Origin of the sequence: Aureitalea sp. L0-47 (genome assembly GCF_026126405.1) — a bacterium.
In the GTDB taxonomy this organism is placed as follows: Bacteria; Bacteroidota; Bacteroidia; order Flavobacteriales; family Flavobacteriaceae; genus Pukyongia.
In genome coordinates, this window is record NZ_JAFMTQ010000001.1 from 461,373 (window position 1) to 692,058 (window position 230,686).

Consider the following 230,686-nt stretch of genomic DNA (forward strand, 5'->3'; position numbering starts at 1 on the left):
GGATGAAGTATCTGGGCTGTTGAGACCCCATTGATGGTGGTTCCGGAGGTTTTTGAAATATTGCCTTGTTCCGATTCGATCTCGAAAGTAACCAAGGTGCCATCGCTGATCACATTTCCGTAGTTGTCCCTTAGCACCGAGGTAGATAAACGAACCAGCCGGTTGCCGTCGGCGTAGTCGTGTTCCCTTTTGGCAGAGATTGTGAAATCTACAGGCTTTGAAGGATGTACCTCACTCTCCATTTCCCGTGCGCCAAAACCATACAAAGAGGCGTTCACAAAATAGGTGCCTGTAGTCGTGGTAGAAGGAAAGACTTTCCACGCGTATCCGTTCTTCATTGGGATATTAAAAATAGACGTTTCCCTGCGGAAGGTGCTTCCAATATTTACCATGGTACTATCGCTTACCATATTGTCGTACATATCCGTTGGCAGAGTGACCAGCATAGCGAAATCAGCGGTGCCTGCCTGGATGCTTGGTGGGCCGAAATAGCTTTCCATGGTAATTGCTGAATCTTCTTTCGGCAAGATGCGAATCATTTTTCGATCTGTAATTTTATTATTTACTACAAGTAATACTTCGGTCTCACCTGCCGTCTCACATAAGAAGGATGGTAGCTGGAAATAGCTGTTATTACTATCGGTCTGAGGTTCCACGGGAACTGATCCATATGAACTTTTCACCCAAAGAAGGAAGGTATCTGTATTTTTACCTTTCGAAGGAATAGATTCGATGCCGGTCTCGTGAAATCCGATCCGGATGGAATCCCCTGCTAAGAATTCGACCTTGCCAGGAAGTAATTCGTATCTTCTTTCATCAGAGAACCCGCTAGGAACTTTAAGATCCTCCTCCGGAGCGAAAGATAAAATCGCCAGCGCCATACAGGTGCTAATGACGATAGAAGCTGCCGTATATGTTCCGATGCTCATCCTCATAAGGCATTTGCAACAAAATAATTCAACTTCAACATGTATTTACTCGCTCCCCGATCCTTTTTGGTATTGGAGTTCTGATCACTTGCAAATTCTCTATCTGAAAGCCATATGTCCCAAACCTGGGTGTTCGGGTGTCCATTTACAAAAACATTATTCATATCTGAGCTTACCAAGGTGGTCTGCACGGGATGGATATCCAGGCTGAAACGTTGTTTTCTGTGAGACCGTATACTTTCCGAAATATATCTTTGCTCTACCCAGCTGGTTTTGCCCTTCTCATCCAGGTGAGAGATGAGTAGCTGCGTAATAGTAGCATCTTTACTTCCTGTGTTGTACAATATCCCTTCAATGGAATCTTGAGAAATTACGAGATCGGATACCGCGATATAATCCCTCAGGTCTTTGGTGGCTACATTTGCTTCGATCTGGAGTTCAAAGGTGGCTGGAGCATCTGCAATTCTGGCATTTGTGAACTGACTGGGATCGAAGGTTACGGGAAGAGGGGAAGTGTCCTCATCCCATAAGTATTCTTCGAAATCAACCCTGAACGCCGTACGCTCCTTTGGCAGGAGTTTGTGTTTCATCAGGTCTCGTGCATTGAAGGAAGCGAGTATTTTATTGTTCCTTGAATAAAGTGTAGCCTTTATACTGATATCTGCCGGAATATTGTCCATGTTTTGAAGCTCTCCAACAATGTGATATGTATCATTTAAAGCAACAAGCTTAGCATTTAAAACACTAACAAGCGGTTGTTTCAATACATCTTCATGGTAGGTTTGCTCCGATGAGATCCTTCGTCTGCCATGGTTTGAGTAGGTTGTCTGTGATGTAGTAAACAGCTGATCGGCAGGGATATCAGTCTCATATTCGAGAGGGTCGAGGTACCACTTGCCTTCGATGCGCTGCAGTGAGTGATCTATATGTTGTTCGAACTTCTTTAAAGGAGTTACCCATGAGAGTTTTGTTGACACTACTGCACGGTCGCCTTGCTCTGATGCAAGATTTGTAGTTATTGCATCCAATTTTGAATAAGAACTAAGGAGTCCATCTGAAACAGATATTTCCAGCATGAACTGATCGAGGGATTTATCTGAATTCGGATTCAACAAGCTATACGACTTTTCGAATGCCTTAAAATCGAGTGCATCATAATAGGCTTCAACTGCGTTTTCGGGTGAGATTTGGTCTGAATTGGTAAGGTAGAACTGAATGCATCCAAAAATAATGAGCACGCTAAGTGCATAGGTCCAGAACCTTGAGAACGGTAGCAGTTTCTTTGGATACGATTCCAAAGCAAGTTTAAAAGACATATAGGACGGTGCAACAGCTTGTCTTGTTTTAAGTGTTCGTTGCCATAAGGAACGAAGGTTGAGTAAAAGCACAATGAATACAGTAAAAAGTGGGATGGTCCCCCACATCAAGGCCTGGTAAACGGGAATATCATCTCGCGCTACCCGGGAGGGCAGGGGTGAAACGCCTTCTTTTTCCCAAACTACGATCCCATTTTCTAGTCGTTGTAGCCTGTGCCAGCCCGAAAAATAAAGCAGAGGATCGTAAAACTTGTCATTAGAGAAGATATATTTCAAATGGTATTTTTCGGGAACAGCCAGGAATTGCTGAAGGGAGCCCAGTCCTTCAACACCTCGGAATTTGGAGTTTTCCAATCGTTCTACTGCTCGTGATGTAAGTTCCGGCAACCTGCGAGCAGAATGGTAGTTTCCGTCAATGGTAGATGCTTTGGTCTGTGCAGAAAGCCAAGCCATCTGGTCCCCAAAACCTAAAGGTAGATACCTCCATTTATAATGTTGATCCTGATTTAGAAAGTTCACCAGGGGTTGCATATTGATTTGCTCCGGTTGAGATGGCCTGAAATATCCAAGACTCATTGTAAATCCCGTCATAAACAGGAATACGGCTGCCAGAATGGCTCCACTTAATCTATGGTACACCGGGCTGTATTTTTTTTGAAGATATTGCTTCAAATCGCCTTCCGCGAATCTATATAAGAATTCTCCGAAAATGGGTAGTGCCATAATACTTGCCCAAAGCGTGAAGCGGTCTAAGGTGAGTATATTAAAAGCATTGTCACCAAGAATCATCTTGGGTAGTGGAGTAGTTCCACCGGTACCTAGCAACAATAGCAACGAGAAAGAGAGTCCAAAGAACAAATAGCGCTTGCTAAAATACCTGTAAAAGATATAAGGAAGTACGATTAGAAGTACACCCCAGGGGATGAGAAAGAAGACTAGACCTGATGAAGTTATCTCCAGGAAGTTATCTCTTGAACCATGGGGGATTGGCACCTGGGTAATAGGGTTGTTCTTTGTATTTATCCAATAAGGAAGTATACAAACCACGATAAGTACCAGTGCACCTATACCAAATACCAAGATGCGTTTAAAGTGATTCCTGAATCTACCAACAAAGATCTTTAGCGTTACTTGCTTCCATGTTCCGGCTTTCTCGAACGAATTATCCATCAATACCATTCCGATCAGAGGAAAGATGAAGAATACCATCCCGAAGATAGGAGTCACATGGTGGGATGTCACGGTAACGGCGAGTAGTGATAATGAAGTGATCAGATGCCAAATGCGCCCGGTTTTGAGCCATAGGTAGATTTCTGGTAAGGCATGCATAAGGACTGAGATTCCAATAATGCTTGGTAGCTGTCCAAATAGATGCAAAGTTTCCACAAAAGAAGAAGAGAATACCGAAATAAGTGCAGCGTAGCCAGCCACGGTTCTATTTGCAGTGATCAATAGAGCATATCGGTATACCCCTGTAACAAATAACAAGGTGCCAATGATAACTAAGGTGAACATCCCGAATTTCAACCCTCCGATAAACGACAGTAACGCAATGGCCTGATGCACAAGTGGGGGATAACCCAGGACAGTGAATCCAGTATACCAACTCTCGTTCCAAGTGTCGAACCAGTGTTCTGCATAATGACTTCCGAAGAAAACGTGGATCAAGGCATCATAGGTCTGTTCCATGGTAAAGAACATACTTGTACCATGAAATAACAAAGCCAGTATGATGGCAACTACGAGATATTTATTCGATCTGATCTTCACAAAGTTAGACTTTCTGTAAGCTGTAATTCTACGATACCAAAGATAGGTGATTCGATGAATGGTACATCTGTCGATAAGTGGCATTCATCTACAGTAACCCATCAGCCGTCGAAAACTTCCTTTTCTCGACGCAGGTCTGGATACGTTTGTATCGAAATTTATTGCAAACCCAAATATATATCTTATGAAAACAGGAATTATTATCCCTTGTTATAATGAAGAAAAACGACTTGACACAGAGGCTTTCGTTTCTTTTATCAAAGCTAATTACAATTATCATTTATGCTTTGTGAATGATGGAAGTAAAGACAACACATTAAAAGTACTACACAGTATGAAACAACAGCAACCACATAATATTAGTGTTGTGGATGTAAAACGGAATGTTGGAAAAGCAGCTGCCGTACGTGCAGGCGTAAGATACCTTTATCACCGATCGGATATAATAAGTATTGGATTTATGGATGCCGATCTATCCACCGATTTCAAGGATTTCAAGGATCTCGTGAAAACTCTACACTCGAATGAGCAATTATCCGTAGTTTTTGGATCGAGGAACACAGGTGGGAATGGTATAAAACGAGACGCCTTCAGAAATGTCATGTCTAAAATGATAAAAAAATTCATTCTGATGATTCTCGGTTTACCTATTCGTGATACCCAATGTGGAGCAAAGGTGTTTTCAAAGAATATCGTCCCCATAGTATACGGTGAAGCATTCGAGAGTAGATGGTTGTTCGACGTTGAGATCTTCCTTCGTTTAAAGAAATACCTCGGCAAGAAGGCAGTAATGAATCATATTTTCGAACAGCCTTTGATGCGCTGGGTACATGTCGAAGATTCTAAACTAGGTATGAAAGATTCACTCCTAATACCGATGCGGTTATTCAAGATTTGGACGGCCTATTCGCTTTTTCAAAAGCTGAATGTTGCCGCTCCCAGCGATGGGTTCGTACTGGAACAGGAAATGATTGGAAAAACACAACTATCAATTGCCGCTTAATATGAAAACAATTACGATGAAATCATATCCAATAAAATTCAATCCTATTCTTAAAGAAAAGATATGGGGAGGTACAAAACTTATCAACGAATATAATAAGGGCAATTCCCATAGCCCGATAGGTGAAAGTTGGGAAATATCCGGAGTGGAAGGAAATATATCGACAGTTATGAACGGTGCTTACAAAGGAATGACATTGAATGAGCTCCAGTCGAGATTTACTTCAGACTTTCTAGGAGATGAGAATTATTCTCGGTTCGGACAGGATTTTCCCTTACTCATAAAATTTCTTGATGCCAGCAAAGATCTATCCATACAGGTTCATCCGGACGACGAACTGGCCAGATCAAGACACGGGGGCTATGGTAAAACGGAAATGTGGTACGTAATGGACCACGAAAAGGATGCCTCGGTTATAATGGGATCGAGAGATGAGCATACAGCCTTACCAGTTTCAGGGTTTGATGCAACCTCAGTTGATTCATTCTTTAAGAGAGAAAAAGTACAAAACGGGGACATATACTCGATTCCTGCAGGTATGGTACACGCTTTGGGCGCCGGGGTTATGGTTGCCGAAATTCAGCAGACATCAGATATCACTTATCGAATCTTCGATTGGAATCGCAAGGATTCCGAAGGAAAAAAAAGAGATTTACATATTGATCTGGCTCAGGAGGCCATCAAGGACTTTTCTAGTACAAAAAGAATTTCATATAAAGCATCCCCTAACACTATGACCAAAACCGTATCGAACGAATTTTTCACTACGAATATGGTGGACGTTCACTCTAAATACAAAAGGGATCTTGCTGAAGTGAACTCATTCGTAATTTATATGTGCGTAGAAGGTAGAACATCAATTACGGTTGACAATCACACAGAGATCCTGCAGGCAGGTGAGACTGTTCTGTTGCCGGCTAATAGTTCAGAAGCTGCATTCTATGGACCAAAGGCACGACTCCTGGAGGTGTATGTGGATCCAGCTATGCATGCATACATGGAAGCAGCCGCTTAAGTAATGTTAACTTCCAATTCTATACTCCATTCAAATGTTACTCCAGGCCTTAGCGTTTTAAGTCCGATTTTATTGTTGAAAGCATCCGGAATGCACGACATAGGTTCTACAGCGAAGGATTTCTTATCTATCGGATTGTATAGTTGAATATAACCCTCTTCGGTTACAAACAATTTCAATTCGCGATTCGGTCCTTCTAGAATAACTTCTGAATTTGTAAGTCGGTAGGCATTGTCAACTTCTAAACCTGAAAGCTTAAACTTGGAATGGTTCACCGGTGCGGAGTGATCAGGGATCATAGTTTCATTTACCAGGTATTTTTTTTCAGCTTCAAAATGCAGACTGAATTTCTCCTGGTCTGGTGTTACAAAATAGGGATGCCATCCGAGTCCGAAAGGCATCAGATCTTTACCGGTATTCTTTACTGTAAACTTAAGATTCAGCCCTTGAGGACCAATTGTATATTCCAATTCAAGTACATATGGAAATGGGTAGCCCGGACTTTCAGAATGCGTAAATCGAAGGAAGAGCGAAGTATCGGTATGGGAGATTACTTCAGGGGTTTGGCAATAAGCGAAACCGTGTATGGAGTTCCCATACCTTGAATCATTCAGGTCTAGCTGATACTGTTTATCTCCAAAATAATACGCTCCATTCGCAATTCGGTTTGGGAAAGGAAATAAGATAGCTGAATTACAGAATTCCTTGTATTCTTCAAAGCCATCCTTGTCGATGGAAACCCCTTTTATTATCGGCTTTTCGTTTACCACCAATTCCTGTATGCTTCCCCCGAATGAAGGAACAATCTTGCATGAGAAACCATCATCTGTAAAATGATAGTAAGGGATTTCGGATTCAACAAAATTGCAGTTCACTAAAATATCTTCCGCAGTTTAGTTACGGAGGATTCTAAAGTACGCTTTTTTGCTTTTTATAGAAAGCGTCTGCCTGCATTTGCATAAGTTCCCTGGCGATCTTACGCTTGTAATCGTAGATCTCCTGTTCCTCGGCAATGTCTGCGTAAACACGGTTGTTCACATCCCTGTCTGTAGTCACCAGAACATCACGCTGTGATTTTTGCTGGGCCACCCAACTGGCAACCGCACCTTCCTGCTCAGCGAGTTTAAGGTCGTATGAACCTTTAGGCGAAAGTAGTTTGGCCAGGATGGGCGAGGTTTCAATAGCCAGGAACAACAAGAATATAAATAGTGATGGAATGATCGGAAGCTTGTTGAGGGCATTTACTCTTGCCATTAGTCCGTCGAAACCATCTATCACAGGCTGTGTTTCCGCTACTTTGGTTTCGTACTGCTCTGTCAATGCTGCTACCTGCGTTTCTGCTATTTCGATCTTAGCGGCATTGGCTGTACGCAATTCCTGAAGTGCAGCCAGTTCGGCATCGTGTTTATCACGTTTTTCCTTGTAGACAGGTCCTTTACCTACCAGTAGTGTTCCTTCCCTGCCTTCAGCTTCAGCAATAAAGGTTTCGTAATACTGGTTAACGGCCGTTTCCTTATCGACCACTTCTTGTTTTAGTGATTCGATCTCGGTGTTTAGTGCTTCGATAGAAGGCTGATACTGTAATGCCAATTGATCCTTGTTTTCAAGGGTCATCGTATTTTTTTCTTCCAGCAATACCTGGTCGATCTCCTTCTCGAATATCTTCAACTCTAAAGGTTTGGAAATGACAATGGCAATGATAATGGCCAAAACGATCCGAGGCGAAGCCTGAACGAGTTCGTCGAAAAAACTGTCGCGCTTTTTAATGGTTGAAACAATAAACCGATCCAGGTTGAAGATCAGCAATCCCCAAACGAGTCCGAAGAATATAGCCGTATAATAATTGTCGAATACAGTGTATAGTGCATAGGAAGAGGCGATCATGGCCATCACAGCTGTGAAGAAAACGGTAGCCCCAATTCCTGCATACTTCGTGCGTTCTCCCGGCGAGCATTGTTCCAGTATATCGGTATCGGCTCCGGAGCAGAAGATGAAAAAGCGTTGTAGCATAATGAGTTGCGTTATTGATTGATGTGCTAATTAGAACGCTGCATTTTCCGAATTGTTACAAAAAAGGCCCTTAAATCTTAAGGGCCTTTGTAGTAGGATATACTAATTTCTGAAATGTACTTTGAGTTTTCCATCCTTGCCTTTAACAACATTGATCATCTTGAGGGCGTCCAGATTCTTTTCAAGCTCTTTAGCTTTCGCATTCGATATCTTTTTGTCATTGAGATAAAATGTGGCTCCCTGAGAGATCAATTTCGATACGTCAAACGTTGGCGGAGGAGGTGGCGGCGGTGGCGGTGGTGGTGGCGGTATGCATTCCGGGAAAGGTTCGGCGTCTGCTTTTTGTTTCGGTGACATCTTATTATAGATGTACTCCAGACGTTTGAGATCCTTAAGTTTTACCACACGCTCTTCCTTTGGCATAGCGTTGTATTTCTTTGCTAGTTTGGTGTATTCCCTCATTTCGTCACGCGATGCGCTGGTTTGAAGTAGTTCCTCCTGGACCATGTCGTCCGTTTCAATTGGAATGTATTCCCTGTTTGTAAAACTGAACAATACAAGTGCTATTAAGGGTAGAATCAATATTGTTCGAATCCAAATAGCTCGTTTTGATGTGTTTGCTTTCATAACTGTAAATCGTTTTTTAATAGATGAATAATTGATTGAATTTGCCAATTGCGGCGAGCTGGCGGTTGATGAGTACGCCAGTAAGATCTTTTGATAGTCGATGGGGTCGGCACCATTGTTCAGAACGGAACGGTCTGCAAGAAATTCGTGGTTGAGTTTGATGGCACGTTTTAATAAATGAACCACCGGATTGAACCAAAATATTACGGTTGCAAGTTCAACAATGATGAGGTCTATGCTATGTAATTCTTGGGCATGTGTCTGCTCATGGGCGAGTACTTCCTTCGGAATTTCATCGTTTTTGTATCGTTCCCTATTCAGAAAAATAAAACTGAAAAAAGTGTGTGGTGCAATTCGTTCCCTGAGTAAAACCTTAATGATGTTGTGAGATCGCTCCTTGGGGTTACGAACGATCTTCCTGATCATTTCTCCCAGGTTTTTAAGGAATCGAATTCCAAAGAAGGCAACGCCAAGTCCGTAGAAAGACCATAGAATAACAGGGAGGTAATTTATTAATCCCTCTTCAGAAATTGTTACTCCCGGAAGCATTGTTATGGTTGAAGTTCCTATGGTATTTGCCTCTACATAGGTGGTAAAAGTGATCAACGGAATTCCGAATGATAAAAACAGCGCCAACAATAGATATACTCTTTTAAATCGGTGCAAACTAGTAGCTTCCAGGAGGCCCTTGTAAAAAACATAAAAGCATAGGATGCACAGCGCGGATTTCAGAACATACATCTCCATAATTACTTCTTTTTGATTTGCTGATCGATGATCTTTTTAAGCTCTTCCAACTCCTCTTTAGACAAATCCGAAGTTTCCGTAAAGAAGGATGCGAACTGGGAAGCACTATCGTTGAAGAAATTCTTGATCAGGCCATTTACGTGCTTAGAGAAATAGTCCTTTTTCTTCACTAGTGGAAAATACTTCCTGGAACGACCCTCCTGCTCATAATCCACGAACTTTTTGTCCTGCATTCGCTTCAATAATGTTGCCACAGTTGTTGGTGCGGGTTTCGGATCCGGGTACGCATCGATGAGGTCCTTCATAAAGGCTCGCTTCTGCTTCCAGAGTATCTGCATTAGTTGTTCTTCGGAATTGGATAACTGCATGAGTGATCTTTTATTTCTACAAATGTAGAATAAAATTTGAATTCTACAAGTGTAGAAGAAAAATTTTAACATTTAATCCTGTACCTTTGGCCAAATTTCGAAGAGATGAGTATTGAAAGAGCACTGAAGAAGAGGGCCAACGACCAATGTGAATTATGTGGAAACAGCGAGAATTTGTCTGTATATACTGTTTCCAACGCGCCCGCATCGGTAAGTGAAGAAGAGGCAGCCATCTATGTGTGCGCCACCTGTACTACTCAATTCGATAGTGATGACAGGGATGTACATCACTGGCGTTGTTTGAACGACTGTATGTGGAGTACGGTGCCCGCTGTTCAGGTGATGTCGTGGAGAATGCTTCACCGACTTAAATCCGAAGGCTGGCCCCAGGATCTGCTGGATATGCTCTACCTGGACGAAGCTACTCTTGAATGGGCAGCGGCGGCCGGTGATAATGTAACTTCAGAAAAAATATTGGTTCACAGGGATGTCAATGGCAACGAACTTCAGGCCGGGGATAGTGTTGTTCTAATCAAAGACCTTAAGGTAAAGGGTTCCAGCATGGTCGCTAAACAGGGAACTGCTGTTCGACGTATCTCCCTGGACCCGGATAATTCAGAATATATCGAGGGCAAGGTTGACGGACAAACCATTGTCATTATCACTCAATACGTAAAGAAGTTGTAGCCGAATTTACTTGCTCAACTCCGTAAAATAGTGATAGAACTGCGGAATGGTCTCGATACCTTTCAGGTAATTCCAGATCCCGAAATGCTCGTTGGGGGAGTGGATGGCATCGCTGTCGAGTCCGAAGCCCATCAGTATTGTCTTACTTTCCAATTCCTTTTCGAATAGAGCCACGATAGGGATACTTCCTCCACTTCGCTGAGGGATAGGCGTTTTTCCAAAGGTAGCTTCATAGGCTTTTGAGGCAGCCCGGTAGCCCAAACTGTCAATAGGGGTTACATAGGCTTGACCACCGTGATGGGGCTTGACTTTCACTTTCACCCCTTTTGGTGCGATACTTTCAAAATGGTTCTTGAACAATTCAGTGATCGCTTCCCAGTCCTGGTGAGGAACCAGTCGCATACTGATCTTGGCAAACGCCTGACTCGCAATCACAGTCTTAGCACCTTCACCGGTGTAACCACCCCAGATCCCGTTCACATCCAGCGTAGGACGAATGGAATTTCGTTCGTTGGTCGTATATCCTTTCTCACCATATACATCTTCGATGTCAAGCGCCTTTTTATACGCTTCCTTGTCGAAGGGAGCTTCGGCCATTTTTGCTCTTTCTTCGGAAGTCAGTACCTCTACAGTATCATAGAATCCGGGGATGGTGATATGGTTGTTCTCATCGTGAAGGGATGCGATCATCTTTGTTAGAATGTTGATCGGGTTTGCTACAGCACCCCCATACAATCCTGAGTGCAGGTCGCGGTTGGGTCCGGTAACTTCCACTTCTACGTAGCTCAGTCCGCGCAGTCCTGTAGTGATGGACGGAATATCTTTAGCGATCATCCCTGTATCACTGATCAGTATCACATCGTTGGCTAGTTTTTCGCGGTTTCGTTCTACGAACCACCCGAGGCTAACACTACCTACTTCTTCTTCTCCTTCTATCATGAACTTCACATTACAGGGAAGCTGATCGGTGGAAGTCATATACTCCATGGCTTTAACGTGCATGTACATTTGTCCCTTGTCGTCGCTACTTCCTCTGGCAAAGATGGCACCATCAGGATGGAGCTCGGTGTTCTTGATCACCGGTTCGAACGGCGGGCTGTCCCAAAGATCTAGTGGATCCGGTGGTTGCACATCGTAATGGCCATAGACAAGTACCGTAGGGAGGTTAGGGTCTACCATTTTCTCTCCGTAAACAATAGGGTATCCGGGTGTTTCACAAATCTCTACCTTATCGCATCCTGCTTTTTCAAGGGAAGCTTTCACTGCAGTGGCCATTGCATGAACGTCCTTTTCATAGGCCGAATCGGCGCTGATGGAAGGAATTTTGAGTAGTTCGAGCAGCTCGTTTATAAATCGGTCTTTATGTTCGTTTACGTAGGATCTTGCGCTATTCATTGATGTAAATTTTGAAGGTTATCCGCCTTCGCCAAGGGCTTGGGAGGACTGGATAGCGAAGGTACGAAAACCTGTAATTTTTTGTTGAAAAGATATTTGTAAATTGTAAATCTTATGTATATTTGCCACCCACAAAAGTGGTACCAGCGGCTGTGATGGAACTGGTAGACCTTCCTTCGCTTCGCTTCGGCGGGCAGGCATGCTAGAAGTCTAGCATTAATTGGCGGGAAAATTATGAATCACAGTTTATGGACACAGTAATGCGGCTGTGATGGAACTGGTAGACATGCTAGACTTAGGATCTAGTGCCGCAAGGCGTGGGGGTTCGACTCCCTTCAGCCGCACATCAAAAACCCTACTGCAAACCGCAGTAGGGTTTTTTCGTTTGCTTCAGGGTGTCGAATTGCAGTCGTATCGTCTGGTAGTTCCTAGCGAAAGGCCTGCTACCCGTCACTGCATTGACTTTTCCAGGATTTTTACAGTTAATGAGCTATGACATTGGTGAATGAACTCCAAAGAATGCCGCAGCATGTCCTTGTCAGTCGCCTTGATCTTTAAAATTTTTGTTTCTTCTGAAAGCCAACGCATGGAACCAGAACCATCAAAGAATTCGTCATATCTCCTTTTAACTGAGATTGGTTCTGACAACCACTCTTCGGTATTTTCCCAAAATCTATCACCTTTAGTAATACGCTCCCTGATCCTTTGAATCATTGTTTTGATGTCAACGTCCAAATATATGATCCCATCAGGTGGTGAAAATAGCCGGGCGGTGTTCTCAATCAATTTGATCATCTGCTCTTTCTCATCATCATTAATCAAAGTATCGATGTAGAACAAATTAGACAGCCAATAGTTATCAAGGATAACTACCTTTCCCTGATCCCTCAACCTTTCAGCCTCAATATATTGTTCTACCCATTTATTGTGAAAATATAGGAAAGCATGTATACGTTTATGGGGGTCTACAAAGGCAGTAGTGACAAATTTGGGGAATGATTCACCTTCATAGAACACTTTCCACAGTGGGTTCTTTTCCGCGATCTGTTCTACCAGGGTAGATTTACCGGAGGATTGCGCACCTACTACCGCGATAATCTTACCTTCTGAATCCATACTTCTTCATCCAAAATAATCCCTTACCCAGGCTTTCAGCTGGTTCGGGGTCATATTATCAGCTTTCTCAACACCGCGAATTTTCCGCGTAAGAGAAGTATATCGTTCGGAAATCTCCTTGGCCAATTTCTGACCTGCCTGTGCAGGTCCGAATATCACAACTTTGTCTGAACTCTCCACAAAGGGAATCAACTCTTTAAAATACTCTTTGAACTGTTTCTTTTCGTGGGCAAGGTACTTACTGTCGTGTACCACGTCCTGAGGGCCTCCTTTAAATCGAGTGCCACTGCCACCTTTCACATGAAAATCATCAATTTCCGAATAGACTTCATGTACTTTTTCTACATTCTCATCCATCGTAATAATGACCGCTTTCTTCTTGTCGATCCATATTCCTGTCTTCTTCATTGATCAATGTATTAAGTTGTTTATTTTATTTTTCCATTAAAAATTACCCATAACACCGAGTCCAACCGCGAAATAGTTCATATCTACTTCCGAAGGTATATTCATTATCATAAATTCTCTCGATAATGATCGGTAACGTACATCGGGTTTCAGACTCCAGTAATCCGTTAGGACGAATTCCACGCCGCCTCCCAGTTGCCATCCCAGGCCGTAATCGGAGCTGGCGTTGATGGTATTACTCATATCTTCAATTTTCAACTGTCCCAATAAACCACCACCATAAAGGAAGTAAGTCACCGGTGGATCTGTAACAGGCAACTGAAGTTCAAATCCGAAAGTAAAACTGTTCTCGGTGAGTTCCAATTCGTCGTTCATATCTTTAGCATCGGTCTTAAATGAATTCCATCCCCATCCTCCATAGGCCTTGAGATGTGGCATCATCTTGTAGGCTGCTTTCACTTCAAATCCGAAACCTAGTCCAAGGTTTTCCTCATTCAGGTCACTGGTTGGAATATTAAATCCCGGTCTGAATTCAGCAGAGAACCTGCTTTGTGCTACAGAAGTCGTTATCGCAAATACAACTAGCGCACAAATGAACGTATATTTCAGTCTTCTCCAGTTCATACTCCTAAATTTTAAACCCGGTCTTTTCTGATAAGATCTCTCTTATCTCGGGCATGGTGCTAGCTTCGATCATATTGATCGCGCGTACCTCGCACAACTTTTCAACCATGGTCTGGCCGGCAAGTGTGTTCGTCGATATACCCGTAACAATGTCAGGTACGATATCATAGGCTTTCATGAGTCCGTACACAGCGTAAGGGTCCGATGCACTCAAGACCACACATTTTATTTGCTCCCTGATGGCTTCAATCGCCAGGTCGCCGTTATAAGGTTCTAGTGGTGAAGCACCGATCTCCACTACGGCAATATCAGCATGTTCCGAAGCCATGCGGTTGATGAGCTGTTTTAACTTATGTTCGAATTCTTCCCGCGGACAAATGGACGTCGGCAAACCAACATCGACAAAATCGTAGACCGCATCCGCTCCAACATCCTTGATTGAAAGAATGTCCTTGTAACGTCCGGCACCAGTTAATTTGGCGCCCACCACTTTAAGTCCGGCCAGCTTGAGCAAATGAGTCACGATCCGCGCTGAGGTGGTTTTTCCTGCCGACATGGAAGTACCTACAAACAAGATGGTAGGGGTGGTATATTCGAGATCCGGATAGGTGATCACGTATTCCTCCATCGTCTTTTTATTACCTTCTCTCCAGGCGTGGCCCTTATATTCCACTTCCATCATCTGAGGCATAAAGACGGATTTGGAGGTCATTTTTCCGAGCAATCCCGCGGCGGTAAGTACATGCATCCGTAAATCTTCTCCCACTTCCCGGTAGGTACCAGTGGCTTCCAGGGTGGCAAATCGTTCACCGAAAGCACCAATAAGAAGGTCGCCGCCAATCACCCCGCGCATACGCCCCGAAGGGAGTTCTATTTTAAGGTCCATGCCGCCGGGATCTATGATCCGTGCAGCCACATAATCACCATTCTCCCAGGCTTCGCGAGGAAGTTTTCTGATCTCGAATTCCGAATCGGCGAGGTCGGAGATACGACACAAAGACGTGTATAAGAACCGGTGATCCATAACTCATTCTTTAATCGATTCAGATGTTAGTAATAAAACTAACAGGGCGGTCCGCTCCTTCAGTTTCTTATGGAAAATAAACTCGTGTTCGGCATGAGCTCCATCGCCAGGTGTTCCCAGGCCGTCCAGGGTGGCTGTGTGCTGGCTGGTAGTGTTCGCATCAGAACCTCCACCAACCATGGCGTCTTCAAGTTGTAATCCTAATTTCTCTCCCAGGTCACGAGCGTGTTCCCAGAGCTCGGTGTTGCGCTCATTCTTTTCCATCGGCGGACGACCAATTTTACCCTTTACCTTGAGGTCAACGTCGGATAATGTAGGTTTGAGACTCATTATTTTTTCTGAAATATATACACCATCGGCTTCACTGTTTACCCGCACATCTACCACAGCCTTGCTCCTTGGAGCGATTACATTGGCCGAAATTCCCCCTTCTATCATTCCTACATTCACAGTGATGCCCCTTTCCAGATCGTTCATAGCGTATAATTTCTGAACCTGTCTAGACAACTCAACGATCGCATTCACGCCTTTTGTAGGGTCTAGACCCGCATGGGCGGCCTTCCCCTTCACTGTAATGGTGAACTGTCCAATGCCTTTTCTGCTGGTTTTCAATTTGCCATCCAGGCCTAGCGGTGGTTCGAGCACAAAGGCCCGTTCCGAAATTTTAGCCAGGCGAGAAATAGCCCTTGTGGATTCGCGGCTTCCTGTTTCTTCGTCAGAATTAATCAGTATTACCGGGGTTACCTGAGTTTGAAATTCCAGCTCTTCTAATGCCTTAAGTGCAAAAAGTATCTGGGTGAGCCCTGCTTTCATATCGTATACCCCGGGACCTTTCAGTTTTTCTTTTTTTTCCTGAATTGGAAAGCTCTTAAGCGTCTTTAGTGGCCAGACAGTATCGCAATGACCCACGATGAGCTGAAGCGGAGCCCCTTTTGTTCGATTTTCGGGTCTCGCATATAGATACCCACCACTTTTTCTCCCCGGCATCCGAAGTGTAACATACCCCATCGAAAGCAAATGCTGTTCGAGAAATGAGAGAATCATCTTTTGTGCTTTCTTAGACCGGGAAGGTGACTCCAGGGACACTAATTGTTTACAGAATTCCACCATCTCCGACTCCCTGTTTTGTAGGTAATCTTTAATTTCCCGTGTTATGTTAGACATGGCAATCATCTGCAGAAGTTCTTAGGGTATGGGAAATTGAAAGTTTCACTAACACTGGCAAACCGTCCATCGGCTACGTATGCCAAAAGCGGATGGGCCGCGATCTGATCGCTTTCGTCCTTTTCTGAAACTCTCAGGTAATCAGGGTGCACCGAGGCCGAAATCACCTTCCCTGTGATCATACAATTCTCGTCGAAACCGTCTATGATCTTATGGAGTTTACATTCCAGGCGAACATAAGCATCTTCCATCAGCAAGGTATCCGTATGTGTGCCATTGATGGTTGGCAGGGCAGTTACTATCTCATCGGATTTTGAAATATTTTTACTTCGAGGAGAGGCACTAATAGCAGCCTGAATTACTTGCTTCGGAAGCAGGTAGCTCACCGAAAATTCCCCATTATTCACTACGTTGTGATAGGTGCTGTGATTTGGAGTGCAAACAAAACCAAAATAGTTGTTGAAACCCATCGGAGTAGCCATGTGTTTGGGTGCCATATCGTACCCTACGCCTTCCTTTGTTCCGATGATCACCAAAGGTGCAACCGTAAAGAAATGACTCCAAATAGGCTCAGTAATATCAAGGGATACGAAGGCAACAGGTAAATCCATAGTAACGATTTGACGGTGACCTAACAAATTACAAAAGCAACCACTTTTAAAAACTGACCAAAGTCATTCTTTGGACTAAAACAGACCGTCCACATTCGTACAAAAAAGAAATGCTACCCGAGGGGATCGGGCAGCATTTTTTAGAGGAATTATATTCTGGAATTTTAGGATTTGGTGGCAGCCATTTTACCGTAAATAAGGCCTACGATCAATCCCATCACAAGGTAAAAAACCAGGTAAATTCCAAAGTTGACCATCGTACCTGTAATATCTAGCATATTGGAAGTTGCATGGTTGATCAGGCCATCACCCAGGCCATGCATGATACTGAGCCAGAATCCAAAGGCCAGTCCACTGTTCACTCCATAATTTCCGGAACCGAATGAACGATAAATGGTACAGAATGCGAAAGCTGCCACAATACATCCTATGATAAGATATGGCATGTCCGGCATGTCCTTCATTAGACCATCCGTAAGCGCATTTTCACGGAAATACGGGTCGGCCAGAAGGCCCCATAGGAGATAGCCACCACCAAACCCCCAAATGGCGGTTACTAAAGTACTCACAAGATTTGATTTTGAAAACATAATTGAAAAGTTATTGGTTATGTATCAGCAAGTTACGAAATATAATAACCCAAAAAGAAGGAAAAAACTTACTCGATAATCCTCTGGGATTTGAATGGAGTCTTGTTGCTTACGGCTGATAATAATCATATTTTCTCTAGCATGTCTGGGATATATTTGGTCTGCAATTCAGAAATAAAAAAAACCAACATATTATGAGAAAAAGGATTCTAATAATGGGTGCCGCCGGAAGGGATTTTCACAATTTCAATACTGTGTATCGCGATAATGAAGATTATGAGGTGGTGGCATTTACGGCTACCCAGATCCCCAATATTCTGGATAGAAAATATCCGGCCGCTCTGGCAGGTAAGCTGTATCCGGAAGGAATTCCGATTTACGACGAGAAAGAGCTCGTTACACTTATTTCAGAATTGAAGGTAGATGATGTGGTCTTTGCCTATTCGGATGTGACATATGAGCACGTGATGCACAAAGCGGCCATCGTGAACGAAGCAGGTGCTAATTTCACACTACTGGGATATAAGGAAACGGCGGTTAAAAGCACGAAGCCTTTGATCAGTGTTGGTGCTACGCGTACAGGTTGTGGTAAGAGTCAGACTTCTCGTATGATCGTTGAATACCTCATGGAAAAAGGTTTGAAAGTTGTGGCTATTCGCCACCCAATGCCTTATGGTGATCTGGAAGCTCAGAAAGTACAGCGATATGCTATCCTGGACGACTTGAAAAAACACAAGTGCACCATTGAGGAAATGGAGGAATACGAACCTCATATCGTTCGAGGAAATGTGATTTACGCAGGAGTGGATTACGAAGCAATTCTAAGAGCTGCGGAGAATGATCCCGATGGTTGCGATGTGGTTGTATGGGATGGAGGGAACAACGACTTCCCATTCTATGTTTCAGATCTTCATATCACCGTAACCGATCCTCACAGGGCAGGTCATGGAATGAAGTATTATCCCGGAGAGACCACCCTTAGGATGTCCGACGTGGTGATCATTAATAAGATCGATACGGCCCATCCCGATGATGTGAATACCATTCGGAATTTACTTGCCGACATCATTCCGCATGCCATCGTAATAGATGCTGCTTCCCCGGTTAGAATCAATACTCCGGAAATCATTCGGAATAAAAAAGTATTGATCGTCGAAGACGGTCCTACCCTAACTCATGGTGGAATGAAACTCGGTGCGGGAACTGTAGCAGCCAGGAAATACGGGGTGGGTGAGATCGTGGATCCACGGCCATACCTCGTAGGAGAACTTAAAGATACGTTTGAAAAATACCCCGACATTGGTGTACTCTTACCAGCTATGGGTTATGGTAACCAACAATTGAAAGATCTGGAGGAAACCATCAATAATTGCGAATGCGATGCTGTTGTAATTGGTACGCCTATCGACCTAAACAGGGTGATTGAGATCAATAAACCTAGTGTTCGTGTATTTTACGATCTGCAATCAATTGGTACTCCTCGAATGGAGGATGTTTTAAACAATTTTATAACCGAGCAGAATCTGTTGATGACACTTGAAGCAGAGCTTAGTTAGTTTTAGTAAGTGTATTTATTTCATCCGGGCTGACTTCACAGTTCGCTCCGGATTTTGATGCCACAAGCGCTCCGAGGGCACAACCCATGGTGAGCGCTTGTTCTGTTGTGGAACCTGATAACAACTCATAGATCAATCCAGCGAAAAAACTGTCTCCGGCTCCTACTGTGTCTTTCACACTAACCTTGTATCCGGGGTGGCTGCTTATCAAGTCTTCGGAAAGCTGTACCATGAAGGCACCATTTTCACCCAGAGTCACACAAATGCTATCCGTTTCGGTTTTATAGGCGATCTCCGCTGTCCTGGAATCCAGGCTACGATGTGTTATCTTCAGAAGATTAGATACGTATTCCAGTTCCTCATCATTCAATTTAATGAGATGCGCCTTTTGCATCATTTCTGAAATCAGCTCGTCTGTAAAATGTGGAGGTCGAAGGTTGAGATCGAATATTCCGAAGGAATTTATCTCCAGTAGCGTGTTGAGTAGTTCCCGATTGTTTTTGTTTCTAAGGGCAAGGGAGCCAAATACAAGCGCATCTGCTTCGGCTACTTCTTTCATCAATTCATCGCTCACTTCGAGATGATCCCAGGCGACATCCTCGGTAATTGTGTAACTCGCTATTCCATCAACGAGTGATACTTCAACGGCACCCGTAGGTTTTGTTTCCGAAGTAATAATCCCTGAAGTTCTTAGTCCGGTATTTGCTATCTGTGTAAGCGCTTCAGAACCTAATGCATCCTTGCCCACTGCACTAATCATTAGCACTTCAGCACCTAAGGAATGCAATCGTAGCGCTACATTCAGTGGAGCACCTCCCAATAAGCGTTTGTCCGGAAACACATCCCAAAGCACTTCTCCGAAGCAAACTACCTTCGGCCGTTTATTCTCCATCTTCAATTAGTTTTTTCTCAAGCTCTTCCAGGCTTACGCCTTTGGTTTCAGGCATCTTGAAGATCGCCCATAGCAATTGCAATACCATCATACCAGCGAAGAAGTAATAGATCAGCTCCAGATTTTTTCTGAATAAGCCTTCGGCCGGATCGATAAAGAATGGGGTGACGAGTGTGATCAGCGCTGCAAAAATCCAGTGAGTACTCGTTCCCCAGGATTGCCCGTAGGCACGAACCCGGTTGGGGAATATTTCGGAAATAAATACCCAGATCACTGCTCCCTGTCCAACGGCGTGAGAGGCGATGAACATACAGATAAATATCAACAACAAGGTCGAGCTTAAGGAAGCCTGGAAGCAATAACCTACCATGAACAAGCTTACGATATATCCAATGGATCCAATAATAAGCAGTTGTTTTCTACCCAGGCGGTCAATGAGTCGGATACCGATAAGGGTAAAGATGAGATTCACTGCACCGATGGCAATCGAATTAAAGAGTGATTCCTCGCCGCCAAGGCCCGCTTGTTCGAGGATCTGTGGTGCGTAATAGAGTACAAAATTAATACCCGATAATTGGTTGAAGGCCGCGATAAGGAAGCCAAGCCAGAGAATTTTCTTGTATTTTTTCTGAAAGAGATTGTCACTGCTTTTGGGTTGGGCAGCATCTTCTTTGATTTCTTCAAGATGGCGCTGCGCATCGTTTTTATTGTACATTCGGTTCAATACCGAAAGCGCACCTTCAATGTCTTTTTTCTGAAGTAATAACCAGCGCGGACTGTTAGGTACGTTCATCACCATAAGGGTATATGCCAGTGCAGGAATAGCCTCTACACCCAGCATCCAGCGCCAATCAGCTTCACCGCCAACCCCTTTTAGTAACCAGTTGGAAACGAAGGCGATCAAAATCCCGAAAACAATATTGAACTGGTACAGGGCTCCCAGGCGCCCGCGGTTTTCCGAAGTTGTGATTTCAGAAATATATATGGGAGCTGCTACGGTTGAGATCCCAACTCCAACCCCTCCTATAAATCTGAATATTGAAAAACTGTACGGATCAGGTGCAAAAGCACTACCTATGGCAGATATGAAAAATAAGATCCCAATCCAAAAAAGAGTTTTTTTTCGTCCTAACTTCTTAGTTGGGATACCGCCCAAAAGAGAACCAAGAACCGTGCCCCACAAGGCCATACTCATAATGAAGGTTCCATGGAAAAGGGGTGAGGTGTTCCACAATTCCTGTATGGGTTGGTTGGCCCCACTTATCACGACGGTGTCAAAGCCAAAGAGGAATCCTGCCAGAGAAACCGTAATGCTCCATTTGGTGATGTCTTTCATAAATATTGGTTCGTTAGGAGCTGTAAGATACCAAATTTGGTTTATTGTAAGTGAAGCTAAAATGACTGAACTATTTATGAGTATTTTTGATGTATGCAATACGAATTCGACCTATTGATCATTGGCGGTGGAGCAGCCGGATATTTTACTGCCATAAATGCGGCCGATATGGATGGCGATCTTACAATAGCCATACTGGAAAGGGGAAAGGACGTATTGAACAAGGTAAAAGTTTCGGGAGGGGGAAGATGCAATGTTACTCATGCTGAATTCTTACCCGATGAGTTAACGCAGAATTATCCAAGAGGGGAAAAGGAACTATTAGGTCCCTTTCATCGCTTTATGACGGGTGATACAATTACCTGGTTCCAGGAAAGGGGAGTGGAACTGAAGATTGAAGCCGATGGAAGAATGTTTCCGGTCACGGATTCCTCTCAAACGATTATTGATTGCTTCAACAGGGAGGTGGAGCGATTGGGGATAATGGTATATCGCCAGTCGGCAGTAAAGAGCATTGCAAAGGAAAAATCCGGTTGGGAAGTAGCAACCAAGGATCATGCCTTCAGGGCGAAGAAAGTTGTAGTCGCAACAGGTAGTAATACAAAAGTGTGGTCGCTTCTGGAATCACTGGGACATACCATCGTGCCAGCGGTGCCATCATTATTTACTTTCAACATTAAAGATGACAGGATTGATGGTCTTGCGGGTATTGCAACACAGGCTGAGGTAGAGGTTGTGAATTCCGAAGGAAAAACACTTTTGAAAAGTGATGGGCCTCTACTCATAACGCATTGGGGAATGAGTGGGCCGGCCATATTGAAATTATCCGCCTGGGGAGCTCGAATTTTGGAGCCTTTGAGGTATAATTTTACTATTAGGATTAATTGGTTGGACGGACTCGGGCCAGAAGAAGTTGAACAACAGCTCAAGGAAATGAAGCTGACTCATGGAAAAAAGAAGATAAACAGTTTTCCTATGTTCGAACTTCCGAAGCGTTTGTGGAAACACTTGGTTTTGGCGTCGGGCATTTCGGAGAACACTACCTGGGCTGAATTGGATAAATTCGGTACACGTCGCCTGACCCATGAGCTTACGAAAGGAGAATTTAAGGTCAATGGGAAAAGTACGTTTAAGGAGGAATTTGTAACGGCTGGGGGAGTGGCTCTTGAGGAAGTAAATTTCAGGACCTTTGAGAGCAAGTTACTGCCCGGTATGTATTTTGCGGGAGAAGTTTTGAATATCGATGCAATTACCGGAGGATTCAATTTTCAGAATGCCTGGACGGGTGGGTACCTGGCGGCTAAAGCAATTACAGTGTAGTATGAAACTGTTAAAATATTATCTAATACTTTTTATTATGGTCTCAGGCAGCATCTGTGCGCAGGGAGAAGACAGACATCGATGGAAAGACAGGGTGGTAGTGATTCATGGTACTTCGGAAGAAGATGCTCAGGTAGCGGCACAAATAAAACTATTGGAAGAAGATACGGAGGCCATGGACGATCTCAAACTTGTGATCCATATAGCAACAATTAGTGAAATACGATACCATTGCAATGATGAAGTTGTTGTTGCAACCAGGGAGAAACCCATAGCTAGTCCGTTCAAGGTAGAGTTGTACGGGTTGGATGGCGGACTTAAATTCAGCTCTAACGAATTGGTGCTTATGTCGAAATTTTACGAGATCATCAATAGCATGCCTATGCGGAAGTCTGAACTAAGGGATAGAAACAGAGGATAGATGTATCGTTATATTGCATTATTACGTGGAATAAATGTGGGAGGGCATAAAAAGCTACCCATGGCCGAGTTGAGAGAATTACTTTCTTCCCTTGGTTTCAGAGATGTTCAGACATATATTCAAAGTGGTAATGTGACCTTCAGGTCAAGCTCCGAAGCTTCAGCGGAGGAGTTACAAGATACTTTCCAAAAGGCTATTCTTCAGAAGTATGGCTGGCAAGTCCCGGTTTTGGTAAAGAAACCTACCGAAATAGAAGAATTTTTAAATAATTGTCCCTTTCCGAAGGAAAAAAAAGAAAAGAGTTATTTCACACTTCTGTTTAAGCCCCCTTCCACAGAAAATATTGAAACAACCCTTTCTTATCAGTATCCTAATGAGGAGTATCACATTACACCTCAATGTGTCTACTTTTATTGTTCCACCGGCTATGGTCGGGCCAAACTGAGTGGTAACTTCTTCGAGAATAAACTCAAGGTAACTGTGACGGCCAGGAATTATCGAACGATGATGAAGTTATTGGAGTTATCTGGTTTCTGATACGTAGCTGGAACAACATATTTTTTACTTCTTACTTTCTATCTCATTTGAATTCAATGAAGAGTTGCTGAGTAATTTGTAGATATGGGTAATCTCTGATCTTAGCTGCGCATTTTCACTTTCAAGGTCCTCGATCTTCGAATTGAGCGCCTTAATGGATTGAACGAACACAGGATCGTAATCCCCGTAAGCCGTTTGATAGTAGCCTAATCCATCCTTAGTTACTTTAGATGGAAATACCTCCATGAGTTCCTGAGCGATAAATCCGTATTGAACTCCCTCTGGCCTTTCCATTCCGGTAGCATCGTCGTTCCATTGGAAGGTCACTCCTCTTAAGTCCAAGACCTTCTGAAGAGCTTCTGTTTCCGAAATTGTTTCAATGTTCGATTTTAAGCGTCGATCACTATTTCCCAACCAGGAACCAGCTGTAGTTTTAGAAGCATCACCTTCCACTTCAAGAATATTTGTGGTAGGGATTCTAGATAATCCCATTCGGCCGTTTTTAAGAACAGTGACGGCATTGTTCGTGGTATTATTGGCGACAACTAATAGTCGGTCGGTACCCACTGCAGTGCTTGTACTCGTGGGAGTGTATGCGCTGCTCTCATAGCCAATTACAGTTTCGGCGTATGAATATGCATTGATATTGGTACCAATAGCAACGGAACCATTGCCGGATGCGTTTCCGCCTATTGCCAGGGAATTACTTGCGGAAGCTACTCCGTTGATCGCAATCGAACTTTGGCCGGAGGCTACGCCGCCATTTCCTGCAAGCGAACCGTACCCTGAGGCACTTCCACCGGTAAGAGCCACCGAATCACTGCCCGATGCATTCCCCCCAGAACCAATAGCCAATGAATTTGAACCTGAAGCCGTACAAGTATCACCTATAGAGATTGCACCAGTGCCGGAGGATAGTGCGTTTTCACCGAAGGAGAATCCATAAGTTGCCGAGGCATTTACGGTTCCGCCCATTAGCGCCACAGAGTTTAGGGCACTGGCCGTACCAGCCAGTGCGATGGCATCCAACCCGGATGCAGTACCATTGAAGGCTATACTGTTCTGTCCGGACGCCGTACCATTAGGGCCTGCAAACGCAGATTCTCCCGAAGCATCACCTCCGGAAAATGCTATTGCATAGGTGCCGGAGGCATCACTGCCAAAACCAAATGCAAGAGAATTATCGCCTATCGCATTGCTCGATGCACCTAAGGATATGGCATCAGATCCCAAGGTTGAAGCATTTGTTCCTAAGGAGAATCCGTTCGGAGCAGCTGAATTCACATTGCCCCCCATCAGGGCAATCGAATCGTCGGCTTCTGCCGTACCGCCAAATGAGATGGAGTTCATTGCTGTTGCAGTACCATTAAAGGCTATGGAATTTTGTCCGGATGCAGTACCATTGGCTCCGGCGATGGAAGTACTTCCCGACGCGATACCCCATGTAAAAGCGACCGAATTTGTTCCCGAAGCATCTCCGTTAAATCCCAGAGCAATGGAATTGGTGCCTGAGGCTGAACATTGTTCTCCAAAGCTGATAGCATCTGTTCCTGAGGTTGTGGCATTCTCACCAAAGGAAAACCCCTGTAACGACGCTATTGATACATTTCCGCCCATCAATGCCATCGAACCAAATCCGTCTGCTGTGCCACCAATAGAGATGGCGTTATCCCCTGTGGCTGTTCCGTGGAAGGCCATACTATTGTCTCCTGATGCGGTACCGAAAGCCCCGGCGATTGCGGAACTTCCCGATGCTGTACCCCCGGTAAATGATACCGAATTCATACCTGAGGCCTCCGCGTTGAATCCCAATGCCATGGCATTGGTCTCCGAAGCCGTGCAAAGTTCACCAAAACTAATTGCAGCTATTCCGGTAGTGGATGCGTTCTCCCCAAAAGACAATCCATTATTCGCCCCGGAATCTACATTACCTCCCATTAAAGCTATTGAATCCGGACCGTCTGCGGTTCCAGCTAATGATATTGCATTGTTTGCCCTCGCAAACCCGTTAAAAGCTACTGAGTTGAATCCAGAAGCTGTTCCGTATACCCCGGCGAATGAAGTGTTACCCGAAGCCACACCTCCGGTAAACGCCACCGAGTTCGTACCGGAAGCCGTGTTAAAGTACCCCATGGCCAGGGAATTCGTTCCTGAAGCTGTGCATTCTTCACCTATACTGATAGCAGCCACTCCCAAACTGTAAGCATTTTCTCCGAAGGACAAGCCCCGTGTGGCTGAAGCATTAACTGTTCCTCCCATAAGTGCCATTGAACTCGATCCGTCGGCACTGCCAAAAAATGATGCCGAATTATATCCCGAAGCAGAACCGTTTACCGCGAAGGAATAGGGGCCGGATGCAACAGTTCCCTGTCCTATGGCTACTGAATAATCTCCAGAGGCCTGACTATCAGGGCCAATTCCTATGGATTGGTTCCCGACATTTACATCATCCCAGGCCGTGCCCGAAGTTGTCCCTGCCCTGAAAGCCGCTTTGCTTTTATCGAAAAAGATCCTGTTCTCCGTTCCGCTTAAAGTTGAACTTCCGAAGACAAAATCGTCACTTCCCGGATTGGACGTATTTTGTACAATTCCTCCAAGACTTTGAAACTCACCCCCGGTGGCTGGAGAAAGATGAGTCCAGGCAGTTCCGTCGTAGTACCAGAATCCGGCAGAATTGTCCGTCTGATAAATAAGAAGCCCTGTCGCCGGGCCAGTAATCCCCGTGCGTTGTGCTTCTGTCATTCGAGGTACCAAGATACCCGCCGAATTACTTGAAATTTCAAGTGCTGAAGATGAATCAGGGGTTGTTGTTCCAATACCCACCTGACCGAAAATTGGATTTGCAAACAGAACTAAAATGATTACAATTTTTTTCATAATGAACAGATTTAAAGCACATGAAGGCTAAGTCTTTTCGTAAATAAATAAGCACGGGGAGCACACCAGTTGAATAGTAGGTGAGAACAGTAAAAACGGTTCTCATCTCGATGATGATGACCTACAATTTACATAACTTTTCTATACATTGAAAAAGTTTTCAATGATCATAGCCTATGCTATAGGTTCACGCGATTTCTTTTTCTGAAGCGAATTGGTCTTTTTATATAAGAATATCGGGAAGAATCGATCAAATTGTACTTTATGAGTTGTTTGGTCTGTTTCTGCTATTTTACGAAGACTGTTAAGAGATATATTTTTTTCTGATCGTACCTGGAAGTACAATTTGCAGCTGTCTTTAATTTTAGATTGAAATTTTAGGCTGCCTGCCTTCTTCGGAAGATCAAGAGGATGGCGATCAGGAGAAGCAACCCGCCAATAAACCATGGCCAGAATGGAAATTCAGAATGGAGTACAATAGGCTGCGGATCGCCCATTAATACTAGTCCGGACCAGTACTGAGGTGCCAGGGTTCTCCCTTGGGCCGTAGACAAATAGGTTAATTTGGCCTGTCGCAACGCCTCGTCCTTCGGTACACCTTCCTTCAGATTCTCATAGAAATATCCAAGTATCTCATTGCTGGATTTTTCATCAATCTTCCATAAACTTGTAAGAATACTTTCGCTTCCGGCATAAGTAAAAGCGTGCGCGAGGGATATCATACCTTCACCGGCCTGGTAGGTGGGTTTGCCCGTTTCACAAGCCGTGAGAATTGCAAGATCCGAAGACAGGTCGTAGTTGTAAATTTCGTACGTATAAAGTGAATTATCGTCCAGTTTGTTCTTTTCTGAAATGTTCTTGGCGAAGATCAGTCGGGAGAGTTCAGGACTCACATTGTTGGACTCGGCGTGAGTCCCTATGTGAATTATCTTGTACTCTCCGGCATTAGAAGTAAATACCTGTTTCGAAGCCTGTTCATTCAGAAATGAAGTACCACTAAGCAGAGAACTGTATTGCTTTACGAGCTCTGCGCTAAATGGTTGTGGTAAAAGGGTGAGGTAGTTCTTATCCAGCTGAGTCGAATCACTCACAGCTAGTTTGTATTCCTCCTTCATCTGTTGCGAAAATTCAGGGGCAAAGGCTACGAAATTCTTCCCGTAGTCATCTCCGTCACCCTCCGAATCAGTAAGTAAAAGACTAAAGTTATAGTGTATGGAATGAAGAGCCAGTAAGCTGTTCTCAGAAAATTCGGAAAACGTAGTGATGAGTTCAGGAGTGAGCATTTCGAAACTGAGGTTGAATAACTCCCTGTCTGGAATGATCAAGACGCGATTCGTAGTTATATTTTCCGACAAAGGCTTCCATAATGCATTGTAAAGATCATGTAGCAGAGGACCACAATACCCTGGATCGAAATTGTCTCCAGACAGCTTCTGAATATGATCCTTCACCGGTTCAAAATCCAGTGAGAATAATTTCTTACTCTGTGGATTCATGAGGTAGGCATAGAGTTCGTCTTCTACAAAGAAATAGCGTATCAATGTAGTTTCCTGTGGAATATTTTGCAGGGCATTATCCACCGGTTCCTCAAGTGTGGCATAACGCATTTTAAAATAGTCCGGATGCGATTGTCTTAGTGAATCCTGAAATACCTTCCATTGTTCGGCTATGTTGAAATAATTATTTATCTCGCTGGTACCATCACCATCCAGGCTCTTGGACAGCGTTGATTTCAACTCACGTTCACGGGTAAGCACAGAATTCGAAACATCTTTAAAGGTGATATTATTCCGAAGATTCAATCGCGAACGAATCCGGTTATAAATAGCCGATTCGTGCAACCCTACCGCATCGTTCAAATAGGCTTCATCCTCGGTTTCGCTATAGAGGTGGAGCCTTAATTTCTTAGCAAAATTGAAAAGGTCATTGTTCTCGTTTATAAGCAGACTCAGGTCATCGTAAGAAGTGATGATGGTTTTTCGCTGCTCCAGTATCTCAAGACCCGTATCAATCGAATTGGCGAGCTCCAGAAGTAATTTCTCATCGTAGGTTTCGGCCATTTTATACCGTGCTTCTGCCTGAATGAGTAAGGCCATGGGTTTATTGAACTGCTGCGATATGGAATCTGAAATACTCTGTCCTTCCTCACTCGCATTAAGTTTGATGTTCAATGCTTCCGTAGCATAGTTCAGTGCATTTTCATAATCACCGGTCTTGTAATGGACATTGGCCAGGTTAAGGGCCTGTTTGAATTCGATCAATGTGTTTTTAAAATCGCTTTCGCGTGTATAGTTGTACGACTCTTCGGCAAGTGATAAGGCCTTTTGGGTATTGCCGTTTTCAGCATAGAACTGAGACATTACTATGAATTCCTCCAGGAAATCATTTGAGAATTCACCTCCCAACGAACTTCGATATAATGCTTCTCCTTCTTCGAAGTACCTACTCGCCATTTCTGAATCTCCAATTTTTTCATAGGCACTGGCGAGGTTGGTCAAGGCAGCGGCCTTCCAGTACAATTGGATAGAGGGATTGTCTTTGGTGAGATCGACGGCCTGCTGAAGATATTCTTTGGCTTCTTCAAATTCCTGAAGACTCATGTGAGCCTGTCCCAGGATAATCCTTGATATAATCAGGTTGCGGTCTTCGGGCTCGTAAATCTTCTCCTTTTCCCGAAACGAATAAGCAATTAACTGCTTTGCCTTGTTAAACTCCCCGACAGCATTGTGAAAGGCCCCAAGGTTGTCGGTAGCCATAGACATCGTTTTTTTTGCCTGAAGAACGCGCTGCTCGTCTTTGGATCTTTTAATGAATTCCTGGAAGTTCCTTATAGTACTTTCAGAATAAGAAATTGCCTCATCATTTTTTCCCAGAGCATTTGAGATCACCGCAATATTCAAATTGACCAATGCAGGCCTATAATAAGCATTCATCAGGTCGGTGCTGTCTAGTTGTTTCAGTACTCCCAGAGATTTTTTAAAGTAATACCCGGCGCTATCCATTTTGGAAGTATACCACATCACACCTCCAAGAGCATTGTAGGTCTGTTGCATAAGGGTTAAATCCTTCTTTTCACCATTTTGCAAATGATCAAGCGCATTCAGATAATGTCTTTTGGAGGCGGGGTAGTCGCCATAACCGGATGAATAATATCCTAATTCGTATTCAATGTCTGCCAGATGTGCACGTGCAGGATCGGAAATTTTAGACGCTTCTGAATACGCATCTTCTATTATTTCATAGGCCTTCCTCGGTTGTCCGGCATCGTTGTATATGTAGGCTAGTTCAAGATAAGCCTCCTTGTTTATGTAAGGGTCCTTCTGAAGTTCCAGCTCGGATATCAGGTCCTCCGCATTCTTGATGGCTTCTGCAGAATTATTCTCGGCCAATGTAAGGCTCCCCGCAAATTTTATATACCGAACCAGGGTGTCGTAATTCTTTTCACTGCGGAATCTGTCAAGTTGTGTTTTAAGCTCTGTACGCGCCTCAGTTAGTTTGTTCTCATCGATCAATACTTCCAGTTTCTCGTAGTCGCTTAAACTATCCTTTTGCCCGAAAGAGATCCCCGACAACATCAGGAAGGAGATAATTAATAAGCGCATGGATAGTGACATGAGGTTTAGTCGTTTAATTCTGAAAGGATGGCTTTGCTGGCTTCATTGTCACTTCGCCTGAAATATTTCACGGCTGTTTCCACCTCATCCTGCTTAAGATAAGCCAGTCCCAAATAGTAGGAACAATCTTGCTGAAAAACACTTTCTTCAGTTTTTAATACTTCTTCCAGGTGGGTGATAGCCCTGGATTCGTCCTCTTCCGCCAAATATGCGACTCCTATGAAATAATTAAGAGTGTCGTTAGCAACCGAAACTTCATTCACCAGCGATTCCCATTTCTGAATTGCTAGGTTATAGTCACCTTTTTTGTAATCCACCATGCCTTCGAAGAACTCATAATTTATCGAACTACTCATGGTGGTGGGTAATCCGGGATCGGGAGTGAAGTGTTTTGCAAAGAGCTTTTCGTTTTGGTTGCCCGTATTCAGCAAAGCAAAAATTCCTAATGCAATCACGAGCACCGCAGCTACAGACCAGGTCCAGGGCTTAAATTTCTTCTTGCCCGGAGGATTTAGAGGTCGCACCGGGCTAAGGTCTGAATGAAAATCATCCAACTTGGATTTTAATACTGCGCTTTCAATTCCGAGGATACTACTTTCGACTTCCTCAAACTTACTTTTAAATTCAGGGTCTGACTTGAGTTGAGCTTCAAATTCTGACTTTTCCGAGGTCTTCATAGCCTGGTTCAGATAACGTTCGCAGCGTTCCCAGAATTCTTGTGATATTTGTTCTGAATTGCTCATGATACTATTGTGGGGCGGTTACCAATTCTCTTAATTTATTGATACATCTGTACTTTTTGTTTCGCGCGGATGCTTCTCCAATTTTAAACACCGACGCGATTTCCCGAAGCGATCTCTTTTCAAAATAGAATTGGGAAAGAAGTTGACGGCATTCATCACCTAAGCGCCCAAAGGCAGCCATAGTATCCGATACCTTTCGGTCGTTACCTTCGTCGATTTCTTCTGAATTGTCTTCTAACTGAAAATCGGTATCAAGAGAAGAAGTCTTTTTATAGCGTGATGACCGTAGAAAATCCGTCCATTTGTTCCTTGCTACCCGGTAGAGATAACCTTGTAGCGCCGATTCGTTCTCGGGGACGAATTTGCCTTTTTTTACATTCTGCCATACCGCGATAAACGCTTCCTGGTAGGTGTCCTTGGCCTGGGGTTTAGATCCGTTGTTCTTCAAAATATACACTTCGATTTTTGCATACGATTCCTGGTATAGCTGTTTCAGAACTTTTTCATCATTGTTCTTTACAGCAGTTACCAGTCGTTCTTGTGCCGCTATTTGGTTGGTATCCCCCATCTTTTGTAGACAGGTAAAAAGATACAATTTTTTTCATTCAGAAAAAGTCTGAAAGCCAAACTGCAAGCACAATTCACCTATACATCGAAATGTGTAGGAAATGTCATCATCATAACGCCTTACTGAAAAACTATCGTAAAAGTATCATCGTGAAATTCACCGGTCTAATCGCAACCTTCAAGATCCACATTGAAATAACGCGTTCCATCCAGAGTGATAAAATCCTCTCTATCGGTACCCAATTCAAACTCCTTTACGGTATCATCCGCAAAATTGAGTTCAAGGTAACTAGTTCTCCCAGCTGAATAGATTTTGTAAGAGCCTGTATTTTCATTTGTTGACTCTAACACTCCGGATCCAATCTGGTTGCCGGTCGACATACCGTCCACTGGGTCACCAACCGCGTAGCTGCTGTCGGAATTGAAGTAATAGGTAAATTGGCCGTTGGTACACAGATTAATAATCCTGGTTGTAGATGTGCTGCTGAATCCCCCGCTTGAATCGGAATTAGAATCGGTATTCATATACTTCAATTGTCTGCCTGTTATTTTCGCTTTCCACTGGAGGGTCGCATCCGAATCTTTCGCCTGGTAGAATTTTACAGAGTTAGCCAGTTTTCGAGCCTCATTTTGATGTTGTTCCGAATAAACCGAAGTTTCCGTGATCACCATGATGTTCATGCCTTTTCCATAGCCGTTTATTAAACCGATAGCATAAGCAGTGGCCTGAGAGCCGTTGAAATTGCCTTCATAAATACCTTCCACACGGCTATCTGAAATAAGATTGAACTCTTCTTTAGGCTGAAAATCAATTCCTGAATCCCTGAGACCTTGCATCGCCAGTTGCTTTAGACTTTTGGCATCTGCTGAAGAATTTTCAGAAAGGACCATGAGTCCGGGTATTGACTGATGACCTAAAACAATATAATCGTCCTGTTCACCACCAGTCCATCCTTCCGGAATAGTAAAACTCAATCCAAAATCCGGTAAGTCAATTTTTTGTTGTGCTTCCATGGTGCTTAAATTCAGAATAAGAAATAATACAATTAGTCTTTTTAAGTTACTCATTGAGAGTGGTTTTTATAAGGTTTTTCAATTCTTCCAGTTCTTGCTTTAAAGTATCGATCTCTAGCTGCTGCTCCTTTACGGCATTGATCAGCATATAGGTCATCGCTGAATTATCAACCGACAGGAACTCGCCTTTATCACTTTGATAGTTTTGTACCATATAGGGTACGACTTTCTGAAGTTCTTGGGCGATGACACCTACATGCTCTTTCGAGGTATCAAAGCCACTTAGTGTATTATAGTTGAAAGTTACCGGTTCAATTTGAAGCAACAGCTGCAGTCCGTCCTGGTAGGTGTTGATATTTTGTTTCAACCTCCTATCCGAAGAGTTGATCCAGGAACCACCACCGGGCTTAGCGGCATTTCCGTTTACTTCGAGCTCCCAGCCGGGCGTGAGGGTGTTTACTCCCACAAAACCCGTTCCGGAGATGATGCTCAATTCGGTATTTCCACCGGCTCGAATATAGGTGTCTCCACCGTTGTTATCAATATCTCCCACATAGATGTCCTGGGTCCCGGTTTGTCGCATCAGGGTGCGGTCCGGATTTCCGGCATCGTCCATCATTCTGATCTCACGATCGGTTGCGGTGCCTTCAATAATGAGGTCACCATTTGTCAACGTCAAACTTCCGCCATTCCTAAATTCGAATAGTGGATTTCCCCCGACCCCGTTGATCACCATTCTGTTCGCGGAGCCTGATCCGGTTCCGTTGTATTCCAGGCTCATTCCTTCGTTGAGACCGATCGTTGCCGTTTCAGAAAATTGTAGCACTGGACGATTAGAGACATCTGAAACGATACCAGCGACTATAGTTTGTACATTTGAGGTGCCATCTTCCGTTACATGCAGGGGAGCACCGGGAGCCTGGGTCCCGATCCCGACGTTGGCATTAAGCCCGAGAATGTCGTTATCGAATTCGCCGTAGATCAAGGGAGTTGAACTGGAAGAGTTTTCAATATAGAGTCTGTTATTGTTCAATTCATTATAGCCAGCCTGATAGCCAATATGAATGCTGCCATTTTTAACAATTGCTGCGGCGCCCCGTCCCGCCTGATATCCCAAAAAGACGTTGTTATCTCCTGAAACAAAGCGTCCGGAAGATATTCCAACAGCCGTATTATTATTCCCATTTGTATCATACATTGAATAGGCACCGAAAGCAGCATTATTATCTCCCGTTAAATTTTGATGTAGCGAGTGACTGCCAGAAGCGGTATTAAGTTCACCATCTAGATTTGTGAACAAGGCTTCATTTCCAATTGCCGTATTTCCGTTTCCTTGGTCATTTGCCAAAAGCGAATCATTTCCGATGGCTGTATTTTCAATACCAAATGTGTTGGATGCCAGAGCATTATAGCCTGATGCGGTGTTGCGGTTACCAGTTGTATTATTATAAAGTGCTAATGCACCGGTAGCAACATTATATTCTCCAGATGTATTTGAAAACAATGCTCGATAACCAATCCCAACATTTAGATTATTTGTTTCATCGTCCGCTGTCCCGGCATCTATACCCAGAAAAATAGAAGAACCATCATCGGTTCCGTCATTGTCCGATCTTCCATCTACCAGATCGTTTATCCGGTGCGTTACAAGAGTTGAGGGGGCCACCCAGCTCGTACCACCGGAACCGTCGGTTTGCAATACCTCATTTGCAGTGCCAACGCCTGTAGGAAAGGCATAGCCTCCCGAGGTAGGATTCCCAATTTGTAGGGTCCCGTTGGTTCTGAGAATATCGTTGTCGAATTCACCGTAAATAAGAGGTGATGTGCTGTTGGAATTTTCGATATACAATCTATTACTATTTGATTCTGAATAGCCTGCTTGGTTTCCAATGAAGACACTTCCGTCCTTAGAGTGAGTACTTCCCACATAGCCCGCAGAACGGCCAATAAACACATTGTTGTCTCCCTGCACATAATGACCCGCATTCGCGCCCAACGCCACATTGAAATTACCGGTAGTATTCGATAACATCGTCTGGTGACCCACCCCAACGTTACGGTCGCCGGTGGTGTTATAAAGTGCGTCGGCACCAATAGCCAGGTTGTAATTGCCGGTCGCGTTGCTGAATAGCGATCTGTGTCCGAAGGCAATATTCGAAAACCCGTCAACATTGGTGTTCAATACATTGAAACCTATACCGGTATTTCGGTTGGCGGTTCCATCATCATTTGCTCCAGCGCCAATTCCGAGAAATATCGATGACCCCGTAGCATCAGTTAATCCATCACTCAGATCATCAATACGTTCGGCACCACTGGCACTCGAATCTACCCAGGTCATTGCCCCGGCTCCGTCTGTCTGCAACACTTGGTTCGCGGTACCATCTGAAATTGGAAAAGCGAATCCTCCGGAGGCAGGATTACCTATTTGTAAAGTTCCGTTGGTTCTAAGTATATCGTTATCGAATTCCCCATAGATCAAGGCATTATTGGCATCGGCACTGGAGTTTTCTATATATAATTTATCGCTGTTAGTTTCATTCGTCCCGGAATTATTACCAATAAAAATACTATTACTGATTGTCCTCAATACACTGGCATCTCCGGCATTGTTGCCTATTAAGATATTTGCATCACCCTCAACATTATTTCCTGAATAGCTTCCAAGTGCAATATTGCCGCTTCCATTGAGACTATTGGGCATTGAATTGTGTCCGATAGCAGTATTTGATCCTCCGTTCGTCATGATACGTAAAGAGCGCGCTCCAAGAGCCACATTATTAATTCCGCCTGAATTGCTTTGCAGAGCGGAATAACCCATACTTGTATTGTAGCTACCGGATGTATTTGAAATAAGTGCGGAATAACCAAAGGCTGAGTTGAAATCACCTGTTATATTCTCCCGCATGACCGAATTTCCTATCGCAGTATTACCACCGCCAGTAGTGTTGTCTCGAAGGCTTCTACGACCTATGCCAACATTACCATTTACAGTGCCATCGTCGTTTATTCCAGCATCTGTTCCAAGGAAGATAGAAGAACCACTCACATCAGTTATACCGTCACTAAGATCATTGATGTTTTTAGCACCGGTTGCCAGGACCCATGCCGTAGTCCCATTATCCCAATAATAAAAACCTTTACTCACACTGCCCGTCCCGGTGGCGTATACAAGCATTCCATCTTGTGAAGCTCCCGGATTGGTTACAGGGAATTCATCAACTTTCGGGATAAGGAGTCCGTCGGTACTGGCTGGTGTCGCCTGGTTGGTGGATTGAATTTCCAGGCTGGCATTGGGTGTGATAGTCCCTATCCCAACTTGTGAGAATAAAGGAGTGCTTATCATCAATAGAAAATAACATAGACGTTTCATCTTTCTTAGTTTTAAAGCATAAGCAGGGAAAGTTCGTGCCCCCACGGCTTAAAAGTGATTCAGGAAATCAAATCTAATTCGAGTAGAAAAAAGTAATGTCCTGTTTTTTCAGCTTACTGAAATAACCGCACAACAAAGCTTATTGCTGCCGGTATTGGGAAGGAGTAAGGCCAGTGATCTTCTTAAAGGAAGCGTTGAAAGCCGATTTACTGTTAAATCCAGCTTCCAGACCGATAGCAGCCAGAGTATAATCGTAGAATTCAGGATCTTTCAAATACAGTTTTGCTTCGTCAATACGGAGATTGTTCAAATAATCTTTAAACGAGATGCCCAATTCCGTATTGATCACTTTTGATAGGTGGCCCGAGCTTAAATTGAGCTCATTGGCGATGGTGTCCAGGGAGATTGTCGGATTTAAAAAATTCCGTTCAACCTTTAGGTATTTCTCCATGGCGGTGATATGTTCATTCTTCTGTGGAAGAACTTCCGTAATCGAATAGCGGTCGTGTACCGTCTTTCTGATCTTTTTTCGCTGTTCGTTAATGCCGTATTTGTAGATACCAATATGGCCCAGCCAATAGATAAGAAATGCTACCAGGATCCAAAGGGGGTAGAAATAAGAAACATCGTCTTCGTCGCCATAGGTATATTCGGAATAAGCCCAGATTAATGTTGCCAATAACAGCAGAAACAATGTGGTCTTAAACCAATTGAGCTGGGGTATGACTTGTTCGGAAGAAAACTTTATTTTCTTTTGATGCTTATGGACCTTTATAAGCATATAGAAAATAGCACCTATGCTAAATAAGATCGCCAACAATTCACCAGTAGGAATTAAAAGCTGGAAGAATTCCCCAAGGGCAGCATTCTTAAATTCTATAGCTCTCAGTAACTTATAGGTTGAACCTGATATGAAACCGACCAGAAAAGGAAGAAATAACACTTTCTCACCTATTGAAATCTTTCGTTCAGGATGAATGAGAGAATGGCAATAAAGAATGATTAGAGGAGGCATTACCAGACCCCATTGGATAAACACATAATCATAAAACTCTAAGTATCCCACTGCTCCACAATCCAGTAAATACCATTGAAGATTGTTAAAAGAATAGCTTACGATCCAAGCTACCAGGAAATAGGTGCTTCTGGCCCGGTATTTTTTATTGAATAATACTACGAGCGCGAAGATAAATCCCTGGATCACTCCGGCAAGAATAATGCTATTGAAGATGTTGAAATTCAATCGGCTGCAGTTAGTTCTTCAAATATAAGGAAATAGCTTTCTTTCCTTCTGAATGCCTTTTCGCTATCTTTGCAGCTGAAATTAGACTATATGTCCGAAGCTACTTTTCTTCCGGGAACCTATTCGAATCAGCCTCAAAGTGGCCGTATTTCCTGGCGGTCTCCGAGTAATATCGCACTGGTAAAGTATTGGGGAAAGCACGGGGTGCAACTTCCGAAGAATACTTCAGTAAGTTTCACCCTTTCAAATTGTTTTACGGAAACAACGCTTCATTACAAGAAAAAAGAAACTGCGGGTTACAACTTTGAAGTCTACCTGGACGGGAATAGGGAAGAGGGCTTCGAACCGAAGATCTCTCAATTCTTCGATCGTTTACAGAAGTACCTGCCGTTTTTGGAACAATATAGTTTCAGAATAGAAACCTCCAATTCGTTTCCACATAGCAGTGGAATTGCCTCTTCGGCTAGTGGGATGAGTGCCCTGGCCTTATGTTTAATGGATCTTGAAAGGTCATGGAGCGGAGCTGAAATGACCGATGATCACTTCGACAAAAAGGCTTCTTTTCTCGCACGATTGGGATCGGGAAGTGCCTGCCGAAGTATCGATGGGCCACTCATCGTTTGGGGTGAACATCCGGAAATTGACAATAGCTCGGATCTCTTCGGAACAAAATACCCTTTTGAAGTACACTCGAATTTCATGAATTACCGGGATACGATCTTGCTGGTAGACAAAGGCGAAAAGCAGGTGAGTAGTACTGTAGGGCATGGGCTCATGAAAGATCACCCCTATGCAGAACAGCGATTTGAACAGGCGAATGCAAATATTGTCAGACTCATCGATGTATTCAAAAGCGGAGACCTGGATGCTTTTATCGAAATTGTCGAATCAGAAGCGTTACAATTGCATGCCATGATGATGACCTCCCTGCCGTATTTCATTCTCATGAAACCAAACACCCTGGAGATCATTAACCGGATCTGGAAATACCGCAATGAAACCGGGAGCAAAGTTTGTTTTACTCTGGATGCCGGAGCCAATGTGCATGTATTATATCCAGCGAATGAAGCGGCTGAAGTATCTTCATTTATTGAATCGGAATTGGCTCAATTCTGCAAGAATGGTTCCTTTATTCACGACCTGGCAGGAATTGGCGCTCAATCTTTGTAGGATTCTGATTGTTAAAATTTTATGTTTATTTTCTGAATTAACAATTCCGTAAAATCTATCTTTGCGTCAAATTGTTATGAATTAAAGCTAAAAAATGTACCTTTAGCTCTGAAAACGTACTAAAATATGCGTGGTCCCCTTTTTTACTCGAAAATACTTCTCTTTGGTGAATACGGAATTATCAAAGATTCAAAAGGCCTCTCTATCCCTTATAACTTCTACAACGGAGCCTTAAAGATAGATGAGCACAAAACCCCTTCTACTCACAACAGCAATCAGAATCTTAAACGATTTACAAGCTACCTGGAAGAACTGGCCGAGCGCCAGCCGGACCTTGTGAATTTCGATCTCGACAAGTTAAATGCTGATGTGGAAAGAGGGTTGTATTTCGATTCGAGTATTCCTCAAGGTTACGGAGTAGGAAGCAGCGGGGCATTAGTTGCTGCTATTTACGATAAATACGCAACAGATAAGATCACGGTACTTGAAAACTTAACACGGGAAAAATTACTTCAGCTAAAAGCGATCTTTGCTGAAATGGAGTCATTCTTCCACGGAAAGTCTTCAGGACTTGATCCGTTGAACAGCTATTTGAGTTTGCCGATTCTTATCAATTCCAAAGATAATATTGAGCCTGCTGGGATTCCGTCTCAAACACAGGCGGGACACGGAGCAGTATTTCTTCTGGACAGTGGAAGTACAGGAGAAACAGCGCCAATGGTCCAAATTTTCATGGAGAGCATGAAAAAGGAAGGTTTCAGAGCGATGCTTAAGAACCAGTTTGTTAAACATACAGATGCCTGTGTGGAAGACTTCCTGAACGGAGATGTAAAGTCCCTTTTCAGCAATATCAAGCAATTGTCGAAAGTAGTGCTTGATAACTTCAAACCCATGATCCCTAAAGAGTTTCATTCTCTTTGGAAAAAGGGTATAGAAACCAATGCGTATTACCTGAAACTTTGTGGATCGGGTGGCGGAGGTTATATGCTGGGATTCACTGAAGACCTGGACAAAGCCCGTGCTGCTCTCAAGGATCACAAATTGGAAGTGGTTTACAGCTTCTGATCAACTAATCACCCACATACAGCATGTTAAGTAGAAGGCAGAAACATTTTCTATTGAAATTTTTCAGCCTGTTTTCCGTAGTGCGCGGATACAATATTCTCATACTTATCTTTGCACAGTATCTTACCTCCATTTATATCCTTGCACCAGACCGCCCCTTGCGGAATGTGCTATTTGATCCAAACCTCCTAATGTTGGTCCTGGCTTCTTCAGCGGCGATAGCCGGGGGATACATCATCAACAATTTTTACGACCGCGAGAAGGACCTGATAAACCGTCCGCACAAAACCATGCTGGATCGCCTGGTTAGTCAGCGAACAAAATTGAGTACCTACTTCATCCTGAACTTTCTTTCGGTGATCTTTGCGAGCTACGTATCCTTTAGAGCTGTTATGTTCTTCGGATTGTACATCTTTGGGATCTGGTTCTATTCACACAAACTGAAACGTTATCCCTTTATCGGGAACATCACTGCGGCCATACTCACAGTAATTCCTTTCTTCGCGGTATTCATCTACTACAGAAATTTTGACCTGGTCATCTTCGTACATGCCACCTTCCTTTTCCTGTTAATATCAATGCGTGAATTGGTAAAAGATCTCGAGAACATCAAAGGAGATCTCGTACAGAATTACAGGACTATTCCGGTTGTTTACGGGGAGCGGGTGTCGAAGTGGATGCTTACCATCGTGGCTGCACTTACCCTAGTTCCGATATACTTCCTGCTTACCAAATTTGATGTTGGGTATATGTATTTTTATTTCTTCGGAAGTATCCTGGGCCTGATATTCTTTGTGATAGTACTGTGGTTATCGGCCCGAAAATTACATTACATTATACTTCACACTATTCTCCGACTAGCAATTGTAATTGGTGTATTCAGTATAGTTCTATTAGATGTGGATGTTGTATTAAACCGAATTCTATAGATGGAAAATAGTAAAACATTAAAGGTTGCACTCTCGCAAATATCCCCGGTATGGCTCGATAAGACCGGAACACTAGCCAAAGTGGAGGCTCAGATCGTGGATGCTGGTAAGAACAGTGCAGAACTCATCATCTTCGGGGAAGCCCTCGTTCCGGGATATCCGTTTTGGCTGGCACTCACAGGTGGCGCTGAATGGAATACCGAATTGAACAAAGAATTACACGCTCACTATGTTTCCAATGCCGTTTGTATTGAGGAAGGTGACCTGGATGGTATATGTGATCTTGCAAAACAACATCAGATGTCGGTTTACCTTGGGATCATTGAGCGTCCGAAAGACCGTGGCGGACATAGTATCTACGCCTCGTTGGTATACATTAATTCCGAAGGAAAAATTAGTTCCGTGCATAGAAAGCTACAACCTACATACGATGAGCGACTCACATGGTCGCCGGGTGATGGTAACGGGCTGGTGGTTCATGAACTGAAGGATTTTACGGTCGGCGGACTCAATTGCTGGGAAAACTGGATGCCTTTGCCGAGAGCTTCACTCTATGCCCAGGGTGAAAACCTGCATGTGGCCGTTTGGCCCGGTAGCGACCACAACACACGGGACATTACACGATTCATTGCCCGAGAGTCCAGAAGTTATGTGATCTCTGTTTCTTGCCTGATGACAAGGGATAACTTTCCGAAGGAAACCCCTCATCTGGATGCAATTCTAAAAAATGCACCACAGGTCCTTGCAAACGGGGGAAGTTGCGTAGCCGGACCCGATGGAGAATGGATACTCGAACCTGTGCTCAACAAAGAAGGAAACTTATTTGTGGATCTCGATTTCCAGAGAGTACTTCAAGAACGCCAAAACTTCGATCCGGTTGGACATTATTCACGTCCTGATGTAACTAAACTTATCGTAGATCGGGAGCGACAGACCACTGTTCAATTCGGAAGTTTAAAAGAAAAGGACTAAAAGAAACAGCGTTAGTTTTTGTGCTGAAAACCAAAGCCTTTACCTATCTTTGCCGAAAATTTAAAGGCTGCTGAACAGCGGAAGATTATGAGTAAACAAGGGAAAAGAGGAGACAGGAGAGACCGAGGAAAAGCCGGGAGAGATACAGGATCGAAAAAACCACAGAATAAACCGGGAACTAAATCCGGTGAGGGTATTCGTTTGAATAAATACATCGCCAACAGTGGGGTATGTTCAAGACGTGAAGCTGATACATTCATAGCAACCGGACTTGTTTCTGTAAATGGTAAGATCATCAACGAGATGGGACACAAGGTGAATCTTGGAGATGATGTTCGTTTCGACGGAAGGCGTATCAGTCCTGAACCCAACACTTATATTCTGCTTAACAAACCTAAGGCAGTCGCTACTACTACGAGTCAGAGTAAAGGCATAACAGTGATGGATCTAATCGCCAATGCCACTACGGCTAAGGTAAAGCCTATTGGCCGATTGGGGAGAAATGCCACAGGATTACTGCTCTTTACCAACGATGATAAGCTAGTCAATAAGCTGCACAGTAAGGGTATGGAACGTTTGTTTCATGTTGAACTTGATAAGAATCTGAAAGCAGTAGACCTTCAGAAGGTGTCCGAGGGAATGACGGTGAAAGGCAAGGAGGTCTCAGTGGAAGAGATCAGCTATGTGGACAATGCGCCTAAAAAAGAAGTAGGATTGCGCATAAAGCATATGGGGAACAGCGTGATCCGTGATATTTTTTCCGAACTGGGTTACGACGTGATCCGGGTAGATTGTGTGACTATTGCACATCTTACCAAAAAAGACCTTCCCAGAGGTCGCTGGAAATTCTTGAGCCAGGCCGAGATTGAATTATTTGCGATGATGTAAAATTTATTCAAGTTTTAACATTTTATTCGTTTTTTTTTATTTCATTTGCCCACGTTTTAGCTGAACAATTGAACGCTGTTTCTACGTTCGGGTTTTTGAAAATCAGGAAGTCATATTCAAAAACAGGGGTCGGGAGATTCCACCGAAATTTAAAGCTAACTTCCGCTACATTCTTCAACCTCTTCGATCTGAAAGAGGGTCATAATATTTTACTACAACCAGTTTTAGTGTTAAGGGTCTAGTGTAGATGATGTCATTTAACAACGAAATCATTTTTACAACCACCTATATTATCCACTAATACTAATGAACACTAAATATATTGATCTGATAGATCAAACCTATGAATTTCCGCAAGAGGAATTCAGATTGCGTGATTCGAATCTATTGTTTCACGATATCGACCTCATGGAATTGGTCTACAACTATGGTGCACCTCTGAAATTTACTTATCTACCGAAAATATCTCATGATATTCAGCGGGCGAAATCATGGTTTCAGGATGCGATAGTAAAGCACAATTACCAGGCCACTTACAAATATTCCTACTGTACGAAGAGCTCGCATTTCAGGCATGTACTCCAGGAAGCACTAAAGAATGATATTCATATTGAGACATCTTCAGCTTTTGATATTGATATTGTTGAGAACCTAAAGCGTGAAGGAAAAATCACTGCGGAAACCTTTGTCCTGTGTAACGGTTTTAAGCGTGCTCAGTATATCACCAATATAGCTCGGCTTATCAATGAGGGGCATTTAAATTGTATTCCAATTGTAGACAATTTCGAAGAGGTGGATTTATTAGCTGAAGAGATTCACGGGGATTTCAACATTGGGATCAGGATTGCTTCTGAAGAAGAACCAAAATTCGAATTTTATACTTCCAGACTCGGGATCGGCTATAAAAACATTGTGCCATTCTATGAAGAGCAGGTAAAGAATAATGATCGCGTTAGCCTGAAAATGCTCCATTTTTTTATAAACACCGGGATTCGTGATAACGCCTACTACTGGAACGAATTACTGAAGTGTCTTAAAGTGTATGTGAAGCTTAAGAAGATTTGTCCCAGCCTCGACAGCCTGAATATCGGTGGTGGTTTTCCAATAAAGAATTCGCTTGCATTCGAATATGACTACGCATATATAGTTGATGAGATAGTGAACCAGATCAAACTGGCTTGTGATGAAGCGGAAGTGCCGGCACCACATATTTTTACTGAATTCGGAAGCTTTACGGTAGGTGAGAGCGGTGGTGTCATCTATGAAGTGCTATATCAGAAGCAGCAGAATGACCGTGAGAAATGGAACATGATCAATTCTTCTTTCATTACCACCTTACCTGACTCATGGGCGATTAACAAACGTTTTATCCAATTACCGGTGAACCGTTGGCATGATGAATATGAAAGGGTACTGCTGGGAGGGCTTACATGCGATAGTGATGATTATTACAACAGTGAACAGCACTTGAATGCAATTTATCTTCCGAAGTATAAAAAAGATAAGCCTTTGTATATCGGATTTTTTAACACGGGGGCCTACCAGGAGACCATTGGCGGTTATGGTGGGCTGCAGCACTGTCTAATACCAAGTCCGAAGCATATTTTGATCGATCGGGATGCGCAAGGAAACATAAGCACCCGATTATTCAGGCAACAACAACGAAGTGAAGATATGCTTGAGATCCTTGGGTATGCTGCAATAGACGAGAACGAAAAACAACATCACTCAGAACCATTATCAACTACTAAAAATTAAAATGAAAACGAATACGTACGCAGGTATCCCTGCCAAATACGCAAACCTGGAAACGGCCGAGATCGTCCTTATCCCGGTCCCTTATGATGGAACCAGTACCTGGAACAAAGGTGCAGATAAAGGCCCGGAGGCATTTCTGGAGGCTTCAGAGAATATGGAGCTCTTTGATATAGAAACCGGTACAGAAGTTTACAGACGAGGTATTCATCTTAGTGATCCCATTTTGGAAAATAGCAGCCCCGAAAAGATGGTAGATACTGTTCATAGTATCACCAAGGAATTTATTAAGAAGAACAAGTTCGTAACCGTTTTTGGAGGAGAGCACAGTGTTTCAATTGGCACAATCAGGGCATTTAACGACTGTTTTGATGATCTCAGTGTACTGCATATAGATGCCCATGCCGACCTGAGGAAATCCTACGAGGGAACTCAGTATAATCACGCTTGTGCGGTCTATGAAGCAAGCCAAATCACTAACCTGGTTCAAGTTGGAATTCGCAGTATGGATGTTAGTGAGATAGATGTAAACGAAGATGACAAAATGTTCTTTGCGCACGAAATGGTACAGGACGATTACTGGATGGATAGTGTAATTGAGGAACTCACCGATACGGTATTCATAACCTTTGATCTCGATGCGCTCGATCCGTCCATTATGCCTTCTACCGGAACACCGGAACCTGGCGGACTCCTTTGGTATGAAACTTTAGAGTTTTTGAAGAAGGTGTTTGAAGCGAAGAACGTGGTGGGATTCGATATAGTTGAACTTTGCCCTAATGAAGTAGATAGATCTTCCAATTTCCTTGCTGCTAAATTGTATTACAAGATGTTGAGTTACAAATTCAGCAATCTGGATGAGGAAGCAGAGTTCGAACTTGTGGAAACCGAACATAATTCACAAGTTAATCAACCAAAGAAATTTGATCTTGACAATGAAAACTAAAGGACAAATCTCTCAATTCATTGAGAAGTATTATTTACACTTCAATGCAGCCAGTCTGGTAGATGCGGCAAAAGGCTATGAGAAACAACTGAACGAGGGGTCGAAAATGCTCGTTTCACTTGCTGGGGCCATGAGTACTGCGGAATTGGGTAAGATCTTTGCTGAGATGATCCGGCAGGATAAAGTACATATCATATCATGTACAGGAGCCAACCTGGAAGAGGATGTGATGAACCTGGTTGCTCATAGTCATTACAAGCGCATTCCTAATTACAGGGATCTCACCCCACAACAAGAATGGGATCTACTGGAACAGGGTCTGAATCGGGTAACAGATACCTGTATCCCTGAGGAAGAAGCGTTTAGAAGGATACAACAACATATTTTCGAATTGTGGAAAGATGCTGAGGATAAAGGTGAACGTTATTTTCCTCACGAATTCCTGTACAAATTGATCTTGAGCGGTGTAATGGACCCCTATTTTGAGATTGATATCAAAGATTCCTGGATGTATGCGGCGGCCGAAAAGAACCTGCCAATGGTTGTTCCTGGCTGGGAAGACAGCACCCTGGGTAATATTTTTGCAAGTTACGTGCTCAAGAGCGAGCTCAAGTCTTCTACCATGAGATCGGGGATAGAGTATATGACCTATCTGGCGAAATGGTATTCCAGGAATTCGAAAACAGGTATCGGATTTTTTCAGATTGGCGGAGGCATAGCCGGAGATTTTCCAATATGTGTGGTCCCTATGCTTTACCAGGATATGGAACGAACCGACACCCCATTCTGGAGCTACTTTTGCCAGATATCAGATTCTACTACCAGCTATGGAAGCTATTCCGGCGCTGTGCCAAACGAAAAGATCACCTGGGGGAAACTAGGTGTAGACACCCCTAAGTATATCATTGAGAGCGACGCGACCATCGTGGCACCCCTGATTTTCGCTTATTTGCTAAATATGTAATTACTATGAAACGAATTATAGTAGATTATACCAAACTCGACGATAGTATACTGTCCAAATTAGTTGAAAAGTACCCTTATGGGTATGGTCCTGAAGACTTCATAGTCTTCAGGAATGCTAAAAATGAGGTAATTGAGTGTGTGGAAGTTCGAACCGAGGACACAATTTTTCTTGTTAAAGTGAGTAAACGCTTAGTGGCTGCAATGGAAGACTTCGAGGAGGATGAGTATTCGAAGGATGACGAACAAGATCCGCAAGAGGTGGAATACGATCAGGAGGAAGAAGAGTCTTCATATATTTAAAATGTACACTATTCAAACCATACAGGTTGCCCAGAGCATCAATATTCGTTCGGTGCGGGAAATAATTGATGGAACGCTGTTATTTCAGGATAGTGATGAATTATACTATAGCCTGGGGGCACGAAGCTATCTATATATCTTCCAGTTTGGAGTGGTGTGCTTCTTTAACCTGCCGGAAAAATCTGTACAGAAATACAAAAAAAAGATCCTTCAATTTTCGAAAGGTGAAGTTGAACCCAGATTGACCGATGATTTTTTAGTGAAGTTGGTTAGCGGAAAATCCATTGTGAGCACCACCGAAGTGATCCTGCCGGTTTTTGATGAAGAAATGATCCGTCTCGTAATGCTTCACACGGCTCAGAATGTTGCTTTGGAAAACTATACTTCAATGACGGAATCCTTACTGGAGGAAGCGGGAATTCATACTCATAATTTACAGAATAAAGGAGCCTTGAGGATTTCCAAGAAAAAACTCAAGATGCTGATCGGTAGAAACTTAACATTAAAAAATGCCATCTATGAGAACCTGTACATTTTCGATGTGCCTGAAATCGCAATTGAAAACCAACAACTAAATTCCTTAGACCAATCATTCAAACGTGAATTCGATCTCAAGAATCGCTATCGCCACGTAAATGATAGAATCAATATTATCAATGAAAATCTCCAATTGTTCAAGGATATTTGGGATCACAAGGAAAGTAGTACTTTAGAGTGGATCATTATTATCCTGATCTTCGTAGAGATCGTTGACTTATTTATTGGAAAATTGTTATAAACTTGAACAACTAAACTGTATGAATTATGGATCGTAGTTTCCACATATCTCTGCCCTGCAGGCACATTGCCGCAACGCGAGATTTCTATGTCAATATTTTAGAGGCAAAAGTTGGCAGGAGTACACGGAATTGGGTAGATATTGATCTTTTTGGGAATCAACTCACCTTTGCCAAAGCTGGAAATTTCAAGTTCGACTATCCAAATTACAGTTTTGAGAAGACGGTTTTACCTTCTTTTCATTTCGGGATAATCCTGGAGAAGCCCGTATGGCGAAAGATTCAAAAAAAGATTCAGAACGACGGAACATTCCATATACCCGAAACGACTTTCCTGAGTAATAAGGTTGGAGAACACACTTCTTTTTTTATCAAGGATCCTAATGGATATGTAATAGAATTTAAATGCTTCAGTGAAGAGGAAGACACCTTTCATACATCATAGTGCTGAACCTTGCTTTTAGGGAGTTGTAAAATTTCCCAAAGTGCAAATCCTATTACCACAATATATTCCAGTGCTACCATCCAAAGGTTTTCGGAGAAACCATTTTCTCCATAGGCAGAATAGCTAAGGAATATCATTCCACTCCATAGAATTGGGAACCGATATCTCGTGAACAAACACAGCAGTAGCGGCGTGGCAACATACCAGGGATGAACAGTGGTGGACAGCAGGAAGTACACTGATATTGCCATAAGCATGGCCGCTATGAGTTGATTCGTAGTTTTATTTTTTCTGAAAAAAGACAGGGCCAGTACTGCCAGCAGAACAACGATAGGTATGAAAGGTCCAACGATCTTAATGGGGTCCCAGCCGTATAATTCGAAACCGATCCATCGAACCAGGTAAAAGACACTCGCATTGAATTCAAAATCCCGAAACCACAGCGCGATGGTATTTGAAAAGTTTGAGATAAATTCCGAAGAAATAAAAGGCAGAAAACTTATTACTACGGTCCCGATCACCGTCCAAAAGAAGTATTTCAACTTCCAGAATCCCTTGCTGAAAATACCTTTGTCCACAAAATAATAGTAGAATAGAGGTAGGAAAAGTAGCGGTATCAACTTCGTTGAGATCGATATTCCAAAGAGCACTGCCGCCCAGAACCATCGGCCTTTGTGTAGCAAATAGAGCGACCAAAGCAGGAAGAACAGCATGACTCCCTCGAAGTGCAGGTTTCCTGTTAATTCGAGGATGATGAACGGATTGAGGAAGAACCAGAATATTTTGGAAATTGGCAGATGAAAAGCCTCCAGTAGTTTTTTTCCAAAGTATAGAATCCCAATATCCGCGAGGATGATCAGCAGTCGCAAAACAATAATCGACCCTAAAATACTCTTGCCTCCAAACAGGGCCGAGAGCGCAAAGAATAACTGATTCACGGGAGGGTAATTGCTGAAATTACTGGCGTTGAGGTCAGTCATCCCTGCTTTTAATTCTGCAGCATTTTGAACTATAACTTCGGAGCTGGCCAGGTACATATCGGGAGTAAATAGGTAGGGATTAACTCCCTGGCTCACTAACTGTCCGTCCCAGATAAACCTATAGAAATCTTGCGAAAGATTTGGAATGGCGGGCAGAAAGAGCAGCCTTAATGCAACCCCGATCCCGGCCAGGAGCCAGAAATTCCAACCGTGCATCCTGATGATGGCGTAGGTAAGGAAAAACAGGCCAACGTAGAGGGAAATCAGCTTCCCGAAATCATGTCGTTCCAGTTCATATCCGAAAGCCCAGTACAGCAGCCCACAAACTAATGCGAAGACTATGGGTGCGAAATTGGTTTTCAGATAGGTGAACATGGTTTAATCCTGCCATTCGGCTATAAACAAATTTGTGTCTCTCGTTCCACCGTTATTCCGGTTGGATGAGAACGCCAGGTATTTTCCGTCGTTAGAGAATACCGGGAAGGCATCGAAAGTCTCGCCATGTGTTACTCGTTCCAGGTTTTTCCCATCGACATCGATAAGGTATAAGTTGAAAGGGAATCCGCGTTCGGCCTCGAAATTACTTGAGAACAATATTTTTTCTCCACTTGGGTGGAAGAATGGACTCCAGTTGGCGTTGCCAAGGTTGGTAAGTTGTCGCAGATCACTACCATCGGCGTTGCAAATGTAGAGCTCCATTTCGGTAGGTTGCACCAGGCCCTGTGCTAAAAGCCCCTTGTATTCTTTGATCTCCTCAGGAGTTTTAGGTCTTGAGGAACGGAAAATGAGTTTACTTCCATCCGGAGAAAAGAATGCTCCACCATCGTAGCCCAATTCATCAGTGATCTGTTTTACATCGCTCCCGTCAATATTCATGGTATACAACTCCAGGTCTCCGGAACGCATGGAGGTAAAGACGATCTTATCTCCTTTTGGCGACACTGTAGCTTCAGCATCATATCCTGGCTCATCTGTAAGTTGAGCGGTGATGTTTCCTTCGAGGTCGGCCACAAAGATGTCGAAGGAATCGTACACCGGCCATACATATCTTCCATTCTTACGCAAGGGTACTTCAGGACATTCTTCATCTACCAAATGTGTGGAGGCATAAACGAAACTTTTGTTGTCGGGCAGGAAATAAGCGCAGGTGGTACGGCCCATTCCCGTGCTTATCATTGGAGGTTGCTGGTTTTCGAAGGTCTCACCTATATTCATAAGGAACATCTGGTCGCATCCCACTCCCCAATCTTTGTTGTTGGACTGGAAGACCATTTGTTTGTCGTCGAAACTCCAGTAGGCCTCAGCATTATCACCTCCAAAGGTGATCTGTCGTATCGATTTAAAGTGCTTTTCTTCGGGATAGATCAGGCTATCGACAGAGCCTTCCATGAATTCCTCAATGATGCTTTTGGGTTCCTCTGAAGTGGCAGGAGCAACCTCAGTTTCTTTTTCGGTGGAATTCTTACAGGAAATAAGCACAGAAAGTAACAAAAGTGACAGTATAAATCTCATTTTTCAGTTATTTTTGTGCAAAAATAATGATATGCGTTCAATTCTAGCTTTATTTCTAGTTCTTATTCTGTTTTCCTGTAAACAAGATACCAAAATGATGGTGACCATGGAGGAGGATGTGGCCTATTTAGCGGCCGACAGCCTCATGGGTAGAGCAACAGGAACATCTTACGAAATGCTTGCTGCTTCCTACCTTTCAGATCGTTTCAAGCACATGAAGCTGGAACCCAAAGGGGACAACGGCTACATACAGGAATTCAGTTTTAAACCAAGTACTAATCCTCATGAGCAGGCCAAGACCACAGATAAAGGGGATAGCACCTTAACGGGGAGAAATGTAATCGCTTACCAGGATAATAATGCTGCCACCACAGTTATCATAGGGGCACATTACGACCACCTGGGTATGGGTGGCCAGGGTTCGCTCTACCGCGAAGGAGAAGCAATCCACAATGGTGCCGATGATAATGCGAGCGGAGTGGCACTGATGATGCGCCTGGCAAGAGAACTCAAAGACAAGAATACCAACAACAATTACCTGTTCATTGCATTTTCAGGAGAAGAAATAGGATTGTTAGGGTCGAATTATTTCGTAAAAAATCCAACCATCGACCTATCGAAGGTTAACTATATGATCAATATGGATATGGTGGGAAGGTTGAATGAGGAGAAAACAGTAGCTGTTCACGGTGTTGGAACTTCACCTACCTGGAAACAAACTCTTTTTGCAAACAACAACGGGGAATTGAACATTGCCGAACACGAGAGTGGTATTGGCCCAAGTGATCATACTTCTTTTTACATCATGGACATTCCCGTACTTCACTTTTTTACGGGGCAGCACGAAGATTATCACAAGCCTAGTGATGACGCCGATAAGCTGAACTATGCCGGGATGGAGACTATCTTCAACTATATCACGAAGATAATCACTGACCTGGACGATAACGAGAAACTGGCTTTCAGAAAAACAAAGAACGAGAGTGAAAATGTACCTCGTTTCAAAGTGACCTTAGGTGTAGTTCCGGATTATCTATATACCGGTGAAGGAATGCGAATCGACGGGCTTAGCGAAGACAGGCCAGCCATCAAGGCGGGAATTGAGAAAGGTGATATCGTGAAAAAGATGGGTGAGTTCGAAGTGAAGGACATGATGAGTTATATGGAGTGCCTGTCAAAATTCGAAGAAGGTCAGACCGTGAAAGTAGTTGTTGAACGGAACGGTGAGATGGTAGAGGTGGATGTGACTTTCTAGAAATTCCTGGCAATTGATATGGTGATCCAACCGTGCAGGAAGGTTTCCGGGGCACGGGGTGAGGCGTAGTTGTAGCCAATATTGTATTCCATTCGTTTTTTTCTGAAGAAACCCTCCAGGCCATAAGTAAAAAAGTGTTCTACCGGGTCGACCGTGAAAATGGAGCTATCCTCGCGGAAAAATCCTTCCAGCAGACCATCGTAGATCACGTAGCGATAGGCGAACTTCACAACAAAGAAGAACTCGGGTTGGATCTTTCCAATTTGGTGATAGGCCATAGTTTGCCTGAGATTCCTTCGCTTTCCGAAGTAAAAGTTTGTACCATTCTCCAGGAATATATCCTTGGTTCCCAATGCTACCTTCGGGCTCCAGGCAAAATGCACTCCGAATTTATCGTCAATGAGTTGCCAGTCGCGAGTATAAGTGGCGTAAAGATTCATATGAACGGCATTCTCGATCTGCCCGATCCATTCCGGGTTGCCGGACTCATTACTTGAATGAAACCAACTTTGAAATCCTTCTGCACCTGAAATGGGCCCCGTAACTCCCATTTGAAAGTTAAAGTCCAGGATTCGCCGATCGTTGGTAAAGGTCAATGCATTGATAATTGAGCTGTAGCCTGCATAGGGCCTGTCGAATAAGCGAACGTTGGTTTCCGTGATGTTGGAGGGGGTGTAGTATTCCTGGGATATACCCAGCAAGAGTTGCTTACGGTCTCTGTCCTCTTCCAGTTCATTCAGAAGTAAACGATAATTGATAAAGGACCCCGTCGTATAGTACCAGTCCGTGAACAACAGGAAATCGTTGTCGTGGTGCAGTTCGATCTGATTTTTGTAAAAGGGAATTTCTTCTTCCGAATCAGGTGTTTCCTGAGTGAAGCCTTCAGAAGAGAAAAAAAGGAATACCAGCAATGCGATGATTGCCCCCTTTGGTTGGTTCATACGTCAAAAATAGAAAAAGAAATGAATTGTGTGCATACTCCTAAAAGCTACGTGCATATGATAGGATTAGATACTGGTGTGTTTGGGTCATTGAAGTCTCGTCTGAATGAAACCTGTAACTCACTATATAGTCGTTTTGTTTGAACCGGTGTTTAAAATCGAATCCCACCCGGTAATAGGATTCCAGTGGTTCCACAAGGTACACCGAATCATCATCAAAGGCATTTCCTTCCAGTAAGCCATTGTATCCTACCCAACGATACGCAAATCGAAAAGCGAAGAAGATTTCCCTTTCGGTGCTTCCTATCTGATCGTAAGCGATACTCGAATTCATGTCGCTACGCCTCCCAAAATAAGCCACAACTTCAGGCTGAAGATATTGATCTCTGCTCCCGTAAGCCACTTCAGGTTGAACGGCGAGTCGAACGCCAAATGGATTGGGTGCCAGTTGCCATTCCCGGGCGTACCTGGCGTATAAATTCATATGGAATGTATCTGAAAGCTCTGCCACCCAGCTCTGTGGATCTGAAACAACCACGGCGTTGTGATACCAGCGCTGAAAGGCCCCTGCACCGGATGATCTACCTGCCAGCCCCAGTTCGAGTTCAATTTTCAGGAAATTCTCGGGGGTAGTCAGAGACCATCCGCTGTTGAGACCTAGATAACCGGCATACGGCCGGTCCATTTCTTCTATGAGTTCAGTACTTGTGTCGTCCGGGGTAAATGCTTCCACACCCAATCTAAAACTGAGCTGTTCGTATTCACTTCCAAAAACACCTTTGGAAAGACGATGTTTGTAAGTTAGGAATAGCCCAAAAGAATAGTAACGATCCGTCAAAACGAAGAAGTCATTATCGTGGCGTATTCCAAGTTGATGTTTTACTGAATTGGTTGGTTCTTCCTGTGCAGTTAGCTTAGCAGGAAATAGAAGAACCAATAGTAAAGTCAGACCTATTAGTCCGAGAGTCGTTTTTTTTCTAGTGAAAGACGGATTGTTATCGGAGGTGTCGATGGCTATGCCTTGCTGATTAGACTCTTGAAAAATACAAAACCGAAACCGATGAAAAGCATCAGGTGGAATGGAAACAAACCGAAATCACCACCCTGATCTCCAACGATGAAGGCACTGTACATTCCGAAGGCAAAATAAAGCATAAGGAGTCCTTCGATGATCACATTCGGACTTACTTTTTTCTTGAGGTACTTGTTGCCTTTCCAACCATCCTTTAGTGAGTTGATATTGAATTTAGGAGTCCTGATGAATTCACTCTTCTTCCCAAAATGCCCTTCCAGTACGGCTATGCTGTTGTGTAATGAGAATCCCATCGCGATGGAGAAAAAGGTAAAAAACATACCGGTGTATTTCAGGAATTGTTTGATCCCTCCTCCGTAAATACTTCGGAACATAAACCAGTAACAGAGGAAAAATATAATAGTACTGATCACAAAGAAGCTCATGATAAAGAAATATACCTTGAGGTGTTCGTACTCATTCTTGATGTAGAGCATTGGAATACTAAGGATGGCAACAATAAGTATATTCAGGAACATGGTGCTGTTGAGCAGGTGCATGATGCTATGCACTTTGGTCTTAAAAGAGATGTTGTCTTTCCTGAGGACACGTTTTGCCATCTTCTGAAAATTTTCTGCTCCTCCTTTATTCCATCGGAATTGCTGCGAACGGGCGGCACTTATTACTACAGGAAGTTCGGCAGGTGTCTCTACCCCTTCCAGATATTTGAATTTCCAATCCTTTAATTGGGCCCGATAACTAAGGTCGAGATCTTCCGTTAGGGTATCTCCTTCCCAGTTTCCGGCATCGATAATACATTCCTTTCGCCAGACTCCGGCAGTGCCGTTGAAATTGATGAAGTGACCGTGGCTGTTTCTACCCACCTGTTCCAGTGTAAAATGAGCGTCAAGCGCAAATGCTTGTACGCGGGTAAGCAAGGAATAGTTCCTGTTGAGGTGTCCCCAACGGGTTTGTACAACCCCTATCTCGGGATCTTTGAAATAAGGAATAGTGTTCAGTAACCAGTTTTTCTTCGGAAGGAAATCGGCATCAAAAATGGCGATGAATTCTCCTTTAGCAGTTTTGAGCCCTTCTTTCAGCGCGCCGGCTTTAAAGCCTACACGGTTTTCACGTGTTACATGCTGAATATCAAGCCCCGTTTTTTGTAATTCTTCTATCTGGGCTGCCGTGCTTTGGAAGGATTCATCGGTAGAATCATCCAGCACCTGGATCTCAAGTTTATCCTTGGGATAATCGATCTGGGCGATATTATTCAGTAGGCGTTCCATAACATACATTTCGTTATAGACTGGTAGCTGAATGGTTACGTGTGGTACTTCTTCGGGATTGGAAAGATCGATTTTCTCACAGCTAACTTCTTTTCTGCTTCTTGCTCGCAGATAATTAAACAGCAGGTTCAACTGGGCGATCGCATACAGGAATATTAGTATGAGTGCCACAGAATAAACGATCATAACTGCTGTTTCCAGTATCATCTTTTGAAGCTGTATTTAAAGATCCAACCTAAGATTTTTATGCCAGCAAAGATAGCACCTTTTACGGTTCCCGAAACTTTTGAGACACCTATTCGGTTTCGATATTTTACGGGAACTTCTACGCAGGTGTATTTTCGTTTAAGTGCTTTTAATTGCATCTCAACGGTCCATCCGTAGGTCTTGTCCTCCATGTTAAGCGCAAGCAATTTTTCATATTTGATCGCACGGAAGGGTCCCAGGTCTGTAAACTTTGAGCCGAAGAACAATCGCATGAGAAATGTGGCAAGCCAATTACCAAAGATTTGTGGAAGAGTCATGGATCCTGCCTCTCGCATTTCTTTTACTCTCGCCCCTATTACCATATCAATGTCATCCTCTAGAATGGGTGCAACTACCTCGTCTAGTTGTTCGGGATAATCACTGTAGTCACCATCCAGGAAAACTATGATATCCGGATGAGGAGATTCCGAAGCAACATAATCCATCCCCTTAAGGCAGGCATATCCGTAACCTTTTCTACCCTCCTGCAGTACAGTTGCCCCGGCTTCAGAAGCCACCTCTTCAGTGGTATCGGTAGAGCCATTGCTCACCACGATGACCTCAGAAACTGAATCCGGGATGTCGTGAATCACCTTTCCAATGGAGTCTGCCTCATTGAATGCGGGTATAATAACTTTGATTACAGGTGACATTTACGGCTTGGGGTTTGAACAGACGACCAAATAAAGGTGAATTGACCGATTAGACAAGGTAATTGGTCATTTTTTATTCACTAAAGTCATCAGATCAACGTCATTACCCAAAAGTACCTGGTTGGCATCGATCCTGTCATCCATTGGTCCGTTTTCCAGTTTAAGTACTCCCCTTGGGCAAACTGCTGAACAAATTCCGCAACCCACGCAACTGGCCCGCACGATATTTTCACCTTTTTGGGCATAGGCACGTACATCGATCCCCATCTCGCAGTAGGTGGAACAATTTCCGCAGGAAATACATTGTCCGCCATTAGTTGTTATTCTGAAACGAGAGAAGAGGCGCTGCTGGATTCCCAGGATGGCAGCCATCGGACAACCGAACCTGCACCAAACCCTACTTCCGAAGATAGGGTAGAAGCCAGTACCGATCACCCCACTGAAAATAGCGCCGATAAGGAAACCATACCACTGTCGAAGTGTAGAAGCTTCAAAAAGAAATATGTTGTCGTTACCACTTCCGTAGTGAATTCCCAGCAAGGCGATGATGATCACGAAATAGGAAATAGCACCATAGCGGGCATCCTTTTTCAGGGCATCCCTTTTAAAGAACCAGATAGCTGCGAACAGCAAGGTGAGAAATACTCCAACTCCAATGAGGAATACATCTTTGGTAAGCCAATAGGCATTCGGATCGTTACCCAGGTAAGTGCTTACTAGTGCGGTTGTCATTACAAGGGCGAAGACCAAGACGCTGTGGATCACCCATCGCTCTACTTTCCATGCAAACGTGCTCTTGTCCGATAAATGACGGAAAGGATCTCCAGCAGTCTCTGCCAGGCCACCGCAACCACAAACCCAACTACAGTACCAGCGTTTACCGTATTTGAAGGTGAGAATTGGAGTGATAATAAAAATACTGGCCACTCCGAAGATGAGCATGTACAAACCGAGGTTGCCTGAAGAAAGCAGGCCGTCCAATGAGTAGCTATCGAATAGATAATAATTCAATGGCCATACACTTTTCAGATCGTAGTAGGGGAGATTATAAGCTTCGCTTGCGTTAAGTCTTGCCATGAATTCGGGGATGAGGAAGGCGAAAGCGGTTTGGAAGAACATCACACTCATGGTTCGAATTCGTTCGTAGCGATTGTGGCGGTACTTCCAGATAAATTTTATTCCGAAGGCAAAAATGGCGATAGTATACAGCGTGCCGTAAACAAACCACTGACTAGCAGGATTACCGCTGAGGATTCTGCTTAATGGATCGAATAGAGCTATCACCCCGGTATTCTCTCCATTCGCGTTCAAACCGAGGAATTCAGCATAAAAATAAAGGATCACATAGAAACCGGTGAGGGCGATTCCCGAAATCCAGCCCCAGAATCCCCGACTCGAAACCGATTTAAACCAAACCCCGTGATTCTTGATCCCTTCGAGTTCATTTCCGTAGGCACCTTTTGCAAAGAGTATGATCCCACCAGTTATTGATAGTAAGGAGACTACGAGCCAAATCCCTTTATTTGGAAAATCCAGGTTAAAGCCAGCCAGTAAAAGTATAGCCAGCCCTATCATTCCCCAAAGAGTAGCGATCTTCTGCGTGGTGTTTAGTGTCTTGGGCGGTTCACCTGTAAGGCTCATATTTCGTTGAATGCGATCCATGGGTTAAGCGTTTACGGTTTGGTTGGAATATGCCGATATGATATCTTTTTCGAAGGTCTTGTAGAATTCCGGATCGAAATTGGCCTTGCGTAGGTGTTCTATAACATAATCGGTGCTTCGCTCTTCGGTGAGCCATTTGTCGAAGACCTCGTGCCGCATCCTAATTCCGAAGGTGTTGATGCCGAGGAATGTTCCATTATCCCTATGAGTTGCCACGGTGATGCATTTTGTATCATCCGGATGCAGCCAGTGAAAGTGCTCCTCATAGTCTGGTTTTCGATTGTCGCTATTCACCCAACCATAAGTCTGGTATTCGATATCAAAGAATTTCGCGCTATTGAACCAATGCCCCGGATTGTATTCGATGCGGTTGCCACAAAGGGTTTGTGCTACGGTTTCACCCATCATTCGGCCGGTGTACCATACGGCCTCAATGGGGCGTCTGTTGCCGATGGCTTGGTGTTGTTCTGCGCAATCTCCAATAGCGTATACATCGGGCACATTCGTTTCCAGGAAACGATTTACTTTAATTCCGCGCCCTAGTTCAATTCCGCTATCCTTCAGGAAATCAATATTGGGAGTAACCCCGGCTGTTAGTCCAACCAGCTGACATGGAATTTCCTCACCGGTTTCAGCAACTACGACCGCACGTGCCTTTCCATTCTCATCGGCCAGAATTTCTTTGAGGTTAACACCTAACCTTAGGTCAATATGGTGATTTTTGATGTGTCGATTAATCATTTCACTTTCTCCGGAAGGCAGCACCCCGTTCCAAAAGCTGGATTCACGTACCAGGAAGGTTACAGGGATTCCACGAGTGTGGAGCATCTCTGCCAATTCAATACCTATAAGGCCACCACCCACGATCACTGCCCGACGACAAATTTTGTTGTTAGGAGCATTATGTTCGAGATTTTGAAGGTCCTGAAACGAATACAACCCCTGAACACCATCCAGGTCTTGTCCGGGCCATCCGAATTTGTTCGACTTTGAACCTACCGCCAGTATAAGCTTATCGTAAGACAAGATATCGCCATCACTGAAGAGTAATTTTTTTTCTGAATGCTTTACTTCTTTTACAAATCCACGTTTAAGTTCGATGCTATTCTTTTTCCAGAACCAGTCTTCATAGGGTTTGGTATGCTCGTACTTCATATGGCCCATGTAGATATACATGAGGGCGGTACGAGAAAAGAAATAGTCTGTTTCAGCGGAAATAATGGTAATTCTCTTATCAGAAAGTTTCCGAATGTGCCGGGCAGCAGTAACTCCGGATATACCATTTCCTATTATGACGATGTGTTCCATAAGGTTGTTGTAGTGGCTTTTGAGTCGTATATAAATTTACGGAATTACAATAGATGAAGTTTTATAAACTGAACAACCTATTTTTGAGTTAATTTTCGGGGTCTGTAAGTTTGTGGAGTTCAGTTCCGACCTACACTATAAATCCTTACTTCAAATGAAGAAAATCGTCCTTTTACTATTCACTGTTATAACATGTGCCCTGTCCGGTATCACTGCTCAGAATAACCAACAATTCTTTGATGAGGCCGATGCACTCTTTGACAAATATGTATCGAATGGGAAGGTAGATTACACCGCAATAAAGAACGACCCTACTGATTTGAATTCGGTGTTGAAGCTTGCAGAAGAGGTGGTTGTGTCTCCTTTCAGCTCGGAAGAATACCAGGCTTTCTGGATCAATGCGTACAATATATTTGTCATCAAAGGAGTGATCGACAATTACCCGATAAAATCCCCTCTGGATGTTGAAGGTTTCTTTAAGTCGGTGAAATACAAAGCCAGTGGTACCAATGTAACTTTGGACGAATTAGAAAATAAAAAATTGCGTGGTGTATTTGATGAACCACGGATTCACTTTGTGCTTGTTTGTGGTGCCAAGGGTTGTCCTCCAATCATTTCTATGGCCTACAGGCCAAAAAATCTCGATTCACTGCTCGAGCAGCAAACTCGAAAAGCACTGAACGATCCGAAATTCATTCGGGTAGATGGAACAAAAGTGGAACTTTCGGAGATCTTCAAGTGGTACGAGGAAGATTTTGTGAAGGGGGATAGCAAGGTGCTTGAATACATTAATTCTTTCAGAAAAGATAAAATCCCGAACGATTCAAAAGTCTCATATTATTCTTACGATTGGAGACTCAACTCAATTTAAAATGAATTCTTTCTCCTGAACCGGGCATTCAATAATTCTAGCATTTCTTTAAGAAGCTACTTCAGAAATAATTAGTACTTTTTCACTCAAAATCAAACAACTTGAGAGGACTGCTACTACTACTTACGCTGGCACTTTCACAGGCGTGTACTGCTCAATCCGAAAAGATAAACGGCGTTAGTTTCGTGGGTTCACGTAACCCTGCTGAACAGAAACATGTGACTCCCGTGGCGGATGTTCAGGCCAATCATGCGGCAATTATGCCGTTTGGCTTTATAAGAAGCCTTGAAAATCCGGAAATTATCTATAATACGAGTCGGCAATGGTTTGGAGAAACTACCGATGGCGCATCTCAATACGTGGAGTTGCTCCATTCGAACGATATTCGGGTTATGCTAAAACCGCAAATTTGGATATGGCGGGGAGAGTTCACAGGTTATCTGAAAATGAAGACGGAAGAAGACTGGAATAAACTTGAATCCTCCTATCGAAAATTCATCCTGGAATACGCAGATCTCGCTCAAAGCTTGAAGGTTGATGTTTTTTGTATAGGAACGGAACTTGAGCAATTCATTGTTAACCGCCCTGATTACTGGAACAAACTCATCCGGGAAATTAAGAAGAGATACAAGGGGAAGCTTACCTATGCCGCGAATTGGGACGAGTACAAGCGCGTACCTTTTTGGAGAGAATTGGATTATATAGGAGTAGATGCCTATTTTCCTATTTCTGAAAGTGCAACGCCCACCATTGAAGAAGCACGGAAAGGATGGAAACGCTGGAAGAAAGAGCTCGAGGGAGTCTCCCGGTCAAATGGAAGGGAGATTTTGTTTACAGAATACGGTTATCGAAGCGTCGATTTTGCAGGGAAAGAACCCTGGCATACGAGCAGGGAGAAAAAGGGTGTAAATCTCGAGGCACAGGCCAATTTACTTACGGCCTTGTACGAAGAAGTGTGGAACGAATCCTGGTTTGCCGGGGGCTATATCTGGAAATGGTTCATCGATCATGAGAATGTGGGCGGAGTTGAAAACAACCGGTTCACACCACAGAATAAACCGGCCGGGATGGTGATGCAATACTATTATTCCGAAGAATAAGCGCTACGACAATCAATTTTCATCTGCCTTAATTTCGGCTTCAATCGTTCCTTTCAGAATAAAATCATCCGCTATCACATTTTCCTTTAGTTTTTCGAACACCGTGGGGGAGTTGTAGGTGATTCCATACACCGTTCTATCCATGGTGTGATCGAATGAGATGCTGATATTGTCATCTTGCTTAATTACTTCGGCTTTGATCTTCTCTTCTGAACTTTTCCCCCGAATGGTCATTATTCCTTTTAGTAATATGTCCGAATCGTTCAACTGAACCGCTTCCGATAGCATGAAGGTAGCCACAGGGAATTTCTTCACATGAAAGAAATCTTTATCGCGTAAATGATTTTTTAACTGACTGTTCTCCTGGTCCAACGTGCGCATGTCAACAACCACACTTAGACTGGTAAGTCTATCACCTTGAATTTGTGCTGAAGCTTCCATGACTTCCAGGGTTCCTTCCGGCGCATAACCTCCTACCGCGGCTCTCCCTTGCCAGGTAAGTGTTTTATTTTCTTGTGCGTGAACAAATGATCCCATGATCAATAACAGAATTGCAAGTAACTTTTTCATAGCACTAGTTTAAAACATTAGAAGTAGTGTGAATAGTCTCGTAGCCGCATACAACCTCGCCTTCTTTTGTGGTACCGATGAAATACCAAAGCGCCCAACCCCCAAATAATCGGTTGTCTACTCGCCAGTTCTCAGCCCAGGTATACGGTTCTCCCTGCTCCATGAAGGCCTTTGCCGTACCGAAGGTCTTATCGAGGTCCTTCAGCGGGTATTTCTTACGAAGGTTCCAGGTATTGTTGTAATAAAGATAGGCGCCGTACTCCGTGATGGTGATCTCACTTTCTTTGCACAGAATAGCGGTAGCGTGTTTCCAGAAGTAACGGTCATCGATCTTCACAGGATCGTTGATCTTTGGAAAATGCATCACTTCTATTATGCGTCGTTTACCGTCAAGTATTTCCGGCAGGTCTTCATTGGTTGGTGTTCCGTAATCTGCCTGGCAGAAGGCAAGGTGTACGAACATAAATATGGTGATGTGGATGAGTCCTTTCATTTTAGTCGTTCTTTGTCGCTGTCCAAACAGCAAGAAAACCCCTGTCTACTGCGTGGGTAGTTCCGTATAGTATTCCGTCTTCACAGTAAAAAGTTGAATTATATTCTCCACTATTGTCTCCCGAAACCAATGCAACGTAGATGATTCCTCTCTGGGTATTTACTCGACCTTCTCTAATAGCAACTGAACTTCTGTAGAATTCACCTTCTACAGAATTTTCAGAAATACTTGTGATACTCATCATAGCAAAATTATCGTCAGTGGTATCCTGTGGACTCATATCCAGCTTCCATGTTCCTACGAGTTCCTGAAGGTCGTCTTCGGTTATTTGAGCTTGCAAATTGCTTGCTGTTGAAAAGAATGTGATTAATACTATAAAAGCTAAAGTCTGTCGTTTCATGATTTTGTTTTTTCGAATTAATAGCGCAAAGATGTATTTTGAATCTATACCAAACGTCCCGATTTTAAAAATGAGACGTTTTTTAGCACTAAGGAAAGTATCAATTTAGAATCTGAAACGTCTAAGTGTCAGATTTTAAGTGTTTTGGAGATTTTCCGGTAATTTTCTTCACGGTTCGGTTAAATGAAGCTTTCGAATTGAATCCTGCCTCAAATGCGAGACTTAAAAGGGTGTATTTGTCATTTTTCGGATTCTCGATCAATGATTTCAGCTCGATGAATCGGAGCTCGTTGATATAATCATTGAACTTCTTTCCGAATACAGTAGTTAGTGCTCGTGTTACTAAATATGATTTCACGCCGATTGCTTCAGAAAGTCCAGCAACTGATAAATCCTGGTTTTTAAACAACTTTCGTTCTGTCATTACTTCTGAAATTTTATCAGCAATATCCTGAAGTTGTAACCGATCCTTTTCTGAAAGAACGTCCACTTTTTTAAAGGCTATAGTATTTCTTCGCGCAAATCCTTCCAGTCCCAACCAATACGTAATCACCGCCATAATGATGAAGATGGGGTATCCGAAAAAGCTAAAAGCAGAGTCAAAAAATAGAAATTCGATCATTACTGTTAATGTAAAGGTCACCGAAAAAATAATGAGTGCAATCACCACACGCCTGATCCATTGGGTGTTCTCGGGTATTAACTTAAATCCTGGAATTTCAGGAGCTGATTTAAGTATTTTAAGAGATATGAAGGCGTAATAAATTATTAGTCCTCCAGAGATTATATGCATGGTTGGATAATGCATCCAAACCACGTAACCCCAGTAACCCAGCCAACTTAAACTTTCGCGTGTGCCATCCCAGTAAAAATTCTGTGATTTGATAAAGAAACTCCAAATCACCTCAATCATCACAGGAAGGAAATGTATCCAGTGCTTTAGTCTAAGTTTAAAGGTGGGATTTACATAGCTCAGCACAAAAAAATAGATTAGCGCACCGTAGATCCAGTTGTATTCTAATAAGAAATAATACCAGGTGTCATACCGACCTAAGCCAAAAAAATGCAGTATTTCGGCTATGAGTCGATAGGAAAAGAAAAACAGAATCGTTGCAAGAAAGCGATTGGCCGTTCGATGGATGGTTTGTGTGCGCCAAAGTATACCGCCATAGACTATTCCCTGGATGGCTCCTATAGCAAGTAAGATAACAAGAAGAATGATCTTTGTTTCCAACTGCTTAAAGATAAAAAAGATTAGGTAACGATGTACTTTTTATAATAACGAGTGAGATCTTCGGCTGAGGCCCCCATCCATTTTTTGATATGAATCATGGCAAAATGATATTGTAGTCTGAAAGTTCCATTCTTTCCGTATTTCCTTGCGGAAGTAACCACATAATCGTTAATGACCTTGAATTTATAATTGTCGTAGATCCTACCAATGAATTCACAATCCTCGTATACCTCAAAATCTTCATCAAATCCATTCAGCGAATCGAATAGATCCCTGGTAACGAACAGGGACTGATCACCACCTCGGCACGCCCTTACGTTAAAACGTGTAAACCACTGTGAAATGGTAAGTACCGGATGTTTATCGTCAAATTTCATTCGGAAGCATCCTGCTGGATTGCCCTTTTTAACTTCTTTCAGGATGGAAGTATCAAAACTAAGGGGAGGAAAGGAATCGGCGTGTAAAAAGTAAAGAATCTCACCCGAAGCATGCCCGGCACCCTTGTTCATTTGTTTAGCCCTGCCCTTATCAGAATGTAAAACATCGTATGAAAGAATGCTTCCATTGTTCTTATAATTGTTGGTAAGTTGGACAGTCTCATCGGTACTCCCTCCATCCACGATAATCACTTCCTGTATCATCCCTGACGTGCTTTTTTCATCGAGATGGCGTAAAATTACCTCGATATTGGCTGCTTCGTTTAAGACGGGAATGATAACGCTGATCATGAATTAAAGATAGGAAAGCTGTTACTGTTCATTTAAATTCCAGTTGTAATCTTTAAAGCCCAGATCTGCATCCGGAACCATTTTGTCATCTGTAAATTGGTTGATATAGCCTATCACGTCTACCTTTCCATCAACTTTAAAATCATTCTGATACCATTTGAAGATGGACGATAGTTTCGGTTGCCCGGAGTTGAGTTCATTTTTATTTCCGTTGATGAATTCCGAAGTAACTCTTTGCAGCTGCTCCTCCATTCGTGAAGGGACAAATGCTTCATTCAAGAGTTTCGGACAGGAAATCGACGCACAATTTATGGCGAAATGTATGCGTGGCTCGTTCATTTTCCGAAGAATACCATTTTCAATACCGCCCAGGGATAAATTCTTATTCCCAATAGGGACAATTCCTTTTGTCCAGGGTCCGTTAATATCCTTAATACTTTCAACAGGGTAGTTATCCAGGATCAACTGAACGGTATACGCGTTGTAAGTGTTAATATAGTAGGCAAGCAATTCTTCAACTGGCCATGATTCATTGGGAAGGGTTTCAGAAAGCATGATCAGGTATTGTCGCAAAGACGACTGATCCTTCTGAAAGCCCCGGTAGTTAACCAGACCATCCTCATCTACGTGTTTCTTAAGTAATTCATCCCAGACAGAGTGATCTACTATCTGCTGTTCCGGAGTAATACGAACAAGGTTGCCATCAACCAGCTTTGTCGGTTGCCCCTGACTGCTCAATCCGGCGGCCGAAAACAAGGCACATTGCTGACTGCTTAAGGCCAAAGTAAAGACAAGAAGGAGCTTTAGGATGTGTTTCATTGTTTTTACACGAATAACAGGCAATGTAATTTCGGAGGGCACATATTAACAGCAGCCTCCTCCATCGTAATGAAAGGTTGAATCGCTGATAAATATGTCATCCCTACCCAATGCTGCGAGGTTACCTGCTGTTTTGTCGCAAACGGCAATGGGCTGGTTCTTCAGTAAGATATGCCCGTTTTGGTCGTCCAGGTATTCCTCTTCGCCATAGTAGATCGCAGCCTTACCTGTAAAAATACAGGGGCCATCTTCTGGCATCGGATCCTTGATAGCGGCAACTTCAACCGATTCGATGTAAATAAGTTCGTCAGTAGGATAATTTTTCGGATCGAGAATGCGATAGGGTTTCCTGGCGCGAATCTCAATAGTTCCGAAGCCAACATCAGTGAGGGCTTTAACATACTCCTTGATGGGTAGACTTCCGCTCAGGCAGAGCGCCCTTAACCGGTCGTCGTTGCGGAGTGTGTCGTTCATGGGTTGCTCGCAGGTAGGATCGCTCATCACAAGTCTTCCATGAGGTTTCAGCACGCGATACATTTCTTCAATGGCTTTTTTAAGATCTTCTTCTTTGAAGATATTGAACAGGCAATTCTGAGCCGCCACATCGATGCTATTGTCTTCTACGGGCAGGTCCATGGCCGTTCCTTTTTTCAATTCAACAAATTCGCTCCTGAACCAAGGATTCAATTCTTCGGCTTCCTTGAAGTTCTTCCTGGAAGCTTCGAGCATTTCATCCACTACATCTACACCTACAACGCCGGCCTTCTGACGCGAGAAATAGGCGAACTGGAGAAGTTCCATTCCACCTCCAACTCCCACGTATAGCACTTTTGGGTCGTTAATAAGGTCACGCGCATGCACCGTACTTCCACATCCGTAATTCATCTCCTGCATTATCTTAGGAATCTTCAGGCCGGGTAATTCCCAGATCGGATTGGTAGTACAACACAAGCCAACATCAGGCGTTAGTGCGGCGTCTTTATATAAATCGTGGGTGGCTTCTAGGTAACTCATATTTTCAGTATTCAGTATTCAGTGTTCAGTGTTCAGTAAGCAGTATTCAGTATTCAGTGTTCAGTGTTCAGTGTTCAGTGTTCAGTGTTCAGTAAGCAGTATTCAGTAAGCAGTAAATATGTTGGATATATGTCTTAGTCTAATTACTAACTACTAATATCTAACATCTAATTTGTCATAGTTTTTCAATCAACTCGGTGAATATAGCGATCATGTCTGGTTCCGCTTTGGCTGCCATAGCCAGAATTTCCTGTATGTTCACCTTTTGCAAATGGTCCGGATCACATTCGTCGGTTAAAACCGATATAGCTGACACCCGAAGGCCTAAATGGTTGCAAACAATTACCTCGGGAATGGTACTCATCCCAATGGCATCAGCGCCAATAATTTTGAGGTAACGGTATTCTGCACGTGTTTCCAGCTGAGGTCCCACAACGGCTGCATAGACGCCTTTGTGCAGGGTAATATTTTTTTCTGAAGCGATCTTCTCTATCAGGTCGTTCATTTCCCTATCGTAGGGTTCGCTCATATCCACAAAACGCTCGCCCATTTTTTCAACTCCTTTGAAAGCCAGCGGAGAGCCCCCCTGCAAATTAATGTGGTCGTCGATAAGCATGATCTCACCCTTTCTAAAATCCGGGTCTAGAGCCCCTGAAGCATTGCTTACCAGCAGTCTTTTCACACCCAGTTTATGCATCACGCGAACGGGGAAGGTTACATCCTGAAGTGAATATCCTTCGTACACATGAAATCTTCCCTGCATTAGAACGACCTTCTTGCCACTCAGGGATCCATAGATCAGTTTCCCTGTATGAAATTCAACTGTGGCGGTAGGAAAGTAGGGGATGTGATTGTAGCTCATTTCAGCTTCAACTTCAACCGATTCCAGTATCTTTCCGAGTCCAGTACCCAGGATTATACCAACTTCCGGGGTGCCGAATCCACGGCCTCTAAGAAAATCTACAGCCTCTTCAATTTGATGTATCATTGGTTTTTAACTTCGTTTGCTTTTGTATATGGATTGAATATTTCGTGTTCCAGCAGATCTTCATACAGATCAATATCGTTTCTCATTGGTAAATAGAAAACCGACCGATCTTTGAAATCCGCAACCGTATCGTTAAAAACAGTATTTGTACCCCATTGCTTATTTTCGAATAGCTCCGGGTAAAGTTGATTCATTCCGAGGAGATAATATCCACCATCCTGGGCCTCACCGATAACTAGTTCCTTAGTATCCAGCGCCTCAAAAGCACTCTCAATGTCTTTACTGCTAATATCGTATATGTCACTACCGATGATCACGATCTTTTCATATCCATCCTTAAATCCCCTCTCAAAAGCATTTTTCATGCGATCACCCAAATCGTCACCCGACTGTAATTTTTTTTCATATACCGAGGGCTGCCATATGTCATCTTCCCATATGGTTTCAGAATAATAAACATGTTTATTTATAGTAAGGTCTCGAGTGATTTCAAAAGTATGGTTAAGGAGGAAATTGTAGATCTTGAGAGCTGCTTCGGCTCCTATAGTTGCCGCCAGCCTGGTTTTAACCTTTCCCAATTCGGGATTTCGGGTGAAAATTAGAAGGAGTGCTTTATTCATAGGCCTTTTCTCCTTTCAGTAGCCATTTCCCCCAGGCTCTTGAGAAAGGATGGACTTTTTCAGTTTCATTACCTGCAGAATCGACTACGGGATATTCCTTGTTTTTCCATTCGAAGATACCTCCGTAAAGGTTTTTCACATTGGTAAATCCGGCCTTTTTCAGTTTTCTCCCAATTTTCTCGGAACGAATTCCCAGGGAGCAATACACCACTACAAGGTCATCACCGGGTTTTATTTTTTTCAGGACTTCTTCAGAAGAAAACTTATTAAAACCAACATGGATGGCTCCTTCGATCTTGCTCACAGCAAATTCTTCAATTTCGCGGGAATCCAACAATATCACTTCATCATTCACCTGGAGCATTCGCAACTCTTCTACAGATATATAGGGGATCGAGCGGGTATTATATATACGCAACAGATCGCCTAATGATTCCTGTGCGAACCCCTGGAAGCCCATCAGAACAAGTAATATATTTAAGAATCGCAATTTCATAATCTATCAGGCTACAGTTCCCTGGCAACTGCTGCCGGCACCAGCCGTACACCCATAGCAGTGCTGGGAGATGATAATATTTCGGTCGTTCAGGATTGCCTCATTATAGTCTCTTATATGCTGAACTTTACTATCTACTTTGAGTTCCAGCATTTGGTTGAAATCGCAATCGTATAGCCAGCCATCCCAACTCACAGAAATGGTATTTGTGCACATAACATTTGCCACTGCAGAAGGATTGAATGCCTCTACCAGTTGGTACATGTAATCTTCGTAATTATCGGAAGCTATCAGGTAATCAAGGAATCGTGAAATAGGGAGGTTTGTAATGGCAAACAAATTATGGAACTGGATACCGAAGTCATCCATCAATGCTTTCTTGAAATCCTTTTCCATGCTCGCCTGGTCTCCTGGTAAGAATGCCCCACTTGGATTGTAAACAAGATCGAGCCTGAGATCACTTCCCGGCATTCCATACCCTACTTTATTAAGCATTTTTAGCGCCTCGATCGATGCATCGAAAACGCCATCCCCACGTTGTTTGTCGGTTTTTCCTCTAGTCCAGTGCGGCATTGAACTAACCACATGGACATTGTGTTTTTTGAAGAATTCCGGAAGATCGTGGTATTTTTTATTTGCCCTGATGATCGTTAGGTTACTGCGGACAATAAAATCCTGTATTCCCGCTTTACTCGCTTCTTCAACGAATCTTCTGAAGTTCGGATTCATTTCTGGAGCACCTCCGGTTAAATCCAGAGTGTGAGCACCTGTATTTCGAATTACCTCCAGGCATAATTCCATGGTTTCCCAGGTCATGATTTCCTTACGATCCGGGCCAGCATCCACATGGCAGTGTTCACATACCTGGTTACACATATAGCCTACATTGATCTGTAAGACTTCCAATGTCCCAGGTCGCAAAGGGAAATGTCCCGTCTCTTTAATTTTGTCGGCAAAAGTAGGTAGCTCCTCCACGAAAATTCCGTTCGAAAGGATCTGAAGCTGCCTGTTAGCCTGCGCAAGTTCACTGTGCCGCTTGTGCAGGGATTGGGTCTTTATCTTTGTCATAGCAATATTTGACTATCCGTCCAGTTTGTTCACTTTATTCATCATCATCACACCGTGCACCAGGGTCGCCCCACTTCGAATCGCTGCACCCACGTGGATCGCTTCCATCATTTCCTCTTTAGTCACCCCTCGTTGAAGCGAATCTTTGGTGTAGGCATCAATACAATATGGACATTGCTCCGTATGGGCTACTGCCAGGGCGATCAACGATTTTTCACGGGCTGTAAGAGCCCCCTCTTCGAACACTTTTCCGTAGTAGTCGAAGTATTTATTTCCCAGTTCTTCACTCCATTCGGTTATATCACCGAATTTCCGCAGGTCTTTAGGGTCGTAATAGGACATAAAAGAATTTTAAATAATACCAAAACCGAAATCATTTCGGCCTCTTCATGCTCGTAAATATAGGGAAGTAGTCTAAGAAATGTAAAAAAGCTTACGAAAGATTTTCGATCCTTCCATAACGACTATTTATAAGTCCAAATCTTGTCTCTAATCAAAGCTATAGGTAAGGCCAGTACTAAAATCGTATTGCGAATTAGGAATGCCCACGGCGGGGAAAACATCATAGGTGAAAGTGTATGATGTATTGAGCGCAAAATTTTTGAAAAGCATGACCAGGAGGGAGCTCTGACTCGATATTCGGTAATCACTGAATTTATCTATTCTTGGTTGATAGTAAGTTGTGCTAATGATTGTGATATTATCCGTTGGATATAAACTGAAGGACAGGTAGCTGCTTCCCCGGATGTCCTCTTGTATCGGAGTGATACCATCGGTTACCTTCTCGTGTTCATACATGGCTAAAATACCGAGGTAGAATTTATATTTTTCTGAAGTGGTTAGTTTGAACCTGGGACCTATACCCGCTAATCTTCTATAGTCGATAAGGTTGATCTTGTTATATTGCCCCTGAAGGAAAACCTCCCATGCGATGCGGTCATGAAAGCGGTAATTATAACGAAAGTGTATAATAAAGCTATTGTCGAAATCCTGTCCTTCAATTTTTTGAAATGCAATATCGTTCTTAAATAGTACCAGGTGTTTATTCATCTTATACTGAAGATGGATGTCACTGCTAATAGTTACAAAGTCGTTCACATTTCGCTTGAGAGCCAAAGAAGCACTTATCGACCCGGAAAAACCTGAAGTGTCCGTTACTTTCCGAAGAGATTCGGCATTCAGTATTTGCGCTTCAGCAGTACATATTGCACATAACAGAAACAGAAAAAGCAGTGATCTCATGGTTCATTTTGTTTATTAAAACTATAAATAAATATAAGATCCCGCAAAAGAGCTTTGGGGGATCTTAGAACAAAATATCGAATTATTACGTTTTTACTGGAAAAATATATAAGTGGATACTACGATTATAACAATAACAAAGCCAACAAGTTTTACGTACTTCCATTGGGTAATATCCACTTGTTTGGTATGTACCTGAACATAGTCGGTCGATCGAGGATAGAACTTTCCAATAACAAGCATCAGCAGCACATTAAAGACGAATAGAATCGCCATTACGTGCAGAAAATGAGGGTAATCCTGTCCATACATTGGAGCCAGAACAAACTGACTTATAGTATAGAGAATAACGCCAGACAAGATAGCGACCTTGGCGGCGATTGCGGGCACTCGCTTGGTAAGATAACCCACTACGATGATCGTAAGGATAGGGATGCTGTAACAGCCGTTAACTTCCTGAAGATAACCGAATAATCCTGCTGGGGCATTGGCGATGAAAGGAGCAATGATCATGGAGGCTAATGCTAAGAAAATCCCAAAGAGTTTTCCTTTCCATACAATAGTCTTTTCATCTGCTTCTTTATTGAAGTACTCCTTGTAGATATCTACACCAAAAAGGGTCACAGAGCTGTTTAGTGCGGAATTGAACGAACTCAAAATAGCTCCGAATAATACAGCTGCGAAGAAACCTACCAATGACGCCGGTAAGACTTCTCTAACTAATGTTGGATACGCCTGATCTGCATTGGTGATCTGACTTTCATATAGATAAAAAGCAATGATACCAGGCAGTACAACGATGAGTGGTCCCAATATTTTAATAAAGGCGGCAATCATGAGTCCTTTCTGTCCCTCTTTAAGATTTTTTGCTGCAAGCGCTCTTTGGATAATGGCCTGGTTTGTTCCCCAGTAGAATAATTGCACGAGCATCATACCGGTAAATATAGTTCCGAAAGGAATGGATGAATCTGAATCTCCGGCGGCAACAAACTTCTGCGGTAGTTTATCCATCAATTCGGTTATTCCGGCACTTACACTGCCATCGCCAATTTCCCAAAGTCCAAATACAGGGATCATCAGACCACCGATCAGCAATCCAACAGCATTTACTGTATCCGATACAGCGACCGCCTTTAGTCCACCAAAAATAGCATAGAGAGAACCAACAATTCCGATACCCCAAACACAAAGCCATAGTGAGGCGGTTTCAGAAATTCCAAAGGCCTCCGGAACATTAAACATGGTACTTATAGCTAAACCTCCGGAATAGAGTACGATCGGTAAGAGAACTACCATATATCCCGAAAGGAATAAGCCTGAAGTTATTGCTTTGGTGCCCTTGTCGTAGCGTCTTTCCAGGAACTGCGGCACTGTGGTAATACCACCTTTTAAGTAACGCGGCAACAGAAAAACGGCTGTAACCACTATCGCGATGGCCGCAAGTGTTTCCCATGCCATAACCAGAATACCTTCTGCGTACGACTGTCCGTTAAGTCCAACGATCTGTTCTGTAGATAGGTTGGTTAACAGCAGGGACCCTGCGATTACAAAAGCGGTTAAACTTCTTCCGCCCAGAAAATATCCATCCGAACTGGTTTCATCAGTTTTGCGGGTGGCCCACCAGGAAATAACTCCTACAAGGATCGTAAATGCTAAAAATGTAATAATGGTCATAATTACTATATGATAGTTAGAATTCTAAGAAATTCGATAATTCCGTTGCAAAATCAGGGATTCGTCCTACATTTTGTAATTTAATGGCGGCCATTTTAAGACCTGTTTTTAATTGTTCCTCTTTCGATTTACCCGCTAAGGTAGCAAAAAGAAAACCAGACCAAAAAGCATCTCCAGCACCTGTGGCGTCCATAATCTTTTCCACTTTCAGAGCCGAGAATTGGATCACTTCCTTTCCGCGTTCACTAAGCTTGGCGCCGTCTTTCCCCAATGTTAGACATACTACATCAACTCCGAGCCCATGTATATACTCGAAGATCTCTTCGTGATTCATACCTGGGCCAAATAGCCTGTCAACGTCGTCCTGACTCACCTTTACTATCGGGTTCAGACTGCAGTATTCAGTAATAGTATTTGTAGCGGCTTTCGTATCCGGCCAGATCTTTTCAGAATAGTTAATATCAATGCTTAATTGACAACCCAACTCGGCCGCACGTCTGGCGCTTTCGAGTATGGTTGACCTTGCTGGTTCTTTGCTCAGGGCAAAACAGGACGTATGAAAGATCTTGCATTTTTTCAGTTTCTCTTCTGATATCTGATCCCAGATTATTTCAGAATCAGCACCTCTTAGCGCAACGAACTCAGGCGTTCCCGTAGTTCGAGAAACAAATATCACCGTGGTAGGAACACTTTCAGAAACACGAATACTCTCGGTATTTACATTGTTCTCAGCAAATCGTTTCATGATATATTCACCAAAGCCGTCATCGCCAATGGTGGCTACCATTTCTACATTGACCCCGAGCCGTGACATATTCATAGCCACATTGGTTGGGGAGCCGCCAAGGTAACGGTGATAATCTTTGGTCTTGCTTATTGGGTGTTCCGGTTGAGTTCCAATGAAGTCGATCAATGTCTCGCCAACACTTAAGATGTCGATTGTACGTTCACTCATCAATTAGAAATTAAAAAAGTTTATCAGGTGATTCCAGGTCATTCAGTTTTTGAAGATATTCTTCGTGCAACAAAGATATACCGTATTGGTAGGAAGCGTTCATCCAACCAAAGCCTTCCCTGGTAATGTACTGAAACTCGGTTCCAACGTTACCATACTCAGCGAAGACCTTATGTGTGGCGATCACAACATCATACTTCTCGGGTATCGTGCCATTGTAATCAACGGCATTACGAGTTATCATATACAACCAGCGGTAAACAAGTTCCTGCATTTCATTATCGAATTTGTACATTTTCAGTCCTTTCCAGATCATCATCTGGTGAGGAGCCCATCCATACGGATAATCCCATTGTTTTTGAGGTCGGTGCTCAGAGATCTCACCCCTGCTTTCCTCGTCACAGGAAGCAATTCCCCCTTTTTCTTTGAGAAGTCTAATGCCGTTTCGGACCAACTGAGAGGCCTGTTTTGGACTGCATAAACCCGCCCACATAGGTGTAAAAATCGTTGCTGAAACAAATATATTCTGAGCTCCCTCTTCAATATTGAAATCGAAATACATGCCTTTTTCATCATTCCAGAGTAGGGAATTCATTCGTTCTTTTCGGTCGGCAGCCTTGTGTTTCCAGTAGGCAGAATTATATTTATTGTCATTGTATTCGAAGGAATCATTGAATTGGTCTTGGATCAGTTTTGAGAAGTCAATTTCATACTGATATAGGAAGGCGTTGAGTTCAACAGGAATAATATCTGCGCACATACCTTCAAGTCGGTAAGAAGTATCATGACCCGATTCACGAACACTGCGGTCGTGCACAAAGTAGTGGTCTAGTACTTCGTTATCTATTTTTCCTTCGGAATATAACTTCTCGTATTCCTCCAGGGTCATTCCTGCTTCGTCTGCGTATTTCCCAAACACATGATGAAAATGACCTGCTTCGGCTTCCGGTGGTTTACCGAGGCCTTCAGCCAGGTAGCGGTTTAGACCAAAGCCCGTGAGTCGCTCTCCCGGAACCATCCACACGGTTTCGTACTCTTTGATGGCGGTTTTTAAGTGGCTTTCCAACCACTTTTTATCGCCAGTTACTTCAAATACTTCGGAGATCATCCTCGTATAGAACGGAGGTTGGGTACGGGTGAGGTAGTAGGAACGGTTTGCATTAAGGATCTTGCCGTAATGCTCTATTTCGTATTGAAAATTATCGGCCATAGCTTTTGCAAGTTCGGCCTTCCCGTCGAGTATAAGTCCGATGGATTCAAAGTAGCTGTCCCAGCCGTACATTTCGTTGAACCTTCCGCCGGGAACTACAAAAGGCACACCTTTAATCACACCATCTTTTTCTTCCAGTTTCAAAGATAGAATACCGGGTTTGTCGTTCAGTGACCGAACGTATTCAGGAGTGATTTTCTCAGGGAGTCGAATCACCTCAAGCGGCATATTCTTTTTTAATTCTGAATAATAATCGAAAGCGAGGTCATCTTCAAAAGGAACATAGACATTCAGTACGGTAAGCTCATCGAGTGTCTCATTCTTGCTATCGTTCAGCAAGGTTTCAATGCCATTGGCATCCATAGATCGAGTTAGCCCCTGCCAGAAATAGTCACGAATCATTCGGGACACTCGTTGAACCGGCGGCTCTTCAAGATGTTCCAGGGGAATAGTAGCAGTGCTTTTACCTTCATTTTTAGCGATCACCAGTTCCTGTAATAAATTAGATAGATGGTAAGTACCTTTCAGGCTGTGCGAAGTTCCATCCTTAGCCTGGATAACAAACTCACCAGGGCCACTGTCTTCAATGGTGATCTTTTTATCGTTATCGGTGTCTTCCTGGGCGAGAAGTTGCTCCAGTGTAGTTGCTATGTCGAGTTCAAAGATCATGATTGGTTGGCCACTTCCTGTTTTTTAATGAGTCTTTTTATAAGCACTACGGAAATAATTAATAAAACAATTGGGATGATCAGGAAATAAAACGCTTTGGCCCCGCCTATGTTTTCAAATAGTTCACCTACTATCCTGGATCCTAATGTACCACCTAAAGCAGAAAAAATGATGATCAACCCTGACATGGGTGAATGAAGGCTCTTAGGTAAATGACTGAGAACAGTACTGTTCAGCAACGGATATATTGGGGCTATGAACAAACCGATAAGTGGCAGAACATATCCCAGAAAAGGAACTTTAGCCAATGTGTTAATTGTAAGGGTTTCACCTTCGGGTTTTAATTGTGGTAAGACCGCCAGTAAAATACCCACTGCAAGTATTGAACAAACTATTATAATTCGTTCCCATGCTATTTTCTTGGACATCCACCCGGCAATAAAACGGCCTAATGCCAGTGAAATGGCCAGGATAGCGGCCATGTTTACGCTTAATTTTGGAGAAAAGGAGAAGATCTTTTCATTAAATCTCGGCAGCCAGGTCATGATACCTTGTTCGATCATTACAAAGAAGAAGGCCGAAAATATAAAAACCAATACCAGTGGTAGTGCCAGAAGTCCAAAGGAGTTCTTAATGTCTTCTTTAAGGTTATTTCCCGAAGTCTCTACGGGAACATTGAGTTTAGAGAACAATAAGAGGATAAATGAAATACCGATTAGAATACAAAGTACCGGGTAGACTCGAATCCATGCATTCGGATCCGTATCGCTAAAAAATGCTGGGAAAATGAAGTACGCACTGGCAATACCCACCATAAAAAACCCTTCTATCGAACTCATCAAAGAGGAGTGTTGTTGGGGGGTTTCGGTAACTATTCCAATTAAGGTGTAGACTGAAAGTTTTATGAGCGCGAAACTAACACCAATGGTTAGAAACAACATCTTCGCAGTTGCGAATGTATTTCCGAAGTACATTCCAATACATCCGCCAAACACGATTAATAATGCCATGAGCATTGCCCGTTTATAACCAAATCTAGGAAGAAATGATGCTACCAGGAAAGAGACTACTGCAATTGGCAGATCTTTAAATGCCTCAAGAAGAGATGCCTGTGATTCAGTTACCTTGTACACCTCGATCGATCGGGCAATTACAATACCCACACTATTCAATAGAATAGCGAAGACAAAATAATTGACGAAAATGGAAACTTTTATTCCTAGATTTTTCATAGGTGATCTTCTTTTTCCTTCGGAAGTTTGAGTCGTATCGCGAGAATGGAAGCGATTATAAAGAACACACCTCCGAAAAGTATAGCATTCACCGCGTTGTCCCCAAGTAGATTCTTGATAATAGGCCCAAAGCTTACTGTCTGGATAAGCATTGGGATCACTATCATCATATTCACAATTCCCATATAAACCCCTCGTCTGTCTTCAGGGATGACCTTTGAAACCATGGCGTAGGGAATTCCCATCATCGCCGCCCAACCAATTCCGAAGAGTATCATCGGGGCCAAAAGAATGTATTCATCTTTGATAAAAGGCATACTCAACATTGCTATACCGGTGATTACAAGGCTGAGTACGTAAACCCATTTGGATCCAACTCTTCTGGCCAGTGGCACGAGCGCCAAAGCCACCAGCATGGTAACAAGGTTGTATGTTCCGTTCATGAGACCCGTTTGTGCAAGTGCCTGTTCAGAGAGCAGTTGAATATTTTGGGCAAACGACTGATCGGCAGTTGCAATGACTTCCCCGGCTTCACAGGCCTCCATAATGCCTTCGTATTTTTGATAATCGGTGTTCGCAATTCCATACAAACTGGTGCGTAACATTGGTGTTATGAACTGCCAGTAGCAGAAGAGTGCATACCACTGGAAGAAATAAACCCCGGCAAGCGTCCACATCATTTTTGGCATGTCGCCAACCGCTTCAGTTGTTTCTATGAAGGGTGCGAGTAGATCTCCCATCCTTTTGGCGAATGGATTGGCCTGGTGATTCTTTATCCAACGATATATGATGTACACCCATATCAACGCTAAGAGAAGTATCACGATCACCAGGACGTTGTAATCTTCTAAAAGCTCCGGCAAGAAGAATCTGGCTACAAATCCTAGTGCTATTGGTAGTGTTAATAGTACAACCAGTACAGAGATTATCTGGATGAGAGCATTAGGCTTATCTTTATTGAACTCCCGGATACCATTTAATTCTTCGTCGGAAGGCGGAATTTCCGGAGTTTTCCAAACGGACCAAAGTACGGTTCCTATGGATGCGATCGCACCCAGAAAGAAGGAATAATATACCCATGTTGGGATAGCGGTCACTGTTTCGACGGCAGTAGAACATAAAGCTGCGCCTTCTTCAGCAGGAACACTAAACCAATCCTGGAAGAGGAATAACGAGAAGTTAGCAATCGTAATCCCGGCTCCTACAAACAAACTCTGCATCTGGTAACCGAAAGTGAGCTGCTCATCAGGTAGTTTATCCCCTATAAACGCCCTGTATGGTTCCATTGCTGTATTATTTCCGGCATCCAGTAACCATAAGAGTCCTACGGCGAACCATAATTCCGGACTGAAAGGAAAGGCAAACAAACACAAACTGGCGATGATAGCCCCGATCATAAAGAACGGCTTTCGTCGTCCTCCCCATTTCGGTATCCATGTCTTGTCAGATATAGCCCCGATCAATGGTTGAATCAATAGCCCTGTTACCGGACCTGCCAAATTCAGCAAAGGAAGCTCGTCATGAGCGGCACCAAGGAATGAAAATATAGGATTGACAGCCGTCTGCTGGAGACCGAAACTAAACTGAATTCCGAAGAACCCAACATTCATATTCCAGATCTGCCAAAAGGTGAGTTTTGGTTTCTTGATCATCTAATTTGGTTTAGCCTTAGTTAGAGGTAGCCGAAAACTGAGTTTTCAACTATGTAATATCCGTATTTTTTGAGAAAAATGTAAATATGAAACCGATTTAATACCGAATTCTAAACGAAATCGTTATCGAAAGCCTTGAGAATCGGTAATTCCTATTTTCTTGCGTTTTGGATTTGAATTAAAGCTATGTACATGAACACTATTCCCGAAGCCGTATATCCCATTTGGGTCTTACCCTCGAAGGAGAAGTCTTGTGCGTTCAGATATTCGTGGAAGTCCCAGCTATCATCTCCCGAAACTCGTTGTGTGAATTCGGCGATAATCCTCTCCGCTTCATCAGGCATACCGGAATGAGTAAGTCCAAGACAAAATAGTCCCATCCAAACAGGCCAGATTCCACCATTGTGAAAATATCCCGGTTTGTTTTTGAAATCGTAGGAGTAATTTCCCTCCAGTAAATTCCAGTCGGGACTCTGCTTGTCTATAATTGGCCAGAAAGCAGGGATCAGATGGCTTCCAACTTCCGTTTTTAGATTGTTCAGATAGTTTTGCAAAGCTGTTTTTTGTTCTGAATTAGGCGGCATCAATTCCAGAGCAAAGGCCATCCCGGCGGCGTCAAAGCGCATATCGTAATATCCAGGCAAGATAAATGAGGCGTAGTGACCTGGATTGGAGGCTGCGGCCTTCTTATAAGCATTCTTATGATAAATATGTTTGGAATCTGAATTTTGTGACGGCCAGAAGTTGGTTCGGGTGCGTTCCTTGAAGGTCTCCCAATCTGCCCATTGTTCTCCATTGATCCCACTCCACAATTGTTCGCCCAGGATCCGCAGCATGTTGTCGTACAATGTATAGCCATGAATAGGATATTCGTCTGCCCAGTTCCCGCTAAGCGGTGTATAGATCCACCCCTTATCGTTGAATTCAACCGTATTTAGAAATCTTCGACATTTTTGAACAGCTGGCCTCAGAAGATTCCAGGTAGCTTCATCCCGCGTCTCACCGTAATACATACAGCAACCTATTATGAACCAGGTGTTGGCATCGATGCGCCCGGCAAGTGAGCCGTAGGAAACATCGTCTGAATTATCCGGGAGTACGTTGCTCGGAATCATGCCCAGTTCGTGTTGGGCCTTTGCCAGAGTGAGGAGTGAATTCTTTAGTCCTTCGATGATCTTTTCATCCTTGATCAATATACCGGCAAATCCGCATACAACAGAATCCCTGGCCCAGATACGTTTATAATTATCCGCAGCAATGGTGCTGGCAAGGATGCCGTTTGGGGTTGTGAGTCGGTAAATTAACTGAACCGCCTCGTACAATAAAGGATGCAATGCCTCCATTTATTTTTGCATTAGGCTTATAGCGAATCCGCCTCCGGCCGCCATGTTGATCTCAATTTCTGAAGTGTAAGTTATATCCATGTTTTCAATTTCGTATGCTTCCGGGTTGGTCTCGTAATGGGCGTCTGCAGCATCTTTATAAATGGTAGCAATATAGGTTTTTCCTTCTTCAAGGAAATCGAATTTCACACTAACTGTCCTACTGTTTTCATCCGAAATTCCACCAACAAACCAGTTTCCGGTTCCTTTTTCTTTTCTCGCGATCACTACATGATCTGCTACTTCGGCATCCAGTACTTCAGTCGCATCCCAATCAACACCTACATCGGCGATAAACTGAAATGCCGGATGGATCTCTCCTTCAAGCATATAGTGCTCTGGAAGGTCGCAAGCCATTTGGATCGGACTGTAAATCACTACATAAAGTGCTAACTGATGGGCAAGTGTAGTGTTTACCTGGTTGTCCGGTTTGAATTCATCAAATTTTATATTGAAAACTCCAGGTGTGAAATCGATCGGACCGGAAAGCATCCTGGTAAAAGCCACTATAGATAAATGCTCCGGAGGATTTCCACCGTCGGTGGCCCAGGCGTTGAATTCCTGTCCTCTCAATCCCTCTCTTGCAATGGCGTTCGGATAAGTTCTTCGTTTTCCCGTAGCCTTTATGGGTTCGTGGGCGTTGATGGCGATTTTTTTGGCTGCCGCTTTGGTGAGTACTTTTTCGTAGTGGTTCACCATCCATTGTCCGTGATGATATTCTCCTTCAGGAATGATCTTTCCAACATATCCGGTCTTCACTGAATTCATATTGTTGGCCTTCATGAAATTGTAGGCCTCTTCCATTTGTTTCTCGTAGGTTCTTGGTGCAGCCGAAGTCTCATGGTGCATGATCACTTCCACGCCCTTCTCCTTGGCGTAAGCCATCACTTCATCAAAATCGTAATCGGGGTAGGGGGTCATGAAATCGAAAACACCTTCCCGGTCATCGGTATTGATCCATTGATCCCAACCTGTATTCCATCCTTCAACCAGCAGTCCTTTTATACCATTGGCAGCGGCGAAGTCGATATATCGTTTGGCGTTTTCTGTAGTCGCTCCATGAGTCTTTGACCCTTGCTGTCCTTCGATATAGGTGCTCATATCCTGGCTACCTTCCATATCCCAGGTGGATTTACCTATATGCATTTCCCACCAGATTCCAACATACTTCATCGGTGTGAAATAACTTACGTCACCAATAGCGTTAGGCTCGTTGAGGTTCAGCAGCATCTTCGATTCGATTAGGTCGCCGGCATTTTCTTCGATCTGAATAGTTCGCCATGGTGTATTAAAAGGAAGTTCCACTTTGGCCTTTCCGCCTAATCTTTCGGAACCTACCAATTCACTCTCCATTTCGAATGTATCGTTGTTCACTTTTAAGGTCATACCAGAGTAGTTGGTAAGATCCGCTTCGTGGAAGCTGAGGTACAAGCCGTTGTCGGTTTTCATGGTTACGGGCGTATTCACAGCATTCTCGGGAATGTATGTAGCGATCAGGTTAGGGTGATCGCGTTTGGCGATGGCGTCTATCTCAGAAAAATTCGTCTCGTTGTACAGATGCTCATATATGTCCCAGTCTCCCGGTTGCCACCATACGCGATGATCTCCTGTTAAATTGAACTGGGTGTTCTCATCCATCACTAGTACTTCAGATACGCCTTCCATGGCCGGAATTTCATAACGGAACCCAAGTCCGTCATCGAATACGCGAAATACGATATTTAGGCTCCTTGCTGATTGGCCGGTTTCCTTCAATCGTAATGTGAGCTCGTTGTATTTATTCTGAACCGTTGCCTGCTCTCCCCATGGCATGTCCCAGCTGGTATCTATCGTTTTCATGTCCGAAGAAACAAGTTCGAAACCGTCTTTTAACGAAGGAACGTCCTTGAAATCGAAACTCATATAAGAGGTGTCAATGATCATTTCCTGTTTGTGCATCACCGTATAAGATGGTTGTCCGGTAGCTGAAAGATTGAAGCTGACTTCAATAGTACCATCAGGTGAGGAAACTGTTGTTTCAGCCTGTTTTGAACAGGATATTAAAACGGTTAGAAGGATAATAGTGCTGAGAAATAGTGAGATTTTACGATTCATATGGTTCTATTTTATTCGTCTAAAGGTAAGAAAATAAGAGCTTTCCAGAGGAGTGGATCACCTCCTGAATGGGGGTCGTTCAAATAAATCTCAAGTGGTAATTTCTGAACAACTCTTTCAAATTTTTCGGCATGTTCCAAGAGATAATACCAAGCCTTATTTGATATTCTGTAATTACCGTTGAATTCTGCCTTGATGCCATTTACAGGCTCTGTGGTCTTTAGCCGCACAGTAGGATGTGTTGGCATACTATCTCGCTTCTTTAGAGGGAAACAGAAATTAAAGTCGATTACCCCTGCGTTTTCATCCCAGTGTGTTACCTCAAGAAATGGATCACCATTAAGTGAAAGATCATTGCCTTTAACATAATCCATGATTTCATTAATCCCACTCAGCATAGTGGAAGCTTTTGCCTCAACCCTTGAACTTAAGGGAAGATAGGCACAATAAATAGCTGCTATTGTCGAGTCTTTAATGCTATGGACTTTATAAGTTTCAGAGTTAAGTTGCAATGCCTTTGCAACGGTTTCTGTATTTCTAAGACTTCGTTTCACAAAATCATTATTTCCAAAGGGAACCTTGATCTTCTGAATGAAATTATCATTTTCATCCGTGATATACGCAGTTACTTTGGTTCCTTTGGGATGTCTTTTTTCAATTCGCCATTGATAGGTAAAAAGCGAATCACCCACACCTACTTCTTGAATGATTTCCGAATAAGACTTTTTCGAAAGTGTTTTTAACTGAAGGTCATCCCTGTCATAATTTTCCCAATCAAGGATGTGGTTGAATACAAGTGAAGCAGGTTGGTCGCTTCGGAAAGAGACCTGGTAATGGTGGTCTTTAAGAAAAAAATACCACAAGCCGGTGGCCAGGATAGCAAAAACAAGTATCCATTTCAACCGACGCATCATCTTATTGTTTCATATCTAGGTTTTCAACCACCCATCGGCCAACATTCTGACCCTGAGAAAGTCCTTTATCGATAGCTGCACGATAGTGAATTCCTCCATAGAGTCTGCTCACAGCGGCTTCAGCGGCAGCAGCTTCAAATGAGTCGAAACCTCGAACCGGCAATCCGAATGGGAGTTCCGTATCGTCCATAAAACTGAAATTATCACCAAAAATATCCGTCAACACGGTCGATGCAGCACCTGAAACTACAGAATGACCACTACTGTATTCGGGAAATGGCGGTGTTTGCAGTATGGGTTTCCAGCTTTCGTCTATGTGTTGGTTGATCAGGGTTTCCGGACGAATAAGGTTAGACCTGTATTTTTCGTCCCAGCAACTGATAAATGCATCGAACATGGCAATAGAACTCTTTGCATAGGCGTACACGGTCTTGTTGAAGTCAGACTCAGAATCCTTACAGGCGATCTCGGTAATTCCCATCCAATGTGCTCCGGGGGTGATCTTCTTGGTGGCAAACATAAGGTGGCCACGTGTAACCGAAACATATGGATTGCAATCCCAGAACTGTGCAATCTCAATTTCTTCCGATTCGTCACCTTTCTCGGTGATCTCCTCACTTACGTCGTACACTTCCTGTAGTTCCTTGTAGAAATCACTGTTCTTATCCATCGAATATGGTGGTGGTGGCTCCGGTTTGAACTGTGCCGCCGAATCCAGCACCAGGGGTCTTATCTTGTTCCAATGCGGTTCGATCCCGTCCATATAGGCCGGCGGAGTTGGTTGCCAGCGAGACGGGTCGTCTATGTCTACAGTGAACTTGGACATAGTTCTTGTCTGGGCGTAGTTGTCTTTCGCGATCCACTGGTTCATGTGATCCACTACTTTCATTGCATAGGCCTTAGATGCATCGAAGACCGGTTTATTTTTGCCACTCCAGATATTCTCAAGACTATCGCTAAAGGTTTTCATCTTTTCTTCGGAAAACACCAGCGTCCTGCTAATATCCATGTGCGCTATCAAAGCGGCCATTGGATAATTTACCAGGCTGTCTGAAGTTTGGGGAATAGGTGTGAAATCGGCAATTTGCCCTGAGAGGGATTTATACCCGGGATCATTTTGGGCTACGATCTCGTAGGCCGCTATATTCGGGTAGACGTAGATTCTGCTTGCCTGTGGCGGTGAGAAAATATCGTGGATCATTATCCCAGTCACATGATCTACCGCATTCTGCAGATCCTTTGAGGTAACCTCAACAGGTTCTGAAGTTACTTTTTCCTGGCATGAATTCAGCAATAAAAACACAGCCAGAAAAGGTAAAATCTTGAGTAGATTATCTTTTAATTTCGTAAACAACAGCATCGTCATTATTATTAATTACTAAAAGGTAAGGTTGATTGTTCAGGTGTATCACTTTTAAATGTCGCACCGATCGCAACGATAGATCCAGTCCCAGCTTATTAGCCAACTGAAATTCAGTATCGCTATCGATGATCGCTCCCGGGAAACTATCGTAACGCCCGTGAAAAGGGATCACTCCAAAATAATTTCCACCTGCCAGCACACTTTCACTTCCATCGCCATCAAAATCAAACTTCTCAAAGGCCGTGATCGGTGCTGTTTGCAGCATTTCAGGGAATTGCACAAAGGTAAAGCTATCCCCGTTATTTCGCAAGAATCCGGATGCCAGTGTATGGACTTCAAATTTAGTTGCCTTGTCAAGTGCCTCTTCACCAAAAATTTCGGTTATGTTCTTCCCGGCAAAGGATTCGTAGGTGGTAAACTTTTTCCGAAGGAAATTCATCTGAGCTGACAACTCATTCAGCCCCATAAGCGGATAATACGCTCCGTTCTTTTCAGTCGCTACTATGGTTTCGGTGGTGCCGTTTTCATCAAAATCATCATAGTACATCATCATCGGAGCTTCCTGGCTAGCCTCGAACTTCGAATTCATGCCCCAGTTCCCCAGGAGATAATCCATATCACCATCCTTATCGATATCGAAAGGGATAATGGATTGCCAGAGGCCATTTAAAGGAGAGTCCAATAGATTTTCCTCTATGAGTTGACCATTGTTGTTTCTGAAAAACGTTGGTGGCATCCATTCGCCTACAACGATGAGGTCTTTATTACCGTCTCCGTCAAAATCATCCCAGGTTGCGTCTGTGACCATTCCGATTTTATCGTCAACTAACCGACCCGAGCGAGTGCTGTAGGTTGAGAGAGGGATTTCTCCAAAATCAAGCGGTTTCGTGTAGGAACCTTCGAAACTATAAGTTTCATTATTCTCTATTATAAATCTTTCTACAGAAGAATTGTTGGGATCACCTGATTCAAAGATTACTTCTCTAGTAGGATCTGTGAGATTGTACGTTCGATTCGACAATACCCTCAATGAAGGTGAAATTCTATTTCCTCCCGAAACAACGGTCAATTGATTTTTATCTGTAAAGTGAGGTTTAAATATGACCGCATCTATGTCCTCAAATACGGAATCATTATCAATTTTTGGATGATTTGTTCTAACATAACCGAATTCGTTCTGAAGGAAAAGCCCAGCTTTTTGATTTCTCCCACCTCCGATAAAAACATCATTCTTTCCATCATTGTTCAAATCACCAACAGCCAATGCCGGCCCACGATCTGAGACAGAATAGGGGATAAGCTTCTGGTAGTCGAAGTCGGAGTGGCGATCTTCCTTATGGGTGTAATTGATCCCCAGGTTACCTTCAACTTTTCTGAACAGGCTATCGATCATCGGTTTTTGATATCGATAGGGTTGTACATTCTCGGGTGAGATGGTAAGTGTTTGATTGGTTTTTACTTCGGAAAGGACCTGGTACGTTCCATTGGGCCAGATCACCTTCAGTGAATCGACAGAGGTAGCATTGCCCAGTCCGAAGTGGATCATAGGTTCGCTGGAGGCCTGCCAACCACGGAATGGATTTAGTTCTTTGTAGCGTAGCATACCATCGTTCCATGCTTCCACTTTTGTCCCTATTCCGAAGGAATTTTTAGCGTCCATAGCGAAACGGAGCTTCAGGTAATTGGCCTGGTCGTTTGTGCTATTCACGTAGATGGATGCCGGTTCGTTGATATTATTTGTTACGATATCCAGGTCGCCATCACCGTCGAGGTCACAAATTGCTGTAGCTCCCGAAACAGACGGTCTTTCGGGAATCCACACCCCGGTTTTGTTGCTGAATCCAATGGATTCGTTCCCCTCAAAAACATAGTTCGACACCGAGCCGGAAGGCATCATTTCCAGTGCTTTCTGATCCACCAGGCGAGTTTCGTTGATACTTTTCTTTATTTCGTCACTGGAAACAAAACGGATAAAATCCAGGTCGTTGGGTCGTTTAGGGATACCATTGGAGATGAACAGATCTTCTTCTCCATCCTGGTTGTAATCCCCGAAGAGAGCACTCCAGCTCCAGTCGGTGGCGGAGATACCGCTAAGTAATGCTAATTCGGTATAGGGATTGTCACCCTGGTTCAGGAAGAGCATGTTCCGCGTGTACTGGTAGTGATACCCATACTGTTGGGTACGCATTTCAAGGGTTTGGTAAGTGTCGTCCCCTTCGGAAGATTTCAGGACTTTTTCATCTTCGGGCGCCATATCGAGGGAGATAAGATCCGGCAGCCCGTCGTGGTTGATATCGGCTACGTCGTTTCCCATTGAAAAGCGTGAGGTATGCCCGAAGTATTTCCGAAGTGATTCAGTAAAGGTGCCGTCACCATTGTTCAGGTAGAAATAATCGTCTTCATGAAAATCGTTTCCTACGTATATATCTGGGAAACCATCTTTGTTGAAATCGGAAACGGCCAAGCCCAGTCCGTAGGCGTTGATCCCGCCATAGATCCCGGCTTCTTCACTAACATCGGTAAATACGTTACCGTCATTGCGCATGAGTCGGTCACCGGTCATTTCATTTCGGGTGTATCTCAACTGCACTCTTCCGAAGGATTCTTCGGTATGTACGGCGTGATTCAGAACATAACAATCCAGGTCACCGTCCAGATCGTAGTCGAAGAAAGAAGCTGTTGTCCCATAGGCTGAGATATCGAGCCCAAATTCCTCTGATCTTTCAGTAAAGGTATTGTCACCATTGTTTATAAAGAGTTCGTTGTGGCCTTCAAAACCGTTGATTCCTGCAACAGCAACCAAATAGATATCCAGTAAACCATCGCCGTTTACATCGGCCATGACAGCTCCGGTGTTCCAGCTACTATTTCCCTCAACACCGCCAGAAGTCGTGATATCTTCAAACTTTAGGTTGCCTTTATTGAGGTAGAGTTTGTTCTTCACCTGGTTGCCTGAAAAGTACAGGTCCGGTAATCCGTCGTTGTTCACATCCCCCATGGCAAGGCCACCGCCATTGTAGAAATACAGGTAATCGAGAATATTCAGGCTATCATTTTCGGTAATAGTGTTTTCAAAAGTAACACCGGTTTGGGAGCCTTCCGGAAGTTCAAAGAGGTATTTTTCCTCCTTGCAAGACCCAAGAAATGCTAGTAGGGATACTAGAAGCAGATATTTACTGATTGATCGCAAAAACTCTCGGTTTTTCGTCATTTATGGCAACTACGATAAAGGTATTGCCGGCTGCATCCTTAAAATTCTGGATGTGTTTGATCTCTTCTTTAATAGCGAATCCACTTTCCGCATAATTCTTCCATTCGAAGTTCATATTGCCATCGTTCAGCAATACGGATCCGTAATTGGCATCAAGCCTGGAGTATTGTGGCTTTAATTCGTAATCGTTTCCACCCATGATGATATCCAGGTTGCCATCGTTGTTTACATCTGCACAAGCGATTCCGCACACGCAGGAAAGCTGCGTTTGCACCGGAAGTTCAACGATCTTAAATTTTCCGTTTCCTTCGTTGACCGCAATGATGGTTGCGGATGTATTTACTTCCCGCACCAGTGAATTATTCAAGGTGCTTTCGGCAAATAATTCCTGAATGGAACGTTTGGCGTATTCGGATGCTTTTAAATTTTTCTTTTTTAGCGAAACCAGTTGGGCCATGATTTCACTTTTCATGTGTAGCGGAACATCTACACCTTCTGAATGTTGGGTAACAATCTGTTCAATTGTCCCATTGTTATCAAAATCATTTACCCACATTTTGATGACTTCCTCTTCTGATGGCCTGTAGTGAATATTCTTTCCTTCATTTCCAAGGATGAGATCCTGGTCGCCATCCGTATCGATATCGGTAGCGTAAATGCTATTCCACCATCCGTGTTTTTCGTCCAGATTCGTTGACCAGGGTTCCATCTTTCCATTAATGAATTTATAAACCAGGGGAGGTCCCCAATCAGAAACGGTGATTAGCTCGTTCTTCGAATCACCGTCTAAATCTACCCATTTTGCATCTGTGATCATCCCACTTCGGTTCAAGGCTGAAAATGTACTTTTCACTTTATTTTCAAAAGTCCCATCACCTTTGTTTTCCAAATAGGTATGATAAGGATTCATTCCGTAGATACCGATAATACTTCGGGCGCCAATGAATACATCAATGTCTCCGTCGTCGTCTACATCATTTGGGGCAATCACACTAATATTTGAGGTATTCGGTGTCGAGCTAACTATTTTCTTCAGAAACTTACCATTTCCGTTATTAATGTATAACCTAATTCCTTCGTTATTGATCTCATCTACTTGGTTTCCACCGGAGCCAACCATCAGGTCCAGGTCACCATCTCCATCTATATCTAGAAAAGCAGCCGCTGTATCTTCATTGAATCTGTCTTCTTCGAATACAGGGTTATCTGTTGGTGTTAATCGGCCATTACCGGAGTGCAGATATAGAGCTCCTGCTTGTTTCTTGGCCCCGCCAAGAAAAATGTCGTCATTGCCATCTCCATTTACATCCCCTACGGCCAATGCAGGACCTTCTTGTGAAAGTTTACGAGCTATTAGACCTTCATAGTCGAAATCATTGTAATTGTTCTCTTTGTGTTTTTGAAGACTGTTATTTTCCACTTCGCTTAAAATCGGTTGTATTCCCTCTGGTGAAGGTGGTGTATAAGCGCCAGTGGCTTCGGTTTGGTTGAAGGTGATTGTCTGATTGGCCGCCACATTAGTTTTAAAACTAGTTTTGTCGTCAGGCCAGATCACTCGGATAGAATCGATGGTTTTTTCTTTACCGAGGCCAATAGTCATAGGATATTCCATGGACGACTGGAAGCCACGAGAAGGAATAAGCTCCTGAACTACTTTATTGTCTTTATAGTACATCTTCACCATTGTTCCTACCGCAAATTTGTTCTTGCCCGATCCTTCAAATCTCAGTTTGATGTAGTTGTTGTCCGTTGTTTCCTGTGTATTATTTCGGTACACGAAACTTTCCATGTTTACATTGTTTACCACCAGGTCGAGGTCGCCATCGTTGTCCAGATCTCCGTATGCCGCACCATTGGACATGCTAGGCAAACCAAGGCCCCAGTTTTCGGCTTCATTAGTAAAAGTAAGGTCACCATTATTTCGATATGCGTAGTTAGGTATGGGAACTACGGGCATTTTAGCAATAATAGAATCCACAGCTTCTTTTTTTCCTGTCAAAGCCATTTTTTGAATGATCTCATTTGCGAGAAAATCCATAAAGTCCAGGTCTGTAAGGTCGTGATTGATACCATTGGTAACGAATATGTCCCGGTGCCCGTCGTTGTCCATGTCGAATAAGAGACCAGACCAACTCCAATCTGTCGCTGATACTCCGCTGTAGTATGCAATTTCAGAAAACGTTCCATTTCCGTTATTCAATTGCAAGGTATTCTGAATGTACTGCTGGTAGAAGTCCTTGCTTTGTTTTAGCTTGTAAACATTGTATTTCTCGAATTCCATGACAGACTTCACACGTTCCTCGGTTTCGGGTAGCATGTCTGTAATGAAGATGTCTACATTTCCATCGTTATTGATATCTGCGATGTCGGCACCCATTGCTGATAGCCCCATATGCGAGGTCCAGTTTTTGATATCTTCGGTGAAAGTACCGTCCGTGTTGTTGATATAAAGATAGTCCCTTTCGTAGAAGTCGTTGGAAACATAGATATCCGGGTACAGGTCGCCGTTCACGTCGCTGATTAATACTCCGAGTCCGAATCCGATCAAACTTCCATAGATTCCAGCTTCTTCACTCACATCGGTGAATATTCCGTCATCATTCCGAAGTAACATATCACCCTTACCCCGGAATATTTCAGGAACATCTTCCCAATCCTGGGCCCTTAAATCTCTCTGATGCGCATAGCCCAAGCTGCTCACAGGGATATTGCTATTGTTCAGAATATAGGCGTCCAGGTCACCGTCCTTGTCGTAATCGAAGAACGTTGAGTGAATGGTAAACCCACCAGCGGTGAGGTTGTGTTCTTTAGCTTTTTCGGTGAACGTGAGATCACCATTATTGATGTAAAGATCATTTTCGTGATTGTCGCCCTCCATATTTCCTGCATTACTCACATAAATATCGAGGAGGCCGTCCTCGTTCACGTCAACCATAACTACTCCGGTTGACCAGGGCTTGGCACCTTCCACACCTGCCGATTCGGAGATGTCTTTAAATTTAAAATCTCCCTGGTTCAGGAACAGTTTGTTCTTACCCATATTTGCTGTGAGGTAAATATCGGCTAATCCATCGTTGTTGATATCACCAATCGCTACTCCACCACCATTATAAAAATTTCGGTATTTGAAGATGTTGAAGTCTTTCTGATTTTCAACAATATTGGAGAACTTAACCTTTGTTTCTTCGGAAGATAACATGGTAAATAGTGAAGAGCCACTTGCGGTATCCGTATCATCCTTTTCAGAATTACAACTCAGAAAAAGAAGGCAGCTTATAAATGCAATAGTGTATTTTGAAAGATGCATAGGATCTATCTTTTATTTAGCGATTCTTAAAAAAAACAGGTTGGTCGTTGTTACGGGTCACTACCAGGTAATTATGACCTCTGTACTCCATTATTTCGATGTCCCTAGAGGCACCTGGAATGTCGAAATGCAGGTTATTTGCCTCCACAAATCCGCGGTCAGAATCATTTAGAATGAGTGTACCATGTGAGCCGTCTAATCTACTTAATTGGGTACTAATTTCAAAATTGTTACCCACTAAAAGCAAGTCATTTAAACCGTTGTTATCGAAGTCGAAAACCAGTATGTCATTCACACTAGAGATCTGAGCTTTCCTGGGTAAAGGCTTGTGTGTAAAACTCCCATTTCCATCATTTTCAAAGTATGCACTTTCGAGTGTAAACACTTTTTTGTGCATTGCTGAAGCGAGCTTCTCCTTCGAAAAAATATCCTCAACAGTTGCTTGTGAAAATTCTTTGTAAGACAAGTAGTTTTTATTGATACTGGGTATTTGTTTTACCAATTCGTCTTTTGAAGCTAGCGTGGTTTCTATTCCCTGGTAATAATATGTGATGATAGTTTCAATATCACCGTTGTTATCGGCATCCACTCGATACAATTGGACGGGTTCTTCGGCAGAGGCTTTCAATCTTGTGTTTAATCCCCAGTTTCCGGCGATCAGATCCGTATCACCATCGCCATCCATATCGGCAGCCTTAACTATATTCCAAAATCCATGCGTTTCGTCCAGTCCATTGTTGGCTTGTAATTTCAGAATACCCCCTTCATTCATAAATATCTGTAGAGGCATCCAGTCCCCGGCTACGATTAAATCTTTGATTCCATCATTATTTACATCTGCCCAGGTTTGAGAATTACAATTACCAATCTGAGAAAGCTCGGGAGCAACGGTGTCCGTAACATCAATAAAAGAGCCTTTCCCGTCATTCTGAAGAATGTATTGCGTTGGAGTTTCTCCAAATCCGCTGGCTACTGTCCCCGATGTTATAACAATATCTTCATCCGAGTCGCCATCGTAGTCCACGGATTCCACTGAGGATGCATTTACTTCAATATTGGCACTCATGTTTGTCTTTACTAAAGTTCCATTGTCGTTCCTGTATAACCTTGGAGCCAATGCAGGGCCTGATTTAAATTCATTGCCACCGCTCACAACGAAGAGATCCATGTCACTATCCCCGTCTGCATCGAAGAACACCTGGTCGATATCTTCACTCAGGGCATCTTCCTGGAATAATTCTTTCTGAACGGATTCGAAAGTACCATCATTCTTCTGTAGAAATAGCTCTGAAGCTTGAAATTTGGCTCCTCCAATGAATATATCTGTCATACCATCATTATTTACATCTGCAACCGAGATATTCGGACCTTCATTAGAAGAAGTATAGGGGATGAGAGGGTCTCTATTGAACTCAAGCGTGGTATTTTCGTCGTGTACAAATTCGAACAACGGAGATGCGTTTACTATAAGGGCTTTTTCCTTTGAGCTAAAATCACGATAGTAGTTGCGTGATGATTCGGTTTGCCCAATGGTGATCATCGTATTGATTTCTGGATTGTAAATCTTCTGATACGATCGATCCGGCCAGATCACTATTAAAGAATCTATCTTATTTCTGTTTCCCAGTCCGAAGTGTACTTTATCGGAAACGGCAGATAAATAGCCTCTGCTGGAATAATTTTCCCGAATTGCTTTAAGCGTATTGCTGTACAATAAGACTTTAGTTCCTATGCCCAAAAGGTTTCCTTTCTTTCCCTGCAGCTCTATTTGAAGGTAATTCGATTCTGGAAGGCCAGTGGTCTTATTTTCGAGTATGGTTGCTGGTTCATTTATATTATTGATCACCAGGTCCAGGTCTCCATCGTTGTCGAGGTCGGTGTAAACGGATCCATTACTAAAGGAGGGGCTCATAGAGGCCCATTCAGAAGAAACATCATCGAAATTGGCACCATTATTATTTCTGAAAAAATAATTGACGGAATGTTTTTGCGGAATTTTCTCTATAAACGCCATATCCTCCTCGGTCATCCCAGCCCCTAAAGATTTCTGTATAGCTTCATTAGCTATGAAGTTGATGAAATCCATATCATTGGTAGCTCCAGGGATACCATTCGAAATGAACAAGTCGTTATAGCCGTCATTGTCGAAATCGGCAAGAAGGGGAGACCAGGACCATTCGCTGGCTGCGATACCTGAAAGGAATGCAATTTCCGAGAAACTATTATTACCATTATTTAATTGCAGCGTGTTGTGCATGAATTGATGGGAGTATCCGTTCCGGATATAGTTCTGATAAATCTGGTAGTTGAACTCCGTCCCAGATGTTTTATAGGTTTCCAGGTCTTCAGGGAGCATGTCAACGGAGATGATATCTGTTAACCCATCGTTGTTCACATCTGCGATATCATTCCCCATAGAAAAATGGGTGGTATGTCCAATGGTGTGATCTTTTTTCTGAATGACCTCTTCAAAGGTTTTGTCGCCTTTGTTCAGGTACAGGTAATCGTTTTCGAAGAAATCGTTTCCTATGTAAATGTCCGGGTAGCCATCATTATTGAGGTCACTTACTGAAATTCCTAATCCGTAGCCGATCTTACTCTGGATTATACCGGCAGATTCGGTTACATCCACATAGATGCCTTCAATATTTTCAAACAGTTTATCCCCGGATCGTTCATCAGGTTCGTTCCGAATTTCACCTCGCCCATAGTTTTGATTAGGATTCACGGAGTGGTTCATCAAATAGACATCCAGGTCTCCGTCAAGGTCGTAATCGAAGAAACTGGCCTGTGTAGAAAATCCTTTGAAATCGAGGCCGTATTCGGCAGACTTTTCTTTAAAAGTAGGAATGCCCTCTTCATCAGGCCCCATATTTACGAAGAGTAAATTGTGTCCGCTTATGGAGTTGTACTCCCCGAGTTTGCACACGTAAATATCGAGGAATCCGTCCTGGTTTATATCGACAAGGGTTACACCCGTGGTCCAATTCGAAGCATTGTTGATGCCAGCTTGTTTCGTAATATCCTCAAAGGAAAGTTCACCTTTGTTCATATACAGTTTGTCGGATGTCTGGTTTGCCGTGAAATATAGATCTGTTAGTCCGTCGTTATTAAAATCACCTGCAGCAACACCTGCTCCGTTGTAGTAATAGATATAATTAAGGATGTTCAATTCAGGTTTTGAGGTAAGAGAATTCTCGAAATCAATGCCTGTTTGGGGAGCAGTTTTAACGGTGAATCGTTTAACGGATTCGTTTTGGGTACAGGAGAAACAACAGTAACAGAACAGCATAACCAGCAATGATCTGAACATCTGTGTTTGTATACAGAATTGAATACTGCTCAGCCTGTTTGTATGTGAGGAACTAAAGCTCATTTGTATCGTCTACAAATGTAATTCAACGAATTGAGTAATACGGTATTAATCAAAAAAGAAAGGCCGACGTTTGATGGTCGGCCTTTCTTATATTCATAAACTAAATTTTCGATCTAGTATCCTTCGTTCTGCTCCAGATTTGGGTTAGAAAGAAGGGCTGTTGTTGGAATAGGGTACAAGTTTCTGAAATCTGCACCTACAGATTCAGGTAATTTGTAATCCCAATCGCGAGTATACTGTCCAAAGCGAATTAAGTCATTTCTTCTCCAGAACTCGTACCACAGTTCGCGTCCTCTTTCAGCAAGAAGATCATTTTCAGAAACACTTCCTAGAGTAGAAGTATTACGTAGTCCTCTTAGTTCGTTTACCATGGCTGTTGGATCACCACCAAGACGCAACATTGCTTCAGCTTTCATTAGGTGAGCATCAGCATAACGCATAATGATTTGGTGACCAGCAAATGATCCGTTAACCGGGTGATACTTGATCAAACGGATACCTTTTTCTTCAGCGTTTCCAGAAATACCTGTAAGTTCCTTGGTGAAACTTAATGGTTGTCCAGAACGATTTGAAAGTGGTCTTCCATCCACATCATATTGCTGTCCAATCAGGAATCCATAACCAATACCTAGGTTATCCGGTCCAGCGTTAGACGCATCTGGTACCCAACCTCTACGGTCGTCACCAGCGTCACCAACGTAGTTGGAATTTGGGTCTCCTTCGAAAGAATCGTAGAATTCAGCCAAAGTAGAGAATCCATTCCATCCACCTCCTGTGTTATCAGGGGCAACCTGGTTATAGTGTAGACCGTTCCACATTCTGTTACCAACAGATGCAGGTACCCACCAGATAGTTTCTGAATCAGTATCGCTTTTGAAGATATCAAAGTAGTTGATCGACTCTAGCGCATATCCTTCAGCAGCGATTGCATCAACTGCATCGATAACTCCTTGGTAGTTTGCACTGCCCACATATCTATCTGCGTTCAAGTATAGCTTAGCTAACATGAAGTTAGCAGCAGCTTTTGAAGCCTTATCATTGGCACCACCAGGTCCGACACTAGGAAGGTTTTGACGTGCTTCGGTTAAATCATTAAGGATAAAGTCATATGTTTCCTGAGCGCTAAGTACTCGAGGATCAATTTCAGACCCTTCGTCTACTTCACGGAAAGGTGCTTTACCCCAGAAGTCCAGGATAAAGAACATACTATATGCTCTTAGGAATTGAGCCTGTGCTTTTTCTTCAGGAGAAGGTGCACTTCGTTGATCGATGATCTGAGTTGCACGGAACACATTTTGGTTCAGATTGTTCCAAACGGCTAGCAGGTATTGGTGTGAAGGACTCCAAGAGTGCGTGTGAAGCGTTCTCCAGATTCCATTATCACCCCAGTCCGTACCGCGTGTTGGTACAAGGGTCTCGTCAGTAGATACTTCATTTAAAGCAAAGAAGTCCGCCTGATTTTCCAATTGTCCTCGCAGGTCATTGTACAGCTGGTCCAAAGATGCTCCTACATCTGCTACACCCGCAAATCCTTCATCTGTGTCTTCAAGAATGATCGAGTCTGATTCTTCGAGTTCTAGATCCGTACAGGAAACCGCGATGGTTGATAGAAGAGCGATAGCAAAGATCGCCTTCAGATAGTTCAAAAAAGTTTTTTTCATAATCATTTTTTTAAAATTTTGCATTAAGTCCTAAAGTAATTGTTCTAGGCCTTGGGAAAGAGGTATAGTCTATACCAAAGATCGGAACTCCATTAAGAAGGTCTGGTCCTCCAGGTACTACACTCACCTCCGGATCAAGTCCAGAATAATCTGTAATCACAAACAGGTTCTGACCTGTTAGCGCTAGGTTTAGGTTGTCAAAGAAAGAGTCTTCATCAAGCGGCCAGTCATAACCGATTGTAAGGTTCTGCATTCTAACGAAATCACCTTTCTCAAGGAAACGAGTAGAAACATCAGGAGCTGCTAATAAATCTTCTCCAGAAGTCAAGGTCTCAGCTGTTACGTTTCTCGCACTGTTGAAAGAACCAGCAACAAAGAAGGCATTGGCTGTGTTGTTATACACATAGTGACCGAATTGACCTGCCAGGAAGGTAGATAACGACCAACGTTTGTAGCTTGCATTAAGAGAGAATCCACCAGTAAGGGTTGGTAAGGCACTCTTGTCAACAAACTTCTGGTTATCCACTCCACCTTCGTAGATAGGGTTACCCGTGCTATCGTAACCTTCGAATTCTCTTAGAAAATACGAGAATAAAGGTTGTCCGGCTTCAAGTCTCTGGGCAAAAGCTCCTGTAAGTCCTTGACCACGGATAGTTCCGGCATCGTACGAACCTTCAAGTTCTTCAACCAAGTTATCGTTGTAAGCAACATTAACACTGGCTCCTAAATAGAAATCATCTGTTTCAACAAAGTCGTAAGCAAGTGCTACTTCCACACCTTCGTTTACAACTTTCGAATTTGGTAAGTTCAGGAATTGGAAAGGTTGAACCGCCGGTTGAGCAGAAAGTACTCTAAACAATAGGTCGGTTGTTTCCTTACGATAAACATCAATACTACCGGAGAATTTGTCGTCATTGAAACCGAAGTCAAGACCCACAGCGTATTGAAGTGTTTCCTCCCACTTAAGACCTTCTTCCTGGAAGGCAACATCAGCAATACCAGGAATGTTAATGTCACCACCATCGGTAATAACATCACCGCCTGTGTAACGTTGTCTACGAACAAAGTTTCCGTATCCAACACCATCCTGGTTACCTGTGATACCAACACCTACACGTAACTTAAGAGTAGAAACATTGTCTCCAATGAAATCTTCGTTATTGATCTTCCACGCAATTGCACCGGAAGGGAAGATACCGTATTGGTTATCTTCACTAAATCTTGAAGATCCATCCGCTCTAACTGTAGCAGTGAAAAGGTATTTGTCATTCAGTGTAAGGTTTACACGGCCAAAGAAAGACTGTAGTTCGTCGGTAAAATCGAATGTATCTGCAAAAAACGAACGTGTCCTTAAACCATTGAAAATAGGTAGATTATCTGTAGCAACATCGGGCAGAAGACGGTTGATAAAAATTCCGTTTGTATTTCCTGCATAACCATACTGCTGGTAGCTACCGTCGATTCTTGATTCTAAAAGATTTGCCGTGGCCTCCATGTCGTCAACCATTCTGTTCATGTCGTCAGTAAAGAATCCAAAAGCCAGGATATCCCTTCCGTTTCTGCGAAAATCCTGGAATGAGTAACCTGCTACGATGTCGAGACTGGTATTTCCGAAGTCTTCTTCGTAACGAAGTGTAGCTTCAAGAAGTTTACTCTCAGTATCAAGATCGTTAAGAGAACCTGTTCCGTTTCCGAATGCTCCCTGATCTAAGTTTCTTGCATTTGCCGAAGCAACTGCCGATCGAGTGGATTCAGATTTGTCAATACCAACATTTACTTTAGCAGAGAATTCATCGGTGAAGCTGTACTCAGCAGAGAAATTACCAAGGATTCGATCAGTATTACTCAGGTTCTGAGTAAACTCAATAATAGCTGCCGGGCTAATTCCGGAACCAGTATTAAATAGAGGTCTGTCCGGCCATGTTGGATTCGCACTAAGTGCTGAACCGATCAAGTCACCTCTAAATCCGGCACTTCCACTAAGAGGAGCCGTCTCATCATTCACGCGGGAAATTGTTGCCTGGGCACTCAATTTCAGTTTGTCATTTAAAAGTCTTTGGTTGATATTCAGACGACCTGTGATTCTTTCGAGAGAAGAGTTCTGGAGGATTCCAAAATTCTTTCCGTAACCAAATGTCGCACGAATGTTACCGCCCTTATAACTTTGTGAATAAGACAGGTTGTTATTCGTAGACATTGCGGTTCTGAATATCTCATCCTGCCAGTCTGTGCTGCTACGAAAGTTTCTCTCTGCTACTGGAAATCCAAGCCTTTCGGTTTCAGAAAGGAATTCTTCAGCAGTTAACAAATCGTAAGTTTTTCGTACTTGAGACATACTTACGCTGGAACTCCAGTCCCAGCTTCCACCAGTTGAACCTCTTCCGGTTTTGGTAGTAATGATAACAACACCATTTGCTCCACGAGATCCGTAGATCGCTGTTGCAGAAGCATCCTTAAGAATACTGATGCTTTCAATATCGTTCGGGTTAAGGAAGGCAAGCGGGTTTTTCGTTCCTGAAGTACCAAAACCGACGTTTCCTCCTTCGGCGACTGTATTCTCACCTGAAAGTGGAACACCGTCAATCACGAAAAGTGGATTGTTATTCGATCTTACCGAGTTAGCACCACGAATACGGATATCAATTCCCGCACCAGGTTCACCACTGCTCTGGGAGATCTGAACACCCGCGGTCTTACCTTGGATTAATTGTTCCGGAGATGTGATAACACCCTGGTTAAATTCTTCAGCGGTTACAGCGGTTACAGCACCCGTCGCATCTTTAACTGTAGTAGTACCATATCCAATTACAACAACTTCACTTAATGCCTCAATATCTTCCTGCATGGTTACATTAACAGTGGATTGCCCGTTAACGGCAACTTCCTGAGTTGTGTAGCCAATATAGCTAAATACGAGTGTTGCGTTTGAGTCTACATCCTCAATGGTATAATTACCATCAAAGTCAGACTGTGCTCCATTGGAGGTACCTTTCACAATAATATTTACCCCAGGGACAGGACCATTTGCGTCGGATACTGTTCCACTAACGGTATTTTGTGCAAAGGCCGATCCTCCTAATAATAGGAGAACAGGGAGCAACAAGAGTTTAGTTAGTAGTTTGTTTTTCATATAGTTCCTAGTTTAAAGTTAATTTTCAAATGTTAATTTAATGATATAAAAAGGTATCACCCAAATATTGGGCGAATATAGTTATTCTTACTTAAATGTTATAAAAATGTAAAATTATGGGTCGAATATACAATTTTTTAGGCAATTCAAGGGCATCTTTTTCCCAGTAAAAATTCTCCATAAACCCTTTGAGAGTCATTATTTCTAATTGCCAGTAAGGGAATTTTAGGTAATTCTTAATAAAATATAAATCAATCCCCTTTAGTATACGGCTAATTCCATGATCTGAAATCGAAATTTCATCACGGTTAATATCGGCGCTTATGCTCCGAAGTGATTTTTCTACTTGTAAAGAGGATTGATCTATTGCTGTATCGTGATTACATTCTGATATTGGTTGTAACTCAAACGACCTCCATAATATTCGAGCGTTAGATGACAAACCATTTTTGTGGTTTTTCGTTGCAGCGCAAGCCGCTTGTTCCTGACGCTTCAAAATCAGAGAATTCAAAAATCTGTTAAATATCTTTCCGGCCAATTGTCCTTTCCTAGAAATGTTATACGCTACAGCTGCGTATTTAGCTACGAATTTCAATTTTTTTTTTCAATTTTGTAAATAATCGTTTCTAAAATAATGAATTTAACATCCGAAAACGTTTTCGATTATTATATCGCAAATTCGCCTTGCCTTCGAAAAAACATTGTACTTTAGAGTTAGGAATGTAATCGTAAGGATTTAGTCACTACTCGACTTTCGAAATACACACGTATTTCTTCACCTTACCATGCTGTGAATATCTAAGGTTTTTTTGAAAGAGATTAGCCTTCAAAAATTATGAAAGAAGTTACGCTGAAACAAATTGCCGAGAATCTGGGTATTTCTATTACCACAGTTTCAAAAGCATTGAAGGACTATCCGGATGTAAGCAAGAAAACCAAGGCTCTTGTAAAGAAAGAAGCAAAAAAGCTGAATTACAAACCGAATGTTTTCGCAGTTAATCTCCGAACCAGAGAATCCAGGACGGTTGGCCTTATTATTCCCGAAGTTGTTCATCATTTCTTTTCAAGCGTAATAAACGGAATCATTGAACAGGCTGAAAAAAAAGGTTATCTCGTTATTATATTGCAATCCAACGAATCCTATAAGCTTGAGAAAAAACAAATAGATCTCCTTGTAAGTAAGCGTGTAGACGGTATTATGATATCACTGGCTAATAAAACAGTAGATATTTCTCATCTAAAGAGAGTGAAGGAACTTGAAGTGCCTTTGGTGATGTTCGACAAGATTTCCAAATTGATAGATTGTTCGAAGATTGTGATCAATGATCGAGCAGCAGCCTATGAGGCAACCAAGCATCTAATTGAAAGAGGCTGTAAGCGCATTGCTCATTTCAGAGGTGCCCTGTTGCCTCAGAATTCCATAGACAGGTTCCTGGGATATAAAAAAGCACTTGAAGACCACGGATTGAAATACGATTCCTCACTGGTCTACATATGTGAAAATGTAGACTACAATGATGGGATAAGGGCAGCGAATCAATTGCTGAAAGATCACGACGATGTGGATGGAATTTTTGCCATTACAGACCTGGCGGCCATTGGAGCTATTGCGGTGTTTAATGAAAAAGGCATTCGGGTTCCCGATGATGTTGCTATTATGGGATTCAGTAATTGGTTTGTGTCTTCGGCCATCACTCCTTCTCTGAGTACAGTGGATCAGCCCGGATATGAAATGGGAAAACGTACCTTCAAACAATTGTTTAAGGAAATGAAGGCGCGTAGAGAAAACGAGGAGGTTGAGCTCAAGACCATAGAATTGGACACAAAACTTATCAAAAGAAATTCTACCTAATACATGGATGATGAATTATAGTACCAAAATCCTATTTGCAGCCCTCATCCTAATGGGGGTTTTCTCATGTAAGACTGAAAGTGAAACAAAGGAAGAGATTTCACCTGAACTTTCGAAAGCTATTTCGGGATACGATGAACCTTTTCGGCCCCAGTTTCATTTCTCACCACCGGAAAAATGGATGAACGATCCCAACGGCCTTGTCCATCACCAGGGAGTTTACCATTTGTTCTATCAATATTACCCGGATGATATCGTCTGGGGACCCATGCATTGGGGACATGCTACAAGTACAGACATGATCCATTGGGAGAATAAACCCATTGCACTATACCCCGATGAACACGGACTCATTTTTTCCGGAAGTGCCGTCGTAGATAAAAACAATACGTCCGGATTTGGCACAAAAGATAATCCACCGCTTGTGGCGATCTTTACTTATCACCTTATGGAAGGTGAAAAAGCGGGAAGGAAAGATTTTCAAACGCAGGGGATCGCCTACAGCCTGGATAATGGTGAGACCTGGACAAAGTATGAAGGCAATCCAGTAATTGGTAACCAAGGGATCAAGGATTTTCGTGATCCGAAAGTGTTCTGGCATGATGAAAGTTCAAAATGGATCATGGCATTGGTGGCCGGCGATCATGCCAAATTCTATTCTTCGGACAACCTAAAGAAATGGGTTCTCCTCAGTGAATTTGGTAAAGATAAAGGGGCTCATGGCGGTGTTTGGGAATGCCCGGATCTATTCAAAATACCTGTTGAAGGAAGTGAAGAAGAGAAGTGGGTCCTTCTCATCAGTATCAATCCCGGGGCACCCAACGGGGGTTCGGGAACTCAGTATTTTGTGGGCGACTTCGATGGAACAAATTTTACAACTGAACAGGCAGAAACCAGGTGGCTGGACTATGGCATGGACAATTATGCCGGTGTTACCTATAATAATGTACCGGATGGCCGAAGGGTTTTTATTGGCTGGATGAGCAATTGGAATTATGCGAGAGACACACCAACGGAAGTTTGGCGCAGTTCGATGACACTCCCCAGGAAATTGACACTTCACAAGAACGACGAAGGTTACTTCCTGAAGAATTTCCCTTTGACTGAGTTTGATAAAATTTCCAAAGGGAAATTATTGTTTCCGAAACCAGTGAGATTAGACGAGCCCTTCGAAAGGGAGTATGATAACCTGAACAATTCGGAACTTAAGTTTTTAGCAGACCCGAATGAGAATTACGCTATCACCTACAGTAACAAGGAGGGTGAGCAGTTGTGCTTTCAGCTGTTAGGTGAATCTTCCGAATTATTGCTGGATAGAACTCGCTCCGGGATAGTGGACTTCGAGGAAAGTTTTGGCAGGGCTATTCAGAAACAACCGTTTTGGCCCGAAGGTGACAAGACAAAAGTGCGGATCATACTGGATGCTTCTTCAGTGGAGATATTCATCGATGAAGGGAAGCACGTGTTCACAAATCAGATCTTTCCAAAACAACCTTATACGAAATTAGAGATCTCCGGACCCGCGGATGGATCATTGGAATATCTTATGCTACGAGAAGTAAATTCGATCTGGAATCCTGTGAACTAACCCTTATTATTTTTTAATTTCAATTGCAAATTAACCTCTTTATAAAAAACTATAAAGCTTGTTAAATATTTGTTTAAGTCCATAGACTAATGCATGTTAGTTTGTATGTTTACCTCAAAAAATAAGCTATGTTTGGAATCTTCAAAGGGAAAAGTGAAAAAGAAAAGCTACAGAAGCAGTATGAAAAATTAATGTCTGAAGCTCACAAACTCTCACAAACCAATAGGAAGGCGGGAGATGCCAAGTACCAGGAGGCCGAACAAGTTATGCTTGAATTAGAGAAACTTTAATAAACCTACGAGAACCTCATGGAAACGAAAGTAATTAACGAAGCGTTGCAATTTGAGCAACAGAAATTGACTCTGAGAACGACCAGTGATCGTATTGTAGCCTCAAGAAAAGCTAAAGACCTTATACTAAGATTGAATGAAATCTATAAAGAAAATAAGGATGCCGCGATCATGGATCTCATGAAGCGACTTACGGTAATAAAGCGTAAGATCGAAAAACGACTAAAAGGCAGACAGGATCTGCTGGCATAAAACCAAAACCCGGGCCTAGTGTTCGGGTTTTTAGTTTCGGTCCCAGTCCTCGTACCACTCAGTGCCGGGGATTCGGGCAACGTAGACGATCTTGGCTTTATACACCCAACACCACAAAGGTCGCTTCTTATAGGTATATCGCCATTCTTTGTTTTTGAAATTCGCCTGTTTTAGTAATTCAAGTGCCCTTGATTCTGCCATAGACTCGGAATTGAAATTTACGATGATCTCGTACAGTGGTTCGTTGTCTTTGGTTCCAAAGTAATACCCGATCCCTGTCACATCCCTATTGCCTGTCTTCTGATATACCGTTGTTCTGAAACTTTCTTCTGCAACGATCTCGGCATCGGGGAATTTATTTAGGAACTCAGTTTTCGACATCCCGAATTTCACCTTTTTTGATATTTCTGAAGGGAAGGGTTTTTTGATCTTCTCGTTTTGTGCTATCGTGGATGTCGTAATAAGAAGTAATAGTAGAGTGAGTATTAAAGGAGTTGTTTTTGATTTCATTCTGAATCGCTACGTTATGTTTATTATAAGGTACCCGAAAGCTACGTATTTTTTTGAACACAGAACTTTCAACTTTTTACTTCCGACTTCCGACTTTTGGCTCTTCCCCCAGGATTCATTGGGACGAGCCCAATGTTCCCTTGTTTCCAAAAGTCAAAATACAAACCATGTGGCTTCAAACTTTTTGCTTCTGACTTCCGACATTCGACTTCCGACTTCTGACTTCTGACTTCCGACTTTTGGCCCTTTCCCCAGGATTCATTCGCCTTCGGCAAATGTTCCTTTGCTCCCTCTCGTGAAAATGCAAAACCACTCAACCTATGGTTGAGCGTTTTTTGATGCTCCTGATCTATATAAAGTACACTTTATACGATCACTCACATAAAAAAACCCGTCTCGCCAATGGCGGACGGGTTTTGCGCTTTAAGTGGTACCTCCAGGAATCGAACCAGGGACACACGGATTTTCAGTCCGTTGCTCTACCAACTGAGCTAAGGTACCTTTCTAAGGTCTGCGCCCTACTAACTCGCCAATAAGGTGAGCGAAGGAGGGTGCAAATATAGTCGATATTTGTACTTTCCAAAATATAAATTTAAAAAATCTTGACCGCATTTTCAATTTAATAGCCCATTAACAACTCGTAACGGATACAAGTTGTACTTTTAGCACTTTACAACCTGCAATGAACCTCATAATAGACGTAGGCAATACGCGAATCAAGCTTGCCGTTTTTTCTGGAAATAAGTTACTTCAAAAGTACAGTTGCGCTCCGAATGAAGTTTTGGATAGCCTGAAGATCATTTCCAAAAGCTATCCTGAAATTCAACATTGTATTATGGCTTCGGTAGGTACAATCCCGAAAGCTGCATCAGAATTCCTCGACACACATTTCACGGTTCTCACTCTATCAAGTGAAACCAACGTCCCTTTCAACAATGGGTACGGATCGCCCCATACGCTTGGGGTAGATCGGATTGCTCTTGCGAGTGCGGCCGCAACTAGTTTCGCGGCGAATAATGTTCTGGTTATCGATGCTGGAAGCTGTATAACCTACGATTTCATTTCCGAAGAAAATACCTATCTCGGTGGAGCGATCTCACCGGGGATAGGCATGCGCTATAAAGCTGTTCATACGTTTACCGCTAATTTACCGTTATTGGAACCAACATTGCCGATTGCGAAATCAGGCTCAGATACCAATACCTCTATTCACAGTGGAGTACTGCAAGGCGTGCTTTTCGAGATTGAAGGATATATAAACATGTACAGGGAGAAATATCCCGATTTAACAGTTATTTTAACAGGTGGGGATGCTCATTTTTTGCGAGATAGCCTAAAAAGTGACATATTTGCCAACTCAAATTTCCTACTGGAAGGTTTGAATTTCATCTTAGAACATAACAAACATTGATGTTGAAACGAATTACAGTTGTCGTAATACTGCTTGTTGCAGTTATGGGTCATGCTCAGGAAGGAACAGTTTCACCTTATTCTTTTTATGGGATCGGAAATCTAAAGTTCAAAGGAACTGCCGAGAACAGGGCCATGGGAGGTATCAGTGTTTATTCGGACAGTATTCACCTGAACATACAGAACCCTGCTGGTGTAGCAGGCCTGAAACTGGTGAATTATACAGCCGGTCTGAGTCATAAATACGAAACTATAAAAACCGCGGAGGAAAGTCAGAAAGCTAGTACCACTTCTATAGACTACCTGGCATTGGGAATTCCCATGGGGAAATTTGGTGCAAGTTTCGGATTGTTGCCGTATACGGCGGTTGGATATAATTTAAGGACCGAAGAATCCGGAATTACCACGACCTACACGGGGTCTGGTGGTGTTAACAAGGCGTTTTTTGCACTAGGGTACCAGATCACACCGAAATTGAGCATAGGTGTGGATGCTAATTATAACTTCGGAAATATTGAAAATACCGCTGAACGTCGCGAGGATGATATTCAATACGGAACCGAAGAGTTCAATAAATCCGACCTTCTTGGCTTCAACTTTAATATAGGAGCTCAGTACAAAACAATGATCAACGAAAGTTTGTCGCTCATTGCTTCGGCTACCTATACTCCGGAGACCAATCTCACTTCAGAAAATACACGTACCATTTCTTCATTCCTGGTTTTACCATCGGGAACCACGACTCCTATAGACGAAAGAGATATACAGGTACCTGATACCGAGTTCACATTTCCTTCTCAATATACCCTGGGTCTTGGAGTTGGAAAGGACAAAAAGTGGTTCGTGGGTGGAGAATACACCAATATTACAACTAGTAACCTAAGAAACAGGTCATTTGATATAGATTTTGTTACCTTTACGGACGCCTCTAAATTTAGAGCGGGGGGATTCTTTATCCCAAACTACAATTCGATTGGAAAATTCTGGAATCGAGTAGTTTACCGTGGAGGTGTTCGCTTCGAAGATACCGGGATCACTGTTAATGGTGAAGGTATTAATGAGTTTGGCATATCTTTTGGAGTTGGTCTACCTGTAGGAAGAGTTTTCTCCAATATCAATATTGGTTTTGAAGTAGGAAGGCGGGGAACAACCGATTTCGACCTTGTGCAGGAGAACTTCTTCAACACCTTTATAAGCTTGTCATTAAATGACAGGTGGTTCAAAAAAACATATTATGATTAATAAAATAAACATCAATACTATGAAGACGAAAGCAATTTTACTTTCACTTATGCTTATAACCGCATTTGGAAGCAAAACGCTGGCACAGGAGAAGTGTGCTACTTTGGGTTCTCTATTCATAGAGCCAGCCAAAGCAAAAAATTATGAAGGCGCCTTGCCTCACTACGATAAGTTGGTAGCCGAATGCCCAACTTATAGTATGGCTACCTATCAGTACGCCGAAAAAATGTTCAAATATTTCATCAAGCAGGGTGATAATTCCAAAATTGCTGAACTGGACAAAGTGTACAACCTCAGAATGCAGTATTACCCGGCTAAAACGAAAGAGGGTGAGTTGATGATGAAGATGGCACAGGTGAAGTACGATAACGAGATGGGTACCAAAATGGAGCAGTTCAATAACTTCGATGCTGCTTTCAAAAAAGATGAAGATGAATTTACGAGTCCGAAAAGTCTTTATACCTATTTCTCTCTGGCCGTAGATTTATACAACGCGGGAGAAAAACCAATAGATGATGTTTTCGATCTTTATGATGTTGTTATTCAGAAAATAGAGAAGGAAGAGGGCAAACTTGCCTCTGCACTTACCCAGTTGCTGGACAAGCAGGAAGCTGGAACTAAGCTTTCGTCTAAAGAAGAGCGTAAGTTGAATGCTTATGAAAAGAACCTTTCCGCCTACGGTACGGTAAAAGGTAGTGTTGATGGAAAGTTGGGTCAGTTAGCCGACTGTCCAAATCTAATCCCACTTTATGAGAAGGATTTTGATAATAAAAAAGACGATATCAACTGGCTTAGAAGAGCTGCCGGTCGTTTAAGTGCAAAGGATTGTGATACTCCGTTGTTCTTCAAATTAGTACAACAATTACACAACCTTGAGCCTTCTGCCAAGTCTGCTTATTACCTTGGTAAACTGGCCGATAAGGACGGTGACAGTAGTACTGCTTTGGACTACTATAACCAGTCGGCCGAATTGGAAACAAATCCTGGAGATAAGGCAAAAGTATACTACAGTATAGCCGAGAACTTCCGCAAGAAAGGGAGCTACGGAAAAGCGAGATCTTACTACATGAAAATGGTAGAAGTGAAGCCTTCAGCCGGTATCGCTTACCTAAAAATAGCTAATATGATCGCCAAGAGCGCCAACAGCTGTGGAGGTACCGTTTTCGAAAAAAGAGCGATCTACTGGAAAGCTGCGGAATATGCAGACAGAGCAGCACGTGTAGATGGGTCTATTGCCGGAAATGCAAGAAGTACGGCGAGTGCTTACCGTGAACGTGCACCTCAGAAAAGTGATATCTTTACAGAAGGTATGGCAGGAAAGACCATTACATTCAGCTGTTGGGTGGGTGGAAGCGTTAGAGTGCCTAGTCTATAAGAATGAACAAAACACGATATACGATCACTAGCGTGATGGCCATTATACTGGTCATCACGCTTTTTTCTTGTGAAAGTAATTATCGAAACATCCAGAAATTAAACCTGAAGGATGGAGCACCTGTTGGCGTGGCTAAAAATATCAATGTGAAATACACAGATTCCGGTCGCATAATTGCCAACCTCATCTCACCACTTCGTAATGATTATACCAATCTTGAATTTCCTTACCAGGAGTTTCCCGAAGGTGTGGAAGTGTTCTACTGGAATGAGCAGCAGGAAGTAACTACGGTGACTTCCGACTTTGCCATTCGTTACGATGAAACCAGTATTGTGGATCTAAGGGAGAATGTTGTGCTATATACCAGTGATAGCCTTACCTTAAAAGCAGAGCAACTCTACTGGGATCAGAAGAATCAATGGGTTTTTACCGATCAACCCTACAGGATCATTTTTAAAGATGGTTCCTACAATGACGGAGCCGGCTTCGATTCCAGCGAGGATTTCACCGAATTCCTCTCCAGGTCGAATGTGGGTGAGCAGATAATCGATCGGGAATTAACCAACGAAAACTCAGAAATCAACAATGGGGAATAAAATCTACCGTCTGTTCGAATACGCCTACCTAGGTATGGCTGCATTCTCAATCTACCTGGTTATTACCAACTGGGAAGACAATAGAAACCGGGCTTATTTATTTGCTTTCTTTACCGTTGTCGCTATCTTTATGTTTTTCTTCAAAAGAAATTTCAGAAGAAAAATGGAAGAGCGCAACAAAAACCAGTAATGGAATACAGCCTGATGATCATTTTGATAATGCTGATCCTATCCGCATTCTTTTCGGGTATGGAGATCGCTTATATCTCTTCCAATAAGGTACATATCGAGATCGAAAAAAAACAGTCGGGTTTCCTTGCCGCTGTTCTCAAAAAGATCACCAAAAGACCATCGAAGTTTATCGCTACCATGCTGGTAGGCAATAATATTGCCCTGGTGGTTTATGGGTTTTTCATGGGTGATCTCCTCATGAATTTCATCCCCTTATCCGGTTTCAGTAGCCTTTTGGTGCACACCATAATATCCACACTCATCATTTTGCTAACTGCTGAATTCCTGCCAAAGGTGTTCTTCCAGATCTACGCAAATAAATTGGTAAAAGTATTCGCCTTTCCTGCCTACCTGTTTTACTTGCTTTTTTCGGTTATTTCTGAATTTGTCATATGGATATCGGATATGGTACTCAGAATCTTTTTCAAGACTAAAGGCGATCATGTTCGTTTGAGTTTCAGTAAGATAGAGCTTGGAAACTACATCAGCGAGCAGATGGACACCATGGAACAACACGATGAGGTAGATTCCGAAATCCAGATCTTTCGGAATGCCCTGGAATTTTCAGAAGTAAAATCAAGAGAAGTAATGGTTCCCAGAACCGAAGTAGTAGCTGTGGATCTCAAAACTTCCATTACCGATCTTACCAAGCAATTCACTGAGACCGGACTTTCGAAAATTCTTGTCTACAAAGAAAATATCGACGATATCGTTGGTTATGTGCACTCATTCGAACTTTTCAAAAAACCGTCCAGTATAAGGAAGATCCTAATACCCGTGGTCTTCGTTCCGGAAACCATGCTTGCCAAAGATGTGCTTAATATTCTCATCAGAAGAAGAAAGAGCATAGCCGTGGTAATCGATGAGTATGGGGGAACTTCTGGTATTATGACGGTTGAGGATATCATTGAAGAACTTTTCGGTGAAATTGAAGACGAACATGACTCGGTTGCACTCACTGAAGAAGTGGTAGCTGAAGATCATTATCGTTTCTCTGCTCGACTGGAAGTGGACTACCTCAACGAGCAGTACAAACTCAACCTTCCTGAAAGTGAGAATTACGAAACACTGGGTGGAATGATCGTTAATTTTACGGAAGAAATCCCCGATGAGAACGAAACTGTGGTCATCGAAAACGTAATTTGTACCATGCTAGAAGTTTCCAATACGAAAATCGAACTCGTCGATCTAAAGTTTAATCCGGAACCTTAGTTTTTTACCAGTATCTTTTTTTTATTCCTAACCTTTCATAAATGCTGGGAAAATGCTATTTTCGCCCCCTAGTAATTTGACAGACAAATGGCAATATTAAATAGTATTAGAAAAAGAGGAATATTCCTCATTTTGATTATAGCAATGGCGCTGTTCGCTTTTATTTTGAGCGACGTGCTAACCCGAGGCGGAGGTTCCAGTGTTGAGAATACAATAGGAACCGTGAATGGAGTGGATATAGATCGAGAGAATTTTGCCACTTTGGTAGAGAATACTCAGAATTCCATGGGACCGAATGCAAATACCAACCAGGCCATGAAATTGGTTTGGGACAGGGAGCTGCGTCGTATCCTTATGGAAGAACAGTACGAGAAGCTCGGACTGCGTGCTGAGTCCGACCAGGTAAACCAGGCGCTTAGTATCTATCTCGCCAATGATCCTACTTTCCAGGACGAAAGCGGGAATTATAGCGAACTCAAAATGCTTGAATATGCCGCACAGGTGAAATCAAATGCCGCTACTAACCCAGCTGCCTATGAAGCCTGGAATAACTACATAAAGAATGTGGCCAATACGGTCCTTGAAAATACCTACATGGGAATGCTTCGTGGAGGACTATCTTCTACAATAGCCGATGGCGAGCAGCAATACCGTTTTGAGAACGACAAGGTGAATATGCAATATGTGTATATACCATACACTTCCATTGATGATGCAACTATTGAAGTGAGTGAGGAAGAAATTGCTGCCTACATCAAGGAAAACCCTAAGACCTTCGAAGTAGAACCGCAGGTAGATTTTCAGTATGTACTCATCGAAGAAACAGCTTCTCAGGAGGATATCGATGATGCGAGGACCGAGATCATGAGATTACTGGAGAATGAAACGGATTCCAGTGAGGTTGGTGGGACTACAACTATTCTTGGATTTAAGGATACAGAGAATTACGCAGATTTTGTGAACGCTAATTCCGATACACCTTACACAGACAGATGGTACACAAAAGAACAACTTCCTAATGCTATCAAGGATACGATGTTCGATCTTAACCAAGGTGATGTCTATGGTCCTTACCAGGTTGATAGAACGCTTAACCTTTCGAAGCTGATCACCAAGCGTCAGTTACCGGATAGCGCGCGAGTTCGACATATACTTATTCCTGTGGGGCTTAATCCTACTGATAGTATTGCTCGAACAGACGAGCAGGCAAAGAAAACGGCCGACAGCCTTCTTACTAAACTAAAAGCCAACGAATCGAGATTCGCTTCCTATGTGGAGGAATTCTCTTCCGATATTGGAAGTATTGATAACGGGGGAGTATACGAGTGGTTCGAATACACTAAAATGGTACCTCAGTTCAGGGATTACTCCTTTGAGCAATCGGAAGGAGATATCGGGATCGTAAGAACGAATTTCGGATATCACATCATTGACGTACTAGGACAAAAAGATTTCAAAGATGTGGTTAAAATTGCGACCATCACTAAGGAAATCGAGCCTTCAGAGACTACAATCAATGAAATCTTTGCCAAAGCGACCAACTTCGAGATCGAAGCAGCCAGCGGAGACTTCGGTGAGCAGGCAAAGGCACAGGAGCTTGACGTAAGACCTGTGAACAAAGTGGGGCAACTTGATGCCAGCATTCCTGGAATCGGTAATGCACGCACTATCGTGAATTGGGCGTTCAATGAGGAAACCAACGTAGGTGATATAAGCAGATTTAACGTGTCTCAGGGCTATGTGATCGCTCAACTTACCAGAAGGTCACCTCGAGGATTACAGAGTGTTGCAGAATCTTCCGCAATGGTTACCCCAATTCTTAGAAATAAGAAAAAGGCGGCTCAGATTATTGCGAACTCCAGCGGATCTACCCTACAGGAGATTGCAGCGTCTCAGAATGTAACTGTACAAACGGCTACCGCTGTTACCATGGCCGCTCCAACAATGCCAGGAGCCGGAAATGAGCCAAAAGTAGTTGGTGCTGCCTTCGGTACGGAGCCAGGACAAGAAACTGGCTTTATCGAAGGAAAAACCGGCGTGTTTAAAGTGAGGGTGACTGCTATCAACAAGGCACCTGATCTGGAGAACTACGCTTCATACGCCAATCAGTTGAAAACAAGCGTCGTTCAAACGCTTAGTACCAATGTCCAGAAGGCCTTGAAAGAGTCGGCGGATATAGAAGATAACAGGGCTGTTTTCTACTAGGAAATAGCATCTCAATTAGCAAAAGGCTGTCTGAATTTTACTTTTTAGACAGCCTTTTTATTTGATCATTTCCGTGAATGGAATGCAGGTTTCGTATCCTCTTTCTTCGAAGTAGTGCAGCTGTTCTTCAGTGCCACTCACAAGTACAAAATCACCTCCCCAGGCTCCCAGGCTTTTCACTATTCCGGGATAATCATGAAATAAGCTGTTCTTAACCCTAGGTATTCCGAGGAGATTCGAAATGATCGACTCATGCAATTCCATGAGCCGTTCGAACTCAGAAAGGGATTCACAGGAAAGAAGCTCCATGGATAGTTTGGAGATACGTGCTTGCACGGACGCATCGACTTTCACCTTGCGGTATGCCGCTATCCCTTCTTTACTGTCCTGTTTCTTGTTGAGATGGATGAAATGTAGTTTCTCCTGAAATGGCCAGTTAACCTGCACCGGGGTGATTTTAGGTAGTTCGTTTTTTACCGAATACAGTATCGGGGTATCTCTGCTCGCTGCGGCAATATCATATCCGCTGCCGCCGAAACTGTTCCAGAGCAGTTTAAAAGGATCCACGCCTGCCCATTGGGCAATGTTATTCACTAAAGTGGATGAGGTGCCAAGCCCCCAATCCCTGGGGAAGTCAAGTGTAGTAGTAACTTTCACGCCCCTGGATTCCGACAGAAATTCAGGGTTGAGATTCCTTGCCTCCTTCAGAATTTCGATGAGGGTTTCTTCTATTTCGTTACCTGGGCGGTCTTCGAGGTCGAATGCCGACTGAAACCAACAGTTGCCATCACTGTCGTAACTTTTCCAAACGATTCCATTTTGATCAGAAGGCGTCACTTCCAGTGTTTGTCCGAAGGAGGTGGGAATGGCAAGTGCGAGCGCGCCGTCCAGCACCAGGTATTCCCCGGTGAGTAACAATTTTCCGTTACTGTGAAAGCATTTCATCTAAGCTCTGAGTTTCTCAATGAATTCCACAGCTGCACTATGGGAAACAGTGTTGTTGGTAAAGTACTCAATGGCCTTTTCTTTTTCTTCTGAAGTGGCCTGCAATTGGTTCAGGATGTTCATGAGGTGCATTTTCATATGTCCCTGTTGAATTCCAGTGGTTACGAGGGATCGTATGGCTGCGAAGTTCTGTGCCAGACCCGCAACGGCAACGATCTTCATCAATTCCTTCGCAGAAGGTTTCCGAAGTAACTGCAACGCGAATTTCACCAATGGATGCAAACTTGTCAAACCACCCACGGTGCCCAATGCTAAAGGTACCTCTATACTAAAAGTGAAGCTGTTGTTTTCGATCACTGCTTCGGTTAAACTGGTGTATCGGCCACTTTTCGCAGCATAAGCGTGTACACCGGCTTCCACCGCCCTGAAATCGTTTCCGGTAGCCAATACAACGGCGTCGATGCCGTTCATAATTCCCTTGTTGTGGGTAACTGCTCTCCTAACTTCAGCTTTGGCAATATCGATGGCGCGGACAAAATTCTCGGCAAATTCCTTGCCCTGGGTATTTCCGTAGCTTAAACTTTCTAAAGGACAACCTACCCAGGCCCGAACGACGCACTCCGGCACATAGTTTGAAAGAATGCTGAGTACTATTTTCGGAAGGGTAGTATTGAATCCATCGTATTTAAGCGCTGCTGTTTCAAATGTAGCCGCGATCTTTTCCAGGCAACTATTTATAAAATTAGCGCCCATGGCATCCAGGGTCTCGAAAGTACAATGAAGTTCGTAGTAGCCATTCAGTTGGGAGGTTGCATCTTTGAGTTCGATGTCGATCAAACCTCCTCCGCGGGCTTTCATGTTCTTCTGAATGTCTGCAATAGAATCGATGAGCTCATTTTTTACTTCGGAAAAGAATGCGTTGAGTACTTCTCCATTTCCGAAGTAATCGATATGGATCTGACCGGTCTTGACCGTCGAGATCACTTCAGCATTAAACCCACCTCTTTCCAACCAGAATTTCGCCGCATTACTGGCCGCAGCAACAACGGAACTCTCTTCGATCACCATTGGAATGGTGTAGAGGGTATCGTTTATCAGGAAATTAGGGGCTACACTGAAAGGGAGATAATAATTTGATATGACGTTCTCCGTAAAATCATCGTGAAGCTCCTGTAATCGGGTGTCGCTGTTCCAGTATTTTCTTAGCGTATTGATAGCCTCCGGATCATCTCCAAAATAGGCGTTGGCCAACCATTCGATTTTTTCTTGCTTCGATTTTTTCGAAAATCCTGAAACCGGAACGTCCATGAGGTTTGTAATTTGAATGACAAAGATAGCATTTCTGTGGCATCATAAAGCGCCTGAGTAACAAACAAATTGCCTGTATTTAACATAAAAACTACCGGTTTTTGCCGAAATTTTAGTAAACTTGACGTAACAAAAATTTAACACGTTGAAACGATATTTTTACGTTCCCCTGCTAATACTATTCCTGGTTGTTAGCAATTCCATTCAGTCACAACAAAAACAGATAACATTAGAGGATATATGGGGAGGAACTTTCCGAACCGAGCGATTGGATGTGTTGCGGTCGCTACAAAATGGTAAGGAATATGCTGTATTGAATTACAATCGGGCGGAGAGCGCGTCAACAGTGGATGTCTACGACTACCTAAGCGGTGAGAAGGTAAGAACCCTTGTCAATTCGAAGGACCTGGAAGGGATCAATTATATCATTTCTTACGAATTCAGCCCGGATGAGTCGAAACTTCTATTAGCCACCCAGTTAAAACAGATCTACAGAAGGTCTTCCATGGGAACTTACTACGTATACGACCTCAATAGCAAAAGGCTAACGCTGGTGTCTGAAAAGCAGATACAGGAACCCACCTTTGGTCCGGACGGAAATAAGATCGCCTTTGGTAATAACAATAATCTCTACATCAAGAATCTTGTAACGGGGCAAGAGATGCAGATCACCAATGATGGAAAGAAAAATCATATCATCAATGGTATAACCGATTGGGTCTACGAAGAGGAATTTGGCTTCGTAAGAGCTTTCGACTGGAGCAAGGACGGTCATCGTATCGCCTTTATCCGCTTTGATGAAACTGACGTACCCAGGTTTTCGATGGACGTTTACGGAACGGAGCTTTATCCTTCACAACAAGTTTTTAAATACCCAAAAGCAGGAGATCCTAATGCCGATGTCTCTTTGCATATTTATGATCTCAGGAACAGTTCTACTTCTGAAGTGGATGTTTCACAATACAACTGCTATTATATTCCTCGAATCAATTGGACTGAAGATCCGAATATCTTAAGTGTCCGCCTTACGAACCGCCACCAGAATGAACTGGACCTGGTCTTTGTGGATGCAAGGGATAATTCTTCAGAATTAATTCTGAAAGAAACAGATCCTGCCTATGTGGATGTTACGGATGATCTAACGTTCTTAAACGATAACAGTTTTATCTGGACCAGCGAGAAGAGCGGCTGGAACCATATCTATCACTACGACAGGAACGGAAAATTGATCAATCAGGTTACTGACGGCGAGTGGGAAGTGACCAATTTCTATGGTTTCGATCCGAAAACAGGCAGAATCTACTACCAGAGTTCAGAAGATGGCAGTATAAACAGGGGTGTGTACTCTATCTCACAAACCGGGAAGAACAAAGTAAAGCTTTCCGAGAAGACAGGGTCGAACAGTGCTTCCTTTAGTGCCGATTACTCTTATTTCATTAATACGCATTCGGATGCTCAAACGCCGTATTCCTTTACGCTTTACCAGGCGAAGAATGGAAAGAAGCTAAGGGAGATTAAAAACAACAATACATTAAAACAAAAGCTGGACGGTTTTGTTACTTCACCTAAGGAATTCTCAACCATTAATATCAATGGTGAGGAGTTGAACATGTACATGATCAAACCCTTGGATTTCGATCCGAACAAGGAATACCCCTTGTTCATGTATCAGTATTCCGGACCTGGCTCCCAAAGTGTTGGGAACAGATGGGGAGGTGCTAATGACTACTGGCACCAAATGCTGGCCCAGCAAGGAATTATAGTAGCTTGCGTGGACGGTAGGGGAACAGGACTGAAAGGTCGTGATTTCAAAAAGATGACCCAGAAGGAACTGGGTAAATACGAAGTGGAAGACCAGGTAGCGGCAGCAAAGAAATTAGGCGAATTACCGTATGTAGACGAAGACCGAATTGGGATCTGGGGATGGAGTTACGGAGGATTTATGTCGTCCAATTGCCTTTTCCAGGCACCGGAAACCTTTTCCATGGCAATAGCTGTGGCGCCGGTAACAAGCTGGAGATTCTACGATACCATCTACACCGAGCGTTATATGCAAACACCTCAGGAGAATCCCGATGGTTACGATAATAATTCACCTATCACGCACGTAGACAACATGGAGGGGGATTTTTTGCTGGTGCACGGAAGTGCGGACGACAATGTTCATGTTCAGAACACTATGAGACTTGTTGAGGCGTTAATTCAGGCGGATAAGGACTTCGAATGGATGATCTACCCGGATAAGAACCACGGTATCTACGGTGGCAATACAAGACTTCATCTCTATAAGAAGATGACGCGTTTTATACAAAATACACTTGGGCAACCTCAACCTGAGAAACTCATTCAGATAAAAAATTAACAACCAATTTCAACGAATATCTAACTAATACTCTTTCAACTATGTCAACTAATATGCTTCATAAACAAAAAGAACTATTCGGGCATCCGGTAGGTCTGTATGTATTGTTCTTCACTGAAATGTGGGAGCGTTTCTCTTATTACGGTATGCGAGCCATTTTGGTTCTTTACTTAGTTGCTGAAACGGTTGGGGATAATGCAGGATTAGGATGGAGCAATGCCGAAGCTCTTGCGTTGTATGGATGGTATACTATGCTAGTTTATGTAGCCTCAATTCCAGGGGGGTGGATAGCTGATAAATTTTTAGGTCAGAAGAGATCTGTTTTAGTCGGTGGTATTCTGCTGGTGGCAGGACACAGTATTCTAGCTGTTGAGCAAATGTGGGCTTTCTATTCCGGTTTGGGACTTATTATTGCGGGTGTTGGAATGTTGAAGCCAAATATTTCTACCATGGTTGGTGGCCTTTATAAGAAAGGAGACATCAGAAGAGATAAAGGGTTTACAATTTTTTATATCGGTATTAATATAGGGGCCTTTTTATCCAGTTTGATAGTTGGATATGTGGGTGAGGTTTATGGCTGGCATTATGGTTTCGGACTAGCTGGTATTGGTATGGCTTTAGGATTAATTCAGTATTTGGCCGGACAAAAGCATTTGAAGTATGTAGGTAACTATCTTGGCAAGTCTGTAGATGAAGAAGAGAAGGCTGCCATGAATCGTCCTCTAACAAAAATTGAAAAAGATAGGGTAGTAGTATTATTCATTTCATTCTTACTTGTAATAGTATTCTGGGGTGCGTTTGAGCAAGCCGGAGGTCTTATGAATATTTATGCCAAGGAGAACACCAACAGGATGCTTCTGGGATGGGAAATTCCGGCTTCATGGTTTCAGTCTCTAAATGCCATGTTCATTATTTTCCTTGGAACCACGGTCGCAGCCTACTGGGCCAAAAGGAAACTGAAGGGAAAAATCTCTACCTCATTGTTCAAGATGATTATTGGTCTTGTTATAATGGGAACAGGTTTCTTCTTTATGTCAGCGGCCTCAGCACAGTTCAATAGTGCAGGCACTTCGGCAATGTATTGGTTGGTACTTGCATATTTGTTCCATACGGTTGGAGAGCTTTGTATTTCCCCTGTTGCCTTATCTTATATCACCAAGCTGGCGCCGATCAAGTATGCCTCCATAATGATGGGTGTTTACTTTGCTATGACCGGATTCGGAAATAAGCTAGCTGGTTTATTAGGTGAATCGGCCTCTAATCTCGGTGAGTTTACAGTATTTACGGGTATAGCGGTATTCTGTGTAGTTTTCGGATTACTAGTCTTATTATTCAGAAAGAAACTGGAATATCTAACTCATGGTGCCGAAGATGACGAAAGAGAAATGCACTATGACGAAACCGAAGGCTTTGAACTAGCAGATAACCAATAATCCCTATAATATGACAACCGACAAAGAAAACTTCTTCGAAAATAAAGTATTAGGACATCCGGCAGGATTATTCGTACTATTCTTTACCGAAATGTGGGAGCGTTTCTCCTACTATGGAATGCGCGCCATTCTGGTGATATTTTTAACCGGTGCAATTTTAGGTGACAATCCGGGTTGGGCATGGTCTACCGAAGCTGCCTTATCCCTGTTGGGAACCTATGCTATGTTCGTATATCTAACTCCAATACTCGGAGGATGGTTGGCCGATAACAAGATCGGTTATAGAATGGCCGTGGTTATTGGAGCGCTGCTCATGACTTTAGGACATGCATCCATGGCGGTAGAGACACCTACATTCCTATATATAGGTATTACCTTCCTTATCCTTGGTAATGGTATGTTTAAGCCAAATATGACGGCTATAATTTCTAAAATGTATGAAGGCCATGACGAAAAGAAGGATGGTGCTTATAACATTTTCTATATGGGAGTGAATGCCGGGGCTTTTATCGGGATCATGCTCTGTGGATGGGTTGGTGAGAAAGTTGGTTGGAGCTATGGTTTTGGACTCGCAGGAATATTCATGTTTTTAGGAATGCTTCAGTTCGTGTTTGCCCAACGACTTTTTGGGTCAGTGGGAGATGTTCCGAAGAAAAAAACTGGAGAAGTAGCTAAGGAAGTAGTAATGGATGGTGATGAAGAGGTTACCATAAAACGTAATCCTTTTACAGTACTCGATTTTACTCTGATAGGAATCTTCCTCGTCTCAGCATTGATTTTTATCTTCAATGACCCCTTGAGCAAGATAGAAGATATTCAAACCCTGAATTTTGAAATTTTAGGGCTGACAGATTCCTTATTCTTTGCGTTGCTGGCAGCCATCTCCTTTGTCATTCTGCTAGTTATAAGATTAAGCAGGTATGTTCGAATTGAAAGGGATAGAATGATCGCCTTTACCATATTTTGCATATTTACGATATTCTTTTGGGCTGCCTTTGAACAAGCGGCGGGATCTCTTCCAATATATACAAGAGACTTTACAAGTAGAGTTTTGGAAGGTAACGCAGCTCTGGGCTTCCAGATCGTGGATCTGGTAGTTACCGTAGTACCATTGCTCATCATCACATATGTGCTTATCAGTCTATTCCGAAAAACATTTAACCGTATTGGACTATCCAATATAATTCTTGGAACCAGTTTCGTGATCGTTTGGGCAATAGTGATCTTTAAGATCTATACCGAATTCCAGTCGGAAGAAACTGAGGTGCCGGTAACATGGTTTGCTATTCTGAATTCTTTGTTCATCATTATGTTTGCTCCGCTATTCACCAAATGGTGGGATAGCCGTTACAATCCGCCGGCTTCCGTGAAGTACTTCCTTGGATTATTTTTACTTGGAATTGGTTTTGCCTTCCTTGCCTTTGGAGCGAGAAACGTACCAGCCGGAGCCGAGACAGCTGCCCTTAGTATGGCCTGGTTAGTACTTGCATACCTATTCCATACTCTGGGAGAACTTTGTCTATCGCCAATGGGTCTGTCTTACTTGAGTAAGCTTATTCCTGCAAGGATGATCGCCTTTATGTTTGGTGTATATTATCTGGCAATCGCCATAGGAAATAAACTAGCGCACTACGTAGGTGGTGATATCGAAAATATCACCCAGGAATATAGTCTTTCAACATTCTTCCTGATATTCACCATTATACCTATCGGACTTGGATTTGTAGCGCTCCTTCTGCATCCGTTGTTAAAACGACTCATGCACGGAATTAGGTAAACACAATACTTTCGACCTAAAAAACGTTCCATACTTTGGAACGTTTTTTGTTACTTGTATATGTGAAAAAGAATTGAATATGAAACACTTATTACTTGTTCTGGCATTTCTTTCAACCGGGGTGATGGCAGCACAGAAGATCAACTGGATGACAATGAATGAGGCCCTGGAAGCCCAGAAGAAAGAACCGAAGAAAATACTTATGGACGTTTATACCACCTGGTGTGGACCCTGTAAGCTCATGGATAAGAATACCTTCGGAAACAAAAAAGTTGTCGAATTCGTCAATAAGCATTATTACGCGGTGAAGTTCAATGCAGAAGGAACCGAAGAGATCACCTACCAGGATTTCACCTATACCAATCCCAATTATCAACCCGGAAGAAGAGGGCGTAATGCCACTCATTTCTTTGCTGACGCGCTCAAATTACAGGGATATCCAAGTATAGTGTTCTTTAAGGACGACGGTGAATTGATCCAGGCCGTTCCAGGGTATAAATCTCCTCAGGAGTTCGAGATCTACTTGAAGATGATAGCGAACGACGACTACGCCGAACTCACAACCATGAGAGCCTGGAAGGACTATCAGAAAAATTTTAAAGGTACGTTCTAGGAGTAGCTTTTAGTTAAGTGTTTCACTACTCCAGTATGAAGGCTCCGCTGTTGCCGGTATGGTGAAAGGGGAGCTTTCTATTTCTGCAAGTGTTTTCCCATCTTCGCACATACGACTTATAATTACTTCCGTCGGCGACGATTTTCTTCGGTTGGAGGTTTTCAATGAGCAGGTCCAAATTCACCTTCGGACTGCCACTTAAAAGAACGATATCTACAGTCTCACCCTTGGGGTATACCCCAGTACTATCCACCACAACAAGAATTGATTGTTTAAACTGTATCACGGCTGGAATTATTTCTTCTGAATAGAACTGCTCCCGAATACTGGTTCTGAAAGAGGCTATGGGATAATTATTTACAGGGCTCACACTGTCCTGTTTCAGAATTAATAAACTCCTCTGCTTTTGAATTCCAACGATAGTTTCCTTGTTTTTATGAAAGATGATCAACCTGTGCGAGGCGTTCCCGGTTTCAAAATGAAAGATAATTAGCAGGAAGAAAACAAGAGCGATTAGGAAAACCCGCAATTGATTGAATCCGAATCTGGACAAAACCAGCGTGGTACTAACGATTAACACATAGGAGGAGAGCACAGCTATTTCAGAAATAACCAGGTCCCTGAAAATGAAATGTTCCTGCTCGGAGATCCAAACAACAAAGCGGTTTAGGAAGTTCACCACCTCGTTAACCATATTGGCTAACCAATTTGGGGCAAGATCAATGGACGCCAAAAACAATAGCAATAGCCCGGTTCCTACGAGTAGGCCAATAAAAGGAAGAACCACCAGGTTTGATAGCAGGAAAAGCCCCGGGAACTGGTTGAAGTAGTAAATGCTCAAGGGTGCCACTCCTAGTTGAGCGCAAAAACTCACTGTAATCGTGCTCCAAATGAGTTTATCCACAAAATATTTCGGTTGATATAAAGCGGAGATTCGCGGGTGCAACCAAAGTATAAAAAAAACGGCTGTGTAGCTCAACTGAAAACCAACATCGAACAACCATTTAGGGTTCCAGAGCAGGAGGAAAAAAAAGGAGAGAAATAAGGTGTTGATACTATTTGTGGGTCGGTTGATCAATCGCGACATTCCGAAGAAAGAGAACATGGTAACCGCCCTTGTCACGGAAGGAGACATTCCCGTGATCAGCGCATAGAACACAAGAGATGCTACAACAAAGACCACCATTATTTTCCGGCCTTTGGGAAGAAACAGCAACGGTTGAAATAGCCATTGAAGGATGAAGTATATTATACCAACATGCAATCCCGAAACCGCCAGTACATGAATGGCGCCGGCCGAGGCATACGATTTGTACAGATCTTTATCAATACTGTTCCTGTGGCCTAAGGTTAAGGCCTGGACAATGCTTAATTCTTCAGTTCCAAAGGGGTAAGCTTCCAATTTTTGAAGTAATACATTTCTGAAGCTCTGAATTCTGGAAAGGAAACCAGGTTGCTTGTTATGTTGGTATAAGAGCACTTCGGAATCAATATTGAGTTGTCGGAATATGTCTTTAGATCTCAGATATTTTGCATAGTCGAACTGACCCGGATTTAAGGGGGCCGTCAGCTCTTGCGGTTGAGCGAATACAGTGAGCCGCTGTCCCGGGGAAGGCATTTTGCTGGTGCTGTCCCTTTGAAGGTACACTAACAATTTCCCTTGAGTGGGTGAGGAGTTCACCGATTTAACTTCAGCAATAAACCGATGACTGAAATTATTGGGTTTCTGGGTGGATAGCACCTCCAGGGTGAGGCGTGAATCGTTTTCTTCGGAAAGAAAATGAGTATAGTGATTCGGTTGATAATCCGGGGAGCGCAGTTGATAATTTGCAGCGCCAAGACAGAAAAAACTCAAATAAGTAATGATGCCGAAGAATGGTTTTTGGAAAAGGTTCTTCCGTGCGAAATACCAGGATAGTACCAGCATTGGAATACAGGAAATCAAAAGCACAAACCACCATTCTGATGGACACAAGCCAGAACTAACTACTCCAAGGGTTAGGAATAGTGAAAAACGTACAATGGGAAAGTCAAAAAACCGCATACCGATGATCAAGGATCAACCGGGGAGCGGTTTTAAATCGATTCTAAGTTAAATGATACGCCGCACTTCTACAAATGCATCGTTCCAGTAGCGTTCGTCAAGGGAAGAGATGATAACGCCTTTGGATGTGGTGGAATGGATGAATTTAATAACACCACGCCTGCTTTCCACCACCAGACCTACGTGATTTATCACTCGCCTGTTTTTATTGGTTTGAAAAAAGAGAAGGTCACCTTGAGATACCTGTCCCAGCTTAATTCGTGTACCTTGTTTCGCCATTTCCCTGGAGATCCTGGGTAGCGAAACGTTCTGTTCCATAAAGGACACATACACCAGTCCGGAGCAGTCCATCCCTTTTCGACTGGTCCCACCAAATTTGTATCTGGTTCCTACAAATCCTTTAGCGTGCGACACGATCCTGTCCACCTTTTTTGCAGGACTGGCACTACGACTTGTTTTAACCACGGTCTTATTGGAAGTCTGCCGGGAGGCACCACAAGATGCCAGTAAGCCCGCCAGCAGGCAAAGAAGTAATATTCGTTTCATGTGAGATTTGGTTTGAATAAAAGTAATAAAAAAACTTTTACGATTGACTGGTATAAAGTCTGAAACTCCAGTCTATCTCATTAAACGAAGACTTTACTGAATACGAGAATGAATCAACTCCGCAGTTTTCTCACTCGCTCCTTTTCCTCCAAGAACTTGCTCCAGGTCGTAGTATTCAAGGAACAATGTAGCTCGCTTGTATGGATCCAAGATGATATGCAGTTCATCTGAAAGCTTGGTTTTGTTGAATTCCGTTTGAATTAATTCGGTAACCACGGGCTTGTCCAGGATGAGGTTAACGAGAGAAATATATTTCAACTTGATGACTCTTTTGGCTATTTCGTATGAGATCCTGTTCCCTGTGTAACAGACTACTTGGGGAATTTTGAAAAGTGCTGTCTCCAATGTAGCTGTTCCTGATGTAACCAAAGCGGCATAAGATACACTAAGCAGATCGTAGGTTTTATTCAGAAGAAGATGAACCCCGTCATTGGCAATAAATTCACTGTAAAAAGAAGCGTCCACACTGGGAGCACCTGCTATCACAAACTGGTACTCAGGAAAATCTTCAACAACTGAAAGCATGACCTCAAGCATCTTCCGAATCTCCTGTTTCCTGCTTCCCGGAAGCAATGCAATAATTGGTCTTTCATCAAGGCCATTTACCTTCTTAAATTCTTCCGGACTAATTAAAGGGCGATTGTTGATGGCATCGATAAGAGGGTGTCCCACGAAATCAACCGGCATATTGTGCTTCTTCTCGTAGAAATCCTTTTCAAAGGGTAAGATTACGTACATCTCATCTACGTCTCGCTTTATACCCTTGATACGCCCCTCCTTCCAGGCCCAGATTTGAGGAGAAATGTAGTAATGTGTTTTATAGCCCCTACGTTTAGCCCATTTTGCGATTCGCAGGTTGAATCCGGGGTAGTCGATAAAAATAATGACGTCGGGGTTGAAAGATTCTATGTCCTTTTTGCAGAATGAAATATTTCGAAGGATGGTAAATAAATTCAAGAGTACTTCTACAAAGCCCATAAAAGCCAATTCGCGGTAGTGCTTAACCAAATGGGCACCCGCCGCTTCCATGAGATCACCCCCCCAGGCACGGAATTCCCCATCCGGATCCCTCTTCCGAAGCTCCTTGATAAGGTTCGATGCATGCAAGTCTCCCGATGCCTCTCCCGCAATGATGTAATACTTCATTTAGAAAAAATATATGATATACGCCGTTATTGCCGTCAAAAACGTTGCCAGCAACACACCCCTGGCGCGATAATCCCGATTTATTTTTAAAAACCCGAAGAATACTGCCAGGTTAGGCAATGCTCCCAGAGTGATGATCATCCATAGATTTCCAGTTTGCTTATAAAAATCATAGGTTCCGCCAAAACTTAGATCTTCCATTTTAGCGATAATAAAAATGCAAATGATTATCCCGATAAGGTTGGATATCAAGCCAGTAACAAAGCCAATCCCAATCTCTTTTTTCATTATAGTTCCCAGGTATTAATATCTTTAATGGCGTGGTGAGCGGTTAGATCGAACTGTACCGGTACCACCGAAACAAAGCCGTTTCTCAATGCCCATTCATCCGTGTCTTCACCTCCGTCTTCGTTAACAAATTCGCCGGTTAACCAGTAGTATTCGCGTCCCAGTGGATTCACTCGTTTGTCGAAGTTTTCCACCCAATGCGCATTTGCCTGTCTGCAGACCTTGATCCCTTTGATCTCGGCTTCGGGTAATTTCGGGAAGTTTACGTTGAGCACCACGCCACGAGGCATGCTTTTATCGAGACATTCCGCCGCGATCTGCTTTACAAACTTTCGAACCGGTTCAAAATTAGCTTCGAGGGAATAATCCAGGAGTGAGAATCCGATGGAAGGGATACCCTGGGTTCCCGCTTCCACTGCAGCACTCATGGTGCCGCTGTAGATCACGTTAATGGAGGAATTGCTCCCGTGATTGATACCGCTTACACAAAGGTCCGGCTTGCCTTTCAGGATCTCGTTCACAGCTAATTTTACACAATCGGCAGGAGTTCCGCTACAGCTAAATTCCTTTTGAGGAGCAGATTTGTCCACCGTTACCCTATCTACGTACAAAGTTTCGTTAACGGTGATGGCATGACCCATTCCACTTTGAGGTGAATCTGGGGCCACAACAACTACATCACCCAACTCGTTCATTACTTCGATCAGGGTGCGTATTCCGGGCGCAGTAATACCATCATCATTGGTCACTAATATAAGGGGTCTTTTAGCTGACATAGACATCTTTTTACCCTGCTAAAATACGCATTTTATGGCCGCTTAGGTAATTAGTTTGTTTAACAAAAAATTAGTATCATTACTAAGACTTGGCACGGTTTTTTATCTAATTTAGAAAACTGAAAATGACGAAAGCTATGAGATTAATGAAAAAGAACTTTAAAGTATTATTTCTTGCCGTGTTTGTAGCGGCTGCCTCCTGCAGTTTTACCTCCAAAGAATTCGATAATCCTGATAAGGATAAACTACTAATAGACCTGACAACTTATGTTCTTCAGAGATTTCACTATGATCCGGCCGACATGGACGATGTCTTCTCTGAAACGGTTTACGACGACTTCATCGAAGCCATGGACCCGATAAAGCGCTATTTCCTGGCTTCAGATATAGAAGACTTTAATGAGTATCGTAACCAGATTGATGATCAAATAAGAAACAAAGAACTTACCTTTTTCAACCTCGTTTACGAACGCTATACTCAACGATTAGCTGAGTCCAGGGATATTTATAAGGAAGTGCTCAGTACTCCTTTCGACTACTCTAAGGATGAGACGATTAATGTGGACTACGACAAGATCACCTATGCAACCTCTAAGAAAGAGTTAAAGAAACGCTGGAGAAAGCAATTGAAATTCAGTACCATCTCTTCATATTACGATGCCATCGAAGACGACGAGTCCAAAATAGAGAACGAAGAAGAAGGATACACACAAATGACCAAAGCGGAGCTGGAAGAAAAAGCTCGAAACCAAACCCTTACTTCGCTTGATGAATATTTCGATCTTACCGACGACCTGGAGCGGAAGGATTATTTTGCGGTTTTTCTTACTACTGTGGTCGAAGGTTTCGACCCACATACAAATTACTACGCTCCACCGGACAGGGATCGTTTCGATCTTCGAATGAGTGGTAAACTTGAAGGTATCGGTGCCCGACTTCAGAAGAAAAACGATTATATCAACGTGGTTGAGATCATTAGCGGTGGTCCCGCCTGGAGAGGAGAACACATTGAAGTGGGAGATATCATTACCAAAGTGAGACAGGAAGATGAAGATGAAGCAGTAAGCGTTGTTGGAATGCGTATAGACGACGCCGTGAAGTTGATAAAAGGCCCGAAAGGAACGAAAGTTATTCTCACCATCAAACGTGTTGACGGAACCATTGAAGAAGAAACTATTACCCGTGATGTAGTAGAACTAGAAGAGCAGTATGCGAAGTCAACAGTAATCGAAAAAGAAGACAAGAAATTTGGTTTGATCAATCTACCTGGTTTCTACTTCGATATGAACGATTACAAAAAGCGCAATGCCGCTACAGATGTAAAAGAAGAGATCAAGCGTTTGAAAGCAGAAGGTATGGAAGGTCTGGTTTTGGACCTTCGTGATAATGGTGGAGGTTCTTTGAGAACCGCTGTGGATATCGCCGGCTTGTTTATCAAAGATGGACCCGTGGTGCAGGTTGCTTCAACAGGAAAGAATAAGGAAGTACTTAGCGACAAGGACGACGAGATCCTGTGGGATGGCCCACTGGTGATTCTTGTGAACGAATTGTCCGCCTCCGCTTCTGAGATTCTGGCTGCTGCCATGCAGGATTATAAGAGAGCGATCATAATAGGAAGCAAACAAACCTATGGAAAAGGTACGGTGCAGAATTTGATCGACCTAAACCAATGGTTGCGAAAGAACGACATGGGTGATATGGGTGCCTTGAAGATCACCACCCAGAAGTTCTACCGTGTGAACGGAGGTTCTACACAGTTAGAAGGCGTTAAAAGTGACGTAGTGATGCCGGATAGGTACAGTTATATAGAAGTAGGGGAGCGCGATTACGACAACCCGCTTCCGTACGATAAGATAGAACCTGCTCAATATAAGATATGGGATGGTTATGTGGACTTTGAAGAAACTATTACGAAGAGCAAAGAGCGAATGGCGAAGAGCGAACAGCTTGCGCTTATCGAGCAGAATGCGAGATGGATCAAAGAGAAGAGAGATGAATTGGATGTTGATCTGAATTTCGAAAAGTATAAAGCCGAGATTGAGAAGCGAAAAGCAGAAACTGAAAAGTTCGACGCTATCGAGGAATACGACAACAAGTTGAGCTATCGCTCATTGCCTTGGGAAATAGAAATGATGAAGCAGGACACAACCCTGCGTGAGAAGCGTAAGCGCTGGCATAAGAACCTGAGTGCCGACATCTATTTGGAAGAAGCGATCAACGTACTCCAGGATCTGAGAATGAACAATATTAAAGCAGGGAAATTCGCTGAAATTAAAAATTAAGCTTAGATCCTTACTGAAACAGGATTTGACTAAATTTACGATGTGAAAAGCACATCGACCTCATTGACGAAATTAGCGCTCCGAAAGTTCCGAAAGAACTTTTGGGGCGTTTTTAGTTTTAGTTTCCTGCTGGTATGTGTGCTTATCGCGATCTTTGCCTATGCCATCGCCCCGGACGATTCACAGAATGCTAACCAGATGCACCTTTCTATACATTCCAAACAGCCGGGCTTTAGTGTGGATGTATTAACCATTCCCAGCAATGTGGAGCAGCAGAGTAGTTTGACAACCTTTTTCTTCGGAAAGAAGAACGTCGATACTGAAGTTCCCATCAATTCCTACGAAGTAACAGCTTCCGGAATCTCCATTGCTGAATATACTTCGGATGGCACCTCGGGTTTACTGAAAGATTATCCTTTAGACCTGTTCACGAAGGCAACCTCTGCGGAGGATATCCCTTCAGCATATATTTCAGAAAAGAAATTTTTACTGGGAACCGATAAATACGGCAGGGACCTGCTTAGCAGAATGCTTATAGGGATACGGATCTCACTTGCCATCGGGTTTGTGGCTGTCTTTATTTCTCTGGTCATAGGAATCACCTTAGGCGCAATAGCGGGATATTTTGGTGGAAAGATAGATACGGCCATTATGTGGTTGATAAACGTAACCTGGTCTATCCCAACGCTGCTGCTCGTTATCGCCATTACCCTGGCTTTAGGTAAAGGATTCTGGCAGGTGTTTATTGCCGTCGGACTCACCATGTGGGTGGAAGTTGCCCGGGTGGTGCGCGGACAGGTAATGAGTGTGAAGCAGATGCAATACGTCACGGCTGCAAGGGCACTTGGATATACTGATTTCAGAATAATACTAAAACACATCCTCCCGAATGCACTGGCTCCCGTGATCATTATATCGGCGGCAAATTTTGCGGGTGCCATCCTTATCGAGAGTGGACTTAGCTTCCTTGGGATAGGAGCACAACCACCTATGCCCAGTTGGGGAGGTATCATTAAGGACCATTATTCCTATATCATCTTGGGAAAACCTTTCCTGGCTGTGATCCCCGGGATTGCCATAATGAGTTTGGTGACAGCTTTTATGCTAATCGGGAATGCATTGAGGGATGCTTTGGATGTGAAAACTTAAGATTGATCAATGAACCGAAAATACCTTTACCCATTCTTACTAATCCTCGTTGTTGCTCTATTGTTTTATGCTGAAAAATATGTAGACAAGGCAACTGAGGATTATCCGAAACCTACTGCCTCGAACTCAGAGGAATTAGAGTTCGACGATCGCTTCCTTCCGAATTCAACAACAGGTAAGATCATTCGTCATACCTACTTTTCACTTTCTTATTCTGAAAAACACGAACAGGCAGAATGGGTTGCCTATGAGCTACGGGACGAACAATTGGTTAAAACCGAGTTTGAACGACCCTATTTCGTTCAGGACCGAAAGATCAAAAGTGGTTCGGCCGACTGGCGTAACTATAAGAATTCAGGCTACGACCGAGGCCATCTTTGTCCTGCAGGTGACCGTCGCTTCGATTTCGAAGCCTACCATGAAACCTTCTTAACCAGTAATATAAGTCCGCAAAACCACGAATTCAACGCGGGAATCTGGAACCGACTTGAACAAAAAGTTCGTTACTGGGCGGGTAGGAGAGAAGCCTTGTTTGTTATTACGGGAGGCGTACTGGAAAACGGACTGGAGGCAATTGGAGATGAGGATGTTTCTGTTCCGAAGGAATTCTATAAGATCATTGTCGATAGAAACGGAGATGAGCTAAAAGCCATTGCCTTCCTGATTCCCAACGAAGGTACATCGGATTCATTCTATGATTATGTTGTTAGCATTGATGAGATCGAGAGAAAAACAAGGATCGATTTCCTGCGTGGCCTGGACGACAGGATTGAAGATAGGCTGGAATCCAGAGTGGATCTAAAAGAATGGGAGCAACGCTAGATCAGGTGTAATAGGAATTCGAAGCGTCAAGTCGGATAAGGATAAACAACAGGATCGTAAAGCCCCATAAACCTGAACCACCATAACTGAAAAAAGGCAGTGGAATACCTACGGTTGGAAGTAAGCCCGTCGTCATCCCAATATTCACAAAGAAATGCACGAACAGTATGGCTCCGACGCTGTAGCCGTACACTCGACCAAACTGATTCTTTTGACGTTCGGCCAACACCAGTACTCTTACTATCAAAGCCAGAAATAAGATCACCACTACCATACTTCCCAGGAAGCCCCATTCTTCACCTACAGTACTGAAGATGTAATCGGTTTGCTGTTCCGGGACGAAATTTCCCTTGGTTTGTGTACCCTGAGTCCAGCCTTTTCCTGTCCAGCCACCACTTCCTATAGCTATCTCACTCTGGTTGGTGTTATAACCTATCCCTTTTGAGTCAGTTTCCTTCCCGAGCACTATATTGAAACGATCACGGTGTCTCTGTTCGAACACATTATTGAATATGTATTGAACCGAGAATACAAACGCTATGCACACTGCTGCTGCCATGATATAATTCACGGCTTTTGTTTTTTTCTTTTTTCTGTTTTTGAAATAAATCAATGCGGTAATCGCCAGGATCCCTACTGAAACCCACACCACTCCGAATGCCAGCGTTGAAATGAACAAGGCCGCAAGGAAAAACCCCAGCAGTAAGTATACGTAATGCAAGCCCTCCCTATACATGGGAAAGATGAATGCTGCATAGACAAGCGCACTTCCGGGATCGGGTTGAGGAATGATGAACAAGGCAGGTAAGGCGATGATAACGAACGCCCTTAACTGGTGTTTGAATTCTTTAATATTGGTCTGCATATCCCCGATATACTTTCCAAGTGCGAGTGCAGTAGCCGCTTTGGCGAATTCCGCAGGCTGGATGCTGAAACCACCTAGAACATACCAGGATGTGGCGCCATTAATATTCTTACCAAGAACAAAAAGCCCTAACAGGGATGCAAGAGAAACCAGGTAAATGATACTGGAGAAGCGTTCATAGAACTTGGCTTCAATGGCCAGGATGAAAATGATAAGTACCAAACTCAGGCAGATCCAAACCAATTGTTTGAAATACACCTGGCTGAAATCGAAAAAACTCGTTGCCGAATCGTCAAGAGAAGCAGAATAGATATTGATCCAGCCGATCCCAACAAGTGCGAAATACAGGAAGATAGTCAACCAGTCTAACTTCACAAATCCTCTGTTTCCTGTCATTACTGGTTAATTAAAAAGGGTTCTCCGCTGTATGGCTTGGCATACTCTTCCTCAAGGCTGCCATTGAGGATAAAATGTTCGAGGTCGGTACGTGTAATTTCACCTTTCAGGTATTTCTCGATCATCAAACTGGCGATCCTACCTGCCCATCGGCTACCCCAGTAACCGTTCTCAACGAAAACGGCAATCGCGATCTTAGGATCGTCCTTTGGGGCAAAGGCAACAAACACCGAATGATCGGTAAGCTGCATACGTTCTCCGTTTACACGAGTATAGTTCTCGGCCGTCCCTGTTTTACCGCAGATCTCAATACCCGGTATCTGAAGGTGTGAGGCGGTTCCGTAGTTATATACATCGTACAATCCGTCGATCACGGGATCAAAATATTCAGGATCGATAGTTGTTTGAAATTTTTGTTTGTAGATCGACGGAATAGTATCCACGCCTCCAATGTTTTTTATGATATGCGGCTTGTAATACCAGCCTCTGTTCGCGATGGCAGCAGTGAAATTTACCATCTGCATGGGAGTGAGCAAAACTTCTCCCTGCCCGATCGCATTCGAAATCGTAGCAGGAGCATACCACTTGTAAGTGGGATACTGGTAGATTGCATTATATGTTTCTGAACTCGGGATCTTTCCCGGCCTTCCACTAGGCAGGTCATAACCCATATAATCTCCCATTCCAAAGCTTAGCAGATGAGCCCTCCAATTATCGATCCCTTCTTGTGGTGTTGGATATTTTTCTATGATGCGCCTGTAAACGGTACAGAAATATGCATTACACGAATTGGCAATTCCCGCCTGCATGGCTAGCGGACTTCGGTGGGCATGACAACCTAACTTTCGGTTTCTTCCATACCTGTATCCCCCGGCACAATATATTGTCTCTTCGGTATCGATTACGTTTTCCTGCAACCCGATTAAGGCCGTAAGTGCTTTAAAAGGTGATCCCGGCGGATATTCTCCCTGAAGTACCCTGTCGAATAAGGGTTTTGAGATGGTATCATACCACAGCTTAGTGAAATTCTTGGAACGTTCCCTTCCCACTAGCAGCGCAGGATCGTAGTTTGGTGCAGCCACCAGTGCCAGTATCTCTCCGGTAGCGGGCTCCAGGGCGACGATTCCTCCGCGTTTATTTACCATTAATTCCTCTCCATACGATTGAAGAACTCCATCAATAGTGAGTGTAATGTCCTTGCCTCTTTCTGGCAATGTATCATAGATCCCGTCTTTGTAGGGTCCTATTTCGCGGTTAAAACGATCTTTCTGAATGTACTTCACTCCTTTTACACCTCTCAGAATTTCTTCGTACTGCATCTCGATCCCCTGTTTACCTAACAGGTCACCCATCTGATAGTAGGGGTTCTTTTCGATGATCTTGTTGTCGGCTTCTGCTATATAGCCCAATACGTTGGCAGAGTGATTGATCTGGTAGTCCCTAAGGGATCTCTTCTGAATATAAAATCCTTTGAACTTGTGCATCTTTTCAGAAAGTGATGCGTATTCAGCTTTTGTGAGTTGGGGTATTACCACGGAAGGCAATCGCGGAGAATAGGTCTTAGCCTTCTCTAAGCTTTCACTCAGGTCTTCAACTGTCATTTTTAGTAGTCCGCTGAATTCCAGGGTGTCAAATGGCTCCACATCTCTCGGGATCACCATCACATCATAGGACGGTTGATTGCTTACGAGTAGATCTCCATTTCGATCGAAGATATAACCACGTTGCGGATAATCGTACTGGATCTTAATTGCGTTGTTTTCTGAAAGCTTCTGAAATGAGGTATCGTACACCTGGAGGTAGAAGAGCCTTCCGGCAAATACCACCCCGGTGATCAAAACCAATACAAGCAATAGTAATTTTCTCATCAACTCCTTCGGCTAAATAATAATATTGTGCAGAAGATCAGAACCACACTGAATATACCTGAAAATAACGTAGATTTTAGGATCAGAAGTATATGGTTAAAGTTAAAAATTTCAAGCGAGAAAAGGATGAGATGATGGGTGAAAACCATGAGTGAAATATAAGTGAGGCGTTCGCCTATGGCGGCCGTACTGATTTTCACCATATTGTATTCGTAACTAACACCAAAAGAAACTTTAAGAAATGCGGGCCGGACGTATGCAAGAAAGGAGCAGGCCGCGGCATGGATTCCGCCGGAATCACTAAATATATCTATGCTCAGACCCAGAACAAAAGCAAGGCCAATGAGTAAAGATTTGTTCCCGGAGAAAGGATAAACGATAATGAATAGAACGTAGAGATACGGATTTACATAACCGAAAAGGTTTATGTTGTTCAGTAATATCACCTGAACCAACACCAGTACGATAAAACGTACCGCATTCACTAACGCTTCATTATTCCACATCTTCCACTGCGTTTTCCAGTTCCATGATTTCAGGGGCTGCCTTATTTTCGATCACATACACATGGCCAATATTAGTCATGTTGTTGAATAACTCGATTGATAGTTCGTAATAGTCCTGATTATTGGCGAGTTTGTAATCGGCAATGGAACCAATTAGGATCCCTTCAGGAAAAATAGTCGACTTACCGTCTGTCACAATGGTGTCTCCCAATTGAAATTGTACTTGTCTTGGGATATCTATAAGTGTAACTATATACGGACTCCCCGTTTGCCATTTCAGGGTTCCGAAATCATTTGTGTTCTTCAGTTTAGCGTTGATCTGACTGTTTGTATTCAAAACCGATTGCACGGTGGCATAATTGGCCGAAACACTATTCACAATACCTACCACCCCTTTAGATGATATTACTCCCATATCGATTGCCAGGCTGTCATTGCTGCCTTTGTCAATGGTAAGGTTGTTCTTCGTTTTCGAATACGAATTATTGATCACCCGGGCAGCAACAAAATCGTAATTCCACAACACATTGGTGCTGTCAATATCCGCTGTGCGCATGTCTGATCCGGCATTAGATAGTAATTCCCGAAGTCGGTTGTTTTCCTCTACAAGCAAATTATTCTGTGTTCTCAGGTTAAAATAATCCCGAACATTCTCCTTAATGCTGTAGATACCTCCGGAAAAGAAATTCGCCGAGGTTGCCACTTTATTGCTGTGGAAGGAGTGAGAATTTACGGTGAGGAAGATCGAAATAGTGAAGAGTAGTAAGAACAACAGGAAATTTTTATTCCTAATGAAGAAAAAAATTATCTGTTGCATGTTTTACTATTTCTATTTGATCAATACACTCTTGTACTTGTTGAGGTTTTTCAGGCAGATCCCGGTTCCCCGAACTACCGCACGAAGTGGATCTTCGGCAATATAAACCGGAAGATCTGTCTTTTGAGACAATCGCTTGTCCAAGCCTCGTAACATAGATCCTCCACCTGCCAGGTAGATCCCGGTGTTGTAGATATCCGCTGCCAGTTCCGGCGGGGTTTGTGATAGTGTTTCCATCACAGCGTCCTCTATCCTGAGTATCGATTTGTCCAGTGCCTTTGCTATCTCGCGATAAGAGGTTTGTACTTGCTTTGGTTTACCCGTTAGCAGGTCACGTCCCTGTACCGCCATTTCATCCGGCGGCAATTCCAGGTCTTCTGTAGCCGCTCCGATCTGGATCTTAATCTTTTCGGCTGTGCGTTCTCCAACATAGAGGTTGTGCTGGGTGCGCATATAGTAAATGATATCGTTGGTGAATACGTCTCCCGCAATCTTCACAGATTTGTCGCAAACAATTCCTCCCAGGGCGATCACAGCAATTTCGGTAGTACCTCCACCTATATCTACCACCATGTTTCCTTTCGGCTGCATAATGTCCACACCAATACCAATAGCGGCTGCCATGGGTTCGTGAATCAGGTACACTTCCTTTCCGTTTACCCGTTCCGCACTTTCCTTAACCGCACGCATCTCTACTTCAGTAATACCACTTGGAATACAGATTACCATACGAAGAGATGGAGTGATCCATTTTTTCTTCAATGCCGGTATATCCTTGATGAACATACTGATCATCTTTTCACTGGCGTCAAAGTCGGCAATTACCCCATCCTTTAAGGGACGAATGGTCTTGATGTTCTCATGGGTTTTCCCCTGCATCATGTTCGCTTCCCGTCCAACGGCTATGATCTTTCCGGTGGTACGGTCTCTCGCTACAATGGAAGGTGCGTCCACCACAACCTTGTCGTTATGAATGATCAGGGTGTTGGCAGTTCCAAGGTCGATCGCTATTTCTTCGGTCAGGAAATCAAAAAATCCCATATATTTTACTGGCGGTATTGAAATTAAAGGTGTTACGTGGTATCACGAATCACAAATGTAACAAATTTTAGTGCTTAAAATGGCGCGTTCCGGTAAATACCATCGCCATTTCATGCTCGTTGCAATAATCGATGCTCAATTGATCCTTTATCGACCCTCCGGGCTGGATAACAGCAGTGATCCCGGCCTTATCAGCAATCTCCACACAATCCGGGAATGGGAAGAAGGCATCACTGGCCATAACGGCTCCTGTCAGGTCGAAATCAAAAGATGTCGCTTTTTCGATAGCTTGCCGCAGGGCATCTACTCTCGAGGTCTGTCCAGTTCCACTAGCGCATAGTTGTTTTCCTTTTGCAAGCACGATGGTGTTGGACTTCGTATGCTTACAGATCTTTGATGCAAACAATAAATCTTCTAACTCGGTTCCGCTAGGTTTATTGTTGGTAGCATTCGATAAATTTTCGGTACTATCCGTCACATTGTCCCTATCCTGAACAAGAGCTCCATTTAAACAAGTCCTGGTTAGCGTTTCGGGTAGTTTTACTTCCTTATGAATTAGGATGATCCTGTTCTTTTTTCCTTTCAGAATTTCAAGGGCTTCTTCGGAATAGGAAGGAGCAATCACCACTTCGCAGAACAACTTGTGAATTTCCTCTGCCGTGGCGGCATCAATTTCAGTATTGGAAATTAAAATTCCTCCGAAAGCTGAAACCGGGTCGCCTGCCAGGGCGTCTACATAAGCCTGTTTTACCGTATCCCTTTGTGCAAGACCACATGCATTGTTGTGTTTCAGGATAGCAAAAGTGGGTGCCTCTTTTTTAAATTCTGCCATAAGGTTTACGGCAGCATCAACGTCGAGCAGGTTATTATAACTAAGCTCTTTTCCATGTAGCTTATCGAAAATAGCATCGAAATCCCCGAAGAAATATCCCTTCTGATGCGGGTTCTCACCATATCGAAGCACTTTTCCCTTCATCTCACTTATCTTGAGCGAGGCGATGCTGTGATCGCTGTTGAAGTAGTTAAAGATAGCCGTGTCGTAGTTTGAAGATATGTTAAACGACTTCGCAGCGAAGCGTCGGCGGTCTTCTAGACTGATCTCTCCGTTTCCTTCGTTTAGCATGTTCAGCACTTCTTCGTAGTCTTCCATGGAGGAAACACAAAGTGTATCCTTGAAATTCTTCGCAGCAGCACGGATGAGGGAGATCCCCCCTATATCGATCTTCTCAATGATATCTTGTTCCGAAGCACCGGAAGCAACCGTTTTTTCAAAAGGATAGAGATCCACGATCACCAGGTCCAACTGCGGAATGGCATACTGGTCCATTTCAGCTACATCGCTTTCGTTGTCCTGTCGGTTCAGAATTCCACCAAAAACCTTCGGATGCAGGGTTTTTACTCGCCCTCCTAAAATTGAGGGGTAATCGGTCACTTCTTCCACCGGAATAACATTAACCCCTAAATCGTTAATGAACTTCTGGGTTCCCCCTGTAGAGTATATTTTCACGCCCAGTTCGTCCAATTTCTTGACTATTGGAGCAAGGCCGTCTTTATGAAAAACGGAAATGAGTGCCGATTTGATCTTTTTGGTGTTGTTCATGAGAAAAATTTGTTAAATAGAACCTGAATACGCAGATAGCTGCAAAATTACACAATTACCAAGAGAATTTGTAACATAAATTCAGTGAAAACGTCATATCTTTATTCTGAAAAATCAAGGAAGCAGAAAGCACTATGCTCATTTACCTTCGGATAATAAAAGAAAGTTTTAATTTTGCCATCAACGCACTTAAAAACAATAAGTTGCGAACCTTCCTTTCGTTGGTGGGTGTAACCATAGGTATATTTTCCATCATTGCCGTTCTCGCGGCGGTGGATTCCCTGAAAAAAGAGATCGAAGGTAGTATCAGTTCACTTGATAATAGTACAATCTATCTGGGTAGATTTTCATTCGGTCCTACCGAGGTACCACAATGGAAGTGGCAACAGTTTCCGGACGTAAATTACGAGGAATACCAGTATATCAAGCGCAATATGCCGGATGTCTACGCAGCTACTTTTACCCTGAATGTCCCTTCCGAAACGGTGAAATACGAAGACAAATCCATTAGTAGTGTAGAGGTTGGCGCGGTAGGTCACGAGTACTACGAAATCGAATCCCTTCAGATAGCGAACGGACGCTTCTACAACGAGCTAGAATCATACAGTGGTAGTCTTGTGGTAGTCCTCGGTGACGAGGTTGCTGAGACTCTTTTCGGCTCTGGCGAAACGGCCATAGGGAAGAAAATCCGATTATACGGTCGTAAATTCAGTGTTATTGGGGTGCTCAAAAAAGAAGGTTCGGGTATTTTTGGTTCCAAGGATACATCTATCTTCCTGCCCGTGAACGTGATCCGAAAGATATATGGCGATAGCAATAAAAACCTTTTCCCTTTTATTATTATCAAACCTGAAAGTGGTACAGACAATGCCGAATTCATAGCGATGTTAAAGCAAAAAATGCGAGTACGTCGCGGTTTGAAACCTGATGAGATTGATAATTTCTTCGTTAACCAGTTGCAAGGGTTTGCAGATTTCATTGACAATATAACAGGCCAGATGAATATTATCGGTTGGCTGATCAGTGGGTTTTCACTACTAGTCGGTGGATTTGGTATTGCGAATATCATGTTCGTGAGTGTTAAGGAACGTACCAATATCATTGGTATTCAGAAATCCATGGGTGCCAAAAACCGATTTATACTCCTTCAGTTCTTGTTTGAAGCCGTGATTCTGGCGATCATTGGTGGATTGATCGGTTTGGTGCTGGTATTCTTCGCTTCAATCATTGCGTCCTCCTTTACCGGTGACTTCCAATTTGTACTTTCACCATGGAATATGTTCATTGGAACGGCAATCTCTGCCGCCATTGGATTGATCTCTGGGATATTACCGGCCATATCGGCATCTCGTCTCGATCCTGTGGAAGCGATCCGCACCGGAATGTAGTTCAGAAAATATAGATAGGTTTAACTTCCCGCAAAATTGTCTGCATACCATTGACGAGCACCTCGGCTATACAATAATAACAAAGCAGCAAAAAGAAAGAGTCCGAAAAGAGAGGAAAGCATTCCAGTTGTGAGGGAGGCATTGAATTCCTTTAAAACAACGAAAGGAGCAAAAACGATTATTGATGCCGTTATTACGGCAAACGTTATCCTTGCCCAGTTTCTTGCCTTAGCTATATTAATACTTAACCACAACAATAGTACTAGAATAATAGTATTCATTAGTAAGGGGATGTAGATCTCGGAAGAAGTGAAATCTGAGCTCCAGTATAAACTGATAATCTTGAATATTCCAACGGCAACGGCAGCTAAAATGAGATAAGCTGCAAGTTTGAAATTTCTATGTACTTGTGTAACACCCACATAGCTAATTTATAATAATTTTGCCACATTTTCATTTATCCATTCAAGAAAAGTTTCGTCCTGCTTTCCAAATGGGTCCGGGAAGTTGGAGTCAATATCGATCTGACCAATGTTCTTCCCGTTCTTGAAAAGGGGAACCACGATCTCCGATTTTACATTGATGCTACAGGCAATATAATTGTCCTGGGCCTGCACATCCGGAACCACGAAATTACTATTACTTTCCGCTACCTGTCCGCAAATTCCCTTGCCAAAAGGGATGACAGTGTGATCGGTTGGTGCCCCTGCATAAGGACCCAGATGAAGTGTCCTGGAATCGTGATTGGCGAAATAAAAACCAACCCAATCGTAGTAGGGAATTTCAGTTTGCAGTAACTCGCATACGCTTTGAAGTCGCTGATCGGTAGTATGATCGGTGCGATTTAGAATGTGGGAAACTCTCGGTTTAAGGGCTTCTAAGGTCATCTTCAACTTTTTCGTAAATGTATTTTAAAATGAAATGTCCTGCCAAATTATATTCCTGTATTTTTGTTAAAATCCGAAGCCCATTGAAAGCCTTACTTTTCAAATACAGATCGGTTCTGCGATTTATTGCGCTCTTCCTGGGTACGTATGTTCTTCTGAGTTTGTGCTATGGTTTATATCTGAAGCTTTCTGAGGGTGGTGAGTATCCACCCGATGTTATCACACACCTGGTAGCAAAACAAAGTAGTGATCTGCTGAATAGCTTCGGTTACGATGCCGAAGTCGTGCCGGGGGAATCCAAGCCAATGATGAAATTGATTGTTGAGGGAAAGTTCCTGGCTCAGATCATCCAGGGATGTAATTCACTTAGCATAATAATTCTGTTCACATCTTTCATTGTGGCATTTGCTGAAAGATTCCGTAAAACCCTGCTTTTTATTTTAGCGGGAGGGGTATTGGTGTATGCTGTCAACATCCTGCGAATAGCCATACTTTCAGTGGCCCTTTACGAGTACCCACAGCATAAGGAAATCCTGCATGGAGTTGTATTTCCGGGTTTGATCTACAGCATGGTATTTTTACTCTGGATGCTTTGGATACGCATGCTTAAAACAAAGGTCGGCGATGCATAAAGTTGTTCGAATTATAGCGATCACAGTATTGGTAGTCGGCCTCATTCTGGTTCGACAGTTCGAGTCGGACTTGTTTTACGATCCCTTGCTGGAATTCTTTAAAATTGATCACACCACCCAGGCGTTGCCAGAAATGGAGAAAGGCAGGTTGCTGCTTCACCTTGTATTCAGATTTGTACTGAACACCTTTCTGTCCCTGTTGATCCTCTGGTTCGTATTTCGGGATAAGAGCATCCTTAAGATATCCTCGCTTTTATACGCTGGCCTTTTCGTTGTTCTATCGATCACATTTATCTTTTTACTGAATAAATCAGCAGAAGGGGATCATATGGCACTCTTCTATGTGCGAAGATTCCTGATCCAACCATTGTTTCTCCTGCTCTTATTACCTGCGTTTTACTTTCACAAAAGGAGTTAGCGTCCTATATTTGCACTTCAAATAAGATAGATATGAGATTTGCGACATCCACAGTACTTTTAGTAACAGTTATGGCTCTAGTTTCCTGTTCCGAAGGAAATAAAAAAGGCGAGGCGAATGAGCCGGAGGTTAAAACCGTTGAAACCAAATTTGAGCATATACAAGGCAGTATTGATGCTAATTTTAATGATGAAAAACTTACAGCGATCTTCACTGAATACATCGGTTTGAAAACTGCTTTGGTGAATACGGATCCTAAACTGGCCTCAGATGCAGCTTCTAAGTTAATGACGGCTTTTGCGAATAAAGGTGTGGATGAAATTTCGATGAAACTCGCTCAGAAGATTGTCGATGCTGAAGATGTGGAAGCACAACGTTCAGCCTTCGTGGGTGTGACAAACGCGGTAGAAGCGCTCCTTAAAGATGCACTGGATAGCGGGAAAGTATACAAGCAGTATTGCCCTATGGCTTTTAAGAACACGGGTGCTTACTGGCTGAGCGAAAGCAAGGAAATTGCCAACCCGTATTTTGGAGATAAAATGTATCGTTGCGGCAGGATCGATTCGATTATTGAATAACTTTAACTCAATTTTTAAGTAATACAGCCGGCTATCTAGTACTTTTGCTGTTGATGAAGAAGGCCTTATCCATATTCTTGGCAATCTTAATGCTAGCAAGTAGCACCGGAATTGCCTATGCTCAACACTATTGTGGTGAGTACAAAATGCTTTCTGAAATTACCCTGGGTGAAAAACACCTTTCCTGCGGAATGGCGATGGAACTTCCCGGCTGTGATGATGGGCAGGAAGAACCAGGTTGTTGTGACAATGAATACACTAAAGTAGAAACCGACGATACTTTTGAAAAATCATCCTTCGAAATTGATTTTTCACCCGTCTTTTTGGAGGCGTTAGTCTCAATTATTGTTCTGAAGACAGTTGATCTTCCCAAAGAACATGATTTTAATTTCAAAGAACACGATCCACCTCCCCTGGAGAGGGACCTTCATGTGCTCTACGAAACTTTCCTGATTTGATTTTATAAAAAGGCGTTGTACTTTCACTGCGTCAATACCGGTATAACATCGGTTCTCAGCAATTTTTACAAAAGCGAATGTTTGTGAATACTATTTCATTGACATTCAGAAAAATATAAAATCATGAAAAACACAATATATATACTAGCAATCACCATAGTATCTCTTCAGAGTTGCCAGGAACAGCAATCGGCTTCTGTGGACGGAGTACAATCAGCAGGTGCATTGCACGAGATCATGAGTGGTAATCTGGAAGCAAATATGAGCCTTGAAGAACTTAAGGACATCCCAAATCTCTATGCTCTTGGAGCTGTAGAAGGCTTGAAAGGAGAGATCCAGATATTTAACTCCAAGCCCTATGTTAGCGAGGTGAGTCCAAAGATCATGGATATAGACACCACCTTTTCAGCTAAAGCTGCTATGATCGTCTATGCCCAGGTTCCGGAATGGAAAGAAATATCTATTCCGAAGGCAATTCTAACCACGAAGCAATTCGACAGTTTCGTATATCATACCGCTGCTAAAGAAGGTCTGGACAACTCTAAACCGTTCCCATTCCTAATTGAAGGCTATGTGCGAAAGATCGACTGGCATGTTGTAGACTGGGATCAGAACAGTTCTACAACCCATTCCCACGAAAACCACAGGCTAACTGGGGTGATGGGAGTTACTGTTCAGGAAAAAGCAACAATTTTGGGCTTTTATTCGAAAAATCATACCGGGGTATACGTGCCACATGACACCAACTGGCACATGCATTTCATATCTGAGAATGAAAGAACAGCCGCTCATATAGACGACATGTTATTCGGGGAGTATATGACGCTTAAACTGCCAAAACAGTTTTAGGATGAAACGAACATATACGATTGCCGGAATGACCTGCGAAGGATGCAAGGCATCGGTAGCGCAGGCACTAGAGTCACTCTCTGGAGTGACCGATATTGACGTTAACCTGGAAAGTGGAGAAGCTGTTTTGAATATGGCTAACCCTATTTCTTTGGCCGAGTTACAAAGAGTATTATCACCGAAATACAGTATACATGAATCAGGAAATCTTATGTCGTCCGGGGAGGAAACCTCCAAGCTTAAACAACTGCGACCATTGTTCCTGATCTTCGTATACCTTGTGGTATCTGTACTTCTATTGCACTATAAAAACTTGAGCCTGGACGCTGTGATGCTCGATTTTATGGGGCTATTCTTTGTCGTTTTCAGTTTCTTTAAGGTACTAGACCTAAAAGGATTCCCATCATCATTTGGGATGTATGATCCGTTAGCAAAACTTGTTCCTGTATACGGATGGATCTATCCATTTATCGAGATTATACTCGGGCTTATGTTTCTTCTGCGTTTTGAAGTTGGGATAGCGCTGATCATCACCATAGTGATCCTTGGAATCACAACAATTGGGGTCACGAGAACACTGCTCAATAAAAAGAAAATCAAATGTGCCTGCCTTGGGACCGCCTTGAAGTTACCCATGACAGAGGCTACGTTTATAGAAAATGCAGTTATGATAGTAATGGCTGTGATCATGTTGTTTAAAACACCGGTACTATGAGAATATTGATAATCTTATTGCTGTTACCATGGTGGAACCTGGCCCAGCAAAATGTGGAAGGAGAGGTAGTTGAACTCAACGAAGAACAGAAAGTAGTTGGACTTGAAGGTGCAAGTGTGTACTGGTTGAATAGCAGTATAGGTACCATTACCGATTTCGAGGGTAAGTTCACCATTCCTTACGACAGCGCCTATAATAAATTGGTGATCAGTTATGTGGGATATCAGACCGACACAATTACTGTTTCTGAACAGAGATATATTCGACATCAATTGAAATTGAAGGCCGACCTTGAGGAGGTGGTAATCAAATCGAGACGAAAGACCAGTTCTACCTCCTATCTAAAGGCGGAGAACATTATTAATGTGAGTAGTGCGGAATTACTAAAGGCAGCCTGCTGTAATCTTTCTGAGAGTTTTGAAACTAACCCGTCTATTGATGTTAATTTCGCCGATGCGGTTTCTGGTACGAGACAGATCCGGATGCTAGGGCTAACCAGTCCGTATATCCTGATCACTACTGAAAATGTACCTGCTATTCGCGGTGCCTCCCAGGCCTTCGGACTGAGCTTTATCCCCGGAACCTGGGTGGAGAGTATACAGATCACGAAAGGAGCGGGTAGCGTGACCAATGGTTTCGAGAGTATCACCGGCCAGATAAATGCCGAACTTCAGAAACCAACCCGGGACAATAAGCTATTCGTAAATGCCTATGGCAACCTGATGGGCCGATTGGAACTCAACACTCACCTCAATACCAGGGTGAGCGATCGCTGGAGTACTGGTTTGTATATTCATGGGAACTTGAGAGAGCGTAAATTCGACAGGAACGACGACAATTTCCTCGATACCCCACTGGCCCAGCAGATCAACGTTATGAACCGATGGCAATATACGGATACCGAGAACGGCTTTGTAAGCTTCATCAACTTTCGTTTTATGGATGATGAGAAGCAAACAGGTCAATTGGATTTCGATCCCTCTCGCGATAAATTCACACGAAATTTCTGGGGTAGTGAGATCGACACGCGTCGTTTCGAAGCCTCAGGAAAGCTCGGATATGTGAATCCGGATATTCCCTACCAAAGTGCAGGAGTTCAACTTGCCTATAGTAATCACGAGCAGAACTCTTATTTCGGTTTTAACACCTATGATATCGTTCATAACAGTGTGTTCGCGAGTGCTTTGTATAACTCTATAATAGGTGATTCCCGCCATAAATTTAAAACTGGTTTAAGTTTTACCTATGACGCCTACGATGAGGTAGTGAACGGGTCCGACTTTAACAGAGTTGAGAACTCGGTTGGGGCATTCTTTGAATATGCCTACGATAATCTGGGCGATCTTACCGCCACTATTGGGTTGAGAGTCGATCAACACAATAGACTGGGAACGTTCGCAACCCCTCGTTTACACGTTCGGTATACGCCTTTCGAAAAATCGGCGCTGCGTTTTTCGGTGGGTAGGGGGAAACGTTCAGCAAATATATTTACTGAAAACCAGAAGTTCTTCGCTTCTTCTCGTGCCATCGAGATCACGAATGTAGGAGGTAATATCTATGGTTTGGATCCTGAAATTGCCTGGAATTATGGCATATCCTATCTGCAGGGCTTTAACCTCTTCGGAAGGAAGGCAGATATCACTCTGGATTTCTACAGAACGGATTTCGAAAACCAGGTAGTAGTGGATTGGGAAGACCCCACGAAGATCCAGTTTTACAATTTGGATGGAGAAAGCTATGCAAATAACTTTCAGGCCGAGTTCAATTACGATATTATGGAGAATGCAGACCTTAGATTCGCTTATAAGTATTTTGACGTAATGACGACCTACAGAAGTGGTGCGCTTGAAAAGCCATTGACGCCGGGTCACAGGATCTTCGCGAATGCTTCAGCAGAAACAAATAGTAAGGAAAATGGAGCACAATGGAAGTTCGACACCACCTATAACTGGCTTGGAGAACAACGATTCCCATCAACGGCTACCAATAGTCCTGAAAACAGACTACCGGAATTTTCGCCTACGGTGGGAACGTTAAATTTTCAGGTTACTAAAGTATTTTCCACTACATTTGAGATATACATAGGAGGCGAAAATGTTACCAATGTTAAACAAAGTAACCCTATAGTAGGCGCTCAGAACCCATTTGACGCGGAATTCGACACCACCTTGGTTTATGGTCCGATATTTGGTAGTATGTATTACTCGGGATTACGATTTAAAATTGAATAGTATGAAACGATTATTATTTGTGACACTAATATTTTTCGCTGCGACCGCTACCTACGGTCAGAATAAGAATGCCAGAGCTGTCATTGAAGTGGACGGCGTGTGCGGTATGTGTAAAGAGCGAATCGAGAAAGCCGCCATCCGAACAAAGGGTGTGAAATCAGCCGTTTGGGATATCCAAACCCACGATCTCAGCCTTATTTACGATGAGCGGAAGACCAATCTTAAAAATATTCAGCAGAACATTGCAGATGTGGGTCATGACACCAAAGCTATCAAGGCTACGGATGAGGCCTACAATTCTGTACATCAATGCTGCAGATATCGAGACCTGGCCGTTCAGGAAGAACACAAGAACGGTGGTAATTAGCAATGTCAATATGAACCAAAAAAACCCTTACGAGAATAAGGGTTTTTTTAGTTAAATTATAGCCAAGAAATGTATCACGGGTGTGTTTTCAGACTACATTTACTCTATAATTTAATTATTTATCTATGGCAATAAATAAGTCTGCCGGAAAACCTAAAGCAAAACCTTCTGCAAAGAAGATTGTAGCGAAAAAGGTGTCACCAGTTGCTTCTAAGAAGAAGTAATTGTTGAGGGGATTTTCGTAATCCCCCTAATTTTGAGGAGAAGCCACCCCTAAAGGGTGGTTTTATATTATAAAAAAAGCCTTCGCATATGCGAAGGCTTTTTCCTTGATATATTATTTGGCTTACATCATTCCAGGCATTCCACCGCCACCCATTGGAGGCATTGGAGGAGTGTCTTCCTTGATATCTACCAACGCACATTCCGTAGTAAGTATCATTCCTGCCACAGAAGCTGCGTTCTCCAGTGCGACACGGGTTACTTTCTTAGGATCGATGATCCCTTCTTTCATAAGGTCCACGTATTTATCGTTCTTGGCATCATACCCAAAGTGTTTTTTACCTTCAAGTACTTTGTTAACTACAACAGAACCTTCACCTCCGGCATTCTCAACGATGGTACGGAGTGGAGATTCGATGGCTCTGGCAACGATCTGGATACCTGTAGTTTCATCCATGGAATCAGTTACGATCTTCTCAAGAACTGCCTTCGCCCGAACGAGGGCAACACCGCCACCGGCAACAATTCCTTCTTCCACAGCTGCTCGAGTTGCGTGAAGGGCATCATCCACACGGTCTTTCTTTTCTTTCATCTCAACCTCACTGGCCGCACCAACATATAGTACCGCCACACCACCAGCTAATTTTGCAAGTCGCTCTTGTAGCTTCTCACGGTCGTAATCGGAAGTTGTGGTATCGATCTGAGCTTTTATTTGTCCTACTCTTGCCTGGATATCACCTTTTTTACCGGCTCCGTTCACAATAGTAGTATTATCCTTGTCGATGGTGATAGTTTCCGCAGAACCAAGCATTTCGACAGTCGCGTTTTCAAGGGTGAAACCTCTCTCCTCAGAGATTACGGTTCCCCCTGTAAGAATGGCAATGTCTTCCAGCATTGCTTTTCTACGGTCACCGAATCCGGGAGCCTTTACTGCAGCAATTTTAAGCGAACCGCGTAATTTGTTAACCACTAAGGTTGCAAGCGCTTCACCGTCTACGTCTTCAGCAATGATAAGAAGCGATTTTCCCTGTTGTGCAACGGGTTCAAGAACAGGAAGTAAGTCCTTCATAGAAGAGATCTTCTTGTCGTAAAGAAGGATCATTGGGTTCTCCAGATCGGTGAGCATTTTCTCACTATCTGTTACGAAGTAAGGCGAAAGGTAACCTCGGTCGAACTGCATTCCTTCCACTACGTCAACGTAAGTGTCTGTACCCTTGGCTTCTTCAACAGTGATCACACCTTCTTTTCCAACTTTTTGGAAAGCCTTTGCAATAAGGTCACCGATCTGCTCATCGTTATTCGAAGAGATCGCGGCTACCTGCTTTATTTTGTCGGTAGAACTTCCCACTTTACTGGACTGCTTGTCAAGATCTTCTGTAATTGCAGCCACAGCTTTATCGATGCCGCGTTTTAAGTCCATCGGATTGGCTCCGGCAGCAACGTTTTTAAGCCCTTCTTTTACGATAGCCTGGGCTAACACGGTTGCGGTTGTGGTTCCGTCACCTGCGAGATCGTTGGTTTTGGAAGCAACTTCTTTTACCATTTGCGCTCCCATGTTTTCCAATCCGTCCTCCAGTTCGATCTCCTTGGCCACCGTGACACCGTCTTTTGTTACTTGTGGAGCACCGAAAGATTTACTGATGATCACATTACGACCCTTAGGTCCTAAAGTTACTTTTACTGCGTTTGCCAATGCATCCACGCCGCGTTTAATACTGTCCCGCGCTTCAACATCAAATTTTATATCTTTTGCCATAATTTTTTCTTTTGAATTTTACTCTTTGATTATTTCAGAATTCATTAAATGATCGCCAGGATATCGTCCTCGCGCATGATGAGATAGTCTTTCCCGTCAAATTTCAATTCACTCCCTGAATATTTTCCATAGAGCACCACGTCTCCAACTTTAACAGTCATGTCGTGATCTTTCTTGCCTTTTCCAACAGCCACAACTTTTCCTTGCTGTGGTTTTTCTTTAGCAGAATCGGGAATATAGATACCGGAAGCTGTCTTGGTTTCGGCCTCCTGTGGCTCTACCAAAACCCTGTCTGATAGTGGTTGAATTTTTAAAGCCATTTTGTAAGTGTTTTATATGGTTAATTACTATTCGATTTTGTAGTCTCTCTCCGTTATCCAGAAACTGTGCCAACGGGTAAAAACTGACATATTTGAAATAAAAAATGCCAGCTTCTGACAAGCTGACATTTTAATATTGTTATATCAATGTGATTCGATTACTCAATAGGTGTCTCTCCTTCTGTACCACCGTCTGTTGAACCGTCAACGGCTCCAGGATCTGGTAAGGTTGTTTCAATTCCCTCGGTATCGATAACATCAGCTTCAGTGCCACCTGATCCTCCAAGAATTGATATACTGGAAAGTAAAATTAGGGCGATCATTATGATGGCCAGTGTCCATGTACTCTTGTCCAAAAAGTCCGTGGTTTTCTTAACCCCTCCAAGTTGCTGTGTTCCGCCACCACCGAAAGAAGATGATAATCCTCCTCCTTTTGGGTTCTGAACCATTATTACCACTACCAGTAAGAAGGCCACGAAAATAATGAGTATTAAAAATATTGTAAACGTGCTCATGAGTCCTCTGTATTAATCAATTTTTTTATCGCGCGAATTTGGTCTGCAAAGAAACCACTTTTTTCGGGATATTTCAAAATTAAAATGTTATAAGCCTGAATGGCTTTTTTATAGTTTTTTTGCTGAACATATACGCGTGCAAGTGTCTCTGTCATAAGGCTTTCCGAAGCCCTGGTATATGGTTTTGCAAGATTCTTATTCTTGCCCTTGGTCACCGTTGGGTCGATCTTCGGACTGCCCTGGATGAACTTGTCGATCAGTTCGAACTTCCGCGCTTTGCTGTCCTCCTTTGTATTTTTCGTGTCGTACTTCCTTTCTATCGGAGCCGCCTTGGTAAGCTTTAGCCACTCACTGAATGAGTGTGAGTCCTCTTTGTTGAATTCGAGAGGCTTGTCTACTTCCAGTACATCCTCTTCCACTTCAGTGATGATCTCTTCTGCTTCAGGAATGATCTCTTCCGTTTCTGCTTCTGATGTTTCGGGTTTGGCTTCGATTTCTTCAGCTTCAGGCGCAGTTGGGTCTTCCACCAGGTTCTCTACGGAAGCGAGTTTTCTTTCGAACAAGTCCGGATTTAGTATGGCTTCGGCTTTCTTGAGTTCCGACTTCAACTGTCGGTCGATCTCAAGGCTCACCTGTTCCGAAATGTTTTCAGAATGAACCACGATCTCCTTCACACTGGGGTCGTGCTCCTTGATGCGGTTCGAAATTTCATTCTGAACAAACTCTTCAGAAGTAATATATTCGAACAAAATATTCCTGTCGGAAGTATATGCGGCTGTCTTCCGAAGGGCGTCGTTATATCGATAACTCTCGCTGTTTTTCAACACTTTTAACTGCAGCGCTCGCGCACTCTGAAAATACGGATATGCCTGTATCACCCCTTCCAGCTCACGAAGATGATGATCCCCAATTTGCTGTGGATTGTCCAGCAGGTATGTATAAGTTTCCGTATTCAAAATATTACCAGTTAGCCAGGGAGGCATTAAACACATCCTGGGTGATCCTTTCGAAAATAACGGCCAGCGCGTCGTCCAGCCTGGAGCCGGTTAACTGTGTGCTCCCCGTATAATCGAAATAGAATGAAAAGCGCTGTTCAAAATCTTTTTCGGGTTCTTTTACATTGATGAACCGTACGTTCACGGCAACCGTAAGCCGGTTCTCTGCAGCTGTACTCTGAGAAGTAGCTGTTATCGGGGCTACATAGAACTGAACGATCTCACCTTCGTATACCAGGTCGCCATTATTGTTTACAAGGTCCAGGCTAGTCTGGTTCAGAATGAGATCCTGCAGTAAAATTGTAAAATCCCTCGCCACACCGGGTTCTACCAGGGGGGCGTTGTTCTGAAAGTTATTCACCTGGAAGGATTTGGCGCTGCCGATATCAGCCCCGGTAAATGAATATTGCACACTGCAACCCTGCATTATCAGGGCTGAAATAAGGAGTACAAGTATGCGGGTGGCATTCATTCTTTTAGGTCCTATTAATTAACCGTGAACTTACAAATTATATTGTTTGATCTTACGGTAAAGTGTTCGTTCTGAAATTCCCAATTCGTCGGCGGCATCTTTTCGTTTCCCGCCGTATTTCTCCAGTGATTTCTTGATCAATTCCAGTTCTTTATCCTGCAACGACAGGTTTTCTTCTTCCTCGATCTCCTCTGCAAAATCGTAGTTTGCCTTGCTGCCTTCAGAAACTTTTTCCGGAATACTAAGCACTTCCACATCCTGACTCTCAGGTTCATCCTCAACAAAAGTAGACAGGGTTTCCTCTGCCTGTTTGTCTTCAGAATAGATCTTATCGATAAGCGTTGAATGTTCTTCCTTCACCTGGGAGGTATTGCTGGCATTCATTAGCTCCATGGTGAGTTTCTTGAGGTCGTTTACGTCCTGTTTCATATCGAAAAGGATCTTGTAAAGGATCTCCCGCTCACTGCTGAAATCACTTTCCTTCTTCTTGCTTTCGATCACTGCCGGCAGGTTGCTGCCCATGTCCGGCAGATAGCCTTTAAGCGTGTTGTAGGAGATATTTCTTTCCTGTTCCAATACGGAGATCTGCTCGGCCACGTTGCGTAACTGACGGATGTTCCCACTCCAGCGATATTGTAATAACAGGCTTACAGCATCGTCCTGTAAACGTACTGTTGGCATTTTGTATTTCTGGGCGAAATCGGAAGCAAACTTCCTGAACAAAAGGTGAATGTCCTCGTGTCGTTCCCGAAGAGGTGGCAGGTGAATATCTACCGTGCTCAATCGGTAATACAGATCTTCCCTGAACTTTCCTTTTTCTATGGCCTCAACCATCTTAATGTTGGTTGCTGCCACAATACGAACATCGGTTTTTTGTGATTTTGAAGACCCCACTTTCAGGAATTCCCCGTTTTCCAGAATTCTGAGTAGTCTTACCTGGGTAGGGAGGGGGAGTTCACCCACTTCATCCAGAAAGATGGTACCGCCGTCGGCTACTTCAAAATAACCCGATCGGGTAGAGGTTGCACCGGTAAATGCTCCTTTTTCGTGCCCGAAGAGTTCACTGTCTATGGTTCCTTCCGGTATCGCACCACAATTCACGGCTATATATTTCCCGTGTTTACGGTGAGACAGGGCGTGTATGATCTTTGGAATACTTTCCTTACCCACACCGCTTTCCCCGGTAACTAGCACCGAAATATCGGTAGGGGCTACCTGGATCGCCTTTTCTATGGCACGATTGAGCTTAGGGTCGTTCCCTATAATTCCAAATCGCTGTTTTATTGCTTGTATGCTTTCCATAATTTATTCTGAATAACCTACTGCTTCTCCAATTAGTGTAGCACTGGTACAATCCTCAACTTTCACCATCACAAGGTCACCTACTTTGTATTCGCCCTTCGGAAATACGGCCACTGTATTATATTGGGTCCGTCCGCTCCAGTGCTGGTCACTTTTTTTCGATTCCTTCTCGATCAACACTTCCAGGGTTCTCCCAAGGAATTGTTTCGTTCTGTAAGCGCTGTGTTTCCGCTGCAGATTGATGATATCGGTAAGTCTTCTCTTCTTGACCTCCATAGGCACATCATCTTCCAGCTTTCGTTCGGCGAGCGTTCCGGGCCTTTCAGAATACACAAACATAAATCCGAAATCGTACTTCACGTATTCCATCAAGGACAGAGTATCCTGGTGGTCTTCCTCCGTTTCGGTTGGGAAACCGGCGATCAGGTCTTGAGAGATAGCACAGTCTGGGATGATCTCCCAGATCTTATCGATCAGCTGCATATATTCTTCGCGTGTGTGCTGTCGGTTCATTTCTTTCAGGATGCGCGTACTTCCGCTCTGTACCGGCAGGTGGATATAGTTACAGATATTTTTATGCTTCGCCATGCTGTGAAGCACGTCTTCCGTCATATCTTGTGGGTTACTGGTTGAGAAGCGAATTCGCATCCCGGGTTGAGCCGTTGCCACCATGTCGAGTAGTTGCGCAAAGTTGGTAGCTGTGGCCTTTTGTATTTCCGAAGCATTCTTAAAATCCTTCTTCAATCCACCACCATACCATAAATAGCTATCTACATTCTGTCCGAGTAGGGTTATTTCCTTGTATCCTTTTTCGGCAAGGTCATTTACTTCTTCCAAAATACTTTGAGGATCACGGCTTCTTTCTCTACCGCGGGTAAACGGTACTACACAGAAGGTACACATATTGTCACATCCGCGGGTAATACTCACAAATGCCGTAACACCGTTTCCACCCAGGCGTACCGGGGCAATATCGCCATAGGTCTCATCTTTTGAGAGGATAACGTTCACCGCATCTCTTCCTTCTTCCACTTCCTGGAGTAAGTTCGGAAGGTCTTTGTAGGCGTCCGGACCTACAACCATATCGACGATCTTCTCTTCTTCGAGGAATTTACTTTTCAGGCGTTCGGCCATACAGCCAAGAACACCCACCTTCATCCCGGGGTTGATCTTTTTTACGGCGTTGTACTTCTCAAGGCGTTTTCGAACCGTCTGTTCTGCCTTCTCACGGATGGAGCAAGTGTTTACAAGCACAAGGTCGGCCTCTTCCAGTATATTAGTGGTGTTGTACCCCTGCTTTGCAAGGATGGACGCCACGATCTCGCTGTCGCTGAAATTCATCTGACAGCCATAGCTCTCGATGAATAATTTGCGATCATTGCCTTCCTTAGCGTCCAGAATGAGGGCTTCACCCTGCTTATTTTCGTCGATTATCTTTTCTTCCATATCCGTTTGGATCCCTTGCTATTTAATAGATCAATGAACGTGCAAAGATACGATTTAATTCAAACTTATGTCAAAATGGCAGGTTACTTTTTTGTACTTTTATCGACATATAGCAAACAACCTTACCTATGGAACATCCTATATTTCAGAAAATTGAAGACTCGAAAAAGGTGGATTTCGGGGATATGCTCACGTTTAGTTATAATCTGTTTTTAAAGATATGGAAGCAAGGAGCGATGCACACCCTGGTTATCATGATCTTCGTGATCCCTTTTATCATATTGGTCTATACGCCAATTTTATTCATGGTATATACTACAGACCGCTATTACGACCCATATTATTACGATTACGGCCCGGAGTACCCCTTCGGATTTGATAGTCCGATATTCTTTATCGGTTGGTTACTGCTTGTCTTTGTGCTCATTTTCGTGATGCAGTCGGTCGCTCTTGGGGTCAATGCACACTTTTATAAAGTATGTCGAATTGTGGATATGGAAACCGGCGAAGAGGAGGGAGGCTACTTCGATTTCTTTAAGAATGGCGGTTTTATGAAAATATTCGTGCTGTCGCTTGCTACCTTCGGAATTGCCGTGGCCGCAGCATTATTATGTTATCTACCTATTTTCTATGTCATGGTACCCTTGCAGTTGATAGTTCCAATTTTCGCCTTCAATCCGAAACTATCCGTTAATGAAATTATCAAGGCGGCCTTTAAGTTGGGGCATAAGCATTGGATCTATGTTTTTGGTTTGGCATTAATAGCCGGTAATGTTGCTCAGTTAGGTATCCTGGCCTGTTTCGTGGGGATAATATTTACGGCTTGCATTACCTACTTACCTATATATTATTTCTACAAGCATACCATTGGTTTCGATACTCCCAAGGCGATAGAAGCATAGGTCTGTTTTTGAATTTAGCACTGGACTCTTTATCTTCGGCCATCGATAGATTGTCGAAGATAAATACTATGCTATGAAAAAAGAATACTTCCCTTCGGTTGTACGACCGGTCTTAACCTTTGTCTTACTATTAACCTTAATAGGGTCAATACATGCCCAGCACACCTTCTCCATTGTTGCAGTTGATCCTGTAACCGGAGAGATAGGGAGTGCCGGAGCTACCTGCCTGGATATTGACGATCTCAACGGCGAAGAAGGCGCCCTGGTGATCAGTGATATCATTTTAGGTATTGGTGCCATACACACCCAGGCTTTCTGGCATCCTGTGAACCAGGCTGCTGCCCGTGATCGCATGTTGGCTGGCGATTCACCTCAGGAAATTTTAGACTGGTTATTCACCAACGATCCTGCTCCGGGTACCAACCAGGACAGGCAATACGGAATTGTAGACCTCATAGGCGGACCGGGTGGTACGCCGAGGTCGGCCGCTTTCACAGGGACCAATAATTCCAGTGTAGCCTACCAGGTGGTCGGTTCTAATTATGCCATCCAGGGAAATATACTTATCTCTCAGGATGTGATAGACGATATGGAAACCGAATTCCTGAATGCCACCGGTACACTTGCCAACAAGCTAATGGCGGCCATGCAGGGAGCGAAACGAATAGGAGCAGATAATCGTTGTACCTCGAACCAAACCAGTTCTAAGTCGGCATTCCTTCGAGTGGCAAAGGTGAGTGACCTGTATTCAAACTACGGTCATCTTACTGTTGATCTTAACGTGAGTAAAACCATGGTAGCCGAAGATCCCATAGATGTGCTTCAGAATACTTATGATTTCTACCTGGCAAACCCGGGTACTACTTGCACCACTACAATATCGACCTATCCGTACGAAGAAAGTTTTGAAAGCGGACTCGGACTTTGGGAACAAAATGATATTGACTTATCCCACATCGGTAATACCGACTTTGATTGGACAGAGAATTCGGGTACTACGGCTACAAACAATACCGGGCCTACAGCCGCTTCAGATGGTATGACTTATCTGTATACGGAAGCTTCCGGTGCGAACCAGGGATTCCCTACGAAAAGAGCCGTGCTTAACAGTCCGTGTTTTGATCTTTCAGGTTTGACAGAAGCTTATTTTGAATTCGATTATCACATGTTTGGATCCAATGTTGGCAACCTGGCTGTTCGCGTGAACGACGGAACCGGATGGAATACGGTTTGGTTACTCGAAGGAAATCAGGGCGACAGCTGGAATGTGGCTTCTATCGATCTTGTTGACTATTTGGGTGAATCCATTCAGTTACGTGTGGACAGCACTACAGGCCTGGGTGAGCGCAGCGATGTAGCTTTTGATAATGTTCGTGTGGTACTTGATCCACTATCGATCTCGGACGTTGATCGCAATGCAGTTTCACTGGTTCCAAATCCTGCAGAAGACCTGGTTGCTATTCAACTTCAGAATATGAATTTATTAGAAGTTGAGCTATTTGATGTACATGGTAGAATGATTCTTTCTGAAACAACCATCAATGAGAGCAGCTATACCCTGGATGTGTCTTTTTTAAGCTCCGGACTCTATTTCACCTCCCTCAAAACCACTAATGGAACTGTAGTAAAACGCCTTATTAAACAGTAGCTTAAAACAGCCTTATAGAAACAAATTTTTGCAGTCTACCTGAGCTTGATTGCCTGTTAAAGGGAGGCTAAAAAAAGGGGCTGAAATTTTGTAATAAAAAAATTCGCCTACTTTTGTAAACCAAAATTGCACCCCATGGCAAAGAATTTAGTGATTGTTGAGTCCCCCGCGAAAGCCAAAACCATCGAGAAATTTTTAGGTAAAGATTTTAAGGTAACATCGAGTTTTGGTCATATCGCAGATCTCCCCTCAAAAGAGTTGGGAGTAGATGTTGATGGGGATTTCAAACCTAAATATATAGTCTCTCCCGATAAGAAGTCGCTGGTAAAAGATCTAAAGGCTTTGGCGAAGAAGGCCGATATCATTTGGCTGGCAAGTGACGAGGACCGGGAAGGAGAAGCCATTGCGTGGCATTTGGCGGAAGAACTGGATCTTAACGAGGAGAACACCAAAAGGATCGTTTTCCATGAGATCACGAAATCTGCTATTTTAAAGGCAATTGAGAATCCGCGTAAGATCGATTACAACCTGGTGAACGCTCAGCAGGCGAGAAGAATACTGGACAGATTGGTAGGGTACGAATTATCGCCGGTATTATGGAGAAAAGTAAAGGGCGGATTATCGGCAGGGCGTGTTCAGAGTGTGGCGGTTCGTTTGATCGTGGAACGAGAGCGCGAGATCGAGTCGTTTGTTCCAAAAGCGTCTTACAGGATCGATGCTGAGTTTATCACTTCGAATGGTAGTAAATTCAAAGCAAAGCTTCCGAAGAATTTCGAAACGGAAGAAGCCGCCAGGGAATTCCTTCAGAAGAACATCAATGCTACTTATTCGGTGGCAGACCTGGTTAAAAAACCAGCAAAGAAATCTCCTGCACCACCATTTACCACTTCTACACTTCAGCAGGAAGCTTCAAGAAAATTATATTTTTCAGTAGGAAAAACAATGACGATCGCCCAGCGCTTATATGAGGCGGGACTCATTACCTACATGCGTACCGATAGTGTGAACTTGTCGCAGGAAGCAAGAAATGCGGCCCAGGAAGCCATTGAACACTCGTTCGGAAGTGAATACAGTAATCCGCGTAACTATAAAGGTAAATCCAAAGGTGCCCAGGAAGCGCACGAAGCGATAAGGCCAACTGATATGTCCCGACCATCCATAGACGGTGATCGCGACCAGATGCGATTGTACGACCTGATCTGGAAACGAACCATTGCATCCCAGATGAGCGATGCACAGTTGGAGCGCACCAATGTAAAGATCGGGATTCAATCTTCAAAGCCCGTTTCCGAACAATTTGCCGCGAATGGGGAAATGATAAAATTTGACGGTTTTCTGAAAGTGTACCTTGAAGGAACCGATCTGGAAGATGAGGAGCAGGACGGAATGCTACCGAAACTGGTGGTAGGCGATCCCCTTACGAACCAATACATCACGGCTACACAACGCTATACAAGACCTGCCTACCGCTTTACGGAAGCTTCACTGGTGAAGCAGCTTGAGGAGTTGGGCATTGGTCGTCCATCTACCTATGCACCTACGATCTCGACCATTATCAGCAGGAATTATGTTGAAAAAGGAACGGTAGAGGGTGTGGAACGAAAGTATTTACAGCTCACGCTGGAGAATGAAACAATAAAAGATAAAACCTTAAAGGAAACCGTTGGAAGTGATAAGGGGAAACTGGTTCCAACAGACATAGGAATGATCGTGAACGATTTCCTTGTGGATCATTTCGGATATATTCTGGATTATAACTTCACGGCAAAAGTAGAGGCAGACTTCGATGATATAGCCGATGGCAAGGAGGAGTGGACGGAGATGATGAGGGAGTTCTATGAGAAATTCCATCCAAACGTTGAGGATGTTCAGGAGAATGCTGAGCGCGAAAGTGGAGAGCGTATACTTGGTGAGGATCCGGAGACGGGTAAAACCATACTTGTGCGTCTTGGTAAATATGGGCCTATGGCACAGATTGGTGGACCCGACGATGAGGAAAAGAAATTTGCCAGCCTTCGACCAGACCAGCAACTGCACCTTGTTACCTTTGAAGAAGTCCTTGATCTGTTCAAACTTCCGAAGACACTTGGGGTGTACGAAGGGGAAGAAATAGAAGTGAACAATGGTCGTTACGGCCCTTATGTTCGATTCGGAAAAAAATTCATCTCATTACCTAAAGGTATGGATCCCCTGGATGTGACCATGGATGATGCAAAAAGGATGATCGATGAGAAGAATAAGGCGGATGCACCTATATATATGTATGAAGGTTTACCCGTTCAGAAAGGGAAGGGGCGATTCGGACCTTTCATCAAATGGAACAATATGTTCATTAACGTGAACAAGAAGTACGATTTCGATGATCTTTCCGAAGCAGATATCATAGAGCTTATAGAACTTAAGAAGCAGAAAGAGATCGATAAGCTGGTAAACGAATGGCCGGACGAAGGTATTAGGATTGAAAAGGCCCGATGGGGAAGGTTTAACCTTATTAAAGGTAAAACCAAGGTGGAGCTTCCTAAGACTACCAAGGCCGATAAGATCACCCTGGACCAGGCTAAAGATCTATTGGAAAAGAAAGCACCCAAGAAAACTAAGCGAAAGAAGAAAACCACCACTAAGAAAAAATGATAGAATTTCTTTCTCCCATTTCTAAGCATGTTTTGGCTCATCGTGAAGTTTTACCCGATGGAGTTTTAGGAAAGCAAATAAAAATACATTCTGAAAAAGGCTCGCTGCCATCTATTGAAAAGGCGGGCTTTGCTATTTTGGGTGTACTCGAAAACCGGAATGATGTTGATTTCATGGGCAATGAGATCTCCTTCGATGCTTTCAGGAAGGCGCTTTACGGTCTGTACCCGGGAAACTGGAACCACGATATTGTGGATCTTGGAGATATTGAAAAGGGCGCCACAGTAGAAGATACCTATTTTGCCGTTCGCACAGTTGTGGAAGCCCTTCTGAAGAAAAACATCATACCTTTAGTGTTAGGAGGCAGCCAGGATGTAGCTTATGCCCAATACAGAGCCTACGATACCCTTGGGAATATGGTGAATATGGTGAACGTGGACACAAATTTCGACCTGGGTGATGCCGAAAAGCCAATCTCGAACAAGTCGTATGTAGGTAAAGTTATCGTTGATAAGCCGTATAATCTATTTAATTACAGTTCTTTAGGTTATCAGTCGTACTATAATGCTCCTGCGGAGATCGGGTTGATGGAGAAATTGTATTTCGATGCATACCGACTGGGAGAAGTGACGGCCGATATTACCGTTGTGGAGCCGATTATGCGTGACGCAGATATTGTGATGGTGGATGTTTCTGCAATAAAAAGTTCCGAATTGAGTTATAAGAACAACAAGAGCCCCAATGGTTTCGACGGAAGGGAAATTTGCGCGATAACCCGTTATGCGGGAATCAGTAATCGGGTGAGTTCTTTCGGAGTGTATGAACTGAAAGACTACAAAGATGCCGAAAGCGGTGCAATGCTGGTGGCGCAGATGATCTGGTATTTCATTGAAGGAGTTAATTTCCGAATTGCGGATGAAGATTTCAGCAATGACAATGAATATACTACATACAAGGTCCCGATAGACGACGAGGTGCTGGTGTTCAAAAAGAGCATTAAGACCGGACGTTGGTGGATAGAATTACCATTTATTTCGAATGTTAATAATAAATTAAAAAGAAGAACGTTATTACCTTGCACTTATGGCGAATATTTGAGTGCAACGAACCAGGAAATTCCTGAACGGTGGTATAAAGCCCGCCGAAAGAATGAGGTATAATCCAACAAACTAAGTAAAACTGGGTTCTCGGGTTTTTTTAAGAAAATTGTTGTTTTTTTAAAATTTTATAAATAGGTTTACGCCCTTGAATCTCGAAAATTTAACCTAAATACCTATGAAGAAGCTAATTGCATTCGCTGCGATAATTGCCTTTCTATACAGTTGTAACTCCGGAGACAGAGGAGAACTTGTAGGAGCGAAAGGCAAGAAATGGTATCCTCAAAAACCTTACGGAATGACGCTTATCCCAGGTGGTGCTTTCATTATGGGTAAGTCGGATGACGATTTCGTAGCTGTTAACGATGCCCCGACCAAAACCGTTACCGTACGTTCCTTTTACATGGACGAGACGGAAATCACAAATTCAGAGTACAGACAATTCGTAGAATGGGTACGTGACTCCACGGTGCGCCTTAAATTAGCTATTTTGGCTGATGAGGTGGGTGCAACACCAGGTGATGGTGGTATCGGAGAGTTTGCCTTTGTCGACCAGGAGAACGAAGAAATGACGCCTTACGAACAGTATATGTACGATAACTACTATGGCTTTGGGGAGGATTTCTACGCAGGTAGAAAGATCAACCGTGACGTAGATATTATCTGGGATACTTCGGAATATCCGGATGAGTACTATTCAGAAGTAATGGATACTATGTATATCCCTTCGGAAGAAGCTTATAACGGACAGCGCACCATTGATGTGAGCAAGCTGAAGTTCCAGTATACATATATGGACATTCAGGCTGCTGCAAGAGCAAAAGATCAAAGAAGAAAAGACTTTATTAAGAAAGAAGAGATCAATATCTATCCGGATACTACCGTTTGGATCAAAGATTTCAACTATTCATATAACGAGCCTATGCACAATGATTATTTCTGGCATCAGGCTTATGGAGATTATCCTGTAGTAGGAGTGAACTGGAAGCAGGCAAAAGCCTTTTGCGCCTGGAGAACTCTTTACAAGAATTCATACCAGAAATCACGTAGACGTAATTTCGTAAACTCCTTCCGTCTTCCTGGCGAAGCTGAGTGGGAATACGCTGCACGTGGTGGTCTGGAATCGGCTACTTTCCCATGGGGAGGGCCTTATGCTAAGAACGACAGGGGATGTTTCCTTGCGAACTTTAAGCCGCTTCGTGGTGATTATGCTGCGGACCAGGCTCTTTATACCGTAGAAGCAGATGCGTACGAACCAAACGATTACAACCTGTACAATATGGCGGGTAATGTTTCCGAGTGGGTCGCTTCCTCTTACGATCCTGCATCTTACAACTACACTTCAACTATGAATCCTAATGTTAACGATGACGAGAACATGCGTAAAGTGGTTCGCGGTGGATCCTGGAAGGATGTTGCATACTTCCTTCAGGTGAGTACCCGTGACTACGAATACGCAGACTCAGCTCGTAGCTATATCGGTTTTCGAACCGTACAGGATTACATGGGTACTGATGTAGTTTTGAACCAAAACTTCGGAGACGCTCGCTAAGTTGGGGCTAAATCCGTGCTATCAAAACATTTAACTTAACTTAACTTTAACTATAGTATTATGGCACAGTCTAAATCATCTAAAAAACTGTTTAACATGGCCTACGGGCTGGGTGCTTCTATTGTAATCTTGGGAGCGCTATTTAAAATTCTTCACTGGGAAATAGGTCCCCTTAACGGTGGACTATTACTAGCCATCGGTCTTATCACTGAGGCGATTATTTTCGCAATCTCAGCTTTCGAACCGGTAGAAGACGACCTCGATTGGTCACTTGTATATCCTGAATTGGCAGGAGGAAAAATGAAAGGAAAAGATAAAAAAGAGCAGCCTCAAGACGCTGAAGGTCTACTTTCTAAGAAACTAGACGAAATGCTGAAAGGTGCGAAAATCGATTCTGAATTGATGAGTAGCCTTGGAGACAGTATCCGTTCTTTTGAAGGAGCTGCCAAGAGTATGGCCCCTACCGCCGAAGCTATGAATTCAACTAAAAAGTATAGCGAAGAAATGGCACTTGCTGCCGCTCAAATGGAATCATTGAACAGCCTTTACAAAGTTCAGGTAGAATCTACCAGCCGTCAGGCCGAAGTGAACGAAAGAGTTGTTGAGAACGCAGAGCAACTAAAAGCTCAAATGGAGCACCTTGCTACAAACCTGTCTTCATTGAACGGTGTGTACGGTGGTATGCTTACAGCAATGGGAGGAAGAAACTAAGGTTTTCCAAACCAATTATTAATCTTTAACCGATTTAAAAATGGCACAAGGAAAACTATCCCCCCGGCAAAAGATGATTAACCTGATGTATCTGGTTTTCATCGCGATGCTTGCGCTAAATATGTCCAAAGAGGTATTATCTGCCTTCGGACTGCTAGACAAGAAGATCGAGGAGAGTAATGTTGCTACAACAGCCAGAAACTCAGCCTTTATGGAGAGCCTGGCAACTAAGGCAACTGATGCTCCCGAACAATACGCTGCTCTAAAATCTAAAGCCGATGAGGTGACCGCCGCATCTGCAGAGCTTGACAGCTATCTTGAGGACCTCAAGAATCAAATGATGGAAACTATTCCTGCGGATGACAGAACCGACTATGAAGTTCAGGACAAGCCTGACTTCCTAGACAGACGTTTCTTCCAGGGAAGTAACCTAAAAGCTGAAGGTCAGGAATTCATTGATAAAATCGATAATTATCGCGAACGAATGATTGCGATTCTTGGAGATTCTTTATATCCGGATGTAAGACAATCAATCGAGACAAACTTCTCAACTGCCCCTGAGACAAACCGCGATGGTAAGAAGATTGATTGGATCAACTACAACTTTGAAGGATTCCCGTTAATTGCTTCTAAAACGAAGCTAACACAGATCCAGGCAGATATCAAGACGACGAAGAGCGAATTACTTGGTAAGATGCTATCCGGTGTACAAACCGAAGCATTGGCACTAAAGAACTACGAGTCGTTTATGACAGTTAAGAAAACCGCATTCTATCCGGGTGAAACCTTTGATGGTTCTATCATCCTTGGACGTGTGGATCCAAATACAGTTCCGAAAAGAGAAGAACTAACTCTTGACGGACGTAAACTGGAAAGAGATAAAGACTATACCATACAGGGTGGACGTATCATTCTTAAAGTAGGAGCCGGTAGTCCTGGTGACCACAAAATTGAAGGTACATTATACTATGGTGAAGAAGGTGATGAGACAGAAGTTCCTGTAGAAACAGGCTTCGCTACTATCTCTAAGCCAAATGCAGCGGTTATCTCTGCAGATAAAATGAATGTTGTATATCGCGGTGTTGAAAACCCAATGACGGTTTCCATTCCAGGTATCCCAGATAATAAAGTAAGTGCATCCGGAACAGGTCTATCCAAAGTTTCAGGAAGTAAGTACGTAATGCGTCCTGGTGGTGGCCGTGAGGTTGCTATCAACGCAAGAGGTACTTTGCCCGATGGCCAGTCCGTTAATACAACGTCTACCTTCCGTATCAAAGATATTCCTCGTCCAACGGGTACTATCCGTGGTGAGGATGGAAACGGAGGTTGTGTTCGTATGCAACGTCAGGGTCTTGAGATCGCTAGTGTAGGTGCTATTCTGCCTGATTTCGATTTCGATATTAACCTGAACGTTACCGGATTCAAATTCAAAGTGTCTGGACAACCAACCGTAGTAGTATCTGGTAGAAAAATGAACACTCAGGCAAAGAGCGCTCTTAGAAGAGCGAAAAGAGGTGAGACCGTTCAGATATTTGACGTAACTGCAAATATTGCAAATAACTCAGGGTATAAACTGAAGAAGATCTCTCCGGTTTGTATCGAGTTGACAAACTAAGAAGATTAAAAATTAGAATATGAGCTTTAAGAATGTTGTTTTATGTGGTTTAGGCCTTATGTTGGGTAGCGCTTCTGCAAATGCGCAGTTGAACGTGCTCAATGCCAAAAACCCAGAAGACATGGGTAAGAAGACGGAAGCGCAGATTGCCTATGACAATGACGAGCCACTGCCTTACGGGTATACGGACGAGCGTGATGTTTTGTGGTCAAGAGCAGTTTGGGAGATCATCGACCTTGATGAGCGAGTGAACTTCCCTCTGTACTATCCTATAGACACAAACAACATTGGTCCCGAACGTCGTTCGTTATACGATGTGCTTGTTAAGAACATCAAGAATGGTAACATCGATCACGTGTATGCCGATTCCTATTTTACTGAAAAGCGTACTTTGAAAGATATCGAAGCATCATTAGTGTATAGTGATACAACCGATTTTGGTATCGATCAATTTAATGCGGAAGGTACAGTGGATGAAGAATACATTCGTAAGTTTTCTCTTGATGCAGGCGATGTGGAAGAATGGAGAGTACGCGGACTTTGGTACCTTGACAAGCGTCAGGGTGAATTAAAGTACCGTCTACTTGGTATTTGTCCCGTTGCTAATGAAGCACGTTCTAAAGCTTTTCCAGACGATAACATCGATAGTAAAGTAGAACTTTTCTGGGTATGGTTCCCTGGTGCGCGTGAAGCACTTCACAACGCCAAGGCCTTTAACAGAAGGAATACTTCACAACCGATCTCCTTCGATCATTTACTGAATTCGCGTCGTTTCAACGGACTTATCTACAAGCAGGATAATGTTCAGGGAGACCGCTCTGTTAATGATTACATTAACGATAACGCGTTGATGCAATTACTGGAGTCGGATCGAATTAAAGAACAAATCAGAAATATCGAGATTGATTTGTGGAACTATTAATTTAGTTCAAAATTTACATTTATAGGTATTTTGACCCTCCGTAGATCGAGCTGCGGAGGGTTTTTTCTGCAGTCTCAGAAGCCTTGTGCGAAGGAGACTCTTCCTTCTTTAAATCTCAAATTTCAAATTTCAATTCTCAAATAAGCTCCAAACACCAAACTTCCGACTTTCTACTTTCGACTCTTACAACGAGATATTAGTATCACTCCGTTCTTTGTATCGCCCCGCTCCTTGAATCTTAGATTGGTTGACTATGATTACCGAACATCCGACACCGGACGGAGAAATCGTTGATTCAACTTCTGACTTCCGACTTCTGACTTCTGACTTCCGACTTCCGACTTTTCCCTATCTTTATTACAATCAATAACACAGATTGAAAAAGGTAGACTATATAATCGTCGGACTCGGTATTGCAGGTATTTCGGTCTGCGAGCAGTTAGAAGCCAGGGGTAAGTACTTTGTTGTTTACGATAGTGGCAAGAATACAGCTACGTCTGTGGCCGGTGGTGTTGTGAACCCAGTAGTACTCAAACGGTTCAACCCTGCATGGAAAGCCGAATCTTTTTACGAGAAAGCCAGGCCGTTTTATTCGGTATTGGAGCGCAAACTAAATGTGTCATTGGTTTCAGATATTAGGGTTCGACGCATCTTTAATTCGGCAGAAGAGCAGAACGATTGGTTCGTAGCCGGTGATTCTCCTGTTCTTGAGTCCTTTCTATCTTCAGAAATAATTCAGAATACAAACATTTCCATCATCGCTAAACATGGAATGGGAGAAGTACTGAATTCATTCAGGATCGATACCGATCTTCTTTTAAAGACTTACCGGGAATACCTTGAACGAAAGGGTTGTTTGGTTTCAGATGAATTTGAACATAGCAGTATAGTGACCGAAAATGGCGGATTTGAACTCAACGGATATTCAGCGAATCGAATCATTTTTTCTGAAGGCGCCGCCGTCATTAGGAATCCGTTTTTCACTATGGATTGTCTCATCCCTAAAAAAGGGGAATATTTGTTTATTAGGGCGCCAAAACTCAAATGCGAATCCATTCTGAAAGGGCCTTTTTTCATGATCCCTCTGAAGGACGATGTCTACCAGGTTGGGGCTACCTTTGCCCACGGGGATTTCTCATTTGAGACTAGTTCCGAAGGGAAACAAAAAATGCTAGGAGCCATTGCGAAAATGATTAGTTGTGATTTTGAGGTAGTCGATCAAATAGCAGGCATGCGACCCACTGTGAAGGACAGGAGGCCAATCCTTGGATCGATTGAGAACAACAATATGTACTTCCTGAATGGCTTGGGTACACGCGGATTGCTCATGGCGCCGCTGTTATCTGAATGGTTATTTGAACATATTGATACCGGAGATCCACTTCCAAAGGAAGTAGAAGTTCAACGATTCCTGAACTAAGCTGCTTTCTCGCTATCGTATTTGAAGAAGAGATTGATCCATATATTCCTCGAAAGTCTTAGGATCACTGGAAGCAATACAATTTGCACCCCGGCTATTGCCAGGAATGTGTTTAGCCTGCCCAGATCCAATAGAAAGAATGCAATAACGAAAGTAGCAACGGCAATGGCTACCCCAACTGCATAGCTCACATACATGGAGCCGTAGAAAAAAGATGGTTCTATCTTAAATTTGGTATCGCAATGCGGACAGCGTTCAGGCATCTTCAAGGTTGAAGAAAAAGAATAGGGGTTTTTGCTGGTATAAAGGTTTCCCGTATGACAAACCGGGCATTTACCCTTTATAATACTATATAATTTCGTTCCCTTCATTCATTTTTTTTCTGAAACAAAATTAAGCATCTTTGCACAATTCGATTGTTACAATTGTTACAAAATGATCAACGTCCATAACTTGTCGGTATCCTTCCAGGGAGATTACCTTTTTGAAGGCATCACCTTTCAGCTTACCCCCGGTGACCGTATAGGACTCGTGGGAAAGAATGGAGCCGGAAAATCTACGCTACTACGCATACTGGCCGGGGAACAGGAATACGACGAAGGTCAGATTGCAACCGACAAAGAGGTCAGCGTTGGTTTCTTAAAACAGGACATCGATTTTGTGAAGGGCAGAACTGTGCTTGACGAGGCCTATGAAGCTTTTACCGAGTTAAAGGAACTCGAGAAGCGATTGGAAGTGATCACCCATGAAATGGCCGAGCGCACCGATTATGAAAGTGAGGCCTATCACCAGTTGATGGTGGATATGAACGAGATTCAGCATCAGTACGAGATCCATGGTGGATATAATTACCAGGGAGATACAGAACGAATTTTGAAAGGGCTGGGATTTGTTCGGAAAGACTTTGATATGCCAACCGACACATTTTCTGGCGGATGGCGCATGAGAATTGAGCTGGCTAAATTATTGCTTCAAAACAACGATGTTCTGCTACTGGATGAGCCCACGAATCACCTGGACATCGAATCGATATTGTGGTTAGAGGAATTTTTAAAGAACTACTCCGGGGTAGTGATGCTGGTTTCACACGACCGAATGTTCCTGGATAACATCACCAACAGGACCATCGAGATCTCACTGGGGAGGATTTACGATTACAATAAGCCGTATTCAAACTACCTGGCACTGAGAGCTGAGTTGCGTGAACAGCAACTGGCTACCCAGAAGAATCAACAGAAACAGATCGAGCAAACCGAAAAACTTATCGAAAAGTTCCGAGCTAAAGCCAGTAAGGCGACTATGGCCCAGTCCCTCATCAAGAAACTGGACCGCATGGACCGCATTGAAGTAGATGAGGATGATAATTCTGTGATGAGCGTTCGCTTTCCGGTTTCAGTAACACCCGGGAAAGTAGTACTGGAGGCGGATAATATCTCTAAGAGCTATGGTGATAATCATGTGTTATCAGGCATCCACCTTTTTGTCGAGCGGGGAAGTAAGATTGCTTTTGTTGGTCAGAATGGCCAGGGAAAATCCACTCTCGCAAAGATACTGGTTGGCGATATTGAACACCAAGGATCCATGAAAGCAGGCCATAATGTGCAGCTTGGTTATTTTGCCCAGAACCAGGTGGATTATCTGGATGGTAGTAAAACCGTAGAGGATACCATGCTGGATGCGGCAGATGAAAAGACCCGGCCTCGAGTTCGGGATATATTAGGAGCATTTTTATTCCGTGGGGATGATGTACATAAATACGTTCGGGTGCTATCGGGTGGAGAACGCAACCGACTCGCTCTCGCAAAGCTTTTACTTCAGCCTTTCAACGTATTGGTAATGGACGAACCCACCAATCACCTTGATATGAAGTCCAAGAACGTCCTCAAAGACGCTTTAAAGCAGTTTGAAGGTACGTTGATACTTGTTTCTCACGACCGTGAATTCCTGCAGGGGTTGAGCAACAAGGTGTATGAGTTCAAAGATCGGAAGATCAAAGAATACCTGGGTGATATCGATTTCTTCCTGGAGCAGCGTAATTTGTTGAATCTCAGGGAGGCTGAAAAGCGTTCCGAAGAGAACGTTCAGAAAAAAGAAAAGATCTCAGGTGGGAAACAAGACTACGAACAACAAAAAAAGCGAAAGTCCCTTCAGAATAAATTGAGTAAGGTGGAGAGTAACATCAACATGCTGGAAAGGGAGATAAAGGAGATCGATGTGGAATTGCAGATAAATTACGAGCAGACCATCGCTCAACCGAATTTCTTTGATGAATACCAGGCAAAGAAGGAAAAGTTGAATTCACTACTGGAAGAGTGGGAAACCCTATCGGAAACCCTGGAGGAATACTCTTGAATTTATGACTTTTTTAACTGTACCGACTAGCGCATAGTTATAGCTTTGTGGATAAATAGCAAGCTAACCCACAACCGCATGCGTAAAACTATACTTTCGATCCTAGGGATTGTATTTATCATTGCATCCTTTTTCCTTGCCAGATTAATAATAAACAGCAACCAACGCAAGAGACCGGCTCCTGAGAAAATTGTGAAGACCGTCTTTGTTGACACGGTGGTGAACAGCACGGTTCCGATCACAATTAAAGCCAATGGTAATCTTGTGGCGAAACGACGCGTGGAATTGTATTCTGAAGTTCAAGGGGTCCTCTTACAGGGTTCCAAGTTATTCAGGGCGGGGCAGAAATATCGAAAAGGTGAGGCTTTGCTTCGTATGAATAGTGCCGAGTTCAATGCTAGTGTGGTCTCTCAAAGGAGCGGGCTCTACAACCAAATCGCCTCCATCATGCCGGATCTCAAACTTGATTATCCCGAAGCTTTCGAGCATTGGCAACGATACCTGGATGCCTTCGATGTAAATAGAACACTTCCTCCGCTGCCTGAATTCTCTTCGGAAAAGGAAAAATATTTCATTAACGGCAGGAATATAGTTACTACCTATTACAACATTAAAAACCTGGAACAGCGCCTGGTGAAGTTCCGTATTTCGGCGCCCTTCGATGGAATTCTTACCGAAGCATTAGTCACCGAAGGTTCTTTGGTACGTTCAGGACAAAAACTGGGTGAATATATCGACACCAATGTTTATGAGCTGGCCGTGGCAGTAAGCAAAACCTACGCCAATTTACTGGAGCTAGGAAAACAAGTAACCCTAAGCAGTATCGACGGTGAAAAAGAATATACCGGAATAGTGAGCCGAATCAATGGGAATGTAGATGTGAATTCACAAACTATAGACGCCTTTATCGAGGTGAGCGATCCCTTGTTACGAGAAGGAATGTACCTGGAAGCTCTATTGGAGGCGAGGGAAGAACCGGATGCGTTTTCCATGAATCGAAGCCTGTTGCAGGCTGATAATTTTGTGTTCGTGGTGAAGGATACATTACTCGATCGCTTAAAGGTTCGGCCTGTGTTCTTTTCCGAAGAAACCGTGGTGCTTAAGGATATACCCGATGGAACGGTAATTCTTAACCGCACAGTTCCCGGAGCATACGAAGGTATGTTAGTGAAAATATTCAAGGAATCCAGTGAAACCACTAAGCCTGAAGGATCAGAATGAGAAAGATAATTTCATACTTCATAAAGTATCATGTTGCGGTAAATGTGATCGTTCTGGCATTCTTTGTTCTGGGAATAGCCGGAGCTTTATCGTTAAAATCTTCCTTCTTCCCGTTAGTTGATTCCAAGAATATCAGTATAAATATCGTATATCCCGGAGCCTCTCCCCAGGAGATCGAGGAAGGGATCGTGCTTAAGATCGAAGACAACCTCAAAGGTCTGAAGGGTATCGACAGAGTGACTTCGGTATCCAGGGAGAACAGCGGAACAATTAATGTCGAGATCGAAAAGGGCGAGGATATTGATTTTATGCTCCTCGAAGTGAAGAATGCCGTTGACAGGGTGCCGACATTTCCTACGGGCATGGAGCCCTTGATCGTAGCTAAGCAGGAGGCGATCCGGCAAACGATAGAGTTTACCATTAGTGGTGAGAACATTCCGCTGGCAACCTTAAAACAGATCGGTAGACAGGTGGAGAACGACCTTCGGGCCATTCCGGGTATTAGTCAGATCGGGATTAATGGCTATCCGGATGAGGAGATTGAGATCGCTGTAAATGAAAACAGTTTGCTTGCCTACGACCTTACTTTTGCTGAAGTGTCGCAGGCAGTCAGCCGGGCGAATATCTTAACCACCGGCGGAACCATTAAGACCGCAGAAGAAGAATACCTGATACGCGCTAATAACCGGTCTTACTACGGTGATGAGCTTTCGAATATCATTGTTAGGGCGACGAATACCGGGCAGACTGTCCGACTCAAAGATGTCGCTATTATTCGGGATAGGTTTTCAGAGACTCCGAATGCGAATTATTTCAACGGAGATCTCTCGGTGAACATTGTGATCACAAGTACTAACAATGAGGACCTGATTACTTCAGCACAAAGTGTGAAGGATTACATGGAGGACTTCAATGCCAAGTACAACAATGTTCAGTTAAATGTTGTAAGCGATTCCTCCAAGACACTTACGCAGCGTACAAGATTACTCGCGGAGAATGCATTTGCCGGGATTGTCCTGGTACTTTTCTTTCTTTCATTATTTCTGAATTCAAGACTGGCGTTCTGGGTAGCCTTTGGTCTGATAGTAGCCTTTCTTGGAATGTTCATGTTCGCACCCTATTTCAATGTTACTATTAACGTGCTTTCCCTGTTCGGGATGATCATTGTGATCGGTATACTGGTGGATGACGGAATTGTTATTGCCGAAAATATCTACCAGCACTACGAAAAAGGGAAGTCGCCAATTCAGGCTGCCATCGATGGTACCCTGGAAGTAATGCCTCCTATTGTTTCCGCGATCATTACAACCCTCATTGCCTTTGGAATATTTCTGTTCCTGGATGGTAGGATAGGGGATTTCTTCGGGGAGGTTTCTGTGGTTGTGATCCTCACATTGTCGATTTCCCTGGTTGAAGCACTCATAATTTTACCGGCTCACCTGGCGCACTCCAAGGCACTTCATAAGCAGACCAAGCCCAAAACGCAAATTGCGAAACTGTTCAGCAAGCTCAGACAGGTGAACGCTTTTGGAGATCGAATTATGCGCTATATGCGTGAGAAATGGTACGGACCAGCACTGAAGTTCACCCTGAAGTATAAGCTACTTACTTTTTCCTTCTTCGTGATGGCCCTGGTGCTCACTTTCGGAAGTATCGGAGGAGGGATCGTTCGAACATCATTCTTTCCACAGATCGCCAGCGACCGGGTTTCAGTAACCCTTGCAATGCCTAACGGGACTAATGAGTTTGTAACAGACAGTATCATTTCCTTTATCGAACAAAAGGCCTGGGAAGTTAACGAGGAACTCACGGAAGAATATATTGAGGGAGAAGACAAGATGCTTGTTGAGAATATCATCAAAATTGTTGGCCCGGGTTCCTCCAATGCGAGTCTCAATATTAACCTGCTTCCCGGTGAAGAGCGCCCGGATGAGGTTACCTCAAATGTTGTATCATCACGGCTCCGTGAGAAGGTAGGACCTGTATTTGGTGCCGAAACACTCATCTTTGGAAGTGGAGGTAATTTTGGTGGCCGGCCGGTATCGGTTTCGCTACTGGGTAATAACATAGCCGAACTCAAGGCAGCCAAGGACGAATTGAAACGAGAAATGGTAAGCAATCCGCAACTTAAGGATGTTACCGACAATGATCCGGCAGGGATCAAGGAAATCAGGCTGGAACTAAAAGAGAACGCCTATTTACTCGGACTCAACCTTCGTGATGTGATGGCTGAGGTGCGATCGGCATTTTTCGGGGTGCAGGCGCAACGTTTTCAACGAGGACAGGATGAGATAAGGGTGTGGGTTCGGTATGACCGTCCGAATCGCTCTTCCATCAAGAGCCTGGACAATATGAGAATCACCACTCCTGCCGGTTCGCGTATTCCTTTGAACGAGATTGCCGAATACTCAATCGAGAGGGGTGATGTGGCTATCAACCACCTGGAGGGTAGGCGAGAGATACAGATCTCTGCCGACCTGAAGGACCCGCAGAATGACAGTTCAACAGAGATCATGAATGATATCCGCACTGTGGTGATGCCTGAGATCCTTTCAAAGTACCCGACGGTGAGCCCGTCGTTTGAAGGGCAGAACCGGGAAGCAGGTAAACTAACAAGTAGTTTGAAGCCTGTAGGGTTAACCGCCTTACTATTGATCTACATCGTGATCGCCTTTACATTCCGAAGCTATTCTCAGCCACTGCTCTTAATATTATTGGTGCCGTTTAGCCTAACCGCAGTATCCTGGGGACATTGGTTCCACGGGTTCCCAATCAACATACTCTCCATGTTAGGTATTATTGCCCTCATTGGTATTATGGTGAACGATGGTTTGGTACTCATAGGTAAATTCAACATAAACCTAAGAGAAGGTATGAGTTTTGACGATGCCATTTACGCGGCGGGTAAGTCAAGGTTTAGGGCTATTTTCCTGACCTCGCTTACAACTATTGCAGGTTTAACTCCATTGATCTTCGAGAAGAGCCGACAAGCACAGTTCCTGAAACCAATGGCCATTTCCATTGCCTACGGTATTGGTTTTGCCACATTATTGACGTTGTTAATGCTACCCTTATTTTTATCTGTAAACAACAACCTAAAGGTGAATGTAAAGTGGTTGATCACTGGTAAAAAAGTAAGTAAAGAGGAAGTTGAAAGGGCTATTATGGAACAGAAGGAAGAAGAAACCTATGGCTCTGATAAGGATGATAGGATAGAAACGAATTCAAAAGAGGCCTCATGAGAAAGTTCCTGTTTTATATAGTGGCTGTGATCCTGATGTTCAGTGGACGTTCCTTCGGGCAGGAGGATATGGTTGAATTACTCGATAAGGAAGATGCAATTGCCTTGATGCTGGAAAATAACTTCTCGGTTCAAATTGCCAGGAACAATGTAAATATTGCCGAAAACAATGCCGGGATACTGAATTCGGGTTACCTGCCAACACTCTTCGGACTAGCCGGTGGGAATTATGATAATACGACATCGACCACCGACTTTAACGGTGCGCTGGACAATCAAGGAAATCCTCGGCCTGATATCACAATAGAAGATGCGGAAACAAGAGCCTTGAATGCGAGTATTAACCTGGACTACACCCTCTTTGATGGTCTTGGCAGATTATACAACTATAAATCCCTGAAAGAACAGTATCAGTTATCCGAGCTCCAGGCCCGACAAACCATAGAGGAAACAGCGGTTCAATTGCTCGTAGTCTATTACGATGTTGCCAGGTTGAAGGAAAATGTGGCTGTGCTTGAGACTGCGCTTGAGATCAGTAAGGAAAGAGAAGTAAGGGCGCAATATCAATTCGATTATGGCCAGGTGAGGAAGCTGGATCTCTTAAATGCCAGGGTAGATGTGAATACGGATAGTATCAACTTACTCAACGCCCGACAACAATTGTTGAACGCAAAACGCGATCTGAACCTATTGCTGAACAGGGACCTGGAAACTACGTTTAGGGTAGATACTACTGTTACTTTCGTGAACGAGCTGGAGTTGGAGTCCTATGTTGCTTCGGTAGAAGAAAACAATGTGCGATTGCTGCAGGCGGAAAAGAACCTTGAGATCACTGACTATACGTTAAAGCGAAACAGAGGCCTCTTGTTACCAACGGTTGGGCTTTCGGGTAGTTATGGCTGGAATCGTTCCGAAAACCCCGCTTCGGCTTTCTTTCCCGGTACAATTCGGACTTCAGCATCGTTGAATGTTGGTTTGAATTTACGGTGGAATTTATTCGATGGAGGTAATGCCTACACCACTATACGTAATTCAAAGATCGCCATTGAAAACCAGGAGCTGGTAAAGTCACAGTTCCAGCAGGAAGTGTACAGGGATCTTGCCAATGCAAAGGGAGATTACGATAATGCTTTATATATCTATGGCTTACAGGAACAGAATGTTCTTACGAACAAAGACAATTTTGAACGATCCAGGGAACAATTGAAGTTGGGGCAGATCTCAAGCCTGGAATTCAGGCAGGCTCAGATCAATCTCTTGAATGCTCAGACCACTCGGAACGCGGCTAAGTACAACGCTAAAGCTGCCGAGGCACGTTTACTACAACTGGTAGGACAGTTACTTAATGTACCTTTCTAACTTACAATGGAAGAACACTATTTTCAATGTCCGTATTGCTGGGAGGAGATCTCCATGCTTTTGGACCCTTCTGAGTCTCAGACCTATGTAGAAGATTGCGAGGTGTGTTGTAATCCCATCGAACTTCGAGTAACCTTCGAAAATGGAATGCTTATTGCTTTTGAAGCCGTGAGCATTGAGCAATAAATCTAAAGTTGGTTTTGTGTAAAGTATAATTATTGTATCTTTGCCGTCCACATCGCGGGGTAGAGCAGTAGGTAGCTCGTCGGGCTCATAACCCGAAGGTCGTTGGTTCGAGTCCAACCCCCGCTACTAGGAAATCCGGTTTCAACAGAAACCGGATTTTTTATTTCAGTAAATATGGAATGGATTTCAGAATTTTTCTGAAATAAAAAATCCAGCGTTGCGTAGCAACGAGGATTTCCTTGTAATGCTCCCCCAATTCTGGACCATTTTACATTCCGAAGGAATGTGAAATGAATCCAACTGTTATAGAATACTATGTTACATGCCCGCGCGGCAGTCTGGCCCGTTCGCTAAAAGTGTTTACTGGACACTTTTTTTACGCTCCGTCCTCTTGTTAAGCTCCCCCAATTCTGGACCATTTTGCATTCCGAAGGAATGTGAAATGAATCCAACTGCTAAAGAATGCTATGTAACAGGCCTACGCGGCAGTCTGGCCCGTTCGCTAAAAGTGTCCACTGGACACTTTTTTTGCGCTCCGTCCTCTTGTAAAGCTCCCCCAATTCTGGACCATTTTGCATTCCGAAGGAATGTGAAATGAATCCAACTGCTAAAGAATGCTATGTAACAGGCCAACGCGGCAGTCTGGCCCGTTCGCTAAAAGTGTCCACTGGACACTTTTTTTGCGCTCCGTCCTCTTGTAAAGCTCCCCCTACTTTGGACCATTTTGCATTCCGCAGGAATGTGAAATGAATCCAACTGTTATTGCGATAATTCGATTTCACTATAACCGCAAATTTAACTGAATACATATTCAGAAAACAAATACGCGATCACTACAGCCAGAATAATTGAGACAGTAAATAGTATGATCTCACGATTTCTGCGCTTCCTGGATTTGAGCCTGAGCTCCTTTTTAAGATGATGCATCATATCGGGATGGGCTCCCTCATCTTCTATGCGGTCTCCTTTTTTAGATCTTAGGAATTTAAACGACCGCGGGCCTTCCTTCTTCCTTCGGCGAAGGTCCTTCATGCGCTCGTTGTGCGCTTTTAATCGTCCATATGATCCGTCAATAGGCATATCATCCCTATTAGTACAATTTAATCTTCTTTAGTTACCGAATAGAGAATGATATCCTTAACAATAGCAAATGGCAGTTTTCCTTCTTCTGAATTGTACGCGCCACCCGTAAAAACAGCCACCATATTAAATTCCTCGAAGATCATGATATATTGTCCGCCGTTCCCAGTGGCCACAGTGGCTGTGGTTTGTATGTTGTGCAATCGAAAGGGAATTCTCCACCACTGATAACCGTAGTCCATGCCTGTGATCTGTGTTTGTGCCGCAGTTGATTCCTCGATCCACTGTTCTGAAACTATTTGCTGGTCACCCCAAGCACCCTTGTTAAGAATCAATTGTCCAATCTTCCCCATATCCCTTGGCGTCATATACAATCGTTTGGAAGAAGGGATCACTTCTTTTTTCGAGGTATGCCCCCAGCTGAGGTTTGCTATTCCCATAGGTTCAAACAAGTACTTCGCTCCAAATTCATCGATAGACATCCCTGATGCCTGGCTAACGATTTCGGCCATTAGTATGGTGCCCATGGAACAGTAGTTAGCTACCGTCCCGGGATCGTTCACCATTGGCAGGTTGAGCGTGAACTGGATCCAGTCTTTCTTTCGATAAACCTTGTCTTCCTGTCCGGCCGAACTTTGATCCCAATCGTTGCAATCGAGTCCGGTAGACATGGTGATGAGGTGCCTGATCGTGATTTCTTCCTTCCTGGGATCCAAATTCTTCTTTGCCTTGTGCGTTTTCAGGTATTTTGAAATAGGATCGTCTATACTTTCGATATACCCTTTGTCCAAAGCAATTCCCAGGAGCAGGGATCGAACGCTTTTTGTTGCAGAACGCAGGTCATGCTGGGTATTACGATCATGATCGTTGAAATACTCTTCAAGTAGCAATGTGCCGTCTTTAATAAGCAGGAAGCTGTGCATTTTGTGAGGCGCGGGTCGCAGTTGATTGAACAACATATGAAATCGTGTAGTATCGATCGCCTTTGATTCGAGGCTGGCTGTTTTCCATCCGTCCTCTAAAGTCTTCGGAACCTGATATTGATATGGATCTTGTGCTATGACCCGGGAAAGGGAACAAACAATCAAGGTAAGTACCAGAAAATATCTTGTCTTCATAGTGATCACTTCGGATTTAAAAAGGTGTTTTCCGAAGATACAATTATCCTGAGATATGTTGATTATACCATCTGAAATAGGAGGCGAAAACTGACCCATAAACCATCCTTATAAGAAAATAAAACGAAAGAATTACCATCCGGAGTTTCTCCCGTATCTTTGTAGTACTTTCGAGAAGGCACAAAAATTTAAAACTACATAACATGGAAAATAATAAACCGCAAGGTCGTGTTTACGACATAAACAGTGACGCTAGCAAATGTCCATTTCTAGGAGGACAGATGAAAGAATCTGCCGGTGGAGGAACATCCAACCGGGACTGGTGGCCAAACCAGATCAACCTTAATATTCTACGTCAGCATTCCGAATTGGTAAATCCAATGGGTGATGATTTCGACTACGCTGAAGAATTCAAATCGCTCGACCTGGCTGCGGTTAAGCAGGATCTGTATGATCTTATGACCGACTCCCAGGATTGGTGGCCTGCCGACTATGGCCACTACGGACCATTCTTTATCCGTATGGCTTGGCACAGTGCAGGAACCTATCGTATCCAGGACGGTCGTGGAGGAGCAGGTTCAGGAACCCAGCGATTCGCTCCATTGAATAGCTGGCCTGATAACGGTAACCTTGATAAAGCACGTCTTTTACTTTGGCCGGTAAAGAAAAAATATGGAAAGAAACTTTCCTGGGCAGACCTTATGGTACTCGCCGGGAACTGCGCCATTGAATCCATGGGTGGAAAGACTTTTGGTTTTGCCGGTGGACGAGAGGATGTATGGCAACCTGAAGAAGATATCTACTGGGGTTCGGAAACCGAATGGCTGGGAGATAAGCGATATACCGGAGACAGGGAATTAGAAAATCCTCTTGGAGCAGTTCAAATGGGATTGATCTATGTAAACCCTGAAGGACCGAACGGAAATCCCGATCCATTGAAATCGGCTATTGATATCCGTGAAACTTTCGGAAGAATGGCAATGAACGATTATGAAACCGTGGCTCTAGTAGCTGGCGGACATACCTTCGGAAAGGCGCACGGAGCGGCAGACCCGGACAAGTATGTAGGTAGAGAGCCTGCCGGAGCTGGTATCGAGGAGCAAAGCCTCGGGTGGAAGAACACTTTCGGAACCGGTGTGCTGGATGATGCTATTACCAGTGGAATTGAAGGTGCATGGACACCAAACCCAATAAAATGGGACAACGATTATTTTGAAGTTCTTTTGAACTACGACTGGGAATTAACAAAGAGTCCCGCCGGCGCACACCAATGGACGCCAACTGCTGATTCTAATGCACGTATGGCACCAAGAGCCGGAGATGCTTCCAAGACTCAGGCTTTAATGATGACCACAGCCGATATGGCCTTGAAAATGGATCCTATCTACGAGCCAATTTCCCGACATTTCTATGAAAACCCGGACGAGTTTGCCGATGCATTCGCTCGCGCCTGGTTTAAGCTTACTCACAGGGACATGGGACCAATTCAACGTTACCTGGGACCTGAAGTGCCACAGGAAGAATTGATCTGGCAAGACCCAATTCCTGAAGTAGATCACGAACTTGTAAATGATGCGGATATTGCCGCACTCAAGGCTAATATCCTGGCATCCGGACTTACAGTTTCCCAATTGGTATCGACTGCATGGGCTTCGGCCTCTACGTTCCGTGGATCGGATATGAGAGGTGGTGCTGATGGTGGTAGAATTAGATTGGAACCTCAGAAGAACTGGGAAGTGAATAATCCTGCACAGCTTGCTGAAGTTTTGGATACTTTGGGAAAAATTCAGGATGAATTCAACATTAACAATTCACCAAAGAAAATTTCTATGGCCGATCTAATCGTTCTTGGAGGATGTGCAGGTGTGGAGCAGGCAGCTAAGAATGCCGGACATGAGGTTACAGTTCCTTTTAACCCCGGACGTATGGATGCCTCTCAGGAGAAAACAGATGTGGAATCTTTCGCGGCCCTTGAACCTATGGCGGATGGCTTCAGAAACTATGTAAAGACACCATACCTTGCTTCTACTGAAGATATGCTGGTAGACCGTGCTCAGCTGCTTACTCTTTCGGCGCCCGAGATGACCGTTCTTTACGGTGGACTAAGAGTGTTAGGGACAAACTATGATAACTCTAAGCATGGAGTATTCACTAATAGACAAGGAAGTTTAACGAACGACTATTTTACAAATCTTCTTGACTTCGGAATAACCTGGAGTGCGGTTAACGACAACCAGGAGGCATTCGAAGGGCGCGACCGCAAGACAGGAGATGTAAAGTGGACCGGTAGCCGAACAGATCTGATCTTTGGTTCGAATACGGAACTCAGAGGTATCGCGGAAGTATATGCTTGTGACGATGCAAAAGAGCGTTTCGTGAATGATTTTATGACGGCATGGGACAAGGTCATGAACCTTGATCGATTTTAGATGATTTAAGTATTTAGTGTTTAATTGAGAGCGAAGGCGGGTCTTAGGATCTGCCTTCTTTGTTTAATAAAAATGAAAAATGTTAAACAAAAATAAAAACTAATGATTTAACGAATACATCCGCCTACATTTGTAAGGCTATGAAATTGAAGGCAAAACAGGTCTTGCTCATATCCAGACCCAGATTTTGGATGTACGTTCTTGGTACTTTCCTGGTTGGGATGATCGCGTCGGGTAACCCGTTTGGATATGACGAATCTACGGTGCTGTTACTTGTAGCTTTCGGGCTGTTCTTCTCGCTGCCTGCCAACTTGCTCATTTACGGGGTAAACGATATTTACGACTACGACACGGATATCCACAACGATAAAAAAACAAAATACGAGCAGTTACTGCCGCCGGTAACCCACAAACGGCTCTGGTTGATCATTGCGTTGATCTGCCTACCTTTTATTCCTCTGCTGTTTATAGTGAATAAGGCGACCTTGTTAACCGTTGTGATATTCGTCTTTACAGGATTGTTTTATTCGGCACCGCCTATCAGGGCGAAAAGTAAACCACCACTGGATCTGCTCTTCTCTGCGATCATCTATGTTTCACCTGCGTTAATCGGTTATTTTGCTACCGGAAGGTCAAACCTTGAATGGCTCGCCGTAATAGGAGGGCTACTATGGGCCTTTGGAATGCAGACTTATTCGGCAGTTCCTGATATTGAGGCAGACAGGAAAGCAGGTGTTGAAACCCTTGCTACTTATTTAGGGGAACGAAAAGCTCTTTGGTTTTGTCTTGTGGCCTTTCTTCTGTCGGCGATGATCGGTGTCTTCTATGTTGGCTTCATCGCTGCTATTCTGGGAATCATTTACCTTTCTATGATACTTTTGTCATTGTTCAACAGAACGAAGCTTTTCAACTATTACACTTATTTCCCCGTGATTAATGTACTCGCAGGGGGAATATTGTTCTTCTACCTTTTCTTTTTAATGGTGCTTTAAGACCGGGAAATCGATTTCAAAGGATGTGGGTCCTTGATCCCTGTAATTCTTTTGTATACCAATTCCGCAGATATTAGACAGATGGGCATTCCTATTCCCGGACTCGTACCGGCGCCCACATAATATAGATTTTTCACCTTTTTACTTTGATTGCGAGGTCTGCGAACCGTTTGCTTCAGCGTGTGAGCCAATCCAAGTGCAGTTCCTTTGTATGCGTTGTAATCTCTTCGGAAGTCATCACCCCAGAAATCACGTTCGGTAACGATATAATCTTCAATATCGGGCAATTCCAGATCGACCTTCATCATGTCGAGTATCTTTTGTCGGTAGTTCGTCATGTCGGCTTCCGAAAGATTCAATCCTGGGGGAATTGGGACAAGAACAAACAAATTGTCTGTACCCGGAGGTGCTAATTCCGGATCGGTTTCTGTGGGTTTGCATATGTAGTAGCTTGGATCTTCCGGAAGTCTGGGTTGATCGAATAGCTCGGTGAAATTCTGCTTCCAGTCTGCGCCAAACCGTAGGTTATGATGACTTAAGAGTTCTATCTTCCTGTCCATACCCAAATACATGATGAAGGCGCTTGGACTAAGCTCAACCTTATCCCAGTAGGGTTGCGGATAGGTCTGGAACGGCTTGTCCAGTAGTTGGGTTTCAGTAAACCACAGATCGGCGTTCGATATAACTTTGTCTGCCTTGATTCTAGTTCCGTTTTCAAGGGTCACACCAACAGCCCTTTTCCCTTCAACATCGATTGCTTTAACCGGAGCGTTACGAATAAATTGAGTTCCGTGTTTTTCGTTAATACGCACTAACGCTTTAACGATCTCATAAATACCACCCTTGGGATAATAGACTCCCATCTCGAAATCGATGAAGTTCATGATGTTATACATGGCCGGTGTTTTGGCGGGATCGGAGCCCAGGAAGACGAGAGTGTATTCCAGGATCTTTTTCAGTCGGTCACTTGTGAACCATTTGTTCAGGTAGGATTCCATGGTTTGGAAAGGATTAAGTTCGATGCCCTTCTTAATGAGTTTCCAACTCAGAAAATCCATAGAAAATCCCAGGTTGCGAAACATGAAATTATGTTTTGCCATGGCGTATTGTTCTCCGGAACGTCTGAGGTATTCCTTCAGTTTCGGACTTACACCTGGCTCAAGTTTTTCAAACAGAGGGAGGTCTTTTTCCAGGTCGGAATGGATATCGACCACGGGAAGTTCTTTGTCGTTCGAAAAGAATACCCGGTAGGAGGGAGAGAGTTTCACAAGATCCAGATGATCCGATATGTTTTCATCCAGCAGCGAAAAATAATGTTCAAAAACATCGGGCATGAGGTACCATGATGGCCCCATGTCGAAGGTGTAGCCGTCTTTTTCGAAGATATTTGCGCGACCACCGAGGGTGTCGTTCTTTTCAATGACAGTTACCTTGTGACCGGACTTCGCAAGTAAGGCGGCGGCTCCTAATCCTCCGATACCGGAACCAATGATTAGCACATGGTCTTTCTTTTTCATATTCAAAAATAACCCAGTGCTTTGAGGCAATCAATTATTTAAGAATGATTTATGATAGTAGGGATTAGCTGATTTTCAGTTAGGAGGCGGCGATTAATTTTCTTAGGAGGGAGATTTGTCCCAGGTGATAATAGGAGTGTTCGATAAGCCCTTCGATATTTCTTCGGATGGTGCCGTATTTTGGGTCGGCGAATACCTGGTTTAAGTCGGTATCGCTCATTCTGTCGACCTTCTCCGCGAACTTTTCAGCATTATCCTTCAGCTCCAATCGCAGCCCATTCCAGTCTTCTTCCGAAGTAATAGGAGACATGTCAAAACTATAGCTATCACTTATATCCAGGGTTCCGCCGTTAAGAAATTTAAGCACCCCTCCCAGGTAGTAATTCACATGGAAGGTAAGGGCAGCTATGGAATTTAACTGTTCGACCTTTCTGCAGGCCTCTTCCATGCTTAGACCTGAGAGTGCCTTGGTGTAATTGGAATTTGCTATCCAGGTACCGTCGAGGAATACTTCCCGAATTCGTTTAGCGAGTTGTTTCCCGGTTTCCATGGTTAAATATAATTAAAGAACAGCTCAATTCTCGAACCGAAGAGAAAACAAATTAATGCTACTTTGAGATAGAGGAGGTAACGTATCCGGCACCTGGCTGGTCTGCATACTGGAAGCTGTTATTCCGGATCCTCGTTAATGGGAGAGATCATTATATGCGCTCTATGAGTCCCCGGATTCATGATCCACGGATGATTTGGAGCAATTGGTTTCTCTGGAAGCCCTGTGGACTCTGAAGTTGCGAACGGCAGATAGACCACATACCGGTATTTGGCACCTGCCACCACGGAAGTTTCAGGGTTATAAACTGTCTGAGAACCAAAATAGATATGCAAGGTAGACCCTGGTTTCCCCATGTCGAGCTTTCCAGCTTTAGCTTCTTCTTCCCGAATATTGAACACTTCACCTCCGGACTTTCCTTCTTTTCTCAATTCTCTTCCCCTCGCCATGAATGGTTCCAGGTCTTTGTGATAACAAGCTGCGTTGAAACCTTGTTTATTAGGATCGTCCGCAATGCAAATGAACTCATTGGTTCCCTCTTTCAAGGTCACGAATTCACCTGCATCGTTATATCCCAGGACAGTGCAGTTCGCTCTATCTTCCTCCGGTGCCGCCATGAGGGCGGTAGCGATTCGTGCTTCTTCAGAATCGATCTCTACGAATCCTTCAGGGATTTCCGGAGTTTTTACTTCGCTGGTCTCTTTTTCCGGAGTTTCGGACACGGTTTCGTTTTTTTCCGAAGGAGAATTGCAGGCCATAAAAAGGCCAATTATAAATAGTGCTGCTATATTTCTGCTCATGGTTGAGAAGTTTTGGTGATATTGCTAATGGTTTAATTTTAAGATATTAAATTGATTTCAGACAGGAAAGAGCTTTGCTGTTTTTTTGCTTCGGAAGAAATCGTCTTATCGGTATTTTTCTACAAACCTTTGAAGTAATTGATTTGCATGAGGAGTCTCAACCCCCCTGAAGTTATCGATCAATTCGTCTGCTTTTTCAGGAGGGAAATACCCGTGATTCTTATAGATCCTTATTCGAATTACAAATTCATTGGCGTTTGCCTCAGGATGGAACTGGGTGGCGTAGATATTGTTCTTTAGGCGGAACATCTGAACGGGGCATTGCTTTGATGATGCAAGTAAGACCGCATTTTCAGGGACTTGGTCGCATGCTTCTTTATGTCCAACCAGGACTCCAAATTCTTTTGGCAGACCCTTGAGGAGGTCATCGTGCTGTGCTTCTTCAGTGAGAGTGATGGGGACAATCCCAACGTCTTCAGCATATTTGCCTGAAATTGTAGTGCCACAGTATCTTCCCAGGAGTCCGTTACCCGAACAGGCCCCGAGGAAAGGAAAGTCGGCAGGGACTACTTGGTCAAATAACCTGTGAAAGAAGGATTCTACCTCCAGTTGTACGTCACTTTTAGAATCTCTGGGAATACTTACATCAAAGGGGCTGCCACCGGCAATGATCGCGCAGTAGTTAGACAGATCAATGTTGGTATGCGACTCCTGTTCAACACGAATACGATATGCTCTTTCCCTATCTATATTACCTACCTTCAGGATTGACTCAAATTCGCTGTCGGCCGCCTCATCTTCAGGTCGTAATTGCAGGACAAGAAACTTCTTCATTGGCTTATGGGGTAATTTGAATTGGAAACATAGGATTCGCTACTTCTTTATTTTACGAATAGAATACATAAATACTACTTCCGCTAAGCAGTAATGAAAGTTACGAAAAAGGCATTTCACGATGGTATTTCTAGTGGAATTCTTTTCGACTGATCCCTGAATGATCTAAGGTTAGACTATCTTGGTTGAATTAATCCAAAGTAGCCATTGTATCCTGCTCAAATTTATTGTGAATTAGCATTATTAGGTAGCCGAATAACACCGCCAGGATTATTAATCCGTTATTTACTAGTCCTTCAGCGGAGAAAGATATTTTGATCAGGATAGTAGAGATCACAAATCCCGAATTTCGAATAATCTTGTGAAACTTGTCCGAATAAAAAAAGGATGCCAACAACAAAAGGACATCAACGATAATTAAAATGGTGAAGAATTCGTCGAAGAAGATATTGTTGATATTATTAAAAGTCTCAATTCCATTTTTACTTTCATCAAATGCGGCTGCGGCCCAATTGTAGAATGTGACCATTGCCAGTACAATTAGAACAGGCACCAGCACCGCAGCAATACTCCTTTTAAGGTTTATGAATTTTTGAATCTTATGTTTTCTTTCCGGAGTATTTGGAGTGGCGAGGTCTGTTTTTTTGGCAAGATGTTTATAAAAGAAATAGATCAGTAAAAACAGTATAAGAGACGTTCCTACGTCGTACATGAATTTCAAATCACTTGAGCTTTGAAACCAATTTGATGTGAGTTCGAGATTGGCAATGTCCTTGAAGATCCTGCGTATCAATATTAACGTAATGATTTCGTACTGTTTCCCAATGTAAGATGAAATCGATTTGGGAAGAAAGAAAATCAACAGGAATACTTCGTAAACTAATATGAATGAGAAAGGTGTGTATATTGCCGCTATGGGATCTTTCAGAAGCTTGGACTCGATATGGATTATATCGTAGTTAGCAAGTAGGATGAGAAGCAGGTGTACTATATAACTAATGATCGCTATCATTAGAATAATCCGTTCACTCCTCGTTTTTGTTTTTTCCGAAAGTAGTTTACCAACCATAATATGTAAAAATTGCGATTTCATTTTATCAATAATGATGTACGTTATGGTTGCGGTTGTTGATACCTAAGCAATTTGCTTTCTGAAATAATTCTTCCAGGGTTGGATTCTGACATGTACTAATAAGGTAGAATGATCTATTTCACCTAGTATGCATTGTGATAAATAGACATTCCCCCTTTAGGAAATATTAGGAAAATTAGGTGGACAGCTTACTCTGTTTTTCCTCTTTGATTATTTTTGTGTTTTTCCGAGTGCTGTGGGTGATTCCTGGCCATTTTCAGAAGTTGCTCATTAAATCTAACTCCGTCGGAGTGCATATCGGCAAGAGGCCGATGGGTAAGGTAAAAATCTCTTTTCATAGCATAAATTTTCACCCAAAATACAAATTTACTGAGGGCCAGAACGTTAACTATGCGTTAAACCCTGGAATGTACTTTCAATGGATGTATAATAAACCTGAATTTATACACAAAGCCGCTAGTACTAATTACAATTACCTAAAATGGAACTAAGTACCTCGATAGCATCATCCCCCAGGGTTGAGTACTTATAGTTCGGGAGTCTGATAGGAAAGATAGGGGAAGGAGGGATCATATCTGAATTACTGCTAATACAATTGTTTCCGTTATTACACACAAAAAATAAAGTATCGAAGTTGTCTTCCATATCTGCTTTGTCCTTGTACATGCGCTCGATATCATTCAGATTGAAAGACATCTTGAATTCGTTGCCTTTACATTCGAGTGTTACAGAAAAAATACAGTCTTCAAGGAGGTATTCCCGGTAGTTGCACCCCGGCTCCGCAGGAACTTCAGTATTGAACCGATCAATGATGTTTTGAATTTCAACCTCTGAACTTTGTGCGTTAGTTATACCAAAAACCGTAATAGTACAGCAAATTAAAAACAGAATTCTCAGGTTTTTCATGATCTTCGGTTTGAGCGCGAAAGATACAGATTTTGATTGTTTAATACTTATTTAAAAGTAATCATGGAACTCTCAGAATTTCATTTTGGCTATGCGTTCGTAGTGTTGGCTTGTATCAGTTGTAGCTTGGTGTTTACCATTGAACTACCCATCAGCCGCGTCGGTTCTGCAGACTAAGCGGGCGCATGTCTGTCCAAACCTTTTTGATGTATTTTACACATGGGTACAGTTTGCCACTAAAATCTGTAGCCCTCCAACCTTCGGGTATGGCTAGTTTCTTAGGCCAGATAGAATACTGTTCTTCGTGGTTTATTACCACGTAGTAAATACTGTCTTCCGGCAAATCCATCTCACGAATACTTAAAGGCCGCATATCGGTCCATACTTCTTCTATGTACTTCTGACATGTAACCTGGTTCCCTTGTATTCCTGTTGCTTTCCATCCGCGGGGAGGATTCTTATTTCCAAGCCAAATAGAATATTGCTCCTCGTGATTTATTACTACCTGATATTCCTCGATATTTTGTGCGGAAACAGAGCTTATGCTTGGATTGATTACAAGCATAAAGAATGCGGCAATGGATAAATATTTACTCATAAGATAAAAGTTAAGGATTGAATTAAAGGTACTTAAATTTTGCGTACAATGAATAAATATTGATTCGGTTACTCTTCACTTCCATTCGCACAATTGATATTGGACGCCATCGATCATCACTTTCTAACACTCCAAATCTCATGCATTGGGTCACCTTTGCTTGAGAAACCGGAATGGTGCCAATTCCCGTCGATCATCTCGTAGTTGAACTCAAGGCTGAGTCCCGCTTTCGAATCGTCCCGGGAGAAGAACTCGATGTTCTCAGTGTATTTTCCGTCAATGGTTGTATAGGTGCCTCCACCGGTTCCCATGAATTGTTTGGTTTCGGTATTGTATGCGATCCACTGAAACCGAGTCCCTGAAAGTATCTTCATGGTTTTTCTTGGCCTATTTGTATCACGAGTTTGAGTTTCCCCGTTTCTTATTCTACCTGACATCAACCAGGCTCCCTGTAGCTTTCCAGGAGTACCATCGTCTATCCTGCTAAGCGTCATTCCGCTATCCGGTATTTCAATGGTATTTTCAAAAATAACCACTTTAAAACTTACTTCCTCTCCCACCATATCCGGGTTGCCGGTATGAAACTCTACTTTTTCAGTCATCATATCCCCTTTTAGTTCCCAGGTGCCACCATTGGTTTGTATGAATTTTCCAGTAGATGCATCGTAAGTGCTCAGCACCTGGTAGCCATCTGCGAAGATCAATACGTTTCTCAGCTTGTCGCCATTTTCGGAAGTGGTATAACTTTCCCATGAACCAATTGGGCTTTGAGCATTTATTCCTATGGAAATTGTTAGAAAGAGTAGGAGGAACGCTTTTTTCATGACCTGGACTTTTCAGTTAAATATGTGTTTTAAAGATAGTTGTTTTTCAATCTTGAACCAATCTTGGGGTTGTATTACAAATGTTTTTAACTTCAAATGTAAATTCTATTTACAGAGATCCTCCAATGCCATATCTTTAACCCGCCTTTGATTGGAAAACCTGGATTATTTTTATTAATAGTTAAATTTAAAGACTATGTGGAAATTTATAGTTGCGTGGGTGCCCATGATATTCATAGCTATTGCGAACGGCATATTTCGTGAGAAAGTCCTCGCCAGCAGATTAGGTGAGCTTCAGGCGCATCAGCTGTCAACGGCTACTTTGATACTTCTTTTCGCATTATATATGTGGGGCTTATTTAGCATTTGGGAACCCGCATCGGCAAACCAAACTCTTAGAATAGGTTTATTATGGTTGCTGTTTACCGTGATATTCGAGTTTATATTCGGGCACTACGTCGCAGGTCATTCATGGAGCAGGCTATTTGAAGATTACAATATTTTGAAAGGAAGGCTCTGGATATTTGTACTGATCTGGGTAACAATTGCGCCCTACATTATAAATCAATTAAGAAATTAGGGGCTTGTTTGCACCAATATATACCAAAAACCGTTAAAGAATCATCAACAGTTCGTTGGCTAAATATTTTATGAAGCAAGGATTCTACTTTTCTCCTATATGCTTTTTGTAGAATTTCCAAACTTCCCTGGCCACATCTCTACCAAGTTGTAGTCCGGCCACGTTATCTGCCTGAATATGGTATCCTCCTAAAACTCTTGATATTCCCGCCATATCTGCCGTTTCGGTAAATGTTGGGAATTTAATTGTGACCGTGTCACCGAGGTTGTTAGGTTCTGTCATAGCTCCGGCGACCAATTCTACTTCTTCTCCGAATTCATCACTTCCCGTCCATAGTTTCAGTGCTTCGCCACAACCACCGCTAATGGTGCTGTGTCCCGAAACATAACTTGGAAATGGCGGACAAAGGAAGGTCTCCGGCGAATAAGGTCTCCATTGATTTCCGTCAAGATCCATCATACCTTTTCCTTCTCCTCCCCAGGCTTTGATTTTCTGTCCTTCGTAGTATTCATGTACCAGTGCATACGGCCTTGCGTAATCGTAGAACATCTTCGAATCCCAGGAAGCTATAAATCCGTCCATGGCTACCACCTGGTTGTAGAAATACATCTTAACATCCTCATCCAGTGTATGCGCATCTCGTCTTGATACATCCTGGGCAAACTTTAGCCAGTGGCCTGCCTGCTGTACTGACTGTGGCCCGTCACGCATGAATTCCACAAGGGCTTTTTCGTAGTCGGTGAGATTGGCCTGCATTTCGATTACTTCCTGCACTTCTTTCTCCAATTGTTCAGAACCTATCATCGGAGGAGGTCCTGGACGGAACTGGTCTGCGGATTGCAGTGCGATAGGCTTCACCTTGTCCCAGTAGGGAGTGAGGCATCCGGGTGCGTAGCTACCACCTTTTCCATCAGAAAAATACTTGGGTTGCCATCGGTTCGGATCCACATTTTTATCTGCGGAATTCACCGGTTCATAACCTACATAATTGAAATAAGGTTCTCCCATAGAGCCTTCTTCCTCTCCATATTGATTTGCTCCATCTCCCTTGCGAGCTTCAATCACTGCCTTGGCAGCTAAATTACCAATCCCTTCAGGAGTAGTTGGGTCTAAGGATTCGTTTTCCGGATCGAGACCTAGTTCTTTCATGAAATCTGCAAAGAGTTCCTTATCCGAATAATAGTACTCGTTCATCGCGCGATAGGCTGCGTAACTAATCGCGATCTCTTTGTTCTTTAAGTTGTGTTCTTCGGAAGGTCGACGCTCCACATCCTGCAGGTATACTGGAGTGGCCATATCGTCGTATCTGGACCAGGCATCAAAGACAGAAACGAAGATCAGTCCCAGGTAACGTGAGGTAATAGTAGGCCTTGGTTTAAAACGTTCTGTGTCGTTGGCAGTGGCCAGAAGCGCCATTTCTCCCCATTTGTAGGCTACATTATCAATACCCGAGGGCTCTGCTTCTACAATTGTGTTTTGAGCATCATTTTTACTGGAATTCTCATTACAACCAAAGACAATGAATAGCGCTATTAATAGTATATAATTCCTGGTCATGTTGGATTATTTTTTTGGATAGGTGATGTTTAATATCAAAATTAATAATAAATAAACTTTAATACCAACGCGATTATCAATGGCATATAAAATGAACTTACAAACCATCATTTTTTCTATACACTAGTGAAAAAATAGTTTTTTGATAAGTACTAATTCCCCGAAAAGCCCTCCCGAAAGAGTATGACTTCTTATTCATTCAGGTAGGCAGAATACATCCATACCAACTTCTCTTGTTCCCTGATATAATCGCTCATCTGCGCATTGGTGCCTTCATCGTTGATATCTGCAGCAAAATCCAGAATTTGTCGTTGTTTGGTGATAAGAATTTTAAAGGCCTCCAGAATTTCTGATATTGCTTTAGTGCCGTCCGATACTTCATTGCTTTCAGGAATTCCCGAACCGTCAAGGTACAAGGTGTACTTATGTTGAGGTACATGTCCGAGTGTGAGTATTCTTTCGGCTACATCGTCAATTTTCACGAAAAGATCGTTGTATAATTCTTCGAATTTCAGATGAAGTTCAAAAAACTTATTACCCCTAATATTCCAATGATAACCTCTTGTATTCTGGTAGAAAATAGAATAATTAGCCAGTAAGTCGTTTAGTAAGACTGCTAACTCTTTACTTTTATTTATATCAAGACCAATGCTATTTAAATTTCTCATAATTCGTGCTTTTTATAATGTCAAAGGTAATTTGATTCGAATCCACAGAATATGACAATTGTTAGATAATTATTACGGAGGAACGTATAGCAGACAGCTTTTGTTTAGATCAGGATGAAAATAATTTCAATATGGCGAATTATTATGCTGAAGGATGCCTGGAATTAGTAATCCGAATTGATTTCCAACCACTCTGATCTTTTCAACGTATACCAATGGTGAGGAATACCTTCAAATTCGAACGTTTCAACATATCTTAGCCCTACTTTTTGTAAGATCTTATTCGATGCGATATTATCGACGTCTGCGGCTCCACTGATTTCATCCAGTTCGAGTTTATCGAAACCATATTGGAGAGATGCGATAGCTGTTTCGGTAGCAATTCCTTTTCCCCAGTATTTTTTTCTGAACCTGTAACCCAGGTCGTAATAATCAAACTCCCTAACTGTTGTTTCAAATTTTAACCCAGACCAGCCAATAAAATCGTTGGTTTTTTTGTCTATCACCGCCCAACGCCCTATTCCATGTTGTTTGTATTGGTTCTGAACATAATCAATCACTTCTTTGGCTTGTTCCATGGTGGTGATGGGATTTTTCCCTAAATATTCATGAACATCGGGATCCGAATCCAGCGCAAAGATGCCCTCTACGTCATATTCTTCCATGTCTCTTAGGATCAACCGATCGGTTTCAATATGTATGTTCATCTTTAAAAGGTAGATTTCCCTTAGATTACGGCTGTTAATTTTTCAGAATAAAGAAAAACGACCCGGTAGCTTTAGGCTACCAGGTCTTAAAAATATGTGTTGATTCTATTTTGTCAATGTTCCTATTCCGAAGTTACTGGAAACCCTCTGTCTCTCATCAGAGCCTCGATTTTTGCATCTCGCCCTCTGAATAGTCTGTAGGCTTCAGCCGGATCCATAGAGTTTCTTGGAGCGAACAAATATTCAACTAATTTACCGGCCATTTCTTCATCATAGAAACCTCCCGGGGCTTCAGCAAAGGCTTCTGCTGCATCAGAAGTAAGTACATCTGCCCACATATAACCGTAGTAGGCCGTTGCATATCCTTCACCCGAAAATACGTGCCCAAAATGAGGGGTTCTGTGGCGCATGGGTAATTCCTTCGGCATATTCATTTCAGCAAGTGTTTCACGTTCGAATTTATCGATATCTATATTCGAAGGATCGGCCAGGTGGAGTTTCATGTCCATCAATGCTGAGGCCAGGTATTCTGTAGTAGAGAATCCCTGGTTGAAAGTAGCCGCATTTTTGATCTTCGCAATCAATTCTTCCGGCATAGGTTCACCCGTTTCGCTATGAACCAGGTATGTATTAATAACCTCGTCTGTTGATAACCAGCGCTCTAATAACTGCGACTGGAATTCGGTATAATCCCTAACACCTCCATTAAGAGACGGATATCTCACATTAGAAGAGAAGTAGTGAAGCGCATGGCCAAATTCGTGGAAGAAGGTGGTGGCGTCGTCCCAGGAAACAAGCAGGGCCTCTCCCGGCGCCGGTTTTACAAAGTTTGAATTGTTGGTGCCCAGTACATTTTTCTTCCCATCGAAGGTAGAATAATCTCTAAAGGTGTTTGCCCAGGCTCCGGATCGTTTTCCCTCCCTCGCATAAGGATCGAGGTACCAGAGGCCTATATTTTCCCCGGTGGTTTTGTCGGTAACTTCCCAGACCTTCACATCTTCATGATATACGGGAACCGAACCTTCCGGAACCGGTTCGAAATTAAAGTTGAATAACCTTCCTGCCACATAGTGCATGGCTTCCGTTAGCTTGTCCAATTGAAGGTATTGTTTTACCTCATCCGAGTCAAGGTCGTATTTTTCTTTCCGAACTAATTCAGCATAAAAACGATAATCCCAGGGCTCGATAGTGATATTGTCTCCCCTGGCATCAGCAACGGCCTGCATTTCTGCAACTTCTTCAGCAACTCGGGCAATAGCGGCCGGCCAAACAGCTTCCATCAATTCCATGGCATTCTCTGGAGTTTTAGCCATTCTATTTTGAAGGCGCCATTCGGCATAGTTGTTATGACCTAGAAGCTTCACGCGCTCAAGACGTAACTTCAGTATTTCTGCTATCAGTTCATTGTTGTCGTATTCATCCCCATTGTCTCCACGTGAATAGTAGTTGTTCCATACCTGTTTGCGTAATTCTCTCTCAGTGGAGTAGGTGAGGAAGGGATCCATAGAAGAACGGGTATTGGTTACCGCGTATTTCCCGTCCTGCCCCTTATCGGTTGCTGTTCGAGCCGCCGATTTGATATAACCTTCCGATAGCCCTCCTAATTGATCTTCCGTCAGGTAGGTTACGTAGTTTTCTTCGTCGTGCAGTACATTGTTTGAGAACTTGGTATACAAGCTGGATAGTTCCTTATTTATTTCGGCGTAACGCGCTTTCTTATCCGCGTCCAGTTCCGCACCATTCATGGCAAAATTCTGATAGGTAAGTTCTATTACGCGCTGCTGATCCGCAGCTAAAGGATTTTCCATAGAAGCGTCGTATACTGCCTTTATTCTTTGGAACAGTTTTTCGTTTTGGGTGATCTTAGATCGAAACTCTGAAAATAACGGGGCCAGTTCAGTTTGAATTTCCCTGAATTCAGGAGTAGACATATTGCTTCTCAGAATGCCATAATAAGCGAAGCCCCGGTCCAGTTCTTCACCTGCGCGTTCCATTGCTTCAATGGTGTTTTCGAAGGTGGGAGGATCTTCATTGTTGGCAATGGCGTCAATATCTTTGAGATTTAGTTCCATACCCAGAAGCATGGCCTCTTTTACATCTTCAACTTTCATTTGGTCAAAAGCGGGAACACCATTGTAGGGTCCTTCCCATTCTGCTAGTAATACATTCTCGACCATAGGTTCTTCTTTTTCTTGTTTACAACTCACCACTAGAATAAGTGCTGCCAGCAGGAGAGTCATAGGTATTCTTACAGTATGTTTGGTCATTTTGTAATGTTTAAATTATCGTATAAGCCCAAAAAAAACTCAGGTTTCTTTCAATTGTTTAAGATAAGGAATTTAGGCAACTTTAAGATGGTTTATAGCAATGGATATGTCGGCTTACACCGATTTATCGTAAGCCTCCTTGATCCAGGATTTCAATTCTTCGTCCACATCAGAAACCTCATGTAATTGCACCCTGTGCGTGCACATAGTTCCAAACGGACCGGAATTTCCAAGTCTAGCGGTAGTGGGCTTGTCTTTTAATTTGAATCCCAGGTCTATTCTTGTTTTGGTCGCAGGTTTGATCAAAATGAATTGTCGTTTCCGAATGATGCTAACACTGCTCTTTTTTGCAGTTATAGTTACATCATTACCCAAGGTATTGATATAGGCGAGCAGTTTTTCATAAATAGGAAAAAGTACTTCTTTGCCTTTGTATTGTTCTGATACAAGGTCCGCCTCTGGGGAGTCCTTAGCTTTTGAAAGGGATACAATTGTATTCGCAAAGCCGTGAGTGACCTGATGTTCAGTCTTCAGATATTTAACTGCTTCGGAATGTTTTTCAAACGACTTGGTTTTTAAGATTGCAAACCATTCCTCTAATGACTTGCCGGTCTTCTCCGGCATATTGTCTATCATCGTTTGTAGTGCTTTGTCCATAGTACTTTACTTTATTCTTCCAATTCTTTTATCACGATGTCCTTATACCAAACTTCATTAGAGTAAAGCACCCGTTTGGCTCTAATGCTTATTCCTCCGTTGACTTTAAGTCGCTAGTGACAAATTTTGCGGCCAATTTCAACTCGAAATTTTCATATTTCTTTGTTGTACAGAGGTAGTGGCCTTTATCTATTACTTTTTGTAGGCTACCCCCAACAATAGCTTCATTTTCCACCCTGAAAAAAGTACTATTCCCTTCCCAACCGTCAAGTGATTCTCCATTGAATAACTTCTGTTTGGGCTCATTAGCGCAGGAAATAAACAATGTAATAGCACAAAGTAATCCAGTCAGATCTATTAAGTTTTTAAACATTCCTCCAATATTACTACCCATAATTTTGAACCAAAGATTCAGTTCGCATATAACCTCTCAGTCCAGGATTCAATGTTTCATTTCGGGTGAGTTATTCTCCTTTATTCTCCACAAGATTTTCTAACCGCAGAACCGCGGTTATTCTATTTCAAAACTCCCTGTTAATCCCTTTTCAGAACTTCCTCCAACCATTACCCTAAACTCTCCGGCTTCTACCACCCATTCATAGTCTCGGTTATATAAACCCAGCTCTTTATCGGTGAGGGTAAAACTTACCGTTAGGGAGGCGCCGGGTTCCAGTGCTATTTTCTGGAAGCCTTTCAATTCCTTTACAGGACGCACCAGGGTGGATACCGGGTCGTGAAGGTACAATTGTACTACTTCTTCCCCGGCTCTGGAACCACTATTGGTTATCGTAACAGATACCTGAATATTTTTTGAATCGTTGGCGTTAATGTTCAAATCGCTATAGTTAAAGGTCGTATAACTTAAGCCATGCCCAAAGGCGTATAGCGGACTATTTTCTTCATCGGCATAGTGCGACCAAAAGACATTCCCTTCTTTGTTCACAGGTCTGCCTGTACTATAAGCGTTGTAATAAATTGGGACCTGACCCACGCTGCGAGGGAAGGTCATAGGTAGTTTTCCACTGGGGTTTTCGTCGCCAAACAGCACTTGAGCAATAGCATTCCCCGATTGACTGCCCAGCTGCCAGGTTTCCAGAATAGAAGGAATATTCTCCGCCTCCCAGGGTAAGGCTAAAGGACGGCCGTTCATCAATACCAGTACCACATTTTGGTTTACCTTATACACCTCTTTTAGCAGTTTCAATTGTAGTCCGGGCAGATCGATGTTGGTACGGCTGCGGGATTCCCCACTCATAAAACCGTGTTCGCCCAGGACCATTACTACCACTTCTGCATTTTTGGCTGCTTCCACCGCTTCTTTCATACCGTTATTGTCTGTTTCGTTGATCTTGACATGCTGTAGAAAGCTAGCTTCGAGAAACACCTTGGGTCCCTGAACAAATTGGTATTCCTTGGTGATGGCATCAATACCTTCCAGTACTGATACGGCGGTATTATTCTCAGAGGCAAGGCGCCAACTACCCAATGGGCTATTTTTGTCATCCGCGAGATCACCAATAACTACAATACCTTTTTGGTTTTTGCTCAACGGCAGCAGGTTACCCTCGTTCTTTAGAAGTACAATACTCTTCTTCGCCATTTCCAATACCCCAGCCTGGTGGTCCGGATGGTAGATCCGTTCTTTTTCGCGCTCAAGATCAGAGTATTTATAGGGATCATCAAAGAGCCCTAATTCCATTTTCACTTTAAGAATACGACGTACGGCTTCATCAATATTAGCTTCGTCTATCTTGCCGTCTTTTACCAGGCCAACCAGATTTTTTAGGTAGGAACCGGAGGCCATATCCATATCGGAGCCAGCCTTAACGCCAATCTGTGAAGCGTGGGTGGAGTCTTTGGCATGCCCATGGGCGATCATCTCAGCAACCGAGCCCCAATCCGAAACTACAAAACCATCAAAGCCCCATTTCCCTTTTAGGATTTCCCGCTGCAACCGGGCACTTCCGGTTACGGGTTCCCCGTTCAATAGGTGAAAGCCGTTCATAAAGGTTTTGACTCCGGCATCTACAGCAGCTTTAAAAGGTGGGAACACCCGATTGTAGAGTGTATACGTCCCAACATCTACGGTGTTGTAATCACGCCCTGCCTCGGCAAAACCATATCCAGCAAAATGCTTAGCGCAGGCGGCAATGGTAGTCGTGGATGAGAGATCGTCACCTTGAAAACCTTTTACCCGGGCGGTTGCAATTTTCGCTCCCAGGTAGGGGTCTTCGCCACCGCCTTCCATAACCCGTCCCCATCGGGGATCGTAAGAAATGTCCACCATGGGTGCAAAAGTCCAGTGTACCCCTTCTGCCGCCGCTTCATTGGCAGCTATCGCGGCTGATTTTTTAATTAGCTCCATGTCCCAGCTCGCCGCTTCTGCCAACGGTACTGGAGCCAGTGTTTTTTGTCCGTGGATGACATCCAGCCCAAAGATGAGGGGAATCCCCAGGCGACTTTCATTTACTACAATTTCCTGAAGTTTTCGGGTTTCTTCGGCACCTCTAACGTTTAACATAGCGCCCACCCATCCTTTTCTCAGGTGTTCGTATTTCGTGGCCGCACTTCCGCCCTCAGGGGCTGGTCCTGTAGCATCGTAGAAACCACTGTAAAGGTTCATCTGACCTATTTTTTCCTCTAAGGTCATTTTGGCGAGTAAGGCATCAATCTCCTGTTCCATGGTGGATTGAGCTATCAGAAGTGTATTGCTCATAAAAAATAAAACGATTGCGGCTATTCGGCGAAACATAGTTTGTGAATTTTGATTGTAGCGTACAAGATACGACCTGAATTTCAACTGCGAAAGAGGTGGAACGGGTTTATATGGATGATAACTTCGGAATTCAGAATTCTTCGAATGGACATTAATACGTATGCATTATTTTACCTGTTACTTAATTCCACAATTTGGTGGATGCATTAAGATATCTCAAGTCTTCCATCTCTTTTTGCCATTTTTCTGATATGTATTTGCTTTCTTGGATTCTTGAATCTACTTTTTGAAATACAGGGTTATTTATCCACATAGGCTGCGAGGACCAATCGGAATTTATATAACTAAAAGCTTTAATCACATCTGAATTATTTTTTATTGTATTGAAAAAAGGAACAAACCATTCTTCCCATATTATCTTTTCTAATTTTTCTTTTTTTATATCACTATCGAAGTATAGGTTTTCAATTTCTCTTACCGGAGTGGCCTCTGCGATAAAAACAGGTTTGTTGTGTTTTCTTGCGAAGGTGAGCATTTCCTGGTCTGGATTCCCGAAATATGAATAACCCACCCAATCTACAATATCATTTCCGGGATACCATTCTTCTAAAACTTCCTGATTAGAGCCAGAACCTTTGGATTGCCATACAAATGCAACATTCTCGACTTGAAGATCTTTAAAAATTGAATGTATTCTTTGCCAGGACTTTAAGTAGTGCTTCTTCTTATAATGATTCCAATCCCAGCCATCAAACTCATAACCAATTCGCAAGAATACAGGGCGTTTAGCAGATTTAATCCAATGCGCTAGTTCTTTTATTAAATGGTCGTGTTTTCCATTGGCCACATTCTTTTCATTATTTACGAATGACACTCCGATGGCAATTGCGCTATTTTGATATGTGGAGTCTTGTAAATAAAGGTTGGCCCAAGAATCTCCGGCACCCCAGTTGGCCTTAGTTTTTAGGCCATCCAGGCCTTTATTGAAATATCCATAAGATTCATTCCCTGGTGATAGATTGGTATAAACCGTAATACCTGCCGGTGTCTTGAAATAGTCTGTATATCCTTTATTATACCTATCTAATCCACCCGTAGCTTCCAGATCCTGTCCTATAAAAACTAAACATTTTCCGTCTTCAGGTTCAAACTTTTGTGCTAAAACCGGATTGCCTAAAAGTAGTAGTGCTAATACAATAAAGGCTTCATTTCTCATTTTTGTATTCGTGCTTGATCCAGTCCACTTCCATTTCCCAGTTTTGGGTCATCGGGGAATCGTTGATCTTGGCAAAATTTAAGATGGCGAACAATGGTTCAGGGTAATTTCCCCCCTGATCTTCTGCCCGATAAACCTCAGTTTCATCCAGACGGAAGACAAGATCATTACCATCCCACTCCACCGAATAATCATGGAATTCATCGAGAGTAGCCTCCTGAACCAGCATCTTGCCCTGCCAGTCACCACTTTGGCATTCTCCAAGACTCACAATTGCGCGTGCTGCATAGTGGTTGGATCCACCATCACTATGATGCTCAAAAACGTCTATTTCTCCTGAGCCGGTAAGTGGCCAACACACGGTTTCGTCATCATCCTCAACGGGAGGCTCGTTATTCAACGCGCCTAATAGCCACCAGGCGGGGAACATTCCGGGCTGACCGCTGTTCTCCACTTTCAACCTGACGGTCCATTTACCTTTAATAAACTCCTTGCGATTCTTGGATATGATTCGTCCTGCCACGTATTGTGTTTCCGGATGTTGCGCCCCGGTCTTTACATCTAAATTGTCACATGGGCGTTTTTCACCTAGATCCACCACACGTAGTTTCAGTGTTCCGTTGCTGACTTCCCGCGTATTGAACTGGCCATCTGGCACATAGCATTGATCCTCATTATTAACCCAGATCATCTGGTCTTGCCAGTTGTCCTCATTGAATGTATCGAAATCATCGAAAAAATCCACTTGCCAACTAGCCGTTGATTCCTGGGCCACATTATTTTTTTCATTGCCCCCTTTGCAACCAAAGAAAAGTGTCAATACCAATGATAAAAAGAAGGTTTTTACTAATACATTCGTCCTTTCCATTTTTCAGTTTTATATGGTTAGAAATCCAAAACATCACTCCATTTTAGAATATACATTATCAAAGCCGTACCGGCCATGCTGACGAATACTAAACTTTGCCAGAAATAGAGTTTGTTTCCCCAAAGCGTTAACCACTTTTTACCGTATTCTTCTCTCACATAACCCCTCATGCTTTTGTAAAAAAGAAAGCTTAGTACTATAAAGACTATTGCCGCTATTGTTATCACCCAAACTTTTCCCATTTGTCAAAAATTTAGTAGGACTTATTATTTGAAAGGTTAAGATAGGAATTTTGGAAAAATTCTCAGCCCGATTGGGAGCTTTGTATTGGATAGGGCTTTGTTATTTACTCAATTTTAAAATTCGAATGGCACCCTGGATGACCAAAGCAAAAACAATTGTTCCGATTACCAGATCAGGCTTGCTTGAGTTTAACCAATTCACCAGGAGTCCGGCGATTATTACACCCAAATTGATTATCACATCATTGGAAGTAAATATCATACTGGCCTTCATGTGGGCCTCTTCTTTGCTCTTAGACTTTTGTAAGATATAGAGACAAATACCATTGGCGATTAGCGCGAAAATCGAAACGATTATCATAGTTGAAAAGTCTGGAACTTTTTCCGTTCCGAAAACCCTTCTCAACACTTCCACAAAACCGAGAATGGCTAGTGTGATTTGAAAATATCCCGCAATTTTAGCGATCCTTTTTTTCCGAATGAGGGTTCCGCCAACCGCGAACAGGCTAATTCCGTAAACGAAACTGTCGGCAAGCATATCCAAACTGTCGGCAACAAGACCCATTGATTTTGAGATCAGTCCTGTTGTCATTTCGATAACGAAAAAGGCGAAGTTTATACCAAGTACTGTCCAAAGTAGTTTTTTCTGATTTGTCTTTTCTTCAAAATCTGTTTGGGTGGTAGGTTCGGTGGAGATTTTCTTTCCGCCTAAATTCAGTTCGAGAATTGAATTTTCGATCTCTTCTGATTCTCCGCTGTGATAAACGGTTAATTTTCGGTTGGGAATATCGAAGTCTAGATTGGCAATACTCGAGATTCCATCCAATTTCATGCGGATCAGATTTTCCTCGGAAGGACAATCCATTTTGGTAATTTCAAATACTGTTTTGTTCATTCAGATCTCATGTTCGTTTTGGTTAGGAATATGAAGTTTAACTCAAAACTATCGCGTTTGCTAAAATAAAGTTGACGACTTTTACAGTGCTGACCGTCTTACTAATCGCCAGCAAAGGGTTTATTTCTTTTATTCACGCAAAATTTTCTCCATTTTCCGGCCTCTTGCTAATTCATCAATCAATTTTTCCATTTGTCTACATTGTTTATACAATTCAAATTCATCCTCTATTTCCTCAATTCGATAACCACAAACGACTCCTTTAATCAAGTGTGCGTTTGGATTTATTTTCGCTCTTTTAAAAAATGTTTTAAAAGTTACTTTCTCTTCAATCAGCGAATGTAATTTTTCTTCATCAAACCCTGTGAACCATTCTAATACCTGATGGAATTCTTCTTTAGTTCTACCATTCTTCTCCAGTCTATTCCAATAATGTGGGTAAATGGAAGCAAATATCATTTTGGCAACCTTTTCTTCTTTTTCTGCTGTAACTTTCATATATCTTAGACTTTAAGTTATTGCTGCCGATGGTGTTTACTTCCATGTCGGCGGTTGATATCTTTCTAAATGTTTTGTCCGAATGTCAATAGGTTGCTATCCGGATCAAGAATCGAAAACTCCTTTTGTCCCCAGGGTTTGACCTCCAATTTCCCGTTAGGGTGAATTTCGGTCTGTCTTTCTAAAAGGGAATTATAGAATTTGTCAATATTATTCGTTCGGATATAAACCTGACCGTAATTCTGTTTGGGCTTGAGGTCCTTGAACTCAAAGAAATGAATTTGTATTTGGTCCTTTTCCATCATGAGGTAGCCCTCGTATTCAGCACTTCCGAATACCTTAAAACCCAATTGGTTTGAATAGAACTCACGAGTAATACCTTTGTCTCGCATGGGTAATTTTGGATGGATGTCTGTGAGCATATAATTGTAAGTTTAGATCGTAGTATAATATGTAAAGTTTTAGCCAAAGTTTAATCTTTCGGTTTTACATAAACGTCGGAAGGAGAGATAACTTTATTTTTATCATATGGTTTTGTTGAAGTTTCAAATTCTTCTCTGAATTCACTACCAATACTGTCACAAGCATTTATTACCAGGTTAACATAGAAGTCCGGTAAAAAAGTATTGTCATCTTTTTGAAATTTATAAGTATGATCATCTTCGGCCTGATAGGCATATACTTTTGCGCCACTAAATTCGTACTCTTCAATTTTATCGGTCACATCAATTCTTTTATAACCGAATTCACGTTTATCAAATTCATTTAGCTCTTCCGGAGATATAAAAAATAAAACACAATTCATCTTTGTATTTTCAGATTCTGTGATGTTAAGTGCTAGTTGGTTTTTAAATGGAATAGTGTCGTTTTTTTCAATGTAAAACAGATCATTGGGAAGGCCGTCCATTGAACGAAAATGATTCCAATCTCTTTGATAATCCTCAAGGTGAACAATGTATACAGAATCTTGATACGGACGATTAAGAGTTCTTTCCATACTACTTTTTGACATTAAGGAACCATAACCAATCATCCCAATTTTACTATCATCAATAGTGATTAAAGTCTTTGACTTGTTTTCACCACAGCTAAAAAAAAGAAATAATAGTATTACTAGAATGGAGAGACGAGAGAGTTTCATAGATGTTTTTCTTTAAAGTAGTTCTTTGGCTGAGATCGCGCTGTTGATTTATAGCCTTTGTTGTGGTGAATATTTTTTTCGCATCACATGTTGTTCACTATTATTTGTCAAAGGTGACAGTTGGAGTTTTCCAAGTTATCGGATCACCTACAATGCCACGAGTATAACTAAGGATTTCCATCCATTCAGGGGACACTTTAATTAGAAGATATCCTTCTTTATTATTTGGGTAGAACGCTTCCCATGCATTTTTCCATCTTTTCTCCTTTTCCTTCTCATCATCTACAATTTGGGCCTTTCCATGAATTACAACATAGCCAGAAGCGTCACTGTCCTGGTAGTACAAGGTGACGGTTGGATTATTTTTAATTTGATCAACTTTTCTACTTTCAGATTTCGTTCCAAACCAAACCGTAAAATCACTTTCGGGAGGGAAGGGGTCCATAATTCTGGCCATAGGAATGGATTCATCATCTAATGTGATTAATACACAAGTACCGGCCTCCTTAATGATCTCACGAGCAGCAATAGTCAATTTCTCTTCTGTTGACTCATTCCTCGGTATATCTTGACAATAAATTTTACATGGAATGATAAAAAAAATCAAGCACGTATTTAGGATAAGTTTGCTGAGTTGATTCATAACGGCTAAATAAGGTTAAAGTGATTTAGTACTATTTCTAGTTTGATTTCTCGTAATTGCAGTTATACATTCTTACATACCGTTTAATTTTTCTCCTTTTAATTCAACACCTTTGAAATGAAAAATTAACTGATATGTGTCCTGCTTTATTTCTCTAAATTCAAAATAATCTTCGGCATCCGGTTCATCAAAAAATGTTGTCTCGGATTCAGCATTTAAAACAGTATTTTCCTCTCCATTTTGATAGAACATTAAATAACCGTCTTTCAGTTTAAACCCGAAAATATTATCATTAAACTCTTTTAATCTGTAATCACCTTCGTACCTCCTAAGAATTTGTTCTGATAATATGATTGCATTTCGTTTTATTACTTTGGGTAATTCGTAGGGTTTCCCTTTAATTATTTTGTCTACTGTATTGAGAATTTGTCCAAAAGGTATTTCATCATAGTTCGAGAAGAAAATTAAATTGTAATCACCTTCAATATTGTATTCTGCATGAGATAGTATTCCATCGCCACCTCCCGACCAACCAATTGTATTTTTTGAATTTTTGATTCTGTCTTTGTAAGAATCACTTTTAATATGGTTTATAAATAGTTCTAGATCTTCTACGGTAGAGTAAATCTTTGATTGTCTTTTGTCCTTACTGTTTATGTTAGGTACTGCCACTATTTCACCATCATTATTTTCATGATTCGTAACAGCTTGATTTAGGTTGCCTTTCTCAAGATAGAAATGAGCACCACTGTTTTTCATATTTAAAGGTAAAAAATACTTCTCGTCCAGGGTTTGAACAAATGGCTTCCCTGTTATTTGGGAAATGATATAATACAATAGCTGATATCCCAAATTAGAGTAAACAGTTTCATCGCCGGGTTCAAAGATTAATGGTTGGGCCATTATTAGATCTACCATTTCCTCTGCTGACTTCTCTATTAAGTTAGGTACTTCATCGTTAAACTCTCTTGGTAGTCCGGATTGATTCTCTATAAGGTGCTTAATTGTTATATTGTTTCCAGCCGGAAAATCAGGTATAAACTTTGAAACCCTATCACTTTGTGATATCCTCCCTTCTTTTTCTAAGTCAATTACCACAGCCTTAGCCATTAACTTTGAGATAGAATGTATATCGAATTGGGAATTTTTCGTAATTCGCAAAGTTGACGGCCCTTTAGGAATGTTATAGGTATTAAACAGGATACGATGATCGTCCTTGCTAATTAGTACCGCTCCATTAAACTTGTTCAACCCGGAAAGTGTCTTGAAGTATTCGTCTAAATTCGTAGTGATCTGCGAATATTCTTTGAGTTCATTTGTCTTATTATCTACATTACCACAACTGCAAAATAATAGTGTAATAATTAGCAATTTTAATATTAGAGTTTTGTTTTTCACATCTAATGGTATGTAGCGTCAGGTCGAATTATCCGTGGACACTTTATTACGATTTGATTAATCAATTCGGAACGAATTGAGCTGATTTATAGCCTTTGATGCCAATAGTTGCCGGAGGATTAGAATATTTAGTTTTCAAAGTTTGAAGAGGCCACTTCTCTGTGAAGTCTCCAGATTCCATCTTCACCCTTTTTCAGAATTGCCAAGAATGTGTTCTTCAATTCAATGGTATTACCTTCACTATTCGTATAATACACTATACTGTTACCGAAATCGTAGGCGATACTATCCGAAGCAAGAATGGTTTCTTTAGGGAACATCATGATGCTATCATATGGAAACGGCCCTTTATTGGTAGCGTGAATATACATATCGTTCCAAGCATCACTCCCTGGTCCAATTGTTTTCACATCTTTAGTTATAAGGGTACTGATAGTTTCTCCATCATTTTCCATCACAGCTCGCATAAATTTCTGGCGGGTATTTTCAATACCCTTTAAGTTAGCTTCGATATCAATTTGATCGGCTTTGATAACGTCCTGATGTCTATTATCACAACTTAATATGGATACCAGGAAGAACACTATTATGAATTTTTTCATATTACTTTAATTGTTGCCAATGTACACGGCTATAACCTCGGCACTTGAGGCAGCCAACTGGCTTATTTTTATAAAGTTAGGGGAGTTAAACGGGGATTCCAAATCCAGGCTCGATTATAGCTTTTGTCGTGCTTGGTATGTTAATTACTGTGTATTCTTAAAAGTATCTTCAAAAATTTTTGTCCATTGTCCATTGTTCAATTGTTCCCCATATTCTTGAAAGCCTCCTTCCGGAGTTCTTCTGAAAAAAAATCTGGTCTTTTCATCTCTCCAGACGATGAGTTGTCCATCCTTGTATTCCGCAGGATATCTGGCTACTCCACTCTTAGAAAATCGGTAATAGTAATATTTTTGGTCTTTGTCATCGTAATAGACTATGGTGTGGAGTTGTAAAAATTCGGTATTCAACTCAATAACCAAAATGCTCTTGTCAAGGTCATAGGAGATTTTTTCGTATGCTGAACCTTGTTTGACCACAACTCCATTTTCATAAACTTTTGATGTGCCAATCCACTCTCCAATCAAGAAGTTTAGTTGTTCCATCTTTTCTTGCCTGAGGTCTTGAGCGAAAACTGAACTATTCAGAAAAATTAGAACAATAAAATAAAGGCATTTAGAAGCATTGCGAAATCTCATATTTCTTCGTTTAAGGAGAAGTAAAAGATAGGAATTTTGAAAAACTCTAAGATGATTCATAGCCTTTGTTGGTCACTGACTTTTCTTAATCTAATTTTTCAAACTCGAATTGGATTTCAAATTCAGTATTGGAAACAGTAGCATTTATTTTATCTCCATTTTTCCAATATTTAATCTTATTTGGAAAGTCTATCTCATTGTTTTGGCAAGTAAACTCATTTTTATTATGACTTATTCCAGTGAATGCAGTTGATTCAGTTTCTTCAGGTACTTTTACAATTAAGTTCCATTTCTCATTTGATTTTATCAGTCGAATATTTTCTTGCTTAATTGTGTCGCCGTTCTGCATTGTAAATCCAATTCCAGAATATTCGTTTTCATTAATTTTTTCCCAGTTTTCAAATGTTTCTTTTCCTGCTTCTTCATTCAGCCTTTTCCACTTACCTAATAACCAATCAAAATTTTCGGTTTCCGTAGTTAATTCAGTAGACTTTGTAGTTGGTTTACTGTCCTCTTTCTTAGTTTCGTTACAGGAAAGAATTAAAATTCCTATCAATAATATCATTACTTTTCTCATAATATTTTCAGCTGGCGGCTTTTATTTAGAAGATCAAGTTAGTGATTTCTGGCAAAATTCCTGGCGTTCATTTATAGCCTTTGTTAGCCTTTGCGGTTTCTTGTGAACTAATTAAAGTGCTAACCAAATTGATTAATTTTCGTACATTAAAGCTATGAACCTCCCAGATGAATTTTACGAGATAATTATTCTAGTTGGTCTAGTAGGCGCAGCTATGTATTTAGTCAGTTTCTTAACCAAGAAGAGTAGAAATTTCAGAAGCAGCAGAAACAAGAAGGCGAGGAAACAGGATCAACCTTTTGATTTATAATTTTTTGTCCTATCAAAGACAATGCTGTTTTACCATTAATGCCAACGGCTATGTATACGATTTGTGGCGGTCTTGTGGTTTAGCGCCGGCGCGCTGTTACAGTGGAGCGTAGTTCATGCACGCGAAGGAAGCCCGTAGAGCCGCTCAACGGATTTATCCGATAAACCAAGTTAACTATAATAGGGGAGACTTTGATTTGGTTCAATCCAACCATGAAATATAGCATTTGACGGCGGTAGTTTAAGCTTTGACTAATCTTTTAATTTTAGTGCGATTGTTTCTTGTCCGCCTTGTAGTAATGTCATACTTACTACCCTGCCATTTTCATTTAGATTAAAAGTAACTTGGGCTTCTGCGACTGTCAAGAAAAATACATTTTCAGATCTTGGGTAAATCTCGAATTCACCTTGACCTGTGGCCTGAGCTTTCATCTGACTTCCTTCTTTCGAAATCGTAATCACAAACTCCGGAGCCAGTTCATATTTACCGGTATAGCTCTGTAATATCGAATCTTCAATAACAATCTCCTTGAATAAGCCATCTGTATTTATTCCCAGGTCCTTCAACACCTTTATTCCTCCTTCATTGGCAGGGTTAAGCTCGATGGATTTCATATAGTTTTCAATGGCTTTTTGCTTCTCGCTATTCTTTAATAGTGCTTCACCATAGCTGTCATAAACATTGGAAGAATTTGGGAATGCTTCAACATTTATTTTAAATATAACAAGCGCATGGTCAATATTATCTTTGCCTAAATAATGATATCCCAATTGATTTAACTGGTTCTCAGAAAAATTATAATTCTCGGATTGATTCTTTTTTAGTTCTAAATATTGAGATTGAAGATTGTCAATTCCTTCAGCGTCAATAATATTTTTTAATTTATTGGCAATAGAAGGAAGTATATTACAACGGTTTCCCATTGACTCTCCTTTTTTCCAATAAATCCAATCGCAATATACTTTACGATATATATTATGGCCAGCTCCTCCATTTGTAATCACAATAAAGCCATCGTTGGTTGCCGGATTGATTCTTAAAAATGCATGCCATCCTGCATTGGCTCCTCCGTGCCCCACTAAAGTCATTGAAGTTCCACGGATTGGATCTATCTGATACCCCAAACCATAAATTCCGTCTGAAGCTGTGGTCGGCTCCATCATTTCTTGGAGATTAACCACCGACAAAATTTGCTGATACTCGTTATTATTCGGGTTTTTATAAAGGCTGGCTAGTGCAAATTTCGTAAAATCTTCTATTGTGGTATGCAACCCTGCTGCGGCTTGAGCTGTAAATAGTTCAAAGTCGATCACTTCTCCAAACTCATTGTATTCAAGAGATGATGTTTTCAATATATTATCATCAATGGTGTAACTGCTGCTGGTCATCCCCAAAGGATTTAGTATCTGCTCCTGCATATAATCCTCAAACTTTTGCCCGGTAACTTCTTCAATAATTAATTGAAGAATAGTAAACCCACCTCCTGAATATTTCCACTTTGTTCCGGGTTCCATAATAATTTCTACACCTCCCGGACCATTGTTTTTACCATTTAAAGATTCTTCAATTGAAGGTAATTTGTCTTTTGGCGACCAACCCGGGTAACCGTGCAATGATAATCCTGCCGTATGACTTAAAAGTCCCCTTATTGTAACTTTATTTGAATCAAATTCAGATTTTGGGATATGCCATCGGGTAAGATATTTTTCTGCCGGTGTATCAAGGTCTAATTTGCCCTCCTGAACCAGTTTCATCACACCCCATGCGGCAATAGTTTTAGAAATAGATCCAATATTAAAACCCGTGGAGGTAGTTACCGGGGTTCCTTTGTCAATATTTGAGTACCCATAGCCTTTTTGCAAGATAATTTCACCATTTTCTATAAGGGCAATGGCTGTGCCAGGAACAATAAAGTCATTTAATAATTGGGGAATTTTCTGGTCTAATTCGTATATAAATTGTTCAATTTCTTTCGATTCTTTTTGAGCTATAATTGAAAAAGAAAATAGCAGTGCTAAAAGGAAAGTTAGTTGTTTTTTCATTTTTATAGTTTCAGTTAAGACGACTGGGGAGTCTGATTGTAACCTAAGCTCATGCTTTTTGCATTTCTTTAATTGTACACGGTGTTGGCAAGAGTTTTTTATATGTTTCCGAAGTAGTTACTAATTCCACTTAATATACCATCTCAAAATATCATAGTAAGTGCGAACAAAAATAGTATCACTCCTACAGAGATTTGGAAAGCATCAAGTGATACAGACATTCCTTCTAAAATCAGTTGTCCCATTACAGTGAAAAATAAGAGTGTCAAGAATGCAATTATTGATTATTGGATTGCAATTTTCTTTTTGTGGACTAAATCAAACTCTTAAGTAGCCTCAAGATATACTGGTATGCTTCAGATTGGGTCAACTACTGCAAACACAAAGAATATAGTAGTTAATATTTCAATCATTTATTTTATTCGTTTTGCTTGTGTTGTGAAAGATAAACCTTGTTGTCCCATAGTCGAAGTCATTATTCCCTCAAAAATTGGTTCTGGACAGTTTTTAGGAATTTTCCATTCCAAAATAAAGTTTGAACCTGTTCCTCCAGAAACATCAATTTCATCAATAATTATCTCTGTAGTCTCCATAGGTGCTAAAAAGATTGGAGAATCAAAGTATTTTCTAACTGATTTTCCGTTAGTATCATAATATTCGGCTCTTAAAAGATAGATAGTGTCTAATTCACTTGTGTTTCTCATACTTATCATTGAAGTTAAGTTGTGAGTTCTATGTTCAGTGTTGCTATAAATTTGAGAATAAACAGATAGATAAGATTTCCCGAATTCAAGTGAATCTTTTGAAGCTAAGTTAATAGCCCGTTCTGACCAATTCTCTGGACTAATAGAGCTAATTTCTGTCTTTTCGTTGCAACTAAAAAGGAGGGCAATTATGATTATGCTTAAATACTTTTTTTTCATCTCGGTACGATATTTAAAATATGCTGTAACGTCCACAGCTATAAATTCGTCGGTGGGACCGCCTTTGAAGCCGAGCTATTTGTGCCTCCGCTAACCTCCTTCGCCCAAACAGCATGGCTACGAAGGCCGAGAAGCTTCAGCGACATGCGAACGGCCCAGGAGACCAGGCATTTAGGGTAACTTTAGACGCCAATAAGCCTGGTACGTCAATTCGAATTTTCAATGGATACGTTATTTTGTAGTTAAATTAATCAATTCGGAACGAATTGAGCTGATTTGTAGCTATTGTTATGGACTTTGTCGTATGACAATATTGTCATTTACTTTTTAACTTAAAAAGAATTACTTTTTCAAAATCAGAAAGCAAACTTTTATCACGAATTTCAAATATGCATGGTTTGGATTTTCCTACATTTTTAGTTTCTGTGATCTTTGTTTTCAGATCATCCTGAATGTCCAAATCAAGAATTTCATCAAGTAATCTTAATGGTAAATAAATTACGGCTTGAATAAACTCTTTCCAAATGGACATCCATACAATAATCTTTTTCTTTTTTTGAACTTTACAAAGCCATGCGCCCCCATCTTTGTAATAACGCCATTCATGATCAAGATTATTTTTTTCGAAAAGGCCTAGCAATTCTTCGTAGACCTCTAAAGACTCACCTAATACAGACGTTAGGACACTTTTGTCCGGATAAGTTGATTCATCTTTGAGCTGGAGTGCATTTTTTGTTGTCATATTAAAATTTAAAATTAATTGCTACTAAGAAAACTCATTGGGCAGTGTATTCAGCCGTATGTGTATGGTGCGTATCCCTCAGGGTATGCACTATATACATTGTTGGCAGCAGTTTTTATTTATCTAACCCAAATTCAAGTTGTCGATTATACTCCTTTTCATCAAAATAGCCTTTTGATTCTTGGATTAGCCCATCTTTATTTAAAGTCCATTCTTCAAATCCGCTAATGTTTACTTTATTTCCGGTTCCATTGGTTCCGTTGTTTGTTCCAGTCAGAGTCCAATAGAATCGCGTTTTCTCCGATTTGGTAATTAGACTATCCATTGAAACAACCATATCCGGAAAAGCGTCCATAAATCCTTTAGCGACATTTGTTATCGCTTCCGTTCCTTTTGCTGGTGAGCCATCATTTATCCGTAGAACGCCATCTTCAGCGAAAAAGGATGAGACAAAATTTGGTCTTTGACTGCACCACACTTGTGCATAACTCTTGGCAAAAACCTCCAAATCAAATTTTTTCAACTCTTCTGGTAAGGGTGTATTGGTGAATGAGATGTTAATGAATTGCCATTTACCATCTTCCTTGATTAGGGTGAAATTGTCAATATTATTTGTCCGTGGAACACCATAGGAATGTAGGGTGGCATCAGCCCAAACAAAAGCGATTTGCCCTTTATTTATAAGGATTTTGTATTCATTCACGGGTTCGTAAAAGGGCTTCCGTTCCCGGTTTTTTTGCGATTCAAAATATTCACCAATTGTGATGACGGAATTTTTCGAGACTCCATCTCTAATTATTGCACTTGCCAGGTTTGCCTTGTCTGAAATTATGGAATCCAACGCCTGAAAGTCAGAATTACCTACAAGCATCAATAATTTTTCTACAATGGCTTTTATTTCTTGTTCTTCTGGATTCAGTATTTTTTCCTCTGGTGCCTCAAGAACCTTTTTCGTCAATTTAGCTTTGTCTTGATTTGACTCACAACTGATAAATAAGCTGGAAAGTACTATTAGAGATAATATTACATTTCTCATTGTTCTTTTCATAGTCGCGTTTTTTAATTGTTGCCGTGGGAGCGTCGGATTCGCCGTGAGTATTAGTTTGTTGATGAATTTAGCGATTTTAGCTCGAGATCCTGGCGATAATTTATAGCCTTGTAGTGCTTTCGTTATTTGCACTTTTTATCTTTTAACAGTTCTATAGGTTCTTGCATTTCCTTTTTTAAATTAGATAAATGCTGTTTCTGTCTAATGAGCATAGCCGTAAAAAAAACAAGATTATCCTGAAACTTTAAGAACATTGGACTATCAGGGTCATTTGTCCAGTTGTTTTTTGGCAATAGAGCAATAAGTTCTTTATCAAGTTCTCGATTTAAATAATCAATATCTTGATATCCAAATTCACTTGTGGATTCATAATCCATCATTCTTTTGATTAGCTCATTCCGATTTTCCTGAAGAAGATTCAACGTATTGTTCAAATATGTACTATGCTTGATCAGTCTGTTCTTCAATTTAATATCTGTTAACAGTTTCAACTGTCCTGAAGATGTTAAATCGTCAAAAGTAATACTGCTGGGTACAAAAACATCTTGTCTTACGGCAACCACAAAATCATTTAGGATTTTACTTCTCTTATTAGGTATGTTGTTTAAATCCATGATAAGTTCTTTGCAGAGCTTTATTCTGTTGGTTATTAGTTCAGAAGTTTCATCAATTAATTTTTCATTGAATTCAAAGTCATCTAAAATTCTACAATAATAATCTGCTTCAGCAATTTTATTTTTTCGGTTTTCGTTCCAATTATTTATCTGAAGTGCAATCAGAATTCCAATTACGACAAGTAAAATTTCTCCAATGGCATATTTAAAATATTTTCCAGTTTTGTTTTCACTCATAAGGTTGTATCTAATACGTCTAAAAAACTTAATCATTGGTTAGCGGTTGGTTATATTAAAGCACGACGTTCACGGCTTAGGACTTTTGGGTAAATTTTCTTACCCAAAAGCACTAGAGAGAGTTGTCGAATTCAGCCGTCTACTTTATTAGATGAAAAGACAATCAAATCAGCTCAATTTGAGCTGATTTATAGCCGCTGTTAGTGGTAGCTCTTCTGTCATTCGTCATGGCTTAAATTTCACAAAAGTTGATCCATTAAATTTAAATGCTCCATTTTCATGTGTTCCAAGCCAAAGGTCGCCATAGTTATCTTTGTTAATGCTGAATAAAGTAATGTCTTTTGAATTATCTTGAACTACATAATGAGTAATTTTCGTTCCATCGTATTTCCAAACGCCATTACGATAGGTTACAAACCACAAATTATTATTGTTGTCTCTTACTGTTGAAAGATATTCGTCCAAATCGCTGTCCTTTTTTCCATCTAAACCCCCTATGCTTTCGTGTCTTGTGTAAAATTTATTGCTTTTTAATGCTGCGCTGTCGTAAACACTATAACGATATTCGGTATTGAACCAAAAGTCGCCATTTTTGTCTTCCGTAATTGAACGCACTCCGTTCGCTCCTTCGTTGCGAAATTCTGTTACATCCTCTTCTGTAATCCAATCAAACGATTTTCCATCGTATCGGCAAACTCCAACAGGGTTTGTGCCAAACCAAATGTTTCCTTTCTTGTCTTTATAAATGCTATAGATTTCAAAAGAATTGGATAGGTTTGGTGGTTTGGGCAATTGCAATTCATATAAAGTAGTACCGTCATACCGATATACTTTTTCAGTTTGATAAGTATTTCTAAACCACAAATCATTGGATTGAAGTTTCCATTCATTGCTTTGGGTTGCTGTGATTGTAGTAAATGATTGTCCGTTGAATTTTACAATTGTCGATTGAGGAGAACAACTAATGAAGTAAATATTGCCTGATTTATCTTCTTTTATTTCATCAACTCTATTATTTGGCAATCCATGTTTTGTTGTATAATTAATCAAAGTCTTTCCATCATATCTATACACTCCCGTATTCCAACTTCCAAACCAATAAATATTCTTTTTGTCTTGATAAACAACCATTATGCTGCTTCCAATTTCTTTTACGGTGTCGCCCTTTACCAATAGTTCTTTAAAATGATCAGTGTTTTTTTTCTTATTAGAGATCTGTCCATTGCACGATGTCATCAGAGCTAAAATACTCAGAAATAAAAGTATGTTTAATTGCATTGTTGTCTGTTTGATGGTCACAGTATCGTCATAAAGTTACCGCTAACGTTCAAGTATAAGCATTCGTTTTAATGCCGCTTATGCGTTGTTGACATTTGTTTATTTATTTTGGTTTTGAGTATTCGATCAATTCCTCTACATAGTGAAAATCACCTTGATCTTGAGTAAGTTTTATGAAAGTTTTTACAGCAGGAGCATATAACCAAACTTCTGTTTCATCTGCACTATACCCCCTGGAATTGGTGGTTTTACCAGTGTATTTAATTGTGTAGGCCATAAATGTTCCAGCTTCTACTGTTTCTTCCTGATATGATAGTATTTCGGCATCTTGACTTTGTTTTCCTGTTGTGCCGTCCTGGCTTGTCCAATTGTTTTCATACTTCCACTTTTTACCCACTTCGAGAGGCCAGTCATACTTTGGTGTTTCGCTTTCTTCTGGTTTAACAATTTCGGTAACGGGAATGGTGTCCTTACCGATTGTCATGCCTAAAACTCCGTTAGAACTAACTATTTCTCTTGTATCTTTTCCATCAGAGCGCACTTCTCCTTCAGTAGTCACACCTTTGTATTTCCAAACCCATTTTTCACCAACCGAATAATCAGCCAGAGTTGGTTGTTGGGTTATACCAGATTTAGTGTTGTCATTACAGGCACTAAGTATTAATACTGCAAGTAATACTAGAAATTGGTTTTTCATATTCTTGATTTATATTTTACTTTTACTTTTTTAAATAAATGTAGGAATTCCAATTCACTTAACCATCTGAGCTGATTTATAGCCTTTGTTGTAAAAAGTAATGTTAGAAGGCACTTATTTATCTAACAATAGTTGAAGTCCCATTTTTAAATGTTCTGTCCAATTGCCATGCTCTCCTTTTACACTCATCACATCGGCATTTTTAGACTCAAGGAACTCAATTTCATGTTGAGTTAGTTTTCCAACTCTTTGGTCATTTTCGATATAGATATATATTAGATTAGAGAGGTCGATGTCTTTTAGTAATTCGGTATATTTCTCGTCTCTATTTATAGCTGCGGCAATTTTTCGCATGTTAACTGTATAAATATTGTCTGATTTTTCACCAATTATTGGTGTGATAGCATCTGATTCAAAATTAGCCTCGAATCCCTTAGAATAAGCTTCACTGATTTCTTTAGTCATATCAAGTCTACCTACCATTAATAAATATCTGTCTGCAATATTGTCATAATCAACAATAGATTTTAGACCAACTAAAGAGCCATATGACCCGCCAACAACATATACTTTTTTCTTTTGTGATTTAAAAAAACTTATGAGCTCAAATAGCGTTTGAGTCGTTTTTTCATTATAATTTTTTGCCTGTTCCCACGATATCTCCTCATTTTCTGTTTCTTCAGGATGCAGTGTTTGTGATTCGCGCATGTTGATTAAAAAATAATTGTTCTCATCTATTCCGCCCGTAAGATTCATGAGCATCTCAAAACCGTAGGTTGTCATTTGATTTACAGGACCTCCTTGTAGGTATATAATTACTTTATCACTATTAGGGTTTCCAAAAGAATAACCTTGTTTTTTCAATGATTCAGGAATGTTATCATAGATAATTCTTATGTCCTCATTTTTAAGGAGGCTTTTAACAACCAAGGCTTTGTATTCTCCATTTTCAGCAACAAACATTTGAGGTACTAATTTTTGTTCCATTATTAATGGCAATACATCTTTAAAAGATGCTATTGTCCCATCCTCATAATAAACTGGTTCAAAATCGGCAGGTGGTTCTTTTTTTACCAGTTCTTGCATCGGAAGCAATTTTAAACTATCAGGAATAAATACATATTCCTGACCTTGTGAAGCAAAGCATATTAGTAAGCTAATAATTAATAATGTATTTTTCATTTTGTTCTGGTCTATGTTAGTTTAATTATTTTTTACAACGTTTTTATGTATAGTTTGGTTACGGAAAGATCCGCAGGATTCTTTCCGCCGTAAACGAAAGATAGAGAATTGTAATGACACGAGCACGAAGTGCGAACTGTGCGTAAGCAAATTTTCAGAAGTCGGCGAGAACAAGCAACCCGCCAGAACGATTCTGTCGGGCTGGTTACTTATAGCCATTATTAGGCAACGTTTATTTTAATTTTTTTATTACCAAGGGAGGTTTCGTTTTTTAATTTCAGTTTGATATAACTTTTCAAGTTCTTCTATGAGACTGCGTGAAAGAGAAATATCAATACTTTGGACATTGCTCGTTAGCTGTTCGATAGTTACATTACCAGGAATAACGGTAGAAACTGCATCATAAGACAAACAGAAAGCTATTGCTTTTTGAGCTAGGTTTTCCTCAGTTCCAAATATAGACTTAACTTTGTTTACTAGTTTAGCTCTGGTTTCTATATCTTCTTTAGTCCATCTACTTCTAATATCTTTAAAACTACTTTCGGAATTATATTTGCCAGTTAACCAGCCAGAATCAAGCGGAATTTTCACAATAATTCCAACTTTTTCATTTTGTGCTTGTTCAAATCCGCGCAAAGTATCCTGATGAAAGATATTAAAAAATACCTCCATTACTTTTGAGTTTGTTGTATCCATTAACAACTTCATGTCCTCATAGGTGTCTAAAGAAGCCCCGTATGCCTTTATTTTTCCTTCTTCAATTAATTTCTCAAGTATTTCGTAATGGTCATTTTTATTTCCATCAAAATATTTAGAAGGTGGGTTGTGAATTATCAGTGAGTCAACATACTCTACTTGGAGCCTTTTTAAGCTTCCTTCTAAAGATTCCCTTATATAATTAGAATTAAAGTTTAAAGTACCAGTATGTGTATGACCAAATTTCGTATTAATTACAATTTTACTTCGGTCAGCACCTTTAAGAGCCTTGCCTAATCTTTCCTCACCAGTTCCATGTCCATAATTTGGGGCAGTATCAAAAAAGTTAATTCCGAAATCTAAGGACTTATGAACAAGTTTAATGGCTTTAGTTTCTGTCATGCTTTTCCAACCAGAGTTTTGTCCTAATTGCCATGCTCCAAGGCCTATTTCAGAAATATTTATAGAATTTTTAATGTATTTTTTATATTTCATTGAGTCGAAAAATCTTTTTAAAAGAATTAATACATTTATTATTAATCAATATTTTTTTTAAAGTTGCCAACGGTCTCGGCTATGAGTAGTTGCGTGGTTTAGTAATTAACTCCCGCCCGTAACGAACGGCACGTTCGGGCGGGTTACTTATAGCCATTATTGGCAATAGTTATTTTTCGTAAATAATTTCTCCTTCTTTGATGGTTTTTAAAACTTGTATCTCTTTTATTTTTTCAGGATTCACTTTTAATGGATTTTTATCTAAAATCACAAAATCAGCGAGTTTTCCTTTTTCAAGACTTCCTTTTCTGTCTTCCTCGAAATGTTGGTAAGCTGACCATATCGTTATTGCCTGTAAGGCCTCATATGGTGATAACCTTTCATCAGGACCAATGATTTTGCCTGAACGAGAAGTTCGCTCTACTGCTGTCCATAAAACGCGCATTAAATTAGGCAATGCAACTGGTGCATCTGTGTGAATAGTAATGTCCATACCCTTTTTTAGTGCTGTTTTTACTGGACTTATACTTTGGACTAAAGAATCTCCTATTAATTGAGTATGCCAATCTCCCCAATAAAAAGTGTGCAATGGAAATAATGACGCAATCATTTTCATTTCTTTAGCTTCGTCTAGTTGGTCTTCACGAATATATTGCCCGTGGATTATTACATCTCTTCTATTTTCTTGACCATAGTTTTCTTGTAATGGTTTCATGGTTCTAATAAACTGGTCAATTGCAGCATCGCCATTAGTATGGGATAAAATTTGCCAATTATTCTTGAAACCTTTTTCTAATATAGAAGTAAGTACACTATCATTTGGAATTGCTGGATAACCACTATAGTCATGAGGCATTCCATCTGGTGGAATGAGATAAGGTTCAGTTCTCCATGCAGTTCTACCCTGTGGTGAACCATCTAATGTTACTTTCATTCCACCAATCCTATATTTATTAGTATAATCTTTGCTATTCCATTTACTATCCATGTATTTATCTACAAATGCGTAGTCTATATAGCTTACTACATCAATTTTGTATTTATCCTTTTCAGCCATTGCAACTAGCATTTCATGATTTTGCATTGCTCTTCCTTCCTGAGCAGTTGTATATCCATAGGATAAAGCCATTTCTTGACCGGCTTCGAAAAATCTAATCACGGCTTCCTCAGATTTGGGCGCAATAGCTTGCAGCATATAAGGGATTGCAGCTAGTTCTTCTAAAACTCCATTGGGTTCTGTAGAGTTGTTTTCGCGTCTTATAATACCGCCTTCAGGATTTTTACTGTTTTCATCAATTCCCAACTTCTCTAATCCTATTGAGTTGACAACAGCAAAGTGACCTGAAATATGTGTTATCATAATTGGAAATTCTGTACTTACTTCATCCAAGTCGTGTTTAGTGGGAAATCTTTTTTCCTTCAAGATTGAATCATCAAATCCAGTACCAAAAATCCAGCCAGTCAATGCTCTATTTTCTGGTGTATTCCATTCCTTTAGAACTGAAATTAAAGTTTCCATGTCATCAACATTGGCGTCTGGTGAAGCTAATAATTGCGCACCAATAGCTTGTGCACCAAAATTGGCAAAATGGGCATGACCATCAATTAATCCTGGAACGAGCGTTTTTCCTTCCAGATTAGTCATAATGTGACCTTTTCCAGCGATTGTCATTGCTTCTTCGCTAGAACCAGTAAAAATGATTTTTCCATCTTTTTCAACAACGGCTTCAACATAATTCGGTGAATCACCAACCATTGTAATAATATCTCCATTATAGTAGACAGTAGATGGATTTGATGTTTCAGTTTTTTTGCAAGAATAAATAAGAGTTATTCCTAAAATTAGAAGCAAGATTTTTTTTGTCATTATTATTTTGTTTTTTCTAATTGTTGCCAACTTTAAGTGTATGACCTGAGCTGGTTGCGACCTTCGACCCTGTTGGCAACATGCGGCTGTGTTTATTAACGTTGGCGGCAGGCGCGTAGGGGGAGAAGGGAGCCGCGATGAAACATTCCCGGACTGATTTAGTTTTGTTTAAAGATATGAATTTCCTGAAAGCAAAAACGAGAAATTGGATATAGCCACTGTTGGTCTTTCGTTGTAATCTAAGAGTATATTTCTAGCAAACAGTCTTTGTGATCATCCAGGAACTCTTCTACCTCTTCAATAAATGACGAATCTTTTTGTAGGCGATTAATTGTTAAATGAATCACTATTGAGTTAGGATCTGGTGGAAATCCTGTAGTAACAGTCCAGCATAACGCATTTGGGCATTCCGCTAATGCAAACCGTAAACCGCCTTTTATTTCAGACCGAGTTAGAGTAAATTCTCCCCAAACGCCTCCTATACTGGCTTTATCTTTGATTTGGTCGCCTATTACGAAAATATCATTACTCATTGATTCCAGATTGCTCAGAGTTAAAGTTCTTTGAATATCACTTTCCTGCACTTTCGCTTTAACAATTCGGAAAAACTCCATATTTCTATCGATATGTTTTTATTAATTCAAGTTTCAGATTACAATGAAGGCCAACGTTTTCGTGAAGGACCTGAGCTGGTTAACACTAACTCAGGAGTTACACAAAAAATTATTATGATTTGAAGGTAATAATTTTTGGGGTATAATTACCAGCTTGGGTTATACGCGTTGTTGTAAGCAGTTTTTATAACTTTTTGAACCATAGTTTTTCCACTCGCTCATTATTACTAGTAACTCGCAAGCCAATTACTTCACCGTTCGTATCCCTTTCAAATTTCACATAAGTAAAAAAACTCCTGTTTGAAACAAAGTAATCTTTCGATAAAGGTTTTAAATCAAAATCCCACCACAATCTATTAGACATTGTTGTGTTATGTTTAACTTTTAATTCTCCCTTCGAAATAAAGATCTCATATTCTATATTTAATTCAGGGCTTAAGTATTTCCCTTTATAATCTAAAATTTCTAATTCGCTCAATGAGTAAGATTCATCGTTTATTTTAAGTGCATCTTGATTTCCTTCTGGACCAATTAATGTAAGCTTTAATTGCGATTCTGAATCTTTACTAAATAAAATTTTAAGTGGTGTATTTTCCAATTCAAAAAGGGATTTAGCATTTAGTTTCATTGGAATATTAACACCGTTATTCGGGCTAAAAAAAAATTGATTATTCTTCTTTAGTACTTGCCATAATTCCCCAATATACCAGTATGGTGTTGGAATAGATTTATAATAACCAGTTATAGTATTATAGTTAGTGATAAGTGTCTCATCATTGATTTTAGGAATAATATTAACCTCTTCCTTTTTATTCTTTGAAATAAATAGTTCAGCAATTTGGTCAGCGGCATATTCAGGATCGAACGCGTCATAATTTGAAAGAATTATTATACCCAAATTAGATTCTGGATAACGACCAATCCATGTATGATAACCTGCCGAATCTCCTGAGTGCCATATTTTTGTTTCACCACCAATGCCCTTATTTATTATTAAGCCAAGACCCCAAGTGATTTCATCTCCATTATTAAGAACAGCTGGTTGTTGCATTTTATCAATAAGATTGATGTCATTTGGTGAAGGGTTGTCTAAATATAAAAGCCATTTGGATAAGTCTAAAGAATTCGAATACACGCCTGTTCCTCCATAAAAAGCCCATAAGTTACCAGAGTCTTTAAAGAATCCATTTTTATTTTTATCATAAGAATCTGCACGATTTGGAATAATTTCTCTGATGCCTGTAATTATTGAAGTATCAAACATTTTAATAGGCTCAAATATTTTTTTCTTCATCCAGGTTCCAAAGGGTTCTTTAGTTACTCGTTCTATAATTTCAGCAAGTAATGTCCATCCAGAATTACTATACCTAAATTTACTTCCTGGTTCAAAATTTAATTCTCTTTGATTTAAGATTAGTTCAAGTGCACGTTCTTGAAAAAATGCTTGACTCTTCCAATAGCCTACAATAGATTCTAAAGACGTCTCTTGTCGAAGACCCGAAGTATGAGTTAAAAGATGCTCTATTGTAATTTTAAAACCAAAATCATGAAGTTCAGGTATGTATTTGCGAATATCGTCTTTAAGCGAGAGAACGCCTTCTTGCTCAAGTTTTAATATTGCAAAAGCCGTAAACTGTTTGCTCGCGGAAACCAAATGAAATCTAGTTCGAGAGGTTATGGGAATATTATATTCCATATTAGCCATTCCATAACCACTAGTAATGATTAGTTCCCCATTCTTTAAAATAGCAACTGCCGCACCTGGAATCGAATCATTAAATTGTTTTGAAAAAATTGCATCAACTTCCGCCTTTAATTCATTATTCGAAACTTGCGAAATAGTATAGTTAAAAAAGAATAATGTCAATGCATATCCTAATATCTGTTTCTTGAGTAGTTTCATTGTTGGACTAATTGCTTACAACGTGTTCGTGAAGGACCTGAGCTGGTTAACACTAACTCAGGAGTTACACAAAAAATTATTATGATTTGAAGGTAATAATTTTTGGGTTATACACGTTGTTGTACGCTGTTAGTCTTTATTTAATAACGATTCATAAATTCTTGATTCTTCTCCCCAAGGGTGATATCCTTGACCAATATATTTAAAGTCATATTTTTCGTAATACCCGATATGACCCGTACACAGATATAGATAATCAAACCCAAATTTTTTAGTGTCACGTTTTGCCCTATCAATTAAAAGGGATCCATAATCATTGCCTCTATATTTTTCATCAATGAATAGAGCGCAAAGCCAAGGATATAATTCCCCACGGCTGATAAAATCATTAGTAATTAGTCCGGCGCAACCAATTAACAAGCCATTTAATTCGAGTAAATACCACTGAGGTAGAGGGTTTTTTGCGTTTAAGCTATTGGAAATACAGTCTTCATAAATGATTGGAAGAACACTTGGCCAACTTTTTTGAAGATAGTCAATTGCCTTGTCCTTGTAGGCTGGATGTTCTCTTACAGATATTATTTTTAATGATGAGTTGATGATGTTAATTATAATGGCGTACAACCGTTATGTATAAAAATCTGTGGCGGCTTGGAGCGTTTCGTTTTAGTCCGCCAGGACTAATTTACTTAAAATTAGGGGAGTGGAAATAATGGCTTGAACCCGCCATAATTTTTATACTTTGCTAGCACTTGTTTTTCGGTTTAATACTTTTATTCCAAGTGTTATTAAGACTACTATTAATGCAATAAAAAATATACTTGTTGAAATGCTTTTTATAACTGAAAATATATTAGTTGTATAAACTGTAGTCTCTTTCAATTCGGGATAATTTTTAAGCATTGTGATAATTCCGATATTTTCCAAATAATCTGCAATTCCTGCAATTATCGGTATTAGGCAGAGATAAATATATGGGGAATTTAATTTGTTCAATTTTTTCAAGAAATATCCCAAAATCAAACAGTAAGAAAGTCCGAATAGTAGTGGGTAAATCATATCAACAGGTATTTGGTTGGTTAGATATGTCAAACGTCCATTTTCTCCAAGCGAAGTGAATAATTCACTTACATATTTCAAATCATATCCTGTGGGCATCATATCCAATAATTTCATTCCGTTAGAGAATTCCATTGTTTTGGGAATTGTCACAGTCCGCATTAAGGTGTAAACAAGATTGGTCAAGACAAAAAGTCCTAAAACCTTTTTCCCTGAAATATTCTTTTCTATGAATTTTATTAATCGTTTCATTTTTTTCTCCAATAAGTGCTAACGGTCTCGGCTATGAGTAGTTACGTGGTTTAGCACTTAACTCCCGCCCGTACCGAACGGTACGTTCGGGCGGGTTGCAAGTACGCTCCAAGCTGAAAATCCGCGAGACACGAGCACGAAGTGCGAACTGTGCGTAAGCAAATTTTCAGAAGTAGGCGAGTAGAAGCAACCCGTCCGCCTTTGGTGGGTTACTTATAGCCATTGTTGGCGTTTCGTTATTTCTGTTTAGATAATATTCCTAATTGTTCACCCATTAACATATGATTGTAAGAGTTCCCATCTTCTTGCATTGGAGCGTCCAAAGTGAATGAAACACCATCTTGAAAAATCATTATAAAATCAGAACCACCGAAGGCAAAATGCCCAAGCATATCACCTTTTTTTACAATTGTTCCAGTAGTAATATTTTCTTCAAAATTGACTGAACCGACAACTCCCATACCGATAGGCATTAAAGCGACCAGTCCATATTCCGCAGTTTCCAATATAACACATCCTCTTGTCTCAACAGATTGCCATCCCGTTTTAGCACTTGGATTAAATGCATACCTGTTGTTTTCCTTATCCCACCACAGTTGACCACCTGTTGGATTGGCACCTTGAATTATTCGGGCCTCTTTTATTGTTCCACCTAATGGAAAGTGATATCTGTGATAGTCGTTTACATTTAAAAAGGAATGAGTAAATGTGCCGTTTGCAAATGCATCTTTGTATTCACTGTCATCACCAATAAGTTTTGATATGGATTTTAGCGTTGCAGACTTTACAGGAACCCCTTCTTTTCCTATCAGATTCGAATTATTGTCTATCTTCCAAACACCCATTGGTTGCGAATCGGCAAAAGAAGCTACTTTAGACTCATCATCAGGACTTGCAATAGGGCGCATGTCAGGGGTTTTTAAATATCTCGCAAAGAACTGATTAAAGGTTTTCCAGTTCGAAGGGTCCTCATACCACCCATTTTGCAATCCAAATGCGGTATCGTTTAATGCCATTTGATAATATTCATCATTCCAAGACTCTTCAGTGTCTAGAAAAGCACCCCAAGATTTGCTGAAGCTTGTTAACCATTTTGTAAATGGTTCATAATACTGGAGAGAATTATTGACCAATCCTTTTCCTTCAAGCTCTGGTATTGGTTGATCAATTAGGAAATAAAACGCACCAAAGCTTTGAAATATATTATCAAATATCTCAGGATATTTTTCCTTTTTAACTACTGCCCAAGGCATTGTTGTTTCCGTCCAAGTAATAAACTCATAATATTCTTCAAGGTTCTGAGCAGGGTTTGTGTTTCTGTCTGGGTTTATTTCTTTAGCTTTTTCTATGGAAGATACTAGCATTGACTTAAGTTCTGGATTATTGTCTAAAAGAGTGATTAGTTCTTTTGTTGCTTTTCCGTATTCGGTGCCCTTTTTGGGTGAATTACAGGAAAAAATACCAATGACTATAATTAGTATCAGTAAGAGATTTCGATAATATTTCATATTTATCATTGTTTAAATTTACTTTAGCTAATGAACGCCAACGTCCACGGCTATGTTCCTGTTGCGACTTCGGCCCTGTTGGCAGCAGGCGGCTGAGTTTATTAACGCTGGCGGCTGGTGCGTAGGGGAGAAGGGCGCCGCGACGTAACATTCCCGGACTGATTTAATTTGTTTAAAGATATGAATTTCCCGAAAGCGAAACGAGCAATGGAATATAGCCATTGTTGTGCTTAGTGTTTTATTTCCAAGTCAATCTGTCTTCCTTCTTCAAATGCTTTTTTATCCATTCCCGTACCAACTGCTATACCAATAGCCATCCCGATAGGCAATCCTATTCCTAAAAAAGCCATATTCCCAAGGCTAGCACCAAAAGCAACACCAAGAGGAATTCCGAATGCAGCCATTCCAACCGCCAACCAAGTATTTCGATAATGATTTTTAGTCACAAGCTTATGCTCTTTCTCAATTAACTTAATAATGCGAGATTGAGTTTTATTTATTTGTCTTCTTAACACTTTTTCTGATTCCGAAACTGAATTTATTTGGTCGATTCCATCATTAACAGAGTTTACAGTTTCATTGGGTAATTCCTTTGTTCTCAATTCCACTAAGAGTTTATCGAATTGAGCATAAGAAGCATAAAGCTTTTTATGTTGGTCTATATCTGGTCTGTTTTTAAGTTCTTTTATGTCCATCTGATATCATTAAGCACAACGTCCACGGCTATGAATTCGACGGGTTAGGCCAGCGGTTTTGGGTAGCTTTTCGCACCCAAAAGAGCTGGAGCGTCATGTCGAATTCAGTGGACTCTTTATTTTGTAGTTAAATTAATCAATTCGGAACGAATTGAGCTGATTTATAGCCACTGTTAGGCGCCGTGTTATCGACTTATAACTTTTCAATAATTGCTTTTCTCCAAAAGTAGACTCCAAAAACACAAGTCACAATTGCAAACATTATCCCGTTTTCACCTAGCCAATGTTCTGTTCCCTCATTTTTAATTGTTATTTCAGGTAATATTTTTTGAATATACACATTACTTACTGCGTGAAATATTACCGCTGGCCATAGGCTTTTAGATTTAAAGGTGTAGTAGGTCATAATAAATGACATAGAAATAATTACTATAAAGAATGTCATAAATTCCAATAGCACATTATTACTGTAGTAAACAAGCAGCGGCCAATGCCAAGCAGCCCAAATAAATCCACTAAAAATAGAAACACCAGTAAATGAAAGTACCTTTCTTAATTCATAAATAAAAAAACCTCTCCAACCAATTTCCTCTCCTAAAGTCGTTGCCGAGGCTCTTATTACTTCTACAGTTCCTAATAAAATAATAGCTATGATTGTTATCGACGCTGGATTTAATGTTCCTATTCCAAACAACCCAAGTTCTTTTCCCCATTCTGTAATTGCTTCTTCATTAGCTAAGTTTCCGAATCCGAAAATCCAGATCAGTATATAAGTGATTATACCATATAATGCAGGAATAAAATAGGACCATCGGATATATTTCCAATCCCCCCACTTCCAATTTAGTGATGAAATTTTACGCCCTTTTATTTTCAAGGTTATAAACGCAGCTATCGCGGGACACCACATGATAGCTCCAACATATATCCTTGAAGGATATAAATTGACTATGGCATAGTGGAAAGGTGAAGTAAGTAGAATGACAAGCGCAAGAAACAGGAAAATTGTCTTCCAGGCTTCTTTGCGTTCGGATAAATTTTTTAACATTAGAACTTTCTGATTGTTATGCTCACAGAAGACGAATCGATTGCGGGTTTGTTACATTGCGCCTAACGTCCACGGCTATGAGTAGTTGCGTGGGTTAGCACTTAACTCCCGCCCGTACCGAACGGTACGTTCGGGCGGGTTGCAAGTATATACCAAGTTGGAAATTCCGTAGGAATTTCCAAAGTAGGCGAGAACAAGGAACCCGTCCGCCTTTGGCGGATTACTTATAGCCATTGTTGTGCTTTCGTTAGTTTTCATCCTTCTCCCATTCTATTGGATCTTTGTCAATAAATTGGGTTAAGACTATGTTTGTAGAATCAACACCACTAAAATCTAATGTTTGATTCCAGTTAATAGCGTAGAAAAGAGAATTATTCAATTGTACGAGCTCCGATTTTGCTCCATCCCACCCAGTAACATATAGAGATTCATCAGCATAACTAATTTTTATTGGTTCAACATCTTTATTAGTGTAGTGTCCAATATATCTGCTGTATACTTCTTTTTCAGGTGTGAGTTCACTAAAATTAAATTGATATAAAACCTTATTTAAAAATTTGAGTAAGTCCTTTTGGTGTTTGGCTCTTTCGTTTTCCCAGCGTGTTCGTTGAAGCAAATACGCTAAAAATGATTCATTATCATAAAGACTCTTAACTGCTATTTCTTTTTCCTGCAAACTGTATCTCTTTTTAAGAGCAACAGATCTCCTCAAACCATCATCGCTCAAAGGGGAAAAAAAGTCTTTCGAAGTGGTCATCATTAAATTTAAAAGATTATCAGATTTAGTTTCATCTTCAAAACCAGCCTGATATTGTGAAGAGAAGTTTGCTAAAGCTTTAAGTAATTCTTTATTATTTAGAATTGAGGTTTTTCCTGAACCTATAATTGCGTTATAACTTCCCGTAATAGCTACCGCTTGATGATGCGAAAATGCACCCTTGCGAATATATTCTCTAATGATATCTGGATGAATTGAATAATCTTGAGATTCTATAGCATCTATTAAATCTCGAGAGCTTAATATGGCTCTTTCTTGATTTTTTATAGTTTCAAGAAAATTTAAACGTGTGGCTATAAAGTCTTCCTTAATGTCTGAAAGAATTATAGCCTCTTGGTCTTTCTCTTTTCTTAATTCATTACTGTTGTTAATCTGCAGAGCTATTACTATACCAATGACAACAAGAACTATTTCACCAATAGCGTATTTAAAATACCTGCCTACCGGCCAGGCAGGCTTTCCGGTTTTATTTTTCTCAATGAGGTCGTATCTAATTCTCCTAAAAAACTTAATCATAATTTTATGTTTAATGCCAGCGTTGCAGTCTGGCCCCTTCACTAAAACAGTCCGCTGGACTGTTTTTTTACGTTGGGTCCTCTAAAGAATTTTATCATTGGTTTTTATTGTTGAAAGTTCGAGGATACGATCGATGGTCACCTTGATTTGTGATAGCTCGTTATTGCCTTTTGAATCTAGACCTAATATGGTATTTAAGATACCTGCTCTCCTAAAGAATAGATTCTCGAAATCGACTGTAGCAAGGTAGTTTTTATCAAATCTATCATCCTTCATTCCACCGCGCCTCCAAGCAACATTAGATGCTAGCTCTGGAAAAAGATGATCATAGAGAAGTTGTACTGCTATGTCCTCTTCTTCTTTATAGTCGGCTAGCACATCCTCCCATGATACCAGAAGTACCCTTAACTCAGGATCGGAGATCAGCTCGAATGTGGAAGAGTTGACCAAAGACTTGATTACTCCTTGAGATGGATTAAACGTGCTCCAATTCCCCCAATATTGGAAACCTTTACTCACTGTGTCTATATTGATGGTCTCTGGATTAATAGGGAATAGCGAAATCATGTATTCATTATGAGCTAAAGATCGCTCATGTACAAAGACTACACTATCCAATTGGGTTCTATTTTCGAGGAACTCCTGATGAAGCGCCTCCAGTAGTAGTTGCTCTTTGTTCGCTTCCTTACGCCCCTGATTCCAGTTACTTACTTGCAAGGCTAGTAGGATACCTATCATGACTAACACAATTTCGCCAACGGCATATTTCAAATACTTTACTGTTTTATTTTTCTCCATGAGGTCGTATCTAATTCGTCTAAAAAACTTAATCATATATATCTTGATTTAATTGCCTGCGCACCACCTGGCTCCTCACTATCAAAGGTCTACCAGACCTTTGATTCCCGTTCGGCCCTCTAAAGAATTTTATCATATTCTATTTCCCGAGAAAGCGAGAATCTTATTTATTAATGGTTAGTCATAGTTTCTACTCCGAAGCTTTTCGGCCTTCGTAGCCAAGCTACTTCGGCGAAGTAGGCAAGCGAAGAAGTAATGAAGCACAACGCCCACGGCTATAATTTCGGCCTTTACCGAACGCCCTGGAACGTGATTTGTCTAAATATAAGAAGAATGTGGAGATACTCTTCAGCGAGCGGCTGAATTATAGCCAATGTTGGCTGCCGTTATTCTTTTTTAATCCAATTTTCAATGTCGGTTAATAATTTATCAGATACTCCCTTATAGGAATGTCCTGATTGATAGACATTGCATTCTACTTTCACTGCTTTGTTTTCTTTTAACGCTCTATAAAGGGGCAGAATATAATCTTCTATACTCACAACATTGTCGTCAAGTCCACCAGTCAATAAAACGTCAACATTTGATAGACTATCAACCTGCTTTAGGATATAGAAGTATTCCTGATTATCAATTAACTCTTGAATTGGGTTATCAAATGCAAAATCTACAGGTCCCATTGGTTTCTTGATCGATTGAAAAAAATCGGAGTAACCCTTAAGCAGATTAGGATTTGATTTTACTAAATCTCCGAAAATTCCAAGGTCACCTCCTGAAATGCCAATAACTTGTTTGATTTCTGGATGCTTAATTGCATATAACATAGACATATGCCCGCCATAACTATAGCCACCAATAATTATGTTTTCCGTGTCAATGCCATACTTCTTTATCATTTCTACTGAATTGAGGAATATCAATGCTGCACCTAAATCCTCTTGCGAATTCATCAAACCTTGCTTCCCCTCGCTGTTATGACAGCCTCGGAAGTCAAATTGGTAAACATTGATGCCATTCTTAGAAAGTGTTTCTCCAATGTTCCAAATGTCTCCTGAATCCATAAATCCTTGCGTAAACAAAAGTGTTGGGGAATCCGCTTGTCTTGATGGATAGAAATATCCTGTAAGTTTTGAACCTCTACTTTCAAAGGTTAGTGTATCTACTATTGTTTGTCCATTTGTAGAAACAGATATGATAAGGAGCAAAACGATTTTTATAAAAAGATTTCTCATGTCTGTATCATTTTAGTTATTCTTCCAATTGCATATTGCTTCAATTTCTAATTACTATATTATTACTAGATAGATGCTGCGTTTGCAACCTGTTGTGGCGGTTTTCAATTCTACCTACAGTATTCCCACTATGGATATAGTTTTGGATGTAATAGTTTCCAGTGTAACCTGCATTATTGACAAACTCAATCATTCCTCTTAGGTCTGAGTCATTAAGAAGTTCCGAATGAAATGTTGTCCTGAGCTCAAAAGGGATTTCCGCTTTAAGCAGAATTTGTAATGATCTTTCAAATTCTTTAAATAAAGTTGAATCCGTTACCGATTTAAATTTATGTAGTGGTGCTTTGAAATCTAAAGAGACATAGTCAATAAGACTCAATCTCAACATCTTCTGAATAAGATCAGGTTTTGAGCCATTCGTATCAATTTTGACTAATAGTCCTAATTCTTTTAAAGCTCTTGAAAATGGCATTATTTCTTCATGCAATGTACATTCACCTCCACTGAATACGACACCATCCAAAAGGCCATCTCTGGATTTAACAAATTCAAGAACTTCCCCCAATCTCAATTGGCCTTTCCCGAAAACTATTTCAGGATTGTAGCAATAACGGCATCTCATGTTGCAGCCCGCAAACCAAACTATACAGGAAGTTTTGTCCGGATAATCAATTAGAGAAAAAGGAGTTAAATCGCAGACGATTTTTTTATTCCACATATTCTTTAAAGTGCGTTCGTTGTTTATGTTCCCCTTTTTTTCCAATATTAAAGCTTTCTACAGGACGGTGGTAGCCCATCACTCTTGTAAATACCAAACACTTGGTTCTTTTATCTTGGTTTTGCTCAAGTACGTCTGTGTTTTTGATTCTAGCTTGCATAATTCTTATTGTTTTTGGTTAATTCTTCTAATAGGATATCATCGCATTTTGGGCAGTACTCATGTTCTCCTATAATGTAACCATGAGTAGGACAAATACTGAAGACAGGAGTTATGGTTATGTATGGGAGTTTAAAATTTGTAAGGGTTTTCTTTACAAAATTTCGACAAGCTTCAGGCGAGCTAATTTTTTCACCCATATACAGGTGCAAGACTGTACCACCAGTGTACATACACTGCAGTTCATCTTGTTTTAGCAATGCCTCAAAAGGATCTTCAGTATAATTTACCGGAAGTTGTGAGCTGTTGGTGTAATAGATGTTTTCACCCTCACCTGCTTGTATGATATTCGGATAACGCTTTTTATCTTCTTTCGCAAAACGATAGGTTGTGCCTTCGGCAGGAGTGGCTTCCAGGTTATATAAGTTGCCGGTTTCTTCCTGAAATAATTGCATTTTGGATCGAACGAAATCTAGAATTTCTATGCTAAACGAAACACCTTGTTCAGCGCTCATATCAATTTCACCATCGGTGAAATTCAACAGCATTTCATTCATTCCATTCACTCCAATCGTGGAAAAATGGTTTCTGAAACCTGGTAAATATCTCTTAGTATATGGATACAAACCTCTATCGAATAATTCCTGAATGACTTTTCTTTTCTTTTCCAAAGTTGATTTTGCCAGAGAAAGAAAATGGTCTAAATCTTTAAATAATCCTTCCTTATCACCTTTGTTTAAATAGCCCAAACGTGCCATATTAATGGTTACCACGCCAATGCTTCCAGTCATTTCTGCGCTGCCAAATAATCCGTTGCCGCGTTTTAGTAATTCTCTTAAATCAAGTTGTAATCGGCAACACATACTTCTTACCGCATTGGGCTTATACGCTTTCGGATTCTCGATTTTATTACCGCTCTCATCAGTTAAATATTGACTTCCAATAAAATTTTGAAAGTAAGAGGAACCGATTTTAGCTGTGTTTTCAAACAGGAGGTCTGTGTTTTCACCATACCAGTTAAATTCTTCTGTGATATTCACAGTGGGAATGGGAAAGGTAAATGGTTGTTCGTTGGCATCTCCCTCGGTCATTACTGTGTAATAGGCCTTGTTAATCATATTCATCTCTTGTTGGAAATGAGAGTAGTTCAGATCCTGTAAGGATTGAACTCCTCTCTCCAGAGATTTTTGTTCAAGAATTGAATTTTCAATGCCCTGAAATAGGTGTAGGTCATTTTTGGTAGGTATTTGTTGTTTTAAATCTTCAGGTACAACCCAATCCAGTGTAATATTTGTAAATGGGGATTGTCCCCATCTGGCGGGCACATTCAGATTGTATACGAAACTCCTTATAGCCTTCAAGACTTCATTAAAAGAAAGATCGTCTCTAAAAACATAAGGTGCTAAGTAGGTGTCAAATGAACTAAAGGCCTGAGCTCCTGCCCACTCGCTTTGAAGAATACCAAGAAAATTTGCCATTTGTCCCAAGGCTTCCCGAAAGTGGGAGGGAGGTCTGCTCTCAACTCGCCCTCTTACGCCATTGAATCCTTCATTTAGTAAATTCCTCAGAGACCAACCGGCACAATAACCTGTAAGGCAGTCCAGGTCATGTATATGTATGTCCCCATTTCGATGAGCGTAACCTTCTTCTCTGCTGTACACTTTGTCCAGCCAGTAGTTTGCAATTATTTTACCTGCGGTATTATTTATGAGTCCGGCACTGGAATAAGATGTATTTGCATTTGCATTGATTCTCCAGTCAGACATTCCGATGTATTCTTCAATGGTTTGTGTTGAATCAACGTAAGTGGTGTCTTCATTAAGGCCTTCGACATGCTCGCGCTGAAGCTTTCTTGTATGCCGATAGAGCATAAATGACCGTAGCACGTCAAAATAACCTTTACTAAAAAGCGATTTTTCAATGATATCCTGAATTTCTTCTACAGCCCATGTTGTTTTCTTCTCAATGGATTGAAGTACCTCAGAGTATATTGTCTCATCATAATTTGCTTGAACGCTATGAAACCCTTTTTTTATGGCGTCTTCAATTTTATACGGCATAAAAGGAACGTATTCGCCATTTCTTTTAATTACATAGTTTTCCATGTCTGCGATTTATGAGGTTATGATTGAATTTTTTGACGTTCTGTCGTAATTGCCTTAGGAAAGAGAATGTTATTTTCCAGATGAATATGTTTGTGCAAATCCTCTTCAAATTCCTTTAACAAGGCAAAAGCCACTGTGTAGGTTGCACAAGCTTCTTCGGGAGGGGTATAATTATTACTTAAATCTGCAATCAATCGAAATCGTTCACCTTCGTTGTCGTGTTCTTTCATCATCATATCAATAGGATTTTCTACCGTTCCGAAAGGCGGAGTGATTGGGGTTGACGCAATAGCCAGCTTCCTGATATAAGGAAATAGAATCAGTTCCTCTTTCTTCATGTGCTTTGTCAATTCTTCCGCAGAATCCAAAAAGTGTTTTTCAATTTCAATAAGCTCGGGATGGTTGCACCCATGAACCGATACTACTTTTTTTAAATGAGCCTTTATTTCAGGAATTCTACTTTCTACATACCGATGGTGTTTTTTCTCTATATAATCTGCCAACAAGTCCATATCCCATGAGCTGAAATTGGTTTCAGATTCTTTCGAGGTAGATGTGATTTCAATCAAACTTCCGATGAGTCGATTGGTCTCGATCGGTTTATTTTCGCAGGCTTCCTTTATTGTTTTGTTTCCATTGCAACAAAAATCTATACTATGTTTCTTAAACTCTGTTGAGGTTCGGTAGTCTGATGCAACTATTTCCCCTACCATTGATTCTTCTGTTATTTTCATTTTTTCATTTTTTAATTCTTAATTGGACAAAATTATCCGATTTAGGCACAAAAATTTTTAAATTACCAGCACCGATTCTCCTTTATCTACACTTATAGCTAACTCCAGTAGGTTTGTTTTCTTCATCATATCAATCAAATTTTCACGTATAATCTTAAATTTACTGTGAATCGGGCAAGGTGATGTTTCGTTACATTGCCTTAATCCCAACCCACATCTTTCAAAAATATTATCTCCGTCTATGGCAATCACAATTTCGTAAAGTGTTAGTTTACTTTGAACATCTTCTGGAATATGGTAACCGCCAACCGATCCTTTGGACGATTCTATGATATTGCTTTTGGCCAAAGACTGTAGAATTTTAGCGGTAAATGCAAGAGGTGAATCGATAGCTCCTGAAATCTCTTTTAAACTCACCCGCTTACCGGTTTGAGACTGCAGTGAAATATGAATTACTGCTTTAATTCCGTATTCGCAAGCTTTCGAAAACATAGGTCGTAATAATTTATGGGAAAATTAATAAAAAGAATAAATCAGACAAAAATATCCGAGATAATATTTAGTACATTTATAAACACGCTAATGTTAATAAAAATCCAGTATAGGCCACATTGATCTTCAATGAATTTGAACGTTATTTAAACACGTCTTTTAGTTGATGGCAGCCAACGGTCTTGTATAACGCTTCGTTGCGTTGTATCAACTTTAGGTTAATTAATAACTTATCATTTCTCGATTCCGCGTATCATTCCGATGGAAATCTGCTTACAGCAATGAGCGTTATACGTTGTTGTGCAACGTTTTTTGACATTTAACAAATAGAAGCTACTTTATTGATTTTTAACTAATTCCTCATAATTCGGATGTAGATATTTATAAAAAAAAGCTAATTCAAGTTCTAGTTGATTGGGTAAATCTGTATAACCATGACCTCCTCCAGCTGTCTCAATTAGATATACATTTTCATTACCTAATTCTTTCATACGTTGATGAAATTTTCTAGATTTTGCACAATGAGAAACATCATCATTACGACTTGTAAATTGTAAAATGGGTGGATAATCATTATCAGACTCTAAAATATGTAAAGGTGATATCTTTCTCATGTAATTCCATTCTTCTGGTATGTCAGGATCACCTCGTTCCCCAAGAGCACCAGTTCCTCTTCCGCCTCCTGTTCCAGCTAGCTCCAAATCTATGGAACCACTTTTGATGACTACAGCACCAAAGAGACCTTGATTTTGAATAAATACGTTAGCAACCAATAAGCCACCGTTGCTTGTACCATGAGAGCCGATCAATCCTGCCTTGGTAATTTGTTTTTTAATGAGGTCTTCCGCAACTGCCTTGAAATCATCGTAGGCATTTTGTCTATTACTTTTTCTAGCGGCTTCATGCCAATCAGGACCATATTCACCTCCACCTCGAATATTGCTTAATACATAAACGCCACCATCATCTATCCATTTTATGTACTGATTCAATGAATTTGGTAATATAGAATTTCCCCAACCACCATAACCTGTCATAATAACCGGATTATTTCCATCAATTTTTAAATCCTTCTTATGAATTATGAAGTAAGGTACTTTTGTACCGTCTCTGGATGTAGCAAACCATTGTTTTACTGTGTAATCATCCTGTTTCACAGGTTCATTATATTCAAGATATTTTTCTATATCTCCATTGGATTGTCGGACATATAGAACCCTTTCAAAAAAGCTTCTATAATCTATGTAATATCTGTTGGCCTTATTTTGGGTAGCTACAACTGTTAATCTGTTTCCAATTGGACTTTCAATCCTTTTGGATTGCCATTTGTCTTGGGCAAATGTCCATTCATACAACACCGATTGTACATCTTCTAGGGTTCTCACGATTAGAATGTCATTAGTATTCCATATGTTGTCAATGACATTTTTGGTATTTGATTCAGAAATCAAATTAAAATTCTTGTCACCATTCAAAAAGTCATTAAATTCTATGGCAATAATGCTTCCAGCTGGAAAATAGGTGTTTGCAGGTTTCCAGCCGCTTCTTAAATGCACGACAAACTGCCCTGAAACAAACGTCATATCTGCCACGTCTTTAGGTAGATTAAGTCTAGTTAGCTTTTCATCTTTTAAATGATAGTAAACCTCATCAAAGGCTTGTTTTTGTTCTGTGACAAATAAATGATCTCCTCTTTTATGAAGCATTAAACCAGCCTTTTTAAGTTTAGTCTCAAAAAGCACCTTCGCATCTTCTATAGGTTCACCGCGAGTCCAAAGCCGTAATTTATATCCATATTCTTTTGGACTTTCTAAATTTGTACATACATAAATAGAATTTGCATCATGCCATTGTACCTGCGTTTGCGCAGGTGGCAATTGAAACGCATTTTCAGCGATTTGCTCTGTTTCGTAATTATACTCCGTTAAAGCCTTTAAAAGTCTTTTACCCTTTTTTTTGTAAAATATTAGACAGTCGTTGAAGTCTGGTGCACGACTAATTACTTCATCGAACAATAAATCACCTTCAATAGGAAGTTTAAGACTTTCTATATTAATTCTATTGGGCCGCATTCCTAACA

204 protein-coding genes, 3 tRNA genes and 1 pseudogene (2 of these 208 only partly in view) are annotated in these 230,686 nt (G+C 42.0%); 68 read left to right on the forward strand and 140 right to left on the reverse strand.

The window, feature by feature from the left end; genetic code table 11:
- Positions 1-929, reverse strand: the 5' portion of a protein-coding gene (locus tag J1N09_RS02045; protein ID WP_265197746.1) for a hypothetical protein. The gene continues 340 nt to the left of window position 1, outside the view; 929 of the gene's 1,269 nt are visible here — the first part of the coding sequence; its start codon is at positions 927-929; the stop codon falls past the left edge of the window.
- Between the two features lie 2 nt (positions 930-931).
- Positions 932-4,099, reverse strand: a complete 3,168-nt coding sequence (locus tag J1N09_RS02050) for a hypothetical protein (protein ID WP_321160788.1) — start codon at positions 4,097-4,099, stop codon at positions 932-934.
- Positions 4,100-4,199: 100 nt separating this feature from the next.
- On the opposite strand from J1N09_RS02050, the gene J1N09_RS02055 reads away from it, so the two are divergent.
- Together J1N09_RS02055 and J1N09_RS02060 are read left to right on the forward strand one after the other, a co-directional pair.
- Positions 4,200-5,018 (forward strand): dolichyl-phosphate beta-glucosyltransferase, encoded by an 819-nt coding sequence (locus tag J1N09_RS02055; RefSeq protein ID WP_265197747.1) that lies wholly within the window; start codon positions 4,200-4,202, stop codon positions 5,016-5,018.
- 1 nt (position 5,019) lies between these two features.
- Positions 5,020-6,033, forward strand: coding sequence for a type I phosphomannose isomerase catalytic subunit (locus J1N09_RS02060; RefSeq protein ID WP_265197748.1), 1,014 nt, complete (start codon positions 5,020-5,022; stop codon positions 6,031-6,033).
- Here J1N09_RS02060 and J1N09_RS02065 read toward each other — a convergent pair.
- From J1N09_RS02065 to J1N09_RS02080, 4 genes are all read right to left on the reverse strand, one after another.
- Complete coding sequence (locus tag J1N09_RS02065; protein WP_265197750.1) at positions 6,030-6,908, reverse strand: aldose 1-epimerase; 879 nt, start codon at positions 6,906-6,908, stop codon at positions 6,030-6,032. The two genes, J1N09_RS02060 and J1N09_RS02065, sit on opposite strands and share 4 nt — an antisense overlap.
- Before the next feature lie 34 nt (positions 6,909-6,942).
- A complete protein-coding gene (locus J1N09_RS02070) occupies positions 6,943-8,043 on the reverse strand; it encodes a DUF4407 domain-containing protein (RefSeq protein WP_265197752.1) in 1,101 nt (366 codons plus the stop codon).
- A gap of 102 nt (positions 8,044-8,145) precedes the next feature.
- Positions 8,146-9,306, reverse strand: coding sequence for a M56 family metallopeptidase (locus J1N09_RS02075; protein ID WP_265197754.1), 1,161 nt, complete (start codon positions 9,304-9,306; stop codon positions 8,146-8,148).
- Positions 9,307-9,419: 113 nt separating this feature from the next.
- On the reverse strand, positions 9,420-9,785 hold the full coding sequence (locus J1N09_RS02080) for a BlaI/MecI/CopY family transcriptional regulator (RefSeq protein ID WP_265197756.1): 366 nt from the start codon (positions 9,783-9,785) through the stop codon (positions 9,420-9,422).
- Positions 9,786-9,890: 105 nt separating this feature from the next.
- Between J1N09_RS02080 and J1N09_RS02085 the strand changes: the two genes are divergently transcribed.
- Complete coding sequence (locus tag J1N09_RS02085; RefSeq protein ID WP_265197757.1) at positions 9,891-10,472, forward strand: PhnA domain-containing protein; 582 nt, start codon at positions 9,891-9,893, stop codon at positions 10,470-10,472.
- A gap of 6 nt (positions 10,473-10,478) precedes the next feature.
- On the opposite strand, the gene J1N09_RS02090 is transcribed toward J1N09_RS02085, so the two are convergent.
- Entirely contained in the window at positions 10,479-11,867 is a 1,389-nt protein-coding gene (locus tag J1N09_RS02090) for a dipeptidase (RefSeq protein WP_265197759.1), read from the reverse strand.
- Positions 11,868-12,129: 262 nt separating this feature from the next.
- On the opposite strand from J1N09_RS02090, the gene J1N09_RS02095 reads away from it, so the two are divergent.
- Positions 12,130-12,211 (forward strand) — tRNA-Leu (locus J1N09_RS02095).
- Positions 12,212-12,317: 106 nt separating this feature from the next.
- On the opposite strand, the gene J1N09_RS02100 is transcribed toward J1N09_RS02095, so the two are convergent.
- The 7 genes from J1N09_RS02100 to J1N09_RS02130 all read right to left on the reverse strand — a co-directional run bounded on the left by J1N09_RS02100 (position 12,318) and on the right by J1N09_RS02130 (position 17,383).
- Entirely contained in the window at positions 12,318-12,983 is a 666-nt protein-coding gene (locus J1N09_RS02100) for an AAA family ATPase (RefSeq protein WP_265197761.1), read from the reverse strand.
- Between the two features lie 6 nt (positions 12,984-12,989).
- Complete coding sequence (locus J1N09_RS02105; protein WP_265197762.1) at positions 12,990-13,391, reverse strand: hypothetical protein; 402 nt, start codon at positions 13,389-13,391, stop codon at positions 12,990-12,992.
- 36 nt (positions 13,392-13,427) lie between these two features.
- The gene (locus J1N09_RS02110) at positions 13,428-14,015 is read right to left on the reverse strand and encodes a porin family protein (protein WP_265197763.1); all 588 of its coding nucleotides are present in this window, start codon (positions 14,013-14,015) and stop codon (positions 13,428-13,430) included.
- Positions 14,016-14,019: 4 nt separating this feature from the next.
- On the reverse strand, positions 14,020-15,039 hold the full coding sequence (locus J1N09_RS02115) for an NAD-dependent epimerase/dehydratase family protein (protein ID WP_265197764.1): 1,020 nt from the start codon (positions 15,037-15,039) through the stop codon (positions 14,020-14,022).
- Between the two features lie 3 nt (positions 15,040-15,042).
- Positions 15,043-16,203, reverse strand: coding sequence for a M20 family metallopeptidase (locus J1N09_RS02120; RefSeq protein ID WP_265197765.1), 1,161 nt, complete (start codon positions 16,201-16,203; stop codon positions 15,043-15,045).
- A 5-nt stretch (positions 16,204-16,208) separates the two neighbouring features.
- Complete coding sequence (locus J1N09_RS02125; protein WP_265197767.1) at positions 16,209-16,814, reverse strand: flavin reductase family protein; 606 nt, start codon at positions 16,812-16,814, stop codon at positions 16,209-16,211.
- A 164-nt stretch (positions 16,815-16,978) separates the two neighbouring features.
- Positions 16,979-17,383, reverse strand: coding sequence for a hypothetical protein (locus J1N09_RS02130; protein ID WP_265197769.1), 405 nt, complete (start codon positions 17,381-17,383; stop codon positions 16,979-16,981).
- A gap of 215 nt (positions 17,384-17,598) precedes the next feature.
- On the opposite strand from J1N09_RS02130, the gene J1N09_RS02135 reads away from it, so the two are divergent.
- Positions 17,599-18,960 carry a cyclic 2,3-diphosphoglycerate synthase gene (locus J1N09_RS02135; protein ID WP_265197771.1) on the forward strand — a complete coding sequence of 454 codons (1,362 nt, stop codon included), beginning with the start codon at positions 17,599-17,601 and terminating at the stop codon, positions 18,958-18,960.
- On the opposite strand, the gene J1N09_RS02140 is transcribed toward J1N09_RS02135, so the two are convergent.
- On the reverse strand, positions 18,953-19,852 hold the full coding sequence (locus tag J1N09_RS02140) for a carbohydrate kinase family protein (protein ID WP_265197772.1): 900 nt from the start codon (positions 19,850-19,852) through the stop codon (positions 18,953-18,955). The two genes, J1N09_RS02135 and J1N09_RS02140, sit on opposite strands and share 8 nt — an antisense overlap.
- On the reverse strand, positions 19,842-21,188 hold the full coding sequence (locus J1N09_RS02145) for a sugar porter family MFS transporter (RefSeq protein ID WP_265197773.1): 1,347 nt from the start codon (positions 21,186-21,188) through the stop codon (positions 19,842-19,844). The genes J1N09_RS02140 and J1N09_RS02145 overlap by 11 nt, the downstream gene beginning before the upstream one ends.
- 93 nt (positions 21,189-21,281) lie before the next feature.
- On the opposite strand from J1N09_RS02145, the gene J1N09_RS02150 reads away from it, so the two are divergent.
- Genes J1N09_RS02150 through J1N09_RS02160 form a run of 3 tightly spaced genes read left to right on the forward strand, consistent with a single transcriptional unit; the run spans position 21,282 to position 23,466 of the window.
- Entirely contained in the window at positions 21,282-22,508 is a 1,227-nt protein-coding gene (locus tag J1N09_RS02150; protein WP_265197774.1) for an NAD(P)/FAD-dependent oxidoreductase, read from the forward strand.
- A gap of 1 nt (position 22,509) precedes the next feature.
- Positions 22,510-22,929, forward strand: a complete 420-nt coding sequence (locus J1N09_RS02155; RefSeq protein ID WP_265197775.1) for a DUF4174 domain-containing protein — start codon at positions 22,510-22,512, stop codon at positions 22,927-22,929.
- Positions 22,930-23,466, forward strand: a complete 537-nt coding sequence (locus J1N09_RS02160) for a DUF1697 domain-containing protein (protein ID WP_265197777.1) — start codon at positions 22,930-22,932, stop codon at positions 23,464-23,466. It abuts the gene before it with no gap.
- Between the two features lie 24 nt (positions 23,467-23,490).
- Here the strand turns inward: J1N09_RS02160 and J1N09_RS02165 are convergent, their stop codons facing one another.
- The 7 genes from J1N09_RS02165 to J1N09_RS02195 all read right to left on the reverse strand — a co-directional run bounded on the left by J1N09_RS02165 (position 23,491) and on the right by J1N09_RS02195 (position 36,897).
- On the reverse strand, positions 23,491-26,343 hold the full coding sequence (locus J1N09_RS02165; protein ID WP_265197778.1) for a tail fiber domain-containing protein: 2,853 nt from the start codon (positions 26,341-26,343) through the stop codon (positions 23,491-23,493).
- A gap of 377 nt (positions 26,344-26,720) precedes the next feature.
- Entirely contained in the window at positions 26,721-29,945 is a 3,225-nt protein-coding gene (locus tag J1N09_RS02170) for a CHAT domain-containing protein (RefSeq protein WP_265197780.1), read from the reverse strand.
- 17 nt (positions 29,946-29,962) lie between these two features.
- The gene (locus J1N09_RS02175) at positions 29,963-30,700 is read right to left on the reverse strand and encodes a tetratricopeptide repeat protein (protein ID WP_265197782.1); all 738 of its coding nucleotides are present in this window, start codon (positions 30,698-30,700) and stop codon (positions 29,963-29,965) included.
- Positions 30,701-30,704: 4 nt separating this feature from the next.
- Positions 30,705-31,268: an RNA polymerase sigma factor gene (locus J1N09_RS02180; RefSeq protein ID WP_265197784.1), complete on the reverse strand. Its 564-nt coding sequence runs from the start codon at positions 31,266-31,268 to the stop codon at positions 30,705-30,707.
- Positions 31,269-31,432: 164 nt separating this feature from the next.
- Complete coding sequence (locus J1N09_RS02185) at positions 31,433-32,335, reverse strand: hypothetical protein (protein ID WP_265197786.1); 903 nt, start codon at positions 32,333-32,335, stop codon at positions 31,433-31,435.
- A complete protein-coding gene (locus tag J1N09_RS02190) occupies positions 32,328-35,654 on the reverse strand; it encodes a tail fiber domain-containing protein (protein ID WP_265197787.1) in 3,327 nt (1,108 codons plus the stop codon). Before J1N09_RS02190 ends, J1N09_RS02185 begins: the two co-directional genes overlap by 8 nt.
- Positions 35,655-35,793: 139 nt before the next feature.
- Positions 35,794-36,897, reverse strand: coding sequence for a helix-turn-helix domain-containing protein (locus tag J1N09_RS02195; RefSeq protein ID WP_265197789.1), 1,104 nt, complete (start codon positions 36,895-36,897; stop codon positions 35,794-35,796).
- A 90-nt stretch (positions 36,898-36,987) separates the two neighbouring features.
- On the opposite strand from J1N09_RS02195, the gene J1N09_RS02200 reads away from it, so the two are divergent.
- From J1N09_RS02200 to J1N09_RS02250, 11 genes are all read left to right on the forward strand, one after another.
- The gene (locus J1N09_RS02200) at positions 36,988-38,067 is read left to right on the forward strand and encodes a diphosphomevalonate/mevalonate 3,5-bisphosphate decarboxylase family protein (RefSeq protein ID WP_265197790.1); all 1,080 of its coding nucleotides are present in this window, start codon (positions 36,988-36,990) and stop codon (positions 38,065-38,067) included.
- Positions 38,068-38,193: 126 nt separating this feature from the next.
- Positions 38,194-39,132, forward strand: a complete 939-nt coding sequence (locus J1N09_RS02205) for a mevalonate kinase (protein ID WP_265197792.1) — start codon at positions 38,194-38,196, stop codon at positions 39,130-39,132.
- A 23-nt stretch (positions 39,133-39,155) separates the two neighbouring features.
- Entirely contained in the window at positions 39,156-40,061 is a 906-nt protein-coding gene (locus tag J1N09_RS02210) for a geranylgeranylglycerol-phosphate geranylgeranyltransferase (RefSeq protein ID WP_265197793.1), read from the forward strand.
- A complete protein-coding gene (locus tag J1N09_RS02215) occupies positions 40,062-41,033 on the forward strand; it encodes a carbon-nitrogen hydrolase family protein (protein WP_265197795.1) in 972 nt (323 codons plus the stop codon).
- Between the two features lie 87 nt (positions 41,034-41,120).
- On the forward strand, positions 41,121-41,921 hold the full coding sequence (locus tag J1N09_RS02220; protein ID WP_265197797.1) for a pseudouridine synthase: 801 nt from the start codon (positions 41,121-41,123) through the stop codon (positions 41,919-41,921).
- A gap of 306 nt (positions 41,922-42,227) precedes the next feature.
- Positions 42,228-43,679 carry an arginine decarboxylase gene (locus J1N09_RS02225; RefSeq protein ID WP_265197798.1) on the forward strand — a complete coding sequence of 484 codons (1,452 nt, stop codon included), beginning with the start codon at positions 42,228-42,230 and terminating at the stop codon, positions 43,677-43,679.
- Position 43,680: 1 nt separating this feature from the next.
- The gene (gene speB, locus J1N09_RS02230; protein ID WP_265197800.1) at positions 43,681-44,622 is read left to right on the forward strand and encodes an agmatinase; all 942 of its coding nucleotides are present in this window, start codon (positions 43,681-43,683) and stop codon (positions 44,620-44,622) included.
- The gene (locus J1N09_RS02235; protein WP_265197802.1) at positions 44,612-45,586 is read left to right on the forward strand and encodes a deoxyhypusine synthase family protein; all 975 of its coding nucleotides are present in this window, start codon (positions 44,612-44,614) and stop codon (positions 45,584-45,586) included. The genes speB and J1N09_RS02235 overlap by 11 nt, the downstream gene beginning before the upstream one ends.
- A gap of 5 nt (positions 45,587-45,591) precedes the next feature.
- Entirely contained in the window at positions 45,592-45,888 is a 297-nt protein-coding gene (locus J1N09_RS02240; RefSeq protein ID WP_265197804.1) for a hypothetical protein, read from the forward strand.
- A gap of 1 nt (position 45,889) precedes the next feature.
- Entirely contained in the window at positions 45,890-46,666 is a 777-nt protein-coding gene (locus J1N09_RS02245; protein WP_265197806.1) for an RMD1 family protein, read from the forward strand.
- Between the two features lie 26 nt (positions 46,667-46,692).
- Complete coding sequence (locus J1N09_RS02250) at positions 46,693-47,109, forward strand: VOC family protein (RefSeq protein WP_265197807.1); 417 nt, start codon at positions 46,693-46,695, stop codon at positions 47,107-47,109.
- Here the strand turns inward: J1N09_RS02250 and J1N09_RS02255 are convergent.
- Complete coding sequence (locus J1N09_RS02255; RefSeq protein ID WP_265197809.1) at positions 47,097-48,464, reverse strand: glycosyltransferase 87 family protein; 1,368 nt, start codon at positions 48,462-48,464, stop codon at positions 47,097-47,099. The two genes, J1N09_RS02250 and J1N09_RS02255, sit on opposite strands and share 13 nt — an antisense overlap.
- Positions 48,465-48,467: 3 nt before the next feature.
- On the reverse strand, positions 48,468-49,601 hold the full coding sequence (locus J1N09_RS02260) for a TolB family protein (protein WP_265197811.1): 1,134 nt from the start codon (positions 49,599-49,601) through the stop codon (positions 48,468-48,470).
- Between the two features lie 31 nt (positions 49,602-49,632).
- On the opposite strand from J1N09_RS02260, the gene J1N09_RS02265 reads away from it, so the two are divergent.
- Entirely contained in the window at positions 49,633-50,856 is a 1,224-nt protein-coding gene (locus J1N09_RS02265) for a M20/M25/M40 family metallo-hydrolase (RefSeq protein ID WP_265197813.1), read from the forward strand.
- Here J1N09_RS02265 and J1N09_RS02270 read toward each other — a convergent pair.
- The 6 genes from J1N09_RS02270 to J1N09_RS02295 form a co-directional block, all read right to left on the reverse strand.
- Entirely contained in the window at positions 50,853-51,797 is a 945-nt protein-coding gene (locus J1N09_RS02270; RefSeq protein WP_265197814.1) for a lipid A deacylase LpxR family protein, read from the reverse strand. The genes J1N09_RS02265 and J1N09_RS02270 overlap by 4 nt on opposite strands.
- A gap of 40 nt (positions 51,798-51,837) precedes the next feature.
- Positions 51,838-52,734, reverse strand: a complete 897-nt coding sequence (locus J1N09_RS02275) for a lipid A deacylase LpxR family protein (RefSeq protein WP_265197816.1) — start codon at positions 52,732-52,734, stop codon at positions 51,838-51,840.
- Between the two features lie 77 nt (positions 52,735-52,811).
- The gene (locus J1N09_RS02280) at positions 52,812-54,305 is read right to left on the reverse strand and encodes a cellulose synthase family protein (protein ID WP_265197817.1); all 1,494 of its coding nucleotides are present in this window, start codon (positions 54,303-54,305) and stop codon (positions 52,812-52,814) included.
- Positions 54,302-54,997, reverse strand: a complete 696-nt coding sequence (locus J1N09_RS02285) for a glycosyltransferase family 2 protein (RefSeq protein ID WP_265197818.1) — start codon at positions 54,995-54,997, stop codon at positions 54,302-54,304. The genes J1N09_RS02280 and J1N09_RS02285 overlap by 4 nt, the downstream gene beginning before the upstream one ends.
- Before the next feature lie 66 nt (positions 54,998-55,063).
- The gene (locus J1N09_RS02290; RefSeq protein ID WP_265197819.1) at positions 55,064-56,659 is read right to left on the reverse strand and encodes a 4Fe-4S binding protein; all 1,596 of its coding nucleotides are present in this window, start codon (positions 56,657-56,659) and stop codon (positions 55,064-55,066) included.
- 3 nt (positions 56,660-56,662) lie between these two features.
- Entirely contained in the window at positions 56,663-57,967 is a 1,305-nt protein-coding gene (locus J1N09_RS02295) for an NAD(P)/FAD-dependent oxidoreductase (protein ID WP_265197821.1), read from the reverse strand.
- A gap of 154 nt (positions 57,968-58,121) precedes the next feature.
- Between J1N09_RS02295 and J1N09_RS02300 the strand changes: the two genes are divergently transcribed.
- Both J1N09_RS02300 and J1N09_RS02305 read left to right on the forward strand, forming a co-directional pair.
- Entirely contained in the window at positions 58,122-58,838 is a 717-nt protein-coding gene (locus J1N09_RS02300; protein ID WP_265197823.1) for a DUF547 domain-containing protein, read from the forward strand.
- Between the two features lie 101 nt (positions 58,839-58,939).
- The gene (locus J1N09_RS02305; RefSeq protein ID WP_265197824.1) at positions 58,940-59,938 is read left to right on the forward strand and encodes a glycoside hydrolase family 113; all 999 of its coding nucleotides are present in this window, start codon (positions 58,940-58,942) and stop codon (positions 59,936-59,938) included.
- A 12-nt stretch (positions 59,939-59,950) separates the two neighbouring features.
- On the opposite strand, the gene J1N09_RS02310 is transcribed toward J1N09_RS02305, so the two are convergent.
- From J1N09_RS02310 to J1N09_RS02445, 28 genes are all read right to left on the reverse strand, one after another.
- On the reverse strand, positions 59,951-60,508 hold the full coding sequence (locus J1N09_RS02310; protein WP_265197826.1) for a YceI family protein: 558 nt from the start codon (positions 60,506-60,508) through the stop codon (positions 59,951-59,953).
- A 4-nt stretch (positions 60,509-60,512) separates the two neighbouring features.
- Positions 60,513-61,001 (reverse strand): hypothetical protein, encoded by a 489-nt coding sequence (locus J1N09_RS02315; RefSeq protein WP_265197827.1) that lies wholly within the window; start codon positions 60,999-61,001, stop codon positions 60,513-60,515.
- 1 nt (position 61,002) lies between these two features.
- A complete protein-coding gene (locus J1N09_RS02320; RefSeq protein ID WP_265197828.1) occupies positions 61,003-61,401 on the reverse strand; it encodes a hypothetical protein in 399 nt (132 codons plus the stop codon).
- 121 nt (positions 61,402-61,522) lie between these two features.
- A complete protein-coding gene (locus J1N09_RS02325; RefSeq protein ID WP_265197829.1) occupies positions 61,523-62,635 on the reverse strand; it encodes a helix-turn-helix domain-containing protein in 1,113 nt (370 codons plus the stop codon).
- Positions 62,636-62,655: 20 nt separating this feature from the next.
- Positions 62,656-63,363, reverse strand: a complete 708-nt coding sequence (locus tag J1N09_RS02330; protein WP_265197831.1) for a TIGR04283 family arsenosugar biosynthesis glycosyltransferase — start codon at positions 63,361-63,363, stop codon at positions 62,656-62,658.
- Positions 63,364-63,384: 21 nt separating this feature from the next.
- Complete coding sequence (locus J1N09_RS02335; RefSeq protein WP_265197833.1) at positions 63,385-64,182, reverse strand: DUF547 domain-containing protein; 798 nt, start codon at positions 64,180-64,182, stop codon at positions 63,385-63,387.
- 45 nt (positions 64,183-64,227) lie between these two features.
- Positions 64,228-65,196, reverse strand: a complete 969-nt coding sequence (gene arsM / locus J1N09_RS02340) for an arsenosugar biosynthesis arsenite methyltransferase ArsM (protein ID WP_265197835.1) — start codon at positions 65,194-65,196, stop codon at positions 64,228-64,230.
- 175 nt (positions 65,197-65,371) lie between these two features.
- On the reverse strand, positions 65,372-66,184 hold the full coding sequence (locus J1N09_RS02345; RefSeq protein ID WP_265197836.1) for a purine-nucleoside phosphorylase: 813 nt from the start codon (positions 66,182-66,184) through the stop codon (positions 65,372-65,374).
- The gene (locus J1N09_RS02350; RefSeq protein WP_265197838.1) at positions 66,181-66,804 is read right to left on the reverse strand and encodes a TIGR04282 family arsenosugar biosynthesis glycosyltransferase; all 624 of its coding nucleotides are present in this window, start codon (positions 66,802-66,804) and stop codon (positions 66,181-66,183) included. The genes J1N09_RS02345 and J1N09_RS02350 overlap by 4 nt, the downstream gene beginning before the upstream one ends.
- Complete coding sequence (locus J1N09_RS02355; RefSeq protein WP_265197840.1) at positions 66,797-67,300, reverse strand: rhodanese-like domain-containing protein; 504 nt, start codon at positions 67,298-67,300, stop codon at positions 66,797-66,799. The genes J1N09_RS02350 and J1N09_RS02355 overlap by 8 nt, the downstream gene beginning before the upstream one ends.
- A gap of 6 nt (positions 67,301-67,306) precedes the next feature.
- Complete coding sequence (gene arsS / locus J1N09_RS02360) at positions 67,307-68,359, reverse strand: arsenosugar biosynthesis radical SAM (seleno)protein ArsS (protein ID WP_265198107.1); 1,053 nt, start codon at positions 68,357-68,359, stop codon at positions 67,307-67,309.
- A gap of 21 nt (positions 68,360-68,380) precedes the next feature.
- Positions 68,381-68,710: an arsenosugar biosynthesis-associated peroxidase-like protein gene (locus J1N09_RS02365; RefSeq protein ID WP_265197842.1), complete on the reverse strand. Its 330-nt coding sequence runs from the start codon at positions 68,708-68,710 to the stop codon at positions 68,381-68,383.
- Positions 68,711-68,857: 147 nt separating this feature from the next.
- On the reverse strand, positions 68,858-69,610 hold the full coding sequence (locus J1N09_RS02370; protein ID WP_265197844.1) for a YdiY family protein: 753 nt from the start codon (positions 69,608-69,610) through the stop codon (positions 68,858-68,860).
- 93 nt (positions 69,611-69,703) lie between these two features.
- Positions 69,704-71,284, reverse strand: coding sequence for a solute:sodium symporter family transporter (locus J1N09_RS02375; protein WP_265197845.1), 1,581 nt, complete (start codon positions 71,282-71,284; stop codon positions 69,704-69,706).
- Between the two features lie 16 nt (positions 71,285-71,300).
- Entirely contained in the window at positions 71,301-72,239 is a 939-nt protein-coding gene (locus tag J1N09_RS02380; protein WP_265197847.1) for a carbohydrate kinase family protein, read from the reverse strand.
- A gap of 10 nt (positions 72,240-72,249) precedes the next feature.
- Positions 72,250-74,118, reverse strand: coding sequence for an alpha,alpha-trehalase (locus J1N09_RS02385; RefSeq protein ID WP_265197849.1), 1,869 nt, complete (start codon positions 74,116-74,118; stop codon positions 72,250-72,252).
- Positions 74,115-75,350 (reverse strand): MFS transporter, encoded by a 1,236-nt coding sequence (locus J1N09_RS02390; RefSeq protein WP_265197851.1) that lies wholly within the window; start codon positions 75,348-75,350, stop codon positions 74,115-74,117. Before J1N09_RS02390 ends, J1N09_RS02385 begins: the two co-directional genes overlap by 4 nt.
- Positions 75,347-77,002, reverse strand: a complete 1,656-nt coding sequence (locus J1N09_RS02395; RefSeq protein ID WP_265197852.1) for an MFS transporter — start codon at positions 77,000-77,002, stop codon at positions 75,347-75,349. The genes J1N09_RS02390 and J1N09_RS02395 overlap by 4 nt, the downstream gene beginning before the upstream one ends.
- A 152-nt stretch (positions 77,003-77,154) precedes the next feature.
- Positions 77,155-78,345 (reverse strand): glycoside hydrolase 100 family protein, encoded by a 1,191-nt coding sequence (locus tag J1N09_RS02400; protein WP_265197854.1) that lies wholly within the window; start codon positions 78,343-78,345, stop codon positions 77,155-77,157.
- Positions 78,346-80,478, reverse strand: coding sequence for a glycoside hydrolase family 97 protein (locus J1N09_RS02405; RefSeq protein WP_265197856.1), 2,133 nt, complete (start codon positions 80,476-80,478; stop codon positions 78,346-78,348). It lies immediately after the preceding gene.
- Between the two features lie 11 nt (positions 80,479-80,489).
- Positions 80,490-81,392: a hypothetical protein gene (locus J1N09_RS02410; RefSeq protein ID WP_265197858.1), complete on the reverse strand. Its 903-nt coding sequence runs from the start codon at positions 81,390-81,392 to the stop codon at positions 80,490-80,492.
- Between the two features lies 1 nt (position 81,393).
- Positions 81,394-82,752 carry a vanadium-dependent haloperoxidase gene (locus J1N09_RS02415; protein ID WP_265197859.1) on the reverse strand — a complete coding sequence of 453 codons (1,359 nt, stop codon included), beginning with the start codon at positions 82,750-82,752 and terminating at the stop codon, positions 81,394-81,396.
- On the reverse strand, positions 82,724-85,945 hold the full coding sequence (locus J1N09_RS02420; RefSeq protein ID WP_321160789.1) for a VCBS repeat-containing protein: 3,222 nt from the start codon (positions 85,943-85,945) through the stop codon (positions 82,724-82,726). Before J1N09_RS02420 ends, J1N09_RS02415 begins: the two co-directional genes overlap by 29 nt.
- Complete coding sequence (locus J1N09_RS02425) at positions 85,929-89,273, reverse strand: VCBS repeat-containing protein (RefSeq protein WP_265197861.1); 3,345 nt, start codon at positions 89,271-89,273, stop codon at positions 85,929-85,931. The genes J1N09_RS02420 and J1N09_RS02425 overlap by 17 nt, the downstream gene beginning before the upstream one ends.
- A 16-nt stretch (positions 89,274-89,289) precedes the next feature.
- Positions 89,290-92,586: a VCBS repeat-containing protein gene (locus J1N09_RS02430; protein WP_265197862.1), complete on the reverse strand. Its 3,297-nt coding sequence runs from the start codon at positions 92,584-92,586 to the stop codon at positions 89,290-89,292.
- Positions 92,587-92,762: 176 nt separating this feature from the next.
- Positions 92,763-94,310: a RagB/SusD family nutrient uptake outer membrane protein gene (locus tag J1N09_RS02435; protein ID WP_265197863.1), complete on the reverse strand. Its 1,548-nt coding sequence runs from the start codon at positions 94,308-94,310 to the stop codon at positions 92,763-92,765.
- A gap of 10 nt (positions 94,311-94,320) precedes the next feature.
- Positions 94,321-97,440 (reverse strand): SusC/RagA family TonB-linked outer membrane protein, encoded by a 3,120-nt coding sequence (locus J1N09_RS02440; protein WP_265197864.1) that lies wholly within the window; start codon positions 97,438-97,440, stop codon positions 94,321-94,323.
- Positions 97,441-97,531: 91 nt separating this feature from the next.
- A complete protein-coding gene (locus tag J1N09_RS02445) occupies positions 97,532-97,936 on the reverse strand; it encodes a hypothetical protein (protein WP_265197865.1) in 405 nt (134 codons plus the stop codon).
- A gap of 339 nt (positions 97,937-98,275) precedes the next feature.
- Between J1N09_RS02445 and J1N09_RS02450 the strand changes: the two genes are divergently transcribed.
- The 4 genes from J1N09_RS02450 (at position 98,276) to J1N09_RS02465 (ending at position 101,422) form a co-directional block, all read left to right on the forward strand.
- On the forward strand, positions 98,276-99,292 hold the full coding sequence (locus tag J1N09_RS02450; protein ID WP_265197867.1) for a LacI family DNA-binding transcriptional regulator: 1,017 nt from the start codon (positions 98,276-98,278) through the stop codon (positions 99,290-99,292).
- A gap of 10 nt (positions 99,293-99,302) precedes the next feature.
- On the forward strand, positions 99,303-100,880 hold the full coding sequence (locus J1N09_RS02455; RefSeq protein ID WP_321160790.1) for a glycoside hydrolase family 32 protein: 1,578 nt from the start codon (positions 99,303-99,305) through the stop codon (positions 100,878-100,880).
- A 128-nt stretch (positions 100,881-101,008) separates the two neighbouring features.
- Entirely contained in the window at positions 101,009-101,170 is a 162-nt protein-coding gene (locus tag J1N09_RS02460) for a Lacal_2735 family protein (protein WP_265197870.1), read from the forward strand.
- Between the two features lie 18 nt (positions 101,171-101,188).
- Complete coding sequence (locus tag J1N09_RS02465; RefSeq protein WP_265197872.1) at positions 101,189-101,422, forward strand: hypothetical protein; 234 nt, start codon at positions 101,189-101,191, stop codon at positions 101,420-101,422.
- 30 nt (positions 101,423-101,452) lie between these two features.
- Here the strand turns inward: J1N09_RS02465 and J1N09_RS02470 are convergent, their stop codons facing one another.
- Together J1N09_RS02470 and J1N09_RS02475 are read right to left on the reverse strand one after the other, a co-directional pair.
- On the reverse strand, positions 101,453-101,932 hold the full coding sequence (locus tag J1N09_RS02470; protein ID WP_265197873.1) for a hypothetical protein: 480 nt from the start codon (positions 101,930-101,932) through the stop codon (positions 101,453-101,455).
- Positions 101,933-102,360: 428 nt separating this feature from the next.
- Positions 102,361-102,433 (reverse strand) — tRNA-Phe (locus tag J1N09_RS02475).
- 181 nt (positions 102,434-102,614) lie between these two features.
- Here J1N09_RS02475 and J1N09_RS02480 point away from each other — a divergent pair.
- The 7 genes from J1N09_RS02480 (at position 102,615) to J1N09_RS02510 (ending at position 110,203) form a co-directional block, all read left to right on the forward strand.
- Positions 102,615-103,343, forward strand: a complete 729-nt coding sequence (locus J1N09_RS02480; protein ID WP_265197875.1) for a type III pantothenate kinase — start codon at positions 102,615-102,617, stop codon at positions 103,341-103,343.
- Positions 103,343-104,584: a hypothetical protein gene (locus J1N09_RS02485; RefSeq protein WP_265197876.1), complete on the forward strand. Its 1,242-nt coding sequence runs from the start codon at positions 103,343-103,345 to the stop codon at positions 104,582-104,584. The genes J1N09_RS02480 and J1N09_RS02485 overlap by 1 nt, the downstream gene beginning before the upstream one ends.
- Before the next feature lie 19 nt (positions 104,585-104,603).
- Positions 104,604-105,959 (forward strand): hypothetical protein, encoded by a 1,356-nt coding sequence (locus J1N09_RS02490; protein WP_265197877.1) that lies wholly within the window; start codon positions 104,604-104,606, stop codon positions 105,957-105,959.
- 2 nt (positions 105,960-105,961) lie between these two features.
- Positions 105,962-106,555, forward strand: coding sequence for an LPS export ABC transporter periplasmic protein LptC (lptC, locus tag J1N09_RS02495; protein WP_265197878.1), 594 nt, complete (start codon positions 105,962-105,964; stop codon positions 106,553-106,555).
- Entirely contained in the window at positions 106,545-106,745 is a 201-nt protein-coding gene (locus J1N09_RS02500) for a hypothetical protein (RefSeq protein WP_265197880.1), read from the forward strand. Before lptC ends, J1N09_RS02500 begins: the two co-directional genes overlap by 11 nt.
- Positions 106,745-107,998, forward strand: coding sequence for a hemolysin family protein (locus tag J1N09_RS02505; RefSeq protein WP_265197881.1), 1,254 nt, complete (start codon positions 106,745-106,747; stop codon positions 107,996-107,998). The genes J1N09_RS02500 and J1N09_RS02505 overlap by 1 nt, the downstream gene beginning before the upstream one ends.
- Positions 107,999-108,085: 87 nt before the next feature.
- The gene (locus tag J1N09_RS02510) at positions 108,086-110,203 is read left to right on the forward strand and encodes a peptidylprolyl isomerase (RefSeq protein WP_265197882.1); all 2,118 of its coding nucleotides are present in this window, start codon (positions 108,086-108,088) and stop codon (positions 110,201-110,203) included.
- Between the two features lie 57 nt (positions 110,204-110,260).
- Here the strand turns inward: J1N09_RS02510 and J1N09_RS02515 are convergent, their stop codons facing one another.
- Together J1N09_RS02515 and J1N09_RS02520 are read right to left on the reverse strand one after the other, a co-directional pair.
- Complete coding sequence (locus tag J1N09_RS02515) at positions 110,261-111,148, reverse strand: GYDIA family GHMP kinase (protein ID WP_265197884.1); 888 nt, start codon at positions 111,146-111,148, stop codon at positions 110,261-110,263.
- Positions 111,149-112,456 (reverse strand): hydroxymethylglutaryl-CoA reductase, degradative, encoded by a 1,308-nt coding sequence (locus J1N09_RS02520; protein ID WP_265197886.1) that lies wholly within the window; start codon positions 112,454-112,456, stop codon positions 111,149-111,151.
- A gap of 145 nt (positions 112,457-112,601) precedes the next feature.
- Here J1N09_RS02520 and J1N09_RS02525 point away from each other — a divergent pair, with 145 nt between their 5' ends.
- The 4 genes from J1N09_RS02525 to J1N09_RS02540 all read left to right on the forward strand — a co-directional run bounded on the left by J1N09_RS02525 (position 112,602) and on the right by J1N09_RS02540 (position 118,641).
- The gene (locus J1N09_RS02525; protein ID WP_265197887.1) at positions 112,602-114,818 is read left to right on the forward strand and encodes a S9 family peptidase; all 2,217 of its coding nucleotides are present in this window, start codon (positions 112,602-112,604) and stop codon (positions 114,816-114,818) included.
- 41 nt (positions 114,819-114,859) lie between these two features.
- On the forward strand, positions 114,860-116,251 hold the full coding sequence (locus tag J1N09_RS02530; protein ID WP_265197889.1) for a peptide MFS transporter: 1,392 nt from the start codon (positions 114,860-114,862) through the stop codon (positions 116,249-116,251).
- Between the two features lie 10 nt (positions 116,252-116,261).
- Positions 116,262-118,028 carry a peptide MFS transporter gene (locus J1N09_RS02535; RefSeq protein ID WP_265197890.1) on the forward strand — a complete coding sequence of 589 codons (1,767 nt, stop codon included), beginning with the start codon at positions 116,262-116,264 and terminating at the stop codon, positions 118,026-118,028.
- A gap of 79 nt (positions 118,029-118,107) precedes the next feature.
- Positions 118,108-118,641, forward strand: coding sequence for a thioredoxin family protein (locus J1N09_RS02540; protein ID WP_265197891.1), 534 nt, complete (start codon positions 118,108-118,110; stop codon positions 118,639-118,641).
- Positions 118,642-118,666: 25 nt separating this feature from the next.
- Here the strand turns inward: J1N09_RS02540 and J1N09_RS02545 are convergent, their stop codons facing one another.
- From J1N09_RS02545 to surE, 5 genes are all read right to left on the reverse strand, one after another.
- On the reverse strand, positions 118,667-120,592 hold the full coding sequence (locus J1N09_RS02545; RefSeq protein WP_265197893.1) for a ComEC/Rec2 family competence protein: 1,926 nt from the start codon (positions 120,590-120,592) through the stop codon (positions 118,667-118,669).
- Between the two features lie 141 nt (positions 120,593-120,733).
- Positions 120,734-121,231: a C40 family peptidase gene (locus J1N09_RS02550; protein WP_265197894.1), complete on the reverse strand. Its 498-nt coding sequence runs from the start codon at positions 121,229-121,231 to the stop codon at positions 120,734-120,736.
- Between the two features lie 93 nt (positions 121,232-121,324).
- Positions 121,325-122,437 (reverse strand): lipid-A-disaccharide synthase, encoded by a 1,113-nt coding sequence (lpxB, locus tag J1N09_RS02555; RefSeq protein ID WP_265197895.1) that lies wholly within the window; start codon positions 122,435-122,437, stop codon positions 121,325-121,327.
- On the reverse strand, positions 122,438-122,725 hold the full coding sequence (locus J1N09_RS02560) for a hypothetical protein (RefSeq protein WP_265197897.1): 288 nt from the start codon (positions 122,723-122,725) through the stop codon (positions 122,438-122,440).
- Positions 122,725-123,501, reverse strand: a complete 777-nt coding sequence (surE, locus tag J1N09_RS02565; RefSeq protein ID WP_265197899.1) for a 5'/3'-nucleotidase SurE — start codon at positions 123,499-123,501, stop codon at positions 122,725-122,727. The genes J1N09_RS02560 and surE overlap by 1 nt, the downstream gene beginning before the upstream one ends.
- Positions 123,502-123,647: 146 nt before the next feature.
- Between surE and J1N09_RS02570 the strand changes: the two genes are divergently transcribed.
- Genes J1N09_RS02570 through J1N09_RS02580 form a run of 3 tightly spaced genes read left to right on the forward strand, consistent with a single transcriptional unit; the run spans position 123,648 to position 127,754 of the window.
- Positions 123,648-125,783: a carboxy terminal-processing peptidase gene (locus tag J1N09_RS02570; RefSeq protein WP_265197900.1), complete on the forward strand. Its 2,136-nt coding sequence runs from the start codon at positions 123,648-123,650 to the stop codon at positions 125,781-125,783.
- A gap of 42 nt (positions 125,784-125,825) precedes the next feature.
- Positions 125,826-126,932, forward strand: a complete 1,107-nt coding sequence (locus J1N09_RS02575; protein WP_265197901.1) for an ABC transporter permease — start codon at positions 125,826-125,828, stop codon at positions 126,930-126,932.
- A gap of 9 nt (positions 126,933-126,941) precedes the next feature.
- Positions 126,942-127,754: a DNA/RNA non-specific endonuclease gene (locus tag J1N09_RS02580; protein ID WP_265197902.1), complete on the forward strand. Its 813-nt coding sequence runs from the start codon at positions 126,942-126,944 to the stop codon at positions 127,752-127,754.
- Between the two features lies 1 nt (position 127,755).
- Here the strand turns inward: J1N09_RS02580 and rodA are convergent, their stop codons facing one another.
- The 6 genes from rodA to purH all read right to left on the reverse strand — a co-directional run bounded on the left by rodA (position 127,756) and on the right by purH (position 134,847).
- Complete coding sequence (rodA, locus tag J1N09_RS02585) at positions 127,756-129,015, reverse strand: rod shape-determining protein RodA (RefSeq protein WP_265197903.1); 1,260 nt, start codon at positions 129,013-129,015, stop codon at positions 127,756-127,758.
- Complete coding sequence (gene mrdA, locus J1N09_RS02590) at positions 129,015-130,883, reverse strand: penicillin-binding protein 2 (protein WP_265197905.1); 1,869 nt, start codon at positions 130,881-130,883, stop codon at positions 129,015-129,017. Before mrdA ends, rodA begins: the two co-directional genes overlap by 1 nt.
- Complete coding sequence (gene mreD / locus J1N09_RS02595; protein ID WP_265197906.1) at positions 130,883-131,389, reverse strand: rod shape-determining protein MreD; 507 nt, start codon at positions 131,387-131,389, stop codon at positions 130,883-130,885. Before mreD ends, mrdA begins: the two co-directional genes overlap by 1 nt.
- Entirely contained in the window at positions 131,379-132,206 is an 828-nt protein-coding gene (gene mreC, locus J1N09_RS02600; protein ID WP_265197908.1) for a rod shape-determining protein MreC, read from the reverse strand. Before mreC ends, mreD begins: the two co-directional genes overlap by 11 nt.
- Positions 132,207-132,218: 12 nt before the next feature.
- Entirely contained in the window at positions 132,219-133,247 is a 1,029-nt protein-coding gene (locus J1N09_RS02605; RefSeq protein WP_265197909.1) for a rod shape-determining protein, read from the reverse strand.
- 67 nt (positions 133,248-133,314) lie between these two features.
- Positions 133,315-134,847, reverse strand: a complete 1,533-nt coding sequence (gene purH, locus J1N09_RS02610; RefSeq protein WP_265197911.1) for a bifunctional phosphoribosylaminoimidazolecarboxamide formyltransferase/IMP cyclohydrolase — start codon at positions 134,845-134,847, stop codon at positions 133,315-133,317.
- A 134-nt stretch (positions 134,848-134,981) separates the two neighbouring features.
- Between purH and J1N09_RS02615 the strand changes: the two genes are divergently transcribed.
- On the forward strand, positions 134,982-136,235 hold the full coding sequence (locus J1N09_RS02615) for an ABC transporter permease (RefSeq protein ID WP_265197913.1): 1,254 nt from the start codon (positions 134,982-134,984) through the stop codon (positions 136,233-136,235).
- 20 nt (positions 136,236-136,255) lie between these two features.
- Here J1N09_RS02615 and J1N09_RS02620 read toward each other — a convergent pair whose 3' ends face one another.
- Both J1N09_RS02620 and J1N09_RS02625 read right to left on the reverse strand, forming a co-directional pair.
- A complete protein-coding gene (locus tag J1N09_RS02620) occupies positions 136,256-136,657 on the reverse strand; it encodes a hypothetical protein (RefSeq protein ID WP_265197914.1) in 402 nt (133 codons plus the stop codon).
- Between the two features lie 9 nt (positions 136,658-136,666).
- Positions 136,667-137,122 carry a GAF domain-containing protein gene (locus tag J1N09_RS02625; protein ID WP_265197916.1) on the reverse strand — a complete coding sequence of 152 codons (456 nt, stop codon included), beginning with the start codon at positions 137,120-137,122 and terminating at the stop codon, positions 136,667-136,669.
- A gap of 83 nt (positions 137,123-137,205) precedes the next feature.
- On the opposite strand from J1N09_RS02625, the gene xrtF reads away from it, so the two are divergent.
- From xrtF to J1N09_RS02665, 8 genes are all read left to right on the forward strand, one after another.
- A complete protein-coding gene (xrtF, locus tag J1N09_RS02630; RefSeq protein WP_265197918.1) occupies positions 137,206-137,754 on the forward strand; it encodes an exosortase family protein XrtF in 549 nt (182 codons plus the stop codon).
- Positions 137,747-138,172 carry an exosortase F system-associated membrane protein gene (locus J1N09_RS02635; RefSeq protein ID WP_265197920.1) on the forward strand — a complete coding sequence of 142 codons (426 nt, stop codon included), beginning with the start codon at positions 137,747-137,749 and terminating at the stop codon, positions 138,170-138,172. The genes xrtF and J1N09_RS02635 overlap by 8 nt, the downstream gene beginning before the upstream one ends.
- Positions 138,173-138,204: 32 nt before the next feature.
- Positions 138,205-138,750: a DUF3347 domain-containing protein gene (locus tag J1N09_RS02640; RefSeq protein ID WP_265197922.1), complete on the forward strand. Its 546-nt coding sequence runs from the start codon at positions 138,205-138,207 to the stop codon at positions 138,748-138,750.
- Positions 138,751-138,803: 53 nt separating this feature from the next.
- Positions 138,804-139,208, forward strand: coding sequence for an HYC_CC_PP family protein (locus J1N09_RS02645; RefSeq protein ID WP_414826837.1), 405 nt, complete (start codon positions 138,804-138,806; stop codon positions 139,206-139,208).
- Between the two features lie 123 nt (positions 139,209-139,331).
- Complete coding sequence (locus tag J1N09_RS02650) at positions 139,332-140,057, forward strand: acetolactate decarboxylase (protein WP_265197925.1); 726 nt, start codon at positions 139,332-139,334, stop codon at positions 140,055-140,057.
- 1 nt (position 140,058) lies between these two features.
- A complete protein-coding gene (locus J1N09_RS02655; protein WP_265197926.1) occupies positions 140,059-140,772 on the forward strand; it encodes a heavy-metal-associated domain-containing protein in 714 nt (237 codons plus the stop codon).
- Positions 140,769-143,003 (forward strand): TonB-dependent receptor, encoded by a 2,235-nt coding sequence (locus J1N09_RS02660; protein WP_265197928.1) that lies wholly within the window; start codon positions 140,769-140,771, stop codon positions 143,001-143,003. The genes J1N09_RS02655 and J1N09_RS02660 overlap by 4 nt, the downstream gene beginning before the upstream one ends.
- A 1-nt stretch (position 143,004) precedes the next feature.
- Positions 143,005-143,370, forward strand: a complete 366-nt coding sequence (locus J1N09_RS02665; protein WP_265197929.1) for a heavy-metal-associated domain-containing protein — start codon at positions 143,005-143,007, stop codon at positions 143,368-143,370.
- Positions 143,371-143,716: 346 nt separating this feature from the next.
- Here the strand turns inward: J1N09_RS02665 and groL are convergent, their stop codons facing one another.
- The 7 genes from groL to miaB form a co-directional block, all read right to left on the reverse strand.
- A complete protein-coding gene (gene groL, locus J1N09_RS02670) occupies positions 143,717-145,348 on the reverse strand; it encodes a chaperonin GroEL (RefSeq protein ID WP_265197930.1) in 1,632 nt (543 codons plus the stop codon).
- A 44-nt stretch (positions 145,349-145,392) separates the two neighbouring features.
- Positions 145,393-145,668, reverse strand: coding sequence for a co-chaperone GroES (gene groES, locus J1N09_RS02675; protein WP_265197932.1), 276 nt, complete (start codon positions 145,666-145,668; stop codon positions 145,393-145,395).
- A gap of 158 nt (positions 145,669-145,826) precedes the next feature.
- Positions 145,827-146,183: a preprotein translocase subunit SecG gene (secG, locus tag J1N09_RS02680; protein ID WP_265197934.1), complete on the reverse strand. Its 357-nt coding sequence runs from the start codon at positions 146,181-146,183 to the stop codon at positions 145,827-145,829.
- On the reverse strand, positions 146,180-147,139 hold the full coding sequence (locus J1N09_RS02685) for a hypothetical protein (RefSeq protein WP_265197936.1): 960 nt from the start codon (positions 147,137-147,139) through the stop codon (positions 146,180-146,182). Before J1N09_RS02685 ends, secG begins: the two co-directional genes overlap by 4 nt.
- Before the next feature lie 4 nt (positions 147,140-147,143).
- On the reverse strand, positions 147,144-147,650 hold the full coding sequence (lptE, locus tag J1N09_RS02690; protein ID WP_265197937.1) for an LPS assembly lipoprotein LptE: 507 nt from the start codon (positions 147,648-147,650) through the stop codon (positions 147,144-147,146).
- Positions 147,651-147,680: 30 nt separating this feature from the next.
- Positions 147,681-148,952 carry a sigma-54 interaction domain-containing protein gene (locus J1N09_RS02695; protein ID WP_265197938.1) on the reverse strand — a complete coding sequence of 424 codons (1,272 nt, stop codon included), beginning with the start codon at positions 148,950-148,952 and terminating at the stop codon, positions 147,681-147,683.
- Between the two features lie 3 nt (positions 148,953-148,955).
- The gene (miaB, locus tag J1N09_RS02700) at positions 148,956-150,398 is read right to left on the reverse strand and encodes a tRNA (N6-isopentenyl adenosine(37)-C2)-methylthiotransferase MiaB (protein ID WP_265197939.1); all 1,443 of its coding nucleotides are present in this window, start codon (positions 150,396-150,398) and stop codon (positions 148,956-148,958) included.
- A 128-nt stretch (positions 150,399-150,526) separates the two neighbouring features.
- On the opposite strand from miaB, the gene J1N09_RS02705 reads away from it, so the two are divergent.
- The 9 genes from J1N09_RS02705 to J1N09_RS02745 all read left to right on the forward strand — a co-directional run bounded on the left by J1N09_RS02705 (position 150,527) and on the right by J1N09_RS02745 (position 162,896).
- The gene (locus J1N09_RS02705) at positions 150,527-151,300 is read left to right on the forward strand and encodes a hypothetical protein (protein ID WP_265197940.1); all 774 of its coding nucleotides are present in this window, start codon (positions 150,527-150,529) and stop codon (positions 151,298-151,300) included.
- Positions 151,301-151,373: 73 nt separating this feature from the next.
- Positions 151,374-152,948, forward strand: a complete 1,575-nt coding sequence (locus J1N09_RS02710) for a DUF1028 domain-containing protein (RefSeq protein ID WP_265197941.1) — start codon at positions 151,374-151,376, stop codon at positions 152,946-152,948.
- 135 nt (positions 152,949-153,083) lie between these two features.
- Positions 153,084-155,579: a type I DNA topoisomerase gene (topA, locus tag J1N09_RS02715; RefSeq protein WP_265197942.1), complete on the forward strand. Its 2,496-nt coding sequence runs from the start codon at positions 153,084-153,086 to the stop codon at positions 155,577-155,579.
- Positions 155,576-156,739, forward strand: a complete 1,164-nt coding sequence (locus tag J1N09_RS02720) for a formimidoylglutamase (protein ID WP_265197943.1) — start codon at positions 155,576-155,578, stop codon at positions 156,737-156,739. Before topA ends, J1N09_RS02720 begins: the two co-directional genes overlap by 4 nt.
- Positions 156,740-156,854: 115 nt before the next feature.
- Positions 156,855-158,228 (forward strand): gliding motility lipoprotein GldK, encoded by a 1,374-nt coding sequence (gene gldK, locus J1N09_RS02725; protein ID WP_265197944.1) that lies wholly within the window; start codon positions 156,855-156,857, stop codon positions 158,226-158,228.
- 60 nt (positions 158,229-158,288) lie between these two features.
- Complete coding sequence (gene gldL / locus J1N09_RS02730; protein WP_265197945.1) at positions 158,289-158,939, forward strand: gliding motility protein GldL; 651 nt, start codon at positions 158,289-158,291, stop codon at positions 158,937-158,939.
- 40 nt (positions 158,940-158,979) lie between these two features.
- A complete protein-coding gene (gene gldM, locus J1N09_RS02735) occupies positions 158,980-160,554 on the forward strand; it encodes a gliding motility protein GldM (protein WP_265197946.1) in 1,575 nt (524 codons plus the stop codon).
- 19 nt (positions 160,555-160,573) lie between these two features.
- Positions 160,574-161,476 (forward strand): gliding motility protein GldN, encoded by a 903-nt coding sequence (gene gldN / locus J1N09_RS02740; protein WP_265197947.1) that lies wholly within the window; start codon positions 160,574-160,576, stop codon positions 161,474-161,476.
- A 376-nt stretch (positions 161,477-161,852) separates the two neighbouring features.
- Positions 161,853-162,896, forward strand: a complete 1,044-nt coding sequence (locus J1N09_RS02745) for an NAD(P)/FAD-dependent oxidoreductase (protein WP_265197948.1) — start codon at positions 161,853-161,855, stop codon at positions 162,894-162,896.
- Here J1N09_RS02745 and J1N09_RS02750 read toward each other — a convergent pair.
- Positions 162,893-163,267 carry a DUF983 domain-containing protein gene (locus J1N09_RS02750; protein WP_265197950.1) on the reverse strand — a complete coding sequence of 125 codons (375 nt, stop codon included), beginning with the start codon at positions 163,265-163,267 and terminating at the stop codon, positions 162,893-162,895. The two genes, J1N09_RS02745 and J1N09_RS02750, sit on opposite strands and share 4 nt — an antisense overlap.
- Positions 163,268-163,331: 64 nt before the next feature.
- Between J1N09_RS02750 and J1N09_RS02755 the strand changes: the two genes are divergently transcribed.
- The 6 genes from J1N09_RS02755 to J1N09_RS02780 all read left to right on the forward strand — a co-directional run bounded on the left by J1N09_RS02755 (position 163,332) and on the right by J1N09_RS02780 (position 171,381).
- Positions 163,332-165,248 carry an ABC-F family ATP-binding cassette domain-containing protein gene (locus J1N09_RS02755; protein WP_265197951.1) on the forward strand — a complete coding sequence of 639 codons (1,917 nt, stop codon included), beginning with the start codon at positions 163,332-163,334 and terminating at the stop codon, positions 165,246-165,248.
- Positions 165,249-165,326: 78 nt separating this feature from the next.
- Positions 165,327-166,469, forward strand: coding sequence for an efflux RND transporter periplasmic adaptor subunit (locus J1N09_RS02760; RefSeq protein WP_265197952.1), 1,143 nt, complete (start codon positions 165,327-165,329; stop codon positions 166,467-166,469).
- Positions 166,466-169,711 carry an efflux RND transporter permease subunit gene (locus J1N09_RS02765; protein WP_265197953.1) on the forward strand — a complete coding sequence of 1,082 codons (3,246 nt, stop codon included), beginning with the start codon at positions 166,466-166,468 and terminating at the stop codon, positions 169,709-169,711. Before J1N09_RS02760 ends, J1N09_RS02765 begins: the two co-directional genes overlap by 4 nt.
- Positions 169,708-171,069, forward strand: coding sequence for a TolC family protein (locus J1N09_RS02770; RefSeq protein WP_265197954.1), 1,362 nt, complete (start codon positions 169,708-169,710; stop codon positions 171,067-171,069). The genes J1N09_RS02765 and J1N09_RS02770 overlap by 4 nt, the downstream gene beginning before the upstream one ends.
- Before the next feature lie 6 nt (positions 171,070-171,075).
- A complete protein-coding gene (locus tag J1N09_RS02775; RefSeq protein ID WP_265197956.1) occupies positions 171,076-171,255 on the forward strand; it encodes a CPXCG motif-containing cysteine-rich protein in 180 nt (59 codons plus the stop codon).
- Positions 171,256-171,308: 53 nt separating this feature from the next.
- A tRNA-Met gene (locus J1N09_RS02780) sits at positions 171,309-171,381 on the forward strand.
- Between the two features lie 669 nt (positions 171,382-172,050).
- Here the strand turns inward: J1N09_RS02780 and J1N09_RS02785 are convergent.
- Both J1N09_RS02785 and J1N09_RS02790 read right to left on the reverse strand, forming a co-directional pair.
- On the reverse strand, positions 172,051-172,335 hold the full coding sequence (locus J1N09_RS02785; RefSeq protein WP_265197957.1) for a hypothetical protein: 285 nt from the start codon (positions 172,333-172,335) through the stop codon (positions 172,051-172,053).
- 20 nt (positions 172,336-172,355) lie between these two features.
- On the reverse strand, positions 172,356-173,552 hold the full coding sequence (locus J1N09_RS02790) for a serine hydrolase domain-containing protein (protein WP_265197958.1): 1,197 nt from the start codon (positions 173,550-173,552) through the stop codon (positions 172,356-172,358).
- 104 nt (positions 173,553-173,656) lie between these two features.
- On the opposite strand from J1N09_RS02790, the gene katG reads away from it, so the two are divergent.
- Positions 173,657-175,882 carry a catalase/peroxidase HPI gene (gene katG / locus J1N09_RS02795; RefSeq protein ID WP_265197960.1) on the forward strand — a complete coding sequence of 742 codons (2,226 nt, stop codon included), beginning with the start codon at positions 173,657-173,659 and terminating at the stop codon, positions 175,880-175,882.
- A 140-nt stretch (positions 175,883-176,022) separates the two neighbouring features.
- Positions 176,023-176,874: a prenyltransferase gene (locus J1N09_RS02800; RefSeq protein ID WP_265197961.1), complete on the forward strand. Its 852-nt coding sequence runs from the start codon at positions 176,023-176,025 to the stop codon at positions 176,872-176,874.
- Here J1N09_RS02800 and J1N09_RS02805 read toward each other — a convergent pair.
- The 9 genes from J1N09_RS02805 to J1N09_RS02845 all read right to left on the reverse strand — a co-directional run bounded on the left by J1N09_RS02805 (position 176,871) and on the right by J1N09_RS02845 (position 183,996).
- Positions 176,871-178,391: a phytoene desaturase family protein gene (locus J1N09_RS02805; RefSeq protein ID WP_265197962.1), complete on the reverse strand. Its 1,521-nt coding sequence runs from the start codon at positions 178,389-178,391 to the stop codon at positions 176,871-176,873. The genes J1N09_RS02800 and J1N09_RS02805 overlap by 4 nt on opposite strands.
- Positions 178,392-178,470: 79 nt before the next feature.
- Positions 178,471-178,941 (reverse strand): DinB family protein, encoded by a 471-nt coding sequence (locus J1N09_RS02810; protein ID WP_265197964.1) that lies wholly within the window; start codon positions 178,939-178,941, stop codon positions 178,471-178,473.
- 119 nt (positions 178,942-179,060) lie between these two features.
- Complete coding sequence (locus J1N09_RS02815) at positions 179,061-179,741, reverse strand: hypothetical protein (RefSeq protein ID WP_265197966.1); 681 nt, start codon at positions 179,739-179,741, stop codon at positions 179,061-179,063.
- A gap of 105 nt (positions 179,742-179,846) precedes the next feature.
- The gene (locus J1N09_RS02820; RefSeq protein WP_265197968.1) at positions 179,847-180,575 is read right to left on the reverse strand and encodes a glutamine amidotransferase; all 729 of its coding nucleotides are present in this window, start codon (positions 180,573-180,575) and stop codon (positions 179,847-179,849) included.
- Positions 180,576-180,765: 190 nt separating this feature from the next.
- Positions 180,766-181,668: a hypothetical protein gene (locus tag J1N09_RS02825; RefSeq protein WP_265197969.1), complete on the reverse strand. Its 903-nt coding sequence runs from the start codon at positions 181,666-181,668 to the stop codon at positions 180,766-180,768.
- Positions 181,669-181,856: 188 nt separating this feature from the next.
- Entirely contained in the window at positions 181,857-182,006 is a 150-nt protein-coding gene (locus J1N09_RS02830; RefSeq protein ID WP_265197971.1) for a hypothetical protein, read from the reverse strand.
- 124 nt (positions 182,007-182,130) lie between these two features.
- On the reverse strand, positions 182,131-182,574 hold the full coding sequence (locus tag J1N09_RS02835; protein WP_265197972.1) for a hypothetical protein: 444 nt from the start codon (positions 182,572-182,574) through the stop codon (positions 182,131-182,133).
- 151 nt (positions 182,575-182,725) lie between these two features.
- Complete coding sequence (locus tag J1N09_RS02840; protein WP_265197974.1) at positions 182,726-183,172, reverse strand: MbtH family protein; 447 nt, start codon at positions 183,170-183,172, stop codon at positions 182,726-182,728.
- Positions 183,173-183,288: 116 nt separating this feature from the next.
- Positions 183,289-183,996, reverse strand: a complete 708-nt coding sequence (locus J1N09_RS02845; protein WP_265197976.1) for a membrane or secreted protein — start codon at positions 183,994-183,996, stop codon at positions 183,289-183,291.
- 196 nt (positions 183,997-184,192) lie between these two features.
- Here J1N09_RS02845 and J1N09_RS02850 point away from each other — a divergent pair, with 196 nt between their 5' ends.
- A complete protein-coding gene (locus J1N09_RS02850; protein ID WP_265197978.1) occupies positions 184,193-184,576 on the forward strand; it encodes a hypothetical protein in 384 nt (127 codons plus the stop codon).
- Positions 184,577-184,660: 84 nt separating this feature from the next.
- Here the strand turns inward: J1N09_RS02850 and J1N09_RS02855 are convergent, their stop codons facing one another.
- The 21 genes and pseudogenes from J1N09_RS02855 to J1N09_RS02955 all read right to left on the reverse strand — a co-directional run bounded on the left by J1N09_RS02855 (position 184,661) and on the right by J1N09_RS02955 (position 205,139).
- Complete coding sequence (locus J1N09_RS02855; RefSeq protein WP_265197980.1) at positions 184,661-186,133, reverse strand: vanadium-dependent haloperoxidase; 1,473 nt, start codon at positions 186,131-186,133, stop codon at positions 184,661-184,663.
- 191 nt (positions 186,134-186,324) lie between these two features.
- Positions 186,325-186,801 (reverse strand): Dps family protein, encoded by a 477-nt coding sequence (locus J1N09_RS02860; RefSeq protein WP_265197981.1) that lies wholly within the window; start codon positions 186,799-186,801, stop codon positions 186,325-186,327.
- A 164-nt stretch (positions 186,802-186,965) separates the two neighbouring features.
- Entirely contained in the window at positions 186,966-187,508 is a 543-nt protein-coding gene (locus J1N09_RS02865; RefSeq protein WP_265197982.1) for a GNAT family N-acetyltransferase, read from the reverse strand.
- Positions 187,509-187,630: 122 nt separating this feature from the next.
- Entirely contained in the window at positions 187,631-189,775 is a 2,145-nt protein-coding gene (locus tag J1N09_RS02870; protein ID WP_265197984.1) for a M3 family metallopeptidase, read from the reverse strand.
- Between the two features lie 114 nt (positions 189,776-189,889).
- Entirely contained in the window at positions 189,890-190,432 is a 543-nt protein-coding gene (locus J1N09_RS02875) for a DUF4287 domain-containing protein (protein WP_265197986.1), read from the reverse strand.
- Between the two features lie 88 nt (positions 190,433-190,520).
- On the reverse strand, positions 190,521-190,805 hold the full coding sequence (locus J1N09_RS02880; protein ID WP_265197988.1) for a DUF1080 domain-containing protein: 285 nt from the start codon (positions 190,803-190,805) through the stop codon (positions 190,521-190,523).
- Positions 190,806-190,943: 138 nt separating this feature from the next.
- Entirely contained in the window at positions 190,944-193,148 is a 2,205-nt protein-coding gene (gene bglX / locus J1N09_RS02885; RefSeq protein ID WP_265197989.1) for a beta-glucosidase BglX, read from the reverse strand.
- Between the two features lie 181 nt (positions 193,149-193,329).
- The gene (locus tag J1N09_RS02890) at positions 193,330-194,364 is read right to left on the reverse strand and encodes a glycoside hydrolase family 26 protein (RefSeq protein ID WP_265197991.1); all 1,035 of its coding nucleotides are present in this window, start codon (positions 194,362-194,364) and stop codon (positions 193,330-193,332) included.
- Positions 194,354-195,232, reverse strand: coding sequence for a glycoside hydrolase family 16 protein (locus J1N09_RS02895; protein WP_265197992.1), 879 nt, complete (start codon positions 195,230-195,232; stop codon positions 194,354-194,356). The genes J1N09_RS02890 and J1N09_RS02895 overlap by 11 nt, the downstream gene beginning before the upstream one ends.
- A gap of 342 nt (positions 195,233-195,574) precedes the next feature.
- Positions 195,575-196,369 carry a cation transporter gene (locus J1N09_RS02900; protein WP_265197994.1) on the reverse strand — a complete coding sequence of 265 codons (795 nt, stop codon included), beginning with the start codon at positions 196,367-196,369 and terminating at the stop codon, positions 195,575-195,577.
- Between the two features lie 129 nt (positions 196,370-196,498).
- Complete coding sequence (locus tag J1N09_RS02905) at positions 196,499-196,867, reverse strand: DUF2200 domain-containing protein (protein ID WP_265197996.1); 369 nt, start codon at positions 196,865-196,867, stop codon at positions 196,499-196,501.
- A 65-nt stretch (positions 196,868-196,932) separates the two neighbouring features.
- Positions 196,933-197,289, reverse strand: a complete 357-nt coding sequence (locus J1N09_RS02910) for a bleomycin resistance protein (RefSeq protein ID WP_265197998.1) — start codon at positions 197,287-197,289, stop codon at positions 196,933-196,935.
- A 50-nt stretch (positions 197,290-197,339) separates the two neighbouring features.
- On the reverse strand, positions 197,340-198,008 hold the full coding sequence (locus J1N09_RS02915; protein ID WP_265198000.1) for a gamma-glutamylcyclotransferase family protein: 669 nt from the start codon (positions 198,006-198,008) through the stop codon (positions 197,340-197,342).
- Between the two features lie 100 nt (positions 198,009-198,108).
- The gene (locus J1N09_RS02920; protein ID WP_265198001.1) at positions 198,109-198,543 is read right to left on the reverse strand and encodes a pyridoxamine 5'-phosphate oxidase family protein; all 435 of its coding nucleotides are present in this window, start codon (positions 198,541-198,543) and stop codon (positions 198,109-198,111) included.
- Between the two features lie 180 nt (positions 198,544-198,723).
- Positions 198,724-200,049: a serine hydrolase domain-containing protein gene (locus tag J1N09_RS02925; RefSeq protein ID WP_265198002.1), complete on the reverse strand. Its 1,326-nt coding sequence runs from the start codon at positions 200,047-200,049 to the stop codon at positions 198,724-198,726.
- A gap of 128 nt (positions 200,050-200,177) precedes the next feature.
- Positions 200,178-200,651 (reverse strand): YybH family protein, encoded by a 474-nt coding sequence (locus J1N09_RS02930; protein WP_265198003.1) that lies wholly within the window; start codon positions 200,649-200,651, stop codon positions 200,178-200,180.
- Between the two features lie 144 nt (positions 200,652-200,795).
- On the reverse strand, positions 200,796-201,194 hold the full coding sequence (locus J1N09_RS02935) for a hypothetical protein (RefSeq protein WP_265198005.1): 399 nt from the start codon (positions 201,192-201,194) through the stop codon (positions 200,796-200,798).
- A gap of 178 nt (positions 201,195-201,372) precedes the next feature.
- Complete coding sequence (locus J1N09_RS02940; RefSeq protein ID WP_265198007.1) at positions 201,373-201,864, reverse strand: DUF6265 family protein; 492 nt, start codon at positions 201,862-201,864, stop codon at positions 201,373-201,375.
- 561 nt (positions 201,865-202,425) lie between these two features.
- Entirely contained in the window at positions 202,426-204,216 is a 1,791-nt protein-coding gene (locus J1N09_RS02945; protein WP_265198008.1) for a serine hydrolase, read from the reverse strand.
- Positions 204,217-204,362: 146 nt separating this feature from the next.
- Positions 204,363-204,569: pseudogene (locus J1N09_RS02950) on the reverse strand (MarC family protein); the annotation flags it as partial.
- Between the two features lie 60 nt (positions 204,570-204,629).
- Complete coding sequence (locus J1N09_RS02955; protein ID WP_265198009.1) at positions 204,630-205,139, reverse strand: DUF3124 domain-containing protein; 510 nt, start codon at positions 205,137-205,139, stop codon at positions 204,630-204,632.
- Between the two features lie 113 nt (positions 205,140-205,252).
- Between J1N09_RS02955 and J1N09_RS02960 the strand changes: the two genes are divergently transcribed.
- Complete coding sequence (locus J1N09_RS02960) at positions 205,253-205,381, forward strand: hypothetical protein (protein WP_265198010.1); 129 nt, start codon at positions 205,253-205,255, stop codon at positions 205,379-205,381.
- 74 nt (positions 205,382-205,455) lie between these two features.
- Here J1N09_RS02960 and J1N09_RS02965 read toward each other — a convergent pair whose 3' ends face one another.
- From J1N09_RS02965 to J1N09_RS03080, 24 genes are all read right to left on the reverse strand, one after another.
- Positions 205,456-205,881, reverse strand: coding sequence for a DUF3788 domain-containing protein (locus tag J1N09_RS02965; protein WP_265198012.1), 426 nt, complete (start codon positions 205,879-205,881; stop codon positions 205,456-205,458).
- Positions 205,882-205,996: 115 nt separating this feature from the next.
- On the reverse strand, positions 205,997-206,929 hold the full coding sequence (locus tag J1N09_RS02970; protein WP_265198013.1) for an ester cyclase: 933 nt from the start codon (positions 206,927-206,929) through the stop codon (positions 205,997-205,999).
- Positions 206,930-207,051: 122 nt separating this feature from the next.
- Positions 207,052-207,780: a DUF6090 family protein gene (locus J1N09_RS02975; protein ID WP_265198014.1), complete on the reverse strand. Its 729-nt coding sequence runs from the start codon at positions 207,778-207,780 to the stop codon at positions 207,052-207,054.
- Positions 207,781-208,005: 225 nt separating this feature from the next.
- Positions 208,006-209,058, reverse strand: a complete 1,053-nt coding sequence (locus tag J1N09_RS02980; RefSeq protein WP_265198015.1) for a two-component regulator propeller domain-containing protein — start codon at positions 209,056-209,058, stop codon at positions 208,006-208,008.
- A gap of 103 nt (positions 209,059-209,161) precedes the next feature.
- Positions 209,162-209,755, reverse strand: a complete 594-nt coding sequence (locus J1N09_RS02985) for a hypothetical protein (protein WP_265198016.1) — start codon at positions 209,753-209,755, stop codon at positions 209,162-209,164.
- 114 nt (positions 209,756-209,869) lie between these two features.
- Entirely contained in the window at positions 209,870-210,937 is a 1,068-nt protein-coding gene (locus J1N09_RS02990; protein WP_265198017.1) for a hypothetical protein, read from the reverse strand.
- A 249-nt stretch (positions 210,938-211,186) separates the two neighbouring features.
- Positions 211,187-212,128: an aldo/keto reductase gene (locus J1N09_RS02995; RefSeq protein WP_265198018.1), complete on the reverse strand. Its 942-nt coding sequence runs from the start codon at positions 212,126-212,128 to the stop codon at positions 211,187-211,189.
- A gap of 169 nt (positions 212,129-212,297) precedes the next feature.
- On the reverse strand, positions 212,298-214,025 hold the full coding sequence (locus J1N09_RS03000; RefSeq protein ID WP_265198019.1) for an amidohydrolase: 1,728 nt from the start codon (positions 214,023-214,025) through the stop codon (positions 212,298-212,300).
- A 209-nt stretch (positions 214,026-214,234) separates the two neighbouring features.
- Entirely contained in the window at positions 214,235-214,609 is a 375-nt protein-coding gene (locus J1N09_RS03005; protein WP_265198020.1) for a hypothetical protein, read from the reverse strand.
- A 184-nt stretch (positions 214,610-214,793) separates the two neighbouring features.
- Entirely contained in the window at positions 214,794-216,512 is a 1,719-nt protein-coding gene (locus J1N09_RS03010) for a serine hydrolase domain-containing protein (protein WP_265198021.1), read from the reverse strand.
- Between the two features lie 129 nt (positions 216,513-216,641).
- Entirely contained in the window at positions 216,642-217,136 is a 495-nt protein-coding gene (locus J1N09_RS03015) for a GNAT family N-acetyltransferase (protein ID WP_265198022.1), read from the reverse strand.
- Positions 217,137-217,247: 111 nt separating this feature from the next.
- Positions 217,248-217,823 carry a hypothetical protein gene (locus J1N09_RS03020; protein ID WP_265198023.1) on the reverse strand — a complete coding sequence of 192 codons (576 nt, stop codon included), beginning with the start codon at positions 217,821-217,823 and terminating at the stop codon, positions 217,248-217,250.
- Between the two features lie 236 nt (positions 217,824-218,059).
- The gene (locus J1N09_RS03025) at positions 218,060-219,331 is read right to left on the reverse strand and encodes a phosphatidylserine decarboxylase (protein ID WP_265198024.1); all 1,272 of its coding nucleotides are present in this window, start codon (positions 219,329-219,331) and stop codon (positions 218,060-218,062) included.
- Positions 219,332-219,561: 230 nt separating this feature from the next.
- A complete protein-coding gene (locus tag J1N09_RS03030; protein ID WP_265198025.1) occupies positions 219,562-220,026 on the reverse strand; it encodes a hypothetical protein in 465 nt (154 codons plus the stop codon).
- Positions 220,027-220,219: 193 nt separating this feature from the next.
- On the reverse strand, positions 220,220-221,074 hold the full coding sequence (locus tag J1N09_RS03035) for a CPBP family intramembrane glutamic endopeptidase (RefSeq protein ID WP_265198026.1): 855 nt from the start codon (positions 221,072-221,074) through the stop codon (positions 220,220-220,222).
- A gap of 247 nt (positions 221,075-221,321) precedes the next feature.
- Positions 221,322-222,368, reverse strand: coding sequence for a DUF6090 family protein (locus J1N09_RS03040; RefSeq protein WP_265198028.1), 1,047 nt, complete (start codon positions 222,366-222,368; stop codon positions 221,322-221,324).
- 81 nt (positions 222,369-222,449) lie between these two features.
- Complete coding sequence (locus J1N09_RS03045) at positions 222,450-223,166, reverse strand: DUF6090 family protein (RefSeq protein ID WP_265198029.1); 717 nt, start codon at positions 223,164-223,166, stop codon at positions 222,450-222,452.
- 386 nt (positions 223,167-223,552) lie between these two features.
- Positions 223,553-224,398: an alpha/beta hydrolase family protein gene (locus tag J1N09_RS03050; protein ID WP_265198030.1), complete on the reverse strand. Its 846-nt coding sequence runs from the start codon at positions 224,396-224,398 to the stop codon at positions 223,553-223,555.
- Between the two features lie 40 nt (positions 224,399-224,438).
- Positions 224,439-225,161: an anaerobic ribonucleoside-triphosphate reductase activating protein gene (locus J1N09_RS03055; protein WP_321160791.1), complete on the reverse strand. Its 723-nt coding sequence runs from the start codon at positions 225,159-225,161 to the stop codon at positions 224,439-224,441.
- Positions 225,106-225,276 (reverse strand): anaerobic ribonucleoside-triphosphate reductase, encoded by a 171-nt coding sequence (gene nrdD / locus J1N09_RS15500; RefSeq protein WP_321160792.1) that lies wholly within the window; start codon positions 225,274-225,276, stop codon positions 225,106-225,108. Before nrdD ends, J1N09_RS03055 begins: the two co-directional genes overlap by 56 nt.
- Positions 225,266-227,380 (reverse strand): ribonucleoside triphosphate reductase, encoded by a 2,115-nt coding sequence (locus J1N09_RS03065; RefSeq protein WP_265198034.1) that lies wholly within the window; start codon positions 227,378-227,380, stop codon positions 225,266-225,268. The genes nrdD and J1N09_RS03065 overlap by 11 nt, the downstream gene beginning before the upstream one ends.
- Before the next feature lie 17 nt (positions 227,381-227,397).
- A complete protein-coding gene (ric, locus tag J1N09_RS03070) occupies positions 227,398-228,114 on the reverse strand; it encodes an iron-sulfur cluster repair di-iron protein (RefSeq protein WP_265198035.1) in 717 nt (238 codons plus the stop codon).
- Between the two features lie 57 nt (positions 228,115-228,171).
- Complete coding sequence (locus J1N09_RS03075) at positions 228,172-228,606, reverse strand: RrF2 family transcriptional regulator (protein ID WP_265198036.1); 435 nt, start codon at positions 228,604-228,606, stop codon at positions 228,172-228,174.
- A gap of 338 nt (positions 228,607-228,944) precedes the next feature.
- A protein-coding gene (locus J1N09_RS03080) for a prolyl oligopeptidase family serine peptidase (protein ID WP_265198037.1) crosses the window boundary here: on the reverse strand, positions 228,945-230,686 show its 3' portion. 331 nt of this gene lie beyond the right edge of the window; only the last 1,742 of its 2,073 coding nucleotides appear in the window; the start codon falls outside the window, past its right edge; its stop codon occupies positions 228,945-228,947.

What these genes read in the sequence shown, in the direction of transcription:
- J1N09_RS02050 (WP_321160788.1), bottom strand. Translation starts at nt 4,099, where the DNA reads ATGCCACTTATCGACAGATGTACCATTCATCGAATCACCTATCTTTGG.
- J1N09_RS02055 (WP_265197747.1), top strand. Translation starts at nt 4,200, where the DNA reads ATGAAAACAGGAATTATTATCCCTTGTTATAATGAAGAAAAACGACTT.
- J1N09_RS02060 (WP_265197748.1), top strand. Translation starts at nt 5,020, where the DNA reads ATGAAAACAATTACGATGAAATCATATCCAATAAAATTCAATCCTATT.
- J1N09_RS02070 (WP_265197752.1), bottom strand. Translation starts at nt 8,043, where the DNA reads ATGCTACAACGCTTTTTCATCTTCTGCTCCGGAGCCGATACCGATATA.
- J1N09_RS02080 (WP_265197756.1), bottom strand. Translation starts at nt 9,785, where the DNA reads ATGCAGTTATCCAATTCCGAAGAACAACTAATGCAGATACTCTGGAAG.
- J1N09_RS02085 (WP_265197757.1), top strand. Translation starts at nt 9,891, where the DNA reads ATGAGTATTGAAAGAGCACTGAAGAAGAGGGCCAACGACCAATGTGAA.
- J1N09_RS02090 (WP_265197759.1), bottom strand. Translation starts at nt 11,867, where the DNA reads ATGAATAGCGCAAGATCCTACGTAAACGAACATAAAGACCGATTTATA.
- J1N09_RS02100 (WP_265197761.1), bottom strand. Translation starts at nt 12,983, where the DNA reads ATGGATTCAGAAGGTAAGATTATCGCGGTAGTAGGTGCGCAATCCTCC.
- J1N09_RS02105 (WP_265197762.1), bottom strand. Translation starts at nt 13,391, where the DNA reads ATGAAGAAGACAGGAATATGGATCGACAAGAAGAAAGCGGTCATTATT.
- J1N09_RS02110 (WP_265197763.1), bottom strand. Translation starts at nt 14,015, where the DNA reads ATGAACTGGAGAAGACTGAAATATACGTTCATTTGTGCGCTAGTTGTA.
- J1N09_RS02115 (WP_265197764.1), bottom strand. Translation starts at nt 15,039, where the DNA reads ATGGATCACCGGTTCTTATACACGTCTTTGTGTCGTATCTCCGACCTC.
- J1N09_RS02120 (WP_265197765.1), bottom strand. Translation starts at nt 16,203, where the DNA reads ATGTCTAACATAACACGGGAAATTAAAGATTACCTACAAAACAGGGAG.
- J1N09_RS02125 (WP_265197767.1), bottom strand. Translation starts at nt 16,814, where the DNA reads ATGGATTTACCTGTTGCCTTCGTATCCCTTGATATTACTGAGCCTATT.
- J1N09_RS02135 (WP_265197771.1), top strand. Translation starts at nt 17,599, where the DNA reads ATGAGAAAAAGGATTCTAATAATGGGTGCCGCCGGAAGGGATTTTCAC.
- J1N09_RS02140 (WP_265197772.1), bottom strand. Translation starts at nt 19,852, where the DNA reads ATGGAGAATAAACGGCCGAAGGTAGTTTGCTTCGGAGAAGTGCTTTGG.
- J1N09_RS02145 (WP_265197773.1), bottom strand. Translation starts at nt 21,188, where the DNA reads ATGAAAGACATCACCAAATGGAGCATTACGGTTTCTCTGGCAGGATTC.
- J1N09_RS02150 (WP_265197774.1), top strand. Translation starts at nt 21,282, where the DNA reads ATGCAATACGAATTCGACCTATTGATCATTGGCGGTGGAGCAGCCGGA.
- J1N09_RS02155 (WP_265197775.1), top strand. Translation starts at nt 22,510, where the DNA reads ATGAAACTGTTAAAATATTATCTAATACTTTTTATTATGGTCTCAGGC.
- J1N09_RS02160 (WP_265197777.1), top strand. Translation starts at nt 22,930, where the DNA reads ATGTATCGTTATATTGCATTATTACGTGGAATAAATGTGGGAGGGCAT.
- J1N09_RS02165 (WP_265197778.1), bottom strand. Translation starts at nt 26,343, where the DNA reads ATGAAAAAAATTGTAATCATTTTAGTTCTGTTTGCAAATCCAATTTTC.
- J1N09_RS02170 (WP_265197780.1), bottom strand. Translation starts at nt 29,945, where the DNA reads ATGCGCTTATTAATTATCTCCTTCCTGATGTTGTCGGGGATCTCTTTC.
- J1N09_RS02175 (WP_265197782.1), bottom strand. Translation starts at nt 30,700, where the DNA reads ATGAGCAATTCAGAACAAATATCACAAGAATTCTGGGAACGCTGCGAA.
- J1N09_RS02180 (WP_265197784.1), bottom strand. Translation starts at nt 31,268, where the DNA reads ATGGGGGATACCAACCAAATAGCGGCACAAGAACGACTGGTAACTGCT.
- J1N09_RS02185 (WP_265197786.1), bottom strand. Translation starts at nt 32,335, where the DNA reads ATGAGTAACTTAAAAAGACTAATTGTATTATTTCTTATTCTGAATTTA.
- J1N09_RS02190 (WP_265197787.1), bottom strand. Translation starts at nt 35,654, where the DNA reads ATGAAACGTCTATGTTATTTTCTATTGATGATAAGCACTCCTTTATTC.
- J1N09_RS02200 (WP_265197790.1), top strand. Translation starts at nt 36,988, where the DNA reads ATGTCCGAAGCTACTTTTCTTCCGGGAACCTATTCGAATCAGCCTCAA.
- J1N09_RS02205 (WP_265197792.1), top strand. Translation starts at nt 38,194, where the DNA reads ATGCGTGGTCCCCTTTTTTACTCGAAAATACTTCTCTTTGGTGAATAC.
- J1N09_RS02210 (WP_265197793.1), top strand. Translation starts at nt 39,156, where the DNA reads ATGTTAAGTAGAAGGCAGAAACATTTTCTATTGAAATTTTTCAGCCTG.
- J1N09_RS02215 (WP_265197795.1), top strand. Translation starts at nt 40,062, where the DNA reads ATGGAAAATAGTAAAACATTAAAGGTTGCACTCTCGCAAATATCCCCG.
- J1N09_RS02220 (WP_265197797.1), top strand. Translation starts at nt 41,121, where the DNA reads ATGAGTAAACAAGGGAAAAGAGGAGACAGGAGAGACCGAGGAAAAGCC.
- J1N09_RS02225 (WP_265197798.1), top strand. Translation starts at nt 42,228, where the DNA reads ATGAACACTAAATATATTGATCTGATAGATCAAACCTATGAATTTCCG.
- speB (WP_265197800.1), top strand. Translation starts at nt 43,681, where the DNA reads ATGAAAACGAATACGTACGCAGGTATCCCTGCCAAATACGCAAACCTG.
- J1N09_RS02235 (WP_265197802.1), top strand. Translation starts at nt 44,612, where the DNA reads ATGAAAACTAAAGGACAAATCTCTCAATTCATTGAGAAGTATTATTTA.
- J1N09_RS02240 (WP_265197804.1), top strand. Translation starts at nt 45,592, where the DNA reads ATGAAACGAATTATAGTAGATTATACCAAACTCGACGATAGTATACTG.
- J1N09_RS02245 (WP_265197806.1), top strand. Translation starts at nt 45,890, where the DNA reads ATGTACACTATTCAAACCATACAGGTTGCCCAGAGCATCAATATTCGT.
- J1N09_RS02250 (WP_265197807.1), top strand. Translation starts at nt 46,693, where the DNA reads ATGGATCGTAGTTTCCACATATCTCTGCCCTGCAGGCACATTGCCGCA.
- J1N09_RS02255 (WP_265197809.1), bottom strand. Translation starts at nt 48,464, where the DNA reads ATGTTCACCTATCTGAAAACCAATTTCGCACCCATAGTCTTCGCATTA.
- J1N09_RS02260 (WP_265197811.1), bottom strand. Translation starts at nt 49,601, where the DNA reads ATGAGATTTATACTGTCACTTTTGTTACTTTCTGTGCTTATTTCCTGT.
- J1N09_RS02265 (WP_265197813.1), top strand. Translation starts at nt 49,633, where the DNA reads ATGCGTTCAATTCTAGCTTTATTTCTAGTTCTTATTCTGTTTTCCTGT.
- J1N09_RS02270 (WP_265197814.1), bottom strand. Translation starts at nt 51,797, where the DNA reads ATGAACCAACCAAAGGGGGCAATCATCGCATTGCTGGTATTCCTTTTT.
- J1N09_RS02280 (WP_265197817.1), bottom strand. Translation starts at nt 54,305, where the DNA reads ATGATACTGGAAACAGCAGTTATGATCGTTTATTCTGTGGCACTCATA.
- J1N09_RS02285 (WP_265197818.1), bottom strand. Translation starts at nt 54,997, where the DNA reads ATGTCACCTGTAATCAAAGTTATTATACCCGCATTCAATGAGGCAGAC.
- J1N09_RS02290 (WP_265197819.1), bottom strand. Translation starts at nt 56,659, where the DNA reads ATGGATCGCATTCAACGAAATATGAGCCTTACAGGTGAACCGCCCAAG.
- J1N09_RS02295 (WP_265197821.1), bottom strand. Translation starts at nt 57,967, where the DNA reads ATGGAACACATCGTCATAATAGGAAATGGTATATCCGGAGTTACTGCT.
- J1N09_RS02300 (WP_265197823.1), top strand. Translation starts at nt 58,122, where the DNA reads ATGAAGAAAATCGTCCTTTTACTATTCACTGTTATAACATGTGCCCTG.
- J1N09_RS02310 (WP_265197826.1), bottom strand. Translation starts at nt 60,508, where the DNA reads ATGAAAAAGTTACTTGCAATTCTGTTATTGATCATGGGATCATTTGTT.
- J1N09_RS02315 (WP_265197827.1), bottom strand. Translation starts at nt 61,001, where the DNA reads ATGAAAGGACTCATCCACATCACCATATTTATGTTCGTACACCTTGCC.
- J1N09_RS02320 (WP_265197828.1), bottom strand. Translation starts at nt 61,401, where the DNA reads ATGAAACGACAGACTTTAGCTTTTATAGTATTAATCACATTCTTTTCA.
- J1N09_RS02330 (WP_265197831.1), bottom strand. Translation starts at nt 63,363, where the DNA reads ATGATCAGCGTTATCATTCCCGTCTTAAACGAAGCAGCCAATATCGAG.
- J1N09_RS02335 (WP_265197833.1), bottom strand. Translation starts at nt 64,182, where the DNA reads ATGAAACACATCCTAAAGCTCCTTCTTGTCTTTACTTTGGCCTTAAGC.
- arsM (WP_265197835.1), bottom strand. Translation starts at nt 65,196, where the DNA reads ATGAGTTACCTAGAAGCCACCCACGATTTATATAAAGACGCCGCACTA.
- J1N09_RS02345 (WP_265197836.1), bottom strand. Translation starts at nt 66,184, where the DNA reads ATGATACATCAAATTGAAGAGGCTGTAGATTTTCTTAGAGGCCGTGGA.
- J1N09_RS02350 (WP_265197838.1), bottom strand. Translation starts at nt 66,804, where the DNA reads ATGAATAAAGCACTCCTTCTAATTTTCACCCGAAATCCCGAATTGGGA.
- J1N09_RS02355 (WP_265197840.1), bottom strand. Translation starts at nt 67,300, where the DNA reads ATGAAATTGCGATTCTTAAATATATTACTTGTTCTGATGGGCTTCCAG.
- J1N09_RS02365 (WP_265197842.1), bottom strand. Translation starts at nt 68,710, where the DNA reads ATGTCCTATTACGACCCTAAAGACCTGCGGAAATTCGGTGATATAACC.
- J1N09_RS02370 (WP_265197844.1), bottom strand. Translation starts at nt 69,610, where the DNA reads ATGAGATCACTGCTTTTTCTGTTTCTGTTATGTGCAATATGTACTGCT.
- J1N09_RS02375 (WP_265197845.1), bottom strand. Translation starts at nt 71,284, where the DNA reads ATGACCATTATTACATTTTTAGCATTTACGATCCTTGTAGGAGTTATT.
- J1N09_RS02380 (WP_265197847.1), bottom strand. Translation starts at nt 72,239, where the DNA reads ATGAGTGAACGTACAATCGACATCTTAAGTGTTGGCGAGACATTGATC.
- J1N09_RS02385 (WP_265197849.1), bottom strand. Translation starts at nt 74,118, where the DNA reads ATGATCTTTGAACTCGACATAGCAACTACACTGGAGCAACTTCTCGCC.
- J1N09_RS02390 (WP_265197851.1), bottom strand. Translation starts at nt 75,350, where the DNA reads ATGAAAAATCTAGGAATAAAAGTTTCCATTTTCGTCAATTATTTTGTC.
- J1N09_RS02395 (WP_265197852.1), bottom strand. Translation starts at nt 77,002, where the DNA reads ATGATCAAGAAACCAAAACTCACCTTTTGGCAGATCTGGAATATGAAT.
- J1N09_RS02400 (WP_265197854.1), bottom strand. Translation starts at nt 78,345, where the DNA reads ATGGAGGCATTGCATCCTTTATTGTACGAGGCGGTTCAGTTAATTTAC.
- J1N09_RS02405 (WP_265197856.1), bottom strand. Translation starts at nt 80,478, where the DNA reads ATGAATCGTAAAATCTCACTATTTCTCAGCACTATTATCCTTCTAACC.
- J1N09_RS02410 (WP_265197858.1), bottom strand. Translation starts at nt 81,392, where the DNA reads ATGATGCGTCGGTTGAAATGGATACTTGTTTTTGCTATCCTGGCCACC.
- J1N09_RS02415 (WP_265197859.1), bottom strand. Translation starts at nt 82,752, where the DNA reads ATGCTGTTGTTTACGAAATTAAAAGATAATCTACTCAAGATTTTACCT.
- J1N09_RS02425 (WP_265197861.1), bottom strand. Translation starts at nt 89,273, where the DNA reads ATGCATCTTTCAAAATACACTATTGCATTTATAAGCTGCCTTCTTTTT.
- J1N09_RS02430 (WP_265197862.1), bottom strand. Translation starts at nt 92,586, where the DNA reads ATGTTCAGATCATTGCTGGTTATGCTGTTCTGTTACTGTTGTTTCTCC.
- J1N09_RS02435 (WP_265197863.1), bottom strand. Translation starts at nt 94,310, where the DNA reads ATGAAAAAAACTTTTTTGAACTATCTGAAGGCGATCTTTGCTATCGCT.
- J1N09_RS02440 (WP_265197864.1), bottom strand. Translation starts at nt 97,440, where the DNA reads ATGAAAAACAAACTACTAACTAAACTCTTGTTGCTCCCTGTTCTCCTA.
- J1N09_RS02450 (WP_265197867.1), top strand. Translation starts at nt 98,276, where the DNA reads ATGAAAGAAGTTACGCTGAAACAAATTGCCGAGAATCTGGGTATTTCT.
- J1N09_RS02455 (WP_321160790.1), top strand. Translation starts at nt 99,303, where the DNA reads ATGAATTATAGTACCAAAATCCTATTTGCAGCCCTCATCCTAATGGGG.
- J1N09_RS02460 (WP_265197870.1), top strand. Translation starts at nt 101,009, where the DNA reads ATGTTTGGAATCTTCAAAGGGAAAAGTGAAAAAGAAAAGCTACAGAAG.
- J1N09_RS02465 (WP_265197872.1), top strand. Translation starts at nt 101,189, where the DNA reads ATGGAAACGAAAGTAATTAACGAAGCGTTGCAATTTGAGCAACAGAAA.
- J1N09_RS02470 (WP_265197873.1), bottom strand. Translation starts at nt 101,932, where the DNA reads ATGAAATCAAAAACAACTCCTTTAATACTCACTCTACTATTACTTCTT.
- J1N09_RS02480 (WP_265197875.1), top strand. Translation starts at nt 102,615, where the DNA reads ATGAACCTCATAATAGACGTAGGCAATACGCGAATCAAGCTTGCCGTT.
- J1N09_RS02485 (WP_265197876.1), top strand. Translation starts at nt 103,343, where the DNA reads ATGTTGAAACGAATTACAGTTGTCGTAATACTGCTTGTTGCAGTTATG.
- J1N09_RS02490 (WP_265197877.1), top strand. Translation starts at nt 104,604, where the DNA reads ATGAAGACGAAAGCAATTTTACTTTCACTTATGCTTATAACCGCATTT.
- lptC (WP_265197878.1), top strand. Translation starts at nt 105,962, where the DNA reads ATGAACAAAACACGATATACGATCACTAGCGTGATGGCCATTATACTG.
- J1N09_RS02500 (WP_265197880.1), top strand. Translation starts at nt 106,545, where the DNA reads ATGGGGAATAAAATCTACCGTCTGTTCGAATACGCCTACCTAGGTATG.
- J1N09_RS02505 (WP_265197881.1), top strand. Translation starts at nt 106,745, where the DNA reads ATGGAATACAGCCTGATGATCATTTTGATAATGCTGATCCTATCCGCA.
- J1N09_RS02510 (WP_265197882.1), top strand. Translation starts at nt 108,086, where the DNA reads ATGGCAATATTAAATAGTATTAGAAAAAGAGGAATATTCCTCATTTTG.
- J1N09_RS02515 (WP_265197884.1), bottom strand. Translation starts at nt 111,148, where the DNA reads ATGAAATGCTTTCACAGTAACGGAAAATTGTTACTCACCGGGGAATAC.
- J1N09_RS02520 (WP_265197886.1), bottom strand. Translation starts at nt 112,456, where the DNA reads ATGGACGTTCCGGTTTCAGGATTTTCGAAAAAATCGAAGCAAGAAAAA.
- J1N09_RS02530 (WP_265197889.1), top strand. Translation starts at nt 114,860, where the DNA reads ATGTCAACTAATATGCTTCATAAACAAAAAGAACTATTCGGGCATCCG.
- J1N09_RS02535 (WP_265197890.1), top strand. Translation starts at nt 116,262, where the DNA reads ATGACAACCGACAAAGAAAACTTCTTCGAAAATAAAGTATTAGGACAT.
- J1N09_RS02540 (WP_265197891.1), top strand. Translation starts at nt 118,108, where the DNA reads ATGAAACACTTATTACTTGTTCTGGCATTTCTTTCAACCGGGGTGATG.
- J1N09_RS02550 (WP_265197894.1), bottom strand. Translation starts at nt 121,231, where the DNA reads ATGAAACGAATATTACTTCTTTGCCTGCTGGCGGGCTTACTGGCATCT.
- lpxB (WP_265197895.1), bottom strand. Translation starts at nt 122,437, where the DNA reads ATGAAGTATTACATCATTGCGGGAGAGGCATCGGGAGACTTGCATGCA.
- J1N09_RS02560 (WP_265197897.1), bottom strand. Translation starts at nt 122,725, where the DNA reads ATGAAAAAAGAGATTGGGATTGGCTTTGTTACTGGCTTGATATCCAAC.
- surE (WP_265197899.1), bottom strand. Translation starts at nt 123,501, where the DNA reads ATGTCAGCTAAAAGACCCCTTATATTAGTGACCAATGATGATGGTATT.
- J1N09_RS02570 (WP_265197900.1), top strand. Translation starts at nt 123,648, where the DNA reads ATGAAAAAGAACTTTAAAGTATTATTTCTTGCCGTGTTTGTAGCGGCT.
- J1N09_RS02580 (WP_265197902.1), top strand. Translation starts at nt 126,942, where the DNA reads ATGAACCGAAAATACCTTTACCCATTCTTACTAATCCTCGTTGTTGCT.
- rodA (WP_265197903.1), bottom strand. Translation starts at nt 129,015, where the DNA reads ATGACAGGAAACAGAGGATTTGTGAAGTTAGACTGGTTGACTATCTTC.
- mrdA (WP_265197905.1), bottom strand. Translation starts at nt 130,883, where the DNA reads ATGAGAAAATTACTATTGCTTGTATTGGTTTTGATCACCGGGGTGGTA.
- mreD (WP_265197906.1), bottom strand. Translation starts at nt 131,389, where the DNA reads ATGTGGAATAATGAAGCGTTAGTGAATGCGGTACGTTTTATCGTACTG.
- mreC (WP_265197908.1), bottom strand. Translation starts at nt 132,206, where the DNA reads ATGCAACAGATAATTTTTTTCTTCATTAGGAATAAAAATTTCCTGTTG.
- J1N09_RS02605 (WP_265197909.1), bottom strand. Translation starts at nt 133,247, where the DNA reads ATGGGATTTTTTGATTTCCTGACCGAAGAAATAGCGATCGACCTTGGA.
- purH (WP_265197911.1), bottom strand. Translation starts at nt 134,847, where the DNA reads ATGAACAACACCAAAAAGATCAAATCGGCACTCATTTCCGTTTTTCAT.
- J1N09_RS02615 (WP_265197913.1), top strand. Translation starts at nt 134,982, where the DNA reads ATGCTCATTTACCTTCGGATAATAAAAGAAAGTTTTAATTTTGCCATC.
- J1N09_RS02625 (WP_265197916.1), bottom strand. Translation starts at nt 137,122, where the DNA reads ATGACCTTAGAAGCCCTTAAACCGAGAGTTTCCCACATTCTAAATCGC.
- J1N09_RS02635 (WP_265197920.1), top strand. Translation starts at nt 137,747, where the DNA reads ATGCATAAAGTTGTTCGAATTATAGCGATCACAGTATTGGTAGTCGGC.
- J1N09_RS02640 (WP_265197922.1), top strand. Translation starts at nt 138,205, where the DNA reads ATGAGATTTGCGACATCCACAGTACTTTTAGTAACAGTTATGGCTCTA.
- J1N09_RS02645 (WP_414826837.1), top strand. Translation starts at nt 138,804, where the DNA reads ATGAAGAAGGCCTTATCCATATTCTTGGCAATCTTAATGCTAGCAAGT.
- J1N09_RS02650 (WP_265197925.1), top strand. Translation starts at nt 139,332, where the DNA reads ATGAAAAACACAATATATATACTAGCAATCACCATAGTATCTCTTCAG.
- J1N09_RS02655 (WP_265197926.1), top strand. Translation starts at nt 140,059, where the DNA reads ATGAAACGAACATATACGATTGCCGGAATGACCTGCGAAGGATGCAAG.
- J1N09_RS02660 (WP_265197928.1), top strand. Translation starts at nt 140,769, where the DNA reads ATGAGAATATTGATAATCTTATTGCTGTTACCATGGTGGAACCTGGCC.
- J1N09_RS02665 (WP_265197929.1), top strand. Translation starts at nt 143,005, where the DNA reads ATGAAACGATTATTATTTGTGACACTAATATTTTTCGCTGCGACCGCT.
- groL (WP_265197930.1), bottom strand. Translation starts at nt 145,348, where the DNA reads ATGGCAAAAGATATAAAATTTGATGTTGAAGCGCGGGACAGTATTAAA.
- groES (WP_265197932.1), bottom strand. Translation starts at nt 145,668, where the DNA reads ATGGCTTTAAAAATTCAACCACTATCAGACAGGGTTTTGGTAGAGCCA.
- secG (WP_265197934.1), bottom strand. Translation starts at nt 146,183, where the DNA reads ATGAGCACGTTTACAATATTTTTAATACTCATTATTTTCGTGGCCTTC.
- lptE (WP_265197937.1), bottom strand. Translation starts at nt 147,650, where the DNA reads ATGAATGCCACCCGCATACTTGTACTCCTTATTTCAGCCCTGATAATG.
- J1N09_RS02695 (WP_265197938.1), bottom strand. Translation starts at nt 148,952, where the DNA reads ATGGAAAGCATACAAGCAATAAAACAGCGATTTGGAATTATAGGGAAC.
- miaB (WP_265197939.1), bottom strand. Translation starts at nt 150,398, where the DNA reads ATGGAAGAAAAGATAATCGACGAAAATAAGCAGGGTGAAGCCCTCATT.
- J1N09_RS02705 (WP_265197940.1), top strand. Translation starts at nt 150,527, where the DNA reads ATGGAACATCCTATATTTCAGAAAATTGAAGACTCGAAAAAGGTGGAT.
- J1N09_RS02710 (WP_265197941.1), top strand. Translation starts at nt 151,374, where the DNA reads ATGAAAAAAGAATACTTCCCTTCGGTTGTACGACCGGTCTTAACCTTT.
- topA (WP_265197942.1), top strand. Translation starts at nt 153,084, where the DNA reads ATGGCAAAGAATTTAGTGATTGTTGAGTCCCCCGCGAAAGCCAAAACC.
- J1N09_RS02720 (WP_265197943.1), top strand. Translation starts at nt 155,576, where the DNA reads ATGATAGAATTTCTTTCTCCCATTTCTAAGCATGTTTTGGCTCATCGT.
- gldK (WP_265197944.1), top strand. Translation starts at nt 156,855, where the DNA reads ATGAAGAAGCTAATTGCATTCGCTGCGATAATTGCCTTTCTATACAGT.
- gldL (WP_265197945.1), top strand. Translation starts at nt 158,289, where the DNA reads ATGGCACAGTCTAAATCATCTAAAAAACTGTTTAACATGGCCTACGGG.
- gldM (WP_265197946.1), top strand. Translation starts at nt 158,980, where the DNA reads ATGGCACAAGGAAAACTATCCCCCCGGCAAAAGATGATTAACCTGATG.
- gldN (WP_265197947.1), top strand. Translation starts at nt 160,574, where the DNA reads ATGAGCTTTAAGAATGTTGTTTTATGTGGTTTAGGCCTTATGTTGGGT.
- J1N09_RS02750 (WP_265197950.1), bottom strand. Translation starts at nt 163,267, where the DNA reads ATGAAGGGAACGAAATTATATAGTATTATAAAGGGTAAATGCCCGGTT.
- J1N09_RS02755 (WP_265197951.1), top strand. Translation starts at nt 163,332, where the DNA reads ATGATCAACGTCCATAACTTGTCGGTATCCTTCCAGGGAGATTACCTT.
- J1N09_RS02760 (WP_265197952.1), top strand. Translation starts at nt 165,327, where the DNA reads ATGCGTAAAACTATACTTTCGATCCTAGGGATTGTATTTATCATTGCA.
- J1N09_RS02765 (WP_265197953.1), top strand. Translation starts at nt 166,466, where the DNA reads ATGAGAAAGATAATTTCATACTTCATAAAGTATCATGTTGCGGTAAAT.
- J1N09_RS02770 (WP_265197954.1), top strand. Translation starts at nt 169,708, where the DNA reads ATGAGAAAGTTCCTGTTTTATATAGTGGCTGTGATCCTGATGTTCAGT.
- J1N09_RS02775 (WP_265197956.1), top strand. Translation starts at nt 171,076, where the DNA reads ATGGAAGAACACTATTTTCAATGTCCGTATTGCTGGGAGGAGATCTCC.
- J1N09_RS02785 (WP_265197957.1), bottom strand. Translation starts at nt 172,335, where the DNA reads ATGCCTATTGACGGATCATATGGACGATTAAAAGCGCACAACGAGCGC.
- J1N09_RS02790 (WP_265197958.1), bottom strand. Translation starts at nt 173,552, where the DNA reads ATGGGTCAGTTTTCGCCTCCTATTTCAGATGGTATAATCAACATATCT.
- katG (WP_265197960.1), top strand. Translation starts at nt 173,657, where the DNA reads ATGGAAAATAATAAACCGCAAGGTCGTGTTTACGACATAAACAGTGAC.
- J1N09_RS02800 (WP_265197961.1), top strand. Translation starts at nt 176,023, where the DNA reads ATGAAATTGAAGGCAAAACAGGTCTTGCTCATATCCAGACCCAGATTT.
- J1N09_RS02805 (WP_265197962.1), bottom strand. Translation starts at nt 178,391, where the DNA reads ATGAAAAAGAAAGACCATGTGCTAATCATTGGTTCCGGTATCGGAGGA.
- J1N09_RS02810 (WP_265197964.1), bottom strand. Translation starts at nt 178,941, where the DNA reads ATGGAAACCGGGAAACAACTCGCTAAACGAATTCGGGAAGTATTCCTC.
- J1N09_RS02815 (WP_265197966.1), bottom strand. Translation starts at nt 179,741, where the DNA reads ATGAGCAGAAATATAGCAGCACTATTTATAATTGGCCTTTTTATGGCC.
- J1N09_RS02820 (WP_265197968.1), bottom strand. Translation starts at nt 180,575, where the DNA reads ATGAAGAAGTTTCTTGTCCTGCAATTACGACCTGAAGATGAGGCGGCC.
- J1N09_RS02825 (WP_265197969.1), bottom strand. Translation starts at nt 181,668, where the DNA reads ATGAAATCGCAATTTTTACATATTATGGTTGGTAAACTACTTTCGGAA.
- J1N09_RS02830 (WP_265197971.1), bottom strand. Translation starts at nt 182,006, where the DNA reads ATGAAAAGAGATTTTTACCTTACCCATCGGCCTCTTGCCGATATGCAC.
- J1N09_RS02835 (WP_265197972.1), bottom strand. Translation starts at nt 182,574, where the DNA reads ATGAAAAACCTGAGAATTCTGTTTTTAATTTGCTGTACTATTACGGTT.
- J1N09_RS02840 (WP_265197974.1), bottom strand. Translation starts at nt 183,172, where the DNA reads ATGAGTAAATATTTATCCATTGCCGCATTCTTTATGCTTGTAATCAAT.
- J1N09_RS02845 (WP_265197976.1), bottom strand. Translation starts at nt 183,996, where the DNA reads ATGAAAAAAGCGTTCCTCCTACTCTTTCTAACAATTTCCATAGGAATA.
- J1N09_RS02850 (WP_265197978.1), top strand. Translation starts at nt 184,193, where the DNA reads ATGTGGAAATTTATAGTTGCGTGGGTGCCCATGATATTCATAGCTATT.
- J1N09_RS02855 (WP_265197980.1), bottom strand. Translation starts at nt 186,133, where the DNA reads ATGACCAGGAATTATATACTATTAATAGCGCTATTCATTGTCTTTGGT.
- J1N09_RS02860 (WP_265197981.1), bottom strand. Translation starts at nt 186,801, where the DNA reads ATGAGAAATTTAAATAGCATTGGTCTTGATATAAATAAAAGTAAAGAG.
- J1N09_RS02865 (WP_265197982.1), bottom strand. Translation starts at nt 187,508, where the DNA reads ATGAACATACATATTGAAACCGATCGGTTGATCCTAAGAGACATGGAA.
- J1N09_RS02870 (WP_265197984.1), bottom strand. Translation starts at nt 189,775, where the DNA reads ATGACCAAACATACTGTAAGAATACCTATGACTCTCCTGCTGGCAGCA.
- J1N09_RS02875 (WP_265197986.1), bottom strand. Translation starts at nt 190,432, where the DNA reads ATGGACAAAGCACTACAAACGATGATAGACAATATGCCGGAGAAGACC.
- J1N09_RS02880 (WP_265197988.1), bottom strand. Translation starts at nt 190,805, where the DNA reads ATGTTTAAAAACTTAATAGATCTGACTGGATTACTTTGTGCTATTACA.
- bglX (WP_265197989.1), bottom strand. Translation starts at nt 193,148, where the DNA reads ATGAGCAATACACTTCTGATAGCTCAATCCACCATGGAACAGGAGATT.
- J1N09_RS02890 (WP_265197991.1), bottom strand. Translation starts at nt 194,364, where the DNA reads ATGAGAAATGAAGCCTTTATTGTATTAGCACTACTACTTTTAGGCAAT.
- J1N09_RS02895 (WP_265197992.1), bottom strand. Translation starts at nt 195,232, where the DNA reads ATGGAAAGGACGAATGTATTAGTAAAAACCTTCTTTTTATCATTGGTA.
- J1N09_RS02900 (WP_265197994.1), bottom strand. Translation starts at nt 196,369, where the DNA reads ATGAACAAAACAGTATTTGAAATTACCAAAATGGATTGTCCTTCCGAG.
- J1N09_RS02905 (WP_265197996.1), bottom strand. Translation starts at nt 196,867, where the DNA reads ATGAAAGTTACAGCAGAAAAAGAAGAAAAGGTTGCCAAAATGATATTT.
- J1N09_RS02910 (WP_265197998.1), bottom strand. Translation starts at nt 197,289, where the DNA reads ATGCTCACAGACATCCATCCAAAATTACCCATGCGAGACAAAGGTATT.
- J1N09_RS02915 (WP_265198000.1), bottom strand. Translation starts at nt 198,008, where the DNA reads ATGAAACTCTCTCGTCTCTCCATTCTAGTAATACTATTATTTCTTTTT.
- J1N09_RS02930 (WP_265198003.1), bottom strand. Translation starts at nt 200,651, where the DNA reads ATGAAAAAATTCATAATAGTGTTCTTCCTGGTATCCATATTAAGTTGT.
- J1N09_RS02935 (WP_265198005.1), bottom strand. Translation starts at nt 201,194, where the DNA reads ATGGAACAACTAAACTTCTTGATTGGAGAGTGGATTGGCACATCAAAA.
- J1N09_RS02940 (WP_265198007.1), bottom strand. Translation starts at nt 201,864, where the DNA reads ATGAGAAAAGTAATGATATTATTGATAGGAATTTTAATTCTTTCCTGT.
- J1N09_RS02945 (WP_265198008.1), bottom strand. Translation starts at nt 204,216, where the DNA reads ATGAAAAAACAACTAACTTTCCTTTTAGCACTGCTATTTTCTTTTTCA.
- J1N09_RS02955 (WP_265198009.1), bottom strand. Translation starts at nt 205,139, where the DNA reads ATGAAAAAAAAGTATTTAAGCATAATCATAATTGCCCTCCTTTTTAGT.
- J1N09_RS02960 (WP_265198010.1), top strand. Translation starts at nt 205,253, where the DNA reads ATGGCTACGAAGGCCGAGAAGCTTCAGCGACATGCGAACGGCCCAGGA.
- J1N09_RS02965 (WP_265198012.1), bottom strand. Translation starts at nt 205,881, where the DNA reads ATGACAACAAAAAATGCACTCCAGCTCAAAGATGAATCAACTTATCCG.
- J1N09_RS02970 (WP_265198013.1), bottom strand. Translation starts at nt 206,929, where the DNA reads ATGAAAAGAACAATGAGAAATGTAATATTATCTCTAATAGTACTTTCC.
- J1N09_RS02975 (WP_265198014.1), bottom strand. Translation starts at nt 207,780, where the DNA reads ATGAGTGAAAACAAAACTGGAAAATATTTTAAATATGCCATTGGAGAA.
- J1N09_RS02980 (WP_265198015.1), bottom strand. Translation starts at nt 209,058, where the DNA reads ATGCAATTAAACATACTTTTATTTCTGAGTATTTTAGCTCTGATGACA.
- J1N09_RS02985 (WP_265198016.1), bottom strand. Translation starts at nt 209,755, where the DNA reads ATGAAAAACCAATTTCTAGTATTACTTGCAGTATTAATACTTAGTGCC.
- J1N09_RS02990 (WP_265198017.1), bottom strand. Translation starts at nt 210,937, where the DNA reads ATGAAAAATACATTATTAATTATTAGCTTACTAATATGCTTTGCTTCA.
- J1N09_RS02995 (WP_265198018.1), bottom strand. Translation starts at nt 212,128, where the DNA reads ATGAAATATAAAAAATACATTAAAAATTCTATAAATATTTCTGAAATA.
- J1N09_RS03005 (WP_265198020.1), bottom strand. Translation starts at nt 214,609, where the DNA reads ATGGAGTTTTTCCGAATTGTTAAAGCGAAAGTGCAGGAAAGTGATATT.
- J1N09_RS03010 (WP_265198021.1), bottom strand. Translation starts at nt 216,512, where the DNA reads ATGAAACTACTCAAGAAACAGATATTAGGATATGCATTGACATTATTC.
- J1N09_RS03020 (WP_265198023.1), bottom strand. Translation starts at nt 217,823, where the DNA reads ATGAAACGATTAATAAAATTCATAGAAAAGAATATTTCAGGGAAAAAG.
- J1N09_RS03025 (WP_265198024.1), bottom strand. Translation starts at nt 219,331, where the DNA reads ATGAAATATTATCGAAATCTCTTACTGATACTAATTATAGTCATTGGT.
- J1N09_RS03030 (WP_265198025.1), bottom strand. Translation starts at nt 220,026, where the DNA reads ATGGACATAAAAGAACTTAAAAACAGACCAGATATAGACCAACATAAA.
- J1N09_RS03035 (WP_265198026.1), bottom strand. Translation starts at nt 221,074, where the DNA reads ATGTTAAAAAATTTATCCGAACGCAAAGAAGCCTGGAAGACAATTTTC.
- J1N09_RS03040 (WP_265198028.1), bottom strand. Translation starts at nt 222,368, where the DNA reads ATGATTAAGTTTTTTAGGAGAATTAGATACGACCTCATTGAGAAAAAT.
- J1N09_RS03045 (WP_265198029.1), bottom strand. Translation starts at nt 223,166, where the DNA reads ATGGAGAAAAATAAAACAGTAAAGTATTTGAAATATGCCGTTGGCGAA.
- J1N09_RS03050 (WP_265198030.1), bottom strand. Translation starts at nt 224,398, where the DNA reads ATGAGAAATCTTTTTATAAAAATCGTTTTGCTCCTTATCATATCTGTT.
- nrdD (WP_321160792.1), bottom strand. Translation starts at nt 225,276, where the DNA reads ATGCAAGCTAGAATCAAAAACACAGACGTACTTGAGCAAAACCAAGAT.
- J1N09_RS03065 (WP_265198034.1), bottom strand. Translation starts at nt 227,380, where the DNA reads ATGGAAAACTATGTAATTAAAAGAAATGGCGAATACGTTCCTTTTATG.
- ric (WP_265198035.1), bottom strand. Translation starts at nt 228,114, where the DNA reads ATGAAAATAACAGAAGAATCAATGGTAGGGGAAATAGTTGCATCAGAC.
- J1N09_RS03075 (WP_265198036.1), bottom strand. Translation starts at nt 228,606, where the DNA reads ATGTTTTCGAAAGCTTGCGAATACGGAATTAAAGCAGTAATTCATATT.